This is a genomic window from Martelella sp. HB161492, assembly GCF_013184775.1.
Classification (GTDB): Bacteria; Pseudomonadota; Alphaproteobacteria; order Rhizobiales; family Rhizobiaceae; genus Martelella.
The window spans coordinates 1-230,686 of sequence record NZ_JAATVV010000007.1; the positions used below are offsets into that span (position 1 = coordinate 1).

211 protein-coding genes and 2 tRNA genes (1 of these 213 cut by a window edge) are annotated in these 230,686 nt (G+C 60.7%); 80 read left to right on the plus strand and 133 right to left on the minus strand.

From position 1 onward, the window contains the following. Positions 1-502 precede the first annotated feature (502 nt). Complete coding sequence (locus HCK86_RS12630; RefSeq protein ID WP_176084850.1) at positions 503-1,483, plus strand: P1 family peptidase; 981 nt, start codon at positions 503-505, stop codon at positions 1,481-1,483. Positions 1,484-1,512: 29 nt separating this feature from the next. Here HCK86_RS12630 and HCK86_RS12635 read toward each other — a convergent pair whose 3' ends face one another. From HCK86_RS12635 to HCK86_RS12655, 5 genes are all read right to left on the minus strand, one after another. Next, the gene (locus HCK86_RS12635) at positions 1,513-2,916 is read right to left on the minus strand and encodes an efflux transporter outer membrane subunit (protein ID WP_176084851.1); all 1,404 of its coding nucleotides are present in this window, start codon (positions 2,914-2,916) and stop codon (positions 1,513-1,515) included. 97 nt (positions 2,917-3,013) lie between these two features. Continuing rightward, positions 3,014-6,148: an efflux RND transporter permease subunit gene (locus HCK86_RS12640; RefSeq protein WP_176084852.1), complete on the minus strand. Its 3,135-nt coding sequence runs from the start codon at positions 6,146-6,148 to the stop codon at positions 3,014-3,016. Positions 6,149-6,198: 50 nt separating this feature from the next. Further along, positions 6,199-7,329 carry an efflux RND transporter periplasmic adaptor subunit gene (locus HCK86_RS12645; protein ID WP_176084853.1) on the minus strand — a complete coding sequence of 377 codons (1,131 nt, stop codon included), beginning with the start codon at positions 7,327-7,329 and terminating at the stop codon, positions 6,199-6,201. Positions 7,330-7,578: 249 nt separating this feature from the next. After that, entirely contained in the window at positions 7,579-8,178 is a 600-nt protein-coding gene (locus tag HCK86_RS12650; RefSeq protein WP_176084854.1) for a TetR/AcrR family transcriptional regulator, read from the minus strand. A 13-nt stretch (positions 8,179-8,191) separates the two neighbouring features. Continuing rightward, a complete protein-coding gene (locus HCK86_RS12655; protein ID WP_176084855.1) occupies positions 8,192-9,151 on the minus strand; it encodes a phosphoribosylaminoimidazolesuccinocarboxamide synthase in 960 nt (319 codons plus the stop codon). A gap of 398 nt (positions 9,152-9,549) precedes the next feature. Here HCK86_RS12655 and HCK86_RS12660 point away from each other — a divergent pair, with 398 nt between their 5' ends. Further along, positions 9,550-10,200, plus strand: a complete 651-nt coding sequence (locus HCK86_RS12660; RefSeq protein ID WP_176084856.1) for a LysE family translocator — start codon at positions 9,550-9,552, stop codon at positions 10,198-10,200. A gap of 5 nt (positions 10,201-10,205) precedes the next feature. On the opposite strand, the gene HCK86_RS12665 is transcribed toward HCK86_RS12660, so the two are convergent. The 6 genes from HCK86_RS12665 to HCK86_RS12690 all read right to left on the minus strand — a co-directional run bounded on the left by HCK86_RS12665 (position 10,206) and on the right by HCK86_RS12690 (position 15,099). Then, on the minus strand, positions 10,206-11,501 hold the full coding sequence (locus HCK86_RS12665) for a DUF6596 domain-containing protein (protein ID WP_348641074.1): 1,296 nt from the start codon (positions 11,499-11,501) through the stop codon (positions 10,206-10,208). After that, positions 11,498-11,851: a YciI family protein gene (locus HCK86_RS12670; RefSeq protein WP_176084857.1), complete on the minus strand. Its 354-nt coding sequence runs from the start codon at positions 11,849-11,851 to the stop codon at positions 11,498-11,500. Before HCK86_RS12670 ends, HCK86_RS12665 begins: the two co-directional genes overlap by 4 nt. A 171-nt stretch (positions 11,852-12,022) precedes the next feature. Continuing rightward, positions 12,023-13,252, minus strand: a complete 1,230-nt coding sequence (gene rlmN / locus HCK86_RS12675) for a 23S rRNA (adenine(2503)-C(2))-methyltransferase RlmN (RefSeq protein WP_176084858.1) — start codon at positions 13,250-13,252, stop codon at positions 12,023-12,025. Between the two features lie 282 nt (positions 13,253-13,534). Then, on the minus strand, positions 13,535-14,038 hold the full coding sequence (locus tag HCK86_RS12680; RefSeq protein WP_176084859.1) for an invasion associated locus B family protein: 504 nt from the start codon (positions 14,036-14,038) through the stop codon (positions 13,535-13,537). Positions 14,039-14,311: 273 nt separating this feature from the next. Beyond that, positions 14,312-14,683 (minus strand): YkvA family protein, encoded by a 372-nt coding sequence (locus tag HCK86_RS12685; RefSeq protein ID WP_176084860.1) that lies wholly within the window; start codon positions 14,681-14,683, stop codon positions 14,312-14,314. Positions 14,684-14,733: 50 nt separating this feature from the next. After that, the gene (locus HCK86_RS12690; protein WP_176084861.1) at positions 14,734-15,099 is read right to left on the minus strand and encodes a 4a-hydroxytetrahydrobiopterin dehydratase; all 366 of its coding nucleotides are present in this window, start codon (positions 15,097-15,099) and stop codon (positions 14,734-14,736) included. Position 15,100: 1 nt separating this feature from the next. Here HCK86_RS12690 and HCK86_RS12695 point away from each other — a divergent pair, with 1 nt between their 5' ends. Next, positions 15,101-15,574 carry a low molecular weight protein-tyrosine-phosphatase gene (locus HCK86_RS12695; RefSeq protein ID WP_176084862.1) on the plus strand — a complete coding sequence of 158 codons (474 nt, stop codon included), beginning with the start codon at positions 15,101-15,103 and terminating at the stop codon, positions 15,572-15,574. Here the strand turns inward: HCK86_RS12695 and thpR are convergent. Together thpR and HCK86_RS12705 are read right to left on the minus strand one after the other, a co-directional pair. Next, the gene (gene thpR / locus HCK86_RS12700; protein ID WP_176084863.1) at positions 15,523-16,116 is read right to left on the minus strand and encodes an RNA 2',3'-cyclic phosphodiesterase; all 594 of its coding nucleotides are present in this window, start codon (positions 16,114-16,116) and stop codon (positions 15,523-15,525) included. The genes HCK86_RS12695 and thpR overlap by 52 nt on opposite strands. A gap of 65 nt (positions 16,117-16,181) precedes the next feature. Continuing rightward, on the minus strand, positions 16,182-16,829 hold the full coding sequence (locus HCK86_RS12705) for an arylesterase (protein WP_176084864.1): 648 nt from the start codon (positions 16,827-16,829) through the stop codon (positions 16,182-16,184). Between the two features lie 110 nt (positions 16,830-16,939). On the opposite strand from HCK86_RS12705, the gene HCK86_RS12710 reads away from it, so the two are divergent. Next, positions 16,940-17,668 (plus strand): ABC transporter ATP-binding protein, encoded by a 729-nt coding sequence (locus HCK86_RS12710; protein WP_176084865.1) that lies wholly within the window; start codon positions 16,940-16,942, stop codon positions 17,666-17,668. Then, on the plus strand, positions 17,665-20,211 hold the full coding sequence (locus tag HCK86_RS12715; RefSeq protein WP_176084866.1) for an ABC transporter permease: 2,547 nt from the start codon (positions 17,665-17,667) through the stop codon (positions 20,209-20,211). The genes HCK86_RS12710 and HCK86_RS12715 overlap by 4 nt, the downstream gene beginning before the upstream one ends. A gap of 132 nt (positions 20,212-20,343) precedes the next feature. Here HCK86_RS12715 and HCK86_RS12720 read toward each other — a convergent pair whose 3' ends face one another. Then, positions 20,344-20,550, minus strand: coding sequence for a YqaE/Pmp3 family membrane protein (locus HCK86_RS12720; RefSeq protein WP_141150842.1), 207 nt, complete (start codon positions 20,548-20,550; stop codon positions 20,344-20,346). A gap of 288 nt (positions 20,551-20,838) precedes the next feature. On the opposite strand from HCK86_RS12720, the gene HCK86_RS12725 reads away from it, so the two are divergent. Together HCK86_RS12725 and HCK86_RS12730 are read left to right on the plus strand one after the other, a co-directional pair. Beyond that, positions 20,839-21,582 carry a Bax inhibitor-1/YccA family protein gene (locus tag HCK86_RS12725; protein WP_176084867.1) on the plus strand — a complete coding sequence of 248 codons (744 nt, stop codon included), beginning with the start codon at positions 20,839-20,841 and terminating at the stop codon, positions 21,580-21,582. 107 nt (positions 21,583-21,689) lie between these two features. Next, complete coding sequence (locus tag HCK86_RS12730) at positions 21,690-22,238, plus strand: GNAT family N-acetyltransferase (protein WP_176084868.1); 549 nt, start codon at positions 21,690-21,692, stop codon at positions 22,236-22,238. A gap of 45 nt (positions 22,239-22,283) precedes the next feature. Here HCK86_RS12730 and HCK86_RS12735 read toward each other — a convergent pair whose 3' ends face one another. Then, positions 22,284-22,673: a DUF2794 domain-containing protein gene (locus HCK86_RS12735; RefSeq protein ID WP_176084869.1), complete on the minus strand. Its 390-nt coding sequence runs from the start codon at positions 22,671-22,673 to the stop codon at positions 22,284-22,286. Between the two features lie 375 nt (positions 22,674-23,048). Here HCK86_RS12735 and HCK86_RS12740 point away from each other — a divergent pair, with 375 nt between their 5' ends. Further along, positions 23,049-24,215, plus strand: coding sequence for a GNAT family N-acetyltransferase (locus tag HCK86_RS12740; protein WP_176084870.1), 1,167 nt, complete (start codon positions 23,049-23,051; stop codon positions 24,213-24,215). A gap of 61 nt (positions 24,216-24,276) precedes the next feature. Here HCK86_RS12740 and HCK86_RS12745 read toward each other — a convergent pair whose 3' ends face one another. From HCK86_RS12745 to HCK86_RS12800, 12 genes are all read right to left on the minus strand, one after another. Continuing rightward, entirely contained in the window at positions 24,277-24,852 is a 576-nt protein-coding gene (locus HCK86_RS12745) for a hypothetical protein (protein WP_176084871.1), read from the minus strand. Positions 24,853-25,031: 179 nt separating this feature from the next. Then, positions 25,032-25,958, minus strand: a complete 927-nt coding sequence (locus HCK86_RS12750; protein ID WP_176084872.1) for a carbohydrate kinase — start codon at positions 25,956-25,958, stop codon at positions 25,032-25,034. Positions 25,959-26,042: 84 nt separating this feature from the next. Continuing rightward, a complete protein-coding gene (locus HCK86_RS12755; protein ID WP_176084873.1) occupies positions 26,043-26,738 on the minus strand; it encodes an orotate phosphoribosyltransferase in 696 nt (231 codons plus the stop codon). A 371-nt stretch (positions 26,739-27,109) separates the two neighbouring features. Continuing rightward, positions 27,110-27,460, minus strand: a complete 351-nt coding sequence (locus tag HCK86_RS12760; RefSeq protein WP_176084874.1) for a DUF805 domain-containing protein — start codon at positions 27,458-27,460, stop codon at positions 27,110-27,112. Between the two features lie 453 nt (positions 27,461-27,913). Continuing rightward, positions 27,914-28,597: a phosphate regulon transcriptional regulator PhoB gene (phoB, locus tag HCK86_RS12765; RefSeq protein WP_141150833.1), complete on the minus strand. Its 684-nt coding sequence runs from the start codon at positions 28,595-28,597 to the stop codon at positions 27,914-27,916. A gap of 27 nt (positions 28,598-28,624) precedes the next feature. Continuing rightward, positions 28,625-29,338: a phosphate signaling complex protein PhoU gene (gene phoU / locus HCK86_RS12770; RefSeq protein ID WP_141150832.1), complete on the minus strand. Its 714-nt coding sequence runs from the start codon at positions 29,336-29,338 to the stop codon at positions 28,625-28,627. A gap of 43 nt (positions 29,339-29,381) precedes the next feature. After that, positions 29,382-30,197, minus strand: a complete 816-nt coding sequence (pstB, locus tag HCK86_RS12775; RefSeq protein WP_176084875.1) for a phosphate ABC transporter ATP-binding protein PstB — start codon at positions 30,195-30,197, stop codon at positions 29,382-29,384. An 8-nt stretch (positions 30,198-30,205) separates the two neighbouring features. Beyond that, positions 30,206-31,510: a phosphate ABC transporter permease PstA gene (pstA, locus tag HCK86_RS12780; protein WP_176084876.1), complete on the minus strand. Its 1,305-nt coding sequence runs from the start codon at positions 31,508-31,510 to the stop codon at positions 30,206-30,208. After that, positions 31,507-32,988: a phosphate ABC transporter permease subunit PstC gene (pstC, locus tag HCK86_RS12785; RefSeq protein WP_176084877.1), complete on the minus strand. Its 1,482-nt coding sequence runs from the start codon at positions 32,986-32,988 to the stop codon at positions 31,507-31,509. The genes pstA and pstC overlap by 4 nt, the downstream gene beginning before the upstream one ends. A gap of 104 nt (positions 32,989-33,092) precedes the next feature. Beyond that, on the minus strand, positions 33,093-34,124 hold the full coding sequence (locus tag HCK86_RS12790; protein WP_176084878.1) for a substrate-binding domain-containing protein: 1,032 nt from the start codon (positions 34,122-34,124) through the stop codon (positions 33,093-33,095). Positions 34,125-34,474: 350 nt separating this feature from the next. After that, positions 34,475-35,704 carry a phosphate regulon sensor histidine kinase PhoR gene (gene phoR, locus HCK86_RS12795; RefSeq protein WP_246739588.1) on the minus strand — a complete coding sequence of 410 codons (1,230 nt, stop codon included), beginning with the start codon at positions 35,702-35,704 and terminating at the stop codon, positions 34,475-34,477. 132 nt (positions 35,705-35,836) lie between these two features. Continuing rightward, positions 35,837-37,138, minus strand: a complete 1,302-nt coding sequence (locus tag HCK86_RS12800; RefSeq protein WP_176084879.1) for a hypothetical protein — start codon at positions 37,136-37,138, stop codon at positions 35,837-35,839. 180 nt (positions 37,139-37,318) lie between these two features. Here HCK86_RS12800 and HCK86_RS12805 point away from each other — a divergent pair, with 180 nt between their 5' ends. Both HCK86_RS12805 and HCK86_RS12810 read left to right on the plus strand, forming a co-directional pair. Next, positions 37,319-38,113 carry a DeoR/GlpR family DNA-binding transcription regulator gene (locus tag HCK86_RS12805; RefSeq protein WP_176084880.1) on the plus strand — a complete coding sequence of 265 codons (795 nt, stop codon included), beginning with the start codon at positions 37,319-37,321 and terminating at the stop codon, positions 38,111-38,113. 271 nt (positions 38,114-38,384) lie between these two features. Then, positions 38,385-38,762 carry a hypothetical protein gene (locus HCK86_RS12810; RefSeq protein ID WP_176084881.1) on the plus strand — a complete coding sequence of 126 codons (378 nt, stop codon included), beginning with the start codon at positions 38,385-38,387 and terminating at the stop codon, positions 38,760-38,762. A 68-nt stretch (positions 38,763-38,830) separates the two neighbouring features. Here the strand turns inward: HCK86_RS12810 and HCK86_RS12815 are convergent, their stop codons facing one another. The 8 genes from HCK86_RS12815 to HCK86_RS12850 form a co-directional block, all read right to left on the minus strand. Further along, entirely contained in the window at positions 38,831-39,682 is an 852-nt protein-coding gene (locus HCK86_RS12815) for a fumarylacetoacetate hydrolase family protein (protein WP_176084882.1), read from the minus strand. A gap of 29 nt (positions 39,683-39,711) precedes the next feature. Then, positions 39,712-40,986: an L-fuconate dehydratase gene (locus HCK86_RS12820; RefSeq protein ID WP_176084883.1), complete on the minus strand. Its 1,275-nt coding sequence runs from the start codon at positions 40,984-40,986 to the stop codon at positions 39,712-39,714. 60 nt (positions 40,987-41,046) lie between these two features. After that, on the minus strand, positions 41,047-41,772 hold the full coding sequence (locus tag HCK86_RS12825) for an SDR family oxidoreductase (protein ID WP_176084884.1): 726 nt from the start codon (positions 41,770-41,772) through the stop codon (positions 41,047-41,049). 19 nt (positions 41,773-41,791) lie between these two features. Continuing rightward, the gene (locus HCK86_RS12830) at positions 41,792-42,898 is read right to left on the minus strand and encodes a mandelate racemase/muconate lactonizing enzyme family protein (RefSeq protein WP_176084885.1); all 1,107 of its coding nucleotides are present in this window, start codon (positions 42,896-42,898) and stop codon (positions 41,792-41,794) included. Positions 42,899-42,900: 2 nt separating this feature from the next. Next, the gene (gene ugpC / locus HCK86_RS12835) at positions 42,901-44,004 is read right to left on the minus strand and encodes a sn-glycerol-3-phosphate ABC transporter ATP-binding protein UgpC (protein ID WP_176084886.1); all 1,104 of its coding nucleotides are present in this window, start codon (positions 44,002-44,004) and stop codon (positions 42,901-42,903) included. Between the two features lie 4 nt (positions 44,005-44,008). Further along, positions 44,009-44,875 carry a carbohydrate ABC transporter permease gene (locus HCK86_RS12840; protein WP_176084887.1) on the minus strand — a complete coding sequence of 289 codons (867 nt, stop codon included), beginning with the start codon at positions 44,873-44,875 and terminating at the stop codon, positions 44,009-44,011. Continuing rightward, positions 44,872-45,774 (minus strand): sugar ABC transporter permease, encoded by a 903-nt coding sequence (locus HCK86_RS12845; protein ID WP_176084888.1) that lies wholly within the window; start codon positions 45,772-45,774, stop codon positions 44,872-44,874. Before HCK86_RS12845 ends, HCK86_RS12840 begins: the two co-directional genes overlap by 4 nt. Positions 45,775-45,868: 94 nt before the next feature. Then, positions 45,869-47,197 carry a sugar ABC transporter substrate-binding protein gene (locus HCK86_RS12850; RefSeq protein WP_176084889.1) on the minus strand — a complete coding sequence of 443 codons (1,329 nt, stop codon included), beginning with the start codon at positions 47,195-47,197 and terminating at the stop codon, positions 45,869-45,871. A 212-nt stretch (positions 47,198-47,409) separates the two neighbouring features. On the opposite strand from HCK86_RS12850, the gene HCK86_RS12855 reads away from it, so the two are divergent. Genes HCK86_RS12855 through HCK86_RS12865 form a run of 3 tightly spaced genes read left to right on the plus strand, consistent with a single transcriptional unit; the run spans position 47,410 to position 49,380 of the window. Continuing rightward, complete coding sequence (locus tag HCK86_RS12855) at positions 47,410-48,195, plus strand: IclR family transcriptional regulator (protein WP_176084890.1); 786 nt, start codon at positions 47,410-47,412, stop codon at positions 48,193-48,195. 12 nt (positions 48,196-48,207) lie between these two features. Then, positions 48,208-49,032, plus strand: coding sequence for an amidohydrolase (locus tag HCK86_RS12860; RefSeq protein WP_176084891.1), 825 nt, complete (start codon positions 48,208-48,210; stop codon positions 49,030-49,032). Between the two features lie 18 nt (positions 49,033-49,050). Then, the gene (locus tag HCK86_RS12865) at positions 49,051-49,380 is read left to right on the plus strand and encodes an L-rhamnose mutarotase (protein ID WP_176084892.1); all 330 of its coding nucleotides are present in this window, start codon (positions 49,051-49,053) and stop codon (positions 49,378-49,380) included. Positions 49,381-49,400: 20 nt separating this feature from the next. Here the strand turns inward: HCK86_RS12865 and HCK86_RS12870 are convergent, their stop codons facing one another. Further along, a complete protein-coding gene (locus HCK86_RS12870; RefSeq protein WP_176084893.1) occupies positions 49,401-50,426 on the minus strand; it encodes an NAD-dependent epimerase/dehydratase family protein in 1,026 nt (341 codons plus the stop codon). Between the two features lie 71 nt (positions 50,427-50,497). Between HCK86_RS12870 and HCK86_RS12875 the strand changes: the two genes are divergently transcribed. Next, complete coding sequence (locus tag HCK86_RS12875; protein ID WP_176084894.1) at positions 50,498-51,058, plus strand: TetR/AcrR family transcriptional regulator; 561 nt, start codon at positions 50,498-50,500, stop codon at positions 51,056-51,058. A gap of 279 nt (positions 51,059-51,337) precedes the next feature. After that, positions 51,338-51,859: a DUF6101 family protein gene (locus HCK86_RS12880; RefSeq protein ID WP_246739589.1), complete on the plus strand. Its 522-nt coding sequence runs from the start codon at positions 51,338-51,340 to the stop codon at positions 51,857-51,859. A gap of 27 nt (positions 51,860-51,886) precedes the next feature. Here HCK86_RS12880 and ubiA read toward each other — a convergent pair whose 3' ends face one another. The 3 genes from ubiA to HCK86_RS12895 form a co-directional block, all read right to left on the minus strand. Continuing rightward, the gene (gene ubiA / locus HCK86_RS12885) at positions 51,887-52,840 is read right to left on the minus strand and encodes a 4-hydroxybenzoate octaprenyltransferase (protein ID WP_176084896.1); all 954 of its coding nucleotides are present in this window, start codon (positions 52,838-52,840) and stop codon (positions 51,887-51,889) included. A gap of 69 nt (positions 52,841-52,909) precedes the next feature. Then, positions 52,910-54,169 (minus strand): cyclopropane-fatty-acyl-phospholipid synthase family protein, encoded by a 1,260-nt coding sequence (locus tag HCK86_RS12890; RefSeq protein WP_176084897.1) that lies wholly within the window; start codon positions 54,167-54,169, stop codon positions 52,910-52,912. Between the two features lie 91 nt (positions 54,170-54,260). After that, positions 54,261-55,166 carry a LysR family transcriptional regulator gene (locus HCK86_RS12895; RefSeq protein WP_176084898.1) on the minus strand — a complete coding sequence of 302 codons (906 nt, stop codon included), beginning with the start codon at positions 55,164-55,166 and terminating at the stop codon, positions 54,261-54,263. A 108-nt stretch (positions 55,167-55,274) separates the two neighbouring features. On the opposite strand from HCK86_RS12895, the gene HCK86_RS12900 reads away from it, so the two are divergent. Beyond that, on the plus strand, positions 55,275-56,591 hold the full coding sequence (locus tag HCK86_RS12900) for an aminotransferase class I/II-fold pyridoxal phosphate-dependent enzyme (RefSeq protein WP_176084899.1): 1,317 nt from the start codon (positions 55,275-55,277) through the stop codon (positions 56,589-56,591). Between the two features lie 97 nt (positions 56,592-56,688). Here HCK86_RS12900 and HCK86_RS12905 read toward each other — a convergent pair whose 3' ends face one another. The 6 genes from HCK86_RS12905 to HCK86_RS12930 form a co-directional block, all read right to left on the minus strand. Next, entirely contained in the window at positions 56,689-58,083 is a 1,395-nt protein-coding gene (locus HCK86_RS12905) for an MATE family efflux transporter (RefSeq protein ID WP_176084900.1), read from the minus strand. A gap of 210 nt (positions 58,084-58,293) precedes the next feature. Further along, positions 58,294-59,244: an ABC transporter permease gene (locus HCK86_RS12910; protein ID WP_176084901.1), complete on the minus strand. Its 951-nt coding sequence runs from the start codon at positions 59,242-59,244 to the stop codon at positions 58,294-58,296. 11 nt (positions 59,245-59,255) lie between these two features. After that, the gene (locus HCK86_RS12915) at positions 59,256-60,329 is read right to left on the minus strand and encodes an ABC transporter permease (RefSeq protein WP_176084902.1); all 1,074 of its coding nucleotides are present in this window, start codon (positions 60,327-60,329) and stop codon (positions 59,256-59,258) included. Further along, on the minus strand, positions 60,329-61,870 hold the full coding sequence (locus HCK86_RS12920) for an ABC transporter ATP-binding protein (protein ID WP_176084903.1): 1,542 nt from the start codon (positions 61,868-61,870) through the stop codon (positions 60,329-60,331). Before HCK86_RS12920 ends, HCK86_RS12915 begins: the two co-directional genes overlap by 1 nt. Positions 61,871-61,941: 71 nt before the next feature. After that, the gene (locus HCK86_RS12925) at positions 61,942-62,997 is read right to left on the minus strand and encodes a BMP family ABC transporter substrate-binding protein (RefSeq protein ID WP_176084904.1); all 1,056 of its coding nucleotides are present in this window, start codon (positions 62,995-62,997) and stop codon (positions 61,942-61,944) included. Positions 62,998-63,102: 105 nt separating this feature from the next. Further along, entirely contained in the window at positions 63,103-64,446 is a 1,344-nt protein-coding gene (locus HCK86_RS12930) for an amidohydrolase (RefSeq protein ID WP_176084905.1), read from the minus strand. Positions 64,447-64,610: 164 nt separating this feature from the next. Between HCK86_RS12930 and cdd the strand changes: the two genes are divergently transcribed. Continuing rightward, entirely contained in the window at positions 64,611-65,570 is a 960-nt protein-coding gene (gene cdd, locus HCK86_RS12935; RefSeq protein ID WP_176084906.1) for a cytidine deaminase, read from the plus strand. After that, positions 65,567-66,310 (plus strand): creatininase family protein, encoded by a 744-nt coding sequence (locus HCK86_RS12940; protein ID WP_176084907.1) that lies wholly within the window; start codon positions 65,567-65,569, stop codon positions 66,308-66,310. The genes cdd and HCK86_RS12940 overlap by 4 nt, the downstream gene beginning before the upstream one ends. Before the next feature lie 60 nt (positions 66,311-66,370). Here the strand turns inward: HCK86_RS12940 and glyS are convergent, their stop codons facing one another. Then, entirely contained in the window at positions 66,371-68,485 is a 2,115-nt protein-coding gene (glyS, locus tag HCK86_RS12945; RefSeq protein ID WP_176084908.1) for a glycine--tRNA ligase subunit beta, read from the minus strand. A gap of 173 nt (positions 68,486-68,658) precedes the next feature. On the opposite strand from glyS, the gene HCK86_RS12950 reads away from it, so the two are divergent. After that, entirely contained in the window at positions 68,659-69,243 is a 585-nt protein-coding gene (locus HCK86_RS12950; protein ID WP_176084909.1) for a hypothetical protein, read from the plus strand. Positions 69,244-69,249: 6 nt separating this feature from the next. Here the strand turns inward: HCK86_RS12950 and HCK86_RS12955 are convergent, their stop codons facing one another. The 10 genes from HCK86_RS12955 to HCK86_RS13000 form a co-directional block, all read right to left on the minus strand. Next, positions 69,250-71,184, minus strand: a complete 1,935-nt coding sequence (locus HCK86_RS12955) for a DUF2207 domain-containing protein (protein WP_176085132.1) — start codon at positions 71,182-71,184, stop codon at positions 69,250-69,252. Positions 71,185-71,249: 65 nt separating this feature from the next. Next, the gene (locus HCK86_RS12960) at positions 71,250-72,518 is read right to left on the minus strand and encodes a 3-phosphoshikimate 1-carboxyvinyltransferase (RefSeq protein ID WP_176084910.1); all 1,269 of its coding nucleotides are present in this window, start codon (positions 72,516-72,518) and stop codon (positions 71,250-71,252) included. Positions 72,519-72,559: 41 nt separating this feature from the next. Continuing rightward, positions 72,560-73,123, minus strand: a complete 564-nt coding sequence (locus tag HCK86_RS12965; RefSeq protein ID WP_176084911.1) for a LemA family protein — start codon at positions 73,121-73,123, stop codon at positions 72,560-72,562. 103 nt (positions 73,124-73,226) lie between these two features. Continuing rightward, positions 73,227-74,150 (minus strand): glycine--tRNA ligase subunit alpha, encoded by a 924-nt coding sequence (locus HCK86_RS12970; protein ID WP_176085133.1) that lies wholly within the window; start codon positions 74,148-74,150, stop codon positions 73,227-73,229. Between the two features lie 178 nt (positions 74,151-74,328). After that, a complete protein-coding gene (gene putP, locus HCK86_RS12975) occupies positions 74,329-75,819 on the minus strand; it encodes a sodium/proline symporter PutP (RefSeq protein ID WP_176084912.1) in 1,491 nt (496 codons plus the stop codon). A 164-nt stretch (positions 75,820-75,983) separates the two neighbouring features. Further along, complete coding sequence (locus tag HCK86_RS12980; protein ID WP_348641075.1) at positions 75,984-76,907, minus strand: DMT family transporter; 924 nt, start codon at positions 76,905-76,907, stop codon at positions 75,984-75,986. Between the two features lie 177 nt (positions 76,908-77,084). Next, entirely contained in the window at positions 77,085-77,276 is a 192-nt protein-coding gene (locus HCK86_RS12985; RefSeq protein WP_176084913.1) for a hypothetical protein, read from the minus strand. 30 nt (positions 77,277-77,306) lie between these two features. Beyond that, positions 77,307-78,164 carry a S49 family peptidase gene (locus HCK86_RS12990; RefSeq protein ID WP_176084914.1) on the minus strand — a complete coding sequence of 286 codons (858 nt, stop codon included), beginning with the start codon at positions 78,162-78,164 and terminating at the stop codon, positions 77,307-77,309. An 88-nt stretch (positions 78,165-78,252) separates the two neighbouring features. Next, a complete protein-coding gene (locus tag HCK86_RS12995) occupies positions 78,253-79,044 on the minus strand; it encodes a methyltransferase (RefSeq protein ID WP_176084915.1) in 792 nt (263 codons plus the stop codon). Next, positions 79,041-79,265: a DUF2007 domain-containing protein gene (locus HCK86_RS13000; protein ID WP_176085135.1), complete on the minus strand. Its 225-nt coding sequence runs from the start codon at positions 79,263-79,265 to the stop codon at positions 79,041-79,043. The genes HCK86_RS12995 and HCK86_RS13000 overlap by 4 nt, the downstream gene beginning before the upstream one ends. 109 nt (positions 79,266-79,374) lie before the next feature. Here HCK86_RS13000 and HCK86_RS13005 point away from each other — a divergent pair, with 109 nt between their 5' ends. From HCK86_RS13005 to moaB, 4 genes are all read left to right on the plus strand, one after another. After that, positions 79,375-80,391 (plus strand): polyprenyl synthetase family protein, encoded by a 1,017-nt coding sequence (locus HCK86_RS13005; RefSeq protein WP_246739592.1) that lies wholly within the window; start codon positions 79,375-79,377, stop codon positions 80,389-80,391. Between the two features lie 74 nt (positions 80,392-80,465). After that, positions 80,466-82,301, plus strand: coding sequence for a tetratricopeptide repeat protein (locus HCK86_RS13010; protein ID WP_176084917.1), 1,836 nt, complete (start codon positions 80,466-80,468; stop codon positions 82,299-82,301). Beyond that, on the plus strand, positions 82,298-83,206 hold the full coding sequence (locus tag HCK86_RS13015; protein WP_176084918.1) for a 4-(cytidine 5'-diphospho)-2-C-methyl-D-erythritol kinase: 909 nt from the start codon (positions 82,298-82,300) through the stop codon (positions 83,204-83,206). Before HCK86_RS13010 ends, HCK86_RS13015 begins: the two co-directional genes overlap by 4 nt. Next, complete coding sequence (gene moaB, locus HCK86_RS13020) at positions 83,203-83,751, plus strand: molybdenum cofactor biosynthesis protein B (RefSeq protein ID WP_176084919.1); 549 nt, start codon at positions 83,203-83,205, stop codon at positions 83,749-83,751. Before HCK86_RS13015 ends, moaB begins: the two co-directional genes overlap by 4 nt. Before the next feature lie 15 nt (positions 83,752-83,766). Here the strand turns inward: moaB and HCK86_RS13025 are convergent, their stop codons facing one another. Continuing rightward, positions 83,767-84,291: a glycosyltransferase gene (locus HCK86_RS13025; RefSeq protein WP_176084920.1), complete on the minus strand. Its 525-nt coding sequence runs from the start codon at positions 84,289-84,291 to the stop codon at positions 83,767-83,769. Between the two features lie 131 nt (positions 84,292-84,422). Between HCK86_RS13025 and HCK86_RS13030 the strand changes: the two genes are divergently transcribed. After that, positions 84,423-85,553: a PA0069 family radical SAM protein gene (locus HCK86_RS13030; RefSeq protein WP_246739609.1), complete on the plus strand. Its 1,131-nt coding sequence runs from the start codon at positions 84,423-84,425 to the stop codon at positions 85,551-85,553. Between the two features lie 108 nt (positions 85,554-85,661). After that, complete coding sequence (locus tag HCK86_RS13035; RefSeq protein ID WP_176084922.1) at positions 85,662-86,315, plus strand: ribonuclease HII; 654 nt, start codon at positions 85,662-85,664, stop codon at positions 86,313-86,315. Positions 86,316-86,389: 74 nt separating this feature from the next. Here HCK86_RS13035 and HCK86_RS13040 read toward each other — a convergent pair. Then, a tRNA-Pro gene (locus HCK86_RS13040) sits at positions 86,390-86,466 on the minus strand. A 436-nt stretch (positions 86,467-86,902) separates the two neighbouring features. Here HCK86_RS13040 and dgcN point away from each other — a divergent pair. The 3 genes from dgcN (at position 86,903) to HCK86_RS13055 (ending at position 90,126) form a co-directional block, all read left to right on the plus strand. Continuing rightward, positions 86,903-87,904: an N-acetyltransferase DgcN gene (dgcN, locus tag HCK86_RS13045; protein WP_176084923.1), complete on the plus strand. Its 1,002-nt coding sequence runs from the start codon at positions 86,903-86,905 to the stop codon at positions 87,902-87,904. Then, positions 87,901-88,887, plus strand: a complete 987-nt coding sequence (gene dgcA / locus HCK86_RS13050) for an N-acetyl-D-Glu racemase DgcA (RefSeq protein ID WP_176084924.1) — start codon at positions 87,901-87,903, stop codon at positions 88,885-88,887. The genes dgcN and dgcA overlap by 4 nt, the downstream gene beginning before the upstream one ends. 303 nt (positions 88,888-89,190) lie before the next feature. Further along, positions 89,191-90,126: a dihydrodipicolinate synthase family protein gene (locus HCK86_RS13055; protein WP_176084925.1), complete on the plus strand. Its 936-nt coding sequence runs from the start codon at positions 89,191-89,193 to the stop codon at positions 90,124-90,126. A 71-nt stretch (positions 90,127-90,197) separates the two neighbouring features. Here the strand turns inward: HCK86_RS13055 and HCK86_RS13060 are convergent, their stop codons facing one another. Further along, a complete protein-coding gene (locus tag HCK86_RS13060; RefSeq protein WP_176084926.1) occupies positions 90,198-91,205 on the minus strand; it encodes a hypothetical protein in 1,008 nt (335 codons plus the stop codon). Between the two features lie 441 nt (positions 91,206-91,646). Between HCK86_RS13060 and HCK86_RS13065 the strand changes: the two genes are divergently transcribed. The 3 genes from HCK86_RS13065 (at position 91,647) to HCK86_RS13075 (ending at position 94,688) form a co-directional block, all read left to right on the plus strand. Beyond that, positions 91,647-91,790 (plus strand): DUF1127 domain-containing protein, encoded by a 144-nt coding sequence (locus HCK86_RS13065; RefSeq protein ID WP_141147910.1) that lies wholly within the window; start codon positions 91,647-91,649, stop codon positions 91,788-91,790. Between the two features lie 283 nt (positions 91,791-92,073). Continuing rightward, positions 92,074-93,423: a M20/M25/M40 family metallo-hydrolase gene (locus HCK86_RS13070; RefSeq protein ID WP_176084927.1), complete on the plus strand. Its 1,350-nt coding sequence runs from the start codon at positions 92,074-92,076 to the stop codon at positions 93,421-93,423. An 8-nt stretch (positions 93,424-93,431) separates the two neighbouring features. Then, on the plus strand, positions 93,432-94,688 hold the full coding sequence (locus HCK86_RS13075; RefSeq protein WP_176084928.1) for a hypothetical protein: 1,257 nt from the start codon (positions 93,432-93,434) through the stop codon (positions 94,686-94,688). On the opposite strand, the gene HCK86_RS13080 is transcribed toward HCK86_RS13075, so the two are convergent. From HCK86_RS13080 to HCK86_RS13105, 6 genes are all read right to left on the minus strand, one after another. After that, entirely contained in the window at positions 94,673-95,623 is a 951-nt protein-coding gene (locus HCK86_RS13080) for a hypothetical protein (RefSeq protein ID WP_176084929.1), read from the minus strand. The two genes, HCK86_RS13075 and HCK86_RS13080, sit on opposite strands and share 16 nt — an antisense overlap. Before the next feature lie 40 nt (positions 95,624-95,663). After that, positions 95,664-96,977 carry a TRAP transporter large permease subunit gene (locus HCK86_RS13085; RefSeq protein WP_176084930.1) on the minus strand — a complete coding sequence of 438 codons (1,314 nt, stop codon included), beginning with the start codon at positions 96,975-96,977 and terminating at the stop codon, positions 95,664-95,666. A 2-nt stretch (positions 96,978-96,979) separates the two neighbouring features. Continuing rightward, positions 96,980-97,519 carry a TRAP transporter small permease gene (locus HCK86_RS13090; protein ID WP_176084931.1) on the minus strand — a complete coding sequence of 180 codons (540 nt, stop codon included), beginning with the start codon at positions 97,517-97,519 and terminating at the stop codon, positions 96,980-96,982. A 67-nt stretch (positions 97,520-97,586) separates the two neighbouring features. After that, the gene (locus HCK86_RS13095; RefSeq protein WP_176084932.1) at positions 97,587-98,561 is read right to left on the minus strand and encodes a TRAP transporter substrate-binding protein; all 975 of its coding nucleotides are present in this window, start codon (positions 98,559-98,561) and stop codon (positions 97,587-97,589) included. 39 nt (positions 98,562-98,600) lie between these two features. Next, positions 98,601-99,851 (minus strand): FAD-dependent oxidoreductase, encoded by a 1,251-nt coding sequence (locus HCK86_RS13100; RefSeq protein ID WP_176084933.1) that lies wholly within the window; start codon positions 99,849-99,851, stop codon positions 98,601-98,603. Continuing rightward, positions 99,852-101,555 (minus strand): thiamine pyrophosphate-binding protein, encoded by a 1,704-nt coding sequence (locus tag HCK86_RS13105; RefSeq protein ID WP_176084934.1) that lies wholly within the window; start codon positions 101,553-101,555, stop codon positions 99,852-99,854. It lies immediately after the preceding gene. Between the two features lie 112 nt (positions 101,556-101,667). Between HCK86_RS13105 and HCK86_RS13110 the strand changes: the two genes are divergently transcribed. Together HCK86_RS13110 and HCK86_RS13115 are read left to right on the plus strand one after the other, a co-directional pair. Continuing rightward, the gene (locus HCK86_RS13110) at positions 101,668-102,375 is read left to right on the plus strand and encodes a GntR family transcriptional regulator (protein WP_210259908.1); all 708 of its coding nucleotides are present in this window, start codon (positions 101,668-101,670) and stop codon (positions 102,373-102,375) included. Further along, positions 102,372-103,085, plus strand: a complete 714-nt coding sequence (locus HCK86_RS13115; protein ID WP_176084935.1) for an aspartate/glutamate racemase family protein — start codon at positions 102,372-102,374, stop codon at positions 103,083-103,085. The genes HCK86_RS13110 and HCK86_RS13115 overlap by 4 nt, the downstream gene beginning before the upstream one ends. Before the next feature lie 299 nt (positions 103,086-103,384). On the opposite strand, the gene HCK86_RS13120 is transcribed toward HCK86_RS13115, so the two are convergent. The 6 genes from HCK86_RS13120 to HCK86_RS13145 form a co-directional block, all read right to left on the minus strand. Then, positions 103,385-104,416: an aspartate-semialdehyde dehydrogenase gene (locus tag HCK86_RS13120; RefSeq protein ID WP_176084936.1), complete on the minus strand. Its 1,032-nt coding sequence runs from the start codon at positions 104,414-104,416 to the stop codon at positions 103,385-103,387. Between the two features lie 256 nt (positions 104,417-104,672). Continuing rightward, positions 104,673-105,485, minus strand: a complete 813-nt coding sequence (locus tag HCK86_RS13125) for a phosphatase PAP2 family protein (RefSeq protein WP_176084937.1) — start codon at positions 105,483-105,485, stop codon at positions 104,673-104,675. A gap of 71 nt (positions 105,486-105,556) precedes the next feature. Then, complete coding sequence (locus tag HCK86_RS13130; RefSeq protein WP_176084938.1) at positions 105,557-106,363, minus strand: phosphatase PAP2 family protein; 807 nt, start codon at positions 106,361-106,363, stop codon at positions 105,557-105,559. A 76-nt stretch (positions 106,364-106,439) separates the two neighbouring features. Next, positions 106,440-107,555: a 3-isopropylmalate dehydrogenase gene (gene leuB / locus HCK86_RS13135; RefSeq protein WP_176084939.1), complete on the minus strand. Its 1,116-nt coding sequence runs from the start codon at positions 107,553-107,555 to the stop codon at positions 106,440-106,442. Between the two features lie 202 nt (positions 107,556-107,757). Further along, complete coding sequence (locus HCK86_RS13140; protein WP_176084940.1) at positions 107,758-108,576, minus strand: polysaccharide deacetylase family protein; 819 nt, start codon at positions 108,574-108,576, stop codon at positions 107,758-107,760. A 244-nt stretch (positions 108,577-108,820) separates the two neighbouring features. Then, positions 108,821-110,089 (minus strand): glycerate kinase, encoded by a 1,269-nt coding sequence (locus HCK86_RS13145; RefSeq protein WP_176084941.1) that lies wholly within the window; start codon positions 110,087-110,089, stop codon positions 108,821-108,823. Positions 110,090-110,370: 281 nt separating this feature from the next. Between HCK86_RS13145 and HCK86_RS13150 the strand changes: the two genes are divergently transcribed. Next, positions 110,371-111,708, plus strand: a complete 1,338-nt coding sequence (locus HCK86_RS13150) for a glycosyltransferase family 1 protein (protein ID WP_176084942.1) — start codon at positions 110,371-110,373, stop codon at positions 111,706-111,708. A gap of 3 nt (positions 111,709-111,711) precedes the next feature. Continuing rightward, positions 111,712-112,452, plus strand: a complete 741-nt coding sequence (locus tag HCK86_RS13155; RefSeq protein ID WP_176084943.1) for an HAD-IIB family hydrolase — start codon at positions 111,712-111,714, stop codon at positions 112,450-112,452. 88 nt (positions 112,453-112,540) lie between these two features. Here HCK86_RS13155 and leuD read toward each other — a convergent pair whose 3' ends face one another. Together leuD and HCK86_RS13165 are read right to left on the minus strand one after the other, a co-directional pair. Then, positions 112,541-113,146 (minus strand): 3-isopropylmalate dehydratase small subunit, encoded by a 606-nt coding sequence (leuD, locus tag HCK86_RS13160; protein ID WP_176084944.1) that lies wholly within the window; start codon positions 113,144-113,146, stop codon positions 112,541-112,543. A 161-nt stretch (positions 113,147-113,307) separates the two neighbouring features. Then, positions 113,308-113,550, minus strand: coding sequence for a hypothetical protein (locus tag HCK86_RS13165; protein ID WP_176084945.1), 243 nt, complete (start codon positions 113,548-113,550; stop codon positions 113,308-113,310). A 159-nt stretch (positions 113,551-113,709) separates the two neighbouring features. Here HCK86_RS13165 and HCK86_RS13170 point away from each other — a divergent pair, with 159 nt between their 5' ends. The 3 genes from HCK86_RS13170 to HCK86_RS13180 all read left to right on the plus strand — a co-directional run bounded on the left by HCK86_RS13170 (position 113,710) and on the right by HCK86_RS13180 (position 116,023). Next, positions 113,710-114,606: a CoA ester lyase gene (locus HCK86_RS13170; RefSeq protein WP_176084946.1), complete on the plus strand. Its 897-nt coding sequence runs from the start codon at positions 113,710-113,712 to the stop codon at positions 114,604-114,606. After that, the gene (locus HCK86_RS13175) at positions 114,603-114,809 is read left to right on the plus strand and encodes a DUF1737 domain-containing protein (protein ID WP_176084947.1); all 207 of its coding nucleotides are present in this window, start codon (positions 114,603-114,605) and stop codon (positions 114,807-114,809) included. Before HCK86_RS13170 ends, HCK86_RS13175 begins: the two co-directional genes overlap by 4 nt. Before the next feature lie 146 nt (positions 114,810-114,955). Next, on the plus strand, positions 114,956-116,023 hold the full coding sequence (locus HCK86_RS13180) for an enoyl-CoA hydratase/isomerase family protein (protein WP_176084948.1): 1,068 nt from the start codon (positions 114,956-114,958) through the stop codon (positions 116,021-116,023). 73 nt (positions 116,024-116,096) lie between these two features. Here the strand turns inward: HCK86_RS13180 and HCK86_RS13185 are convergent, their stop codons facing one another. From HCK86_RS13185 to rimP, 12 genes are all read right to left on the minus strand, one after another. Then, positions 116,097-116,492, minus strand: a complete 396-nt coding sequence (locus HCK86_RS13185; RefSeq protein WP_176084949.1) for a VOC family protein — start codon at positions 116,490-116,492, stop codon at positions 116,097-116,099. Continuing rightward, positions 116,489-117,505 carry a class I SAM-dependent methyltransferase gene (locus HCK86_RS13190; RefSeq protein WP_176084950.1) on the minus strand — a complete coding sequence of 339 codons (1,017 nt, stop codon included), beginning with the start codon at positions 117,503-117,505 and terminating at the stop codon, positions 116,489-116,491. The genes HCK86_RS13185 and HCK86_RS13190 overlap by 4 nt, the downstream gene beginning before the upstream one ends. 82 nt (positions 117,506-117,587) lie before the next feature. Further along, positions 117,588-119,735, minus strand: coding sequence for a polyribonucleotide nucleotidyltransferase (pnp, locus tag HCK86_RS13195; RefSeq protein ID WP_176084951.1), 2,148 nt, complete (start codon positions 119,733-119,735; stop codon positions 117,588-117,590). 281 nt (positions 119,736-120,016) lie between these two features. After that, positions 120,017-120,286: a 30S ribosomal protein S15 gene (rpsO, locus tag HCK86_RS13200; protein ID WP_176084952.1), complete on the minus strand. Its 270-nt coding sequence runs from the start codon at positions 120,284-120,286 to the stop codon at positions 120,017-120,019. Positions 120,287-120,462: 176 nt separating this feature from the next. After that, positions 120,463-121,611 (minus strand): amidohydrolase, encoded by a 1,149-nt coding sequence (locus HCK86_RS13205; protein WP_176085137.1) that lies wholly within the window; start codon positions 121,609-121,611, stop codon positions 120,463-120,465. Positions 121,612-121,749: 138 nt separating this feature from the next. Next, positions 121,750-122,682, minus strand: coding sequence for a tRNA pseudouridine(55) synthase TruB (gene truB, locus HCK86_RS13210; RefSeq protein WP_176084953.1), 933 nt, complete (start codon positions 122,680-122,682; stop codon positions 121,750-121,752). Between the two features lie 2 nt (positions 122,683-122,684). Further along, positions 122,685-123,107 (minus strand): 30S ribosome-binding factor RbfA, encoded by a 423-nt coding sequence (rbfA, locus tag HCK86_RS13215; RefSeq protein WP_176084954.1) that lies wholly within the window; start codon positions 123,105-123,107, stop codon positions 122,685-122,687. A gap of 590 nt (positions 123,108-123,697) precedes the next feature. Further along, on the minus strand, positions 123,698-124,177 hold the full coding sequence (locus tag HCK86_RS13220) for a hypothetical protein (protein ID WP_176084955.1): 480 nt from the start codon (positions 124,175-124,177) through the stop codon (positions 123,698-123,700). Positions 124,178-124,384: 207 nt separating this feature from the next. Then, a complete protein-coding gene (infB, locus tag HCK86_RS13225) occupies positions 124,385-127,330 on the minus strand; it encodes a translation initiation factor IF-2 (RefSeq protein WP_176084956.1) in 2,946 nt (981 codons plus the stop codon). A 128-nt stretch (positions 127,331-127,458) separates the two neighbouring features. Continuing rightward, entirely contained in the window at positions 127,459-128,097 is a 639-nt protein-coding gene (locus HCK86_RS13230) for an RNA-binding protein (RefSeq protein ID WP_176084957.1), read from the minus strand. Between the two features lie 5 nt (positions 128,098-128,102). Beyond that, complete coding sequence (gene nusA / locus HCK86_RS13235) at positions 128,103-129,761, minus strand: transcription termination factor NusA (RefSeq protein WP_176084958.1); 1,659 nt, start codon at positions 129,759-129,761, stop codon at positions 128,103-128,105. 88 nt (positions 129,762-129,849) lie between these two features. Next, complete coding sequence (gene rimP / locus HCK86_RS13240) at positions 129,850-130,458, minus strand: ribosome maturation factor RimP (RefSeq protein WP_176084959.1); 609 nt, start codon at positions 130,456-130,458, stop codon at positions 129,850-129,852. A 240-nt stretch (positions 130,459-130,698) separates the two neighbouring features. Between rimP and HCK86_RS13245 the strand changes: the two genes are divergently transcribed. Next, positions 130,699-132,327 carry an MFS transporter gene (locus HCK86_RS13245; protein ID WP_176084960.1) on the plus strand — a complete coding sequence of 543 codons (1,629 nt, stop codon included), beginning with the start codon at positions 130,699-130,701 and terminating at the stop codon, positions 132,325-132,327. Between the two features lie 109 nt (positions 132,328-132,436). Here HCK86_RS13245 and HCK86_RS13250 read toward each other — a convergent pair whose 3' ends face one another. Next, positions 132,437-133,717, minus strand: a complete 1,281-nt coding sequence (locus HCK86_RS13250) for a lytic murein transglycosylase (protein WP_176084961.1) — start codon at positions 133,715-133,717, stop codon at positions 132,437-132,439. A gap of 291 nt (positions 133,718-134,008) precedes the next feature. Between HCK86_RS13250 and HCK86_RS13255 the strand changes: the two genes are divergently transcribed. The 3 genes from HCK86_RS13255 (at position 134,009) to HCK86_RS13265 (ending at position 136,802) form a co-directional block, all read left to right on the plus strand. Then, on the plus strand, positions 134,009-134,701 hold the full coding sequence (locus HCK86_RS13255; RefSeq protein ID WP_176084962.1) for a glutathione S-transferase family protein: 693 nt from the start codon (positions 134,009-134,011) through the stop codon (positions 134,699-134,701). Between the two features lie 95 nt (positions 134,702-134,796). Continuing rightward, entirely contained in the window at positions 134,797-135,936 is a 1,140-nt protein-coding gene (gene queG, locus HCK86_RS13260) for a tRNA epoxyqueuosine(34) reductase QueG (protein ID WP_176084963.1), read from the plus strand. Continuing rightward, positions 135,927-136,802, plus strand: a complete 876-nt coding sequence (locus HCK86_RS13265; RefSeq protein WP_176084964.1) for an SDR family oxidoreductase — start codon at positions 135,927-135,929, stop codon at positions 136,800-136,802. Before queG ends, HCK86_RS13265 begins: the two co-directional genes overlap by 10 nt. Positions 136,803-136,812: 10 nt before the next feature. On the opposite strand, the gene xth is transcribed toward HCK86_RS13265, so the two are convergent. The 7 genes from xth to tesB form a co-directional block, all read right to left on the minus strand. After that, a complete protein-coding gene (gene xth, locus HCK86_RS13270) occupies positions 136,813-137,616 on the minus strand; it encodes an exodeoxyribonuclease III (RefSeq protein WP_176084965.1) in 804 nt (267 codons plus the stop codon). Positions 137,617-137,684: 68 nt separating this feature from the next. After that, positions 137,685-138,428, minus strand: a complete 744-nt coding sequence (locus tag HCK86_RS13275; protein ID WP_246739593.1) for an outer membrane lipoprotein carrier protein LolA — start codon at positions 138,426-138,428, stop codon at positions 137,685-137,687. A 135-nt stretch (positions 138,429-138,563) separates the two neighbouring features. Further along, positions 138,564-141,272, minus strand: coding sequence for a DNA translocase FtsK (locus HCK86_RS13280; protein ID WP_246739594.1), 2,709 nt, complete (start codon positions 141,270-141,272; stop codon positions 138,564-138,566). Between the two features lie 343 nt (positions 141,273-141,615). Next, positions 141,616-142,959 carry an ammonium transporter gene (gene amt, locus HCK86_RS13285; RefSeq protein WP_176084966.1) on the minus strand — a complete coding sequence of 448 codons (1,344 nt, stop codon included), beginning with the start codon at positions 142,957-142,959 and terminating at the stop codon, positions 141,616-141,618. Between the two features lie 22 nt (positions 142,960-142,981). After that, positions 142,982-143,332: a P-II family nitrogen regulator gene (locus HCK86_RS13290; protein WP_176084967.1), complete on the minus strand. Its 351-nt coding sequence runs from the start codon at positions 143,330-143,332 to the stop codon at positions 142,982-142,984. A gap of 320 nt (positions 143,333-143,652) precedes the next feature. Then, the gene (locus tag HCK86_RS13295) at positions 143,653-144,930 is read right to left on the minus strand and encodes an ammonium transporter (RefSeq protein WP_348641081.1); all 1,278 of its coding nucleotides are present in this window, start codon (positions 144,928-144,930) and stop codon (positions 143,653-143,655) included. A 281-nt stretch (positions 144,931-145,211) separates the two neighbouring features. After that, a complete protein-coding gene (gene tesB, locus HCK86_RS13300) occupies positions 145,212-146,126 on the minus strand; it encodes an acyl-CoA thioesterase II (protein ID WP_176084969.1) in 915 nt (304 codons plus the stop codon). A 171-nt stretch (positions 146,127-146,297) separates the two neighbouring features. Between tesB and HCK86_RS13305 the strand changes: the two genes are divergently transcribed. Further along, entirely contained in the window at positions 146,298-147,512 is a 1,215-nt protein-coding gene (locus HCK86_RS13305; RefSeq protein WP_176084970.1) for a ubiquinone biosynthesis hydroxylase, read from the plus strand. 192 nt (positions 147,513-147,704) lie between these two features. Further along, positions 147,705-148,706, plus strand: a complete 1,002-nt coding sequence (locus HCK86_RS13310; RefSeq protein WP_176084971.1) for a YopT-type cysteine protease domain-containing protein — start codon at positions 147,705-147,707, stop codon at positions 148,704-148,706. Here the strand turns inward: HCK86_RS13310 and HCK86_RS13315 are convergent, their stop codons facing one another. The 7 genes from HCK86_RS13315 to HCK86_RS13345 all read right to left on the minus strand — a co-directional run bounded on the left by HCK86_RS13315 (position 148,707) and on the right by HCK86_RS13345 (position 155,547). Further along, entirely contained in the window at positions 148,707-148,904 is a 198-nt protein-coding gene (locus HCK86_RS13315; protein WP_176084972.1) for a Trm112 family protein, read from the minus strand. Continuing rightward, positions 148,904-149,569: an LON peptidase substrate-binding domain-containing protein gene (locus HCK86_RS13320; protein ID WP_176084973.1), complete on the minus strand. Its 666-nt coding sequence runs from the start codon at positions 149,567-149,569 to the stop codon at positions 148,904-148,906. Before HCK86_RS13320 ends, HCK86_RS13315 begins: the two co-directional genes overlap by 1 nt. A gap of 27 nt (positions 149,570-149,596) precedes the next feature. Next, positions 149,597-150,571, minus strand: a complete 975-nt coding sequence (gene trxA / locus HCK86_RS13325) for a thioredoxin (RefSeq protein WP_176084974.1) — start codon at positions 150,569-150,571, stop codon at positions 149,597-149,599. A gap of 55 nt (positions 150,572-150,626) precedes the next feature. Further along, a complete protein-coding gene (locus HCK86_RS13330) occupies positions 150,627-151,136 on the minus strand; it encodes a prolyl-tRNA synthetase associated domain-containing protein (RefSeq protein ID WP_176084975.1) in 510 nt (169 codons plus the stop codon). Between the two features lie 88 nt (positions 151,137-151,224). Further along, positions 151,225-153,891 (minus strand): alpha-L-rhamnosidase, encoded by a 2,667-nt coding sequence (locus tag HCK86_RS13335; protein WP_176084976.1) that lies wholly within the window; start codon positions 153,889-153,891, stop codon positions 151,225-151,227. Between the two features lie 45 nt (positions 153,892-153,936). Beyond that, the gene (locus HCK86_RS13340; RefSeq protein WP_246739595.1) at positions 153,937-154,608 is read right to left on the minus strand and encodes a GntR family transcriptional regulator; all 672 of its coding nucleotides are present in this window, start codon (positions 154,606-154,608) and stop codon (positions 153,937-153,939) included. Positions 154,609-154,659: 51 nt separating this feature from the next. Beyond that, positions 154,660-155,547 (minus strand): dihydrodipicolinate synthase family protein, encoded by an 888-nt coding sequence (locus HCK86_RS13345; RefSeq protein ID WP_176084977.1) that lies wholly within the window; start codon positions 155,545-155,547, stop codon positions 154,660-154,662. 157 nt (positions 155,548-155,704) lie between these two features. Here HCK86_RS13345 and HCK86_RS13350 point away from each other — a divergent pair, with 157 nt between their 5' ends. The 5 genes from HCK86_RS13350 to HCK86_RS13370 all read left to right on the plus strand — a co-directional run bounded on the left by HCK86_RS13350 (position 155,705) and on the right by HCK86_RS13370 (position 160,007). Next, positions 155,705-156,691 (plus strand): sialic acid TRAP transporter substrate-binding protein SiaP, encoded by a 987-nt coding sequence (locus tag HCK86_RS13350; protein ID WP_246739596.1) that lies wholly within the window; start codon positions 155,705-155,707, stop codon positions 156,689-156,691. Between the two features lie 6 nt (positions 156,692-156,697). Beyond that, entirely contained in the window at positions 156,698-157,204 is a 507-nt protein-coding gene (locus tag HCK86_RS13355) for a TRAP transporter small permease (RefSeq protein ID WP_176084978.1), read from the plus strand. A 16-nt stretch (positions 157,205-157,220) separates the two neighbouring features. Next, positions 157,221-158,525, plus strand: a complete 1,305-nt coding sequence (locus tag HCK86_RS13360) for a TRAP transporter large permease (RefSeq protein WP_176084979.1) — start codon at positions 157,221-157,223, stop codon at positions 158,523-158,525. A 267-nt stretch (positions 158,526-158,792) separates the two neighbouring features. Further along, positions 158,793-158,867, plus strand: a tRNA-Gly gene (locus HCK86_RS13365). 216 nt (positions 158,868-159,083) lie between these two features. After that, a complete protein-coding gene (locus tag HCK86_RS13370) occupies positions 159,084-160,007 on the plus strand; it encodes an ROK family protein (RefSeq protein ID WP_176084980.1) in 924 nt (307 codons plus the stop codon). A gap of 136 nt (positions 160,008-160,143) precedes the next feature. Here the strand turns inward: HCK86_RS13370 and HCK86_RS13375 are convergent, their stop codons facing one another. The 3 genes from HCK86_RS13375 to bcsN all read right to left on the minus strand — a co-directional run bounded on the left by HCK86_RS13375 (position 160,144) and on the right by bcsN (position 165,961). Next, positions 160,144-162,468: a cellulose biosynthesis cyclic di-GMP-binding regulatory protein BcsB gene (locus HCK86_RS13375; protein WP_176084981.1), complete on the minus strand. Its 2,325-nt coding sequence runs from the start codon at positions 162,466-162,468 to the stop codon at positions 160,144-160,146. Continuing rightward, positions 162,468-164,639, minus strand: coding sequence for a UDP-forming cellulose synthase catalytic subunit (gene bcsA, locus HCK86_RS13380; RefSeq protein ID WP_176084982.1), 2,172 nt, complete (start codon positions 164,637-164,639; stop codon positions 162,468-162,470). Before bcsA ends, HCK86_RS13375 begins: the two co-directional genes overlap by 1 nt. A gap of 269 nt (positions 164,640-164,908) precedes the next feature. Next, positions 164,909-165,961, minus strand: coding sequence for a cellulose biosynthesis protein BcsN (gene bcsN, locus HCK86_RS13385; protein WP_176084983.1), 1,053 nt, complete (start codon positions 165,959-165,961; stop codon positions 164,909-164,911). Between the two features lie 343 nt (positions 165,962-166,304). Here bcsN and HCK86_RS13390 point away from each other — a divergent pair, with 343 nt between their 5' ends. Beyond that, positions 166,305-169,220, plus strand: a complete 2,916-nt coding sequence (locus HCK86_RS13390; protein ID WP_176084984.1) for a hypothetical protein — start codon at positions 166,305-166,307, stop codon at positions 169,218-169,220. A gap of 254 nt (positions 169,221-169,474) precedes the next feature. Here HCK86_RS13390 and HCK86_RS13395 read toward each other — a convergent pair whose 3' ends face one another. Beyond that, positions 169,475-169,705: a DUF2093 domain-containing protein gene (locus HCK86_RS13395; protein WP_176084985.1), complete on the minus strand. Its 231-nt coding sequence runs from the start codon at positions 169,703-169,705 to the stop codon at positions 169,475-169,477. 26 nt (positions 169,706-169,731) lie between these two features. After that, positions 169,732-171,573, minus strand: a complete 1,842-nt coding sequence (gene mutL / locus HCK86_RS13400) for a DNA mismatch repair endonuclease MutL (RefSeq protein ID WP_176084986.1) — start codon at positions 171,571-171,573, stop codon at positions 169,732-169,734. Between the two features lie 158 nt (positions 171,574-171,731). Between mutL and HCK86_RS13405 the strand changes: the two genes are divergently transcribed. Then, positions 171,732-173,774, plus strand: a complete 2,043-nt coding sequence (locus HCK86_RS13405; RefSeq protein ID WP_176084987.1) for an NADH:flavin oxidoreductase — start codon at positions 171,732-171,734, stop codon at positions 173,772-173,774. Positions 173,775-173,816: 42 nt separating this feature from the next. On the opposite strand, the gene HCK86_RS13410 is transcribed toward HCK86_RS13405, so the two are convergent. Beyond that, positions 173,817-174,695: an SMP-30/gluconolactonase/LRE family protein gene (locus HCK86_RS13410; protein WP_176084988.1), complete on the minus strand. Its 879-nt coding sequence runs from the start codon at positions 174,693-174,695 to the stop codon at positions 173,817-173,819. Positions 174,696-174,822: 127 nt separating this feature from the next. Further along, the gene (locus tag HCK86_RS13415) at positions 174,823-175,770 is read right to left on the minus strand and encodes a 2-dehydro-3-deoxygalactonokinase (RefSeq protein ID WP_176084989.1); all 948 of its coding nucleotides are present in this window, start codon (positions 175,768-175,770) and stop codon (positions 174,823-174,825) included. A 715-nt stretch (positions 175,771-176,485) separates the two neighbouring features. Here HCK86_RS13415 and HCK86_RS13420 point away from each other — a divergent pair. Then, positions 176,486-177,583 (plus strand): Mrp/NBP35 family ATP-binding protein, encoded by a 1,098-nt coding sequence (locus HCK86_RS13420; protein ID WP_176084990.1) that lies wholly within the window; start codon positions 176,486-176,488, stop codon positions 177,581-177,583. A gap of 139 nt (positions 177,584-177,722) precedes the next feature. Here the strand turns inward: HCK86_RS13420 and nagA are convergent, their stop codons facing one another. The 3 genes from nagA to HCK86_RS13435 are packed head-to-tail and all read right to left on the minus strand — an operon-like array spanning position 177,723 to position 180,707. After that, entirely contained in the window at positions 177,723-178,874 is a 1,152-nt protein-coding gene (nagA, locus tag HCK86_RS13425) for an N-acetylglucosamine-6-phosphate deacetylase (RefSeq protein ID WP_176084991.1), read from the minus strand. 1 nt (position 178,875) lies between these two features. Next, the gene (locus HCK86_RS13430; RefSeq protein WP_176084992.1) at positions 178,876-179,904 is read right to left on the minus strand and encodes an SIS domain-containing protein; all 1,029 of its coding nucleotides are present in this window, start codon (positions 179,902-179,904) and stop codon (positions 178,876-178,878) included. 56 nt (positions 179,905-179,960) lie between these two features. After that, positions 179,961-180,707, minus strand: coding sequence for a GntR family transcriptional regulator (locus tag HCK86_RS13435; protein WP_176084993.1), 747 nt, complete (start codon positions 180,705-180,707; stop codon positions 179,961-179,963). 273 nt (positions 180,708-180,980) lie between these two features. On the opposite strand from HCK86_RS13435, the gene ugpC (HCK86_RS13440) reads away from it, so the two are divergent. The 14 genes from ugpC (HCK86_RS13440) to HCK86_RS13505 all read left to right on the plus strand — a co-directional run bounded on the left by ugpC (HCK86_RS13440) (position 180,981) and on the right by HCK86_RS13505 (position 195,332). Then, complete coding sequence (gene ugpC / locus HCK86_RS13440; RefSeq protein WP_176084994.1) at positions 180,981-182,039, plus strand: sn-glycerol-3-phosphate ABC transporter ATP-binding protein UgpC; 1,059 nt, start codon at positions 180,981-180,983, stop codon at positions 182,037-182,039. 64 nt (positions 182,040-182,103) lie between these two features. After that, complete coding sequence (locus tag HCK86_RS13445) at positions 182,104-183,342, plus strand: extracellular solute-binding protein (RefSeq protein ID WP_176084995.1); 1,239 nt, start codon at positions 182,104-182,106, stop codon at positions 183,340-183,342. 92 nt (positions 183,343-183,434) lie between these two features. Continuing rightward, positions 183,435-184,355 carry a sugar ABC transporter permease gene (locus HCK86_RS13450; protein WP_141147983.1) on the plus strand — a complete coding sequence of 307 codons (921 nt, stop codon included), beginning with the start codon at positions 183,435-183,437 and terminating at the stop codon, positions 184,353-184,355. Continuing rightward, entirely contained in the window at positions 184,352-185,209 is an 858-nt protein-coding gene (locus tag HCK86_RS13455) for a carbohydrate ABC transporter permease (protein WP_141147984.1), read from the plus strand. The genes HCK86_RS13450 and HCK86_RS13455 overlap by 4 nt, the downstream gene beginning before the upstream one ends. After that, a complete protein-coding gene (locus tag HCK86_RS13460; RefSeq protein ID WP_176084996.1) occupies positions 185,206-185,883 on the plus strand; it encodes an N-acetylmannosamine-6-phosphate 2-epimerase in 678 nt (225 codons plus the stop codon). The genes HCK86_RS13455 and HCK86_RS13460 overlap by 4 nt, the downstream gene beginning before the upstream one ends. 10 nt (positions 185,884-185,893) lie before the next feature. Beyond that, a complete protein-coding gene (locus HCK86_RS13465) occupies positions 185,894-186,823 on the plus strand; it encodes a BadF/BadG/BcrA/BcrD ATPase family protein (RefSeq protein WP_176084997.1) in 930 nt (309 codons plus the stop codon). Beyond that, entirely contained in the window at positions 186,820-187,704 is an 885-nt protein-coding gene (locus HCK86_RS13470; RefSeq protein WP_176084998.1) for an N-acetylmuramic acid 6-phosphate etherase, read from the plus strand. Before HCK86_RS13465 ends, HCK86_RS13470 begins: the two co-directional genes overlap by 4 nt. 80 nt (positions 187,705-187,784) lie before the next feature. Then, positions 187,785-188,705 (plus strand): LysR family transcriptional regulator, encoded by a 921-nt coding sequence (locus tag HCK86_RS13475; RefSeq protein ID WP_176084999.1) that lies wholly within the window; start codon positions 187,785-187,787, stop codon positions 188,703-188,705. A gap of 168 nt (positions 188,706-188,873) precedes the next feature. Further along, entirely contained in the window at positions 188,874-190,343 is a 1,470-nt protein-coding gene (locus tag HCK86_RS13480) for an ABC transporter substrate-binding protein (protein ID WP_246739613.1), read from the plus strand. Between the two features lie 158 nt (positions 190,344-190,501). Beyond that, positions 190,502-191,446 carry an ABC transporter permease gene (locus tag HCK86_RS13485; RefSeq protein WP_176085001.1) on the plus strand — a complete coding sequence of 315 codons (945 nt, stop codon included), beginning with the start codon at positions 190,502-190,504 and terminating at the stop codon, positions 191,444-191,446. Next, positions 191,443-192,261: an ABC transporter permease gene (locus HCK86_RS13490; RefSeq protein WP_176085002.1), complete on the plus strand. Its 819-nt coding sequence runs from the start codon at positions 191,443-191,445 to the stop codon at positions 192,259-192,261. The genes HCK86_RS13485 and HCK86_RS13490 overlap by 4 nt, the downstream gene beginning before the upstream one ends. After that, positions 192,258-193,079: an ABC transporter ATP-binding protein gene (locus HCK86_RS13495; protein WP_176085003.1), complete on the plus strand. Its 822-nt coding sequence runs from the start codon at positions 192,258-192,260 to the stop codon at positions 193,077-193,079. Before HCK86_RS13490 ends, HCK86_RS13495 begins: the two co-directional genes overlap by 4 nt. Next, on the plus strand, positions 193,076-193,891 hold the full coding sequence (locus HCK86_RS13500) for an ABC transporter ATP-binding protein (protein WP_176085004.1): 816 nt from the start codon (positions 193,076-193,078) through the stop codon (positions 193,889-193,891). Before HCK86_RS13495 ends, HCK86_RS13500 begins: the two co-directional genes overlap by 4 nt. Positions 193,892-193,946: 55 nt before the next feature. Beyond that, on the plus strand, positions 193,947-195,332 hold the full coding sequence (locus HCK86_RS13505; RefSeq protein WP_176085005.1) for an amidase: 1,386 nt from the start codon (positions 193,947-193,949) through the stop codon (positions 195,330-195,332). 110 nt (positions 195,333-195,442) lie between these two features. Here the strand turns inward: HCK86_RS13505 and HCK86_RS13510 are convergent, their stop codons facing one another. Then, a complete protein-coding gene (locus HCK86_RS13510; protein ID WP_176085006.1) occupies positions 195,443-196,204 on the minus strand; it encodes an SDR family oxidoreductase in 762 nt (253 codons plus the stop codon). Between the two features lie 103 nt (positions 196,205-196,307). Continuing rightward, entirely contained in the window at positions 196,308-197,204 is an 897-nt protein-coding gene (locus HCK86_RS13515; protein WP_176085007.1) for a LysR family transcriptional regulator, read from the minus strand. A 99-nt stretch (positions 197,205-197,303) separates the two neighbouring features. On the opposite strand from HCK86_RS13515, the gene HCK86_RS13520 reads away from it, so the two are divergent. Continuing rightward, the gene (locus HCK86_RS13520; RefSeq protein ID WP_176085008.1) at positions 197,304-198,032 is read left to right on the plus strand and encodes an SDR family oxidoreductase; all 729 of its coding nucleotides are present in this window, start codon (positions 197,304-197,306) and stop codon (positions 198,030-198,032) included. A gap of 40 nt (positions 198,033-198,072) precedes the next feature. Here HCK86_RS13520 and HCK86_RS13525 read toward each other — a convergent pair whose 3' ends face one another. Beyond that, the gene (locus tag HCK86_RS13525; protein WP_176085009.1) at positions 198,073-198,984 is read right to left on the minus strand and encodes a LysR family transcriptional regulator; all 912 of its coding nucleotides are present in this window, start codon (positions 198,982-198,984) and stop codon (positions 198,073-198,075) included. 26 nt (positions 198,985-199,010) lie between these two features. Here HCK86_RS13525 and HCK86_RS13530 point away from each other — a divergent pair, with 26 nt between their 5' ends. Continuing rightward, entirely contained in the window at positions 199,011-199,715 is a 705-nt protein-coding gene (locus HCK86_RS13530; RefSeq protein WP_176085010.1) for an NAD(P)-binding domain-containing protein, read from the plus strand. 80 nt (positions 199,716-199,795) lie between these two features. Here the strand turns inward: HCK86_RS13530 and lysS are convergent, their stop codons facing one another. Then, on the minus strand, positions 199,796-201,289 hold the full coding sequence (lysS, locus tag HCK86_RS13535) for a lysine--tRNA ligase (protein WP_176085011.1): 1,494 nt from the start codon (positions 201,287-201,289) through the stop codon (positions 199,796-199,798). Position 201,290: 1 nt separating this feature from the next. Continuing rightward, positions 201,291-202,757, minus strand: coding sequence for a glutamate--tRNA ligase (gene gltX / locus HCK86_RS13540; RefSeq protein ID WP_176085012.1), 1,467 nt, complete (start codon positions 202,755-202,757; stop codon positions 201,291-201,293). A 453-nt stretch (positions 202,758-203,210) separates the two neighbouring features. Here gltX and HCK86_RS13545 point away from each other — a divergent pair, with 453 nt between their 5' ends. Together HCK86_RS13545 and HCK86_RS13550 are read left to right on the plus strand one after the other, a co-directional pair. Then, on the plus strand, positions 203,211-204,341 hold the full coding sequence (locus HCK86_RS13545; RefSeq protein WP_246739598.1) for an HlyD family secretion protein: 1,131 nt from the start codon (positions 203,211-203,213) through the stop codon (positions 204,339-204,341). Between the two features lie 71 nt (positions 204,342-204,412). Beyond that, positions 204,413-205,993: a DHA2 family efflux MFS transporter permease subunit gene (locus HCK86_RS13550; protein ID WP_176085013.1), complete on the plus strand. Its 1,581-nt coding sequence runs from the start codon at positions 204,413-204,415 to the stop codon at positions 205,991-205,993. A gap of 22 nt (positions 205,994-206,015) precedes the next feature. On the opposite strand, the gene HCK86_RS13555 is transcribed toward HCK86_RS13550, so the two are convergent. The 4 genes from HCK86_RS13555 to HCK86_RS13570 form a co-directional block, all read right to left on the minus strand. Continuing rightward, complete coding sequence (locus HCK86_RS13555; protein ID WP_246739599.1) at positions 206,016-206,708, minus strand: TetR/AcrR family transcriptional regulator; 693 nt, start codon at positions 206,706-206,708, stop codon at positions 206,016-206,018. Between the two features lie 93 nt (positions 206,709-206,801). Further along, positions 206,802-207,797 (minus strand): Hsp33 family molecular chaperone, encoded by a 996-nt coding sequence (locus tag HCK86_RS13560; protein WP_176085014.1) that lies wholly within the window; start codon positions 207,795-207,797, stop codon positions 206,802-206,804. 194 nt (positions 207,798-207,991) lie between these two features. After that, on the minus strand, positions 207,992-208,909 hold the full coding sequence (gene argF / locus HCK86_RS13565) for an ornithine carbamoyltransferase (protein ID WP_176085015.1): 918 nt from the start codon (positions 208,907-208,909) through the stop codon (positions 207,992-207,994). A 17-nt stretch (positions 208,910-208,926) separates the two neighbouring features. Next, positions 208,927-210,132, minus strand: coding sequence for an aspartate aminotransferase family protein (locus HCK86_RS13570; RefSeq protein WP_176085016.1), 1,206 nt, complete (start codon positions 210,130-210,132; stop codon positions 208,927-208,929). A 376-nt stretch (positions 210,133-210,508) separates the two neighbouring features. Between HCK86_RS13570 and HCK86_RS13575 the strand changes: the two genes are divergently transcribed. After that, the gene (locus tag HCK86_RS13575; RefSeq protein WP_176085017.1) at positions 210,509-211,087 is read left to right on the plus strand and encodes a GcrA family cell cycle regulator; all 579 of its coding nucleotides are present in this window, start codon (positions 210,509-210,511) and stop codon (positions 211,085-211,087) included. Positions 211,088-211,227: 140 nt separating this feature from the next. Here HCK86_RS13575 and HCK86_RS13580 read toward each other — a convergent pair whose 3' ends face one another. After that, a complete protein-coding gene (locus tag HCK86_RS13580) occupies positions 211,228-211,818 on the minus strand; it encodes an N-acetyltransferase (protein ID WP_176085018.1) in 591 nt (196 codons plus the stop codon). 149 nt (positions 211,819-211,967) lie between these two features. Next, positions 211,968-213,101, minus strand: coding sequence for an ornithine/lysine decarboxylase (gene odc2 / locus HCK86_RS13585; protein WP_176085019.1), 1,134 nt, complete (start codon positions 213,099-213,101; stop codon positions 211,968-211,970). Positions 213,102-213,630: 529 nt separating this feature from the next. Between odc2 and HCK86_RS13590 the strand changes: the two genes are divergently transcribed. The 4 genes from HCK86_RS13590 to HCK86_RS13605 all read left to right on the plus strand — a co-directional run bounded on the left by HCK86_RS13590 (position 213,631) and on the right by HCK86_RS13605 (position 216,712). Continuing rightward, entirely contained in the window at positions 213,631-214,530 is a 900-nt protein-coding gene (locus HCK86_RS13590; RefSeq protein WP_176085020.1) for a LysR family transcriptional regulator, read from the plus strand. 6 nt (positions 214,531-214,536) lie between these two features. Further along, a complete protein-coding gene (locus tag HCK86_RS13595; protein WP_176085021.1) occupies positions 214,537-214,908 on the plus strand; it encodes an SH3 domain-containing protein in 372 nt (123 codons plus the stop codon). Between the two features lie 101 nt (positions 214,909-215,009). Further along, positions 215,010-215,651 carry a DUF1007 family protein gene (locus HCK86_RS13600; protein WP_176085022.1) on the plus strand — a complete coding sequence of 214 codons (642 nt, stop codon included), beginning with the start codon at positions 215,010-215,012 and terminating at the stop codon, positions 215,649-215,651. Beyond that, on the plus strand, positions 215,642-216,712 hold the full coding sequence (locus HCK86_RS13605) for a nickel/cobalt transporter (protein WP_176085023.1): 1,071 nt from the start codon (positions 215,642-215,644) through the stop codon (positions 216,710-216,712). Before HCK86_RS13600 ends, HCK86_RS13605 begins: the two co-directional genes overlap by 10 nt. 3 nt (positions 216,713-216,715) lie before the next feature. On the opposite strand, the gene HCK86_RS13610 is transcribed toward HCK86_RS13605, so the two are convergent. From HCK86_RS13610 to HCK86_RS13630, 5 genes are all read right to left on the minus strand, one after another. Then, positions 216,716-217,435: an amino acid racemase gene (locus HCK86_RS13610; RefSeq protein ID WP_176085024.1), complete on the minus strand. Its 720-nt coding sequence runs from the start codon at positions 217,433-217,435 to the stop codon at positions 216,716-216,718. A gap of 58 nt (positions 217,436-217,493) precedes the next feature. Next, a complete protein-coding gene (locus HCK86_RS13615) occupies positions 217,494-218,297 on the minus strand; it encodes an AraC family transcriptional regulator (RefSeq protein ID WP_176085025.1) in 804 nt (267 codons plus the stop codon). A gap of 140 nt (positions 218,298-218,437) precedes the next feature. After that, the gene (locus tag HCK86_RS13620) at positions 218,438-219,349 is read right to left on the minus strand and encodes a U32 family peptidase (RefSeq protein WP_176085026.1); all 912 of its coding nucleotides are present in this window, start codon (positions 219,347-219,349) and stop codon (positions 218,438-218,440) included. A gap of 3 nt (positions 219,350-219,352) precedes the next feature. Next, positions 219,353-220,330 carry a peptidase U32 family protein gene (locus HCK86_RS13625; RefSeq protein WP_176085027.1) on the minus strand — a complete coding sequence of 326 codons (978 nt, stop codon included), beginning with the start codon at positions 220,328-220,330 and terminating at the stop codon, positions 219,353-219,355. After that, positions 220,321-220,827: an SCP2 sterol-binding domain-containing protein gene (locus HCK86_RS13630; protein ID WP_176085028.1), complete on the minus strand. Its 507-nt coding sequence runs from the start codon at positions 220,825-220,827 to the stop codon at positions 220,321-220,323. The genes HCK86_RS13625 and HCK86_RS13630 overlap by 10 nt, the downstream gene beginning before the upstream one ends. A 109-nt stretch (positions 220,828-220,936) precedes the next feature. On the opposite strand from HCK86_RS13630, the gene HCK86_RS13635 reads away from it, so the two are divergent. Next, positions 220,937-222,430 (plus strand): UbiD family decarboxylase, encoded by a 1,494-nt coding sequence (locus tag HCK86_RS13635; RefSeq protein ID WP_176085029.1) that lies wholly within the window; start codon positions 220,937-220,939, stop codon positions 222,428-222,430. 8 nt (positions 222,431-222,438) lie between these two features. Here HCK86_RS13635 and HCK86_RS13640 read toward each other — a convergent pair whose 3' ends face one another. The 3 genes from HCK86_RS13640 to HCK86_RS13650 form a co-directional block, all read right to left on the minus strand. After that, positions 222,439-222,645, minus strand: a complete 207-nt coding sequence (locus HCK86_RS13640) for a hypothetical protein (RefSeq protein ID WP_176085030.1) — start codon at positions 222,643-222,645, stop codon at positions 222,439-222,441. Continuing rightward, positions 222,635-223,324, minus strand: a complete 690-nt coding sequence (locus tag HCK86_RS13645; RefSeq protein WP_176085031.1) for a GNAT family protein — start codon at positions 223,322-223,324, stop codon at positions 222,635-222,637. Before HCK86_RS13645 ends, HCK86_RS13640 begins: the two co-directional genes overlap by 11 nt. Positions 223,325-223,393: 69 nt before the next feature. Then, a complete protein-coding gene (locus HCK86_RS13650) occupies positions 223,394-224,035 on the minus strand; it encodes a 2-dehydro-3-deoxy-phosphogluconate aldolase (protein WP_141148015.1) in 642 nt (213 codons plus the stop codon). Between the two features lie 265 nt (positions 224,036-224,300). On the opposite strand from HCK86_RS13650, the gene HCK86_RS13655 reads away from it, so the two are divergent. The 3 genes from HCK86_RS13655 to HCK86_RS13665 all read left to right on the plus strand — a co-directional run bounded on the left by HCK86_RS13655 (position 224,301) and on the right by HCK86_RS13665 (position 226,709). Beyond that, a complete protein-coding gene (locus HCK86_RS13655; protein ID WP_176085032.1) occupies positions 224,301-224,774 on the plus strand; it encodes a CYTH domain-containing protein in 474 nt (157 codons plus the stop codon). Between the two features lies 1 nt (position 224,775). Continuing rightward, the gene (locus HCK86_RS13660) at positions 224,776-225,675 is read left to right on the plus strand and encodes a CHAD domain-containing protein (RefSeq protein ID WP_176085033.1); all 900 of its coding nucleotides are present in this window, start codon (positions 224,776-224,778) and stop codon (positions 225,673-225,675) included. A gap of 116 nt (positions 225,676-225,791) precedes the next feature. After that, positions 225,792-226,709, plus strand: a complete 918-nt coding sequence (locus HCK86_RS13665; protein WP_176085034.1) for a rhodanese-related sulfurtransferase — start codon at positions 225,792-225,794, stop codon at positions 226,707-226,709. Between the two features lie 89 nt (positions 226,710-226,798). On the opposite strand, the gene HCK86_RS13670 is transcribed toward HCK86_RS13665, so the two are convergent. Both HCK86_RS13670 and HCK86_RS13675 read right to left on the minus strand, forming a co-directional pair. Continuing rightward, complete coding sequence (locus HCK86_RS13670; protein ID WP_176085035.1) at positions 226,799-227,245, minus strand: cyclic nucleotide-binding domain-containing protein; 447 nt, start codon at positions 227,243-227,245, stop codon at positions 226,799-226,801. A gap of 59 nt (positions 227,246-227,304) precedes the next feature. Next, positions 227,305-227,988 (minus strand): response regulator transcription factor, encoded by a 684-nt coding sequence (locus HCK86_RS13675; RefSeq protein ID WP_176085036.1) that lies wholly within the window; start codon positions 227,986-227,988, stop codon positions 227,305-227,307. A 109-nt stretch (positions 227,989-228,097) separates the two neighbouring features. Between HCK86_RS13675 and HCK86_RS13680 the strand changes: the two genes are divergently transcribed. Continuing rightward, a complete protein-coding gene (locus HCK86_RS13680) occupies positions 228,098-228,670 on the plus strand; it encodes a L,D-transpeptidase family protein (protein WP_348641079.1) in 573 nt (190 codons plus the stop codon). Between the two features lie 110 nt (positions 228,671-228,780). Here HCK86_RS13680 and HCK86_RS13685 read toward each other — a convergent pair whose 3' ends face one another. Both HCK86_RS13685 and HCK86_RS13690 read right to left on the minus strand, forming a co-directional pair. Next, the gene (locus tag HCK86_RS13685) at positions 228,781-230,004 is read right to left on the minus strand and encodes an AI-2E family transporter (protein WP_176085037.1); all 1,224 of its coding nucleotides are present in this window, start codon (positions 230,002-230,004) and stop codon (positions 228,781-228,783) included. Between the two features lie 156 nt (positions 230,005-230,160). Beyond that, positions 230,161-230,686: the 3' portion of a gamma-glutamylcyclotransferase family protein gene (locus HCK86_RS13690; RefSeq protein ID WP_176085038.1), read on the minus strand. The gene runs 23 nt beyond the window's last position; 526 of the gene's 549 nt are visible here — the last part of the coding sequence; its start codon lies beyond the right edge, outside the window — the gene reads right to left on this strand; its stop codon occupies positions 230,161-230,163.

Sequence of the window (230,686 nt, forward strand, 5' to 3'; positions counted from 1 at the left end):
CTTCGTCTCTTTCCGGTAAGCCAAAAGCCTACCAACAAAGCCGCTCGCCACGTTTCTCTTTCTTCTTTATTCAATTGTCCAAATAACCGACGAATGAAATTCGTCGTAAACCGCCCCGTGCCAAAACCTTTTGAGTTCGAACACGTCAACCAGCAAAGCTAATTGGCGGGAAGGGATCGTTGCTCAGTCGCCGCAGCGACCGGCGACCCCGTCGGTGGTGTGCATATAGTGTTAAGCGTCCACCGAAGTCAACATGCTAATTTCAAAAAACTGTAAAAATCTTCGATTACGCCGTAGCCATTGGCCACCACCCCGGTTTCGGCCTTCAGTGCCATCCCCTCCCTGCCCCGGCACCGGCTGTTGGCGCCAGGCGATATCGCCGGCCCGGCCGTGGCCGGTTACGCCCCACCGGCCGCGCTAATGACAGATCTGACTTTCGGGCGCGTTCACGATGGCCTAGAACGTGAGGCATAGAACTGCCATCTTTTCCCTGGGGGGCCTCATGTTCAATCTTCTCACCGATATCAGCGGCCTTGCCGTCGGCAATGCGCAGGATCTCGATCTCGCCTCCGGTGTCACTGTCGTCACCTTCGACACGCCGGCAATCGCCTCCGGTTTCGTTCTCGGCGGCGCCCCGGGCAGCCGTGAGCAGAAGCTTCTTGAGCCCGGCGCCACTGTCGAGGCTGTCGATGCCTTCGTTCTTGGCGGAGGCTCGGCCTTCGGGCTCGATGCAGCCGGCGGCGTCCAGTCGGGGCTTCGCGCCGACGGGCGCGGCTTCCTGGTCGGCGATGTGCGGATCCCGATCGTGCCGCAGGCCATCCTGATGGATCTGCTCAATGGCGGCAACAAGGACTGGGGGCTTCATGCCCCTTATCGCGACCTCGGCTATCAGGCCTATCGCAATGCGCACGGCGACGCTTTCGCGCTCGGCACGGTCGGCGCCGGGACGGGCGCGACAACGGCAACGCTGAAAGGCGGTCTCGGCTCTGCCAGCCTCCGCCTCGCTTCAGGCCATATCGTCGGTGCCCTGGTGGCCGTCAACGCGATGGGCAGCATCACCGTTGGCGATGGCCGCCATTTCTGGGCCGCGCCCTTCGAACGTGACCGGGAATTCGGCGGCATCGGCGAGGCCCCGGCCTATCAGGAAACAGATCTCGCCTTGCGGATGAAAGGGCTTCAGACCACCGCCACCACGATCGGTGTGATCGTGACCGATGCCGCCCTCACCAAGGCTGAAACCCATCGCCTTGCCATTATGGCTCATGGTGGCTTTGCCCGGGCGATCTATCCCGCGCATCTGCCAATGGATGGTGACACGGTGCTGTCAGCAGCCACATGTGAAAAGCCGATGACGGGCCCCGCCGACTTTGCCCATATCTGCCACGCCGCCATGACGACGATGGCGCGGGCGATTGCCCGCGGCGTCTATCACGCAAAAGCGCTCCCGCAAGCGGGAGCGCAAAAGGCCTGGTGCGATCTTTGAAAACGGGATCGCGGCGAACCGCGGCAGCCTTACTTGCTGCCGACGGCGTAGCCGCCGCCGATCGCGACATTGAGGCTCACATAGTCATTGGCCATGCTGGCAACAGCATCGGCAAGATCAGCCTCGGCACTCGAGACGGAGCGCTGCGCATCAAGAACGTCAAGCAGCGAGGTGGCACCATCCTTATAGCTGGCCGTCGAGAGATCGAGTGCCTCCTTGTAGGACGCAACCGTCGCCCGCAGGGCAGAAACCGTGCGGCCATCGCGCGAAACCTTGGCCAGCGCCGTCTCAACCTCCGAAATCGCGTCCAGCACCGTCTGCTGCCAGGCAAGATAGGCCGCACGTGCCTGCGACTCGTTGATCCGGACGTTGGCTCTCAATGCGCCACCGTCAAAGATCGGCAGGCTCAGCGCCGGACCGAAGGACCAGGATGTCAGACCGTTGCTGCCGGCCAGGTGTGACGCGCTGAGGCTTGCCGTGACGGTTCCGCTCAGCGTGATCGAAGGATAGAGCGCTGCCTCGGAAACGCCGATATTGGCGGTCGCCGCAGCCAGCGCCTGCTCCGCCTTGCGGATGTCAGGACGATTGCGAATGAGATCCGCCGGAACCCCGCTTGCATAGGTCGCGCTGGTCATCGGGATCGGCTTCTTCTTGTTCATCTGGTCGATCAAGGTCGCAGCCGGCAGACCCATCAGCGTCGAGAGCGAATAGACCTGCGCGCGATAGCTTGCTTCCAGCCCCGGAATTGACGACAGCTGCGCATTGACGAGACCTTCCGACTGCGCCACATCCAGACGCGAGGACGCACCGGCATCAAGCTGGAACTGGGTCAGCTTCAGCGTTTCCCGGCGGCTGGCAAGGTTCGACTTGGCGATCTGCAGGCGCTCCTGATAGAGGCGCGCATTCACATAGGCCTGAACCAGATTTGAAATCAGCGCCAAGCGGGCAACATCTGCCGATGCATAGGCCTGACCAAGCTGGGCTTCAGCAGCCTCGCCGGCGCGCTTATATTTACCGAACAGATCAAGATACCAGGAAACAGGGATCGACCCCGTGGCCGTGTTGGTCAGCTTATGCGCAGACGTGCTTGCCGCTTCACCGGCCGAACTGCCGACCGCATCGCTACCCGTCAGATCGACCGAGGGATAAGCGCCGGCTGTTGCGGTGATGATACCTTCCTGAGCCTGGGCGATGGCCTCGACCGCCTGCAGGATATCGAGGTTCTGCGCCAACCCCTTATCCACATAGGCATTGAGCTGCGAATCGTTAAACGATGTCCACCAGGCTGTCTGGGTCACGTCGCCATCGCTTTTGGTACTGCCTTCGCTGAATTTGGTCGGCAGCGGCATGTCAGGCTTCTGATAGTCGGGACCGACCACGCAGCCCGAAAGCAACAACATAACGAAGGGTACGGAAACGCGGCGCAATAGCATGGGTCTGTCCTGTCAGGTTCGGCCGTGGCTTACACTAGCCGTTTCGATATTCCTTTTAAGCGCCGGGGAGGCCCCGGCGCAATATGGTTAGCAATCTTTAAATTGCCTGCTGGTCTTCGGATTTGGCCTCTTTCTTGCGTTCGATACGCATGATCCGGCAAACCGCAACGAAGAAGGACGGAATGAAGAAGACGCCCAAAGCCGTTGCAGCCAGCATGCCGAAGAACACGGTAATGCCGATTGCATTCTGAGACGCAGCACCCGCACCCGACGCGACAGCCATCGGCAAGACACCAAGCATGAAGGCAAGCGAGGTCATCAGGATCGGCCGCAGACGCATGCGCGCCGCCCGGATGGCCGAATCAACCGCCGTCATGCCCTGATCCATCAATTCGCGGGCGAATTCGACAATCAGAATGGCGTTTTTCGCCGCAAGACCCATCGTCGTCAAAAGCCCGACCTTGAAATAGATGTCGTTGTTCTGACCAGTGAAATGGGCACCAAGCACCGCACCGAAAATACCGACAGGCACGGCAAGGATCACGGCAAAGGGAATCGACCAGCTCTCATAGAGCGCGGCAAGGCAGAGGAAGACGAAGACCACTGAAATCGCGTAAAGATAGCTCGCTTCGTTGCCCGAAACCACTTCCTGGTAGGACATGTCCGTCCAGGCCACCGTAAAGCCTCCGGTCAGCTGCTTCACCAGACCCTGAAGCTGGTTCATCGCTTCACCAGTCGAGAAGCCCGGCTGGGTACCGCCCGAAATATCGACAGCATTATTGCCGTTATAATGGGCGATTGACGGCGCACCGGATACCCAGCTGATCTTGGTGAATTCCGAGAATGGCACCATTTCACCGCTGTCGTTCGACGCATACCACTTGCCGATATCGTCCGGCTGCATGCGATAGGGCGCGTCACCCTGAACATAGACCTTCTTGATCTTGCCGTTGATGGTGAAGTTGTTGATGTAGGTTCCGGCATAGATCGTCGACAGCATCGACGTGACCGAAGCAAGGTTCACACCATAGGCGCCGACCTTCTCCGTATCGATATCGAGCATCATCTGGGTCTGATTGGCCAGGGTGTCGGTACGCGTCTGCGACGCAATGCCACCCTGATTCATCTGGGCGATGACGTTTGTCGTCGATGCAAATGTCGCATCCTGACCACGGTTACCGCTGTCGACGACATAGCCGCTCCAGCCTGTCGAGGTGCCAAGCCCCGGGATCGCCGGCGGCAACAGCACGTAAACCTGTGCATCGCGGATATGCGTATAGAAGTACATATTGGCGCGCTGGAGAATCGCCCCAGCACCGGCGGATTTTGCCGTGCGCTGATCGAAGTCCTTCAGCTTGATGAAGTTCATGCCATAATTCTGTCCGGTACCGGCAAATGAGAAGCCGACAGCGGAGAACACCGCATCAACATTCGCACCTTCCTGCGTATCGAAATAATTCTGGATCTCTTTCATCACTGCATTGGTGCGCTCGGTCGTTGCGCCATCTGGCAGCTGCACGATCGAGAACAGATAGCCCTGGTCCTCATCGGGAAGGAAGGCGCTCGGCAATTTGCCGAAGTAGTAGACCACGCCGCCAACGACGACCGCGAACACCAGGAAGACCGGGATCATCAATCCGAGCAGACGCTTGACTGTTCCCGTATAGGCATGTGTCATCCGCTCGAAATTGCGGTTGAATATGCCGGACAGACCGCGGTCCTTCTTGGTCGGATCGACCGATTTCAGGATCGTGGCGCAGAGTGCCGGCGTGAAGATCAGCGCCATCAGCACCGAAAGCACCATGGCCGAGACGATCGTCACCGAGAACTGGCGATAGATGATGCCGGTCGAGCCGCCGATGAAGGCCATCGGAATGAACACAGCCGACAGAACCAGAACGATACCGACCAGAGCACCGGAGATTTCCGCCATGGAGCGGATCGTCGCCTCGCGTGGCGGCAACCCTTCCTCATGCATGATGCGCTCGACGTTCTCCGTCACCACGATCGCGTCGTCAACGAGAAGGCCGATCGCCAGCACCATGGCGAACATGGTCAGCGTATTGATCGAATATCCGGCGAACGCCAGCACGCCGAAGGTACCGAGCAGGACCACCGGCACAACGATCGTCGGAATGATGGTCGCACGCAGGTTCTGCAGGAAAATCAGCAGCACCAGGAACACGAGAACAATGGCCTCGAACAATGTCTCGACAACCTGTTCGATCGACAATTCGACGAAGGGCGTCGTGTCATACGGATAGATGACGTCGACGCCTTCCGGCAGCGTCGGCTTGATCGAGTTCATGAAGTTGACAACGTTTCTGGACGTGTCAACGGCGTTCGCGCCACTGGCAAGCTCAACGGCGAAACCGCCGGCGACCTTGCCATTGTAATAACCCTGAATGTCGTAATTCTCTTGACCCAGCTCGACACGGCCGAGATCGCCAAGCGTCACCGTTGCGCCGTTTTCGGTCACCTTGACGACGATGTTGTCGAATTCACGCACTGTGGTCAGCTGCGTCGAGGACACAACCGTCAGATTGAGCTGCTGCCCCTTGACGGATGGATTGTCGCCCAGATCACCAACGGCGACCTGCGCATTCTGCGCCTCGATCGCGCTCGAGACATCGGCAACCGTCAGATTATACTGATTGAGCTTGTAGGGATCGAGCCAGATGCGCATGGCATAGGGCGTGAAGAAGGCCTGTACGCTGCCAACACCATCCAGGCGCATCACGCTGTCCTGGATCGTGCTGTCGATGATGTTGCCAAGATCAGCCGCTGTATAATCGTTGTTCGACGAGGTCAGCGCGACAACCATCAGGATCGATGACGACGAATGGTTCACCGTCAGACCCAGCTGCCGAACCGTATCGGGCAGCTGCGATTCGACAAGCTGCAGCTTGTTCTGGACTTCAACCTGGGCAATCTCGGGATCGATTGCCGGTCCGAAAATCACCTGAATCTGCGAGGAGCCATTGCTTGACGTCGATGTCATGTAAAGCATGTCATCGAAGCCCGACAGGCCGTCTTCGATCACGTTGGTGACCGTTGACTCGACGGTTTCCGCGCTGGCGCCGGGATAGGTCGAAGAAATTGAAATCGTCGTCGGAGCGATTTCCGGATATTGCGAGATCGGAAGCGTCAAGACGCCAAGACCGCCGCCGATCATGATCAGGATCGCCACAACCCAGGCGAAAATCGGTCGATGAATAAAGAAATTAGCCATTAATTGTCCCTCGAGCGCCGGGGTTTATCTGTCGCGAAAACACCATTCGCTCAACCGTTGCTGCCGGAACTGGCCGCATTCTTGTTCGAGGAACCGCCGGATGCATCCGCCGGCTGCTGATCAACAACCACGCCGTCATCATTGATCGTCACCGGAACCGGATTGACGGTCTTCACACCGCCAACCAGACGCTGGAAGCCGTCAACAATCAGCTTGTCGCCATCGGAAACACCACTGGTGACCAGCCAACCATTGCCGGAAGACTGTGCATCCTTGAAAACCCGCGTCTCGACCGCATTGTCCTTGCCGACGAACTGTGCCGTAACCTTGCCACCGGGCTCGATCTGGGCCGCACGCTGGGGAATGAGATAGCCCTGGGTTTCGTCCAGCGTCAGCGTCGCACGCACGAACATCCCCGGCAGGATCACGTTTTTAGGATTGTCGAAAACGGCGCGGAGATTAACCGTTCCGGTCGATTCATTGACCGTGCGGTCCGAGACATCGAGATGACCCTTGACGTCATATTCGGTCCCGTCATCCAGCTGGACGGTAACCGTGACCTTCGAAAGATCGGCTTCAGAGCCGAGTGACGACGAGTATTTGCTCGTGCCTGAAAGCACTTCCGAGGCCGATTCATACATATCCACGTAGACTGGGTCGAGCTGGTTGATCTGAACCAGCGGCGTGGTCGAACTCGACGAGGCAATATTGCCGATCGCGATATTCGACACGCCCAGCGCACCATCGAAAGGTGCATAGATGCTGGTATGATCCAGATTGACCTGCGCCGCAGCGACGGAAGCCTTGCCGGCCTCGACATCGGCGAGCGACTGCTCGTAGGAGACCTGTGCATCGGTCAGCTGGATCTCGGTCGCGCCCTTGTTAACGATATTCTTGTAGCGCTCGTAATTCGCCTTCATGCCCGGCACGGTGGCATTGGCCTTGGCAAGGGTTGCCTTGGCCTGATCAAGGGCGGCCTGATAGCTGTCCTTCTCGATCTGATAGAGAAGGTCACCCTTCTTGACCGTGGCGCCGTCGGTAAATGCCTTTTCTTCGATAATGCCGCTGACCTGCGGCACGATCTCGGCACTGCGATAGGCGACGGCCCGCGCGGGTAGCGTCGTCGTGATCGGCAGCGTCTGCTGCTTCATCTCGATAACACCGACAGACGGCGGAGGCATCTGCATGCCTCCCTGCTTCTCGCCTTCCTTACTACAAGCTGCCGCTGTCACGGCCAGTACGGAGAGAAGAGCAATTGAAAGCTTGCGCGGCTTCATGGGCACCTATCCAAATCAACAAATCGAAACAATTTACGCCGTTCTAGCACACTCACCAGCGTGCCGGAACAGTGAATACAACTGTTGGGCGTCAACGGGCCGGATTCCGGCGAATTACCGCGAGACTGCTTTAGTGACGTATCTCAGCAAGCATCACTTGGCAACGCCGTATTTCAAACCCGCATCAACAAGACGCAGTATGGCATGCGCTTTGTCAGATTGTGTTGCCAGATCAGCACATTTAACCATATTCGGATGCAGCACGCAGGTCAGCATGTCGACGATGACCTCGGCATCGCGCACCGGATCACCCTCGCGGAAAAGCTGCGCCTTCATGCCATCGTCGAGAATGGCGGCGATCCGGTCCCGCACCAGACCGCGATACATGCGGCCCTTGTTTGCAGGGTCTTCAAACACGAAAGGCAACATTTCGAACAGGTAGCGATCATTCTGCATTTTCTGCAGGTGATCCTTTGTCAGCCGGTCAACGAACCGAGTCAGCCTGATGTCGGCTGGCAGACCGGTATCCTGCTCCACTTCGTCGCAATGGGCGCGAAAGCGCTCGCCATAGCGATAGGCGATCGCCTGCCCGAGCACCAATTTGCTCTGAAAATGCTTGAAGACATTGGCAGGCGACATTTCAAGTGCGGCAGCGATGTCGGCGATCGAGACGCCTGAATAGCCCTTCTCGCGGAAGAGCGCTTCAGCAGTGTTGAGAATATCCTCGCGGGTTTCCTCTGCTTTTCGTCTCACTCGCCGCATGCGCTCAGATCCAGGCCGCTTCGGGATAATAGGCGGAAAGGCGACTGCGAATTCGCTCCTTGACGCTGTCGCCAGCCTCATCGGCGACGAAATCCTCGCCGGTAATCATCCTGAAGGCCTGCTGGTAGACGGACGCGGTCTCGCGCACCAGATCTTCGGGAATTTCGGGGATCTGGTCATGATAGGGATCGCAGCGCTCGGCCACCCAGGCACGGATGAAATCCTTGTCGAAGCTTTCCGGGCGCAGGCCTGCGGCAAATCGCGCATCATAGCTCTCCGCAATCCAGTAGCGGCTCGAATCGGGCGTATGGATCTCATCGGCGAGCAGGATATTGCCAGCGTCATCCTTGCCGAATTCATATTTGGTATCAGCGAGAATAAGTCCGCGCTCCGCCGAAAGCGCCTGGCCGCGGGCAAATAGCGCCAGCGCATGGCGGGATACGGTCTCCCATTCCGCCTTCGTCAGCAGTCCGCGTTCGATGATCTCGGCTTCTGTCAGCGGCTCGTCATGGCCGCCGTCAAAGGCCTTGCTGGTCGGCGTGATGATGGCTTCGGGCAGCGCCTGATTATCCTTCATCCCGTCGGGAAAATCGAAGCCGTAGATTTTACGCTCACCCTTTTTGTAGCGGGTGAGGATCGACGTATCGGTCGTGCCGGCAAGGTAGCCGCGCACAATGATCTCGACCGGCAGGATTTCGAGCCTCTTTCCGACCACGACATTGGGATCGGGATAGGCCATGACATGATTCGGGCAGATGTCAGCCGTTCTCTCGAACCAGAAGCGGGCGATCTGGGTCAGAACCTGCCCCTTGGTCGGGATCGCCGCCAGCACGCGGTCAAAGGCCGAGAGCCGATCGGTCGCAATGATGATTCGCCGGCCATCCGGCAGATCATAATTCTCCCGCACCTTGCCGCGGTAATAGTTCGGCAGTTCGGGATAATGGGCTTCTTGAAGAATACGCAAGGCAATCACCTGTTCTGGATGATGGGTACGCCGATATATGCCTGAACGAACCCCTCGCCTTTCCTTAACGATTTGTAACACGAACAGCAATATTTGTAATCGAATGTGTCTGCGGCCGAAACCGGCATCAATTTCCGCCGGAGAGCACATAAACCGCGCTCCGCTCTGCCCGGGTCAGGCACCGGCTCGGCGAATCGGACTGGCAAAGACCGGGATCCATTTTTTCGCCCGATGGTCTATATTCCGCTTGCTGACAAACCATCGGTCCGAAAACGGGACTCGATTATTGAAATACACGATGCTTCGTTTCATCCCGTCGAAGCGTGCAGCCCCGCGTCCCCGTCGACGCATGGCGCGCTCATGACCGGCATGAACCACCTGCTGAAGGCCGAGCCGCCATGGAATTCCTGCCGTCAATTTCCGTTCTGCTGACATTCACAGCAGCCACGATGCTTCTGGCAATCACCCCCGGTCCCGATATGACACTTGCTGTCGGCAAGGCGATGCGGGAGGGCAAATCCGCCGGACTGATGGTGATCCTGGGCACGAATTGCGGCCTTGTCGTCCACACGCTGCTGGTCGCCTTCGGCGTTTCGGCGCTGATTGTCGCCTCGCCGCTGGCTTTCGCCATGCTGAAGACCGGCGGTGCGGCCTATCTGCTCTTCCTCACCGTCAATGCCATCCGCAAGGGGTCCAATTTCGTGATGGACAGCGAAAACCGGGCCGAACGCCGCCCCGGCGCGCTTGGAAAGGCCTTCGTCAATGGCCTTTCCGTGAACCTGCTCAATCCCAAGGTCATCATCTTCTTCATGACCTTCCTGCCGCAATTCGTCGTCGCATCGGACCCGTACGTCACCGCAAAGCTGATCTTTTTCGGTGTCTGGTTCATTCTGACATCGCTGCCGATCACGCTCGGCACCACCCTTGCCGCCGATCAGCTTTCAGGCTGGCTGAAAGCGCATCGCCGCGCGCTGCGGGTGATTGACTATCTCTTTGCCGGCGTCTTCTCCGCCTTTGCCGTGAAGATCCTCATGACCCGGGTCCACTGAAAGCCTTATTCCCGGCCCTCGGACGCAGATACGGTCCCTGCCCCGTCCGGACCTCTATTCAGGCAATCCTCCAGCCGGGCGCGCAGGAAGCGCCGTTCCGGCTCCGATCCCGACAGCGCGATCGCCTGACGATAGGCGATCGCCGCCGCGGCATTGGCGCCGGTGCGCAGGAGAAGATCGGCATGCAGCGCATGGAACGGCTGATAGCGGACAAGCGCCGGGGCAATCGGCTTCAGCCGGGAAAGCGCCGCTTCTGATCCCTCGACATAGGAAAGCGCGGCAATACGGTTGAGCGCGTGGACGGGATTGTCGCCCGTCTCGGCAAGAAGCGCGTAAAGGGCGGCGATCTGCGGCCAATCGGTCGCGGCAAAGGACGGCGCCTCGGCGTGAAGCGCGGCAATTGCCGCCTGCAGCTGGTAGGGGCCCGGCCTGCCGCGCCGCAAGGCCTTTTCGAGAATGCCGGCCCCCTCGGCGATCTCGCTTTTGCGCCAGAGGCTGCGATCCTGCGCTTCGAGCGTCAGCAAAATACCGTCGGCACCGGTCCGCGTTCCGCTGCGGGCATGATGCAGCAGCATCAGCGCCAGCAGGCCTTCCGCTTCCGGTTCGCCGGGCGAAAGCTCCAGCATCAGACGGCCGAGACGGATCGCCTCGTCACAGAGATCGACACGGATGAGCGTTTCGCCGGAAGCGGCATAGCCCTCGTTGAAGGCGAGATAGATCACCGCCAGCACGCCCTCAAGCCTGTCCGGCCATTCCGATGGCGCCGGCACGGCAAAGGGGATACCGGCGCGGGCGATCTTCTGGCGCGCCCTGACGAGGCGCTGCGCCATCGCATCATGACCATCGAGAAAGGCATCCGCCACCGCTTCGGTCGAAAGGCCAAGCACGGAACGCAGCGTCAGCGCGACCGACGTCTTGCGGTCAAGCGCCGGGTGGCAGCAGATGAGGATCAGCTTCAGCCGCTCGTCCTCCACCACCTCCGGTTCGGCGCTGGCGACGGCGATGGCGTTTTCGAGCAGGAAGACAATCTCGCCGCTTTTCGTCTGGAAGCGCTGGGCCCGACGCAGGCGGTCGACCGCCTTGCGCCGCGCCACTTCGACGAGCCAGGCGGCCGGATTTTGCGGGAGGCCGCTGCGCCGCCAGTGCAGGAGCGCTGATTCCAGCGCATCCTGGAGGCTGTCCTCGGCCAGCTGAAAATCCTTCAGCGCACCGACGAGGATTGAGAGCAGGCGTCCGCGCTCGAACGCTGCGATCCGGGCGATCGCGACCTCTGCGGTTTCGCCCGGACCGGCCGCTGTCACCGCTCGAACACCATGATCGGGCGGATTTCAACCGAACCCGTCTCGGCATGGGGGATCATCGCCGCATAGCGGATCGCCTCATCAAGGGTCTCGCAATCGAGGATGTAGAAGCCGCCAAGCTGTTCCTTGGTCTCCGCAAAGGGCCCGTCCATGGTCTCGACCTTGCCGGCGCGGACGCGGACGGTGGTGGCGGTGGCGACCGGCTGCAGCGCGTCGCCGGCGACATAGACGCCGTCCTTGTGGTAGGTGTCGTTGCAATGGGCATAGCCGCCCATCATCTTGCCGAAATTGGCGCTGCCCGGAGCGGGCGTGGTCTGTTCGGCGGCGTAGATCAAAGCAATGTATTTCATTGTCGTTCTCCTGGCTGACCCCGTCCGGCATGGACGGGATGCGACAATGACGAACGGGAATGCCGCTGATCGACATTCCCGTCAGATTTTTTTCGACAATGCAATCGGAAGTTATCACCAAAGCGGCGCAGCACATCCTGCGACGGCCGCTCTTCGTGACCGGTACACCCGTCAGTCGCCGTGATTGGCGATCATCATCGCCTCATAGGCCAGACGTTCGGTCTTGCGCATGCGTTCCGATTCCGATTTCAGCTGGCCGCAGGCGGCGAGGATATCGCGGCCGCGCGGCGTGCGGATCGGCGAGGCATAGCCCGCCTGATTGATGAAATCGGCAAAACGTTCGATCGTCTCCCAGTCGGAACACTGGTAGTTCGAACCCGGCCACGGGTTGAACGGGATCAGGTTGATCTTGGCCGGAATGCCCTTCAGAAGCCTGACCAGATCACGGGCATCCTCAAGACTGTCATTCACGTCCTTCAGCATCACATATTCAAAGGTGATGCGCTTGGCATTGGACAGGCCGGGATATTCACGGCAAGCCTTTATCAGCTCTTCCAGCGGATATTTCTTGTTGATCGGCACGAGAATATTGCGCAGGTCATCGCGCACCGCATGCAGCGAAATCGCCAGCATGCAGCCGATCTCCTCTCCGGTACGGTAGATTTCCGGCACAACACCCGAGGTCGACAATGTGATACGCCGCTTCGACAGCGACAGACCGGCATCATCAGAGGCCAGAAGCAGGGCGCGCTTGACGTTTTCGAAATTGTAGAGCGGCTCGCCCATGCCCATCATCACGACATTGGTGACCTTGCGGTCGCTTTCGGGAATAAAGGCCCCGTTCGGCGCATCCTTGTTGGGGAAATCGCCCAGCGCATCGCGGGCGGCCATCAATTGCCCGAGAATTTCTTCCGCCGTCAGATTGCGCACCAGCCGCTGCGTGCCGGTGTGACAGAAGGAGCAGGTCAGCGTGCAGCCAACCTGGCTGGAAATGCACAAGGTTCCGCGATCGGATTCTGGAATATAGACCGTTTCAACCTCGACCGGCCTGCCGGCGCCGCGGGCGGGAAAGCGGAACAGCCATTTGCGGGTGCCGTCAGACGAAATCTGTTCGTCGACCACTTCGGGACGGGCGATGGTGAAATGGTCAGCCAGCGTCTGGCGCAGATCCTTGGCGACATTGGTCATGTCGGCAAAATCGGTCACGCCGCGAACATAGATCCAGTTCCACAGCTGATTGACCCGCATCCTGAGCTGGCGTTCGGGAACACCGGCATTGAACAGCGCCTCGGCCATTTCCGGCCGGGTCAGGCCAACAAGACCCGGCTTCTCGCCGTGATTGGCGGCTTTTCTGGCCTTGAGCGCATCAAGGTCAAGCGTGGCGGTTCCTGAAACGGACATGTCTTCAAGCTCCAGACGGAAATACGCAATTCGCCCCTCACTCACCGGTCCAGCCAAGACCAGCGCGACGGGCGCCTGCGATGAATGCGAAAACGGGCCGCGAACCAAAGTCGCGGGCTTCACGGAACGGGGTGACAATCTGCCCTGCAGATCATCTGCCATTCCTCTCGGCGGCGCCTATAACATGGATTGCCTGGCACGTCACCTGCCTTGTCTTCAAGCCCTCAAAGCAAAAACCCGGCAAAAGCCGGGTTTAGGGTGTCGCGCATGCACTGAAGCGGATCAGTTGCAGGCCGAGATCTTGTTGAGCGCTGCGGTAATACCGATCAGCGAATAGGTGTGAACCGTGTTGGTGCCGCGGGCAGACGTCGCCCGGACTTCCATCGACCGGCCGCCCTTCATCGCGTTGACCAGCGCCGGCTCCTGGGCAGCGTTTTCAAGCCATCCGCCCTTGCCCTTGAAATACATCGGGAAGCTGTTGCCATCGACGACGACATCGATCTTCGAACCTGGCTTCAGGTCGAAACCCATCATCGCCTGCGGTTCCAGCGAAACATTCTGCCCCGGATATTTGGTAACGACGAAGAAGTTGTCGCCATGGTCGACATTGGCGGGCTCCTTCTTGGCCGGAACGGAGAGCACATAGCAAACCTTGCCGGCATCCGACTGGTAGGAATAGGCCACCCATGCGTCGAATTTCTGCATCGGTGTCGGCGTCTGCGCGGAAGCGGCCGACACGCCAGCGAACAGGAGAGCCAATACGATAACAATTCTTTTTACAAACATGTTGTCCTGCCGTTTTTTTGCTTGCCGCGGGCCCGCTCATACAAACGACCGGGCCAGTACGAACCTAGTTCGGAACTTTGATACGCATTCGAGGTTACCAAAGCGTCAACAAGCCCCTTTTCAACGCTTTGCGGCCCTTCACGCATCCCGAACCGTCTACATTTCTGTTTAAGACGGTGAAACGGGGCAAGAATTGGGCATAGCGCCAGATCGCTCTGCAGGAGAGCCAATCGCGCCCGCAAATGCGGTCAATCCGACAAGAGATTGGCGCGTCTAGCCCGCTTCGGCAAGAGCCTTGTCGGCACGGGCGTAGTGGACCGGGCGTAAATTGCCGCGGATCATGGCAAAGGCTGCCGTCAGCACCGCCACATCGTCGGAAAAACCGACAACTGCGAATACATCCGGGATCAGATCGGCAGGCATGACAAAATAGGCGAGTGCAGCCAACAGCACGCCGCGCGCCGTTGCCGGCGTATCGCGGTCGAGTGCACAATAATAGGCGGCAACGACATCGCGGGCAAAGGGGATCCGTCCCGCCGCACGGCGCAGCGTTTTCCAGAAACCGTCGCGCACCGCCTGTTCGCGATCAGCGCGGGCCTCGTCATCGCCCGGCTCCAGAATCTCGCCGAATTTCACATCATCCATCTGTGCGCACTCCCTGCATCAGGACTGATATGGGCGTGCAGCACACCAATTCAAAGCCCGAAACGATGAGCTGCGCGGTCCATCTCATGCGCCAGCACGATATCTTTCCCGGTCAGGCCGCCGACGGCATGCGTTGAAAGACTGGCGCCAACCCGGGCATAGGAATTGTTCCAGTCCGGATGATGATCAAGCCGCTCAGCCGCCAGCGCACATTCGCTCATGAAGGCAAAGGCCTGACGGAAATCAGCGAAGACGAAGTCGCGACAGATGGCCGTTCCGTTTTCGGTGACTGCCCAGCTTTCGAGGCCGGCAAGGGCGGTTTCGATTTCCGACGGTTCCAGCCGGCGGATTTTCGTGGCATCCTCGTTGCCGGACTGGCTGCCTTGTTCGAATTTCTCACGTTTCCAGACGAGCATCATGACCCCGAACGTCAAACCTTCTTTGCTATTTGTGTGCACCGGCAATATCTGCCGTTCCCCGCTTGCCGAGGGTGTATTTCTCGATCTTGCTGAAAAGGCCGGCCGCGCCGACGCCTTTGTCGTCGATTCGGCGGGTACCGGCGGCTGGCATGAGGGCGAATTGCCCGATCCTCGCTCCCGTGCCGTGGCGAGGGCACATGGATTCGACATTTCCAACCAGCGTGCCCGCAAGATCAGGGCAAGCGATTTTCAGACCTTCTCGCTCATACTGGCGATGGATCGCGGGAACCTCGCACAGCTGAATCAGATGTCACGCAGCGCCTCTAGCGCTCAAATCGTGCTTTTTAATGACTTTACCATCGGTCTTTCGAAAGATGTTCCCGACCCCTATTATGGCGGGCCTGGCGGCTTCGAAGACGTCTATGACATGCTGGTGGCAGGCTGCCAGTCGCTCATATCAAGGCTTTCATAACGGTCCTCGTCGGTCAGATCGAAAGCCTCTTCCACCCGGTAGGGGCCGCCGCCGACCGAATCGCGTGATGACAGCAGCACAAAACGATTGACCTTGAACGGCATGGTCTGGAAATTGCCGCGCGCAGACAGATAATCGGCGACATCGGCGAGTTTTGATCCCCGAAGCCGTGCCAGCGTCACATGCGGGGTAAACTTGCGCGGATCGGCGCCAAGCCCGATGCGCTGGCAGATCCGCTCGATCTCGCCCTGAAGCGCATAGAGCTCCGGCACATAGGGAACACCCGCCCACAGCGCATGCGGCTTCTTCGAGCCGAATGAGCCAGTACCGGACAGTCTTACGGAAAATGAGGGCCGCTCGATCCGATCGAGCCAGTGCACCACCTCGTCGGCGGTTCTGAAATCGACATCGCCGATGAAACGCAGCGTGATGTGGTAGTTTTCCACATCGATCCAACGCGCGCCGGGAAGGCCACCGCGCAAAAGCGAAAGGCTTAATGCCTGTTCGCGCGGAATTTCGAGGGCGGTGAACAATCTTGGCATGACGCGCTCCCCAAAATGCTTTGGACAGTATCCAGCGAATCACGCAAGTGCACAAAGCGCAAGGATTATTTTTGTTGTCCCCCGATAGTTGCCAGGAAGGCCTCGACCGCGGGAAGCGATTTTTCAACCATGATCTTCACCCCGTCGGCATTGGGATGCATGCCGTCTGACAGCTGCAGATCCGCATGGGTCGTCACGCCATCCAGGAAGAACGGGTAGAGCGGCAGCCCCTGCGCTGTGGCAAGTCCCTCATAGATGCCATTGAAGGCCGCCGCATAGGCATCGCCCATATTCGGGGGCGCCATCATTCCCATCAGCATCACCGGAATGTGCCGCTCGGACAGTCTTTTGACCATGGCCTCGAGATTTTCCTTCGTCTTGTCCGGCGAAATGCCCCGCAATGCGTCATTGGCACCGAGTTCCAGCAGAACACCGTCCGTCCCCTCGGGGATGGACCAGTCGATACGTGCCAGTCCGCCCGATGTCGTGTCGCCCGAAACACCGGCATTGGTGATCGTCACATCATAGCCCGCTTCATTGAGCGCCTTGTCCAGCTGCGCCGGATAGTCCTGCCCCGCCGCCAGCTCATAACCGGCGACAAGGCTGTCGCCAAGGACGACCAGCTTCAGCGGATCAGCCGCCATGCCCGGGCGTGCAAACGAAATCGTGATCGCTGCGACGACTGCGAAAAGACCTGCGGGTTTGAATTGCATATCAGGATTCCTAGATTCACTATCAGACTGATCTCATGGTGGCGGCATCTGCCCATCGGCACAGACTAATGTGTTGCAGGTAGGGCCGAATTTCAAAACGGAATGATATTTTGAGCGCGTTTCTGATCGAATTGAAGAATGCCGACCTGACACTCGGGGCCGGTTCCGCTGCCGTGCATGTGCTGAAAAACATGTCTCTTTCGATCGAGGCCGGACATTCGGTCGGCATTCTCGGCCCATCCGGCTCCGGAAAGTCGACGCTGCTGATGGTGCTCGCCGGGCTTGAACGGCTTGATCGCGGCGAGGTGACGATTGACGGAACCGCACTCGGGCCGCTGTCCGAAGATGCGCTTGCCGCCTTTCGCGGTGAGAATATCGGCATTGTCTTCCAGTCCTTCCACCTGATCGCCAATATGACCGCATTGGAAAATGCCGCCATTCCGCTGGAACTTGCCGGCCGCCGCGATGCCTTTGATGTCGCCCGTGCGGCTCTGACAAGCGTCGGGCTCGGCGAAAGGCTCGAGCACTATCCCGGCCAGCTTTCCGGGGGCGAGCAGCAGCGCGTTGCCATTGCCCGCGCCCTGGCGCCGCGCCCGGCACTGCTGATTGCCGATGAGCCGACCGGTAACCTCGATGGCGAGACCGGCCGGCAGATTGCCGATCTGCTGTTCGCCGCGCAGAAGGAAAGCGGCACGACGCTGGTCCTGGTGACCCATGATCCCGCCCTTGCCGCACGCTGCGACCGCCAGGTCCACGTCCGCTCCGGCGAAATTGCCGATGACGGGCTGAAAGGCAGCGATGACGGACATCCCGTGCAGGGCGGACGGGCCGCCGAATGATGAAAAGCCGCTCCAATCCCGCTCTTGCCCTTCGTTTTGCGCTGCGCGAAATGCGCGGCGGCCTTGCCGGGTTTTACATTTTTCTCGCCTGCATCGCCCTTGGCGTCACCGCCATTGCCGCAGTCAACTCCGTCGCTGATGCCGTCAATGCCGGAATTTCCGAGCGCGGCCGCCAGCTTCTTGCCGGTGACATCCGCTTCGAGACGGACAATGAACCGCTTTCCGGCGACATGCTCTCCTATGTCGAGGGACTTGGCACAGTATCGCAGGCGATCACGCTGCGCTCCATGGCCCGCAAGGCTGATGGCAGCGACCAGTCGCTGGTCGAGGTCAAGGCGGTGGATCATCTCTATCCGCTCTATGGCAGCGTCATTGCCGATCCTGACGCGCCGCTGAAACAGGCTCTGGCACAGTCCGGTGATCGCTATGGCGTGCTGGTGGCACCGCTGCTGATCGACAGGCTCGGCCTTTCCATCGGCGACACGCTGCTTCTCGGCAACACGAAACTCAAGATCACCGGCACCATTACCGAAGAACCCGATGCGCTCTCGGAAGGCTTCGGCTTTGCCCCGCGCGTGCTTCTGAGCACTAAGGCGCTGAATGCCTCAGGCCTGGTGACCACTGGCAGCCTTGTTTCCTATGCCTATCGGGTCAAGCTTGCCGATCCTACCGCCGATGTTACCGCTCTGAGCGAGGCTGCCAAAAAACGCTTTCCCGATGCCGGCTGGTCAATCCGCACCAGCGAGCGCGCAGCACCGTCGCTGTCGGAAAATGTCGACCGGCTATCGCAGTTCCTGACGCTTGTCGGCCTTGCGACCCTGATTGCCGGCGGCGTCGGCATTGCCAACGCGGTCAGCGCCTATCTGGAAGGGCGGCGCAACGCCATCGCCGCGTTCAAATGCCTCGGTGCCCCGGCCGGCATGGTGGTCATGATCTATTTTCTCCAGATCGTGCTTGTCGCCCTGATCGGCATTGCCATCGGCCTGGTCTTCGGCGCGCTCATTCCCTTCATCGCTTTGCCGCTGCTGGCTGATATCCTGCCGATCGGCGCCACTGCCGCGCTCTATCCCGGCGCATTGCTGCTGGCGGCCTCCTTCGGTCTGCTGACCGCGATCGCCTTCGCCATTCCCGCTCTTGCAAGCGCGCGCGCGGTCCCCGCCACCGCACTGACCCGGGCAATGACCTTCGAGACAAGCCGGAAGTTGCCGCTCTCCTATCTCCTCACCGCAGCCCTCACCCTTGGCCTCATTGCTGCCCTTGCCATCTTCACCGCCGAGGATCGCAAGCTGGCAGCAATCTTTCTCGCCGCCATGGCAGGCTCTTTCGTGATCCTGCGATGTGTTGCCGTCGGCATCAAGGCGATTGCCCGCATCACCCCGCGCCCGCATGCGCCGTCACTGCGACTGGCGCTCGGCAATCTGCACCGTCCCGGCGCCCTGACAGGTCCCGTGGTGCTGTCGCTCGGGCTCGGCCTGACGCTGCTTGTGGCGCTGGCGCTGGTTGACGGCAATCTCAATCGCGAGCTTTCGGCAAGCCTTCCCGCGCGCGCGCCGGACTTCTTCTTCGTCGATATTCAGGGCAATGAGGTCGACGGCTTCAAGGATATCGTCAAAGCCCAGGCGCCCGGCGGCGATCTGTCCATGGTGCCGATGCTGCGCGGGCGCATCACGGCGCTGAACGGCGTCAAACCGTCCGAAGCCAATATTGCGCCGGGCGGGCGCTGGGTGCTGCGCGGCGACCGCGGCATCACCTATGCCGAGGCCCTGCCTGAAAATTCGACGCTTGCAGAAGGCGAATGGTGGGCAAAGGACTATGCCGGTCCGCCGCTCGTCTCCTTTTCCGAAGAAGAGGGCAAGGAGCTCGGTCTGAAGCTTGGTGACACGGTAACGGTTCAGGTTCTCGGCCGTGAGATCACCGCGACAATCGCCAATTTCCGCAAGGTGGAATGGCAATCCATGTCGATCAATTTCGTCATGGTCTTCTCGCCGAGCACCTTTGCCGGCGCCCCGGTGAGCTATCTCGCCACACTTGTGGACCAGAGTGCCGATACCGCCACCAATGCCGCAGTGATGCGTGCTGTCGCCAATGCCTATCCGACGGTCACCACGATTGAGGTGAAAAGCGCGCTCGATGTCGCAGGCAAGCTGGTGAGCCAGCTCGGCACCGCCATCCGCGCGGCCGCCGTGATCGCGCTTGTCGCTGCCATGCTGGTGCTGGCCGGAGCGCTTTCGGCCGGCAACAGGCGGCGCGGCCATGATTCCGTTGTGCTGAAGACACTCGGCGCCACCCGCCCGGCGCTGATCCGCGCCTTCATCTATGAATATGCACTTCTGGGCCTGCTGACCGGCGTCTTCGCGCTGCTGGCCGGCAGCCTTGCTGCCTGGTATGCAGTGGCGAAGATCATGACCCTTCCCTTCTCGCTGCTGCCGCTCACCGCGCTCTCGACCGTCATTCTGGCGATCATCGTCACCGTCACGATCGGCCTGTTCGGGACTTGGCACATTCTCGGCCAGAAGGCATCGCTCTATCTGCGGGAACTGTGACGCCTGCCGGCCGAGCCCGCCCGGGACGCCTTAGGGCATCGGCTCGAAAATCGGAATCGATTTTTGAAAAGAACGATGCGTCGATGAAATAAGATGGAGCGTCCTGGTGCGTCCAAAAGGACGCACGGCGCGTCAGTCACGCCGGTCGCGCAACGCATCCAGCAACGCATCATTGCGACGGTCGGCGTAGAAATTCTGCACTGCAAACAAGGCCCAGATGGCGGCAACCGGCCAGCCGATCAGCGTGATCTGGAGAATGAGGCAGATGATGCCGGAGATCGGCTTGCCGATGGTGAAAAACGAGAGCCAGGGGAGGATGACCGCGATGAAATAGCGCATGGATACGTCCTTTCCGGTTACTGATCCGTCTGCCACGGAAAACCGGTATTTTCCGGCGGCTTTTCAGTCAGATGGGGTGCCGGGAGCCGATTTTGAGGGGGCGTTGACAAATACTGACGAAATTTTGAGTTTCAGTCTGCGCTTTTTGCACGCAAAAGCCTTGTATCACCACTATTCTCCCATCATATTATCCACAGGCTTGCTGGGCTCCGCAGCGGCGCCGGGGCGTGTGCTATGGGTGCACCGCCCGACACCGTAACCCATACGGAGCTTTTAAAGAGGAATTCAATGGCTGATCTTCGTAACTATCAGAACCGCGCGCAGACGGGAGTGCGTTCGGATGCTGAAATCGACCAGGGCCTGCGCGCCTACATGCTCCGGGTCTATAACCTGATGGCGCTCGGTCTGGTGATCACCGGTGTGGCGGCCTTTGGTGTTTTCAGCCTGTCCGTCTCCAACGGCCAGCTGACCCAGTTCGGCCAGGTCATGTACGCATCCCCGCTGAAGTGGCTCGTCATGTTCGCGCCGCTGATCGCCTTTTTCTTTCTGGCGTTCCGCATCAACAAGATGACCGTAGCCGCCGCGCAGGGCGCCTTCTGGGTCTATGCCGCACTCACGGGACTTTCGCTGTCGACGATCTTTCTGGTCTATACCGGGCAGAGCATCGTTCAGACCTTCTTTATCACCGCTGCCTCCTTCGGCGCCCTTTCGCTTTACGGCTACACCACACGGCGTGACCTTTCGGCGATGGGTTCCTTCATGGTGATGGGCCTGTTCGGCATCATCATTGCCATGCTGGTCAACATCTTCCTGCAGTCGGCAGCGCTCAGCTTCGCTGTCTCCGTTCTCGGCGTTCTGGTCTTTGCCGGTCTGACGGCCTGGGACACCCAGAAGATCAAGGAAATGTATTATGAAGGCGATGGCCACGAAGTCGCCGGCCGCAAGGCTGTCATGGGCGCGCTGACGCTCTATCTCGACTTCATCAACATGTTCCTGTTCCTGCTGCGCCTGTTCGGCAACAGCCGCAACTGATCGCATCAGAACCAATCATCAAAGGCGGCCTTCTGGCCGCCTTTTTTGTGCTTGCCAAAGGAAAAAATGCGACACACAGTCATGGGCAAAACACGAGATTTCTGACCATGAGCATCACAATCCGTCCGGTGGTCCACGCCGATCTTGCCGCCATTACCGGAATCTATGCCGAAAGTGTTCTGAACGGCACGGCGAGCTACGAACTCGACCCGCCGGACGAGGCAGAAATGCGCGCCCGCATGGATGCGATCCTTGAAAAGCGCTATCCCTATTTTGCCGCCACTGACGATACCGGGACGCTGATTGGCTATGCCTATGCCTCGGCCTTCCGCACCCGTCCGGCCTATCGCTGGATTGTTGAAGATTCAATCTACATCGCCAAAGACCAGCGCGGCCGCGGTATCGGCAAGGCGTTGCTTTCAAGCCTGATCGATGCCTGCCAGAGCCTGGGTTTCCGGCAGATGATCGCCGTCATCGGCGGCGCGGCACCAGCCTCAGTTGCCTTGCATCGCGGTCTAGGCTTTGCCGATGCCGGCAGGCTTGAGGGCACCGGCTTCAAGCATGGCCGCTGGCTCGATACCGTTTTCATGCAGAAAAGCCTCGGCGAAGGCACGGCGACGCTGGCAGATACGACGCGCTATCCAGGCGTCATGTGAAGCGACCGTTCCGGCGCAAGCGGAGCTCTCGCGGAGAAAAGATCGCTATTTTTCGACAAGCTTCAGCTTGCGATCGAAGACCTTCAGCACCTGGCGAAGGTCGTGACCCCGTTTCAGTACCATGCCTGCGGTGTTGGTGACGGAAAAAGCCCCCTGCTTGGCAGCAAGCTTCGGGTTCTTCTCGATGCGATAAAGCGGCATTTCACCCGAGCGCTTGAACACGGAAAAAACCGCACAATCCTTCATATGGTCGATGGCGTAGTCGCGCCATTCGCCCTCACCGACCATGCGGCCGTAAATCCAGAGGATTGCATCGAGTTCGCGCCGATGAAAGGTAACCGGCAGGGCGTCCTTGCCGCCATTGCGATATTGCCCGAGATCAACCACAGCCGCGCCGCGGCCGCTTGTCTGCTTCGCTTCCGGCTCTTCCGCCATCAAAACTCCTGTTTCAACGTGACAGGTTTGAGACAGTCTGAACGCTTCAGACAAAATTGCAAGTCCTGCAGCAGACATGTGGGGAAAAGCCGAACGGGCCGGGTGCTTTCCGAACGCTTTATTAACCTTGAGGTCTTAGTTTTTCTTAACAAAGATCCACCCTGATCCAGTATCGCGTATCATGCCAAAATCGCCCGTCACCACGTTCGCGCCCATCTGCCAGAAGCCGTCGACAGAAGCGGTGTCGCGCCGCGATGCGCTGACACTTAAGGCATGCGCCATTGCGATCCGTATTGCGCATCATGTCAAACACCTGGTCCAGTTGCCGGGAACGGATAAGGTTTTTCAGCAAGCGCTGACGGGGGGTGCGCTCAGATGAGCATCATCCGGCGTGATATCGGTCCCAAACCGCCATCGCGGCTGAAGACCAAGCTTTCCGTGGTCCGCGCCGGACGCACGGTTGCCGATCTCCGGCTTGAGCTGAGAACCGGTGGTGAGTTCTCGGTATATTCGCGCGCGCCGGAAGAGTTTGAAACGGCGATGGAGCGCCTCGCCACGGATGCGATCGAGGCGAACATCTTCCATACCGCCGCTTTCACCCATACCGCGCTCAATCAGGAGGGAAGCGGCCTCAGACTGGCGCTGATCGGCACGCCACAGGCCGGCGGCGACCTGCTTCTCGATGCCGCACTGCCATTCCGGATTGAACAACAGGCCGGCACTGGCGTCATCTGCGCCTGGGCCGAGCCCGATATTGCTTATGCGGCACCGCTGATTGCGCGCCGCAACCCGATGGCAACGCTTGATCAGCTGTTTGATGCGCTGGGCGGCCAGCTTGTCAACCTGCCGCCTGTTCTGGTTTTCGAGGGGCTTGTCGCCGATGGCCCCTTCATGCGCTATGCCCGGGCGGCGGCGGCCGCACGCGGGCTGTTTTTCCGCGTCGCGGCGTCGCGCCGGGCAAAGATACTGACCCCTGCCGGCCTGACATCCCCCTCCCCCTCGGCAGAAGAGCGGCGGCGCTGGACGGCCATGCTGGAGAAGTGGACTGCCCTTTCCGGGCCGGATGGACTTGCCTTTGAAATGGCGCGCAATCCGCGTGAGATTGAAGCTCAGATCGAGATGCTGGCCCCGCTTCTGGATGAAAGCGGCGGCGCTGCCGATATTGTCGGCCTTGGCGCCGTGGCGCGCAGGCTTTCCGCCCGCGACCATCTGAGGCTTTATACGCTGAAACATCATGGCGCACTCGTTGCCGCCGTCCTGCAACCGGTTCTGGCCGGCGAGGCCTGGGTCTGGCAGATCTATGTTCATCCTGAATTCAGCGTCTTCGCACTGGATGAGCAGCTGCTGCTGCGTCTCGGCGAATGGAACCCGACAGATCCCAACATCACCACGACACGGATATCGGTCAGCAACAATGATCGGCTTGCCTCAAGCATCTGGCCGGAAGAAGAGGGCCGCGCAACGCTGATTGTCGGCCTGCGCCCGGAAAGCGAGCGCGCCGTCGATGCCGTTGCTGCCTTCCATGACACGGTCCGGGCCTAGCGCATCGGATGCGATCGAGGGCTTGCCCGAAGGCCAACCAGGCAGGGGGCATGATCAGGGGTCAGGAGTGACAGGATTTCAGGCCTGTTCCGGCCGGTCGCGCGAGAAGCTGTGCCACATCGATATCGGCAACAAGCGGATGGAAGCCACTGTCATCATCCCCCTTTATCAGAATGTTGATCGGAGCTGCTCCTTCCGCGCCACCACCATTCCAGCAGGCCTTTTCAAGCCCCACCGAAAAGCCGGGGCGGACATCACCGCCGGCGGCGCGCACCGCCTCCATGTCGCCCTGCTGCTCACGCAGATCCAGTGCATCACCCGGCCGGAGCCGCAGGACATGCACGACCTGACCGGGCTTGATACGTGTCGCAACGCCCTGGCCTTCGGCTGTGTCCGGAACCGCGACAAGATCATAGCTTCTGGTGATCGTCTTGCCGGCCGGGTCCTGCTGGAAAACGGTGAGTGCCACGCCCGATGCCGGCAGTCTCAACGCCTCGGGCGCGAGAATGGCAATTCTGAGCGCCGCCGGATTGGTGGCAATCGGTGACGGCAAAGGATCCGGCGCCGGCGCAAAGAGCGAACAGCCTGAAACCAGCGCCAGCGGCACAAGCGCCGCTGAACCGATCAATCGTGACATCAAACGCATCAGCCCAACCGTCATCATGGTTAATTTTCGGTCAAGATAAGCGCGCAGGGCTTAACACGCTGTAAACAGCGCGCTGAAAATCATGCAGGCCGGACGCTGCCAGGCATCCTCCCGGCAGCAGCCCGCCTTCCGCACGGCGCAATGCGCGTCGTCGAAATGTCTGATGGCGTTCAGAGGCCTATCTCATTGGCAAAGGGCGGATTGGCGCCCGCGCGCGAGACCGTGACAGCAGCAGCCTTCGCGCCAAGCGCCAATGCATCGGCGATCGCCGCGCGCGAGAGCGATGCCACCTTGTCCACGCTCAAAAGCCCGGCAAGATCGAGAGACGCCAGCACGCCGGCATCGAATGTATCGCCGGCACCAACCGTATCGACCACCTCCACCTTTTCGCTCGGCACCTCGACACGATGTTCGGCGGAATAGCCGATCGCGCCATCGGCGCCGCAGGTCACGATCACCAGGCTAGCGCCCGCCTCAAGCCAGAAGCGGGCCTTGTCATCCATGCTGCCGGAAAGGTCGAACCAGTCGAGGTCCTCATCCGAGAATTTGACGATATCCGACTTCGCCGCCATGCGCCGGATCCGGGCCTCATGCGCTGCCTTGTCGGTGATGAAGCCGGGACGGATATTGGGATCCAGCGAGATGACGCGGCGGCCGGCCTCCCGCATCAAAAGCGCTTCATAGGTCGCGCCGCAGGGTTCCGGTATCAGACTGATGGCGCCGAAATGCATGGCCGAAACATCATCGCCGATAACCGGCAGATCCTCTGCCGTGATCATGCGCCCGGCCGTGTTTTCATCATAAAAGGCATAGGATGCCGAACCATTGACCAGTTTGACGAAAGCAAGCGTCGTCGGGCGGTCGGAAATGGCCGAATAGGAATAGTCGACCCCGGATGCATCCAGCTTTTCGCGGATGACGTCGCCCATCAGATCGCTGGAAAGACCCGTGAAAAAGCCGGTCTCGCGCTTCAGCCGCGCCAGCGCCACCGCGGTGTTGCAGACAGCACCGCCAGCATAGGGGGCAAAGCCCGTCTCCCCTTTTGTCGTCTCACGTGGCAGCATGTCGATCAAGGCTTCGCCGCAACACAGGATCATGTCTCTCTCCCTTTCAGACAATGGTCCGGGCCCGCCAGCCTTTGCAGCCGCTGAGCCCGGAAGATGTTCAGCCGTCCGCCCGGCTCACACGATCAGTTCATCGCGACCGCCATGGGCGCGCGACCACTCCATCGGGTGATCAAGAAAGGCGGCAACGGCCTTGAGCTTTTCGTCATCGAAGAGCGCCTTTTCACGCGCCACAGCCAGCACATGACGCCAGGTGGCGATATGATGCAGGCTCACACCGCCTTCGCTGAACCGCTTCGGTGCTTCGGCAAAGATATCGTAGAAAAACAGGGCCAGACCATGTTCGACCACACCTTCGGCGGCGCGGATCGCGTTGATGAAGGTAAACATGGAGCCGCCAGCGGTCGTCAGATCCTCGACGACAAGCACGCGCGCGCCCTTGGGCAGATGCCCCTCGATCTGGGCATTGCGGCCATGACCCTTCGGCTTCTTGCGGCAATAGATCATCGGCAGATCAAGGCGTTCCGCCAGAAAGGCAGCAAAGGGAATGCCGGCCGTCTCGCCGCCGGCAACACAGTCAAAGGCTTCAAATCCGGCACCACGCATCACGGTGGCGGCAGCAAAATCCATCAGCGTCGTACGGATACGCGGATAGGAGATCAGCTTGCGGCAATCGATATAGACCGGGCTGACCAGGCCTGACGCCAGCTTGTAGGGCTCATCGGGCGAGAAATGCACCGCGCCGATTTCCCAGAGCATTCTGGCCATCAGATCGCCCATGACTTCCGGTTCGGCAAAACTGGCGTGGCTCATCGCATTCCCTTTCGTCGCTGTCGTCTTTGCCGCCCGCGCATCATCAAATAGCCCTCATGGCCTGACGGTGCGCAAGCGATACGCTAAATCTTTCTTGAGAGCGCCTTGGTGCGCCCGGGGCAACGCTCAATGCATTAGCGGATGCAGGCTGAAGCGGCCTTCAGTCAAGCACCCGAGATGCATTTCATCGTCTTTTCCGGTCAGAAACGCCCTTTTCGGACTGGACAGGGGAAATGTTCGGTCCCGCTGCCATGGCGCAAGGCTCAGCGCCGCCTCAGGCGATCCGTCCGGATCCGGCACCAAGATAGCGGGAATCCGGAGCATCGCAATGACGGAACCTAAATCGGTTTATTATTTTTTTGCACTGCCGTCTAAAACGGCTTTGGGCCGTATCGATTGCCCTGCTGCACCCCTGGAAGGGCTGACATGATCAGTACCGCAAAGGCACCCAGCACCGGCACCAGATACAGAACCAGCCAGCGGCCGGAACGGCCGATATCGTGGAAACGGCGCACGCTGACGCAGATAAAGGGCAGCAGGAAGCCCAGAAACACCACGAGACTCAGCGCCGGTGAGCCCCAGAAGAAAAGATCAAAGACAACAGCCACAATATTGACCAACACAAAGATCGCGGCAAAACACCAGAATTCCTGACGGCTCGCACGCCCGTGCAGAACACTGTATTTCGACATGGCGAGCGAAACATTGCTTTTGAATGACATCAGCAGTCCCTTCGTCGTTGCCAGACAGTTCTCTCCCCCATCGGAGCGTGCACACTGTCTAGAGCCGGCTCAGGCCCACCATGGGTTTCGTGCCAGCAAGACCGGGGGTCCGTCGCGGAACCGCCCCCCCGACCGCAAAGCGGCGCCTGGTGAATTCCAAAACCGACAGGCTGGTTACTCATCTATTCTGCACTGCGTGAATTTCGATACCGAAACATGACAGCGCGATCATCTACCCACAAAGTGTTGAAACCAAAACCCGTGCGCCAAACTCAACCGGAAATTTCATGAAAACGTAGCATATGTCAGGAAATAGACAACGGCGAATCCGAAAATTAGGGCAAAACAGACGAACAAGCCCATAAAACAACAAACAAAACAGGATCATCCCGGCTCAGGAAGCATCATATATTCAAAGTTTAAAATATATGATGCTTCGAAACCCGGAGAAAGTCAGACTTCCATCGCATAGCCAGCACCGCGTACTGTGCGGATAACATCTTGCATTTGCGAAAAATTCAGAGCCTTGCGCAGCCGGCCGACATGAACATCGACAGTACGCTCGTCCACGTAGATGTCATGTCCCCAGACGCCATCGAGCAGCTGGGCGCGCGAAAAGACCCGGCCCGGCGAGCTCATCAGAAATTCGAGCAGGCGGAATTCCGTCGGCCCCAATCTGACTTCACGGTTTTTGCGATGAACACGATGGGTTTCGCGATCAAGCTCGATATCCCCGCATTTGAGCACGGTCGAGAGCACTTCCGGGCGCGCGCGGCGCAGGATCGCCCGCACCCGTGCCATCAGCTCAGGCGTGGAGAAAGGCTTGACCACATAGTCATCGGCGCCGGTGGCAAGCCCACGCACGCGCTCGTTTTCTTCTCCGCGTGCCGTCAGCATGATGATCGGCAGCCGCTCGGTTTCGGGACGCATCCGCAACCGCCGGCAAAGCTCGATCCCGGATACGCCAGGCAGCATCCAGTCTAGCAGCAAAAGATCGGGCACCCATTCCTGCAGGCGGATTTCAGCCTCATCCCCCCTGAGGATCGTTTCGACCTCATAACCTTCGGCTTCGAGGTTGTAGCGCAGCAGAACACTCAGCGCCTCCTCGTCTTCCACCACGGCGATTTTCGGAACCATTGTTCAAACTCCGTCCTTCGGAAAGCTTCAGATGTCGTCAGAACCGACAGCGGTCGAGCGGTCGTGTTTCGGACGCTCACCCTGCGGCTGCGACCCGGTTGAAATATAGTAGATCATCTCGGCGATATTGGTCGCGTGGTCACCGATGCGTTCGATATTCTTGGCGCAGAAAAGAAGGTGCGTGCAGGTGGTGATGTTGCGCGGATCTTCCATCATATAGGTCAAAAGCTCACGAAACAGCGATGTGTAGATCGCGTCGATTTCGTCATCGCGCTCACGGATCGAATTGGCTTTTTCCGGCTGCCGGGCGGTGTAGACATCCAGCACTTCCTTCAGCTGGATCAGCGCAAGTTCGGAAAGATGCTCGATGCCATGAGCAAGCTTTCGCGGCACGCCGGTGCCCTGCACGGCGATGACCCGCTTGGCCGTGTTCTTGGCGAGATCACCGACCCGCTCCAGATCGGCGGCAATCCGGATCGCCCCCATGATCTCGCGCAGATCGGCGGCCACCGGCTGACGCCTTGCGATCACCACCACCGCCTTGTCGCCGATCTCGCGCTCGGCTTCGTCCAGCATCAGGTCATCGGAAATGACCTTCTGGGCCAAAGCGCTGTCAGTATTGACCAGGGCGCGCACACTTTCGCCGACCATTTCCTCGGCAAGACCACCCATCTCGGAAATGCGGCGCTGCAGATATTTCAGTTCCTGATCATAGGCTGTCAGAATATGTGAAGGGGCCATGTCTCTTTCCTTTCGGCCGCAAGGCTCGCGAAGCGCCTGGCTGTTATCCGAGGCGTCCCATGATGTAATCCTGGGTGCGGTTGTCGGCCGGATTGGTGAAAATCACATCCGTATCGTTTTCCTCCACCATGTGCCCCTGATCGAACATCGCCGTGCGCTCCGAAACGCGGGCCGCCTGCTGCATCGAATGGGTCACCATGATGATGGTGTAGTTCTCCTTCAGATCGAAGATCAGTTCCTCGACCCGGGCTGTGGCAATCGGATCAAGCGCCGAACAGGGCTCGTCCATGAGAATGACTTCGGGCCGCACGGCGATCGCCCTTGCGATGCACAGCCGCTGCTGCTGGCCGCCCGAAAGGCTGGTGCCGGGCTCGTGCAGCCGGTCCTTGACCTCGTTGAACAGCCCGGCCTTGATCAGGCTGGTCTCGACGATGGCATCAAATTCGCTGCGGCTTCTGGCAAGGCCATGGATCCGCGGCCCGTAGGCGACATTTTCATAAATCGACTTCGGAAACGGATTGGGCTTCTGGAACACCATGCCGACACGGGCCCGCAATTCGACAACATCCAGATCCGGGGAATGGATATCCTTGCCATCCAGCAGAATGCGGCCGCTGATGCGGCAATTGTCGACCGTGTCATTCAGCCGGTTCAGCGTGCGCAGAAAGGTCGACTTGCCGCAGCCGGACGGGCCGATCAGGGCAGTCACCGCATTGGCGCGGATCTTCAGATCGACATCGAAGAGCACTTTCTTCTCGCCGTAGAAGACTGAAACCTGTTCGCTGACGAACTTGTATCGCATTGCGTTCATCTCAACATCCGTTGCCTGGGCCCCAAGCGGCCCTGAAATCCTGTTCATCGCCCGCCCTATCGCCGCCTGGAAAAGCGCCGCCGCAACAGGGCTGCTGTCAGATTCACCGCCATAAGGATCACCAGAAGCACAATGATCGCCGCCGCGGTGCGCTCGACAAAAGCCTCCTGCCCCTCACCTGCCCACATATAGATCTGCACCGGCAGAGCCGTTGCCGGATCCAGCAGGCCTGAAGGATAATCGGCAACAAAGGCGACCATGCCGATCAGAAGCAGTGGCGCCGTCTCGCCGAAAGCCTGAGCCAGGCCAAGAAGCGTTCCCGTGAGAATGCCGGGCATCGCCAGCGGCAAGACATGATGAAACACCACCTGAACCCGCGACGCACCGACAGAAAGAGCCGCCTCGCGGGTGGAGCGCGGCACGGCGGCAAGGGCGGCGCGCGTGGTGATGATGATGGTCGGCAGCGTCATCAGCGTCAGCACCAGACCGCCAACCAGTGCTGTCGAGCGCGGCATGCCAAGCAGGCCGATGAATACGGCAAGCCCCAGCAGACCGAATACGATGGACGGCACGGCAGCCAGATTATTGATATTGACTTCGATGAGATCGGTGAAGCGGTTGCGCGGCGCAAATTCTTCCAGATAGATCGCTGCCCCAACGCCGACGGACAGTGACAGCAACATCACGATCGCCATCATCGTAAGTGAACCGGCCATGGCAACGCCGATGCCGGTGGTCTCCGGCCGGCTGGATGCGCCGTTGACGAACAGTCCCGTATTGAAGCGCGCGCCGAGCAGACCCTGAGCGTCAAGCGTTTCGACAAAGCCGCTCAGCACCATTTCGTCCGGTTTCATGCTCGCCCCCGCCGAAGCGCCCTTCCGGATCTTGTCCAGCTCCGAGGAGGCCAGAAGCGCGACCGGCTCGCGGCGCCCCAAAAGCGACGGATCGGCCATCACCATATCGCGCAGGGTAAAGCGCGTGCTGAGCGAGATCAGCCGCATTGCCTGACGGCTGGCATCCCTGTCAGCCGGATCGATGCCGAGAACCTGATCCAGCGCCTCGGAGACAAGCGGCATATAGTTCACGGTCTGGAGCCGGTCGGGATCCTCCACCCCCTGACCCGACGGATCGATCACATCGGTCGCAAAGGTGATCGGCAGGGTGACGACCGTCTGACGGAATGCGCCGGCTCCGCGGTCAACCACGTTGAAGATCAGTGCGGCCAGGAAAAGGAGCCCCAGCAGAATGGCGGCCATCCCCGCCAGCCGGAAACGGCGCTCGGCCGCATAGCGGCGTCTCAGCCGCCGCTTGCGCTGCTTCTCGTCCAATGGCCAGGCCGGTATGTTGACGTCGTGGGTCATTCATACTGCTCCCGATAGCGGCGGACGATATAAAGCGCATAGATGTTGAGGCCGAGGGTCAACACGAACAGGGTCAGCCCCAGGGCAAAAGCGACAAGCGTCTGCGGTGATGTGAATTCGAGATCGCCGGTCAGCTGGCTGACAATCTTGACCGTGATCGTTGTCATCGGCTCGAAGGGACTCATATGCAGCTGGGCGGCGACGCCAGCCGCCAGAACCACGATCATCGTTTCACCGATGGCCCGCGATGCCGTCAGCAGCAGAGCGCCGACAATGCCCGGCAGAGCGGCCGGAAGCACGACCCGCTTGATGGTTTCAGACCGGGTGGCGCCGAGACCGAGAGAGCCTTCGCGCAGATCCTCAGGCACCGCGTTGATAATGTCATCGGCGAGCGAGGACACGTAAGGGATCAGCATGATTCCCATGACGACACCCGCCGTCAAAACCGACTGCGCCTGAATGAAGGCGTTATAGTCGCCAGTCAAAAGCCGGCTGAGCGAAGCCGAAAGATCGCGAAAGAACGGCCCAACGGTCACCAGTGCAAAAAAGCCATAGACGATGGTCGGAATACCGGCCAGCACTTCCAGAACCGGCTTTGCCACCAGCCGCAGCCGCGGCCCCGCATATTCAGCCATGTAGATCGCGGCATAAAGCCCGATCGGAACGGCAACCAGAAGCGCAACAAGGGCAATATAGAGCGTGCCGGCAAGCAGCGGCACCAGCCCGAACTGACCGGACGGCTGGTTCTCGCCCGCCAGTCCGAAACGGGGATCCCAGACCGTGCCAAAGAAAAAGGCGCGCGGCGAGACGATCGAGAAGAAGCGCAGCGCCTCGGTCAGCATTGACAGCACGATGCCGAGCGTCGTCAGGACCGCCAGCGAGGATGCCAGGATCAGACCCGCCAGAATCAGCTGCTCGATCCGGCTTCTGGCCCTGAAGGCCGGACGTACCTTGCGGTAGGAGATCGCCATGCCGCAAAGGGCAACAAGCACCACAAGCGCCACAAGACACAAGCCGCTCACCCGCCAGGCATGATCGAGCCTGACGGCCGCCTCTATCAGCATCCGGGACGGATTGTCGGCAACCGGAACGCCTGTTCCCGCAAGGGCATCGGCGATGGAAATGTCGCCAGCGCTGATGGCGGCGACACTGCCTGCGGGAAGCCGCGCCAACCCGGCGGCAATCTGCGCCACAGTCTCATAGGCGAGATCCTGCATGGCTGGCGACTGCGTGGAAAGCGCATCGGGAAAGCCCGAGCGGATATAGCTGCCAACAATTGCAGGGCTCGCCACCAGCCAGACAAGCACAACAACAAGCGCCGGCAAGACCGTCGCAACGCCGACAAAGGCGCCGTGATAGACGGGACGGGAATGAGGCCGCTGCCGCGCGTCCGAGAAGGCAAGCGCACGGGCACGCGCTGCCAGAAAACCGGCGAGGCCAAGGGCGGCAAGCAGAGCCAGGGTCAGCGCTAGAAACATCTCAAACGTCCCGACGGGTCAAAGCCAGATCTCCGGCTGAGTGGCGCAGCAGCGCCTTGCTGAAGAATAGCGGACCCGGTTTGAGCTGAGATATGATCATGGCCTCACAACGTCTCGCCATGTTCAACCCGCTGTCGCATCGCTGCCCGCTCCGTTTCCGGCGCAGCGACAAGTCCGCGTTCAGTCAGCAATCCATAAGGCCCGATCATATCATCCGACAAGAAGAAGGCGACATATTCAGCAAGGCCGGGCACCACGCCCAGATGTGCCTTTTTCACATAAAAATATAGCGGACGCGACACCGGATAGGCGCCGGACGCAACGGTTTCAGACGACGGAACAACGCCGGAGATCGACGCGACATTGAGCTTGTCGATATTGTTTTCGTAAAAGGACAGGCCGAAAACCCCGAGGGCGGAGCGATTGGCCGAAATGCGCGCCAGTGTTTCGGTATAGTCGCCGTCGATATCCACCGCCCGGCCATCCTTGCGCACATTCAGGCAGGCCGCATGGGCGCTCTTTGCCCCACCTTTAGCGACAAAGGCGTCATAGGCACCTGCCTCAGCACAGCCGACCGCCAGAAGCTTGACTTCGAAAACCTCACGCGTGCCGTGTTTTTCGCCCGGGATAAAGACCATGATCGGCAGGTCCGGAAGATCGGGGTTGACGTCGGACCAGCGCTTGTAGGGATTGTCCACCAGCTTGCCATCCACAAACACGCGGGCGGCAAGGGCTAAAAACAGATCGGCCGGCGTCAGATCAAGATGCGGAGCCGAAACGTCATTGGCAAAGACGATGCCATCATAGCCGAATTTCACTTCCTCGATGGCGCTGACGCCGTTTTTGGCGCAGGCGGCAATCTCCGCCGGGCTGATCGAGCGCGAGGCGTCGGCAATATCGACCGTATCGAGCCCGACGCCGCGGCAGAACTCCTTGATCCCGGCGGCCGAACCGCCCGATTCCACCACCGGCGTGCGGAATTGCGAATAGACCTCACCGAAGGTTTCGGCGACGATCCGCGCATAAGGCAGGACGGTGGATGAACCGACGATCTGGATCTGGTCACGTGCTTCGGCTGCAGACGGGACCTGCCATGCAAGAAGAAGCGAAGCGAACGCGTATATCAGACCTTTCATATCGCTTCTCCTGCGTAAATACCGGGTCAGAACGCCGGATCGCTCCGACATTTCCCGATCTGGAATGGCATTCCGGGCAGAACGCCCGGGACATGGCCTTGCTGAAACGGCACCCAGATGTGCGACATCGCAACGCCGGACCGGTGTCTTGCAACGCAGCAGCCAGACAGAACGCCCGCCACCCGAGTGTAAGAAGCCGCTCCAGAGCTAGCGCCGTCGAGACAGCGTTTTATGTCATTTTTGCAAATTATTTATGACGATTTATGATTTTGTTTTTTCAGGATTTTTCAGAACGCCTTGGTCGGCACAGGCAAAAGGCGGCGGATCAGGCGGCCATTTCGCCCGCGCGGCTAGAAACGCACGGTGAACTCGGTTCCCTTGCCGACCTCCGAACGCACGACAAGCCTTGCGCGATGGCGGGTCAGAATATGCTTGACGATGGCCAGTCCGAGGCCCGTCCCCTTTTTCGAGCGGCTGTCGGCAACCGAAACACGATAGAAACGCTCGGTCAGACGCGGCACATGTTCCGCCGGAATGCCGGGACCATGATCGATAACACTGACTTCAGCACCGCGCGGCTTGATCGCACGTAATACGACATCGACCCGGCCGCCCTCGGCGCCATATTTGCAGCCATTTTCGACCAGGTTTTCGAAGACTTCGACCAGTTCGTCATGGTCGCCGTTGACGCTGACCGGCTCGTCCGGCAGGTCGAGCACGACCTCGACCTCGAGATCGCGGGCGAGCGGCAGCAGCGCGTCGCGCACATGTTCAAGCAGGGGGCCGAGCTCGACGACCTTGTCGGGCGGCAGATGGGCGCGAACCTCGAGCCGGGACAGGGACAGAAGGTCGTCCACCAGCCGGCTCATGCGGGTGGCCTGATCCAGCATGATCGGCAGGAACCGCTCCTGTGCCTTTGCATCGCCTTTGGCGGGGCCCTGCAGCGTCTCGATATAGCCACGCAGCGAGGCAAGCGGTGTTCTGAGCTCGTGGCTGGCATTGGCAACGAAGTCCGAGCGCATGCGATCAATCCGCCGCGCCTCGGAAATATCGCGGAACATCAGCAGGTAAAGCGCCGCCTCGCCAGCCCGCGTGACCCCGCCGACCGGCACCGAGCGCACCAGATAGACCCTTTCGGACGGCAGGCGTTCGGAATATTCGATCTGATTGGAGCGCCCGCTTGTCAGCGTGTCACGCACGATATCGAGGACGCCTGGCGCGCGCATCCGCGCCGAAATATGCGCGCCTTGCGGCACGGCACCGAATGTCGTACCGGCAGAGCGGTTCTGGAACAGCACCGAACCATTGGCGGACAGCACATAAATGCCGAGGTCAATCTCGTCGAGAAAGGGCGTTATCGCATCCAGATCGACATCATTCCTGCTGTCTTCTGCCGGCAGAGCGACCGGCGCAGGCTTGATATCACGCGGGTCATCCCCGGCGGCATAAAGTGCTGCGCCAGCAAGAACAAGCCAGCCGAACCCGACAGCCACCGGATCGACAGCCAAGGCAAGGGCGCCGCCGGCGATAAGGGTAACCGCCCCCAGCATCAGCCGTGCACGACCTATTCTGGACCACAATCCCCTTCCCGCGTTCAAACCGTCTTCCAATATGCGCTCCGCAAGCCTGGCCACTGTCATGAAACGGGTCTGCTACACCCGTTTCATGACAGCTATATTGCCAACGGCGCCCTAAAAGCATCTTTTTTCGCGTTACTCGACCACCCGGGCCTGAACCGAATAGATATCGAGCGGCAAGGCATCGCCGTTGAGATCACCCGAAATCATCATTTTCGTCGGCGGCGTTCCGCCGGGATCAAGCTTGACGACCAGATGTTCCTTCTGCGACGGCGCCATGAAGCGATGACGCTCGCAGCCGTCAAGCGTGCCATCCGCGCAGGCGATGGCAACCGGCTGACCGCCACCCTGTGGCGCGCGCACCACGAAATCGACGATCACCGGCCGGGCGGCGGCGGCCGAGACGATGGTTGACGGCAGGGTGAAGGCAACCGAGCCTTCACTGCCTTCTGCCATTGCCGTGATCCGCAGCGCCGGCTCGCCCTCGACATTCACGGCTTCAGCCTTGGCCGCGGCGCCGGTTGAAAAGCCGGATGTGTCGCCAGGTTTGAACATATCTGTCCACATCACCTTCGGCTCGGAGGGATCACCGGTCACGGTCACCCCATCGTCTGTCTCAGCGACATCAGAGGTCATGAGCCACCACCAGCCGGCCGCGACAATGCCGATGACCAGCAATCCGGCAACCATCGCCGAGGCAATGATCCGGCCCCAGTGGATCGGCGGACGTCCGCGCTTTTCGGTCTTGCGCTGGACGGCGGCCTGTTTTTTCTCGCGCTTTTCATGGTTCTTGACCCGCTTGGCGCGCTTCTTCTCATTGCGACCGGCGGCAAGCCCGTCTCCGGCACCGTGCTGGGCCTGAAACAGACCGGACCGATCTTCCGTCTCACCGTCAGCCAGTCCATCATCATCCGCCCGCTCAGCCACCAGGCGCGGCGCTGCCACATCGCTTTCGGCTGCAGCCTGTGCATCGTCAAAGATGGCATGGTCACTTTCCCGCCGCACATCATGGGCGGAGAAATCAGCCGTGGCGAGATCTGGCTCATGGCGTTCCAGCGGCTCGAAATCGGGAGCCGGTGCCGCGCCCTCTGGTTCAGCCAAAGGCGCAAACAGATCAGGCACCTCCTGGCGAGGTTCTGGCGCTGCCGCGGGATGCGGTGTGTCTCCCGTGGCAAACACATCATCAAACAGCGGCGCCGGTGTGGCCTGCAACCGCGAGGCGCGCACAGCCGCTGATTCGGCGCGCTCGATCTCGGTGATCACTTCTTCCAGCTTGCGCCGCTGGCGCGAAACTGTTTTCAGGTCGGTGATATTCTGGTTACGCAGGCCATTATCCAGCGCCTGACGCGCCGCCTGATAGATACGCGCGCGCTGATTGGCATCGCTGCGGTCGGCGCGTTCAAGCGCCTTTCTGATTGCATCTTCCAATCCGCTCACAATCAATTCCCGTGTTCGTTCGGCCCGAAATGCTATTGACAGGGTTTAATAGGCCGGATCAAGGCAAAAGCGAAGACGCTTGCGCGGAGAATTGCATCGCCGGGCGAACTGTTCCAAAACGGTCGCACAGGCGCTATCCTTTTCTTCCGCATTGAAAATGCCTGCAGGAAAGAGAACCCCTTGGCCGAAAACTTTCGTCTCAACGACCTGATGCAGATCGCCCGTGCCGAGGGCCGGATTGTCGCCGAGGATGCCGCCGTGCGGCTGGGCGTCACCGTTCAGACCATTCGGCGCGATCTGGTCAAACTGTCTGAGACCGGCAAGCTGACCCGGGTCCATGGCGGCGCGGTACTGCCATCCGGCACCGCCAATATCGGCTATGCCGACCGGCGCGGCCTGATGGCGACGGAAAAGGCCGCCCTTGCCGCTGCCTGTGCCAGCGCCGTACCGGATGATGCTGCATTGTTCATGAATATCGGCACCACCACCGAGGCGGTCGCCCATGCGCTTCTGTCGCATCAGCGGCTGATGGTGGTCACCAACAATATCAACGTTGCCAACACGCTTGTGGCCAATCCCGGTTGCGAGATCGTCGTTGCCGGCGGCCATCTGCGCCGCTCCGATGGCGGCCTTGTCGGCACGCTTGCCAACCGCATCGTCGAGCAGTTCAAATTCGACATCGCCATCATCGGCTGTTCGGCGCTGGACCAGGATGGCGATCTGCTCGATTTCGACATGCTGGAAATCGGCGTCACCCAGGCGGCGATCGCCCGTGCCCGCAGGACCTTTCTGGTCGCCGATCATTCGAAATTCTCCCGCAATGCCCCGGCCCGGATCGCCTCGCTGCGCGACATCGACATGGTCTTCACCGACCGGCCATTGTCGCCCGCGCTCGAAAGGGCCTGCGGTGACTGGAAGACCGAAATCGTCATTGCACCGGCAGGCGGCGACACTGCATCCTCTCAGGAAAACTGAACCTCGCGGTCCGTCCGTTCAGCGGGACCGATGCTTCAGCCGTCAATTCCCTTGAGGCGGACGATGGAACCTGCCGCTGCCGCTAGCTGGCAGAATTTACGGCACAACACGGCCTCCAGAGGCCGACCGGTTTCATTCGAAAAAGGAAATTTTTTATCATCTTTCCCCCGCTCAGTATGACGCCGTCAACCTTACAGGCGAGGAACCGATGTTACGTCTAAACCTCCATGCACAGAACAATATCCGCGTTTCCCGTCAGGAAATCGAAGACTTGCGGAACGCACTTTCCCAAAACAAGGAGGAAACCAGGAAGATCAGGCAGGAACTGGCTGAGTTCAAGGTGAAACAGGCACAGATACAGCAGCGGCAGTCTGAACTGGGCGGCCTCTTCGAATCCGTGAAACGGTTAAGCCTCTGCGACGGGGAACGCAGCAATGTACGGCGCGAAAAGTGTGCCAACGCATTGGATATCCAGCAGACCACGGCAAGGCTGGTTTCGGCGCGCAACGAGACGGGCCGTCTGAAGGAAAGGCTTGAAGCCTATGAGAAGGACTTCAATCAGCTGCCAAGCTATGAAGAAGCCACACGCGGCAGGACGACCGCCGCAGCAGCCGGAGCGATGACCCACATTCAGCGGGGCGGGCAATAGCGTTCGATTGCCCGAAGCGCCAGAGCGGACGGCCCGCGAGACGGGCCGTCCCAGAAATCGTTGCGCCCTCAGGCGTTCCAGGCGATGGTCTTCTGGGTCTGCTCGCCGAGGCCCTCGATACCGAGATGCATGGTCTGGCCTTGCCTGAGATAGACCGGCTCCGGCTTGATCCCCATGCCAACACCGGGCGGTGTACCGGTGGTGATGATGTCACCCGGTTGCAGGCTCATGAACTGGCTGAGATAGGCGACCAGATGGGCAACGCCGAAGATCATCGTCTTCGTCGAGCCGTTCTGGTAGCGATGACCGTCGACCTCAAGCCACATGGAGAGGTTCTGCGGGTCCTCAACCTCGTCGCGGGTGACAAGCCAGGGGCCGATCGGGCCGAAAGTATCGGCGCTCTTGCCCTTCACCCACTGGCCCGACCGCTCGATCTGGAAAGCACGTTCCGACAGATCATTGACGACGCAGTAACCGGCGACGTGCGACAGCGCGTCTTCTTCCGCGATATAGCGGGTTTCCTTGCCGATGATGATGCCGAGCTCGACTTCCCAGTCGGTCTTGACCGAATTCTTCGGGATGCGCACATCATCATTGGGACCGATAATGGCACTGGTCGCCTTCATGAAGATGATCGGCTCATCCGGCGGCGTTGCGCCGGTTTCTGCGGCGTGATCAGCATAATTGAGGCCGATGCAGATGAACTTGCCGACCTTGCCGACGCAAGGGCCGATACGGCTGTCAGACGGCAGCACTGGCAGGGCACCGATCTCGGCTGTGCGAATACGAGCAAGCTCGGCATCCGACAAGGTGTCTCCGGCCAGATCAACCACCAGCGCTGAGATATCGCGATAGGTTCCGTCCGTATGCAGGACAGCCGGTCTTTCGGCACCCTTGGCACCGAGGCGAAGCAGTTTCATGGTATTTCTCCCGTTTCACGACCCTTTGGTCAGGCCATGTGCGCAAAGTTATGAAGGGTTTCGGATTTCATCTCAATGGAGAAGCCCGGACTTTGCGGTGGCATATAGGCCGCATTCTCGATCCGGCAGGGCGCAAGGAAATGCTCATGCAGGTGATCGACATATTCGATCACCCGGCCAGCCTTGCTGCCAGAGACCACAAGATAATCAATCATCGACAGGTGCTGGACATATTCGCACAATCCGACCCCGCCGGCATGCGGCCAAACCGGCAGCCCGTATTTCGCCGCCATCAGCAGCACTGAAAGCACCTCGTTCAACCCGCCAATGCGGCAGGCATCGATCTGGACGATATCGATGGCACCACCGGCGATGAATTGCTTGAACAGAATGCGGTTCTGGCACATCTCGCCGGTGGCGACCTTGACCGGCGCCACCGCCTCGCGGATCTTCCGATGGCCGGCGACATCGTCGGGGCTGGTCGGTTCCTCGATGAAGAAGGGGCGGAAGGGTTTCAGCGCGCTCACCCAGTCGATGGCCTGATCCACTTCCCAGACCTGATTGGCATCAATCATCAGCGTCCGGTCATCGCCGATCACCTCACGCACGATCTTGAGCCGGGCGATATCTTCTTCGAGATCCTGGCCGACCTTCATCTTGATATGGGTAAAACCGGCATCAACCGCTTCCTGCGCCAGCCGTCTCAGCTTCTCATGGCTGTAGCCGAGCCAGCCGGCCGATGTGGTATAGCAGGGATAGCCGTTGGCCTTCAGCTCCGCGATCCGCTCCGCCTTGCCGGCTTCGGCCCGGCGGAAGATCTCAAGTGCCTCGTTTCTGGTGATGGCATCGGTGAGGTAGCGGAAATCGATGATCGAGACCAGCTGCTCGGGCGACAGGTCGGCGACCAGCTGCCAGACCGGTTTCTTCGCCCGCTTGGCCAGCAGATCCCAGACGGCGTTGACCACGGCACCGGTGGCAAGATGCATCGCCCCCTTGTCCGGTCCGATCCAGCGCAGCTGGCTGTCGCCGGTGACATGCCGCCAGAACCGCCCCGGATCCTCCTCGATCCAGTCGAGATCGAGCCCGGCGACACGGCCGGTCAGGGCGGCGATCGCCGCGCAGACCACCTCATTGCCGCGGCCGATGGTGAAGGTCAGACCGTGGCCTTCAAGCGCACTGTCCGTCGCAAGAATGACATAGGCGGCAGAGTAATCCGGGTCAGGGTTCATCGCATCCGATCCGTCGAGCTTGGCCGAGGTCGGAAAGCGCAGGTCATGCGTCGTAAGGCCGGTAATCTTGGTCATGTGATATCAGGGTCCGGTCAGGGCGGCAGGCCGCGTTTGGTGTTGTCGGTTCGGTTCTCGTCAGCAGGCCCAGGCGCCGTCAATGATATGGGCCTGGCCGGTCGTATAGGTGGCGCCGGCGAGATAGACGGCGAGATCGGCGATCTCTTCGGGCGTGCCGATCCGCCCGATGGGCTGGCGGGCGATGAAATCGCGGCGCGCCTTTTCATAGTCACCGGTCGCCTTCAGCCGGTCCTGCAGCGAGGGGCTGTCGACGGTGCCCGGCGCGATGGCATTGCAGCGGATACCCCTGGTCACATAATCGGCGGCGATTGCCTTGGTGAGCCCGATCACGGCAGCCTTGGTGGTGGAATAGGCAAAGCGGTTCGGCACGCCCTTGATGGAGGAGGCGACCGACGACATGTTGATGATGGCACCGTCGCCCTTCTCGATCATGGCGGGCAGGAAGGCACGGATCGTGCGCACCATCGCCTTGACGTTGAGATCAAGCGCGAAATCAAGATCGCCGTCCTTCATCTCGAGCACCGAGCCGTTGTGGACCACACCGGCGCAGTTGAACAGGATGTCGATCGGCCCGATCTCGGCGGCCGCGTCCGCCACGGCGGCGTCCGAGAGCACATTCAGCACCCGGGTCTCGATGCCGGCTGGCAGTTCAGCCAGCTTTTCGGCATTGATATCGGTTGCAATCACACGGGCGCCGGCTGCGGCGAAGGCCTTTGCCGATGCCGCGCCAATGCCTTGCGCTGCGGCAGTGATCAGGCAGGTTTTTCCGGACAGATTGGACATGAGCGCCTCCTCTTCGTGCTCAGGCAATGATGCGATACGCGCCCGGGACCGAGGCGTGCTCGATCGCGGCAAAATCCCAGTCGATGCCAAGACCGGGTGCAGATGACGGGATGGCGTGACCATTTTCGATGGTCAGGCCCTGATGGGTGATGCTGTCGAGCTGCGGGATATATTCGACCCAGCGTGCATTCGGCACGGCAGCGCAGAGCGCCACATGCAGCTCCATCAGAAAATGCGGTGCCACGGCGATGTTGAAGCATTCCGCCATATGGGCAACCTTGAGCCAGGGCGTGATTCCGCCGATCCGACCGACATCGACCTGAACGACAGAGCAGGCCCGGCGCTCCAGATAATCGCGAAACTGGCCCGGCGCATAGAGGCTCTCACCGACAGCAACCGGGATTGATGTCCGGCGCGACAGTTCCACATGTCCGGCGACATCGTCCGCCGGAAGCGGTTCTTCCAGCCAGCCAAGACCAAGCGGCTGATAGGCCGCCGCCCGGCGGATCGCCTCGTCAACGCTGAAGGCCTGATTGGCATCGGTAAAGATCTCAAAACCGGGCCCGACCGCGTCTCGCACGGCTGCAATACGGGCGACATCTTCGTGAATTGGCCGCCCGACCTTCAGCTTGGCGCCGGAGAACCCTTCCGCCTTCGCCTTCAGCGCATCGTCAACGAGGGCTTCGGGTTCCAGATGCAGCCAGCCGCCTTCAGTGGTGTAGAGCGGCACCGAGGCTTGCGCCCCGCCCGCCAGAAGGTGAAGCGGCAGGCCGAGCTTTCGCGCTTTCAGATCCCAGAGCGCGGTATCGATGGCTGCGAGCGCGATCGAGGTGATCGCGCCGACTGATGTCGCATGGGTCAGGAACAGAAGATCGCGCCAGATCCGCTCGATCTCCAAGGCGTCGCGGCCGATCAGCGCCGGGCCGAGCGTCTTTTCCAGAAGCGCCATCACCGATGGGCCGCCGGTGCCGATCGTATAGGAATAGCCGGTGCCCGTTGCGCCATCATCATCGGTGATCGTGACGATCGGTGTTTCCTGCGAGACGAAGGACTGGATCGCATCGACCCTTCTGACCTTCGGCTTCAGGTCGACCATCCTCAGTTCGACGCGGGTGATCTTCGCCATGGTCAGGCTCTTAAGCTTCTGCCCGATGCCTGATCGAAGACATGGAGGCGGTCGAGATCAAGCGTGAAGGTCAGGGTCTCACCGGATGAGACCGGCCGCGGATCCAGCATCTTGGCCTGGACATCCTTGCCGGCAAGCTCGGTGAAGATGATCGTCTCGGTTCCAAGCGGCTCGGCAATCACCACGCCAAGATCGATTTCCAGCGACCGTTCTTCAGGATGCAGCGAATGCCCCTTGGGCGCAAAGGCATCGGGGCGGAAACCAATCACCACCGTCTGCCCGTTCAGCAGCGTCGGCGCAATATCGGCGGGCAATGGCACGGCTGTTCCGTCGGCAAGCCTTGCAATGGTCGTACCATCGGCACGCTCGACCGTGGCATTGAGCTGGTTCATCGGCGGGGAGCCGATAAAGCCGGCAACGAAGGTGTTGACCGGATTTTCGAAAACCTCCGTCGGCGTGCCGACCTGCTCGACATGGCCGTCACGCATGATGACGATCCGGTCGGCCAGCGTCATCGCCTCGACCTGGTCGTGGGTCACGTAAATGACCGTGGTCTTGACGCGCTGATGCAGTTTCTTGATCTCGACGCGCATCTGGCCGCGCAGCTTGGCATCGAGGTTCGAAAGCGGCTCGTCGAACAGGAACACATCCGGATGGCGGACAATGGCGCGGCCCATGGCCACACGCTGGCGCTGACCACCCGAAAGATTGGCCGGCAGGCGGTCCATGAAGCTTTCAAGGCCGAGAATGCCGGCCGCCTCATCGACGCGCGGCGTGATCTCCTCCGGCTTCATGCCGGCAATCTTCAGGCCGAAGCCTAAGTTTTCGCGCACCGTCATGTGCGGATAGAGCGCATAGGACTGGAACACCATGGAGATATTGCGCGACCGGGGCGGCAGATCGTTGACGACGCGGTCGCCGATACGGAGCTCGCCGCCGGAAATCTCCTCAAGGCCGGCGATCATTCTGAGTGTTGTCGACTTGCCGCAGCCCGACGGGCCGACCAGAACGACGAATTCATTATGGGCGACATCGAGATCGATGCCATGGACAACGTCCATTGATCCATAGCGCTTGACGATTTTGGAAAGGTGCACTTCGGCCACGGGACTATCCTTTCACACCACCGAACGTCAGTCCGGCAATCAGATGCTTTTGTACGATGAAGGTGAGAATGAGCGCCGGAATGATGATCATGACGGCCATGGCGCTCATGCCGGTCCAGTCAACGGTGAACTGCGCGGTGAAATCCATCAGCCCGACAGGCATGGTCTTCGATGCGGTGGTGCGGGTCAGCTGACTTGCCAGGGCGAATTCGTTCCAAGAGGTGAGAAAGGCGAAGATGCCCGCCGAAGCAAGGCCCGAACGGGCCAGCGGAAATTCCACCTTCCAGAAGGCCTGCCAGCGGGTGCAGCCATCGATCTGGGCAGCTTCCGACAGATCGATCGGGATCTGGCGGAAGAAGCCGTCCGTGAGCCAGATGGTGAAGGGAATGTTGATCGCCATATAGACGAGGATGATGCCGAATTTGGTATCGATCAGACCGAGCCGGCTCCAGATGATGAAGAGCGGCAATGACAGCGCCACACCGGGCACGGTGCGCGACAGCATGAAGGATAAAAACAGCGCCCCCTTGCCCCTGAAGCGGTAGCGGGCAAAGGCATAGCCGCCCATCATCCCGACCAGGATCGCCACCACGGTGGAGGTCAGCGAAATGATGATCGAGTTCAGGAAATAGGAACCGACCGGCAACCCCTGCTGGCGATCCGGCAGCAGCCCGAAAATGCCGAGGAAATTATCCAGTGTCCAGACCTGCGGGATCCAGACCGGCGGGCGGGCGAGAACCTCGACATTGGGGCGGAAGGCGGTCAGCACCACCCAGGCGCCCGGGACGACCAGTACCAGCATGGCGCAGAACACCATGAAGCGGATGCCCCAGCGCTGCCAGGGCCTTTCGATGGTCTTTGCCGCACTCATTGGGCGCCTCCCATGAAGGCGCGCGCCTTGGACAGGTTCTTGTAAAACATGATGGTGAAGGCGATCGACAGAAGGATCGAGATATAGCCCATGGCGTTGGCCATCCCCATTTGTGAATTCTGATATCCGGTGCGCGTCATCAGCGTCCAGATGAGTTCGGTGCGCCCGGCCGGGCCGCCATTGGTCATGATCTTGACCATGTCATAGGCGCGGGCGACATCGAGCGAGCGGATCGTCATGGCAATCCAGATGAAGGGCATCAGGAAGGGCAGCGTGATGTGGCGGAACACCTGCAGCGGATTGCAGCCATCGACCTTGGCCGCCTCGATCGGCTCCTTCGGCATGGCGAGCAGACCGGCAAGCAGCAGGATCGCGAAGATCGAGGTCGACATCCACATCTCGGCAACGATGATCGAGTAATTGGCGAGCCAGGCATTGACCAGCCACGGAATGGGTTTGGAAATCAGCCCGAGCGAGAACAGCGCATTGTTCACCAGCCCGACGGAATCGTTGAAGATATATTTGAACTGGAAGCCCACCAGAATCGGCGAGAACATCATCGGAAACATCATCACCGTTCTGAGCGTGCGCTGACCCCAGGTGATCTTGTTGATGAGCAGCGCCAGGCCAAGCCCCATCACCATTTCCAGATTGAGCGCAATGGTGATGAAGACGATGGTGCGGCCGAAGGCCCACCAGAAATCCGCATTGCCCATCAGGCGCTTGTAGTTTCTCAGTCCCACAAAGTTATAGAGCGTATGGGGCTTGGTGAGATTGTAGCTGGTAAATGACGTCCAGAAGGACACCAGCAGCGGCAGCAGCACCACCGCGAGGATGACGATGATGGCCGGCAGCAACAGCAGATACGGCGTCGCCTTCGGCGACCTGAGAAACTTCATGTCACGCCTTCAAGATTGTTCGATGTATCGGAGACCGGTGTTCCCGGGACTGGACCGCCGGACCATATCCGGCGGTCGCTGATAGAGATCAGGCTCAGTAGTAGCCTGCATCTTCCATGATCTGCGTCGCCTGCTTGGCGGCGTCATCCAGCGCTTCCTGCGCCGTTTTCTCGCCAACGATTGCGGCCTGAAGCTGCGGCCAGAGCACGTTGGAAACCTCGATCCATTCCGGAATCAGCGGCGGCGTACGCGCATCTGCCAGCGACTGCTGCCAGACCTCGAACATCTGGGCGAGGTTCTGCTTGCCGTTTTCATTGAACCATTTGATCACGGCCGGATAGGTGGCGGTGCGGGTCGGCAGGTTGCCGGCCTCGGCCTCCATCATTTCGCTTTCATCATTGGTCATGAACACGGCGAAGGAAACGGCTGCTTCCTTGTTGTCGCAATCCTCAGTGACCGAGAAGGAATGCGAGCCCGACCAGCCGCCACGCTTGCCGGACGTGCCGACCGGTGCCAGCGCATAGCCGAGATCATCGGCAATCTTGGACGAGGACGGATCGGAGAAATAGGCGGCAAAGCCCGGCCAGTCGAGATCAATGGCGAGCTGACCGGCGGCCATGGCCTGACCGATGTCATCCCAGGTGTAGTTGACGGTACCAGCAGGCACGGCCCCTGCCTTGTAGATGTCGATGAACCAGTTCAGCGCATCAACGCCGGCCTTGGAATTGAAGATCGGCTTCAGGTTCTCATCAAAGATATCGCCGCCATTGGCGCGCAGGATTTCCATGAAGCGGCCGGACATGCCCTCGTCCTTGCCGGCAAAGGCGGTCCCGTAAAGGTTCGGCGGATCGGCAAAGAAGATCACCTGATCCTTGAACTCGTCAAACGTCTTCGGCGGAGCGAGATCCGTGCCGTATTTCTCCTTCCACGCCGCCTGGTTCTTCGGGTCGGCATAAAGGCTCTTCTTGTAATAGAGGTTGGAAACGTCGGTCACCCGCGGCAGCTGGACGAGGCGGCCATCAACCTTGGCGGATGCCAGCGTGCCAGGCACATATTTGTCGAGTTCGGACTGGGGAATATAATCCGTCAGATCGATATAGAGATCGCCATATTGCGGGGCGAAGCTCGTGTGGTTGGAACCGACGCACCAGTTCACCGAACCGGCGGCGATATCCTGCTTGATTTCACGGTCGAGATCGAAGTGATTCTTCGAGGATACGATTTCAACCTTGGCACCGGTCATCTTTTCCCATTCGGGAATGCGGGTATAGAGCTTTTCATACTGCGTGCCGCCGATAAGCTTCACCTTCAGCGTGTAGTCGGGAAACGAGCCGTAATCGAAGTCGTCAGCATGAGCGGCGGTCACAAGCGCGCCAAGCGCGCAACACGCCGCCAGAAGCGTCGTCAAGGGTTTCACTGCCATTTTCTCCTCCTCGACTTTTCAAACGCCAAGCCAGAAAAGACTTGATCCTCCATATTTGAAAAGTCTATTCGTATATAAGCATGGTTTTCGACGAAACGTCAACGTCCGGGTTCCGAATAAAGACCGATTTTGGAATTCTTGTGGTTGCAAGACGCAGCATGTTGCGGCGAAAAAGAAGGATGCGGCCCCTTTTCGCATGAGCAGGAAAAACAATGACAACAGAAGAAAACGATCGCTACCGCGCCCCCGCCCTCGACAAGGGTCTCGATATTTTTGAACTCCTGGCCGAAACGGAAGCACCGCTGAGCCAGGCCGAAATCGCCAAGGCACTGTCGCGCACGCCCAACGAGATTTACCGTATGCTCGACCGGCTGGTGCGGCGCGACTATATCCGCCGCACGCCGGAGGATCGCTATGAGATCACGCTGAAGATGTTCGAGCTGGTCCATGCCCGTCCGCCGCTCAGACGGCTTGTCAATCAGGCTGTACCGCTGTTGCAGAACCTTGCCCAGGATGCCGCGCAATCCTGTCATCTGGTCGTCTTTGACCGCAATGCGCCGGTGGTCGTTGCCCAGGTGGATGCGCCGTCCTACTGGAGCCTTGCCGTGCGCGTCGGCACCAGGCTCGGCCTCACCACCACCGGCTCGGGCCTTGTCTTCCTTGCCATGGCAACGCCGGAACATCGCGCGCTGATGCTGAAAAGCACTGGCGAGAGCCTTTCAGCCGATCTTGAGGCGGAGCTGGAGACGATCCGCAAGCAGGGTTATGCCCTGATGCCCAGCGGCCAGATTTCCGGCGTCACCAATGTCACCGCTCCGGTGATCGGCCCGCTCGGCAGCGTGATTGCCGTGGTGACCTGCCCTTATACCGAGCGGCTCGACCGCGCGCTGGAGACCGATATTCAGGCCGCGCTGGCGCTGGTGCGCAAAACGGCCGAACAGCTTTCCCAGGCCCGCCGGCAAGGAGGAGACGCCGGATCGGCCGATCACCCCGCATGACAGGAGGCGTTCATGCGCATACTCGACACCCATCTTCACCTGGTCGAAAAGGACCGCTTTTCCTATCCATGGCTTACCGGCGCCCCGGCGCTTGACCGGACGTTTTCAGCCGCAGCCTATTTTGCGGAGGCAGAACAATATGGCATCGAGGCCGCTCTTCACATGGAAGTTGATGTGGCGGAGCAAGACATGGCGGCGGAAACCCGCTTCATGCTGTCCGCCCATCCGAAGATAGCAGGCGCGATCGCCGCCTGCCGGCCGGAAGACCCCGGTTTTCCGGCCTATCTGGAAGAGATGGCCGCGGTTCCGGGTGTCAAGGGCTTCCGCCGCGTGCTGCATGTCGTTCCGGACGACATCTCGCAGACCCCGCTCTTTGCCGAAAATCTGAACCGTCTTGCCCCGCTCGGGCTTTCCTTTGATCTGTGCGTTTCCGCCCGGCAATTGCCGCTTGCCATCGATCTGGCGAAGAAATGCCCCGATGTTCAGTTCATTCTCGATCATTGCGGCGTTCCGGATATCGAAGGCGGCGGGCTCGATCCGTGGCGCAACGATATGTCCGAGATCTCCCGGATCGACAATGTCGCGGCGAAAATCTCCGGTGTCATCGCCTATGGCGGCAAAGACTGGTCGGTCGCCGGCATGCGGCCCTATGTCGAACACGTCATCGCGGCCTTCGGCTTTGACCGCATTGTCTGGGGGTCCGATTTTCCGGTCTGCACGCTGACGGCCAGTCTGAAGGACTGGGTTGCCGCGACAAAGATGCTCATTGCCGGCGCCAGCGCAGAGGAGCAGGAGAGACTGTTTTCACGCAACGCCATGCGCATCTACAAAATCTGACGCCTCAGGGAGGACCTCATGAAACGCTACGGAATGGTGATCGGGCTCAATGCCGACAAGGTCGCCGAATACAAGAAGCTCCACGCCAATGCCTGGCCGGAGGTTCTGGCCATGATCAAGGCCTGCAACATTTCCAACTATTCGATCTTCCTGCGTGAGCCGGAAAACCTGCTCTTTTCCTATTACGAATATCACGGTGACGATTATGAGGCCGACATGGCCAAAATGGCTGCCGACCCCAAGACGCAGGAATGGTGGACCTTCTGCATTCCCTGCCAGAAACCGCTCGATACGAAGAAGGACGGCGAATGGTGGATCGATATGGAGGAAGTCTTCCACGTCGAGTGAGGTCGTCGGCGCGCGGCAGTTCAGACAAGCCCGCGCGCGACGATGCTCTTCACCATGTCCGTAACGCTGTCTTCGATCGCAAAGGGCGCGCGGCCAAGCAGACGTCTTGCACGCGATGAATCCAGCACGGGCCGGTAGCCGAGTTCGCCGACATTGGCGCGGATATCGCCATCGAACAGGGCAAGCAGCCGGACCAGCCAGTCCGGCGCCTGCCGGGTCGGGATCTTCTTCGCATAGTCAGGGGCCGCCCGGGCGACAATGGCCGCCAGATCCTTCATCCACAGCCCTGCAAAGGCTGAAAGATGACGCTTGCCGGCCGCCGCATCATCGGTGAGGGCGTTGACATGCAGCGCAGCGGCATCGCGAACGTCGACAATATCGACCGCCAGCCGCGGCATCATCGGAAACTCGCCGCGCAGCAGGCGCTGGAAAATCGCACCCGACGTACCGGGGTCATTGTCCAGCAGCGGGCCGACAATGAAACCGGGATTGATGACGGCAAGCCGGGCCGGGTCACCGGCCAGTTCCCAGGCGCGCCGTTCAGCCAGGTTTTTCGACAGGGCATAGGCCGAGAGCCTGCCCTCGGCAGGATCAGGCCAGTCATCGGAACCCAGATGATCGGGCCGGCCGGGACCGCGACCATAAACAATCGCCGCCGTCGATGAGGTGAGTACGACCCGCGCCATGCCCGCCTCCTCGGCCGCCCGCATCGCCCGCTCGGTGCCTTCGACCGCCGGGCGCACCAGCTGATCCGGGTCCTTCGGCATGGAAGTCACAAAGGGCGAGGCGGAGTGGATCATGAAACGCGCGCCGTCAGCCGCAGCCTCCCAGCCGGCATCGCTCATCAGATCAAGCGTGACCGTTTCAAGCCGGGACACATCTCCGCCGGCCTTTTGCAGCGTTTCGCGCAACGCTTGCGCGCGGGCGCCGTCCACCCCCGGATTGCGCAGGCTTCCCCGCACGCTATAACCTCTGTTGAGCAATTCGAGGGCGATATGGCCGCCGAGAAATCCGGTGATACCTGTGAGAAGCACTGTGTCGGTCATGGGGGTCCCTTGAATTGAACGATTTGAACAATAAATGTTCAATTGGTAAGATTTTTGGAGACTTCAAGGCCGTGCCTGCAACAACGAGCAAAAAAACAGCCGAACGGACGCAACGCATTCTCGATGCAGCCCAGCAGCAATTCCTGGAAACCGGGCTGCGCGGCACGACAATGGAGACGCTCGCCCGCCGTGCCCGCGTCGCCAAGCCGACACTCTACGCCTATTTCCCCGACAAGGAGGCGGTTTTCACCGCCGTGATCGCACGGCTGATGGAGCACTGGAAAACCATTGTCGGCGCCGCGCTTGCGGCAGGTGGCTCATCCGAGGAACGCATTGCCCGTGCCTTCCTTGCCAAGTTTGCTGCAGCAGATGACCTCATTGCCGGCTCCCCCCATACTGACGAGCTGATGCGCGAGGGCGCCAGTCTTGCCACCCGCAATGCTGCCAGCCTCGAGGCCTGGCTCTATGAGGCCATCGAGACGCTGCTGGTCGAGGATGGCCTTGAGCCAGACGACGCTGCCCGCCGCACCAGCCTGCTGGTCGCCTGCCTTTCCGGGCTCTATAAGTTCACCACCAGACGAGAATATCTGGCCGGAGACGTGGCCTTCGTTACCCGCCAACTGCTGGCCTAGCCTATCGGCCGCAGGCGCGCCCTGGCACGGGCGCTGCCATGGTTAACACCCGCTCACCACGGCATTCACACCTTCTAAACCCTGCCGGAACGGGTTTTGATAACCATTACCAAGCGCCAGATTTTCTTAACCCTAGCTGTTAAGACGGTTGGTAAGAACCTCGCCTATGATCGTCCCCAGAGAGACGCAGAAGCGTCGCCACAGAAGGCCCGCAACGGGCCCGTTAAAAAGGGTGATCAAATGTCGTATTCGGAGAGGACAAGGGACGCGGAAGACGCCATGATCAGGGTTGATCCGCAGCATTTCCCGCAGAAGTTCAGCTATGCCGCCAAGGGGGCCGAGGCACGCATCGGTGTCAAGCTGGACGAGCGCGGCGCCGTGGTTCGCCGCAACCTGCCGTCAAGCAAGCTGCCCTTCTCGATCGCATTGCCGGGCCGGGCCTTCAAGGGCGTTGCCGCCCGCGCCATCGCCCACCGCGAAGGCAAGATCACCGTCACCCTGGAACTGCATCATTCCGATCCGGAAATGTGCATTCCGCTGCTCGTCACCCATGATCTGAACGATATCGTCGCCGACTGGCAGAACTGGTCGTCGCTCTATGATATTCCGATGCTGATGGTCGAGGCCGACGGCATCGCCCGCCCGGTTGCAAACGGCGCCGACGAGATCCGTCCGGCCAATGACACCGACATCACCGGCACCATCCCGGCGCGCAAGAGCGCCCGCACCATGATGCGGCTGAAGGATGGCGCACTCGGCGCCACCATGAAATATGCAGCCAAGACGATTGTCGCAGGCTAGCGCCTTGCCGGAAAAAGCCGAAACGGGCTAGGCAACAAATGCCGACACCGTCAGACCGAGAAAGACCACCAGGCCGACATAGAAGTTGAACTTGAACAGCCGCAGACATTGATCACCGTCATCAATGTCGAGAACGAAGATCTGATAGGCCATCATGGCCGCCGCAATGACAAGGCCACCCCAGGCAAAAGCGCCGACGCCTGCCAGTGCAAAGGCTGACGCCGTCAGCACCAGCGTGATGCCATAGAGGCCGACGAGCCAGGGCTTGGTATTTTCGGCAAAAAGCCGCGCGGTGGACCGGACACCGATCAGCGCATCGTCTTCCTTGTCCTGATGGGCATAGATCGTGTCATAACCGATCGTCCAGGCGACAGCGCCGATATAGAGCAGGACCGGCGCGAAGGACAGCGAGCCGAACACGGCCGACCACCCGACAAGAGCACCCCAGGAAAAAGCCAGACCGAGAAAAAGCTGCGGCCAGTCGGTAAACCGCTTGGCAAAGGGATAGATCGCCACCACCACCAGCGACAGGATCGCAAGGCCGATGGTGAAGCTGTTGAAGCAGAGCAAAACCGCAAGCCCGGTCAGCGACTGCAGCGCGATGAACAGCTTGGCCTGAAACCTTGTGACGCGTCCCGATGGCAGCGGCCGCGAGCGCGTCCGCGCCACCTTGCCGTCAATCTCGTGGTCAACGAGATCATTATAGGTGCAGCCGGCACCGCGCATGGCAACCGAGCCAATGAAAAACAGGATGAGATGGGCGATGAACTGCCCCGGCCGCAGGGCGCCGGCATTGGCCGAGACATCAGCGGCAAGCGCCGCCGACCAGAAACAGGGCCACATCAGCAGCTGCCAGCCGATCGGTCGGTCCCAGCGGGCAAGCTGGGCATAGGGCCAGAGCCAGCGCGGCAACAGGCGGTAGACGAAATTATCCGACGGCGCGTCAAACACGCGGCCGTCGTTATCACGAACTTGGTCCATTATCGTCCCCGGTTCCTACATGATCGTTCAGACCGGCCGCTCCGTTCCAGAACCGGCCGGCCGAAATGCTCAGAACTCCAGCGGCTCGAGCGGCGCGCGGGAGGCTTCCTTCTGGCGGAATTTTTCCTCAGCCTCGAACATATAGCGCCGGTTGTTGGGCGTCGCAAACTGGCTTTTCGACAGCTGCATCTGAAAGATGAACATCTTGTCCCATTCAAACGCCATTTCCGAGCCGGCGAGATAGAACTCCCACATGCGGAAGAACTGCTCGTCATAGAGCTTGATCGCCTCTTCCTTGCGGGCGACGAAACGATTGCGCCAGTTGCGCAGCGTATAGGCGTAGTGCATCTGCAGGATTTCGATGTCACGCACCAGAAGGCCAGCCTTTTCCACCGCCGGCATCACCTCGGACAGCGCCGGAATATAGCCGCCGGGGAAGATGTACTTCTCGATGAAGGGGTTGGTCATGTTGTGACCAGCGACATCGCGGCCGATCGAATGCAGCACCATCACGCCGTCATCATCAAGAAGCTCGAAACACTTCTGGAAGAAGTTGTTATAGCGCCCGGTTCCGACATGCTCGAACATGCCGACCGACACGATCCGGTCAAAGGGCTTGGCCTTCATCGTGCGGTAGTCCTGCAGCTCGAAACGAACCCGATCGGACAGGCCGCGCGTCTCGGCACGTCTCGCCGAAATCGCCAGCTGTTCATGCGACAGCGTGATGCCGGTCATGTCGACACCGGCCATCTCGGCGAGATAGAGGCTCATGCCGCCCCAGCCCGAACCGATTTCAAGCACGCGCTGGCCTTCGGAAAGACACAGTTTTCCGGCAATGTGCCGTTTCTTGGCCAGCTGGGCCTCGTCGAGCGAAATCCCCGGCGGGTCGAAATAGGCACAGGAATACTGCCAGTCCTCATCAAGGAAGAGGTTGAACAGGGCTGGCGTCAGATCATAGTGATGCGATACGTTCTTGCGGTTGTGGTTGATCGGCAGTCGGGTCTGCAGTTGTGCCAGACCGATTCGCCAGAAAAGCTTGACCGCCATCATCGGCGAAAAAACCGTAGACAGTGTGTTTTTGCGGATCAGCGACAGAAAGTCGTAAATATCACCGTCATGCAGCTTGAAACGGCCCTGCATGTACATTTCGCCCAGCGTCAGGGCCGGATCGGAAGCCAGCAGCTTTTCTGCTTCGGCATCGGTAACCTCGACGCTAACGCGTTCGCCGGTGCCATCGCCGTGGGTGGTTTCACTGCCGTCGGCCCATTTGACCTTCAGCGTTCCTGTGTTCACAATCTTGTCTACGAGATTGGGCAGAGAGGATGCCATCAAAATCTCCGAATAAATGCTATTGTCATATATTAATGCGTCAGGCTCACATTATTCAATTTGGAGCGAGAAACAAGCAATCGATTAGATTCTACTTTTGCGCGAATTTCTCCTTTGTTTCCAAGGGCAAGTGCCCGATAGCCGATGCGACCCGGTCTCGCAGAAAAGCATCGCCCGCGCATTCGAGAACGAGGGGCTGGCAGTTGATCGCCAGACTTGGAAACGGGGCCACAAGCCGCCCCTGTTGGCGATAGCGATCAATCAGCGCGTGATGCCCCATGAGGATGCCGCCGCCGCCAAGTGCCTCATCGAGAGCCATGCTGTAAAGTGAGAAAACCGGTCCTTCCGGAATGGAAGTCTCGTCATTCATAACCTGTTGAAACCAGTCCCGCCAGTCATTGTTCCACAGCGCATCCGAAATCAATGGAAAGGCAAGCAGGTCCGACGGCGTGGCAAGCTTGTCAGCAAGCGCCGGCACGCAGACCGGCGTCATGGCGTCACGCGCCACGACGATCTGTCCGACAGCCGGGTCAGCCGCGCGGAAAAACAGGCTGAAATCAAACATCTCGCGGGCCAGATTGGGCGGCCGTTCCAGAGCTGTCACCGAGATTGTCACACCGGGAAAGGCCTGTTTCAAAGTACCGAGCCGCGGCGCCAGATAAAGCTGGGCAACAGAGGGAAGCGCTGCGATCTGCATCCGCTTCGGCCTTCCTGCTTCGCTGAGTCGGCGCTGGGCGCTTCCCAGCGCGTCAAAGGCCCGGGTGAATTCGCCAATCACCTCGCGACCCAGCGCCGTCAGCCTGACGCCCTTGGAGCGTCGCTCGAACAGAGCCGCCCCCGCCCAGTCTTCAAGCGCCTTGATATGCTGCGAAATCGCGGCCGGGGTCACCGAAAGCTCTTCCGCTGCGGTGCTGAAGCCGCCTAACCGCGCGGCCGCCTCAAACGCACGAAGCGCATTGAGCGGCGGACCTTTGGGACGGGGCGGAGCGACCGGCATGACACAAATCCTTGACCTAGTTTTTCTAAGCCAAAATTCATTTAATCTCGCTTGTCAATGGAAACCGCGCTTCTAGACTGGCACCAAAGCAATCGCAGGGGATCTTTCATGCTTGCCGAACGTGACTGGCTGCCAGCGCAAAGCGCTGAACGAATCAACACCATTCTCAAGACCACCACCGGTCTTTCGCCCGCTGAAAGCGTGACCCGGATCGAGGCGCTGGCGCGGGAAAATGCCGAAATTCATACAAGGCGCTGCTTCAACCTCAACCCCGCCACCAATGTGATGAACCCGCGTGCCGAAGCCATGCTTTCAGCCGGTCTCGGCTCGCGGCCTTCGCTCGGCTATGCCGGTGACAAATACGAGATGGGCCTGCAGGCGATCGAGGAAATCGAAGTGATCGCCGCCGATCTCGCCGCCCGGGTCTTCGGTGCGAAATATGCCGAAGTGCGCGTTCCCTCCGGTGCCATCGCCAATCTCTATGGCTTCATGGCCACCTGCGCGCCAGGCGACACCATCATTGCGCCGGATGCGGAGGTCGGCGGCCATGTTACCCATCATGCGGCCGGATGCGCCGGTCTGTTCGGCCTGAAAACCATATCCGCGCCAAGCGATGCGACGGGCTATTCCATCGATATCGACAGACTGGCGGTGATGGCGCGCGAATTCCGCCCGGCACTGATCACCGTCGGCCAGAGCCTCAACCTGTTCGAACATCCCGTTGCCGACATCCGTGCGATCGCCGACGAGATCGGTGCCAAGGTGATGTTCGATGCGGCCCATCAATGCGGCATCATCGCCGGCAGGGCGTGGAAGAACCCTCTCGATGAGGGCGCGCATTTCATGACCATGAGCACCTATAAAAGCCTGGGCGGCCCGGCGGGCGGGCTGATCGTCACCAATGACGCCGAGATCGCCGAAAAGCTGGAGGCAATCGCCTTTCCCGGCATGACCGCCAATTTCGATGCCGGCAAGACGGCGGCCCTCGCCATCTCGCTGGCCGACTGGCTCGACCATGGCAAAGCCTATGCCGACGAGATGATCGCCACAGCAAGGGCCTTTGCAGAGGTGCTGGCCGAGGCCGGACTGCCGCTCTTCGCCGCCGAACGCGGCGTCACCGCCTCGCATCAGTTCGCCCTTGAGGCAGCCCGTTTTGGCGGCGGCCAGACGGCATCGAAAAAGCTGGAGCTTGGCGGCTTCCTCGCCTGCGGCATCGGCCTGCCGATCGCCGCCCTCGAAGGCGACAATAATGGCCTCAGGATCGGCACGCCCGAACTCGTACGCTTCGGTGTGAACCGTAGCAATGTCCGCGAGATCGCTTCGCTTTGCGCCCGTGTCCTCATGTCGAATGCGCCCGAAAGCCTTGCCGGCGAAACGGCGGCATTGCGGGCCAGATACCAGTCGCTGCATTTCATCAACGGCTGACGGCAAGATGCCCGCGGCTCTGGAACAGCCGCGGGCATCGCAATTGGAGCGCCGTGCATTCTTTTCGAAGATCGATTCCGATTTTCGAGCCGATGCGCTAAGTGCGACCTGCCATCATGACGCCGAAACCAGCCCCCGTGCGACGGCGGTTCGCGCCCAGCACAAGCGCCGCGACGCCGAGCATTGCGCAATCAGCGACAGCGCCCGAAAGCCAGATCCCGGTTTCGCCCAACGCCAGCGGCAGCAGAAAAATGCCCGGCACCACCAGGAGATAAGGCCGCGTCAGGCCGAGAGCACCGGCCGCCAGCGCATTGCCGATGGCCTGGAAATAGCCCGACAGCATGATCATCGGCGCGTAGATGACATAGGTGATCACCAGAAGCCGGGTGATCCGCGCCATCTCGGCAATGGTCGCCGGATCGGTGACGAAAATCCGGGCGATCGGCCCCGGCATGCCCATCAGTATTGCCTCGACGGCGATGCCATAGACCAGCCCGACCACAAGACCGATCCTCAGTGTCTGATCGGAGCGGACAAAGGCGCTGGCACCGAAATTATTGCCGACGATCGACTGACAGGCGAGATTGAGCCCCATCAGCGGCAGGAAGGCAAAGGTCATCACCCGCGTGACGATGCCATAGGCAGCAATGGTTGCGGCATAGTGATCCCCGCCCCAGATCTGCTCGGCAACGATCATCGCCCCGGACGTGACGCTGACGCCAGCCAGCGTCAGAGACGGCGGCAGGCCAAGCTTGACATTTTCGCACCAGCCGGAAAAAGCGCTGCGTCCCGTTGCCGCCCATAAAGTCAGCGGCGTTCGACCGGAGAGCCTGAGCGCCATGGCAATGACAAGCGCCACCACCTGCGCGGCAAGCGTACCGATCGCGGATCCGGCGACACCCCAGCCCATCAGGACGATGAAGATGTAGTTGAAGCCGATATTGGCGAGCGTCACTGCAACACCGATGACCGCCATCAGCATGGCGAGCCCCTCGGAGCGCAGCGCGTCGCCCTGAATGCCGATCAGAAAGGTCAGCGGGCTGCCATAGACGACGATGGCAATATAGATCATGCCCATCCGCGCAAGATCGGCATCACCCACCGAAAGCCAGCTGATCAGCGCCGCACCCGTCAGGGTAAAGGCAAGCATCAGGACAAGACAGGTCGCGACAGCCAGGAGCGTTGCCGACTGCATCGCCGCCTGCGCGCCACTTTTGTCGCCCGATCCCAGACGCCGCGCCAATATGCTGGCCATGCCGGATGAGACCAGCGTCGACAGCGCATTCAGCGCCATGAAAACGGGAAAGACGAGCGTGACCGCTGCCAGCGCATCCGCGCCGACATAAACGCCGAGAAAGATCGCGTCGACGACGGTGAACAAGCCGCTCACCAGCATGAGGACAATGATCGGTGCAGCCGTCTTGAAAAAGAGCGGCCAGAGCGCACCGGTGAGATAGGGATTCCCCGTATCCGGAGAGATTTCGCGTGTCATATTCGGTTCCAGAAGGAACACCCGGGAGAAGCCAGTGCCCGCATTGCCGCCGATTCGGGTGTTACATCCGAAATGGAGACGAGATCAGGCCGGCTTCACCATCGTCTTAGCGACGCGCGGGCGGCAGGTGCCGGCAACCCTGACGGCGGCCAATTAAGGCCGGTAACGTCTGGTTGTCAAGCACCCGCGCCATTGGTCGCAGTCGCCGGATCAGGCCTCCGCCAGCGTCTTCATCCGCCGTCCGCGGCTCGCCCGGTACGAAAACAGCACCAGCGCGATAATGGTAACGGCGAAGGGAATGGCCTGAATGATTTCCGCCGGGATCCAGGCGAAGAAGTTCGGCATCACGATCGACAGCGCCTCGAAGAAACCGAAAAACAGCGCCGCAAGCGCTGCACCCACCGGATGCCGCGCGCCGAGCAGCACCGCCCCGAGTGCGATGAAGCCGCGACCCGCCGTCATGTCGCGGGTGAAGCCGACATAGTTGAACATGGCAAGCTGTGCCCCGCCAATGCCGGCCAGTGCGCCGGAGGCAACCAGCGCCCAGAACTTCACCGCCATCACCGAAATGCCGGCAGCTTCGGCCGCCGCCGGATATTCACCGACGCCGCGCAGCCACAGCCCGTAAGGCGTGCGATAGAGGACATACCAGACGCCGATCACCGACAGCAGGGCAAGCCAGGACAGCACCGAGTTATGACCGAAAAGCGCATCGAGCGTCGGTCCGACAACCGGAACCGCAGCAAGGCCCGGGATCGGCAGTTCCGGCACGGCCTTGGAGATCAGGTTGATGGAGGTGCCCTTGTCGCCGCCGGTGGCGAGAGACAGTGCAAAGACCGTTCCGCCCGTGGCAAAGATATTGATGGCAAAGCCCACCAGCACGACATCAGCCTTGCGGTTGAGGTGGAAATACCCCATCACCGCGCCGAACAGGCCGCCCGCCGCCATGGCAGCGATGACGGCGACATACCACGGCGCATAGACCGAGGTGACGACCGCCGTCAGCGCCGCAATCAGCATCATGCCTTCCAGCGCCACATTGAGCGCGCCCGACAGATCGGCAATCAGCCCCCCCATCGTCGCAAACAGTAGCGGCGTCGCCGTGCGGATGACCATGACGAGGAAGGTCGCGGAAAAGATCGTTGCTACAAGATCAAGCATTTTCGTCCCCCTCAGGCTGCTGCAGGTCTAGCGAACAGGCGCGCAATCAGCTTGCGGCCCGGCACCGAGAAGGACGAGGCGACCAGCAGGATCACCAGCGCCTGAACCACCGAAATCATTTCCGCCGGTACATCGGTGCGGATACCCATCAGCTGCGCGCCCTGCCTGAGATAGCCGTAGAAGATCGCCACGACCGGCACCGCCAGCGGCCGGTTGCGCGCCACAATCGCAATCAGAATGCCCTCAAAGGGCAGTCCGCCATCGAAATCAATCGCGATCCGCCCGAAGGCCGTCCCCTGTACGAACACCGCCCCCAAAAGCCCGCCAATCGCACCGGAAACGGTCATCGCCGACACCATGATCGAATTGGCGCGGATGCCGGAATATTCGGCAAAGCGCGGATTATGCCCGACCAGCCTGAGCTTCAGCCCCCAGCGGGTGCGGTAAAGCATGAACCAGACAACGACGACGGTGATGATCGCGATGACGATACCGAGATCGAAACGCGTATGCGGAATGAAGGCCGGGAAGATCGAACTTTTGGGGAATTTCGGCGACATCAGCTGGCCGGATCCGGCCGGTGCAAGATCCGCACGGACGATATAATCCACCACCTTGATGGCGATATAATTCAGCATCAGCGAGGAAACGATTTCATTGGCGCCAAAACGGGCCTTGATATAGCCGGGGATGAAGCCGTAGATCGCCCCTGTCACAATCGCCGCAAGAATGGCGGCCGGAATGGCAAGCGCCGTCGTGCCAACCGGCGAGAGCGCCACCAGCGCCGCGAAGAGCCCGCCGACAAAGACCTGCCCCTGGACGCCCATGGAAAACTGCCGCGCCTGAAACACAAGTGCGAAGGCAAGACCTGTGAGTGTCAGCTTGGCGACATCATCGACCCAAAGCCCCATGGTGCGCTTGGAGGAAAGCGGGCCGGTCAGCAATGTGTCGATCGCCTTGCCAGGATCATCGGAGGTGAACCAGATGGCAATGAAGGCGACGATCAGCGCACCGAGAAGGGCAACCACAGCGCGGCCCACCTCGTTGAAGACCGCTTCGAACCGGGAGTTTTTTGTGCGTGCCATCAGAGTGCCCTCTTCATGGTTGCCACATCCTGTTTTTCGATGCCGAGCATATACATGCCCAGCGTTTCGGCGGTCAGCGTTTCTGAATTGACGAAGGCGGCAACGATGCGGCCGCGATAAAACACCACCAGCCGGTCGGCAAGCGCCAGAAGCTCCGACAGGTCCGCCGAGCTCAAGAGCACGGCCGCGCCGCCGTCGCGCGCATCGGCGATTGATTTCCAGATAAACTGGGTCGCACCGAGATCGACGCCGCGCGTCGGCTGGTTCACCAGGAGCACACCCGGCTGTTCCGACAGTTCGCGTGCCACGACCACCTTCTGCATGTTGCCGCCCGAAAGCGTACCAACCGCAAAATCGGGCCCGCCGACGCGGATCGAAAATTGCGCGATCAGCCTCTCGGCATTGGCACGGATCGCCTTGAGGTCCAGCAGGCCGGAGCGAACGAAGCGCCGGTCGGCAAGCTTGGTCGACACCAGATTTTCAGCCACGCTGGAACCGGTCGCCAGCCCTTCGGCGATGCGGTCCTCTGGAATGCTGGCGACGCCCTTTTCGCGCCGTTTCAGCACGCTCATGGCAACGATATCGGCGCCATCGACGTCAATGCGCCCCGAAGCCGTCCGGCGCAGCCCGGCAACCGCTTCCAAGAGCTCGGCCTGACCATTGCCCTCGACGCCGACAAGACCGACAATCTCACCGGCATGAACGCTGAGCGACAGATCCTCGCAGACGGTGGTGCCGCTTTCGGAAACGATCTTCAGCTTCTCGACCGAAAGCCTCGTTTCACCGCGCGCCTTGGAACGCTCGACCCGGAGGCTCACCTCACGCCCGACCATCATCGTCGCAAGCGCCTGCTCGCTCGTCTGGGCCGCGGCGACCGATCCGACGGTCTTGCCGGCACGCATGACGGTGATCCGGTCTGAAATCTCCAGCACTTCCGGCAGCTTGTGGGCGATGAAGATGACGGTGCGGCCTTCGGCGATCAGCGAGCGCACGGCGGTGAACAGCTCTTCCACCTCCTGCGGCGCCAGCACCGCCGTCGGTTCATCGAGAATGAGAATGCGGGCATCCCGATAGAGCGCCTTCAAAATCTCGACGCGCTGCTGCTGGCCGACCGGCAGCTTGCCGACGGGCGCCAGCGGATCAACGTTCAGGTGGAACCGCTCGGACAGTGCCCGCACCTTGGCAATGGCGGTTTCACGGTCAAACTTGAAGCCGGAGCCCGGCTCGGCGCCGAGCACGACATTCTCGTAAACGGTGAAGGAGGGAACCAGCGAAAAGTGCTGGAAGACCATGCCGATCCCGGCAGCGATGGCCTCGGAGGGATTGGCGAAGGACACCGCGCGGCCATCAAGCCGCAATGTGCCGCTATTGGGCTGCTCGATCCCGAACAGGATCTTCATCAAGGTCGATTTGCCGGCGCCGTTCTCGCCGACAACCGCATGAACTTCACCCGCATTGACCGAAAGATTGACGCCATCATTGGCGACAACGCCACCGGGATAAACCTTGCCGATGGCGGCGGCTTCAAGACGTGGAGCCATAAACCCATCCTTTCAACTGAAAAGGCGCCCATCCTTTCAACTGAAAAGATGAGCGCCTGCCAAATGGTGGATTACTGACCCATCGCCGTATCGACGGTGATCTCGCCGGAGACGATCTTGTCTTTCTGTTCATTGACCTCGGCACGGACATCAGCCGGGACCAGCTTGTCGTAATAGGAATTTTCCGAGATGCCGACGGCGCCATCGGCAAGCCCCAGCAGGATCGCCGAACCGTAGGGCGCGGTCCCCTTGATGGTCTCATCAAGCGCGGTCACCAGCGAATCACCGACCTTCTTTTCCACCGACGTGAAGATCACACTGGCCTGAGCCGGATCAGAATCAGCGAAGATCATCGCCTGGTCGCTGTCAACGCCGACAGCAAGCTTGCCTTCGTCACGCGCGGCCTGAAGCGCGCCAACCCCGGTACCGCCGGCAATCGGGAAGACGATATCTGCCCCTTGCGCGAACTGGGCCAGTGCCAGTTCCTTGCCCTTGGCCGGATCGGTGAAGGAGCCGGCAACCGAACGCATGACCTCGACATCCGGATTGGCAGCCTTGGCACCCTGTTCGAAACCAACGGCGAATTCGAGAACGGTGGAACCTTCAACGCCAAGAATTTCACCAAGCTTGCCGGTCTTGGAAATCTTCGCGGCGGCATAGCCGGCAAGATAGGCTGCCGTCGAGGTGCGATACTGGATCGCCAGAACATTCGGATAGGCGCCACCGGAGAAATCCGGCGCATCATCAAAGATGATGAACTTCTTTTCCGGATATTCATCGGCCAGCTCGGCAATATAACCGGTCATTTCCCAGGTTCCGGCGATGATGACGTCATAATCGCTGTCGGTGACATCGGCCAGCGCCGGCTGCCAGCGCGAGCGGTCAGATCCGGCCTCGATCACCGTTGCCTTGACCGGCAATTCGGTCTCGGCCTTTTTCAGACCCGCAGCAGCGGAATCCAGAAAGCTCTTGTCGCCAAGCGTGCCATGCACCACGAAGGCGACCTTCAGCGGATTGTCGGCGGAATAGTCTTCGGCCATCACGGCCGGTGCAGAAACCGAAAGGGCAAGGCCCGTGGCAAAGGCAAGCTTGCCGAATGCACGGCGGGTAAGGGAAGGAAGGCGCATGCTGTTCTCCTTTATCGTATCGTCTTGTTGTCTTGCAGTCCCCTGAGACGGTCTGAGCCGTCTCGACAATAAATATTCAGAGCCGCCCCTGATCGTCTCGAAATATCAGATCGCCGCGCGGGCAGTCTCCACACGCGTCCAGAAGCGCTCGTAGGTTGTCTCATATTCGCGGCGCAAGGTGGCAAGATCTTGCTTGATCAGCCGTTTTTCAACAACCAATGCCTCTCCAGCCACAAAAACATGGGAGACATCACGGCCGCTCCCCGAATAGACCAGAAGCGTCGCGATATCGGGAACCGGCGAATAGCCGGGACCATTCATGTCGATGGCGATGATATCGGCGGCCTTGCCAGGCTCGAGCGAGCCCGTCTCGTGATCAAGGCCGAGCGCCCGGGCACCGTCAATGGTTGCCATGCGCACCAGCTCGCGGCTCGAGATCGGCTGGGCAACGCCTTCGCGGTGCGATGCGGCAAGGCCTGCGACGCGCATTTCGGCGATCATGTCATAGGAATTATTGGCCGCGACATTATCCGTGCCAAGCGCCACGGTAATGCCGGCCGCGCGCAGTTCCTTCACCGGGCAGATGCCGGGCTTGCCGGACCGCAGCCCTGCAGTTGCGCAATGGGCGACAGACGCTGCAGGCGCCGCAGCAAAGATGGCGATATCCTCGGGCGAGAGATCCAGGCAATGGGCGGCATGGACACGGCCATTGAAAAAGCCGTCGCGGTGCAGCGCCTCGGTCGCCGTCAGCCCGTAGCGCGCCATGGTTTCCGCATTATCCTCAGGCCCGGCGGCCATGTGCAGATGCATGCCGCAGCCATAGCGGATTGCCGTCTCGACCTCGGCGCGGATCAGATCCTCGCTATTGTCGACATAGGGCGCATGCGGGCCGAACCATGGCACGATCCGCCCGCCGGCGCGCGACTGGCGCTCGATGAAGGCGGAGGCGGAGGCCAGTTCCCGCTCGCCGCGCTCCCTGTCGCCCAGCTGCACGATGCCATAGGCGATCACCGCGCGGATGCCGCTTTCATCAGCAGCCTCGGCGATCTCATCAGCAAAGAAATACTGCTCGCAGAAGGTCGTGGTTCCCGACAGCAGCATTTCCGCACAGGAAAGCGCGACAGACGGCTTGATATCGGCAGCCTCAAGCGAGAGCTCGGGCTCGCGCACCGAATTATACCAGCCCTCCATGGTCAACAGGCTGTGGCCCTCGGTATGGCCGCGAAACAGGATCATCGGCGAATGCGTGTGCGCATTGATCAGCCCCGGCATGACCAGATGGCCGGCAAGGGCAAAATGCTGGTCAAAACCTTCGGCAGCTGGCCTGGTTGCCAAGGGGCCAAGCCCGGTGATGCGACCATCGGTGAAGGAAATCCAGCCGCGCTCATAAACCGTATCGGTCTGATCAGCGGTCAGGATCGTCGTCTCGGAAAGCAGAACTGAAACCATATTCCCCATTCTTTTTTTAGCGTTTCAGCTAGCGACTTATTGGCTCCCGCTTCCGGCTTGTCAAATCCTATTCCCCGCCCTATGCCTGAAAAATACGCTTGTTTTCGCAGCGCACACATGTCGCACGTTTTCATCAAGAAACCAGAATCCGGGAAGGTAGCCGCGTGAACCCGATTGCGCCCCCTGATAATAACCGCAAGAACCGTATCGCCGAGACTGAAGCCAATCATGGCCCGGCAATCCGCCAGGAGGCCGAAAGCCTCGCCGGCCGCGGCCGCGAAGCCCTGAAGACCAATGCCGGCAGCGTGGTTTCTGCCGCCGCGGCCCAGAAACTCTGCGACCGCTACGCCATCGACGATATCGAATTTCTGATGGCCGTGCTCGTCGACACGGCGGCGCTGCGCGCGCGCCCTCCGATTTCCGGCTTTTTCGTCGGTGCGGTCGGGCTGGAAGCTGAGACCGGTAATCTGATTCTCGGCGGCAATCTCGAATTTCCCGGCACCCATCTCGGCTTTTCCGTCCATGGCGAGGGCTTTGTCGCCTCGCGCGCCTTTTCGCGCGGCACATCGGTGAAGACCATTGCGCTTTCGGGCGCCCACCCCTGCGGTCATTGCCGGCAATATCTGTCCGAATTCGCCGTTGGCTCCGATCTCAATCTCATCGATCCGCTTGGCCACCGGTTGAAGCTTGCCGATCTCTATCCCTGGCCCTTTTCCCCCGAAGCACTGGATGAAAAGGGCGCCGAAGGCGGGCGGATCAACTTCCCCGATCTTGCCCTTGCCGGCGATGTTCGAGACACGGTCGCACCCGCCCTCCTCGAAGCCGGAAAGCGCGCGCACGCGCCCTATAGCCGCTCGCCGGGCGCGGTTGTCCTGGGCCTGAAAGGCGGCGCACTGATCACCGGCGCAACCATTGAAAGCGTGGCTTTCAACCCGACCATGCCGCCGCTGCAGGCCGCCCTTATCGACCTTCTGGCGCATGGTTTCGACTATAACGACATCGAGCATGCAGCCCTTGCCACCGTCACCGGCGGCCCGGTCGATTATGCCCGCTCGACGGCGGAACTGCTGAGCGTGCTCGCACCGCAGGCAAGCCTTGAAGTCCATAGCTGGAGCGGGCTATGAGCAGCTTTCTCGAGGCCTCCAGGGCAAGCTGGCCGGAGATCGAAACTGCAGTCGCAGCAGGTGCGCTTGCCGTCGTTGCCGTTGGCGCCTGCGAACAGCATGGCGCCCATCTGCCGCTCATCACCGATACGGTGATGGCCGAGGGCGTTGCCCGCGAAATCGCCCGCCGCGAAGGCGCAGTTCTGCTGCCGCCTGTCACCTATGGCGAGGCCTGGAACAATGAGGCCTTTCCCGGCACGATTTCGCTTTCGCCCGAAACGCTGCAGGCGATGATTTTCGATATCGGCGCGGGCGTGAAGCGGATCGGCTTTTCCGCGCTCATTACCGTCAACGGCCATTTCGGCAATCGCGAGCCGATCGCGCTGGCCGCCCGCAGGCTCAATAACATCCATAACCTGCCGGTTCTCTCGCTGGATTATCCCGGGCTGGACGCGCTCTGTGCCGACGTTCTCGACAGCAAGCCTGCCGGTTTCGGATTCATGCATGCCGACGAGATGGAAACATCCTTCATGCTGGCCCTGGCCCCCGACAGTGTGCGCATGGACAGGGCCGAAGCCGAATATCCCGACTTCCCGCCCACCTTCGGCATGGAGCCGATGCAGCTGCGCGATTTCAACAGCTCCGGCGTTTTCGGCGATCCGCGTCCGGCAACGGCTGAAAAAGGCCGCCGTCTGATTGATGGCGTCGTTGCCGAGAGCCTCCGCCAGATCAGCCTGTTCAGAACACGGCACGGCATCTGAACAAAAAAAGGCCCCCGCGTTTCAGCGCGAGGGCCCTGTCATTTCAGCCGGGAACGGCAATCAGCCGGAGATCTTCGAGAAATCGGCAACCTTCTCCGTCGCCTGGCGGATCATGGCAAGCAGTGCGAGGCGGTTGGCACGCACGGCCTCATCATCAGCATTGACCAGAACATCGGTGAAGAAGGCATCGACCGGTGCACGCAGGGCAGAAAGCGCCTCCATGGCATGGAAGAATTCTTCCGCCGCCGCCGCTTTCTCAGCCGCCGCAGAAGCCGACAGGATCGCCTCATAAAGCGCCTTTTCAGCCGGAACCTCAAACAGCGCCGGATCGACCTTTTCGGCCACCTTCGTCTTCTTCTTTTCTTCCGCTGCCAAAAGCTGGCTGGCGCGCTTTTCACCGGCCAGCAGGTTCTGCCCGTCTTCCGAATCGAGGAATTTGGTCAAGGCCTCAACCCGGCGCGCCACGACTTCCAGATCATCGGCATCCCCGGTCAGCACCGCATCGATCAGATCATACCGCGCGCCCATGTCGCGCAGATAGACCTTGAAGCGGTCATGGAAGAAGGACAGCAGATCGCGATCGTCAAACACCGAAAGCAGCTTCAGCCGGACACCGCGTTCCAGAATGATGCGGATGACGCCGAGAGCGGCGCGACGCAGCGCGAAAGGATCGCCCGAGCCGGTCGGCTTTTCACCGATCGACCAGAAACCGGTCAGCGTATCGAGCTTGTCGGCCAGCGCCACCGTGAGCGAGACCTTGCCGCGCGGCACGACATCGGAGGGACCGAGCGGCTTGTAATGCTCCTCGATCGCGGCGGCGACATCGTCGCTCTCGCCCTGGAGGCTCGCATATTTGCGGCCCATCAGGCCCTGAAGCTCGGGAAATTCACCAACGGCCTCGGTGCGAAGATCCGCCTTGGCCAGCACGACGGCACGGTCAACCTCTGCCGCATCGGCACCAACGACCGGCGCCAGCTTGCCGGCAAGCGCGCGGATGCGCTCAATGCGCTGGCCCTGCGTGCCGAGCTTGGCATGGAAGGTCACGTTCAGTGCATCGAGCTTGGCCATGCGCTGATCGAGCGGCTTTTTCAGGTCGAGCCCGAATTTGGCCGCCGAAGCTTCGAGCGTCTTCAAGTCGGGCAGGTCGCGTTGATCCATGTGCCAGAAATGCAGGCCATCGGAGAGGCGCGAGCGCACCACCTTGCCATTGCCATGGCGGATTTCCGCACCGCCATCGGAGGCGGCGATATTGGCGACCAGAATGAACTTGTTGGAGAGCTTCTCCTCACCCTGCACGCGGGTGACGAAGCATTTCTGGTTGGTCTTGATCGTCAGCCGGGTGATCTCGTCCGGAATTGCCAGGAATTCCGCCTCGAATTCGCCAAGCAGAACCTGCGGATATTCGACAAGGCCCGACACTTCATCGAGCAATGCCGCATCTTCCACCAGTTCCAGCCCGTTGGCAAAGGCGAGATTGGCAGCATCGTCCGCAATCACATGCTTGCGGCGCTCGGCATCGAGAATGACGCAGGCCTTCTCAAGCCCTGAGACATAATCGTCGAAACGGCGCACGGCAAAGCCTTCCGGCGCGTGGAAGCGGTGGCCATAGGTGATGTTGGAGGCGACAATGCCATCGATCTCGAAATCGATGACCTCGGTCTCCTCGATCTCGGTGCCAAAGGTGCAGACAATCGACTGCAGGGGACGCACCCAACGCAGCGCACCGGGATTGACCGACTGCGCACCCCAGCGCATCGATTTCGGCCAGGGAAAATTGCGGATGATGCCCGGCATGATGGCGCGGATGATATCGCGCGCGTCCTGACCGGGCTTTTCGATGATGGCGACGTAGAAATCGCCCTTCTTCGGGTCCGACTGGATCTTTGCCTCGGAAATATCGGCAAGACCGGCGCCGCGCAGAAAGCCTTCCAGCGCCTTTTCCGGTGCGCCGACGCGCGGGCCCTTACGTTCCTCGCGCACATCAGCGGACCGTGCCGTCAGCCCCTTGATATGCAGCGTCAGCCGGCGCGGCGTCCAGTATTCCTTGGCGCCCTCATAGGTCAGACCCTGATCGACAAGCTGATCGGTGACGAGCTTCTTCAGATCGCCTGCAGCTTTCTGCTGCATGCGGGCCGGAATTTCCTCGGAGCGAAGTTCAAGCAATAAGTCGGGCATGACGGGCTTCTATCGTGTTCACAAAATGATCGTGACGGGGTGTTAGCAAGTCGGCACGCAAAAGTCATCCGGCAATGCGGGTTTTCGCGCTCCGGCCGGAGAAGAACCGCAATCATGCCCGCAAATCACCCGATTTGGCGGCAAGTCTGGGTTAGGGAGAAGGAGACCGACCCATGAACACGCTTTCCGTCCTGCCGCTGATCCTGATATCCGGCGCATTTGCCGATGCGGTACGCGCCGCTCCGGCGCTGCCTGAGGGAAGCTATCGCAGTCACTGCATGCCAATCGGCAAGGATGGCCGCCACGGCTTCATTGCCGGGGTGACGATCGAAGGGCGGAAGCTGACCGCAACAGCCCAGAACTACGCCCACAGCAACTGCGATATACCGACGGTCCGGCTTTCATACGAGGGCGCGCTCGCCGAGATCGCAGAGGCAGAGGGACAGCGGATCGATTTTGTTCAGAAAACCGGACCGTTCAATTACACGCTGTTGTCGGATGACATTACCGCCTACTACAACAAGAACAGCGCCACCGCCGGATGCGGCATTGATGACTGGCAGACCGATGTTCCGCGCAATGTCGCTGGCCGCACCTGCGCGCCATTTGCCTTTCCGTCAGAAGGAACGCTCTTGAAGGACAGTGTCTGGTCCGATGACGACGGCATTACCTTCGCTCGCCTGCCCCTGGACTGGTCCACACGCGAAACCTATCCGGAAACACCGTCTGCCATCCACTTCCTGCGCATCGAAGACTGAGCGAGCTTACCAGCCGCCACCGCCGCCACCGCCGCCACCACCGCCCGAAAAGCCGCCGCCGGAGGAAAATCCGGAGGAGGAGGTGTTCTGTGTCGGCATGGATGACGACATGGTCGAGGCCATGGAGGAAGAGAAGGCGCCGATCTGGTCCGACAGGTGATGATGGCTGAAATCGCCATGATACCAGTAAGGCGAATAATAGCTGGCCGTGCCTGCGGCAACGGCGGCCGAAAGCCAGATGTCGAAGGTCTTCGACCAGGGCTTTTCCAGGCCAAGCGCGACGGCATAGGGAAGCAGAGTTTCGAAATGCTGGGGCGACATTTTCGGCGCACCCGCCATGTTCATCCGGTCGGCTTCCGCCAGCGCCAGATATTGCTTCAGCCCGGCAATCTCATCCATCTTCTTCCGCCCTGCAGGCGTCGGCGCCCCCATCAGCGTGAAGAAGACAAGGTTCATCAGCACGATGCCGCCAATGGTGACAATCACGGCCCAGTCCTCACCGAAAAGCTGATCGGAGAAGAAAGTGAGCATGATGCCGCCAATCGTATGGATGGCGAAGAAACCGCCAAAGGCGATCAGCAAAAGCAGCCTCACCACCAGGAATGCGCTGTTGTTGCGCCGGCTGAAGCTTTTCGAGATCGCCGTCGCAAACAGGCCGACAAAAATCGCCATGAAGATCGACAGAAACAGGATCGGGATCACCGTATCGCTGATCGTGCCAAAGGCCAGAAGCGCAATCACCGAAATGACAGACAACACCAGCCCACCGCCGATATAGCCGCCATTGGTGACGAAATATTCGCCGCGATGCTCGCCGGTAATGGCCCCGGTAAAGGCGCTCGCCATGGCCGAAACCGAGCTTGAATGCGCCTTGTCGATGGTGAAGACACCACCGACATTATCAATATCCTTCAGCACGGCGCGCTGGCCGGACGGCAGGCTCGGATCGAAAGATTTATCCGTGCGGGTGATCCGCATGCCCTTTTTCGGCTCGTCAATGGTGACAAAACCCTTGACGGCCAGATCGATCACGGTTGCAGCAATGGCATCGAAACGGTGCGACCCGAAGCCTTGATGCTCGACATAGGCGACCAGCCCCGGCGACAGCCCTTCGGGCGGCTCCCAGCGCGGCACGACAACGCCCGGCCTGGGATCGCGGCCGACCCGCAGCCAGAAAATCATATAATAGGCGAAGACCAGAATGAGGCCGCCAAAGCCGATGAAATAATTGCGATAATCGGCAAAGAACCACGAGGCGCTTGTCGTCGATGATGGCCCGGTGATCGCCCCTTTCGGGATGGCGACCACAACGGAAAGCCCCTCTTCCGGCGAAAGCGGCGCCGTGGTGGTGACGGTGACGACATTGCCGTTCAGGCGCGCGCGCGCCGCCTTGCCAGTGGCGCCGTAATCTCCGGTGAAGAAATCCGTCTTCAGCGGCGTCACCCCCTCCGGCAGACGGATGACCGCCGTGGCGGTTTCAATCGGGTAGGCCCAGAAATTGCCGGTGGCATTCCAGTAGACCTCGTCATGATCACTGAAGGCGCGCAGCTGGCGGTCGGTGTCATAGGTCAGCACATAGGTGTGGTCACCGGGCGGCAGCATGCGATCGGCAGAACCGATATAGATCCGGATGCCCCCGGAAATGCTTTCCGTGTGCCACGCGACCGCCTGGCCATCCAGCGTGACCGATTTCAGATCAAAGGTCACCGAACCGCTACGACCATTCTCCGCCCGGAACTTCAGCGGAAAATCGCGATAGATGCCATGGCGGATCTGATCACCTTCGCTATGAACGGCAATCGTTTCGGTGACATCAAAAAGGCCGGATGGCTCGACCGTCACATCCGAGGTAAAACTGTTGATCACCTCGGCAGCCCGTGCCGGCAGAACCGGTGCCAGCATCAGCGCCAGCAAAAGAACCGCCGGCGCCACCAGCCGCATCATCTCCCGCACCAGCAGGTCCGAGGCATTTCTGTTCCGGTCTGCTGTCGCCATGGTCGCTGTCCTCAGTCCTCGAATGTCACGCCAAGCGCAAGAAGCGCATCCCAGTAGCTGGGATAGGTCTTGCCGACGCAGAGCGGATCAAGAATGGTGATGCCGGATATCTTCAGCCCCGCCAGTGCAAAACTCATGGCGATGCGGTGGTCGGCAAAGGTGTCGATCTCGGCCGGCAGGTGCTGGCCGGCAAGGCTCGGATCGGCATGGACGATCAGATCATCGCCCTCTTCTTCTGCCAGCCCGGCACGGATGCCGTTCAGCCCGAGCGACAGCGCCCGGGTGCGGTCGCATTCCTTGACCCGGAGATTTTCAATGCCGGTAAAGCGCACCTTCGTCTCGTTGAAGGCGGAGAGCACGGCCAGCGTCGGCACCGCATCCTGCATCTGGCTGCCATCGATCACCGCCGGCATATGCGGGAAAGATGCGATCACCTGATAGGCCCTGGCATCAGGCTGGGTGAACCTGTCTGCAGCCGTGCCGATATCGATCGCGCCGCCGGTGAGCTTTTCCGCCGCCCACAGATAGGTGGCGGCAGAGGCATCCGGCTCGATATGGAAATCGGTCGCCTGATAGCCGGTCGGCTGGACCCGCCAGCTCGCCGCGTCGATCTTGTCCACCCTGGCCCCGAAGGCTGCCATGGCATCAAGCGTCAGATCGACATAGCCGCGCGCGCCGATATCCGGGCCCGTCAGCGCCACGGTGACCGGCTGGTTCGCGCCTACAGGGCCAAGCGGTGCAGCCATCAGCAGGGCGGAAACATACTGGCTCGAAAGTCCGGCATCAATCTCCACCCGGCCGGTGCCGAAATGGCCATTGCCTTGGATTGTCACCGGCGGGCAGCCGGTCGGGGCCTTAGCATCAATGCCAAGGCTTCTCAGCGCCTTGACCAGCGGGCCGATCGGACGCTTGCGCATATGCTCATCGCCATCGACCACCACCGTGCCCGAGACGCTTGCCACGGCCGCGGTCAGAAACCGTGTTGCCGTGCCGGCATTGCCGAGAAAAAGCGGACCGGAAGGCGGCTGAAGCACACCGGAACCGGTGACGACAAATGTCGTTGCATCCGGTTCATCGACGCTCACGCCCATGGCTCTGAGCGCATTGGCCATGTGACGGGTATCATCACTTTTCAGCGCGCCGGTCAGCCGGCTCGTGCCTTTTGACAGGCCGGCGAGCAACAGCGCGCGGTTGGTGATCGATTTTGAACCGGGCGGGCTGACATGGCCGGAAAGCGCATGTTCCGGCGGAATGACGGTCAGCCTGTCTTTGTCAGTCATCGGACGTTCTCTCTCAACGAGCCCTCATCAGGCCGAAATGTTCAAAAGGAGACCTGCGGCACCGCGCGATCGGCGCTGTTGTCGATCTCGAAATAGTCTTTCTTGTGAAAGCCATAGCGGCTGGCAACCATATTGGACGGAAAGCTCTCGACCTTGACGTTCAGGTCGCGGGCAGCGCCGTTATAGTAACGGCGCGCCATCTGGATCTCGCTCTCGGTCTGCTGCAGCGTCTTCTGCAGCTCGGCAAAGTTCTGGCTCGCCTTGAGGTCGGGATAGGCCTCGGCAAGGGCGAAAAGCCGGCCCAGCGCCTGGGTCAGTTCGCCTTCGGCAGCAGCACGTCCCGCCACATCGCCCGCCGGCACGGCCGTCGCCTTGTTGCGCATGGCAACCACCTCTTCCAACGTGCCGCGTTCGTGGCCGGCATAGCCCTTGACCGTTTCCACCAGATTGGGAACCAGATCAGCACGGCGCTTCAGCTGCACATCAATGCCGGACCAGGCCTCTTCCGCCACCTGCCGGGCGCTGACAAGGCTGTTATAAAGCGAGATCGCATAAAAGATCACCGCAACGGCGATGACGACAATAATGATAAGGGCGGTCAGCATCGATACTCTCCCTGACTGATCGGGATGAGGCTAGATCGCCGCGTCCCCATGTCAATCCTACATGACGATTCAACCCTACATGTCGATCTCGTGACCGAATGGCTCAGGCCGCTTCGGGTGCATAGCCTCCGGCATCGGTCAAAAGGAAGGCCTCGCCGCAGGCCTTGGCCAGCGTGCGCACGCGCAGAATATAGCTCTGCCGTTCCGTGACCGAGATGACACCGCGCGCATCCAGCAGATTGAAGATATGCGACGCCTTGATGCACTGGTCATAGGCCGGGAACACGCATTTATGCAGCATGCCCGCTGCGGTCGGGTGGCCGGCGTCAAGCAGTGCCTTGCATTCGGCTTCCGCATCAAGGAAATGGCGATGCAGCATCTCGGTATTGGCATATTCGAAATTATGGCGCGAATATTCCTGCTCGGTCTGCAGGAAGATATCGCCATAGGTGACCTTTTCATCGCCTTCACGGCCGTTGAAATTGAGGTCATAGACATTGTCGACGCCCTGCACATACATGGCAAGCCGCTCCAGACCATAGGTCAGCTCGCCGGCCACCGGCGCGCATTCAATACCGCAGACCTGCTGGAAATAGGTGAACTGCGACACTTCCATGCCATCGCACCAGCATTCCCAGCCAAGCCCCCAGGACCCGGTGGTCGGGTTTTCCCAGTCATCCTCGACGAAGCGCACATCATGCAGCAGCGGGTCGAGCCCGATCGCCCGCAGCGAACCGAGATAGAGCTCCTGCAGATCCGGCGGCGAGGGCTTCAGCAGAACCTGATACTGATAATAATGCTGCAGACGGTTCGGGTTCTCACCGTAGCGGCCATCGGCCGGGCGGCGGGAGGGCTGCACATAGGCGACATTCCAGCGCTTCGGCCCGAGCGCGCGCAGCGTCGTTGACGGATGCAGCGTACCGGCGCCCACTTCCATGTCATAGGGCTGCAAAATCGCACAGCCCTTGTCCGCCCAGTAGGACTGGAGCGTCAGGATCAGCCCCTGGAAGGAGCGTTTGGGGTGCATATGGGGCGCAATCTCATCACTAGACATGGCGAACCGGCTTTCTTTGGCTTTTCATTCCGGTTGCGGTGAGTGCCACGGAAGGGCCAAGGGGTCAAGCTTGTCGAACGGCAAGGGCCGCAAATCACCCGCAAAACAGGCAATCTGCAGCCCCCCTCCGCTCATGGTCGGCAAGACGACATCAGGCGTCGGCGGGAAGCGGACGGAATTCGTCCTTGCTCGGCGTCAGCAGGCTGACAACCCAGATGGCGATAAAAGCAGCGATGAAACCGGGAATGATCTCATAGACACCGGCACCACCCATGAAGCTTTGATCGAAGCCGAGCGCGATCCAGCCGCCAACCGTCACCGCGCCGACAATCAGGCCGGCAACGGCGCCCCAGCCCGACATGCGCGACCAGGTGAGCGACAGGATGATCAGCGGGCCAAAGGCGGCACCGAAGCCGGCCCAGGCGTGCGATACGAGGCCAAGAACCTTCGAATCCGGGTTCCAGGCTATCCAGGCGGCGAGCACGGCCACCAGCAGCACGAAGAAGCGGCCGATATTGACCAGTTCCGGCTCGCTGGCATGACGGCGCAGGAACAGGCGGTAGAAATCCTCCGTCAGCGAGGAGGAGGAGACCAGAAGCTGGCTCGAAATCGTGCTCATGACCGCCGCCAGAAGCGCCGCCAGCAGGAAGCCGGTGATCAGCGGGATGAACAGCTGATTCGCCAGAATGATGAAGATCGTTTCCGGATCCTGAACCGTTATGTTGTTGCCGACCACGAAAGAACGACCGAAAATGCCGACGCCGATGGCACCAAGCAGCGAAATCACCATCCAGGCCATGCCGATATTGCGGGCGGCAGGCACATCCTTGACGCTGCGCACCGCCATGAAGCGGACGATGATATGCGGCTGGCCGAAATAGCCGAGCCCCCAGGCAACCGCCGACAGCCAGCCGATCACGGTGACGCCGTGAATCATCGACAGGAAATTCGGATCAACGCTCATCATCCGCGCCTCGGAGACACCAAAGCCACCGGCACGGATGACAACGACGATCGGCATGATCACCAGGGCGATCATCATGATGCAGCCCTGAACGAAATCCGTCAGGCTCACCGCCAGAAAACCGCCAATCAGCGTATAGACCAGGACGATGCCCATGGTGATGAGAATGCCGACCTGATAGGGGTTCAGGCCCTTGATCGTCACCAGATCCTGAAAGGCCGTGTCAAACAGCTTGCCGCCAGCAACAAGGCCTGACGCGGTGTAGACCGCGAAAAAAACCACGATGACGACGGCTGACACCGTGCGCAGCATGGTTGACTTGCTGGGAAAGCGGTTTGACAGGAATTCGGGGATGGTGAGCGCATTGTCATAACGCTCGGTCTGTTCACGAAGCCTTGGCGCAACGATGATCCAGTTGAAGAACGCCCCGACCACGAGCCCGATGCCGATCCAGCTCTGGGCCAGACCGCTGACGAAAAGCGCGCCGGGAAGCCCCATCAGCAGCCATCCGCTCATATCCGAAGCACCGGCCGAAAGCGCTGCAACCGCCGGCGATAGCTGACGGCCGCCAAGAATATATTCTTCAGAACTCGATGTGGACTTGCGCCAGGCGTAAAAGCCGATCCCCAGCATCAAGAGAAAATAGATTGACAGGCTGATCCAGATTCCGGTGCTCATGATTGCATCCCCCTTCTGTTTGCCGCCCGGTGCGATCAAGCGCTTGGACGGGGATTTCCTTTCGTCCGGCGGGCACACTCAATACAGCATGGCCTCCACCGGACCTTCCCGTAAAAGCTGTACCATCCGAGCAGTGGCTGCCACAACCCTTGAGAAGGATTTCCTCAACCGGCGCGTTTCGAACGGCCGATACGGCACCTGAAAAGCCTGCCATCGATGGCAGCGAGACCAATCGCGATCAACCCCATTCCGAAGAAATGGCGTGGCGCCAGATGTTCGCCCAGCACAAAAACGCCGAGCAGGATCGCCGAGACAGGCACAAGAAAGGTCACCAGCATGATATTGGTCGCGCCTGCTGATGAAAGAATACGGAAATACAGCACATAAGCAAATGCCGTTGAAAAGACGGCCATGGCGGCAAGGGCCGCCCAGGCAAACGGCGGCGCGCCGGCGATCAGGGCAAACGGTCTTTCGATAACCATGGCGAGCGGCAGCATGATGATGGCAGCCGCCGTGATCTGGCCCGCCGCCGCGGTCACCGGATCAACGCCGAGCCGGCGAAAGCGCCGGCCGAAAACACCTGCAAACGCATAGGAAAGCGCGGCCCCGAGAACCGCGACCTCGCCTTCAAGGCTATTCGTCAGACCGGAGAAAGCCGAAGCGCCGATCATGATGGCGACGCCGGCAAAGCCCGACACGACGCCTGCCAGCCGGTTCACCGACATTTTCTCATCGCGGGTCAGGAAATGGGCGACCACGACGCCGAAGAGCGGTGTCGTGGCGTTAAAGACCGAGGCGAGACCACTCTCAATGCGGGTCTGTCCCCAGACGATAAGACTGAAGGGCAGCGCATTGTTGAGAAGCCCCATGCCGAGACATGCAAGGATGACCGGTCCGGAAACGGGCACCCGGCGCCCGGTGAGCTTCAGTACCAGAAGCAGCACGGCAGCGGCGATCAGCAGTCTGAGGGCGACAATGGTGAGAGGCGGCAGAACCTTCACCAGAACGCCGATGAAAAAGAAGGACCCACCCCAAAGCACGGAAAGGGTCACCAGCATGGCCCATTCGGCAAGCCCCATCGCCTTCATGAACAATCTCCGCTCCGGCCGCACCATCGCGGACGACGCAAAGCCTTAGGCCGAATCGGTTTGCTGCACCACCTGATTTGCAGCAGGGGGAAAATTTCACCGGCCGGAACGTAGCCTGAAGCGCGACCTGGAGCGCGACGATGAAAGCAGGCGTAACGGTCCGAACAGTCAGTGAGGTTATTCCTGGTCCTTGCGCACGCTGTAGACCCCGGTGTCGGGGTCTTTCACCAGTGTTCCGATGGCACCATTCTTCTGTTCGGCACGGCGTTGCTCACCGCGCTCCGTTGTCTTCTCGGCATCGGCGATGAACTTTCGGTAGAGCATATATCCGCCGCCGAAAATAGCAGCCATGACCAGCAATTGCGGCATAAGCGCCTCTTTGATCCTGTGATTCGCGCGTTAGAGCCCGTAACGCGACCATAATGCACGCTCTTCCGCCTGTTCGGCAAGACCGGCGGCGAGGCCTGCGGCAATCCGTTCGCCGGAAAGGACAACGCCCGGCACCTTGCGCCCGACAAGCGTGGTCGGGCCGGAGATCAGCTTGAGCTCGACATGGTCGCCATAGCGATCCTTAAGTGTCTTGCGCATGTCGCCTATGCCATCGACCAGACCGAGGGCCAGACCGCGCTTTCCGGACCAGAACAGACCGGAAAACAGCTCCGGATCATCGGCGAGCCTTGCACCGCGCCGCTCCTTCACCATGTCGATGAAGACCTCGTGGATCTCGCTCTGAAGCGACTTCAGAAAGGTGATGTCGCGCTCTTTCTCCGGCTGAAACGGATCCAGCATCACCTTGTTCTCACCCGAGGTATAGACGCGACGCTCGATCCCGAGTTTCTCGATCAGCCCGGTAAAGCCGAAACCACCGGACACCACGCCGATGGAGCCGACAACGGAAGTGGGATCGACAAAAATCTCATCGCCCGCCAGCGCAATCATGTAGCCGCCGGATGCGGCCACATCCTCGACAAAGATGAGAACCCGTTTGTGGTTTTCTTCCGCCAGAAGACGGATGCGCTCGAAGATCTGCCGCGACTGAACGGGCGAACCGCCAGGCGAATTGACCGAAATGGCCACCACTGGCGCCCCTTTGAACGTGAAGGCTTTCTCCAGCGCGGGTGCAACCGACGCGAGATTAAGCATCGGCCGCCCACGCGAACCACCCGCCATGATGGCGCCCGCAAGACGAACCACAGGAATGACGGTCCGGTCTTTTCTGAACCGTGCCGGAATCAGCCTCTTCAATGCATCCTTCATCGGGTGCTCCTCTCGATCAATGCGCGCTAGATGTATGGGCTTTCGCGTCAAAGACAAGAGCAGAAATGCACAGAGAGGAATCTCGCCATTACATGCGCGAATAAGCCGCCCGGCCATTGTTGAGATCATCGACATCAGCGGCAAAAGCATGACCGGAGGTTGCATGCATAACAAGTGGACTGCGCAATTGCAGTCGCGCCCGCGATCCCTTGACCGCGCTGACCAGAATGCGGAAGGCATTTTCGCCGGCGCGGGCATGAACCGGCGTCATCTCAAGCCCGCCGAAACGCTTTCCGCAGGCGGCGATGATGTCGGCAATGGAGTGCGGCCTGGCGATCAGCGACAGCGTGCCGGACGGCTTTAAGATCGCCCCGGCCGTGCGGATCCAGTCTTCGAAGAGATCTCCGGCAATCGCATGGGCGTCACGTTTCAGCGGATCGGGCGTGGCACGGTCTAGCGCGTCGTTGAACGGAGGGTTCATGATGACATGATCGAAACTGTCATCCACGAGCCCGGCAGCATTGCGCGCCGCGCCACGCAGGGTCACATCGGCTTCAAACAGCGCCACACGCCCGGCAATCCTTGCATTTTCGGCCAGGGCAAGCGTCTTTCGGGCAAAGCCGGCCATATCGGGCGATCGCTCGAACAGGCTGACACGGGCCTCATGCAATCGCGCGGCAACAGCCAGGCCCGCGCCGCCCGCACCCGCACCGAGATCGGCAACGCGGATCGCCCCGTTGCCCGTCACCATCGAGGCCAGCAGCATGGCATCCATGCCCGTGCGATGACCTCGTCCTTTCGGCTGCACCAGATAGAAGGCACCACGGTGAAAGGCGTCGACCGTTTCATGTTCTTCGATGATTGCCACAGCCCCACTCATGCCTGGCGCAGTTCCTTTTCCAGCCCGGCATCAATCAAAAGCGCGCGCGCCTCTTCTAGATCCTGATCATCGATCATCAGCCGGCGCGGCAGAAGGCCGAGCGACCCTTCTGTCAGGGACATGGCCTGATCGGCAACGAAAAAGTGAATTCCGGCCTCTTTCAGCAGGCTTTCCACAAGGCTCAACAGCACGGCGTCATTTGTGCGCATGAGGTTGATCAAAGACAAGAACTTCTCCAAGATTTGAGCGTAACGAAACAATTTGCCTCTTGTCGCATCAGGGCGGCCTCCCTATTGTCAGCGACAATTACGTTAACAGGAGCGATCAGCCTTGGGCGTCGTCACACCGCTAGCCAAGAAAACCGAACAACCCGCATCCATAAAGCCGATTGTTGACCTGACAAAGGCGGATATGGAGCGTGTCAACAATCTCATCCTGTCCAAGGCCGGTTCAGATGTCCAGATGATTCCAGAAGTGGCTAACCATCTGATTTCATCCGGTGGCAAGCGTCTGCGGCCGATGCTGACCCTGGCAGCCGCATCGCTGTTTGGCTATTCCGGTGAAGGACATGTGCTTCTGGCGACCAGCGTCGAATTCATGCATACGGCAACGCTGCTGCATGACGATGTGGTCGATGAAAGCGATCTGAGACGCGGCAAATCCTCGGCTCGGATGATCTGGGGCAACCAGGCCAGCGTCCTGGTTGGCGACTTCCTGCTCGGCCAGGCCTTCAAGATGATGGTTGATGCCGGTTCGATGGATGCACTCGCCGTGCTTTCCAACGCCGCCGCCGTGATTGCCGAAGGCGAAGTGTTCCAGCTCGCGGTTTCCAAGAAGATGGAGACCACCGAGGCTGACTATATCAGCGTGATTCGCGGCAAGACCGCAGAGCTCTTCGCAGCCGCTGCCGAAGTCGGCCCGATCATCGCCAATGCCCCGCCAGCCGCCCGCACGGCGCTGCGTGACTATGGCATGGCGCTCGGTCTCGCATTTCAGCTGGTGGATGATGTGCTGGATTATGGCGGCTCCAGCGCCGATCTCGGCAAGAATACCGGTGATGATTTCCGCGAGGGCAAGATCACGCTGCCCGTGATTCTGGCCCATGCACGCGGCACCGCCGACGAGAAAGCCTTCTGGCGCGAAGCAATGGAAGACGGGCATAACGATGACGAGGCACTCGCCCGGGCGAAAGATCTGATTGCCAGGCACGGCGCCCTGGAAGACACGATTGCCCGTGCCCTCGAATATGGTGAAGAGGCACGTTCGGCCCTTTCGGTGCTGCCCCCCTCGCCGATCAGGCAGGCGCTGACGGACGTCATCGACTTCTGTATCGCGCGAATAAGCTGACCTGCCGGAATATTGCCGTCTTCAGGCCGCAAGAAAGCCGAAAGCCCCGAAAGCACCTGTGGAGAGAAAATTTGATGGATAGCAAGCGCCGTTTCAACATTGGCTCCAGACGGCTCCTGACGACCGCCGCGCTTGCCCTTGCGCTTGGCTGGCCCGCCATTGCCAGCGCGGATACGGCCCCGGTGACGCCCGCCGAGGCCATGTCGATGACGGCCAACAGCTTTGCCGGTGCGCTTTTGGCAGGGCAGATGGCCGCCGGCGACAATGACCTTGAAAACGCCATCGCATTCTTTCGCCGCGCCCTGCAATTCTCTCCGGACGATCCGGGCACCAACAGCCAGCTGTTTGTCGCCCTGATGTTTCGCGGTGACATCGAAGGGGCGACGGCACAAGCCTCCAATGTTGGCGGCAATATCCAGCTTGCGCCGCTCGTTTCCCTGGCGCGCGGCCTCGACAGCTTCAAGCGCGGCAAATATGACGAGGCGCTCAAGCAGCTCGGCACCTACAAGGACAGCGACATTGACCGGCTGGCCGCCAATCTCGTTTCCGCCTGGGCCATGGCTGGCAAGGGTGATGTCGATGGCGCGCTCGCCAGTCTCGACGGGCTCAAGGGACCCGACTGGTACAAGGTTTTCGCCAATTATACCGCCGGAGCCATTGCCGATCAGGCCGGCCTGACCGACAAGGCGCGCAGCTATTACAACAATGCGCTTTTCGATGAGGCCGGCGTGCGCGCCGCCCCCGATACATTGCTGAAGATCGTGACCGCCCTTGCCGCCATCGAACAGGCCGCCGGCAACACGCAGAAGGCGCTCGACGTCGTCTCGGTTGCTGAAGGTTACGGGCTCAACGACGCCGTACTGACACCGCTGCGCGACCAGATCAATAATGGCGTGACGATCGACGGCAAGGTCGCCTCGATCGAGGCCGGCGGCGCCAGCGCCTTCTTCATGCTGGGCGCGGCTCTCAATCAGGGCAGTGCTGACGATCTCGTTTCGCTCTATATCGCGCTTGCTGCAGCCCTTGACCCGAGTGATCCCGGCACCCTGTTCCTTCAGGGACAGCTGGCGGTCAACGCCAAGGATCCGGAACTGGCGCTGTCCTATTTCTCCCGCATCCCTGCAGATGCACCGCAATACCGCCTTGCCGAGCTGCAGAGCGGGCTGGCGCTTGCCGATACCGGAAAGGGTGATGAGGCCAAGGCCAAGCTTGAAGACCTGATCGCTGCTTCGCCGAGTGACCGGCGCGGCTATCTGGCGCTTTCGGCGATCTATTCCTCTGACAAGCAATATGAGGATATGGCGCGGGTGCTCGACAAGGCCGTCGAGGTCATCGGCCCTGTCCCTGCAACCGATGACTGGGGGATTTTCTACCGGCGCGGCATCGCCTATGAACGGCTGCACCAGTGGCACAAGGCAGAACCCAATTTTTTCAAGGCGCTTGACCTCTATCCCGATCAGCCCGAAGTGCTGAACTATCTCGGCTATTCCTGGATCGATCAGGGGATCAATCTCGACAAGGGCCTCGACATGATCAAGAAGGCCGTCGACAAGCGGCCGGACGATGGCTACATCGTCGATTCGCTTGGCTGGGCCTATTACCGCCTTGGCCGCTATGACGACGCGATGAGCGAGCTGGAACATGCCGTGGAGCTCGACAGTTCGGATCCGACGATCAACTACCATCTGGGCGATGCCTACTGGCGCAACGGGCGCAAGCTCGAAGCGATGTATCAGTGGAGCAAGGCGCTTTCCCTTGATCCCGAGCCTGACGATATTCCCGAGATCAAGGACCGGCTGGCCCATGGCCTGCCTGACCTGCCTGCAGCAGCGGACACAAAGAAGGCCGCCAATGCCGGGAGCACACAGAGCCCGGCAAGCGATGACCCGGCTCCGGCCACGGCCCAATGACGACGGCTGACGCCTTCGACCTTGCCGAGGACGCGCCGGCCAAGATCAATCTGGCGCTTCACGTCACCGGGCGAAGGCCGGATGGCTATCATCTCATCGACACGCTTGTGACCTTCGCCGATAAGGGCGACAAGCTGTTCTTCACCCGCGCCGATAACGACCGTTTCACGGTTTCGGGCCGTTTCGGCGAACGCATTCCCTCAGGCCCGGCGGCAGAAGCCGAAAATCTGGTGATCCGGGCCAGGTCCTGCATGCAGGACCTGGCTGCAGCAGAGGGCCGGACCGCAGCAGCCGTGCACATCCATCTTGAAAAGAACCTGCCGCCCGCCTCCGGCATCGGCGGCGGTTCGGCCGATGCAGCGGCAACATTGCGCGGTCTCAACCGGCTCTGGCAGCTCGACCTTACGCATGAGCGGCTGGCGCAGGCCGCCCTCGCGCTGGGTGCGGATTGCCCGATGTGCGTGACAAGCCGGCCGCTTCTGGCACGCGGCATCGGCGAGGATCTGACCACGCTTGCGCATTTCCCGGCGCTGAACATGGTGCTGGTCAACCCGCTATCGCCGGTTTCAACGCCCGCCGTCTTCGCCGCCCTGACCCATCGCGAGAACGCGCCCCTGCCCGCCATTCCTACTGCCGCCGGAGCTGAGAGGTGGCCGGCGCTGATTGCCGCCGGGCGCAACGATCTGGAAGTGCCGGCACTTGCCCTGCTGCCGGAGATCGGCGCCGTTTTGCAGGCGCTGGAGAAAACCGGGACAAAGCTTGCCCGGATGTCGGGATCGGGGGCGACCTGCTTCGGCCTTTATGAGGACGGCGCTGCCGCAGCAGAAGCGGCCGAACGGCTGGCGCACGCCTTTCCGGACTGGTTTGTGATGGCCACCAGAACGGGTTCGGGAGAACAACCATGAGCAAGACCGGCGAAGACCGCCCTTTCATTCCAGTGCGCTTTGCCGTGCTGACCGTTTCAGACAGCCGAACGCTTACGGACGACCGCTCCGGCGCCACCCTTGCCGGGCGCATTGTCGACGCCGGACATCTGCTGAGCGAAAGAGCGATCCTGCCCGATGACAGCCAGCAGATCCGCGAACTGGTTCTTCGCTGGACCGGGCGCGATGATATCGACGTGATCGTGACCACCGGCGGGACAGGCTTTACCGGACGTGACGTCACGCCGGAGGCCATCGAGCCGCTGTTCGACAAGCGAATGGATGGATTTTCGGCCATCTTCCACCGCATTTCTTTCGAGAAGATCGGCACATCGACCGTGCAGTCACGGGCAACGGCCGGACTGATCGGCACCACCTTCGTATTCGTGCTGCCAGGTTCGCCCGGTGCCTGCAAGGATGCCTGGGATGGCATTATCTGCGGGCAGTTCGACTATCGTCACCAGCCCTGCAATTTCGTTGAAATCATGCCCCGCCTTGACGAGCACCTGAAGCGGAAAAAGACCTGAGCCAGCGAGACAGCCTCACGCCCGCGCACGCTCGACCACCCAGGCCGGAATGATCTCACAGGACAGGCGTCTTGCGCTCATGCGTCCCGCAAGAGCAAAAGGCGACGAACCGCAATCTTCGGCTTTTTGCAGCGCAACCTTTTTCGGCATCAGCAGCCCCGTTTCAAGCGGGCATTTGCGGCGGAAAAGCGCGGTCAGCCATGAGCGCCGGTAACGGCTGGAATGGGTGAAGCGCGCCGGCCGGTCTTCCAGCGCCATATGCTCGGTCACCGTTTCAACCCAGCCGGTCAGCGGCCGCGCACCTGGTTCCACCAGCATCACCCAGTCGCCCCGCGCCGAGGTGATCACCGCTTTCAGATCCCAGTCACGGTGAAAACGGCATCCCGCCGCCTCCGCAACGATCTCGGTACCATCGGTGGAGCCGTGATCCAGCACGATGACATCGCTGACAAGCCCCTCGACAGCCCCTGTCACGAGGCTGGAAAGCGTGTGCGCCAGCGCCGGCTCCTGATTTTTGCATTCGATAATGACGGTCAGCATGTCTATTCTTATGCAGAGCTTGACGGAAATGTGAAGGGTTTCTTCACTATGTTCTTGCTTTGTTCCGGTCAATCCGCTATCAGAGTCTCACAAACGCTGCTTTGGAGGTTCCGATGAATGAAGTCGTGCGCATGATGGCAAGTCCTGATGCGGCTTTTGAGGCCGGTTCCCTCTCACCCGAAACCGGCCTGGAGCTGATTGACAGCGGCCGGCGCAAAGGGCGCGGCGCCACAGCGAACCCCGATGGCCGCTTCGAGGTGCTGAACCGGACCCATTTTGATGATGGCTGGGACCGCGATGACAAGCCAGCGCCGCTCAAGACCGACGTTCAGATCGAGAAATCCCGGACGGTCATTACCCGTAATACATCTCCGGATGTGCCGTTCGAACGCTCCATCAATCCTTATCGCGGCTGCGAACATGGCTGCATCTATTGCTTTGCCCGGCCGAGCCACGGCTTCATGGGGCTTTCGGCAGGCCTTGATTTCGAGACCCGGCTGTTCGCCAAGCCGGATGCGGCACGCCAGCTTGCCAATGAATTGTCGAAACCCGGCTATCGGGTGAAGACCATTGCCATCGGCACCAATACGGATCCCTATCAGCCGATCGAGAAGGAATGGCGGATCATGCGCCAGATCCTTGAGGTGCTCTCGGCCGCCAACCATCCGGTAACGATCACCACCAAGTCGGCGCTGGTACTGCGTGATCTCGACCTGTTGCAGACCATGGCCGAGAAGCGGCTGGTCAAGGTGATGATGTCGGTGACGACACTCGACCGCAAGCTTGCCCGGCTGATGGAGCCGCGAGCCGCAACGCCGCCGCGCCGGCTGGAAGTGATCCGTGCTCTGTCAGACGCCGGCATACCGGTCGGAATAGCGCTGGCGCCCGTAATCCCCGTGCTCAACGATCATGAGATCGAGCGCATTCTCGACAGTGGCAAGGCCGCCGGCGCCGTTGAGGCAAGCTATATTCTGCTGCGTCTGCCATTGGAGGTCGCCCCGTTGTTCAAGGACTGGCTGCTTGAGCACTACCCTGAACGGTTCCGTCACGTGATGAGCCTGATCCGCTCCATGCGCGGTGGCAAGGATTACGATGCCGAATTTGTCCGGCGGATGAAGGGCAGCGGACCTTATGCCTGGCAGATTGCCCGCCGCTTCGACATGACAGCCAAGCGGCTCGGCTTGATGAAACGCGGCATTGCGCTGCGCGACGACCTGTTTTGCCCGCCCAATCCAGGAGGGACCCAGCTTTCGCTGTTCTGACCCTTGCTTTCCGGCCGGAAGCCGCCCTTGTCTTTCCGGCCGATGAAGTCCCCTGCCGCCGCATTTTGGGGACTTGCAGGAGATCGGCTGGTTGTGTGAAATGGCGCCATGTCACCACGCAAACCAGCCGATTCTCCAACCCTTTTTGAAATCCCCGCCGGTGGGCCCGATCTTGCGCTTGAACGTCAGGCGCACAGACGCGGTTTCCGGCTGATTGCCGGCTGCGATGAAGCCGGACGCGGGCCGCTGGCCGGCCCGGTCGTGGCGGCGGCGGTGATACTGGATCCCGCCCATATTCCGCCGGGCCTCAATGATTCGAAAAAGCTGACAGCCCGAAGACGCGACATTCTGTTTGCCGAGATCATGACACATGCCACCGTTGCCATCGCCTCAAGCGGCCCCGAACTGATCGACCGGATCAATATTCTGCGTGCCAGCCTTGATGCCATGCGCCGCGCGGTCGAAGCCCTTGCCGTCACCCCGGATATGGTGCTGACCGATGGCCGCGACACGCCGCCGGATATCGAAATGCAGGCCAGCGCCGTGATCAAGGGCGATGCCCGCTCGCTTTCCATTGCCGCCGCTTCCATCGTCGCCAAGGTCGCACGCGACCGGATGATGGATCAGGCAGCTCGGGTTTTTCCGGTCTATGGCTTTGAAAAACATGCGGGTTACGGTACGGCGGCGCATCTTGACGCCATACGTCAACACGGCGCCTGCCCGCTGCATCGCATGAGTTTCCGACCGCTCAAAAGGGATTGAGCAGCGCGTTCCGGCCGCGCCGTGACCGCACACCACAACAGATGATGTAAAGGGGGAAAATTTCGGGAAAATGATGGTCGGAGTGGCGTGATTCGAACACGCGACCCCCTCGTCCCGAACGAGGTGCGCTACCAGACTGCGCTACACTCCGTGACCAGCGGCGCTTCTATAGACCAGCCCTTACGATGAGGCAAGCGGTCAGAGCGAATTTTCTGACACTTTTATGCATGAGGCTGCAGGATCGCGCAGCAAAGCCCCTCCGGGCGCCCAGGCAGCGCGACGGGAATTGCATATAATTGACAATTTTTCGGTGATTTCATTGCTAAGTGATGAAATGTTGGCCCAATCACCCGATTTATGCCGATTCCACGCATGATTCCACGACTGGATCACTTGACCACAGCCATGCTCTCGCGCTATGTCAACGCTCCAGAAGAGACTGCCTGACGCGCGCCCTTGCGAAACAGGTGCAAGGCACAGCATCGGCTTCGCATCTGGAAATCGCTGACATTCCGGCGCAAGATCGGTGTTTCAGGATTGCTCAGACTTCAAAGCTTCTCACGATTATCGGGTAACGGTGAACACGCATGATCAATACTCCCTATCTTCTGTTTCTGGGCGATGCGCCCGACCAGCTGGCGGCCAAGGTTGCCCAGGGCATCAAGGACTGGCGTCCCGAGTTTGCGGTCGGTCAGCTGAAGCTTGATGGCTGCAATGCCGATCTCGGCCTGCCGGATCTTTCGATTTCAGAGGCCGTTGAAAAGGGCGTCAAGACGCTCGTCATCGGCGTCGCCAATCGCGGCGGTATCATTTCGCCGGCCTGGAAGAGCGTTCTGCTCGAAGCGCTTGAAGCCGGTCTCGACATCGCCTCCGGCCTCCACAACCTGCTGCGCGATGAGGCTGACCTTGCCGCCAAGGCCAAGGAATGCGGCCGGGCGCTGCATGATGTTCGCGTTCCCTCCGTCAAGTACCCGATTGCCAACGGCAAGAAGCGGTCCGGAAAGCGCATGCTCGCCGTCGGTACGGATTGCTCCGTTGGCAAGATGTATACTGCACTCTGCGTTGAAAAGGCGCTGCTCGAAGCCGGTGCCAAGGCCAGCTTCCGTGCCACCGGCCAGACCGGTATCCTGATCACCGGCGAAGGTGTTCCGCTTGATGCCGTCATCGCCGATTTCATGGCCGGATCGGTGGAATATCTGACCCCGGAAAACGACGCCGATCACTGGGACCTGGTCGAAGGCCAGGGCAGCCTGTTCCATGCCTCCTATTCCGGCGTCACCATGGCGCTCGTCCACGGCAGCCAGCCGGATGCGCTGGTCCTCTGCCACGTGCCGAACCGCCCGCACATGCGCGGCCTGCCCGACTATCAGCTGCCGTCACTGGAAGATCTGCGCGACGTCGCGCTGAAGCTTGCCCGCGTGGTCAATCCGGCCTGCGAAGTTGTCGGCATTTCGCTCAACACCCATGGCATGTCGGATGAGGACGCCGCGAAAATCTGCGCCGAAACCGAAGCCCGCATGGGCCTGCCGACGGTTGATCCGTTCCGCCACGGCGCAAAGCGTCTTGCCGACGCGCTCCTTGCCCTATGAGCGGCGTAACGCTTCACGCGCGCGAAGATGTGTTTCCGGTTGCCGGAAGCTTCACCATCGCGCGCGGTTCCCGCACGGAAATCCGCGTCGTCACCGTCACACTGGATGATGGAACGCATCGCGGCCATGGCGAATCAGTCCCCTATGCGCGCTACAACGAAACCGTCGATGGCGTGATTGCCGACATCATGGCGCTGGAAGGCGCCATCGCCGCCGGCATGGACCGGATTGCCCTGCAGACGCGGCTGCCGGGCGGCGCGGCGCGCAATGCGCTTGACTGCGCCTTCTGGGACCTCGAAGCAAAGCGGACGGGCAAGCCAGTCTGGCAGCTCGCCGGGCTTGATGCTCCGGCGCCGCTGATGACGGCCTACACGATCTCGCTTGGAACGCCGGAAAAAATGCGCAGTCAGGCTGCCGAAAACGCTCACCGGCCGCTTTTGAAGGTCAAGCTGGGCGCGGATGGCGATCTGGAACGGATCGAGGCCGTGCGCGCCGGTGCCCCCAATGCCGATATCATCGTCGATGCCAATGAGGGCTGGTCGGTCGAGGCCTATCGGGCACTCGCCCCGACACTGGTTCGCCTTGGCGTCAAGCTGGTCGAGCAGCCACTGCCGGCTGGCAAGGATGAGGCGCTGAAAGATATCGCCCGCCCGCTCCCGGTCTGCGCCGATGAAAGCTGCCATGACCGGAAATCGCTGGCTGATCTTATCGGCAAATATGACGCGATCAACATCAAGATCGACAAGACCGGCGGCCTCACGGAGGCGCTTGCGCTCAAGGCCGAAGCCGAGAAGGCGGGCTTTCAGATCATGACCGGCTGCATGCTCGGCACCTCGCTTGCCATGGCGCCCGCCATGCTGGTGGGGCAAAACACCGCCTTTGTCGATCTCGATGGACCGCTGTTGATCGCGGCCGATCGGGAACATCCGATCCGCTTTGAAGGTTCGAAAATGTATCTGCCCGAGCCCGCTCTCTGGGGCTGAGCTGAACACGGCCATTGCAGAGCGCTTTCGCGGTTCTCCGGAGCCAGACAGTGCTCTGCCTTTTGTCTTTTGGCGTTCCGGCCTGCAAACCGGCATCGCCCTTTCCTTAAAAAAATGCTCGACGATCATGCCGGCCGCCCTCAGCGCCGGCATTTTCTGTGTGTCCTGTCCGGTGCGGACGCGCCTGCCAGGCAAGCTCAAAATCTCTGTATTTTTTTTGTCGACAATTCGTCGGCTGACTGTTAATGACGAAGAAAGTGAAGAAAAGCCCGCCTTTTCGGGCCTTAAGACGACGGGACAATCATGAGCAATTCAGTTTTCAAGGGATGCATGCCGGCGCTGATGACGCCTTGCCATGCCGATCGCACGCCGGATTTCGATGCACTTGCCGAAAAGGGCAAGGAACTTATCGCCCTTGGCATGTCCGCCGTTGTCTATTGCGGTTCGATGGGCGACTGGCCGCTGCTGACGGATGAAGAACGCCAACAGGGCGTTGAAGCGCTCGTCAAGGCTGGCGTTCCGGTGATTGTCGGCACGGGTGCCGTCAACACAAAGTCGGCTGCCAGTCACGCAGCTCACGCCGCCAGGGTCGGCGCCAAAGGTCTGATGCTGATCCCGCGCGTTTTGTCGCGCGGTTCCTCGCTCAGCGCCCAGAAGGCCCATTTTTCCGCGCTTCTCGAGGCCGCCAATGGCCTGCCGGCGGTGATCTATAACAGCCCCTATTACGGATTTGCCACGCGCGCAGACCTTTTCTTCGATCTGCGCGCCCAATATGCCAATCTCGTCGGCTTCAAGGAATTCGGCGGCAAGGCAGACATGACCTATGCGGCGGAAAACATCACCACCGGGGATGATTCGCTGAGCCTGATGATCGGCGTCGATACCGGTGTGTTCCACGGTTTCGTCAATTGCGGTGCCGTCGGCGCCATTACCGGCATCGGCAATGCCCTGCCGAAGGAAGTGCTGCACCTCGTGGCTCTGTGCGAAAAGGCCGCCACCGGCGATGCCGCCGCCCGCCGCGATGCCCGCGAACTGGAAGATGCACTGATGGTGCTGTCGACCTATGACGAAGGTCCCGACCTCGTGCTTCACTACAAGTATCTGATGGTACTGAATGGTGACGCCAGATATGCGCTGCATTTCAACGCGACGGACGAACTGAACCCGGCGCAGCGCCGCCACATCGAGAACCAGTACGCCCTGTTTAGGGCCTGGTATGCCTCGCGCTATCCAGCCTGACATTGACCGGCAGACCCCGCGCTGCGGTACGGGGTCTGTTCTTGCCGGGAAACCGGGCCCACCGCCAGCTTTCAGGCCGGCTGTTTCGACGGCCCTCCCTCGGGCAAAGCCGCGCCCTGTTCGGCAAGGATGAAATCGCGTTTGCCCCTGAGCTCGGCCAGTTCCTCGAGCACGGTATTGATACCGAGCGCACGCTCATCGAGATTCCGCTCCAGAAGCACATCAAGCGCATCCGCGGTCTCGTCATCATGCACGCCGACTGCCGCCAGTTGCTTGGCACGCCCGAATTCCTTCTGCCCCATCACTCTCTCATACAGTTCCTCCGCTTCTGCCTCGCGCTTTCTGTCCTCGTCGACAAGCTGTTTCAGCTTTTTCTCAAGAGCGGCAATCCTTGCATTGGCGACGGGCAGAAAGGCCGCCCGCTCTTTCAGCGCCTGCTGCGCTTTCTGCTTTGCCTGACGCGCTCTGGCGCGACGGCTGCGCCCCATTCCTGCCTCAGCGCACTTCTGCTCCGGCGCGGTTCCTGATCCGGCAGACAGCTGATCGAAAGCATCTTTGGCAACGGCCATCTTCTCTTCCATCGTGGGCTTGTCCTGCGCGATGTTCGCCGCCGGTGATGACGGGCCGGTCGGCAACGATAGCAACGTCGCCTGCTGGGCCGTCAGCATGGCCTGACGCTCAGCGCTGAGTTTGGCGAATTCTGCCGATCTGTCGCAGACAGTCTGAAACTGCCTTCCGAGCTCTGATGCCAGTCCGAAGATCACCCGCCCGGCCTCTTCCAGATTTCGCCCGCCTGACGGCGCCTCAGCCTGGGCACTGCTGTGCAAGGCGGGCTGTGCCGCCGTGGAGAGTTGGCGTGCCGCATTCCGGCCGAGATCGGAAATCGCAGAGCAGATCCCCGCGATCACATCGGTGAGGCTGTCCAGCTTGGCTTCTACCTGCCCGAGCCTTTCCGCCCGTTTGGCCGCGTGCAGCGGCGCCGGCGCGCTTGATGCCCTGCGCCCGGACGGCGCGCTCGCCGGAACCATCTGCGTCTGCGGGACCGGCTTCGATCCGGCCGCGATCTGCTGTGTCTGCATCGGCGGTTCTCCCTGGTCCGATTACAAGCCAAGCATAGATAATCCTGAGCGATAGCATATTCGCTTCTACCGATAACCGGGCAGCCGCGCTTCGGGATGGGACCGAGCGTCAGCGCCCGACCGGACGCGGCGCTGCCACGATCACGCAACCCGAATTCTGCAGTGCATCAGCGGTGGCGGCCATAGGCCTCTGCGCATGTCAGGGACGACATCCCGATGCCGGAACAGCGCGGGAAACCCCTTCTCAGACATCAATCAGAACGATTGCTGCGAATTTGAGCAGTGGATTTCGCGCATTTTCGCGAGCCTTGCGCTCAGCGCATGGCCGCTTTGTGGCAAGCCTACTGCCTCGAAGGATCGAAGCCAGCTATATCACGTTCAACAGAGATTGATGAGCGCCGACGAAGACAAGCGCCGCTCAAAACAAGAGAGACCAAGACGATGGGCATGGCACGTTCTTTCAACAACTGGGTAAAGTACCGGCAGACCGTCAGCGAGCTCGACCGCATGTCAACCCGCGAGCTGAGCGACCTCGGCATCAACCGCGAAGACATCCGCCGCGTCGCCCGCAAGGCCTCCTTCTAAGAATTTTTCCTGGCCTTTCCGGCCGGAAAAAAAGCTTCGACACGGCGCACTCCTCCTCCCAGCGCCGTTTCGATCCGGTTGACGGTACTCCTCCTCCCAATCGTCAACCGAACCCAATGACGCCCACCGGATCCTCCTCCCCCGGTGGGCGTTATTTTTTTGCCCGCATGGCTGTCGCCGCATCGCAGCGCCCTGTCGGGGACACGCCGAAATCAGCGCTTTGACAGGCGGTCCGAGGCGTCTATGGTTGTGCCAGACTCACAATAGATGATCACGGTCCGCCATGAATCCGAATGAAAAATCCCCTCTCACTGCCGCCTATTTTGATTTCCTCAGCCGCTGCAAGACGGAAGTCGAGGTCTGCGACTTCATCCATGACGAAGCGCTAAAGCAAGGTTTCGCTGACGCAGCCTCACCTCATGACGGCGGCCGGCTGAAGATTTCGCTGAGGCTGAACAAGCGCTGCGGCATTCTTCTGTCGATCGGTGATTTTGCAAGCATCGACAAGGGACTGAAACTTCTCGCGACCCATGTCGACAGTCCGCGCCTTGACCTGAAACCGGCCCCCGCGCAAGAAAAGTTCGGCGTTGGCACGCTGCAGACCCGCTATTATGGCGGTGTCAAATATTATCACTGGGTCGGGATGCCGCTGGAACTGCATGGCCGCGGCCAGCGTGCCGATGGCAGCACATTCTCGGTGCGCATCGGCCGCGGTGCCGACGAACCGGTCTTTACCATTTCCGATCTCGCCCCCCATCTCGGCCATCAGCCGGAGGGCGGAGCAAAGAACAGCACGGCCATCACAGCAGAGCACCTCAACCTGATCTCCGGCCTGCGTGGCAGTGACGGCGAGACCGGCCGTCCGGCCAAGGTATTCGAGAAGCTGCTGCAGGCGCTCGATCTCAAACCGGAAGATTTTGTCACCGGCGAATTCGAGGCCGTGCCTGCCGTGGCGCCGCGCTATATCGGCTTCGGCGGCGACCTCATCGGCGCCTATGGCCATGACAACCGCTCCTGCACCTTTGCAGCGCTGCAGGCGATGTTTGCGGCGGATGATCCGAACGGCAATTACGGTTTTGTCTTCACCGATCGCGAGGAAGTCGGCTCGCAGGGCATTCACGGCGCCGATTCGAATATGCTCGAACGGTTCCTCTTCGAAGTGTTCGAGAAATTCGGCGACAGCAATTATTTCCGCCTGCGCCGGACGATTTCCAACACTGTCATGGTCAGCGGTGACGTCAATGTCGCCTGCGATCCGACTTGGTCCGGGCCAACCGATGAGAACAATAGCGGCCATCTTGGCAAGGGTGTCTGCATTGCCAAATATACCGGCGCCCGTGGCAAGCGCGGCGCCAGCGAAGCGGATTCATCGCTCGTCGGCCAGATGCGCAATATCATGATCCGCGAGGGCATTGCCTGGCAGCCCGGCGAGCTCGGCAAGGTCGATTTTGGTGGCGGCGGCACGGTCGCCATGCATTTCACCCGTCAGGGCGTTCAGGTCTTCGACATGGGCCCGCCGGTTCTCGGCATGCATTCACCCTTTGAGATCCTCTCCACCGAAGATCTGAAAACCACCCGCGACGCCTATGCCGCATTCCTGAAGAGCTTTGTGATCGAAAATCCGATCGCCTGAGCGGATGCATGAAAGTGCTTGAAATGGAACTTGTTGATTTTCTCAATGACGCCGTCAGCCCCTATCACACCGTGACGACGGCAATTGCGCTTCTAGAAAAGGCAGGCTTTGAGCGGCTGGCGCCAGAGGCACCGGCCAGCGCCGGCAGACATTACACGGTCATCGGCGGCAAGACGCTGTTCGCCTGGATCGCGCCGGAACAGGCCGATTCTTTTCACATCGTCTCTGCCCATACGGATTTTCCGGCACTGAAGGTCAAGACCGAACCCTATATCAGCAAGCTCGGCAGCCATTTCCTTGCCATTCATCCCTATGACGGGCCCAATCTTGCGCGCTGGATGGACCGTGACCTGAAACTTGCCGGGCGGATCTATGTTGCCGACCGGGGCCATGTCGTGCCGAAAATGATCGCGCCGGATCTGGCGTTCCGCACGATCGGCCTGCCGACGCATATGTCGCCCGGCGGCGATGCGGTCAATGCCCAGACCGATCTGCATGCCTTCTTCGGCACCGGCAAGGCGCTGAGCCCAGAGACCTTCTGGGAAATGCTGACCGGCGACGACAGCGGCCAGCCGCTGGAACATGATCTCTATCTGCATGAGGCTGCCGGCGCATCCCATTTTGGCGTTGATGACGGCTTTGTCAGTTCTGGCCGGCTCGACAATCTGATCTCCTGCTTCTCCGCGCTTTCGGCCCTTGCCGCGACGAAAGCGGCTGCAGGCAGCACCATCCCCATGGTGGCGCTGTTCGACGCCGAGGAAATTGGCAGCGGCACCTGGCTTGGCGCCAAGTCGCCATTGCTCGAGAACCTGCTGAAGAAGCTCGGCGGCGATGATGTCACCGCCATGATCGGCCGTTCGGCCCAGATCTCGCTTGATGTCGCCCATGCGGTGCATCCGCTGACGCCGGAGCTGTTCGACAGCCAGAAATCGCCGATGATGGCGGGCGGGCCGGTGTGCAAATATGGGATTCGCGGCAATTATGCCTATTCCGCCAATCTGATGGCCCAGATCCGGCTTCTCGCCAGCCAGATCGACTGCCCGCTGCAGCAATTCACCTATCGGGCCGACCGCGGACAAGGCGGCTCACTGGGACCGCATTCGTCCACCGCCCTTTCAATCCGCACCATCGATCTCGGGGCGCCGATCTTCGCCATGCATTCGATCCGCGAAGTCTGTGCCGAAGCCGACGTGACCGCGACGACGGGGCTGATTTCCGCCTTTCTCGCCGCATCCGCCTTTTTCAAGGGCTATGACGACGACTGACCGGCAGGCCCGCGGTAGAAACGGCCAAGCAGAAGCGGCGTCAGATACATCGGGATCTGATAGCAGGCGATGAAGAGATAAAGCGGCGCCATGATCGAAGCCGGAAGGGCGGCGAGAAACAGCATGTTGTTGCGGTTGCCGGCGGAAATCGCATGGGCGGCGGCGGCAGTGCTGCCGATGCCGCTCTTCATCTGGAAGATGTAGGCAGCAATCTGCAGGCCGAAATTGAACAGAAAGGCCGCCGCCAGCGGCGCCATCAGCTGCATCGGCGCTTCCCGCATCGTCGTGCCGAACGCCGCCATCAGCCCGATGACGGCAAAGGCCATGGCAAAGGCGGAAAGACCGTCAACGGCAATCACATCCCGCTCGCTCAGGACCGGTTTCCAGAAATGGCGAAGGGCGAAGGCAAGCCCGGCCGCCGCGCCGATGATGACAAGCAGGCGCAGCGATGAAAACACCACGGCCGATGGCGCGCCGAAGAGCGGCCAGAAGAAGAAGGCCGGAAGAACGGTGAGCGGCAGAAGCGCCGTGCCGACAATCAATAGCCTGAGCGACGGCGCCGGATCATGACCGGCCATCAGGGTCAGGTTCGGGCTGCCGGAAATCGGCGAAGCGGCAGCGGCCAGCACCACGGCATTGGCAAGCGGACCGGAAAAGCCGCAAAGCCGGAAGCCAAGCGCCAGCAGACAGGGCAGCCCCACCTGAAACAGAACCACGATCAGGACCGTGGTCTTCAAGCCGGAAAGCCGGCCGATCACAGCCGAAGGGCCAATGCGGAATGCAGCCAGAAACAGCATCACCGCCACGACTTCGGGAATATAGGCCTGCAGCGTCGCGGCAAGCGGCGGCAAACCGATTCCGACGATGAGACCGGCCACCAGCACGATGCGCCCCTGCCGGGCAAGCCAGGCGAGACAGAAAAAGATCAGCGCCATGGCTTGTCCTGCCGGCAATGACGCCGCCGCGAAACCGGGCTCAAAGCCCGATCTCGCGCATGTGAGACGGCAGCCAGGTGGCCAGATCCGGGACGGCGATCAGCAGAAACACCATCGCCACCATGATCAGGAACATCGGAAAGGCCGCCTTGGCGATGAAATTCATCTGGTGCCCGGTCATCCCCTGCATCACGAACAGGTTGAAGCCGATCGGCGGGGTGATCTGCGCCATTTCCACGACGACCACGACGAAAATACCGAACCAGATGAAATCTATCCCCGCCTGGCGGATCATCGGTTCCACCACGGCCATGGTCAGCACAACGGAGGAAATGCCATCCAGAAAGCAGCCGAGCACGATATAGAACACCAGCAACGCCATCAGCAGTTCGAACCGGCTGAGATGCAGTGAATTGATCCAGGCGGCGAGCGCCCGCGGCAGGCCGGTAAAGCCCATCGAAAGCGACAGGAAAGCGGCACCAGCCAGAATGAGCGCAATCATGGCCGAAGTTCTCGTCGCCCCCAGCAGGCTGTCAATCAGCGATTGGCGCGTCAGCGAACCCTGCACCGCCGCCAGCACCATCGCCCCGATGACACCGAAGGCGGCGGCCTCGGTTGCCGTGGCAAAACCGAGATACATGGAGCCGATGACCACCAGAATAAGGGTCAGCACCGGAATGAGAAAGCGCGACCGTTTCAGCTTTTCGGCAAAGCTCATGCGGGGCTCCGGTTCGGGCCGGTAATTCTTCGAAAGCTTCGAGATAACGGCGATATAGCCCATGAACAGGGCGGCCAGCACCAGCCCCGGCACGATGCCGGCAATGAACAGCTTGGTGATCGATTCATTGATCGTCACGCCATAGACGATCAGCGTCAGCGATGGCGGGATCATCAGGCCGAGGGTCGCCGCACCTGCCAGCGTGCCGATGACCAGATGTTCGGGATAGTTGCGGCGGCGAAGTTCCGGCACCGACATCTTGCCGACCGTCATCAGCGTCGCGGCAGACGAGCCGGAAACGGCGGCAAAGACGGTACAGCCGACGACATTGGTATGCAAAAGACCGCCCGGAAGCCTGGCCATCCAGGGTGACAGACCCTTGAACATGTCCTCCGACAGACGCGTTCGATAGAGGATTTCCCCCATCCAGATGAACAGCGGCAGCGCCGTCAGTGTCCAGGACGACGACGAGCGCCAGATGATCGTCATCATGGCATCGCCGACGGGACGCGAGGTGAAGAGCTCCATGCCGAACCAGGCAACGCCGAGCAGCGCCAGCCCGACCCAGACGCCGGACCCCAGAAGGATGAAAAGAACGACAAGAAAAATGCCGATGGGAAGAAGTTCGCTGGCCATGATTATTCCGCCTGCTCCTGATCTTCCGGGTTTTCCGCAATATTGGACTGGCCGGTCAGGATGAGCGTCACCAGATTATCGGCAAAGGCGAGCGCCAGAAGCACCGCGCCGGCTGCGACGGGAAGCTGGACATACCAGAGCAAGGTCGCATCCTGCCCCTGGCTGATATCATGCAGCTTGCGCGACCAGTAGACGAGCTTGATCGCATACCAGGCCAGATAGGTCGATGTGACGGTGGCAATGGCCAGACACCAGAGCTCGCCGAAGAAACGAAACCGCCCCAGCGCCGTCAAAAACAGGTTCACCCGGATATGGGTGCCGTGATTGAGCGCATAGGCAAAGGCGAGAAAGGACGAGGCTGCCATCAGATAGCCGGCATATTCGGCGCCGCCCGGGAAGATCAGCGCCGACCAGCGCGCAACCATCTGCACGACGATGACGCCGAGCATGGCGACGAGACAGGCGGCCGCAAGATAGCCGGCGAGATGGTACAGGCCATCCAGTCCTTTTCGTATCGGATTATGAGGTGAAATTTCGAGCATGCCTTACCCCCGACAGATCGGATGATGACCCGGCGCGCCAGAAACGCACCGGGGTCTGTGATGGGGGTCAGTTTGCCTTATAGGCCTCGATGATGGCCTTGCCCTGATCGCCGGCGCTGGACAGCCATTCCGTGGTCATGGTCTCGCCATAGCCTTCCAGATCGGTTTTCAGCTGTTCACTGGGGGCAGCGACAGTCATGCCGTTTTCGGCCAGCGTCTTCAGATAGCCTGCCGTCAGCGACTTGGCCGTATCCTCGCCGCGGGTCGCAGCTTCGGCACCGCAATCCATGATCGCCTTCTGACCGGCAGCATCAAGACCGTCGAACATGTCCTTGTTGACGAAGATAACATTGCGCGGCAGCCAGGCCTGAACGTCATAGAAATGATCAAGGCTTTCCCAGACCTTGCTGTCGACGCCGGTCGAACCGGAGGAAATGAAGCTTTCGGCAACACCGGTCGCCAGAGCCTGCGACAGTTCCGCCGCCTCGATCTGCACCGGCACCATGCCGGCCAGTTCGGCAATGCGGGCGGTTGCGGCATTATAGGCGCGGAACTTGATGCCCTTCAGGTCAGCGGCGGAATTGATTTCCTTCTTGGTATAGAGACCCTGCGGCGGCCACGGAACCGAATAGACATAGACAAGGTTCTGGTCGGCAAGCGCGGCCTTGATGTCATCAATACCGGCCGCCCAGAGCTTGTCGGAAGCATCGAAGGAGGTTGCCAGGAACGGAATGGAATCGAGGCCGAAAAGCGGGTTCTCATTGGCATGGGCCGACAGAAGGCGTTCACCGATCGGCGCCTGGCCGGTCTGGACCGCGCGCTTGATATCATTGCCGGCAAACAGCGAGCCGTTGGGATGCACAACGATTTCCACCGCACCATCGGTGGCAGACGTCACGCATTCGGCAAATTTGGTGCCGTTTTCAGTGTGGTAGTTGCTGGCGGGATAGGCCATCGGCATATCCCAGGTTTCGGCATTGGCGGCAGTGGCGGCACCAAGGCCGAGAGCTGTTGCGGCCATAAGGCCCATCATCGTCTTCATGTTCAGGTTCCCCTTTTTTTCATTTATGAACGCTTCGTCTTAAGCGAAACGTGCCGGATCATAACGGCCAAGGTCATGATTGACCTTTTGTCCCGTCAGAATTTGCGTCAGCAGCCTTCCCGTCTTCGGGCCGCCCGTCAAGCCAATATGATGATGACCGAAGGCGAGCCAGGCACGTTTTTTCCTCGGAACGGCCCCGATCAGCGGAATACTGTCGGCAGGCGCCGGCCTGTGGCCCATCCATTCGGTCTTCTCCTTGAAGGTCAGGCCCGGAATGGCAGCGCGGATATTGTCCATCAGCAGCTGGAACGGCGCCCGAGACGGCGGCGCATCAAGCCCGCCGAACTCGACGATGCCAGCCAGCCGCAAACGGCCTTCCATCGGTGAGATCACGAATTTGCCGCCGGCATGCATAACCGGCGCGCGCGGCATGATATTCGGATCCCAAAGCTCGACATGATAGCCACGCTCGCTTTCAAGCGGCACGTTGAGTCCGAGTTTTGCCGCAAGCGGCTTGGACCAGGCCCCGGTCGCAATCACCACATCGTCGAAAGACATGGTTTGGCCACCGGCCCTGACGCCGGTAACCACGCCGTTTTCGATCGCAAAATCACTGACCTCGGCCTTTAGGATCTCGGCGCCTTGGGTCTCGGCATGCGCGGCAAGCGCTTTCACATAGGCGCCGGGATCCGTGATCATGCCATGATCCGGCACGCGTGCGGCAAAGCCGCAATCAGCAGAAAAGACCGGATCATAGGCCTTGAACCGGTCACCCTCCAGCTCCTCCCAGGAAATGCCATGCGCCTTGCGGATAGCCCAGCCGAAACGGTCACCGGTAAAATGGGCGCGGTCGCGATAGACGAAGACATAATCGGACGGCCGGATATAGCGCTCGGCCGGTGTGCCGGCGGCAAGTGCCTGATGCTCGGTCAGGCTGTCGCCGACAATGCCGTGAATGGCGGTCGCAATCCGTTCCACATCCCGCGCATTGGCATGCGACATGTAGCGGAGCAGCCAGGGCGCGAGTTTCGGCAGATAGGACCACTTGAGAAACAGCGGCTGGCCGGGGTCAAACAGCATGCCCGGCGCCTTTTTCATCAGCCCCGGCACCGTCACCGGCACGATCGAGGCCGAGGCCAGCACGCCACCATTGCCATAGCTGGTGCCCTCGCCGGGGCCCAGCCGGTCGATCAGCGTGACCTTGTGGCCGGCGCGCTGCAGCCAGATGGCGCAGGAGACGCCGACAATGCCCGCACCAACAATGCCAATATGCCTTTTCTCATCACGCATTCATGCAACCCATTCACTGACCGGCGCTGCTGCCTCATGCAACGGCTGCGCGATCACATCAATCAATGTCGGGCCGTCAAATGCAAGCGCTTCCTTCAGCACAGGCTCCAGCATCGCCGGATCCTCAACGCGGAAAGCCTTGATGCCGAAAGCACTGGCGACCGCGGCATGGTCTGTCCGGCCGAAATCGACATTGTAGAAGCGCTTGCCGAAACCGGAATTCTGCCCGGCCTTGATCCAGCCGAAAGTGGCGTTGGAAAAGACGATCGCCGTGATCGGCATGCGGTAGCGCGTCAGCGTTTCCAGTTCGCCGCAGGAAAAACCGAAGGAACCATCTCCCATCACGGCCACCGTTTTGACATCCGGCCGGCCCGCATGGGCACCGATGGAGGCGGCCAGAGCATAGCCGAGCGCCCCATGGGCGCGATTGGTGATGAAATGGCGCCCGGCGTCGCGCCAGCGGTAATGCGCCGAGAAATAGGGACAGGGTGTACCTGGATCGGCACAGATGATCGCATCATCGTCCAGCAGCCGCTGCAATGTGGCGATCACCCGTTCCGGGCGGATCGGCCGTTCAGAAGAGGCTGCGAGCGGCTCAAAGGCGGCAAACTTGCCAGCCCAGGCTTCAGCCGCGCGCGCCTGACCGTCAAATGAAATCGCCGGCTGGCGCGCCTCCACGGCCGCCGTCAGCGCTTCAAGCGCCAGTTTCGCATCGGCGACGATCGCCACCTCTGTCTGATAATTGGCACCGATGACCTGCGGATCGCTGTCGATATGGATGAAACGAACCGATGTCTTCGGCGAACGCCAGCGCTCAGTGGTAACCGATCCCGCCCGGCAGCCGATGAAGATCACCAGATCGGCCACATCCACGACGGCGCGGGTGGCGGCGACACCGCCATTGGAGCCGACGACACCAACCGCCAGCGGATCGGTTTCAGCAATCGTGCCCTGACCGGAAACGGTGGTGGCAACCGGCAGGTCGAGCCGACGGGCAAGGCGCAGAAGGGCAGCCTCGGCCCCGGCAATCACCGGCCCGCCGCCAGCAATCACCAGCGCGGATTTCGCCGAAAGCAATGCATCCGCAGCCGCTTCGATCGCCGCCGGATCGGGGCCGGAAGGTTCCGCCGGGAAATGGGCATGGCGCGGATCGGCCCAGATCTCGGCCGGATCGGTCTCGCCCTTCTGGGTATCGAAGGGCAGCGCGATATGGGCCGAGCCGGGCTTGCCCGTGGTCATGGCCCTGAAGGCGGCGCGCATCATCGCCGGCACCTTGGCCGGATCGTCAATCGAGCCATTCCACTTGGTCAGCGGCCGCATCAGCGCCACCTGGTCGAGCTCGGTCAGCGGATAGCGCCCGCGTGCCGTGGTCGAAACATCGGTGGTAATGGCAAGCACCGGGATCGAACTTTCATTCGCCTCGACAAGGCCCGGCAGGATATAGGTCGCACCGCCGCCCGACGGCCCCTCGCAGACGCCTGGCTTGCCGGTGACACGGGCATAGGCGTCGGCCATATAGGCGGCATGGCGTTCATCACGCGTCAGGAAATGGCGAATGCCGTGATCGAGCCTGGCCAGCGCATCATAAAAGGGCAGCGTCGTGTCACCACAAAGCCCGAACATATCGGTCACGCCATGGGCTTTGAGCATGTGGACCATGGCTTCCGCTCCGCTCATGCGGTTCGGCAATGCGGCATCTGACATCGGTGTTTTCCTGCACTTGTTTCTGTACTCTGATCTGTATACAGTTTTGCATGTTGATGGTTTTGCCGACTTGTGTCAAGGAAGGCCTTCATCTGTTTCAGAGGAGACCCCGTTGAGCGAAACCCGCGTTGAAGCGCTTTACACACGCGTCAAGGAAATGACCGTGAACTTCACGCTTCGCCCCGGTGAACGCGTCAACGAAGTGGCGCTTGCCCGCACGCTGAGTGCCAGCCGCACACCGCTGCGCGAGGCGCTGAACCGGCTGGTCGCCGAGCGGCTGCTTGATTTTTCAGCCGGCAAGGGCTTTTTCTGCCGCGGCCTTGATGCCCAGTCGATCTTCGATCTTTACGAGCTGCGCGCGATTCTGGAAGAATCCGCCGTGCGCCTCGCCTGCCGCCGGGCAAGCGACGACGATCTGGCAGCCTTGCGCGCCGGCCCGTTCGAGGACGGTCTTGTTTACGAGGACCGCACGATTGGCGAAGCGAGTGCTGCCGACGAGGCGTTCCACATGGCCGTTGCAAAGCTTTCCGGCAATGCCGAGCTCTGTCGCGAACTCGACCATATCAATGACCGCATCCGCTTCATCCGCTGGGTCGACATGGCAGCGGCGGTGCTTCGCACCAAGGGCGAACACCGGCTGATCATGGAGGCGCTGGAGCGGCGCGATGCCGACAGTGCGGCACGGACCATGCGCAGCCATGTGGTCAAGCGCATGGACCAGATCGTCGCCTCGGTGCGCGAAGGCTATTCGAATATCTATGTTGCCGGCCCGGAAGAACTGACCGAACGCCGGCTCGAACCGGGAGACGGATCATCATGAAGGCAAAGGGCGGCAAGGCGGTCTATGGCGCGTCTGTCGGGATTTTGATGCTGGAGGCGCAGTTTCCGCGTATTCCGGGCGACATGGGCAATGCGCTGACCTGGCCCTTCCCGGTACATTACAAGGTCGTGCGTTCGGCAACGCCGGAACGCGTGGTGCTGCAGGGCGCCGAAGGCCTGCTCGATGTCTTTGTCGAGGCAGCCCGCGAACTGGTCGCCGATGGCGTCGACGGCATCACCACCAATTGCGGGTTTCTGTCGCTGTTCCAGGCGGAACTGGCCGCTGCCGTGCCGGTGCCGGTCGCCACCTCATCTCTGATGCAGGTCTCGCTCGTCAACCGGCTTCTGGCGCCGGGAAAGCGCGCCGGCATTCTCACCGTCTCCGGCTCGACGCTGACGGAACGGCATCTGGCACTTGCGGGCGTGCCGGAAGGCACACCGATCGGCACCACTGAAGGCCTCAGAGAATTCACCCGCGTGCTGATGAAGAACGAGCTGGAACTGGATGTCGATCTGGCCCGCCAGGACAATATCGAGGCCGCTGAAAAGCTGGTTTCAGCCCATCCGGATCTCGGTGCCATCGTGCTCGAATGCACCAATATGATCCCCTATGCCGCCGATATTGCAGCAGCAACCGGTCTGCCGGTCTTTTCCATCGAGACCTTCGTGCGCTGGTTCCAGGCCGCGCTCGTGCCGCGTCGCTATGGCTGAGGCCAAATGAAAAAGGCCGGTGGTCTCCCACCGGTGATCAGAATGTTGACAGACTTTTCTGCACCCGCTGGCGTCATGCCTGTGCTTGGCACAGGCATCCAGCCCACGCGCATCGAAGCAGCAAAAGTGATCTTTTCGCCCAATGTCTCGAATTGACTGGATCCCCGTGGACCAAGCCCGGGGATGACGACGGAGGGGTGGCTATTCCACCGCGAAAAGGCAAGCTGGATGACGTCGCCAAAAGTCTGACGGCCGGTGGTCTCCCACCGGCCGTCCAGATGTCAATCACTGAAGAGCAATCACGCAACCGCGCGCGGCTTGACCAGATTGCGCTCGACCAGAAGCTCGGCGATCTGGACTGCATTCAGCGCAGCGCCCTTGCGCAGATTGTCGGAGACAACCCACATGGCGAGACCGTTTTCGACCGTCGCATCTTCGCGGATTCGCGAGATATAGGTGGCGTCTTCGCCAGCGCATTCGACCGGGGTGATGTAGCCGCCATCCTCATGCTTGTCGATCACGAGGCAGCCGGGTGCCTCCCGCAGGATATCGCGGGCCTGATCGGCGGTGATTTCGTTTTCAAATTCCATATTGACGGCTTCGGAATGACCGATGAAGACCGGAACGCGCACGGCCGTGCAGGTGACCTTGATCTTGGGATCAAGCATCTTCTTGGTTTCGGCCAGAACCTTCCATTCTTCCTTGGTATAGCCGTCTTCCATGAAGACATCGATATGCGGGATCACGTTGAAGGCGATGCGCTTGGTGAACTTCTTGTTCTCGATCGGGTCGGCAACGAAGACGGCGCGGGTCTGGTTGAACAGCTCGTCCATGCCGTCCTTGCCGGCACCGGAAACCGACTGATAGGTCGAGACGACGATGCGCTTGATCTTGGCAAAATCATGCAGCGGCTTCAGCGCAACAACCAGCTGGGCCGTCGAGCAGTTCGGATTGGCAATGATATTGCGCTTGGTAAAGCCGGAAATCGCATCCGGATTGACTTCCGGAACGATCAGCGGAACATCGGCATCGTAACGCCAGGCCGAAGAGTTGTCGATGACGACACAGCCCTGGGCGCCAATCTTCGGCGACCACTTCTGCGAGACCGAGCCGCCGGCAGACATCAGGCAGATATCGGTATCGGAGAAATCATAGTTCTCAAGGTTGGAGACACGAAGCGTCTTGTCGCCGAAGGACACTTCCGTGCCGACCGAACGGCTGGAGGCCAGCGCGACAACCTCATCAGCCGGAAAACCGCGCTCAGCCAGAATGGCGAGCATTTCGCGTCCGACATTGCCGGTGGCACCGGCGACTGCAATCTTGAAACCCATGGCTAACAGCTCTCTTTCAGTCTCTCCTCGCTGGGGCTGGAGCGAAAGGCGCTGGTTTAGCGGCCTTTCAGTCCCCGGCCGGACCGGGGAGAGAGCGGCGTGGCCAGAGACGATCAGACGGTTTTCGTCGTCGTTTTGGCCGTTTTTGTGCAAAAAGCGGAAACAGGGAAGTCATGCCCGGCAGCTTCTGCCTGGCTCATCCGTTCACCGATGATAAAATTCACCTGAAACATGGGACGCTTCCTCTGACACGAGGCTAATGGCCCCTTTGCGCGCCCAAGTCAAGATACGTTTTGCTGACGGGCCCAAATGCTCTCCTATGACGTCCAGTCATGAGGAGAACCAGACCAGGGCGCGGTACAGGATAGCCGCCCGCATTGAGGTTGAACAGCACCCGATGTCGGACAAAGACGACGGCCAGAGCATAGGAAAACCACGCCCCGTAAGCGAGCCCGGCAACAATGTCACTGGGATAGTGCGCGCCGACAATCACCCGGCTGATGGCGAGCCAGACCGCTGCCATGAAAAACATCACCCGGTAGCGTGGAAAGAAGAAGGACAATGCAGCGAAAAAAGCGCCAACCGTCGCAGCATGGCCAGACGGAAAGCTGGCAAAGTGGGAGTTGAACGCGACAGGTTCGAAGTGGAGCAGCCCGTACTGCGTGAATTCAGAGGGCCGCGCACGGCCAATGACACGTTTGATCACATTGACCGTGATGCCGGAGCCAACAATCGCGATCAAAAAGTAAGTCGCCGCCTGCGCCAGAAAAATCGCCTTTGCCTGTGTCCGCCTGTCTGCGGCAAGACGCCAGCCCGCGCCTGCGGCAAGAAGCAGCAGAAGCGAACCGATGATCATCCAGGACGAATTTCCGAAACCGGATGCGACCTGACCATAACGCATCACCAGCGGCGACAGGTTCTGCCGGGTGCACACGAGCGGTTCGTCAAAGACAGCAAAAGCAAGCAGCACTGCGGCCAGGGTCGCAAAGAGGCAAAGCCTCCAGCAGATCCTCGCTTTCCCTGCGCTCAGACAGGAACGACGACGTTGAGGCGAAAACCAGATTGGCATTCAAGCTATCCGTCTTGAATTGGTTACAGACCATCAGCCAACGTTATAATTCGCCAATTGACACAGCAATATTACAGGCCACGATATCGCATAGGTTTAATCGATTTTACACAACAACCATTTCGTGTCCGAAATTTTGGATGCCCGGTGCAATCGGGTTCGAAAACCACCCGGTAGCGCGCGAAAACCACCGCCATAGCAAAAGCCAGCCAGGCGCCGAAGAACAGGCCGGCCACCACATCGCTTGGATAGTGAGCGCCGACCGCCACCCGGGCGAAGCCGAAAAACAGTGCCAGGCTGACGAAAACCGGCCGGTAGCGCGGCGCAAGCAGAGCCATGGCGCCGAAAAACGCGCCGGCAGCCGTCGAATGGCCCGAGGGGAAGCTCTGATGCGCGTAGGAAAACAGCCCGCCGCCGAAATGAAAATCGCCGACACTGTCAAACAGCATCGGCCGGGCCCGGCCGATCAGCCGCTTGACAAGATTGGCAATGGCCGAGGCCATGGCAAGTGAACTGAAGAGATAAAGCGCCTGCTGTCCGAGCAGCAATGCCGAAAGCCTCAGCCGCCGGGCTGCCGGACCGGCACTTGCGACAAGGGCGCAGCAGGCAAACACAAGCACGGCGCTCAGAAGCCACTTTGATGTCGACAGATCCGTCAGCGCCAAGGCAATGCTGCGGAAGACCGGCGAAATGCCGGCCGCCGCCATGGCCACCGGCCGGTCAAGCACCGCAAGGCAAAGCACCACCAGAGTGGCACCCGGCAGCAGAAATTCCGGCCAGCGCGTCGCTTTGAATGTGATCCGCCGCTGCGGTGCCGGCCAATTCAGACCGAAACGCACAAGCGGATGCCCGGAGGGAAAAGCGGGGTGATCGGACATGAACATAGCCCCTAAAATAGATCGGCCGAGGCATTTATAAAGCCCCGGCCGCACAGCTTTTTTCGGATCGGTCCGATCAGCCCTTGAGCTTGGCAGCAAAGGCCTTCAGCACCGCCTCGCCCATTTCTACCGTGTTCACCCGCTTGCAGCCTTCCGACATGATATCGCCGGTCCGATAGCCATCTTCCAGCACCGAAGCGATCGCGGCTTCCAGCGCCTCGGCTTCGGTGATCATGTTGAAGGAATAGCGCATGCACATGGCAAAGGACGCAATCATCGCCAGCGGATTGGCAATGCCCTTGCCGGCAATATCCGGCGCGGAGCCATGCACAGGCTCATACATGGCCTTGCGCTTGCCAGTCTTGGGATCCGGTGCGCCGAGAGACGCAGACGGCAACATGCCGAGCGAGCCCGTCAGCATCGCGGCAACATCAGACAGGATATCGCCAAACAGATTATCGGTCACGATGACATCGAACTGCTTCGGCGCCCGCACCAGCTGCATGCCGCCGGCATCCGCCAGCATATGCGAGAGCTGAACATCCTTGAACGCCTCATCGTGAACCCGGGTCACAACCTGGTTCCAGAAAAGGCCGGACTTCATGACATTGCGCTTTTCCATCGAGCAGACGCGATTGTCGCGCGTGCGCGCAAGCTCGAAAGCAACGGCGGCAATGCGCTCGATCTCATAGGTCTCATAGACCTGCGTGTCGATCGCCCTCTGCTGGCCGTTGCCAAGGTCGATGATTTCCTTCGGTTCACCGAAATAGACGCCGCCGGTCAGTTCACGCACGATCAGAATATCGAGGCCTTCGACGAGGTCAGGCTTGAGCGATGACGAGGCAGCCAGGGCCGGATAGCAGATCGCCGGGCGCAGATTGGCAAACAGCTGCATGTCCTTGCGCAGGCGCAGAAGGCCGGCTTCCGGCCGGACCTCATAAGGAACGCTGTCCCATTTCGGTCCGCCGACAGCGGCCAGAATGACGGCATCTGCGGCCATGGCGCGGGCCATGTCAGCGTCGGAAATGGCAACGCCATGCGCATCATAGGCCGAACCGCCGACAAGGCCGGTTTCGGTCACAAAGCCGGCACCGGTCTCGCGGTTCAGAAAATCGATGATCTTGACGAGTTCGGCGGTGATTTCCGGGCCGATGCCGTCACCAGGCAAAAGAAAGAGCGAACGATTGGTCATGGGCACCTCCCGATAGGCAATGATCAGCCTCCGGCGGCGCCCGCCGGCGGCGTGCTGAATTGTTGTTCTGAAAAGCCGCAGGGCAAAGCCGCTCGACCTGTCAAGGCTGGGTTCTAGACCGGGCGAGGCCCCAATTCAAGCCGGGGAAGGCCGCTTCGGTACGCCCGCTCGCGAATTCAGGCCGCGAAACCCTTGTGCCGCGCTATTGCGGCCCGTCACCGCGCAGGAGCTGAACGAGGGTCGGCGTCTCGGGTGTGGCATGATCGGGCTTCTGTCGTTGCGGCGGCGTGCCGTATCTGAGCTGCACGACCTTGTAGCCACCGGCCTGAAGCTCCGTCAGCAGGCCCGGCAGGAAATGCGCCGTGCGGGTCTGCAGATCATGCATCAGGATGATGCCGCCGCCATGCTTTGCCAGCCCGGCCATGACGCGGTTGATCAGCACCTGTGACGATGCTGGACGGTAATCAATGGAATCGATATCGACGCCGACCGGTATCAGGCCACGCGCTGCAATCATCTGATCCAGCCTGCCGCTTTCGGAAAGATAGGGAAAGCGGAAGAAGTGGGGCTCCTGCCCCGTCGCCGATGTGACCGCGGCAACGCCCTTGTCGATCTCATTCTGCGCGGCCGCTGTCGACAGCTGTGCAAGGTTGGGATGCGAATAGCTGTGCGTTCCGATCGTGTGACCGCGCCGGGCGACATCTGCGCCAATGGCGGCATGGCTGCGCGCCATTTCCCCCACCATGAAGAAGGTTGCCTTGACGCCGAAAGCATCCAGCGTATCGAGAATGGATGGCGTATTCTTCGGCACCGGCCCGTCATCAAAGGTCAGCACGACTTCCTTCGGTGCCAGAACGATATCGTGTGTCTGGTCGATATAGATCACCCGACCGGCAAGCCCTGATCCTGCAGCAGACTGGAATGGCGCCACAGCCGCCACGACCGAATGGATGGCCTCGCGCTTGAGTTTTGGCACCGGCATGGCCGGATCACGATCCTGCGAAAGCGACGATGTGCTCATGGAACTGGCCTCCACAGCTTTCGGCTCCGCAGCAGAGCCGGATATCGGAACAAGCAGACAGGCAGTCAAAACAAGCGAAGGAAGCCAATGAAGCATATCCGAATCAGAACCTCTGCACGAAAGCGAGAACTGAAACCGATTGATAGCCCTCTCATGCCATATAACAAAGCGATATTGGCGGCGGCCCCCAAGCACTGCGGCGACTGTCACACCTGCGCAACATCTGCCTTCAACAGGGCGCGGCTCAGAGAATCAGAATCGCGCGGAAATCATTCACATTGGTCAGCGTTGGCCCGGTAATCAGCTGATCGCCGAGCGCCTCGAAAAAGCCGTGGCCATCATTGTTGTCGAGCGAGGCATGCGGATCGATGCCGAGCGCACGGGCGCGCGCCAGCGTATCCGGCGTGATCACGGCCCCCGCAACCTCTTCGCGGCCATCGACGCCATCGGTATCGCCTGCAAGTGCATAAACGCCCTCAAGTCCGCCAAGATCGACGGCAAGCGACAGCAGGAATTCGACATTGCGGCCGCCGCGACCATCACCATGCACCGTCACGCTCGTCTCCCCGCCGGACAGGATCAGACCGGGCCGCGTCACCGGAACGCCGTGATGAACACAGGAACGGGCAATGCCGGCATGAACGATACCGACCTCCGCCGCTTCGCCTTCAATCGTGTCCCCCAGCATCAGCACAGGCAGGCCAGCCTTTTCCGCCGCAGCGCGGGCGGCTTCGAGCGACATGTAGGGCGTGGCGATAATCACCTGCGTCGCCCCCTCAAGGCGCGGATCATCAGGCGCCACGCAGCGTGCGGCCGGCGAAGCCAGATGCCGCTCCACATGGGGCGGCAGATCGATCCGGTAGCGCTTGAGGATCGCCCGGCAATCATCCACGGTCGTCGTCTCACCGATCGTCGGTCCGGAAGCAATCACCGCGGGATCGTCACCTGGAACGTCCGAAATCATCAGCGTATGGCAATGGGCCGGATGAATGGCGGCGGCAAGCCTGCCGCCCTTGATCGCGGAAAGATGCTTGCGCACGCAGTTCATTTCGTCGATCGAGGCACCACAGGCCAGCAGCGCCTTGTTGACGGCAATCTGATCGGCAAGCGCCATACCGTCCGGCGGCAATGACAAAAGCGCCGAACCGCCGCCCGAGATCAGCACGATGACGAGATCATCGGCCGTCAGATTGCTGACAAGCGACAGAATCCGCCGCGCCGCCGCTTCGCCAGCCGCATCCGGCACGGGGTGGGAAGCCTGAACGATCTCGATCTTCGAACAGGGCGCCTCATGGCCGTAACGGGTCACCACGAGCCCTTCCAGCGGCCCGTCCCAGCAGGCTTCCAGCGCTTCCGCCATGCGTGCGGACCCCTTGCCTGCGCCGATGACGACCGTGCGCCCCTTTGGCACTGCGGGAAGATATTTCTTCACCTGCGCCATCGGGTCGGCCGCTTCCACCGCCACCTGAAACAGCGATTTGAGGAAAGCTGTCGGATCATCGGCAAAATTCATTCTCAAAAACCCCCGGCTGGCACGCGAGGCCGACGGAAGGACCGGCAGGCGCGTCGTCATTGCAGTGTCACCGAGTGTTTCACAGAAAAACTATGCGCTCAAGCAATCTGAAGGGAACACAACCCCGCCATGCAGCGTTCAGTTCACATGGTGGGATCAGCTCCACAATCGCCTTGTCGTGCCCTGTGGCCGAAACGTATTTCCCGGCCAATGACAAGTTTTTATGAAATTTCGGGTGGGGTTGATAGCTGCGGCGCAAAATTGTAGTAAAGGTATCCATTATGACAGAAGCACCTGAAACTGATAAATTTCCAAGTATTGCCCTGATTTCGACCCATGGATACGTTGCCGCTGATCCGCCGCTTGGCGCTGCCGATACTGGCGGTCAGGTCGTATACGTTCTTGAACTTGCAAAAAAGCTTGCCCAGCTCGGCTATTCTGTCGATCTCTACACCCGCCGCTTTGAGGAGCAGCCGGAGATCGACATCGTCGATGATCGCGTCAGGGTTGTGCGCATCCCCTGCGGTGGCAAGGATTTCATTCCCAAAGAATATCTCTATCGCCATCTGCTCGAATGGAGCGAGAACGCGCTGCGCTACATGCGCCGCAACAATCTCACCTATGACTTCATCAATTCGCATTACTGGGATGCGGGCTATGCCGGCATGCGCCTGTCGGAAGCGCTGGACATTCCGCACCTGCACACGCCCCATTCGCTCGGCATCTGGAAAAAGCGCCAGATGGAGACCGACTACCCCGATCGCGCCGACCAGTTCGAGAAGGATTTCAACTTTTCTGAGCGCATCCGTTTTGAAAGCCAGATCTATCGCAGCTGCGACGCCGTGATTGCCACGACGCCGTTGCAGGTCGACATGATCATCGATGATTATTCGCTGAAGGAAGACAGGGTCTACATGATCCCGCCGGGTTATGATGACAACCGCTTCTATCCCGTGTCGGCCGCCTCGCGGCAGATGCTGCGCGAAAGATTCGGATTTACCGGGAAAACGGTGCTGTCGCTTGGCCGCCTTGCGACCAACAAGGGCTATGATCTTCTGATCGATGGCTTCGCGGTTCTTGCTGAACGCGTGCCCGATGCCCGCCTGCATCTGGCCGTCGGCGGCGAGAACATGGACGAGCTCGAAACCCGCATTCTCGGCGAACTGAAGGATCAGGTGAAGGCGCTCGGCCTTGAGGACAAGGTGGAATTTTCCGGCTATGTCTCCGATGAGGATCTGCCCGATATCTACCGCGCCGCCGATCTGTTCGTGCTTTCAAGCCGCTACGAACCCTTCGGCATGACCGCCATCGAGGCCATGGCCAGCGGCACGCCGACAGTGGTGACCACCAATGGCGGGCTTTACCGCGCCATCAGTTTCGGACGCCACGCCCTGTTTGCCGATACGTTCGACAAATATGACCTCGGCATCATGATGATGAAGCCCTTCAAGCACAAGCGGCTGAACGACCGTCTGTCGCGCATGGGCGCCCACAAGGCCCGCAGCCTGTTCACCTGGACAGGCATTGCCCAACAGCTGATTTCGCTGGTCGAAGGCCGGCCGATCCGCCAGTCACTGCGAGACAGCGACTGGGCCGAACCCTGGCACGATGGCGACTGAGCCATGAAACCGCGTCTGTTTTCGTCCGATCTCGACGGAACGCTTGTCGGTGATCCCGCAGCGACAGCCCGGTTCCGCACGGCCTTCGAGGCGCTCGCCCCCGAAGACCGGCCGGTACTGGTCTATAATAGCGGCCGGCTGATCGATGACATGCTCGCGCTGATCCCCAAGGCAGGCCTGCCGGAACCGGATTTTCTGATCGGCGGTGTCGGCACCATGCTGCATGGTCTTCGCGACAGTGCCATTGATGCGGGGTTCGCCGAACAGATCGGCTCTGGCTTCGACGCCAGCAAGATCGCTGCCCTCATGGGCGAAATTCCTGATGTCCACCGTCAGCCGGAGCGTTATCAGCACGGACTGAAGTCAAGCTGGTATCTTGAAGACGCCGATGCGGCGCGGCTGCAGGCGATCGAACGCCAGCTCAGGTCTGCCGGTCTCGACATCAAACTGGTCTATTCCTCGTCCCGCGATCTCGATGTGCTGCCCAGGGCCGCCGACAAGGGCGCGACCCTCGCCTTCCTTGCTGCCCGGCTTGGCCTCGACATGCAATCGGTCGTCGTTGCTGGCGACACCGGCAATGATCGCGCCATGTTCGAGGTGGACGGTGTCCGCGGCATCATCCCCGCCAATGGTTTCGACGAATTGCGCGCCCTTGCCCCGGCGGGGGCCCGCATCTACCACGCCCGCGCCGCTATTGCCGATGGTGTGATTGAAGGTTTGCGGCATTTCGGCCTGCCGCTCTGACGGGTCCGGGCAACACGGAACCGGCCACAAAGCAAAACCGGCCGGTGTCTCCACCAGCCGGCTGCAAAGAAAGAACGGCTTTTCCGCCTCAGGCCCAGGGGCGATCGGCAGCGAGCCTGGCCTCATAGGTGGCAATATTGCCCTGCTTTTCCATGGTCAGCGAAATATCGTCGAGACCGTTCAGCAGGCAGTGCCGCTTGAAGCTGTCGAGTTCGAAGCTGATAGAGCCGCCATCGGGACCGGAGATTTCCTGCTTCTCGAGATCGACTGTGATGATGGCATTGGAGCCGCGCTCGGCATCATCCATCAGCATTTCCAGCTGTTCCGGCGTTACCTTGATCGGCAGAATGCCGTTCTTGAAACAGTTGTTGTAGAAGATATCGGCAAAGCTGGTGGAGATCACGCAGCGGATACCGAAATCGGCCAGCGCCCAGGGCGCATGCTCGCGCGAGGAGCCGCAGCCGAAATTGTCACCGGCAATCAGGATTTTCGCTTGGCGATAAGCCGGCTTGTTGAGCACGAAGTCGGCATTTTCGGAGCCGTCTTCATTGTAGCGCGCTTCGGCGAAGAGGCCCTTGCCGAGACCGGTGCGCTTGATCGTCTTCAGGTAATCCTTCGGGATGATCATGTCCGTGTCGATATTGACAACCGGAAGCGGCGCCGCAACGCCGGTAAGCTTGACAAATTTTTCCATTGCACGTCCTCAGCGCGTTTCTGAAGGCAGATTTTGTTTGAGAACGGGATAAAGGGCTTTTGCGCATTTTTCAATGGCAAACTGTACCTGAGGGTACGCCCACACGATTCCACCCTGGAAGCGCCGCGACAAAACGACGCTCCAAAGTGATTGATCCGGCTTTACAGATCGATGATCTTGCCGCGACCGTCATCCCAGACGCGCATGTCTTCCTGACGGGCCGACCTGCGGCGTGCGCGTACAGGAACCGCCGAGCGCTCAAGCCGCGCGGCGAAAAGGCGCGCGAGAGAAAGCACGGCAAGAACGCCAATCAGCGCGAAGCCGACAGAAGCTGCAAAGACCGTCAGAACCGCAATAGCGGCAAGACCGACGATCGCCATCAGTACCGAACGGATATTCTGCATCGTCAAAATCCTTTCACATTTGACAATCTGGCGCTTTGGCAGTTCTTTCGCAAGGGGCGAATGCAAATTTGTCTCTCCGAATAATCATCAAAATGCTGAAATAACGTTTCAGCACCCCGCAACCGCATTACTTATAGAAAATATGGTAGGACTAAGGCTATGGACCGGATTAAGCTGCGCCGTTCTGTTTTGTGTGTTCCGGCAGTCAACCGCCGCGCGCTAGCGAAGACCGCCACGCTGGACTGCGATGCTGTGATCTTCGATCTCGAAGACGCTGTCGCGCGTGAGCGCAAGGCCGAAGCGCGTGAGAATCTCGAGCAGCTCTTCATCAACAACCGCCCCCAGGGCAAGCTGACGGCAATCCGCATCAATCCGCTGTCGACGGATTTCGGCCGTGAGGACATGAAGGTGGCAATGGCCTGCCAGCCGGACGCCATTCTCCTGCCCAAGGTGGAGACTGTGGCCAATGTCGCAGCAGCCAGCGCCATCCTCAACGCCAATGGCGCGCCCCTCAGGGTCAAGCTCTGGGGCATGATCGAAACGCCGGAAGGCGTTCTCAACGCCCATGCCATTGCCGGCGCCTTCTCGGTTGCCTCCGGCGGACGCCTCGAGACCCTCGTCATCGGTGTCAATGACCTGCGTTCCGAAACCGGCGTTCTGCCGCAGTTCGGCCGTCCCTATCTGGTGCCATGGCTGATGCAGGTGCTTCTGGCCGGGCGCGCCTTCGGCCTTTCGGTGGTCGACGGGGTGTTCAACAACTACACCAATCAGGATGCCTTCATTGCCGAGTGTATCCAGGGCAACGAAATGGGCTTTGACGGCAAGATGCTGATCCATCCCTCGCAGATTGCCGGCGCGAACCAGCATTTCAGCCCGTCTCCGGCCGCCCTCGCCGAAGCGCATGCCATTATCGCGGCCTTCGCCGCACCGGAAGCGCAAGGACAGGCCGTGCTGCAATTCAACGGCCGGATGATCGAGCGGCTGCATCTGGAACAGGCCGAGGCGCTTGTCGCCATTGCCGAAGGCATTGAAAAGCCGGAAGGAGACAGCCTGTGAAGCTCTACCGTTTCCTCACCGGACCCGATGATGCCAGCTTCTGCCATCGCGTCACCGATGCGCTGAACAAGGGCTGGTCGCTCTCCGGCGCGCCGTCGATCTCCTTCAACCACGCCACCGGCCAGATGTATTGCGGCCAGGCCGTGGTGAAAGAGGTCGAGGGCAAGGACTATGACCCGTCGATGAAACTCGGCGAGCAGTAAGCGCCAGGCTTTTGCGCTCCACATTCATCAAACGCGCCGCAGACTTCAGGCCTGCGGCGCGTTTGACATTTGTCATTTGACGAACTGGCCACAGCCTCTACCAATGGTGCGGTGAGCGAAACAGCGGCTGAGAGGAAAGCAGATCCATGGATGCGACGGTGGCGACGGAAGAGCCGGTTCTGATCGAGACACGCGGTGCTGTCGGTCTGATCACCATCAACCGGCCGAAGGCACTGAACGCCCTCACCCATCAGATCATCCGCGACATGCACGCCGCGATTACGGCCTTCGAACATGCCCCTGACATCGCCGCCATTCTGGTGACAGGCAATGGCAGCCGGGGTCTGTCTGCGGGCGGCGATGTGCGCGAGGTCCGCGAAAAAGTGCTCGCCAGCGATGCGTCGGCCATCGATTTCCTCGCCGACGAATACCGGATGAATGCCCATATCGCCCGGCTCGACAAGCCCTATATCGCCATCATGGATGGCATCGTCATGGGTGGCGGGCTCGGCATTTCCGCCCATGGCTCGCACCGCATCGTCACCGAACGGAGCCGGCTTGCCATGCCCGAAACCGGGATCGGGCTGTTGCCGGATATCGGCGCGACCTGGTTCCTGTCACTGCCCGATCATGAATTCGGCACCTATATGGGCCTTTCCGGCGCAACCGTCGGGCCTGCCGACGCCATCCGCATGAAGATCGCCGATCATTTTGTCCCCGCTTCGCGGCTGCCCCGGCTGGTGGAGGCGATCCTCGCCCTTGAGGGTGAAACATTGGAACAGGCGCTCGACCCGCTGATAGCGGACTTCGCCACCAGCCCGGCCTTTTCGCCGATCGAATTCGAGCACCGGCTGATCGATATCGCCTTCCGCCATGACACTGTCGGCCAGATCCTTGCCGCATTGCGCCGCGACGGTGGCGCCTTTGCCCTTCAGACCGTCCGCCAGATCGAAGGGCGCTGCCCGGTCTCCGTCAGGCTGACGCTGGAGCTCATTCGTGAGGGTGGCCGCTCCGAACGGCTCGAAGATTGCCTGGAGCGCGAGTTTGCCGCCGGTCAGAAAATGATCTTCCGGCCCGATTTTGCCGAGGGCGTACGCGCCACGCTTATCGACAAGGATCATGATCCGCACTGGCAGCCGGACAGCCTCGATGCGGTGGATGACGCCATGATCGCGAAGATCATTGCACCGGCAGAACGCCGCCTGTTTGACTGAGGCGATCAACGCGTCGATCGGACTGGATCCGTTCGGATGATGCCCTGGCGCATCCAAAAGGACGCACGGCGTTCTAGAGCGGCATGAACGGTCGCAGCAGATAACCATCCGGATCACGCAGCCAGAGCTGGCGCTGCCCTTCCTCGCCATCTGCCGTGCGGTACCATCTGTCTTCCGGCCCCAGCACCAGCGGCCATTCGGCCGTCTGAAGCCGGGCGACAATCGCATCGAAATCATCGACGGCAAGCTGGAAATTGACGCCACCGCCAAGACCTGAGGCCAGCTCATCAATGGTCCGGCCGATGCCGATCGTATCCAGCATCAGCTGCGCCTGCCCCTTTTGAAGGAAGGCAAACCCTTCCTCCGGCCGGTCATAACGCACGGAAAAGCCGATCAGGCCGACATAGAAGGCAAGGCTTTGCTGAAGATCCCGGACGGATAGTTCCGGGATCAGCGCATTGAAATTCACTTCACGCCCCAGAGGATCTTGAAGCGGGCATTGCGGTAGGTCTCTCCATGCTGACGGCAGTTCTTCGCAAGGATGTCCTCGTAAGGCAGACCGCGATTGGCGACCAGCATCAGCTTGCCGCCCGGCTTCAGCGCCGCCAGGGCCGTTTCGATGATCGTCTGGCCGAGCGCCGGTTCTGCCGCCTGCCCGGAAGCATGGAAGGGCGGGTTCATGATGATCAGGTCATAGCGCGTCTTCACCGGACCGGCGGTCAGGTCCTGCCAGAAATACTTGACCGGCATGTGGTCGGACTTGCCGGCGAGATTGACACGCGCCCGCTCCAGCGCCCGGTGGTCGGCCTCGTAGAGATCAAGCCCGCCAAGCCGTGGTGCCGTCTCGAGCAGCATCGCCGACAGATAGCCCCAGCCGGCGCCGAAATCGGCAGCCAGACCGGCAAAATCCTCCGGCAGGCGTTCGCCCAGAAGACGTGAGCCTTCGTCGATCCGGTCGTGGGAGAAAAGCCCGGGGACGGTGGTGAAGCGGCCATCGATCTCGACGGCGGGATGGGTGAGCGCCGCAATCGCGGCTTCAGGCTTTTCCGGGCGGGCGAGCCAGATCGCCACACCGTGATATTTCGGTGTCGATTCAACACCGTCAATCAGGCCGGCAAGGCGCTTGCGCATCGACTGCACGCCCTCTTCCTTGGCGCCCGCGATCACGATCATGCCACCGGGGACCGTATTGGCCAGCGCCTCGGCGATATGATTTTCGTTCTCGCCGCGATGCTTGGTCAACAGCACCAGCGACAGATCGTATGGCCCGTCGCCACGCTCCGGCTCGACCGCCACACCTGCGGCCTTCAGGCCATCGAACAGGCTTTTCAGCGGCTGCACGGCGCAGATCTCCGCGCCGAAGCCCTGGGGCAGGCGGAAGCCGGGCTCGGCACCGTAAAACAGCGCACGGCCGGACGCGGGCATGTCGAGCACGCCGTTTTCAAAAGGATAGAACAGGGTTTTCAGCGTTTCGCGAGACATGGCTCAAGCTTCCTCGATAAGGCAAGGGGCGCGGGCAGAAATTGCCCGCGCCCCGAAATGCAGCATATGGAATGGGGACGCCTTATTCAGCGTCGTCCTTCTTTTCCTTGCGCTCGGGCTTCGGCAATTCCTTGCCGGTTGCCTGATCGACGATCTTCATCGACAGCTTGACCTTGCCACGCTCATCGAAACCGATGAGCTTGACCCAGACCTTGTCGCCTTCCTTGACCACGTCGGTGGTCTTGGCAACGCGTTCCTGTGCCAGCTGGGAGATGTGGACCAGACCGTCGCGGGCGCCGAAGAAGTTGACGAAAGCGCCGAAATCGGCGGTCTTGACAACCGTGCCCTCATAGATGGCGTTCAGTTCCGGCTCGTCAACGATCGAGTGGATCCACTTCTTGGCGGCCTCGATCTCCTTGCCGGAAGACGATGCGATCTTGATCGTGCCGTCATCTTCGATGTTGATCTTGGCGCCGGTCTTTTCAACGATTTCGCGGATGACCTTGCCGCCCGAACCGATAACGTCACGGATCTTGTCGACCGGAATGTTCATCACTTCGATGCGCGGTGCAAATTCGCCGAGCTGCGAACGGCTCTCGGTGATGGCCTTGGCCATTTCGCCGAGAATGTGCAGACGGCCGCCCTTGGCCTGGTTCAGTGCAACGGACATGATCTCTTCGGTGATACCGTCGATCTTGATGTCCATCTGCAGCGAGGTGATGCCGGAATCGGTACCGGCAACCTTGAAGTCCATGTCGCCGAGGTGGTCTTCGTCGCCGAGAATATCGGACAGGACAGCGAAGCGTTCACCTTCCTTGATCAGGCCCATGGCGATACCGGCAACCGGCTTGGCCAGCGGAACACCGGCATCCATCAGCGCCAGCGAGGTGCCGCAGACGGTGGCCATCGAGGACGAACCGTTGGATTCGGTGATTTCAGAAACAACACGCAGCGTGTAGGGGAACTGTTCGGTTTCCGGCAGCATCGGATGGACAGCGCGCCAAGCGAGCTTGCCATGACCGATTTCGCGGCGGCCCGGCGAACCCATGCGGCCCGTCTCACCGACCGAATAGGGCGGGAAGTTGTAGTGCAGCATGAACTTTTCTTTGTACATGCCGGTCAGGCTGTCGACATACTGCTCGTCTTCGCCAGTGCCAAGCGTGGCAACAACCAGGGCCTGGGTTTCACCACGGGTGAACAGCGCCGAACCATGGGTACGCGGCAGAAGGCCGACTTCAGCAGTGATCGGACGCACGGTCTGAAGATCACGGCCGTCGATGCGGCTCGATGTGTCGAGAATGTTCCAGCGAACGATCTTGGCCTGCAGATGCTTGAAGACCGAAGCGATATCTTCGTCGGAATACTTCGCCTCTTCGCCTTCGGCCGGAGCGAAATGCGCCTTGACCTTGGCCTTGACGGCATCGACAGCGGCGTAGCGGGACGCCTTTTCGGTGATCTTGTAGGCATCACGCAGTTCGGCTTCGGCAAAGGCCAGCATTTCGCCTTCCAGCGCGGAGAAATCTTCCGGCTCGAATTCGCGCGGCTCCTTGGCAGCAACCTCAGCCAGCTTGATGATCGCGTCGATCACCGGCTGGAAGCCCTTGTGGCCGAACATGACGGCGCCGAGCATGATGTCCTCAGGCAGCTCCTTGGCTTCCGATTCAACCATCAGAACAGCCTCGGTCGTGCCGGCAACGACGAGATCAAGTGCCGTTTCCGGCATTTCGTCGATATGCGGGTTCAGCACATACTGGCCGTTGATGTAGCCGACGCGGGCGCCGGCGATCGGGCCCATGAACGGAACGCCGGAAACCGTCAGCGCGGCCGAGGTCGCAACCATGGACAAGATGTCCGGGTTGTTTTCCATGTCGTGCTGCAGAACGGTGACCACGACCTGGGTGTCGTTCTTGTAGCCTTCCGGGAAAAGCGGACGGATCGGACGGTCGATCAGGCGCGAAACCAGCGTTTCGTTTTCGCTCGGACGGCCTTCACGCTTGAAATAGCCGCCCGGGATCTTGCCGGCAGCATAGGTCTTTTCCTGATAGTTGACCGTCAGGGGGAAGAAATCCTGGCCCGGCTTCACGTCCTTGGCCGAAACGACGGTCGCTAGAACGACGGTTTCGCCATAGGTCGCGATCACGGCTCCATCGGCCTGACGGGCAACCTTGCCGGTCTCCAGCTTCAGCGGCCGGCCGGCCCACTCGATTTCCACGGTGTGGGTGTTGAACATGTCTTGTCCTTTTTCTGCTTCCCGCAACGCCTGCCCATGGCCTGCCGCTGCGGGTTCATCTCAAATGACGCATCATGGGCAAGACAGCTCGCCGCTTCTGAAATAAGGGAAGCGGCCGGCAATCCTGCCCCATGACGGGTCTCTTCATGTGGCACGGCCGCCCCCGGCGAACCGTCTAGTCCTCCTGCAGCGCCGCCACCTGCGCTACAGGGTGCCAAAGCGCGCCCCTGGCGCGCCTTTTCAAAGGAAAAAGGCGGACGCAAACGCCCGCCTTTAAAAAATCAGCGACGGATGCCGAGACGACCGATCAGAGCGGTGTAGCGGGCTTCGTCATTGCGCTTGAGGTAATCAAGCAGCGAACGGCGGCTGGAAACGAGCTTCAGCAGGCCACGACGGGAGTGGTTGTCCTTCTTGTGGTCCTTGAAGTGCTCGGTCAGATTGGTGATCCGCTCGGTCAGGATGGCAACCTGAACTTCCGGCGAACCGGTGTCGCCTTCCTTGGTTGCGTATTCCTTGATCAGCTCGGCCTTGCGTTCAGCAGTGATCGACATCGTAACGTCCTTTCTGTGTAACGAGGATTTAAAGTCGCCCCGGCCGGGATGTCGTCCAGCAGAGGTCATTCAAAAGCATATGTTGCAATGCTGGCGGTCATATAGGGCAAAAGGCAGGGATTGTCGAGCCCGCCAGTAAATCCACGACCCGCAGCGCTCGCCCCGGGGCGCGGGCCTCAGCCGAGAAGATCGCGCGCGACGCGCATGAAGACCCGTCCGCCGATTTCGATCAGATCATCGGGAAAGGCATAATCGGGATTGTGCAGATCGGCATTGTCCATTCCCGAACCGAGAAAGAACATCGCCGCCGGGCAGATCTTGCCGAAGCGGCCGAAATCCTCCGATGCCCGCATCGGCAGATCACCGCGATCAAAGGCGACACCTTCCGCCGTCAGCGCTGCGGCGAGATGATCAACCGCTTCCCCGGCATTTTCGCAATGCATGAAAATGTCATCATAGCTGATCGCAACGCCAAGCCCGCAGCGACCTGCCGCGTCGATGGCAACCGCCTCGGCCCTTTCCCGCAAGGCATCCATCCGGTCATCGGTCAGCGTTCGAAGCGTCACCCAGACTTCCGCCGCCCCCGGTGCGATGCCAAAGGCGCGTTCGCCCATTTCCGCGTGGGTCACGGTCACCAGCGCAAAATCGGCGTCGCTGTGCCGGCCATGGGCAAGCGCGGCCAGCGCCGGCATGATTTCCGCCAGGGCAGGCATGGGCGAAACGCCCGTATGCGGCAGCGACGCATGGGCCGTCTTGCCGGAGAGAATGATGCGCATGCCGCGCGAGGCGCAATTGACCGGACCCGCCATCAGCGATGCCGTCCCGATCGCCATGCCCGGCTGGTTGTGCAGCGAAAAAGCCATGTCAGGCGCAAGAGCAGCAAATTGCGGATCGGCGATCACCGCTGCCGCCCCAGCACCGGTCTCCTCCGCCGGCTGATAGAGCAGCACCGCCCTGCCGCGCGCCGGCCTTTGTCTGGAAAGACCGGTCGCCAGCGCTGTCAGGATCGCCATATGCCCGTCATGGCCGCAAAGATGCCCCTTGCCCGGCACTTCGGAGGCATAATCGAGCCCGGTCAGTTCCTCGATCGGCAGGGCATCGAGCTCGGCGCGAAACAGCACGGTTGGCCCCGGCTCGGCGCCTTCAAAGACAGCGGCAACACCATGACCGCCAAGACCGGTCACAAGCGCATCCGGTTTCAGCGGCTGAAGATAGGACGCGACCCTTCCCGCCGTTCGCCGCTCTTCACCGGAGATTTCCGGATGACGGTGCAGATCGTGGCGCAGTTCGATGAGGTCGACAAGGTCGCGGTTGGTGAGAAACATGGGCAGGCTCGATATGATTGGCATCAACGCCGCCACATTCCTCCCCTCGGCCCGGCATTGCAAGTCCGTAGCTGCCGGATACGAAAAGGCCGCCCGCACCGAGATGCGAGCGGCCTGTCACAACAGGTCCTGAAATTCTCAGCCGAAAACGCGGCGCGGCTTGAACTGGCCCTCGGCGATCTCGCCAATGGCAATCAGCTTGCCACCGATCGAGGCATAGGCATCCGGTTCCGCGACGGGCGCCTGGGCGCCGCGCAGAATGATCGGATTGCCAAGGCGCAGACGCCGGGCCTGATCATCATTGACCGGCACATGCGGCAGGCTTGCCAGCGCTTCGGCAGTATCAAGCAGCATGGCATCGAGCGCTGCGAGGCGCTCGGCTTCATCCTCGATGTCTTCCAGCGCCACCAGATCGGCCAGCGGCACCAGCATATCCTCGGCAAAGGGGGCGACGAAGGGTCGCCGCAGTGCCGAGATGTGGCCAAAGCAGCCAAGATCGCGCCCCATGTCGCGGGCCAGTGCCCTGACATAGGTGCCCTTGCCGCACTCGACTTCGAAATCGGCGGTGTTTTCATCCGGGCAGCCGATCAACGTCAGCCGGTGAATTTCGACCTCGCGGGCGGGCATCTCCACCGTCTCGCCTTCACGGGCGAGATCATAGGCGCGGGCGCCATCAATCTTGATCGCCGAGAACTGCGGCGGCACCTGCTCGATCACCCCGGTATATTTGCCCAGAAGCGCTTCGATATCGGCCTTTGACGGACGCTTCGGCGACGTTTCCGTCACCTCGCCTTCCAGATCATCAGAAGCACGCTCTTCCCCCCAGGTGACGGAAAATTCGTAGATCTTGCGACCTTCCATCACATAAGGCACCGTCTTGGTGGCATCGCCAAGGGCGATCGGCAGCATGCCGGAGGCCAGCGGGTCAAGCGTACCCGCATGCCCGGCCTTTTGTGCCTTGAACAGCCACTTGATCTTGGAAACAGCTTCGGTGGAGCCGAAATCAACCGGCTTGTCGAGGATCAGCCAGCCGGAAATCGGACGGCCCTTGGGTTTTCTCTGTCGTGCCATGCTCAGTCGTTATTGTCGTTGTTGTCGTCGTCTTCATCGTGATCGAGATCGCGCGCCACTTCCGGCGAGCGCAGAAGCTCGTCGATTTTCGCGAAATTGTCGAAACTGGTATCATCGCGGAACCGCAGTTCCGGCATATATTTCATCTGCCGCAGCTCCGGGCTCACCCGGCCACGCAGGTAGCGGGCATGGTGATTGAGGGCTGCAACAAGTGCATCGTGATCGTGATTGCCAAGCGGCGTGACATAGGCCGTGGCAATCTTCAGATCGGGCGACATGCGCACTTCTGAAATCGAAATCACAGTGTTTTCGATCAGCGGATCGCGGATATCGCCCCTCTGCAACACTTTCGTCAATGCGGCACGCACCTGTTCACCAACGCGCAGCATGCGCTGGGAGGGCGCCGAGGATGTGGCTCTCGTCATCTTGGCTCTGATTCTGTCGTCTACGTGTTTGCGCTCTGTCCGCTTGTAACGGGGTTCGAACCCGCCCGGACAGTTCCTTGCGTGATTGGCGGGTCGTTTAGCGCGTTGTCGCCTTCAGGTCAATCGCTGCGCGGCAGATTGGGCGCTGGCGCATGACCATCCGCCTAAAGTCGGAAACCGCCCCAAGCGTTTGATCCAGCGCAAAGCCTCTGCTGAAAACCAAGGCTAAAGATGATCTCAACAACCGGCAGAAGGGCTTCCAAAGCCTTTCGGAATGCAGAACAGAGGGAGCCATTTCGCCGTTTCAGATCCAGTTTCAGGACACTTCATCTTCTCCTCCTCCTTCAACTCGTGAAGTGTTCTGGTCGGCCGCGTCCCGCTCGGCCATTCTCCCTCCTCTCATATGCGGGAAACTAAAAAACGGGCCGCGCCATGCGGTCCGTTTTCATTTGTTCCCAGCCCATCTGGAGTCTTTGCGCATCAGGCTCCTGGAGCGCCGTGCGGCCTTTTGGGCGCACCAGGACGCTCCATCTTCTTGTATCGCCGCATCGTTCTTTTCGAAAATCGTTTCCGATTTTTGAGCCGATGCGCTAGCGCACACCGTTCCTCGGGATCAGCTTGGCCCGCGGCAGTCGCACCTCCATCTGTTCGGGCTGCGGCCTTCCGCGCAGCCGCGCCCGGGGTATCACAATCGGCTGGTCAGGCATGTGTGGACGCAACCTTGCCCGTGGCAAGAGGATCGGCTGCACCGGCAGTTCGGGTGGACCGCTCCGCTGCATGACCGGCTCCTCGTTGGTGCCCGGCCCCGTCGACCAGATCTCTTCATAAATCGACGACATGTTCAGCTCCGAATGCGCCTCGCTCTGTTTCAATGAGCTGATTGACCCCGGCGGTGTTGCAGGCCTTTCATCGAGCGCTTCGGGAGCGGATGAAGCAATACCGTTCCACAGGGAGCGAATGGTTGCGCCCGCGGATGGTTCAGGACGAACCGCCTTGGGTGCAGCCAGGCGCGCGGGAGCGGAATGATAAGGTCGGAAGGCACTGTTTTCGGAAATATGAAGGAAAGCCATAGGAAAATTACGCTCTGACTAAAGGGGTAAAAAAGCCGGCGGGCGAAGCACATGCGACAGCCTGCCGACACATGTGAGACCCGACTATCGCCGCGGCACACCCGAACGAAAATTCGATTTTCCTGATACTCCGCCGCGATTACCCATCAAAAAGGCCGGCCCGCTGAAGCGGACCGGCCCTTCTTCGATGATCGCGGCAACGCGCTGTCAGAGCGTGCGGCTGATATGTTCGACGCGGAAGCACTCGATCGTGTCGCCAGCGCGGATATCTTCGTAATTTTCGAAGGCCATGCCGCATTCCTGACCGACCGGCACTTCGCCGACTTCGTCCTTGAAGCGCTTGAGCGTCTTGAGCTTGCCCTCGTGGATGACCACGTGATCGCGCACCAGACGGACACCGGCACCACGTTCGACCTTGCCTTCGGTGACCCGGCAGCCGGCAACCTTGCCGACCTTGGAAATGTTGAAGACCTCGAGGATCTCCGCATTGCCGAGGAAGGTTTCGCGGCGCTCCGGCGACAGCAGTCCCGACATCGCAGCCTTCACGTCATCCACCAGATCGTAGATGATGTTGTAGTAGCGGATCTCGATGCCGGCCTGTTCGGCAGCACGGCGGGCCTGGGTATTGGCACGAACGTTGAAGCCGATGATCGCGGCATCGGAGGCTTCCGCCAGCGAGATATCCGATTCGGTGATACCACCGGCCGCCGCGTGGACGATCCGGGCACGAACCTCATCGGTCCCAAGCTTGTCGAGGGCCGCCTGAATCGCTTCGACCGAACCCTGAACGTCGCCCTTGATAACGAGCGGGAATTCCTTCCGGCCCGTATCCTGGAGCTGGCTCATCATCTGTTCCAGCGAACCGCGCGAACCCGACTGGCGGGCCGCCGCCTTGTCGCGGGCAAGCCGCTGGCGATATTCGGCGATCTCGCGGGCCTTGGCTTCGTTCTCAACAACGGCAAAGCGGTCACCGGCGGCCGGCGTTCCCGAAAGACCGAGAATTTCGACAGGTGTCGACGGACCGGCATCCTTGACATGGGTGCCGCGGTCATTGACCAGTGCGCGCACACGCCCCCACTGATCACCGGCAACGATGATCTGACCCGGCGTCAGCGTACCCTTTTGAACCAGAACCGTGGCGACGGCACCGCGGCCGCGGTCAAGCTCGGCTTCAATGACCACACCTTCTGCGGTACGGTCCGGATTGGCCTTCAGGTCGAGAATTTCCGACTGCAGCAGGATCGCTTCCAGCAGCTTGTCGAGATTCTTGCCGGTCTTGGCCGAAACCTCGACTTCCAGCGTCTCGCCGCCCATGGTTTCAACGAAAACCTCATGCTGCAGCAGCGCTGTACGCACCCGCTGCGGATCGGCTTCCGGCTTGTCGATCTTGTTGATCGCCACGATGATCGGAACGCCGGCCGCCTTGGCATGGCTGATGCTCTCGATCGTCTGCGGCATCACGCTGTCATCGGCAGCAACCACCAGAATGGCAATGTCGGTCGCCTGGGCACCGCGGGCACGCATCGCGGTAAAGGCGGCGTGGCCGGGCGTGTCGATGAAGGTAATCTTCTGACCATCCTGCTCGACCTGATAGGCGCCGATATGCTGGGTGATACCGCCAGCTTCTCCGGCCACCACATTGGCATGGCGGATCGCATCCAGCAGCGAGGTCTTGCCGTGGTCGACATGGCCCATGATGGTGACGACCGGCGCACGGGACACCATGTCCTTTTCATCGTCCTCACGACCGAAGATACCCTCTTCGACGTCGGATTCAGCAACGCGCTTGACGGTGTGACCAAATTCGGTGGCAATCAGCTCGGCGAGATCGGCATCGATCACGTCGCCGGGCTTCATCATCTGCCCTTCCTTCATCAGATACTTGATCACGTCGACGGCCCGTTCGGACATACGCTGTGACAGTTCCTGAATGGTGATGGTTTCCGGCAGGATGACCTCGCGCAGTACCTTCTCGCGCGGCTCCTGAGCCTGGGCACGGCGGAATTTCTCCTGCCGCCGGCGCATCGCCGAAAGCGAACGACCACGGGTCGCACCGCCATCCTCGTCGGAGGTAACGGTGGTGACCGTCAGCTTGCCACGGCGGCGTTCACCCTCGCCCTTCGGGCGGGCTGCCGGCTTGGCGGCAGCATCGGGACGCACGACCTTGCCGCGAACGGCTGCCGGACCGCGGGCGCTGCGATCATCCTCTTCGGTTTCGCGGCGCGGCTTGCGGCCACGCGCTGCATCATCATCATCGCTGGCACGGGTGGCCGTGCGCGTGCGCTGTCCGGCACGTGCAAGCTGCGCCTCGGCCTCGGCGGGATCCGTCACGACCTTCTCGGTAGCGCGCGGGGCGTTGGCACGCGGCGCAGGCCTTGCAGCCGGACGGGCCGGCTCGGCGGCGGGACGCTCCGCGGCTTCGCTTGCAGCGGTTTCGGCGGCGGTCTTTGCTTCCTCAGCGGCGCGCTTGGCGGCCTCTGCCTCTTCCGCAACGCGGCGGGCTTCTTCTTCAACCTTGCGCTTGGCATCGATCTCTGCCTGGCGACGGGCTTCTTCAGCCTCGGCGACACGGCGACGCTCGTCTTCGGCATCACGGGCCTGCGCTTCGATCAGCGCCCGGCGACGGGCTTCCATTTCACCGGCGGACAGATCATGCAAAACATTGCCGCCACGGCCACGATTGCCATGATTGCGATCCTGACGCGGACCATTGCCTGACCCCTGGCCACCACGCTGGCGGTTCTGATGATTGCCCTGATTGCGATCCTGACGCGGCCCGCCACCCTGACGGTGCTGCGACTGCGGCGCGCGGGCAGCAGGCTGCTGCGGCTGGGGTGCCGGACGGGCTGGCGCTGCTTCCGTGCGCACTGGCGCCGGTTCGGCGGCCTTGACCGGTGCGGGAGCAGCAGCCGGAGCTGGTGCGGGTGCTGCCGGGCGCTGCGGAGCAGCCGGCGCCGGCTGCGGTGCTGCCGCTGCAGCCGGTTCATCCTCGGGCTTGTGAACCCGGCGTTTGCGGGTTTCGACCACGACTGCCTTGCTGCGACCGCGGCCCATATCCTGGCGCACGGTTCCCTGGCTGACACCCGACGGCTTGAGTGTAAGTGTTTTCTTGCCCGATACGCTGAGTGTCTTGTCGTCTTTATTGTCCGTCATACGGTTCCCGTTCCTTGGGGCGAGAACCGGCTTTCAGGAAAAAGCGCGCATTCCCGCTATCTAAATCAAAAAGTGGCGTCCGGCCAAAATCCGTGACGTCGTCATTGTCTTGTCATCGCCGCGTTTCCTCAGCGCTTGGCACTAGGCCCTCCTGCCCGAAACCTTACGAGCATGTTTGCGCGCTTCACTACACCCTCACCGGCCTTCCCCGCAAGCGCTGCAGCGTGTTTAAACGCATTCTCGCCCAAAAGAGCGATCAATTCTTCTGTCCCGAAGGGACGAAAAGCCGGAATCTCGGTATCGAGCTCATTTGCGAGCATGAATGCCTTGCGCGCCTGATCAAGCTTGCGCACCCCGTCATCGGCCGCATCTTCAGCGTGAAACACCGCGATGGCCTGCCCCGAACGGATCGCCAGATCGACCTTTGTCGAGCCAGTGACAAACTCGCCTGCCTTGCGCGCCATATGGATCATGCCAGCAAGCTGACGGGCCAAAAGCCCGTCGACCATATCCGCCAATTCTGGCTCTGCCGTGACCTTCGCCTTCAGCGCGCGGGAAAAAAGCTTTTTTTCAACCGCCTGTGCCACGGCCCATCGTTCGGCCGTGACCCAGCAACCCCGACCCGGCAACTCCCGTTTGAGGTCAGGAAACACGACGTCGCCGGGACCGGCGACGAAGCGGATCAGATCCTCCGGCGTGCCCGTCTGGCGGGTAACGATGCAGGTTCGCTCGTTCATCTCCGCCTCTTCATCGCGGGCAGGCTCCATGTTGCTCAGGCCTTTTCCTCACCATCGGCTTCGGTTTCGGCAACGGCGTCGCCTTCTTCGCCAGCCTCTTCTGCGACAGCGTCTTCCTCAGCCGCTTCCGCAGCACTGGCAAGATCTGCCTCGGTGATCCAGCCCGCAGCGAGACGTGCCTGAACAACCATGTTCTCGGCTTCCACACGCGACAGGTCGAAGGAAGACAGAATGCCTTCGAAACGCTTGGTCTGGCCGTTCTGGCGCTCGCTCCAGCCAACCAGATCGTCAGCAGCGCAGCCGGCGAAATCTTCAAGCGTCTTCACACCATCCTCGCCGAGTGCCACCATCATCGCCGACGTCATGCCGTCGATCTGACGCAGGTCGTCAGAGACGCCCAGCGCACGGCGCTTCTCGTCCATCTCGGCTTCAAGACGTTCCAGATATTCGCGTGCACGCGTCTGGATTTCCTGGGCCGTTTCCTCGTCAAAGCCTTCGATCGAGGAGATTTCATCGAGTTCGACATAGGCCACTTCGTCAATGGCTGCGAAGCCTTCCGAAGCGAGAACCTGACCGACCATCTCGTCGACATCAAGCGCTTCCATGAACAGCTGCGAACGCTCGTTGAATTCCTTCTGGCGGCGCTCCGATTCCTCGTGCTCCGTCATGATGTCGATGTCCCAGCCGGTGAGCTGCGAGGCAAGGCGGACATTCTGGCCGCGACGGCCGATGGCCAGCGACAGCTGCTCGTCGGGAACGACAACCTCGATGCGCTCGGCGTCCTCATCCAGAACGACCTTGGCCACTTCGGCCGGCTGCAGCGCGTTGACGATGAAGGAGGCAGGATCTTCCGACCACGGAATGATGTCGATCTTCTCACCCTGCAATTCGCCGACAACGGCCTGAACGCGGGAACCGCGCATACCGACGCAGGCGCCGACCGGATCGATCGAGGCATCGTTGGAGACAACGGCGATCTTGGCGCGCGAGCCCGGGTCGCGGGCAACCGACTTGATCTGGATGATGCCGTCATAGATTTCCGGCACTTCCATGGTGAAGAGCTTGACCATGAACTGCGGGTGGGTACGCGACAGGAAAATCTGCGGACCGCGCTGCTCGCGCCGCACGTCATAGACATAGGCGCGGATGCGATCGCCATAGCGCGGGGCCTCGCGCGGGATCATCTCGTCACGGCGGATAATGGCTTCACCGCGGCCGAGATCGACGATGACATTGCCGTATTCGACGCGCTTGACCGTGCCGTTGACGATCTCGCCGATCCGGTCATGATATTCTTCATACTGGCGGTCACGCTCGGCTTCGCGCACTTTCTGCACGATCACCTGCTTGGCCGACTGGGCGGCAATACGGCCGAAATCCATCGGCGGCAGCGGATCGGCGATGAAATCCCCGATCTTGGCTTCGGGGTTGCGGTCCTGGGCCAGCGCCAGCGGGATCTGGAGGTTATAGTCCTCGGCGTGATCGACAACTTCCAGCAGACGCTGAAGGTGGATTTCTCCGGTCTTCGGATTGATGTCGGCGCGGATATTGGTGTCCGTGCCATAGCGCGAGCGCGCCGCCTTCTGGATCGCATCGGCCATGGCGGCCAGAACGATCTCGCGGTCGATAGACTTTTCCCGCGCCACTGCATCGGCAATCTGCAACAGTTCAAGCCGGTTCGCACTCACTGCCATTGATCTGTCTCCGTCTTCAAAAGGGGAACCGTCGGTTCCGATGTCATTCTTTGTCAGGCCCGTGCCGCTTCAGCGGCAATGCAGGGCCTCAGTTGCTTTCGGCACCTTCGCCATCATCCGGCGTGCCATTTTCATTGGCCGCCCGCGCCTTTGCCTGCTTGTCGGCACGCAGCGCATCGCGGATCAGTTCATCCGTCAAAATCAGCTTGGCATCGGCCAATGCCGAAAAGGGGATCGTCACCTCCGGGGCCTCGCCATAGGCAACGCCATCGCGCAACAGCGTGAAATCATCCGGTCCCGCTTCAATGATGCGGCCGCGGAAACGCTTGCGGCCGTCGACCATCACCGAGGTCTCGCATTTCATCAGATGACCCTTCCAGCGATAGAAATCCGTCTTGCGGACCATCGGCCGGTCAATACCGGGTGACGACACTTCGAGATTATAGGCGCGGTCGATCGGGTCTTCGACGTCGAGCACCGGCGACACGGCCATGGAGACCTCTTCACAGTCCTCCACCGTCATCGTGCCATCATTGCGCTCGGTCATGATCTGCAGCGTCAGGCCGTTCTGGCCGGAAAGGCGCACGCGCACCAGCTTGAAGCCCAGATCCTGCAGGACCGGCTCGATCAGATCGGCAACGCGCTTGTCGATACCCGTCTCGACGATCAGCCGTTCTTCCATCGAATTCACATCCATTGTCGTTTCCGTTTCCGCCGGGAATTGCGCGCCAAATAAAAAAGAGCGGGTCCGGCCGGCCCCACTCTCCATCTGACGATCAAGAATTTTGCCGGGTGATACACCCGTTCTGCCCAAAATGCAAGCATTTCCGAAAGGCACTCTTTCGCGAAAAACCGTCACGGCTATAGGCAGGCGCCATGGTATCGGCCTATATTGCCGCACCGCCAGCACAGTCGAATCGCTTTAGGGATCAAGCGCATGCCGCAACCCCAGACCTTCCTGTCACCATTCTCCTACCCGACCTTCCGCAATATCTGGTCGGCGTCGATCATTTCCAATATCGGCGGCATGGTGCAGGGCGTGGGGGCGGCCTGGATGATGACGTCGCTGACGCCATCCGAAAATATGGTGGCGCTGGTCCAGACATCCAATACCCTGCCGGTCATGCTGTTTGCGCTTCTGGCAGGCGCGATTGCCGATAATTACGACCGGCGCAAGGTCATGCTGGCGGCGCAGATCTTCATGTGCGTCGTCTCCTTCATGCTCGCCTTTGTTGCCTTTTCGGGCCTGATCACGCCGTGGCTGCTGCTGGCCTTCACCTTCCTGATCGGTTGCGGCGGCTCTTTGAACAACCCGTCCTGGCAGGCCGCTGTCGGCGACATGGTGCCCCGCGAGGAGGTGTCCGGCGCCGTGTCGCTCAATTCGGTCGGCTTCAACGCCACCCGCGTTGTCGGTCCGGCCATCGGTGGCGCGATCCTCACCTTCACCAGCCCCGCCATCGCCTTTCTGATCAACGCTCTGACCTATATTCCGACGGCCATGGCGCTGGCCTTCTGGAAAAAGCCGGTCGAGGTTGACGAATTGCCGCGCGAAAAGATGGGCACGGCGATTCTCGCGGGCCTGCGCTATGCAGCCATGTCGCCAAACATCATCAATGTGCTCTGCCGCTCCGCCATCTTCGGCTTTGCCGCCGTCTCGCTTCTGGCGCTGCTGCCGGTTGTCGCCCGCGACGTGATTGACGGCGGACCGCTGACCTACGGCATCATGCTCGGCGCCTTCGGCATCGGCGCCATTGGCGGCGCTTTCGCCAATGCTCCGGTCCGCGCAAGGCTTTCGGGGGAAGGCATCGTCCGTTACGCCTTTCTCATTCTGGCCGTTTCGGCAACCGTGGTCGGCTTTTCCACCAGCCTTGTGATCTCCTGCATTGCACTTTTCTTTGCCGGAGCCTGCTGGGTGATGGAATTTTCGCTGTTCAACACCACGATCCAGCTCTCGACCCCGCGCTGGGTGGTCGGCCGGGTGCTCTCATTCTATGCCACCGCCACCTTCGGCGGCCAGGCGCTGGGTGCCTGGGTCTGGGGCATGCTGGCGGAAAATCATGGCATTGCCTTCTCGCTTGCCGTATCCGGCGCCACCATGGTTTTCGGTGCAGCCATGGGGCTGCTGTGGAGCATGCCAGGCTTCTCAAAGCTCGATCTGTCGCCGCTCAACCGTTTCCGCACACCGGAACTGAAGCTTGACCTTCTGCCGCGCTCCGGCCCGATCGTCATCGAACTGGAATTCGAAATCGCCGATGAGAACACCATCGAGTTCCTGCGGCTGATGTCGGACCGGCGGCGTATCCGCATCCGCGATGGCGCCCGCCACTGGGCGCTGATGCGCAATCTCGCCAATCCGGACATCTGGACGGAGACCTATCATTCGCCGACCTGGGCCGATTATGTGCGCCATAACCAGCGACGGCTCCTGTCGGACGGTGATCATTTCGATCAGGTGCGCGCCATTACCCGCAACCAGACAGGTCCGAAAGTGCGCCGCATGATCGAGCGCCAGGCCATTGCGCCCAAGGACGAGGTCTTCAACCGCACCTTCATGGATACGCACTGAACCTTGAGCATCGGGCGAAGAAGGGCTTGCCGGTTTTCGTGAAGCCGGTGCGTCAGGATAAGGCACCAGGTCATCGGGCGGCCCGGATAGTCCGTCCGATGCGCCGGGTTCAGTGCATCAGCTCTTTCTGCAGAGAGGGCGTCGGCCAGCAGGTCTGCTGGTAGCCGGAGCGTGCCTCCCAGTCGCCGATCGAACGCCTGGTCTTGTAGCCGACAAGCCCGTCGGCACCGCCGACGTCATAGCCCATGCCCTCAAGTTTCTTCTGCATGTCGGCGACGTCGGAGCGCAGCAGCGTTCCCGTCTTCTGCCAGGGTTTGACGAAGGATCCCATGCCATACTGGATCCGGTCGGCCAGATTGCCGACAAACAGCGCATAGAGATCTGAATTATTGTATTTCTTCAGCACATAGAAATTGTCGGTGACGACGAATTCCGGTCCGTAGCGCCCCTGCGGCACCAGCATCATGCCGGATTTGCGCATTTCATCGGCGGGGAAGCTTTTTCCGGCGACACGGTTGATCCCCTGGCTGACCCAGGACGAGATGGCGCGTGCATTGTCCGGCCCTTCCTGAGCGCAGGAGACATTGGCCGGGACCGTCACTTCATAACCCCAGTCGCGTCCTCTGACCCAGCCGTCGCTGGCCAGATGATTGGCAATCGTCGCCATGGCATCAGGCACGGAATCCCAGACATCCGTCACCCCGTCACGATCGAAATCGACGGCGTAATCGAGAAAATTGGACGGCATCAGCTGCGGCTGGCCGAAGGCGCCGGCCCATGAGGCCTTGCGTTTGTCGATCGGCGCCGCCCCTGACTGGACGATCTTCAGCGCATCGATGAATTCGGAGCGGAACATGGCCTGACGGCTGCCCGTCATGAATGCCTTGGTCGCCAGCACCTGAAGGATATCGTATTTTTCCTCCACCTCGCCGAAGCTCATCTCGCGACCCCATATGGCCAGCACAATGCGGCCCGGAACGCCATAGCGCGCCTCGATCTGATCCAGGACCGGCTGATATTGCCGGTAGAGCTTCTGGCCGCGCTGGGCGAGATAATTCAGATTATTTTCGCTGAAATAATTGCCGGGCTCGGAAAATTCCGGCTGGGTCTGGCGCCGTGTCGCCGGCGGCTTCTCGCCTGGCGGCACCAGATCGGGCAGCGACCAGTTGATCGCAAGCCCCTTTGTCGCCTTGTCGTAGACGGCGGGTTTGATACCGGCTTTGAGCGCCGCCTTGCGCATGTCACCGGAAAGCCAGCTGGAAAATTCGGCGTTGACGCTCGCCTGGCTATAGGCAAAGGCTTCTGCCGCCGGCAGGACAAGCAGCCCCGCAGCCAGAACAAGGAGCGCAGTGAAGCGCCGGGCGAAACGGAGTGCACGCAGCTCTGCCATGGTTCTGGTCTCCTTCCACGCATTTGGCCCCAGCTATTGCACAAACATGGTTACCGAAGGGTAAACGGGAAGAGCGGGAATGGCGCGCCAGATCGGTCATGGGCCGCATGGGATCAAGATGTCGTTGCCATGAGGGCGTTGACGGACGGATGGTCACCCATCATTAATCCTTAAATGCTTAATGGAAGAAAAAATTCACGATCGCCACACTCCGGACCGTCTCGGCGCGGGTGCTGATATCCTTACGTCCCGCCGCGCGATCTTCCGGCCGTTTCGAAATTGCGGAGCATCATGTCAACGCTTTATCACCACCCCATGTCCGCCGCCTCCCGCTTTGTCCGGCTTGTCATGGGCGAATATGATTTTGAGTTCGACCTCATCGAGGAACGCCCCTGGGAAAAGCGCCGGGCCTTTCTGGCTGCCAATCCTGCCGGCACGTTACCCGTCTATGTCGACGATAATATGCGCGTGCTCTGCGGCGCCTCGGTGATTGCCGAATTCATTGACGAAACCCATGGCGTCCTGCAGCGCGACCGCCGGCTTTTGGCCGAAGAACCGTTCCAGCGCGCCGAAATCCGCCGTCTGACCGAGTGGTTCCTGCAAAAGCTCGAACATGATGTCACCTATCCGCTGTGCCGCGAACGCGTCTACAAGCTGCAGATGACCAGCGGCAATGGCGGCGGCGCACCCGATTCGCGCATTCTGCGCGCCGCCCGCGCTAATATTCAGCAGCATCTGAAATATCTCTCCTGGCTCGGCGGCAGCCGCCCCTGGCTTGCCGGAAAACGGTTGAGCTATGCCGATCTTGCGGCGGGCGGCGCCATTTCGGTGCTTGATTATCTCGGCGAAATCAAATGGGAAGAAGCCCCCGGCGCCAAGGAATGGTATCAGCGGCTGAAGTCTCGCCCGTCCTTCCGCCCGCTTCTGGCAGAGCGCGTGCGCGGTGTTGTGCCGGTTTCCCATTATGCCGATCTCGATTTTTAAGTCTGTTGCCTTTTAGGCTTGACTTGCCAGAGCCCCCGTCAGGGGTAAAAATGGATCGTCATTGCTACATCCGCACAGCGCAAAAGGCTTGAGGCATGGACCGATCGACACAAAAGCTCAAGGCTTTCATCGACGGCGAAGCGCGCGACAACGGCTTCGATGTCTGCCGGATCACGCGCGCCGAAGCCATGCCGGACGCCGCCGAAGCGCTGCGTCAAGGCATCAGCGCCGGCTATTACGGCACGATGGCATGGATGGAAGCGACTTTTGAACGGCGCTCGAACCCGCTTCATCTCTGGCCCGAGGCCCGCTCGATCATCATGCTCGGCATGAATTACGGTCCCGACACCGATCCGCGCAGCCTGCTGCAACAGCCGGACAGGGCCAACATCTCGGTCTATGCCCGCAATCGCGACTATCACGATGTCATCAAGGGCAAACTGAAACAGATGGCCGGCCGGATCGCCGCAAGGACCGGCGAAGAGGTCAAGGTCTTTGTCGATACCGCCCCGGTGATGGAAAAGCCTCTGGCTGCCAAAGCCGGGCTCGGCTGGCAGGGCAAGCATACCAATCTCGTCAGCCGCAGCCATGGTTCCTGGCTGTTTCTCGGCTCGATCTTCACCACCGCAGAGCTTGCCGCGGACCCGGCCGAAAAGGATCATTGCGGACGGTGTCGCGCCTGCCTCGATGCCTGTCCGACCGATGCCTTTCCCGCTCCCTACAGGCTGGATGCGCGGCGCTGCATCTCCTATCTGACCATTGAGCATGCCGGCGACATACCGGAGGAATTCCGGGAGAAGATGGGCAACCGCATCTATGGCTGTGACGACTGTCTTGCCGCCTGCCCCTGGAACAAGTTCGCCCGCGCCGCTGCCGAGATCAAGCTTTCGGCGCGCGACGACCTGAAGGCCCCTGAGATCGCAACCTTTCTCGGCTTCGACGATCAGACCTTCCGCGCGTTCTTCTCCGGTTCACCAGTCAAGCGTATCGGCCGCGACCGCTTTGTGCGAAACTGCCTGATCGCGGCTGGAAACAGCGGTGAAAAGGCCCTTGCCGGCCGTTGCGAATTGCTGCTTGAGGATCCGTCCCCGCAGGTCAGGGCCATGGCGGTCTGGGCGCTCTCACGGCTGCTGGCAACCGAAGACTTTTCCCGCCTTGCCAGCCGTCATCGCCACGAAACGGACCCGAAAGTCAGCCATGAATGGGCAAATGGGAGGAGTGCGCTATGCATCTGATGATCTTTGGTGCCGGCTATTCCGGAAAGGAAATCGGGCGGGCGCTTGCGCCCAATGCCACCCAGGTTGCCGGAACGATCCGTTCTGCGGACAAGGCCGGCGCACTTGCCGATTGCGGCATGGAGGCGTTCATCTTCGATGGCGAGACGATCGACCCTGCGCTCAAGCACAAGCTCAGATCCGTCACCCATATCGTCCAGACCATTCCGCCGGGCGACAATGGCGATCCGTTGCTGCGCGCCGCCCGTGGTGCGACACGGCAGGATTTCCCCTCACTGCAATGGATCGGCTATCTTTCCACCATCGGCGTCTATGGCGACCACAAGGGCGAATGGATTGATGAAACGGCGCAATGCCGGCCGACCTCGCTGCGGTCTCAGCTGCGCTACGAGACCGAACGCAGCTGGCTGCAGGCGGGCGCCAACCATTGCATCCCGGTCGCGATCATGCGGCTTTCCGGCATTTACGGCCCCGGCCGCAACGTCTTTCTCAAGCTCAGGGATGGCTCCTCGAAGCGGGTGATCAAGCCGGGCCAGGTTTTCAACCGCGTCCGGGTCGAGGATGTCGGCTTTTCAACCGCCTTTCTCGCCGAACATGGCTTTGGCGGCGTCTTCAACATCACCGATGACGAACCGGCGCCGCCGCAGGACGTGATCGTCGAGGCGGCCCGGCTGATGGGCATCGCGCCGCCGCCGGAAGTCGCCTTCGAGGCGGCGGAAATGAGCGACATGGCGCGCTCCTTCTGGAGCGACAACAAGCGGGTCAGCAACAAGAAGATCTGCAATCTCGGCTATGAGTTCGAATTTCCGAACTACAGGCAGTCACTGAAGCAGATGTGGGAACTCGGGCGCCAGGACACAGCCTGACACGCCGCCCTCAAAGATCAAATGTCGCCGTCACCGGAACATGATCGGACGGCTTTTCCCAGCCGCGTGCCTCGGCCAGGATGTCGATGCCGGCAAGGGCTGGCGCAATATCGGGCGAAGACCAGACATGATCGAGCCTGCGGCCGCGATTGGCGGCAAGCCAGTCCTTGGCGCGGTAACTCCACCACGTATAGATCTTCTCCTCATCCGGCACGCCCTGGCGCATCAGATCGACCCAGCCACCAGCCGCCATCACCGCCTTCAGCCCATCGGTTTCAACCGGCGTATGGCTGACAATCTTCAGCAGCTGCTTGTGCGACCAGACATCATTCTCGAGCGGCGCAATGTTGAGATCACCCACCAGAACGGAGGAGACACCATCGCCCTTATCCGCCTGAAGAGCCTTCATTTCTTCTATGAAATCAAGCTTATGGCGAAACTTCGGATTGATTTCGGGATCCGGCTCGTCACCGCCGGCCGGCACATAGAAATTGTGCAGCCGGATCTTGCGACCACCCGCCTCGAACACCGCGGAGATATGGCGGGTATCGCCCATCTGGCAGTAATCGGTGGAAAAACTCTCCGACAGCGGCAGGCGTGAAGCGATCGCCACGCCATGATAACCCTTCTGGCCGTGCATGATGATATGCTCGTATCCGAGCGCCTTCAGCGGCTTCAGCGGAAACTGGTCATTGGTGCATTTTATTTCCTGCAGACAGAGCACGTCCGGGCGGCTGGCGGCCGCAAAGCGCTCGACGATCGGCATACGCAGCCGCACCGAGTTGATGTTCCAGGTCGAAATCTTCAGCTGCATCTGCCATTCCCGCCATTGCCGATCAAACAAGGCCCAGCAATAGGCGATTCTCAGGCCGGATCAAAGGTTCAATTCGGACCTGACATGATGTCATCATAGGGGATGCGGAAGGTCGACGGCCCGAACTGGATGCCGGAACGGGTATTGAACAGCATCACCGTCGTGTCCTTGCCCTGGGCATCGGTCACGATCCACTGGCGCAGGTCGAAGGTCTTGGTGTCGAAGGTCAGCGTGATGGTCTGGTCGCCGAAGATCGTCTTGTCGCCGAGCACGATCGTTGTCAGACCATCCTTTTCCTGAACATCGCGCACCATGCGATGCTGCAGATCGATATTGTCGGAGAGCAGCAGGCTGAGCGGCGTGCGAGACAGCGGATAGAAGTCCCAGGTCTCAAGCTTGGTGTTGCCGATGGCGACATTGCGCCCGTCCGCGATGACCTTGACCGGCGACGGCTGGTCATAGTCGAAGCGCAGCTTGCCCGGCCTTTCGAGATAGAATTTGCCGCCCTGCTGGTCGCCGGTCGGGCCGAACTGAACAAACTCGCCGGTCATCGTCTTGACCGAGGAAAAGTGATCCGCGATCTTCTGTGCCACATCGGCCGGTGCGGGGGTCACCGGCGCGCCTGCAGCCGGCGCGTCTCCACGATGGGTCGGCAGCGGAACATTGCTGCCTGTCGGCAGTTCGGGCGGGGTCGTCAGGGCTTCCGGCGGCGTGGGTGCCTGCGCGAATGCCGAAACCGGCAGCATCCCCACAACGAGGAGCGCGGCGAGGCCGAGCCTTTTATGTGCGGCTTTCTTGGTTTCAGAGGCCATGCCGTTCATTCCTTCGTCATTCAATGTCTCAATGAGCTCTATAACGGCCCAGATAGGATTTCGTGCCCCGCCATCAAGGCGCCTTGATGGCAAGGCCCGCCTGAAAGCCGGCAGATCCGGCTTTCTCGCCAGCAATCAGCGCGGCCCTTCGATAATGTCCTGTTCGGTGGGAACCAGGATTTCGCGCTTTCCGGCATGGTTGGCCGGGCCGATCACCCCTTCCTGCTCCATGCGCTCAATCAGGCTGGCTGCGCGGTTATAGCCGATGCCGAGCCGGCGCTGGATATAGGAGGTCGAAGCCTTGCCATCCCGAAGCACGATCGCCACGGCCTGGTCATAAGGATCATCCGAACGGCCGAGATTGCCAAGGCTGCCATCGCCCATATCGCCATCCTCGTCATCCTCGGCGGTAATCGCCTCAAGATAATCCGGCGTTCCCTGCGTCTTGAGATAGGCGACGATTTCCTCGACCTCAGGATCGGAAACGAAGGGGCCGTGAACACGCTGGATGCGGCCGCCACCGGCCATGTGCAGCATGTCGCCCTGACCGAGCAGCTGTTCGGCCCCCTGTTCGCCGAGAATGGTCCGGCTGTCGATCTTGGATGTGACCTGGAAGGAAATGCGGGTCGGGAAATTGGCCTTGATCGTGCCGGTGATGACATCGACCGAAGGACGCTGGGTGGCCATGATGACGTGGATACCGGCCGCACGGGCCATCTGCGCCAGCCGCTGCACCGCGCCTTCGATATCCTTGCCGGCCACCATCATCAGATCGGCCATCTCATCGATGATCACGACGATATAGGGCATCGGCGACATGTCGAATTCTTCGGTCTCGTAAAGCGCCTCACCGGTCTCGCGATCAAAGCCGACCTGAACCGTGCGCGACAGCGTCTCGCCCTTTTCCTCGGCCTGCTTCACCCGCGTATTGAAGCCGTCAATATTACGCACGCCGAGCTTGGCCATCTTCTTGTAGCGCTCTTCCATCTCCCGCACGGTCCATTTGAGCGCGACCACCGCCTTTTTCGGATCGGTCACAACCGGCGACAGAAGATGGGGAATGCCATCATAGACGGAGAGTTCAAGCATTTTCGGGTCGATCATGATCAGCCGGCACTGGTCCGGCGACATGCGGTAGAGCAGCGACAGGATCATGGTATTGACCGCAACCGACTTGCCCGAGCCGGTGGTACCGGCAATCAGCAGATGCGGCATCTTGGCGAGATCGACCGTAACCGGTTCGCCGCCAATGGTCTTGCCAAGCGCCATGGCGAGCTTGGCCTTGCTCTTCTCGAAATCCTCGCTGGCGATGATTTCCCGCAGAAATACGGTTTCCCGGGTCGGGTTCGGCAATTCGATGCCGATGGCATTGCGGCCGGGAATAACGGCAACACGTGCCGAAATGGCCGACATCGACCGGGCAATGTCATCGGCCAGACCGATGACGCGCGACGACTTGATTCCGGGCGCCGGCTCGAGCTCGTAAAGCGTGACAACCGGGCCGGGACGGACATGGATGATCTCACCCTTGACGCCGAAATCCTCCAGCACGCCTTCCAGCATACGGGCATTCTGTTCCAGCATCTCCGGTGACAGCGCGCGGTCGCGGGCAATCCCCTTCGGTTCGGCCAGAAGGTGGACCGCGGGAAGCTTGAAGCCGTCATCACTGATGAACGATGCCTGCGCGTCACGGGCCACCCGGGCGCTTGGCCGCGGTGGCGGCGCTGCCTGCGCCACGAAATTGGCCCGCGGCATCCGCCCGCCACCGGCAGCGGTCATCTCCGGATCGCGACGGCCGCGGCCGTCGGCCGGGCCACCATCGAAATCAGCGCTCAAAACACCCTGCGGCAGGACCTCGGCAGCGAAATCGTCATCATCCTCATATTCATCGAAAGGCGGCACGAAACCGGGCGCCCCGCGCGTCGCGCGGACATCGGGATCGATCAGGCTCGGCTCACCACGGCGCTGATAGGTGGGCGCCTCCAAGGGGGCATCGAGCCCGTCGAGCCGCTCAAGGGCGTCCTGATTGAAATCATAGGGCTCTTCAAAACCCTCGTCATCGTGACGGCGCGGGCTGCGGCCGAAAATGCGGTTGAAACGTGCCCTGATGATCAGCCAGGAATGCTCCATATAGCCCAGCAGCGGCAGCAGCGAGAAACCATGTTCGCGCTCGTCATCAAGATCGCCGACGGAAGGGATGGAGGAAGCCTCCGCCCGTTTCTTCGCCTGTGCCGATTCCGGCACGACCCGGGGATGACGAATGATCAGCCCGGCCGAAAACAGCATCAGAAACAGTGCCGGCAGCGCAAAAATCGCACCAATGATGATGGCGGCAATGCCCGCCGGATAATGACCGATGAAAAGCGCTGGAAAGCGCAGCACCAGATCGCCGGCAACACCGCCAAGCCCGTTGGGCAGCGGCCAGGTCGGCGGCGCCGGAACACAGCCGAGCACCGATGCGGTCATCGCCGAACCGCCGAGCCAGGCAAAAAAGCGAGACGGCTTGCGATAGATCTTGCGGCCGGTCATCATCGACAGCGACCAGGCAAGAACAGGCAGAAGCGCAAACACGGCGGCAAGCCCCAATGTCTGCATCACGATGTCGGAAAATTCCGCACCGCCATAGCCGAGAAGATTGGTGGGCAATCTGCCCGTTGCGTGAAAACTTGACGGATCGGCGACATTCCAGGTCGCCAGCGCCGCAATGGCAACGCAGAGCGCACCAAACAGAACAATACCGAGAAGGGCGACGATCTGGCGCCACAGGAAAGCGAGGACCGAAAATTCACCGTCGCCGCGCCCGCTCATCCGTTCTGCCGATGCCGTCATTCCTGTCTTTGCCATACTCAAACCCGCTCAGTCTTGGGAATGGCCGGCAACCCTGAGCGGGCTACCGCACCGCCTAGAGCGCCGTGCTTCCATCCGGACGCCCGAAGGACGCTCTATCTCTATGTTTTTCGAGCGTTTCCGGACAGAAAACCGGTATCCGCTTTCCCGGAAACGCTGCAGCCCGATCGCTATCGGACAATTCTCACCACTGTGAGACTAGCAGCGAGGAGTTAATGCCTCTTTAACCATGGCAGGCGGCCGACCATTTTCGCAGGCACCGCCATAAACAAAAACCCGGGCCGAAAGGCCCGGGTTGATGGCAAGGCTCCTGCGGGGAGCCAAGCGGGATAAGATCCGGTTACTTGAATTCCGGATAGGCTTCGACGCCGATTTCGGCCTTGTCGAGACCGGCTGTTTCCTCTTCCGGCGAAACCCGGATGCCCATGACGGCCTTGAGGATGAGCCAGACGACCAGCGACACGACGAAGGTGAAGATACCGATCGAAACAATACCGATGATCTGCGTGACATAGCTGGTGTCGGGGTTCGTCAGCGGAACGATGAAGGTACCCCAGATACCGGCGCAAAGGTGAACCGGAATAGCACCGACAACGTCATCGATCTTCAGCTTGTCGAGCAGCGGGACAACGACAACAACGATAACACCGCCGATGGCACCGATGAAGAGAGCGGCCGGAACGGACGGCGTCAGCGGCTCAGCCGTGATGGCAACGAGACCGGCAAGCGCACCGTTGAGAACCATGGTGACGTCGACCTTCTTGTAGATGATCTGCAGAAGGATCATGACGACGACGGCGCCGGCAGCAGCGGCCAGGTTGGTGTTGACGAAGATCTTCGAAACGGCCGATGCATCGGCAATCGAACCGAGTGCGAGCTGCGAACCGCCGTTAAAGCCGAACCAGCCGAGCCACAGGATGAAGGTACCGAGAACGGCGAGCGGAATGTTCGAGCCCGGCATCGGGTTGACCGTACCGTCGGAGGAGAACTTGCCAAGGCGCGGGCCGAGAACCAGGGCACCGGCGAGCGCTGCCCAGCCACCGACCGAGTGAACCAGCGTCGAGCCGGCGAAGTCGGAGAAGCCCATTTCGGACAGCCAGCCGCCGCCCCACTGCCAGGAACCGGTGATCGGGTACATGAAGCCCGTCAGGATGACGGTGAAGATCATGAACGGCCAGAGCTTGATGCGCTCGGCAAGCGTGCCCGAGACAACCGAAGCGGCCGTGGCGCAGAACACCATCTGGAAGAACCAGTCGGAAGCGACCGAATAGGACGAACCATCAGCCATGGCCGAAGCAGCTTCTGCATCCGGCGTCGGGATCATGTAGGGACCGAATGTGCCGATGAAGCCACCGTCGACATTGGTGTACATCAGGCTGTAGCCGGTGAACCAGAACATCAGACCGCCAACGGCATAGATGGCGACGTTCTTGAGGCCCTGCATCGAAGCGTTCTTGGTCCGCACCAGGCCCATTTCGAGCATGGCGAAACCAGCAGCCATCCACATGACGAGGAAGCCCATCACGAGGAACAGCAGCGTGTTCAGGATCCAGGCCACCTCACCCGGAACGCCTGCGGCTGTGGAAAGATCAATCACGGTCGTGTCCTGGGCAAAAGCCGGGAGCGCAAAAGAGCCAGCAGCAATAACGCTGGCGCCCGCGACAAGTTTGAGTTTGGAATACATAGAAAGAATACCCCCTGCGGTTTTACAGCGCTTCGGAATCGGTTTCGCCGGTACGAATACGCACGGCCTGTTCGATGGAATAAACAAAGATCTTGCCGTCCCCGATCTGGCCGGTCTTTGCCGATGAAGCGATAGCCTCCACTGCCTTCTCTACGACGTCGGCAGCGACGGCGACTTCGATTTTCAGCTTGGGAAGAAAGCTGACGGCATATTCAGTGCCGCGATAGATTTCGGTGTGGCCCTTCTGCCGGCCATAGCCTTTGACTTCCGTTACAGTCAGGCCCTGGATACCGACCGAAGTGAGAGCTTCACGCACCTCATCCAGCTTGAACGGCTTTATAATGGCCATAACAATTTTCATCTGGTTTCCCATCCTTTGTTTGTCCTCGGCCCAGAGCCGACTCTCCTTGCCTCTGACGGCAGCAATCAATCAGAGGCCCTCAACATACATTCAAAGTGCGTGCCAGTTTCAACAATCCGTTGATGCGCCCCGAATCTTGGCCGCATTTTCCCCACAAAATCAGCACGCTGCCGCCACAGCCTTCGGGCTGCGCTCAGAATCTAAGCAATTTTTGAAATTTGCGCATCTATTAAGCAGGCGACTGCCTCGAAAAAAGACGTAAAAACAGGCAGCCCAGCGCGAGGACGCCGCCGCATTCCTGTCCGAAATGCGGCGGCGAATCGTTTCTCTGATTACATGTGATAAGCGCGTTCGCCGTGCGAGGCGAGGTCGAGACCGGCCAGCTCATCATCCTGAGAGACACGCAGACCGACAATGATGTCGACGATCTTGTAGAGGATCACCGAACCGATCAGGCACCAGGCGATGGTGGTGGCAACGGCGATAAGCTGGGTCATGAACTGACCGGCCATGGTGACACCGTCGGCATAGCCGATGCCGCCCAGAGAGGACGAGGCGAAGATGCCGGTTGCCAGCGCGCCGAAGAAACCGCCGACGCCATGGACACCGAAGACATCTGCGGTATCGTCATAGCCGAAGCGATGCTTGACGGCCGTGACGAAGAAATAGCAGAGCGGCGAAACCAGGAGCCCCATGATGATGGCACCCATGGGCCCGGCAATGCCGGCCGCCGGGGTGATCGCGACCAGGCCGGCCACCATGCCCGACGCAGCGCCGAGCATCGAGGCCTTGCCGCGGGTCATCTTTTCAACCAGGCACCAGGACACCGTTGCGGCGGCCGTTGCGACGAAGGTGTTGACGGTTGCCAGCATGGCACCGCCCGACGCTTCGAGGTTGGAGCCGGCATTGAAGCCAAACCAGCCAAACCACAGCATGGCAGCGCCGACCATGGTCAGCGTCATGGAATGCGGCGCCATTTCTTCCGATTCCAGATGCATGCGCTTGCCGACCATGATGGCGCCGACAAGACCGGCGACACCGGCATTGATGTGAACCACGGTTCCGCCAGCGAAATCGAGCGCGCCGAGATCAAACAGGAAGCCACTTGCATCCCAGACCATGTGCGCGATCGGGAAATAGACGACGGTGACCCAGAGTGCGCAGAACAGAACGGCGGCGGAGAACTTGATCCGCTCGGCGAAGGCGCCCAGGATCAGCGCCGGCGTGATCGCGGCAAAGGTCATCTGGAACAGCATGAAGATATATTCCGGAATAACCGCATCCGAGAAGGTTGCCGCCGTGCTGTCAGGTGTGACACCGGACAGAAACAGCTTGGAAAAGCCGCCGAAGAAGGGATTGACGGCACCGCCAAAGGTGAAGGAATAGCCGTAGATCACCCAGATCAGCATGACGGTACAGGCAACAACGGTGCATTGCATCAGCACCGAGAGCATGTTTTTCGAACGCACCAGGCCGCCGTAAAACAGGGCGAGGCCGGGCAGAATCATGAAAAGAACGAGCAAAGTGGCAATGAACATAAAGGCCGTGTCGCCTTTGTCAGGCACAGGCGCATCCTGCGCATGGGCGGAGAGAGGCAGCAGGGCTGCCACACAACCAAGCCCAAGCCATCTCATTCTGTTAAGAAGAATTCCGGTGGTCATCTATCGGCCTTTCTTGCAGAAAACCGCTGACCGGACCCGCAGCCCCGCCCGATACGGAGCCGACCGGAGCCGGCGCGTGTAGACATGCAATACAAGGCGCGTGCCAGTTCGCGCCTGCCTTTGATTTTCATCAAGTCAAGACAGCGTTGACAGGCAAAAAGCCGATATTAATCGCAATGCCTGGTCGCATTTGCCGAAAGTTTCATCACATTTGCGTCATCGCGGCAGATCTATTGCGGGCCTTTGCCTTTTTCGTAGAACGGGATAACGGTCTCACGCGCGCGGATCAGCCCCTCCTGGGCGACGCTTGCGACAAGACGGCCGTCCCGGCTGAAGACACGGCCGATCGCCAGACCGCGTGCATTGCTGGCAGATGGCGTTTTCTGCACATAGAGCAGCCAGTCTGAAATTTCAAAAGGGCGATGGAACCAGATCGCGTGATCGAGGCTTGCCGCCTGGATTCTGTCAGAAAACACCGAGGCACAATGCGGATAGAGCGTCGAATCCAGCAGCGTCATATCAGACATATAGGCCAGGAATGCCGTCTGATAGGCCCGGTCGGCCGGCGGTTCGCCGCTGGCGCGGATCCAGATCGCCTGCTCGCTCGACCCCTTTTTCCGCCACAGGAAGTCCTCGACATCGACCGGGCGGATTTCGATCGGCCGTTCCCGCTGCCAGTAATTGCGGATCGGCGCCGGTGCCCCTGTTGCGCTGTCGGCAATCAGCATCGCCTCGGCGTCCAGCGCCTCGGGCGGGGGAACATCGGGCATCGCCTCCTGATGCTCATAGCCCTCTTCCTCACACTGGAAAGACGCCGTCATGATGAAGATCGGCTGACCATGCTGGATGGCGCGAACGCTGCGTGTCAGAAAGCTCTTGCCATCTCGCAGACGGTCGACTTGAAAGATGATCGGGACCTCGGTGTCGCCCGCCCGCATGAAATAGCCGTGCAGCGAATGAACATAGCGGTTCATCGGCACGGTGCGCTGGGCCGCGACCAGCGACTGGGCAACCACCTGTCCTCCAAAGACGCGCTGCCATGTCGTTGCCGGGCTTTCACCGCGATAAAGATTCTCCTCCAGCCGTTCCAGATCGAGAAGATCGGCCAGTGCCTTGCCGCTTTCTCTGTCTTCGGACTGTGACATTCGGGCTCATTCCCTATATTGAGGTTGAACGGATTGCGAACCGGGCTTGAAACGCACGGCTGAGGGAGCGAAAAGGACACCGGACAGGGCGCCGGCCGCGTGCTCCCGTTGACGGCGCGGTCCGAGACCGCAAAAGAATTCTTTTTGAGGCAAATTGCAAGGAAGCACGTGATGAAAGACATGATCGTCGTCGGTGGTGGCTATGTGGGTCTTTCGGTCGCCGTGGCCATCAAGAACGCGGCCCCGCATCTTGATGTCTCGCTGATGGAAGCGGCCCCCGAACATGTCTGGGAAAAAGATCAGCGCGCCTCCGCCATCATCGCGGCAGCCGTCAGCATGCTGAAGACGCTTGGCCTCTGGGACGAGATCCGCGAACACGCCCAGCCGATCAACGACATGATCGTGACCGATTCGAAGACCGCCGATCCGGTTCGACCGGTCTTCCTGACCTTTGCCGACAACAGTGCGACATCGGCTCCGTTCGCCCACATGATCCCCAATGTCGTCATGGTGCGCGCTCTGCGCCGCGCAGCGGATGACCTGGGCATTGAAATCCGCCATGCGGCTTCGGTCACCGCCTTCGAAAATGAGGGCGGCCGGGCAAAGATCACGCTCGCCGACGGCGAAACCGTCGAAACCCGCCTCGTCGTCGCCTGCGATGGTGTCCGTTCAAAACTGCGCGACATGGCCGGCATCAAGACCGTGCGCTTCGACTATGGCCAGTCCGGCATCGTCACCACCATCGCCCATGAGCGCCCGCATAACGGCCGGGCCGAGGAGCACTTCCTTCCCGCAGGCCCCTTCGCCATTCTGCCGCTGACCGGCAATCGCTCTTCGCTGGTCTGGACGGAACGAACCGCCGATGCCGAACGTCTGGTCGAAAGCGATGACCTCATCTTCGAGGCCGAACTCGAGCGCCGTTTCGGCCACCATCTCGGGCCACTCACCCTTGCTGGCGGCCGCCGCGCCTTCCCGCTCGGGCTGACGCTGGCGCGCGCTTTCATCGCACCGCGGCTGGCACTGGCCGGTGACGCCGCCCATGGCATCCATCCGATTTCCGGCCAGGGCCTCAATCTCGGCTTCAAGGATGTTGCCGCCCTTGCCGAAACCATCGTCGAAGCCGACCGCATGGGCTTCGATATCGGCGCCATGGATACGCTTGAGCGCTATCAGGCCTGGCGCCGTTTCGACACGGTGCGCATGGGGATGACCACCGATGTGCTGAACAGGCTGTTTTCCAATGATATCGGCCCGGTCCGTCTCGCCCGCGATATCGGCCTCGGCCTCGTCGACCGCATGCCCGGCCTGAAACGCTATTTCATCGAAGAGGCGGCCGGCCGCGCGTCGCATGCCATGCCGAAACTGCTGCTCGGCGAAACACTCTGAACCCGGTTCCCGGCCACGCCCAGGACCTCTGGATCCCACCTGCAGATTATCTGGGTATATTACGTGAAATACATAAAGTCATGAAATATCTGATTAACATATACACAATACATCGTTAGTTACCGTTTTTTTATTATGAATTATCTGAAATGGCGAATAATATTCCTTAGGTTCAGAGGAATATTATTCGTCATGGCTATTTTCACAGATCCAAATTACAAGAACACCTTCGCGTTGAAGCTGCATCAAAGCCCGCCCGCGAGCGGTGAACACGGAAAAAGCCATCCGACAGGTCCCGACAGCGGCAGCCCCGCTGCAGATAAGCGCGCCCTCTCGACGGCTCAGGACAGCTTGTCCGGGCTTTATCAGAAAGCAGAAACACAATCAGGTCCCAAGCCTAATATTCTCGCGAGAACGCTCTACATCAGAAGTCAGAGCGACATTCTGAACCGGTCCTTTCCCGATGGCAGAACACAGACGATGACACAACCGCAAGGCGTCTGCATGACGGCCTCGACGCATTATCTCATGAAGTCACTTGCGGAAAAGGGGCCGGATTACTGGACCTGGGTCGACCATGACAATGCCGGCCAGAAGCTCTACGACGACTATCTCGGCAAGAACAATGGGGAGTTCGCAGGCCAGAAGCTCATCAACAAGATGAGGCAACAACTGACCGAAAGCGGCCTCGATCATATCGAATCAAAATACATTCTCACCGGCATGAAGGACATGTCCGAGACGCAAAAGAGCGAGAGGCTGGCTATCATTGCCAGAGGCCCCGATCCGAAAGCGTCCATCCCGCAGCTGGAAAATCATGTTCCGGAAAAACGGGACGCCATGACATCGATTGAGAAGGCGAAACTTCTGCTGAGGACAATCATGCCGTCTCCCAGTGAAAAGAGCGAGAACGCGGCGGATGGCGTGCGAACGGGCGGGCTGATCTGCCTGTTCGACCAGCGGCACAACATTTCGGGTGCCGGCCATGCGATCGCTTTTGTCAACGTGACCGCGACGAAGACGCGGGTGGTGGATCCCAATATCGGCGAGCTGGAGTTCGACAATCGCGCATCTTTAGGAAGATGGCTCACCAAACAGCTGAAGAACGGCTATCTGAAAGGCTATCAACGCTTCGAAATTGAACGCTTCCGCCAACAGCCGCAAGACGCGGTCGCGCTTGCGCCATCGAGATAATCACGTCAGCTGCCGTGCTTCCGAAACCAGCATGATCGGCACGCCATCGCGAATGGGATAGGCAAGCCGCGCCTTTTCAGACACAAGCTCGCCCGCCTCGCGATCATAGGTCAGCCGCCCCTTGGTCAGCGGGCAGACCAGAAGTTCCAGCATGCGCGGGTCGATGCGCGGATCATATTTATCCTGTGATGCCGGCATTATTGCAGCTTCTCGCCCGGATCGCCGGCAAGCGCGAATTCGGTGATCGCCACGAAAAGCTCGGCCCGCGCCTTCAGGTCCTCGGCTTCCAGCAGCGCCTGTTTTTCCGCAGCACCAAAGGGCGCCATCATCGCCAGCGAATTGACCAGAACAAGGTTGCTCGCCTGTTCGATATGGCCCCAGTCGACCTCCAGCCCCTCGGAATCAAGATAGGCCCGGAAGACCTCGAGCAGACGGCTGCGATTGACGCTATCCTCTTCGTCCTCCGATTTGAGATCGCCCATGAAAGGATTGATCTCGAAGGAACGATAGGGATTGGTGCTGCGCAACTCGTTCATCAGGCGGAAACGGCAGACCCCGGTCAGCGCCGTGAGATAGCGGCCGTCCCCCGTTTCGGCGAAGGAGGTGACGCGGCCAATGCATCCGACACCGGCGAGCGGCGTGACGTCGCTGATCTCCATCCCCTCTGAAACCCGCGCCGGCTGTACGAGCCCGACCAGCCGGTTGCCTGAAAGCGCCCGGTCGAACAATGCAAGATAACGCGGCTCGAAGATGTTCAGCGGCAGATGGCCCTGCGGCAACAGCAGCGCACCGGGCAGGGGAAACACAGGCACGGCCTCCGGCAGATCATCCCGCCTGATGTAACGCGCATTTCCCACTTGCATGATGCTGCCTTCCTTTGCGTTTGGTGTCTATGAAAACAGGATCGTCGACAATTTGCGCCGCGCGGCGATGGTCGCCGGGTCCTTCGCACCCCAGGCCTCGAAGAAAGAGACCAGCTGCTTGCGCGCGCCGTCATCCTCGAATGTGCGGTCTTTCTTCATGATCAGCAGCAGATGCTCGGCCGCTTCCATGCGCGCGCCCTCGGCGCTCCTGATCTTGGCCAGGTTCATACGCGCTGCATGGTTGTCGGGATCGAGCGAAAGCTGATGCTCCAGGGCATTGGGATCGCCCAGCTTGCGGGCTTCCTCAAGCTGCGCGATCTTGGTCTGCAATGCCTTGATCGCATCATCATCCTTCACACTGTCGGGGATTTCCTCAAGCAGCGCCTTGGCGCGCGCCAGATCACCCGCGGCAATGAGGCAGCGCCCGATGCCGGCAAGGGCACGCGCGTTTTCCGGATCAGCCTGGGCGATTGCGCCATAGAGCTGCAACGCCTCCTGCATGTTGTCCGCAGCCAGAAGCGTGTCGGCCTCTTCAAGCGCGGCCGCAATCTCGGCAGCGCGATCCTGTTCCGACGGCGCGGAAGCGGCAACCTTGGCGATGAATTCGCGCACCTGGCTTTCCGGTAACGCGCCCATGAAACCATCAACCGGCTGGCCGCCGGCAAAGGCGACAACAGCGGGGATGGACTGAATGCCCATCTGCCCGGCAACGGCCGGATGGTCATCGATATTCATCTTCACCAGCTTGACCTTGCCGGCCGCTTCCGTCACCACTTTCTCGATCACCGGTCCGAGCTGCTTGCAGGGACCGCACCAGGGCGCCCAGAAATCGACCAGCACCGGCTGCTGCTTCGATTCCTCGATAACATCCGCCATGAAGCCTGCGGTGGTGGTATCCTTGATGAGCCCGCCGGGCGGTGTCGCACCATTGGTGTTGCCGTCGACCGACACATTCATCTGTCCGCCGAACGAACCGCCGTAAGGATTGTCAAAACCGCTCATCAATGTCTCCCGCATCGGGCCAGGCCCGTTAATAACGTAATAGAAAGATCGTGTGTCACGCCGTCACTTTCAAGACAAGCGGCTCATGGCCCGTTGCCCTGATAAAGCGCAGCAGATCGTCGCGGCCGACCGACGTCGTTGCCGTGTTGCGCAAGGGATGGCAGTTGATCACCGAATTTTCCATCAGTGCCTCATCAAGGATGAAGGTCACATTGCCCTGCGTGTCATTGAGCGCCGCCAGCGCCGTCACCGAACCGGGCTCAACACCGAGAAATTCGCGCATCTGCTCCGGCCGGCCGAAGGACACGCGTCCCTGAGCGCCGATCAGGCTGTGAACTGTCTTGAGATCGACCGTGGCATATTCTTCCACCGTCAGCATGAAATAGCGGCTTTTCTTGTCCTTGACGAACAGGTTCTTGGTGTGGCCGCCGGGGATTTTTTCCCGCAGGTCATCCCCCTCCGCCACGGTGAAAACCGCGCGGTGCTCCATATTCTCATAGGAAATGCCCAGTTCATCGAGATAGGCAAACAGGTCGTCGGAAGTCTTCGGGTTCATTTCACTCATCGGTCCGGGTCGGCTTTGTTGCATTCTTCATCAAGGCCGCCATCTTCAGCACCATTTGCCGATGAATGCAACAAAGCCGCCTGACCGGCTAAAGCGAAAAGCTGATGCTGTGCGCGCCGCTTTCAAGCCGGAAGGCCCGCCCGGTGAGCACCACGCCGTCGCATCGAACCGCATCAAGCCCGGCGGGCAACTCCACCTGCGCAAACACGCCCGGCGGCAGCGTCACATGCCATTCTCCGGCATCACCAGACAGTTTCCATGCGCTTTTGACCGCCCCTGTCCGCGCCGCGTAGACCGCCTCGACATGGCCAATACGGCGATCGAAGACCGGTCGCATCAGCACGCCGCGATAGCCCGGCGCCGTCTCCAGCCAGTCAATCCCGGCAAGCCGCGCCCAGATCCATTCGCCGACCGCACCATAGGCATAATGGTTGAACGAATTCATCGCCGGGCTCTGGAAGCCGTTTTCCGGTGTCCAGCCATCCCAGCGCTCCCAGATCGTGGTGGCGCCGTGCCGGATCGAAAAACCCCATGAGGGATAGCTGTCTTTCAGCAGAAGATCGACGGCGCGCTCTTCCGAGATGAAATCCGCCACGACCGGGCAGACATGGCGCACGCCGAGAAAACCGGTCTGAAGATGCCAGTCAGCCGCGGCAAAGAGTTGTTCCAGCCGGGCTGCGGCAAATCGTTTCAGCCGTGGCGGAAGCACGTCAAAGGCGAGCGCCAGCAGATAGGCCGTCTGCGTGTCGCTGGACAGCCGGCCCGGCGCGACCCAGTAGGCTTCGAGAAAGGCGGCCCTGAGCGTCGTACCCAGCGCCTGCCAGCGCAAAGCATCGCGCCCGATCGCATCCGCAATACCGGCCATCAGATCGGCAAGATGGATCCAGTAGGCTGAAGCGACCAGAAAGGGATCGGTCTTCGGCCCGACATTGAGCCAGTCACCGTAATTATTGTTGTTGCGATTGCGGCGGATACCATCGGGATTGGCATCCGCGATATAGTCCATCCAGGCAGCGAGATTGTCATAGGCCCGGACCAGCAGCGTATCGTCGCCATAGCGCAGATAGTGATGCCAGGCCATGATGATCGGCCCGTCGCCCCAGCCCGGCGCTCCCGGCTGGGGTGTCAGCCGGTAGGGATTGAGCGGCTTGGTCGGCGCGACATCAGGAAAGGCCCCTTCCGGCGACTGGCCGTCGATCAGGTCCTCCATCCATTTCTTGAGGAAGGCATCGATATCCATGAAATAGCCGGCGGTCTTCCAGAACACCTGCGCATCGGCCGTCCAGCCATAGCGTTCGTCGCGCTGCGGGCAATCGGTCGGCACAGCGAGGAAGTTATCGCGCTGACCCCAGAAAATATTGGAAATCAGCTGGTTGACCATCGGATTGCCCGTGGAGATGGTCCCGGACACCGGCGTGTCTGTCTGGATGGCAACGCCTTCGAGCCCGACGAGCTCACCGGGGCCCTCGATCCTGACGCCGACATACTGAAAGCCGCGAAAGGTGAAACGCGGCGTGAAGCACTCCTCGTCCGCGCCTTTGGCGATATAGATATCCTCATTCACCGCATAGCGCATATTGTCGAGATAGAGCGTGCCGTCATCCTTCAGCCGTTCGGCGAAGGACAGACGGAAAGTGCTCCCGGCCTCAGCACGCAGCCTCAGTGCACAATATCCGGCAATGTTCTGTTTCAGATCATAGATCGCCATGCCGTCGCGCGCATGCAGGTGATGGGCGGGCAGCCGGGCGACCGCGCGGATCGGTTCGGCGCGCTGGGCATCCAGCTGCGGCGCCTTCGGATCCGGTGTGAACACCTCCACCGGCTGCCAGAGGGCCGTATCGAACCCGGCTTCGGCCCAGCCATTGATCTCCAGCCTGGCATCATAGGCCTCCCCAGCCAGAAAATCGGAATAGAGGATCGGCCCCTGGACGGTCTGCCAGTCGCCGTTACTGACGATGACCTCGCGGCGGTCGCCTTCAAATTCCAGCACGATCTGACAGCAGAAGCCAGGCCGTCCGCCATAATGATTGCCGGCGCGGCGCTGGTTATGGCCGATGCGGCCGGAATACCAGCCCTCACCGAGAATGGCACCGACGACATTCTCGCCATCGGCAAAATGACCGGTGACATCATAGGTCTGATATTCGACGCGGCGGTGATAATCCGTCCATCCGGGCGCCAGAACATGATCGCCAATCCGCGCGCCATTGATATAGAATTCATAGACACCGAGCGCCGTCACATAGGCCGTTGCCCTGACCGGCGTTCCTGCAAGCTGCACCGCGCAGCGCAGATAGTCGGCAGGGCGCGCCTGAAAGCGGTTGTCATAGCGGTTGCCCTGCGGCACATCACGCCCCGCTGGCAAGACGAAATAGCGCGCTATCCAGTCCGCCTGCCAGTCTTCCGCCCTCAGGCCGGTGAAGAAAAATGCGGGCGGGCAAAAGCCAGAAGCATGGCCCGCATCGTCAAAAACGCAGACGCTCCAGAACAGCTTGAGACCGGATCTGAGCGGCGGCCCGTCATAGCTCATGCCGGGAAAGGACGTTTCCCGGCGGCCGCTGTCATAGAGCGTCCCATGGCCTGAAGCGGCATCCTCGGCGGTCAATGCGACAACAAGGCGAAAGGCCGATTGCGCGCCGCCCGTGCCGCCAAGCGCCCAGGAAAAGACAGGGGCCTCATCATTCAGTCCGGGGGCTTCGTCAAGATGGGCGACGGCGAGGCGTAGCGGCGCAAGGGCGGATTTCATCTCATTCATGATCATGTCTCGATCAACGTTGCATTCAGGATTTCAGCGTTTTATTCAGAGCTTCAGCGCCCGTTCGCGGGCATTGCGGATGTGATTATCCATGCTTTCAATGGCGCCCATCATATCGCGGCGTAAAATCGCATCGATGACGGCGAGGTGATCACCGAAGGCCTCCGGCAGGATGTGTTCGTTAAGCCTGATCCGGTCCAGCTTGATCAGCCGCATGCGGATGACGTTGATACTGTAGGCATGGCGCAGAAGATCATTGCCGGTGGCCGAAATCAGCAGATTGTGAAACGCCGTATCGATATCCTGGCCACGATCCAGAAGCTCGGCGGTCGGATTTTTCGCCACCGCCTCGATCATGTCGGCATGCAGCCGGCGCTGGCCTTCCAGCACGCTGTCCGGCAGATCGCGAACCGCCTGCATCACCGCTTCGCGCTCAAGCGCTGCGCGCATCTGAAACGTGTTGCGGATCATCGGCAGATCGATCGCCGGAATGAGAATGCCGCGCTGTGGCAGCACATTGACCAGACCCTCCGACTGCAGCCGCGGCAGCAATTCGCGCAATGCGCCGATTGACAGGCCGAGCATGTCGACCAGATCACGCTGGCTGACCATCTGGCCCGGTCTCAGCCGGCCGCTCAAAAGCGCCTCCTGAAACCGGTCATAGGCAATATCCTTGATGCCGGATCCGCCCGGATCGGCAATCTGCGGTTTGGTCAAACTCTCTCCTCCCCTGGCGCCGTCTGACGCTCCTGCGTTATGCCTCCCGGTTCAGGCCACCGCATCAATGGCCGCGTCGACCTTTGTCATCACCGCATCGGATGCGGCGGCAAGCGGCGGCATGGGACGCGCAAAGGGCGGATCGGCCCGCTTTGCCGCGACCAGCGCTTTCAGCACGACGAGCCCGCCATTGCCATCCACCGCCTCGATCCTTGCCTTGGCGCGGGCGCGAAGCTCCGGCGTGACAGGCCCGCCATAAAGCTGGACGCAGTCGGCCGGATAGGGATTGGTCATACCACCGATCATGCCTGCGCCGCCAGACGCAACCATTTCGGGCAGGATCCGGTCATCGCCGGTGAAGATGGAAAGCTGCGGAAAAGCCTTGATCAGGGCCAGCCCGCCGGCCAGATTGCCGGTCGAATCCTTGATGCCGACAATGCGGCTTCCAAGCCGTTTCAGCATCACCTCAACCAGCGGCACATCGAAACTGACGCCGGAAAAATGCGGAAAATTATAGAGCACGAGGTCGATCTCGGGCGCTCCGGCGCGCTCGATCATCGCTTCGTAGAAATCGGCCACGGCCGCATGTGATGATGGCGCGTAGTAGAAGGGCGGGATCACCAGTGCCGCGCGCGCATTCAGCCGGGCGATGGCTGCAAAGAGTTTCGCCGCCTCATCGAGTGAAGACGCGATGACGCCAGGGATATGGCGCCTCAGATCCGCCCCCAAATCGGCAAGGATTTCAAGTGCGGCGATTTTTTCGGCACTGGAAAATGATGCCCCCTCACCGGTCGTGCCGAATTCCGAAACGAAGGCACAGCCCTCGCCCAGCATGAAGTCCATGTGCGACTTCAGTTTTTCGACATCAATCGCCAAGTCTTGATCAACAGGTGTAACAGAAGCGCCAACCACACCCTTAAGATCCGTTCCGGCCAGCATGGTGTTCCTCCCTCCCACGCAATCCATTATCGGATAGCTAATACTATAACTGATACAATCAGTATTTACATCAGTCAAATTAGCCCGTAAAGTCCGTTTTATTCACCGGAATGGAGCTCTGAGGGATCCGGTGAAATGACTTTTGGGAGGAATTCAGTTGACCAAGCACCTTTTCGCGAAGGCTCTTCTTGCCACGACCTTGCTTGCCGGGCCGGCACTTGCCGCACCGATAGAAATGAAGATGACCGTTCCGTCGGTTCCCAGCGATGTACATACCAAGGCACTGCATGTCTTCAAGGACAAGCTGGATGCGGCCATGCCGGGCGTCTTCGATGTTCAGATCTATGATTCCGGTTCACTGTTCGGCCAGGGCGCCGATCTTGATGCGCTGCAGCGCGGCAATGCGGAAATGACCTATGTTTCCTATCAGCTGATTGCTGATGCACTGCCGCAATATGGCCTCCTGACCGCAGGCTATCTGTTCCAGAGCCCCGAACATTACCGCGCCTTTCTCGACAGCGATATCGGTGCGGAGTTCAAGCAGACCGTGTCCGATGAAATGGACATCACGCTTCTGGACGCCTGCTATCTCGGCACCCGCCAGCTGAACCTGCGCAAGAAGATGGACGTCAACACGCCGGATGACCTGAAGGGCGTGAAACTGCGCATGCCGAGTTCGGATGCGTGGCTGTTCCTCGGCCAGGCGCTTGGCGCCAACCCGACACCGCTGCCCTTCGGCGAAGTCTATCTCGGGCTGCAGACCGGCACGATCGATGCCCAGGACAATCCGCTTCCGACCGTCGAGGCTGCCAAGTTCTACGAAGTGACCGAGCAGATCACCCTGACCTCGCATCTCGTCGATGCCATCAATTTTGCCGTTTCCAACACGTTCTGGAACGAGCTGGATGATGCGCAGAAGGGTGCTGTCACCGATGCAGCCAAGGCTGCCTGTGACTGGAACAATGCCGAGCGCGTGAAGATCGAGAGCGACCTCGTCTCCTTCTTCAAGGACAAGGGCCTTGCCGTGACCACACCCGATGTCGACGCGTTCCGCGCCCATGTCCAGGAAGCCTACAAGAATTCGCCCCGGGCGAAGGACTGGCCGGACGGCTGGATGGAAAAGATCAACCAGCTGGCCGAGTAACAGGCCATGCCCGCGCCATTTGATACCGGTGCCCTGCGAAAGTGGGGCACCTTTCTCAAAACCATCGCCGATGCGATCGGCGCCCTGTTCTTCCTGTCCGCATTCGCCGGCTTCATCATCCAGATTTTTTATCGTTATGTGATGAACCAGCCGCTGCTGTGGACCGAGGAATTCACCATGATCGCCTTCATCTGGGCGGTTTTCTGGGCGGCGGCCTTTTGTGTTCCGATCCGCGAACATGTGTCCTTCGATGTTGTCTATGACATCGTTCCGGCCCGCACGCAGCGTATCTTCACCATGATCTCCATGGTAGCACTGATTGCCGCCTTCGTGCTGCTGATCCCCTATACCTGGGACTATCTCGATTTCCTGACTCGCAAGAAGAGCTCGGTACTGCGCATCCCGATGAACCTCATCTATGGCTGCTACATGCTCTTCCTCGTCGGCTTCACCATCCAGGCCGTCTGGCGTCTCGTCCAGCTGTTCGGCCCGAAATGGCACGATCAGATCTGAGCGGAGGCGTTGGACAATGGCATTCTTTTCCGATCATGCTCTGATCATCATGCTGGCCATCATGGTCACGATCACGATCACCGGCCTGCCCTTCGGCATCGCCATGATCGTATCGAGCATTTTCTATCTCTTTCTCGCCCATCGCGATGTCGGGCTTGCGGCCGAAAACGTGCTCAACGGCGTGTTCGGCAATTTCGTCGCGCTCGCCGTGCCGCTGTTTATCTTTGCCGCCAACGTCATGAACGAGGGCAAGATATCCGACCGGCTGCTGGATTTCTCGCTCGCCGTGGTCGGGCGTCTTCCGGGCGGACTGGCGCAGGTCAATATCTTCACCAGCCTGATCTTTTCCGGCATGAGCGGCTCGGCGATTTCCGATGCAGCCGGCGTCGGCAAGATCATCACCGACATGATGATGAAGGAGAACCGCTATCCGCGCGGCTTTGCCGGGGCGCTGACAGCGGCCTCCGCCGTCGTCGGGCCGATCTTCCCGCCATCGATCCCGATGGTGTTCTACGCGCTGATCTCGTCGACCTCGGTCGGCGTGCTGTTCCTCGGCGGCGTCGTTCCGGCCCTGCTGATGTGCACCGTCATGGCCATCGCCGTTGCCATCATGGCCAAGATCCGCGGCTTTCCCGTTGAAGAGGCCGTGCCGCTCAGAATGCTGCCGGTCGTCATCATTCGCGCCTTTCCCGCGCTTTTGATGCCGATCATCCTGCTTGGCGGCATCTATTCGGGCATCTTCACCCCGACCGAAGCCGCCGCAGTCTCAGCGCTTTATGCATTGTTGCTGGCATTCTTCGCCTATCGGGTTCTGGGTCTTGCAAGCTTCTGGCGGGTGGTGGTCTCGACCGTCAAGACGACCGCTGTCGTCACCATGGTTCTGTGCGGCGCCTTCATCTTCAACTATGTCATCACCATCGAGCGCGTGCCGCAAATGGTGTTCGACACGGTGCAGAACTACCAGTTCGAACCCTGGCAGTTCCTGATGCTGCTCAACATCCTCTATCTGCTGCTCGGCTGCATTCTCGATGTCTCGACCATCATGCTGGTGGTGACGCCGCTGTTCATTCCGACGGCGGCCGCCCTTGGCATCGACCTCAATCACCTGGGCGTCGTTCTGGTGTTCAACATGATGATCGGGCTGATCACGCCGCCCTATGGCATCCTGCTGTTCATCATCAAGGCGCTGAACGGCATCCCGCTTGCGGAGATGATTCGCGAGACATGGTTCTTCATGGCAATCCTGATTTCCATGCTTCTGGCGCTCACCTTCATTCCGGGTCTGGTGCTCTGGCTGCCGCGTGCGGCGGGCATGCTATAAGCCTGGGGCACGCAGCTTATTTCAACATGACGCAGCCAAGGGCCGGTCACCACCTGACCGGCCCTTGGGCTGTCAAAGCCGGATGGCGCAAAAGGCCTCAAGAGGAAAATTCCTTAAAAACAAAGGCTTTACGCCCTTTTTGAAAAAAAGACGAAAAATCCGTCATTTCCCTGTTGCATTTAAAATCGGCTTAGGCCATATACGCCTTCGTCGCCGCCGCGGTGGTGACCACCGGCCACTGACTACCCCCGGCCGGGTGCAAGATGAGCGGGTGTAGCTCAGGGGTAGAGCACAACCTTGCCAAGGTTGGGGTCGAGGGTTCGAATCCCTTCGCCCGCTCCAGTTTCTCTTCAGAACAGTCCGTTGAATTGAGAAGACAGCGCGTTCTGGTGACGCTTGCCGCGCCGTGTCTCGGCACAGCAGCAGATTGCAGCGCTGAAATCCCCATTACCAATTCGCATCATTTTGCTCTAAACACATTGGCAATGCGTAAGCCCGAAACATAAGGGATATGCATCCATTTCGATGCCCGCGATCATGTAGAAAGAGACAACGCCAATGCCCTCCAACATTCTCTGTTTCGATATTGGCGGAACCTCGATTCGTGCGGGCCATTCATGCGCCATGGGCGAACTGACTTTCCTGGAGCGCATTGCCACCCCCACCCACGACCATGAGGCGTTCATCGCAGCCCTTTCCGCCTATGTCGGACGGCTGGAAGAGAAGCCCGCCCGGATCGCGGTTTCGCTTGCAGGCGTGGTTGATCCGAAGACCGGCGGGCTGATCGTCGCCAATATTCCGGCCATTCACGGCACCGATCTGGCACAGGATCTGGCGGCGGCCACCGGCATTGCCGTCACCATCGCCAATGATGCCGATTGCTTTGCCATGGCCGAAGCGGTGGCCGGCTCCGGCGCTGGCCACGATATCGTCTTCGGCATTATTCTGGGAACCGGTGTCGGCGGCGGGCTGGTCTCCGGCGAAAGGCTGATCAATCGCAACGGCGGCTTTGCCGGTGAATGGGGCCATGGTCCTGTTGCCGCGCAGATTGCCGGAACGCCGCCGCGGGCGGTGCCGCGTTTTGCCTGCGGCTGCGGCCAGACCGGCTGCCTCGACACCGCCGTCAGCGCCCGTGGCATGGAGCGGATCGACCGGCTCAACGGCGGCGATGAACGAACGGCAGAAGCCATTCTGACGGCGTGGCGCGCCGGCGAGGCCAGGGCCGTCGACACGCTCTCGGTCTATCTCGATCTCATCGCCGGGCCGCTGGCCATGGTCGTGAATATGACGGGAGCATCGATTGTTCCTGCCGGCGGCGGGCTTGCGCGCGCGCATGACCTGGTCGCGGCGATCGACCGCGCAGTGCGTCCGCTGACGCTTGCCCAGCCTGTCACACCCCTGGTGGTACCGGCCCTGAGCGGCAGCGAGCCCGGCCTTCTGGGCGCAGCCATTCTCGGCCATCAGGCGCTGGAACAGGCCTGATACCAAGGATCACGGATCAGCGCTCATAAGAGGCGCACGCAGCGACAAACAGCAACAGGCCCTCGCAGCGCGAGGGCCTGTTGCTGTTTGTCAGGAGAACCCGATCGCCGGCATCGCATGATGCCGGCCCGGCAGATCAGTCGTCATAGCGCCCGAAGAGCGTCAGCATCGCCTTGGTGGCAAGGCCCAGAAGAATGGTGCCGATGACCAGCGCCAGCGAGAACGACATGGTGTTGGTCGAGAACCAGTTGGTGATGACGAGGCGGATGTTGCGGATCGAGAACGGCGTATCGAAAATGAAATCCGTCGATCCTGCGGCGATATTGTCGATCACCCCGGTATTGCGGTTAAAGGTGGTGATCCGCCCCTGCACCGCATCCCAGTGCTGACGCTTGGTGAGCGATGTCATGCCATAGTTGAGGTTTTCGGGTGTCGGCGCGGCAACCAGCGTCCAGGCGCCGTTGCCATCGGGGCTTGGCTCCTGCGCAATCATCATGGAAACCGAATTGGGCGGCAGATAGTCGCTGTCCGGGCTGGGCAGGAAGCGCAGCGTATCAAAGGACAGGTCGTAATTTCGCTTGAGATATTTCTCCACCTCGAAGATCCAGTTGTACCAGCCGGCCGTGACCGCCTCGTCCCATTGCTCGATTGTCGTGGTCGGGCCTTCGTTGGTATTGGCTTCACCGCCCGATTGCTGCGTCCACGTGCTGCGGCTCGTCTGAGAGATCTTCACCTGACGCAGTGCCTCGGCCGGGATCTGGCCGATACTGCCAAGAAACAGCGCATCGCCCTCACCGATATCATCCATTGACTGGACCACATCGACCGGGATCTGCTGACGGGCAGAATTGGCGAGCTTGCCGATGAAACCGGATGCGGCCGACAGCGAATCCGAATTCAGCGAGTCGATGTAGAAGGGCACGCGGCTTGTCTGGTTCGAATAGGGAAAGGCCGTGCCGCTGGTGGCCCAAAGATCCGGCACCTGCGCCACACGGCCGAAATTCGGCATCTCGAATTCCGATGTATCAAACAAGGCAAAGCGCGGCGTGGCATTGTTGGTCGCACCTGGCAGGCATTCTGCGTCGGCCTTGGTCAGAAGTGCCGCTTCGATGACGACCTTGTTCACACCCGGCTTGAACTGACGCATGGTGAAGGTGATCGGGTTGCGGCGCAGAACGGCACCGTTGACCGTGCTGATCGGCCAGGTCGCCGCCAGCTGGTCATTGACATAGATATGAATGCGGCTCCCCGGCAGCACCTCGGGCGAATAGGCCGCATCCAGCAGAAGCCGGGCCTCGCCATAGGCATTGGCATAGAAATCTGCCGGCAGGCCAATCGAAAACTCGGTGCGGAAGGAACGCCCGGAAAACTCCTGCGTCGGAATGCCGAGCTGCTCGAAGGACAGGCTGCGCTTGCCGGTCAGAAGCTGGGTATCCTGCTTGCGCCAGGAGTGGGTCGAGAAGGCCTCATCCTTGACCGCAGCCGTCTGGGCGGCCGGACGGGTGATGCCGTCGACCAGCGGACCGATCAGCTGCCACGATGGCGCCATCAGCACGAGAACGCTCTGGCCGAGCTTGTTGGTGGCAATGAAGCGCGCCGTCTGCGTCGTGCCGATCGCCGGAAGCGCATCGCCAAGCAACGGCCGAAGCTCGGTGGGCGTGCCGACATAAACCGGCAGGACCCCGGAGGCGAATTTTTCCGGCTCCGATTTCGAATAGGTGAAATAGGTATTGGGCATGTCGGCGAGAAGCGCCAGGCCCTGCGACAGCTCAAGCAGCGGGTTTGCCGCAATCGGCTGGTCGAGCCCCGGCACGACCAGGTGGAACTGGGTCCGCCCGGTGGCATCGACACCGACGCCGCGAATATCCTCCGTCTTCGACAAGAGCGCCGCCGAAGCATCGGAGAACATGATGAAGGTGCGTTCCTGATCGATCTGAGTCCACAGATCATAGGTCGAATCGAGACTGCAATCGGTACGGTGACGCTGCTTCGCCTTGAAGGAAACCAGATTATAGCCCGGCTTCAGCACGTCCGGCGGAATGTCGTAACGCCGGTCGGCCTCGTTTTCCGAAGCGGTCAGCGGCGGCTTGGCAATGACGACATTATTGATGGAGATCGTGAATTCCGAGAATTCCGGCGCGATGAAGATCGAATTCTGATAGCCGACATTGAGTGTCGCGGTCGATCGCGATTGCGCATCGGTCAGATAGACCGACCAGGTGTCATCGACGATTTCACCTTCCATGCGCATCTCGTCTTCGGGAACGAGATAGCGGAAGAAGGGCAGCGTCGCCTTGCTGGCAAGGCTGTCCACCACACCGCCATCGCCTTCTTGCTTTTGCTGGCTCGGCGGCGGGCCGCTCCCGTCGCTTCCCATGCTGAAGGGGGCTGGCTGCTGCGCGGCAGCAAGACCCGGCACGATCAGCAGTGCGAACAGGAAAAACAGTGTCTTCGTCTTCATCACTTGCCTGCCCCACCGGTGTTTGACTGATATTTTCCGATGAAATAGCTCAGCCCGCGTCCCATCTGCTGAATCGACGTCTTGATGAACCAGAACGTGCCGCCAAGCGTGCCCGGATCATTCTTGCGCGCCTGCAGGAGCTGCTGCCAGCGTTCGGAATTGGCATACATGAGATCGGACACCATCGTATAGTGCAGGCTGTTGGTCGGCGCATAGCGACAGCCAACCATGGCCAGTTCGCCAAGCGAGCGGGCATGACGCAGCGTCACCGGAATGGCCCCCTGGTCGCCGCCGCGATGCGGTTCGACGCGCAGCAGCGCTTCCGTTCCCGGCCGCAGCCGGTCGAGATCACGCACCTGAACCTGAAGTCCGGCGCCATCGGAGGACACGTCCTCGATCGTTCCGCGATAGACATTGTCGCCGATCACCAGCTCGCAGCGGCGCGACATCTTGATGCGGCGCGCTTTCTGGCGCTCGCCGGCTTCCGACACGACGCCAAGCGCCGCAGCCGTCAGGAACAGGTTGAGGAAGTTCCAGCCGCCCACAACCCAGGTCACGCCGGCAAGATAGGGCTCGGTATAAAGCCGGTAGGCCATCATCACCATGGCTGCGACGAAGATGAAGAAGATAACGAAGAAGGGACGTGAGATTTCCGACAGACGGCTGTGCTCGATCGATTCATCCTTCGCCGTCACCTTGAAGGAGGGCTTGCGCGGATTGATGATCGCCGACACCACCGCCGGCATCAGATGGATGGTCTGAACATATTCATACAGTTCGGAAATCCAGGGCCAGCGGAACTGTCCGAACAGATAGTTCTGCGTCAGGATGTTCACCACCAGATATGACAGCGTATAGGCCAGGAATTCACCACCCGACGCATTGAAAACCTGCAGGCCGAAGAACAGGTAGAACAGCGGCGCAATCATGAAGGACGCGCGCGCAAAGGGGAACAGCCAGAACAGGTTCGAGGACATGTAGCAAAGCCGTTGCGGCAGCGACAGCCCGCGCAAGAGAAGCGGGAACTTGAAGCGCAGGATCTGCATCATGCCCTGGGCCCAGCGGCTGCGCTGTCCGATGAAGGAGGAGAAGGTCGCCGGCTGCAGGCCGGCAATCAGTGGCCGGTCGACATAGACCGAGTTCCAGCCCTGGGCATGGAGCGAAACGGCGGTTTCGCAGTCCTCGGTAATCGACACACCGGAGAAGCCGTTCACCGAATTCAGCGCCTTTCGCGACAGGACAGCAGCCGAGCCGCAGAAGAAGGACGCATTCCATTTATCGAGACCGCGCTGAATGATGCCGTAGAACATTTCGTTCTCGCTCGGCATCAGCTCATAGGTGCGCAGATTGCGCTCCAGCGGGTCGGGATTGATGAAGAAGTGCGGCGTCTGCACCAGGAAGAGCTTCTCGTCTTCCATGAAGTAGCCGACCGTCTCCTGAAGAAAGTCATTGGCTGGCGCATGGTCGGCGTCAAACACGACGATCAGATCACCATTGGTGTACTGAAGCGCGTGGTTCATGTTGCCGGCCTTGGCATGCTCGTTGCGCGGGCGGGTAATGTAGCCAACCCCCAGTTCGGCGCAAAGCTGGCGCAGTTCCTTGTATCGGGTCTGGGCGAGCGAAGCCTCAACCAGGTTCTTCGAGTTGCGCTTCTGCTCCGTGCCACCATCGTCGAGAAGATAGACCTTCAGCTTGTCCGACGGATAATCCATCGCCTTTGCTGCGGCCAGCGTATTGGCGAGCAGCTGGAAGTCCTCGTTATAGGAGGGGACATAGACATCGACATAGGGAAGATCACCTTCCAGCTTGCCCCATCGCGGACGTACGGGCAGCGGCAATGCCACAACAAAAAGGCTGAGCCCCAGCATCATCACAGAGAACATTTCGGCGAGATAGAGGATCAGACCGGGAATGAAGTTCTGCAACTCGGTGATCGGCGGCAGGGTACTGGTGGTGCGCCAATAGACATAGCGCAGAACGATGGACGTGCCGAATGCCAGCGCGATCAGACGCCAGTTTCCTTCCGCATGCATCTGCTTCAGGACCGTCATCACCGCGACGGCGACAACGCTGACGACGATCTGCGTGCGCAGATCAATCGGCAATGTGACGAGTCCCAGAACGAGAATCGATGCAAAAATCCAGAAAATCAGGATTCCAGCCTTGCGCATGTGGTCGAACCTTTCTCGGAAACAGCTCTGCTGCTATTTCGCCGAGCCTGAGCGAGAAAGCTGAAGAATTACTTTCAAGCCCGGACTTTTTCTGATGTCAGACTGCTTTTCCTGCCGGACAATATCTGCTCCGCCCCTTAGAATTCAGTACTTGTGAAGCGGCAGCATAGCAAGATCATCTTTGCCACTGGGAAGCCGGACGGTTTGCAGATATTGCCGCTCTCCCGCCTTCCCTGTCATGGCCATGCATTCATCAGCGACCCGTATCATCAATTACACGTAACAGTCGTTGAACCGGGCAGAAGCCGGCAGGGCGGTCCGGGAATGGAGCCGGTTCCTGCCTGTGCTGCCGATGTCGCCGTGCTGGCCGGTGCACCGGCGGTCGCTGCCGGGATCTGGCGCTGAGGCGCCGGAATCGTGCTGGCCGGCGCGATGGCAGCAGCCGGCGCGGCCACCGGCGAAACCGCAGGCGCACTGGTGACGACGGCACCCGCCGGCTGATCAATGATCGTGACGTTCTGAGCGTTGCTGACCGGCGCGGCGGTGCTTACCGTCCTTGTCGTCGATGGCGTGCTGCGCCGGACCGTTGATGCCGGCAGAACCGTGCTCGTCTTGGCCAGATTGTCCTTGCGATCGTCATAGACCTGCTTCGGATAGGTCGGGGCGCCCGTCTTGCCAAGAAGCGGCGGCGGCGGATTGGCATCGCCATAGGGGTTCCAGCCAAAGGCCTCGACCGCACCGTTGATGGTATAGCCATACATGATGCCAAGCAGATCATCCTCGCTGGCGCCGGTCTCGCAGAAGCGCACCCTGATCTGGATCGTTCCCGCCTGACCGAAGGCATCGCGGGTGTCGCGGCCCGGACGGATCTGCTGCCAGCCATACATGCAAAGGTCATTGCCGCGGCCATAGCCAAAGGCATAGCCAAAGGGACCGTAATTGTTCTGCACATAATAGGGTGACTGCTTCATCACGACGCCAGGAATTTCCTGCCGCATCGTCTCGGCGAGATTTGTCTCGTTGACCGAGTGATAGGCCAGCGACTGACCGTTCAGCGGTGAATAGTTCGCAACACCGAAGAATTGAGTCTGAATATAGTTCTGTCCCTGCGTGCGGGCATTGGTCACCAGCAGGATACGCTGCTGCAGCGCGTTGGAATATTGATGCTCAAGAACCGAAATGATGGCCGGGCCACCGGGCGGCGGCATGACCAGCGCATCTTCCGGCAGCGCTGTGCGGACAGCGGAACCATAGGGCATGACCGGACCGGCACAGGCCGTAAGCAAAAGGCCGAGACCAGCGATTGCGACGCCTGCAAGCAAGCCTGCTCCCTTACTTCCGGCTTTCGATTGTCTCATTGCTCGGCTCACCCTGTTGCGCAGTTTCCTGCTCATTCTTGTCGCCGCCAGAATTTTCACATTTTGGTAAAGAAAGCACTAACATGCGGTGCAACTAACGTTTCAGACCGCATAAATCCCGTAGAACAATGCTACAGACATGGCATTTTAGCGCATCCCTATGTTGTAATTCTGCTATTTTATACTTTCTTAAGGACAATATGGCTCTTGTTAGGCGAGGAAGCGCGCGTCGAGGCGCTGACGACAAAACAGCTCTTGGGCAGGTGGCGCGTGCCGGACCTGCCCGGAAAGCCGGAGTATCTGAGTTATGAAACTGGCCTATATTGCGCTCACGGCGGCGGGTATCGCAGTGATTGGTGCAATCAGCATACACGGGACCAACCGGAATGCTGCCGAAAAGGCGGCTCAGCCGGTGACTGTGTCCGATTTCGACCAGGCCTATGATCAGATGCTGCGCGACCCGCCGCAGCAGGCTGGCACTGGCACCAGCGCCGATAGCAGCGATCCGAGTTTTTCCGGTCTGAACCAGGCGCAGGCGCAGTCAGACAGTCAGGATCTGCGCAATCTTCCCGAAAGCGAACAGGGCAAGAGCGGGAGTGATGCCACCCAGATTACCCGCGCGCCGACCCCCGCCGCTGCAACCGACGCGACCCCGGCAGGGCCCAGCGTCGATGAAAGCGCGCTACGCTATTTTGCCCAGCAGGGCGATCTTGAAAGGCTGCAGGCGGAAATCTCGCGCCTGCGGGCGCTTTATCCCAACTGGACGCCGCCGGCCAATCCGCTCGCGGTTCAGGATAATAGCGACAACCAGCTGCAGGCCATGTGGCAGGCTTACGCCGAAGGCCGCTATCAGGATGTCCACGACATGATCACCGAGCGACAGCAGCGCGAACCCGGCTGGGTACCGCCGGCCGATCTCACCGATCGCCTGTTCATCGCCGAGACCCGCCGCAACCTGCTCGCCGCCGCCAAGGATCAGGATTATGCCAAGGTCATCGATCTGGCCTCGCAGGCTCCGAGCCTTCTGACCTGCGCGGAGGTGAACGTCATGTGGCAGGTGGCCGAGGCCTTTGCCAAGACGGACAAGATCAGCCGCGCCGATGATGCCTATACCTATATTCTCACCAATTGCGAAAAGCCCGAAGAGCGCTACGCGACAATGCAGAAAGCCATGTCGCTTCTGCCCTATGACGATGTCGTCAAGCTTTTCGCACTGGAACGGACCGGTGATGACGGCAAGCCCGAATTCGAGGATCTGCGCAACCAGCTGCTGCGCGACCGCTTTGCCGAGGCTGGCAAGGACGCCAATATCGTCATTGCGCCCGATGATCTGGCACGCATGCAGAAACTGGCCGACGACAGCAAGAGCGCCGATGATTCCCAGCTTCTCGCCTGGTATTTCCTTATCCGCGGCTCCGACGAGGCGGCGGAGGAATGGTTCCGCAAGGCTCGGGACGAAGGCGACAGCGCCACGATCTCGCAGGGTCTCGCACTGCTTCTGATCAAGCAGAACAAGTCCGACGAGGCCGAAGCGGTGATGTATCCCTGGCGCAACAGCTCAGACGAGGCCAAGGACACCTATCTCAACGCCGTGGTCAACATGCTCGGCCGCACACCGCGCGTCGCCTATTCCGACGAGGTGCTGAAGCGCATGGCCGACGTTGTGACGGAGACCAAGAGCGTTACGGCAGCCGAACAGTTCGGCTGGTATTCCAACAATTTCAAGCAGTGGATGACCGGGCTTCAGTGGTTTGAGGCCGGGCTGTCCTGGGAGCCCTGGCAGGAACCGCTCGCCTATGGCGTGACGATAACGCTGAACGAGCTGGGCTACAGACCCGGTGTCTATCAGATGCAGCGCATATGGGCCCCCTATTCCGAGCGTATCGCCTGGCTCAACGACCCGAATGCGCCGGTCAACAGTCTCGACAATCTTCTGGCAACCGTTTTCCGCCTGACCACGGTGAAGCTGGCCAATGGCAAGACCTCGGTCTCCGCCGTGCCGATCGCCGAGGTCAATCTGGCAACGGGTGAGCAGAAGCCGATTGGTGCGGCCGCCATGTCCGTGACCGGCGATGCCACACCCGGTGTCGCCCTGACGGCACCGGTCAACGCCCCCGGGGCGGCTGGCACCGGCGATGCTGCCGACAATAGCCAGGCGGCGAACTATGTGCCGGACTATTACAAATATTACTATGGCCAGACGACAACCGGCGTTGACACCCACGGGCTGATGGTACCGACCGGCAACCAGCCTGCCCTGCAGAACCTGCCATCGCTGAACGGCCAGTCGATCCCGAAATCGATGATCGCGACCGACCAGGTGACCGGCGAGGAAACGGTGACCATCCTCAACACCGACCTGTTGCTGAACACCAATCCCTACAGGCCTTCGGCCCAGCAGGTGGCCGCCGCGCTCTATACCTATGGTCAGCCCTCCGACAAAACCGTTGTCTGGCGCTTTGATGATGCCGCATATCGCAATCGCGACTTCCTGCGCCAGTACAAGCTCGGCACCTACCAGCCGCAAACGGCAACCGAGACAACGACGCCCGTGACAACGACGCCGGTGGCAACGACGACCACCGCTGCCGCGCTTCCGGCCGGATCCGAGGTGACGATCGGTGCGGCAACGGTCACCCCCGTTGCGGCGACCACGACCACGCGCACCACCACCCGCAGCACCGCATCCGGTGCGACGAGCTCGGGAAGCTGCTGGAGCGGGCGCTCGCCCGGCAGCCTGTCTGCTTCGGCAGCCCTGACCCAGGGCTGGTGCCTGATGGACCTGCAGCGCCCGATGGAAGCAGTCCGCGCCTTCGAAGTGGCTCTCGGCTCGTCCTCATCGAAAACCCGTGAGGAAGCCGCCTATGGCCAGAGCCTCGCTTACATGCGCATGGGGCTGACCTCCAAGGCAGCCGCCGCCGCCTCCCAGACGCCGATGAGCGCCAAACGGCAGACCGATCTGCAGGTTCAGATCCTCACCGATCGTGCGGTCACGGCCTATAATGGCGGCCATTACCGCGATGCGCTGCTGATGCTCGATCAGCGTGACCAGCTGGCTCCGGCCGAAGATGGCCTGATGGTGATCCGCGGCTATGCCTATATGCAGCTGCAGCGCTACAACGACGCCTACAAGGTGTTTGAGGCGCTGGCCGAAAAGGGGAATACCACGGCGATGGACGGCCTGGCGCTGGCCCGCCAGCAGATGATGGGCAACGCAAACTAAGAAGGCGGCCGCATCTGGCCGCCCCAGTCTGTCGACAAAATCATTCAGATTGCCGGCGTGGGGCGGAATAGCCGCGCGGACGCGCGGCGGCTGGATGCCTGTTGACCAAGCACAGGCACAACGTCAGTAAAAGGGCGCGCGGTTTGTCAGCAATCTGAGGCGGCCGCATCGGGCAACCGCTTCCTCATCACCAATGCTGCTGTGTCGATCCGAACGGCGCCTGATCCGAGCCGGACCCTGGCGCCCGGCAACCCTTACTTCGCGGAAAGCGGCAGCGTTCCGGCGCGCTTTTCAGCCTCAAAAGCAACGGCCGCATCCACATAGGCCTCCTGTCGTGCAACGCTCCAGTAGCGCAGTTCCTCAAGCGGAATGCGCTGCCCGGTCACCGCGCAGACGACATGCGTTCCGGGAACGATCACCTCGAAATCGGCATCAAGATATTTGATGCGGGCTTCGCCCCGTCCGTTACCTTCGAGAATATTCAACGTAAAAACTCCATGACAGGGCGCCTTCAGCGCCCGAAAAGCCGCTCAATATCGGCCAGCTTCAGTTCTATATAGGTTGGCCTTCCGTGATTGCATTGTCCAGAACCCGGCGTGACTTCCATCTGACGCAGCAATGCATTCATCTCTTCCGGCCGCATCCGCCGGCCGGAGCGGACCGAACCATGGCAGGCCATGGTTGCCGCCACTGATTCAAGCCGCGCAGACAAACCGTCGGCAGTCTCCCACTCGCCTGCCTCTTCCGCAAGGGCTTGGATCAGCGCCGGTGCATCGACCTCCCCCAGCATGGCCGGGGTTTCGCGCACCGCAATCGCCCCCGGCCCGAAGCGTTCGAAGGCAAGGCCAAGCTGCTCCAGCGTATCGGAGAAGGGCATCAGCCGGTCGCAGTCTTCCTCCGGCAGGTCGATGATTTCAGGGATCAGCAGCACCTGCGAAGGAAGACGCCGGTCCTTCAGCGCCTTGCGCATGGCCTCATAGACCAGCCGCTCATGGGCGGCATGCTGATCGACAATCACCAGCCCGGTCTCGGTCTGGGCAATGATGTAATTTTCATGGATCTGGGCTCGCGCAGCGCCAAGCGGATGCCCTGTTGCGGCCTCCTCAGCCGTTGCCGGCTGCGGCTGGTCGGCACGTGCCGAAGGCTGATCAAAACCAGCAAGACCCGACTGGACGGAAGGCGTGCGCCAGGTCTGCGGCGCGGCGCGCCAGGTCGCCGGCTCCGGCGTTTCCTGGCGAAAGCCATCCGGCCGGTAGGGCGAGGTCGCCGGCGACCAGTTGGCATTTCTCGTCCTTTCGCCCTGCGCTGCGCCGAACCCCGGACGAAAGGCTCTGAGCATCTGATCGGCGCCGGTCGAGGATGCCCGGTCGCCATGGCTTGACAGACCCTCGCGGATTGCCCCGATCACCAGCCCGCGCACCAGGCCCGGATCGCGGAACCGCACATCGGCCTTGGCGGGGTGAACATTCACATCCACCAGCGCCGGATCGAGCGTGAACCACAGAACGGCGACGGGATAACGCCCCTTCGGCACCGTCTCGGCATAGGCCGCACGGATCGCGCCCATCAGCATCTTGTCCTGCACCGGGCGGCCATTGACGAAGGCATAGACATGGCCGGAATTGCCGCGGTTGAACGTCGGTACACCGGCATAACCCGAAAGCGCCACATCTTCGCGCAATGCATCGATGGCAATCGCATTGTCGGGAAAGTCCCGGCCCAGCACCTGGGCGATACGGGCCAGGCGGTCACCCCCCGTCGCCGGCAGTTCCAGCGTTGAGCGGTCAGACCCCGACAGCACGAAGCGCACCGCCGGAAAGGCCAGCGCCATGCGTTTGACGATCTCGGTAATCGCGCCTGCCTCGGCCCGCTCGCTCTTCAGAAACTTCAGCCGCGCCGGCGTTGCAAAGAACAGATCCCGGACTTCCACGATCGTCCCCGGATTGACCGCGGCAGGATGGGGCTCTTCCAGATGGCCGCCGGAAAGCGCCACGCGATAGCCTTCGCTCGCAGCCTTCAGACGGCTGGTGATCGACAGTTTCGCCACCGAACCGATCGATGGCAGCGCCTCGCCGCGAAAACCAAGCGTTCTGATATCGAAAAGATCGTCGGAAAGCTTCGATGTGCAATGACGGCGGATCGACAGAACCAGATCGTCCGGCCCCATGCCCGAACCGTTGTCGGTGACGCGCAGAAGCGACTTGCCGCCGCCTGCCGTGGCAATCTCGATCCGGCTCGCCCCCGCATCAAGGGCATTCTCGATCAGTTCCTTGGCGGCACTGGCCGGGCGTTCGATCACTTCGCCGGCAGCGATCTGATTGATCAGATTTTCGGAGAGTTGCTTGATGGCCATGACCTGTCTTAGTCGGATTTGCGCCTGAGGAAAATGCGCAGATGCGCCACTGTCCCCGTGTTTTTTTCCGATCACAGCCTATCGATGCAACTTAATGTTTGATGTCACCGACAGAATTGCGTTCTGTAATATATTCGATTGGGAAAAAGGGGGCCCGAATGAACGCAGATCCGTTGCTGCAGCCTTATCAACTCAAGCATCTGACCTTGAAGAACCGACTCATATCGACCGCGCATGAGCCGGCCTATGGAGAAAACGGACTGCCGACAGAAAGATACCGGCTCTATCACGCCGAAAAGGCGAAGGGCGGCGTTGCTCTTACCATGACGGCGGGTTCGGCAGTCGTCTCCCCCGATTCGCCGGCAGCCTTCGGCAATCTCCAGGCCTATCGCGATGAGATTGTCCCGTGGATGCGGCGGCTGGCATGGGATTGTCATGAACATGATTGTGCGGTCATGATTCAGCTCACCCATCTCGGACGCCGAACGAGCGGCTGGAATATGGGTGACTGGCTGCCCGTTCTGGCTGCATCTTCAGTGCGCGAGGCCGCCCATCGCAGTTTCCCGAAAGAGATGGAGGATTTCGATTTCACCCGCATCGCCGCCGATTACGCCGCGGCAGCCGAGCGCATGGCCGATGCCGGTCTCGACGGGATCGAAATCGAGGCCTATGGCCATCTGCTTGACGGGTTCTGGTCGCCGGCCACCAATTTGCGTGATGACCAATATGGCGGAGCGCTGGAAAACCGGTTGCGCTTCACGTTCGAAGTGCTGGAGGCTGTGCGCCGCGCCGTCGGCGATGAATTCATTGTCGGCCTGCGCCTGGTCGCCGACGAGAATATGAAAAACGGCATCTCCCGCGATGAGGGACTGGATATCTGTCGCCGTTTCATCGCCAGCGGCAAGGTCGATTTCCTGAACCTGATCCGCGGTCATATCGACCATGATGCACCGCTGACCGATGTCATTCCGATTCAGGGCATGGCATCGGCGCCGCATCTCGATTTTGCCGGGGAAATCCGCAAGGCGACCGGTTTCCCGATATTCCATGCCGCCAGGATCGGCGATGTCGCCACCGCCCGCCACGCCATCGCCGAAGGCCGGCTGGACATGGTCGGAATGACACGCGCCATGATTGCCGATCCGCATGTCGTCCGCAAAATAGAGATGAAGGACGAACACCGCATACGCCCCTGTGTCGGCGCCACCTACTGCCTGGATCGTATCTACGAAGGCGGCGAAGCGCTCTGCATTCACAATGCTGCAACAGGACGGGAGGCGCTGATGCCACACGATATTTCCCCCGCTTTCCGCAAGAAAAAGGCGGTGGTCGTCGGCGCCGGGCCCGCCGGGCTGGAGGCCGCGCGGGTGCTGGCCGAACGCGGCCACAAGGTGTGCGTGTTGGAGGCCATGAATGCTGCCGGCGGCCAGATCAATCTGCTGGTGCGCAATCCGCGCCGCCGTGAAATGATCGGCATCATCGACTGGCGGCTGGCCGAACTGGACCGCCTCGGCGTTCAGATCCGGTTCGACTGCTATGCCGAGGACTATGATGTTCTGGCCGAGCGCCCCGATATCGTCGTGATCGCCACCGGCGGCGTGTCGCAGCTGCCGCCGCTGGAAAGCGGCGAGGATCTCGTCGTCTCGAGCTGGGAAATCCTCGGCAACACGGTGAAAATCAACGGTCCGGTTCTGCTTTACGACGATCATGGCGGCCATCAGGGCCTGACGGCGGCGGAGGTGATCGCGCGCACGGGCACCAAGCTCGAGATCGTCACGCCGGAACGCTTCTTCGCCCCCGATGTCGGCAGCATGAACCATGTGCCCTATGCCAGGGTCTTTGCCGAACACAAGGTCACCCTGACCATTAACCAGCGGCTGAAGGCGGTGCGCCGCAAGGGCAATGGGCTTGAGGCCGTGCTGGTTTCCGATTTTGCCCCCGGTGTGGAACAGACGCGCGACGTCGCCATGGTGGTTGCCGAATACGGAACCATGGCGATGCAGGACCTTTATTTCCAGCTGAAGCCGCTGTCGCGCAATCTCGGCGAAGTGGATTACCGCGCGCTGATCGGGCGCCGGCCCTTCCTGCCGGAAACCAATGTCAACGGCCAGTTCGACCTGATCCGCATCGGCGATGCCGTCCATGCCCGCAATATCCATGCCGCCATTTATGACGCGCTTCGCTATTGTGCGATGCTCTGATCGGCTGCCGCGCCGGGACGGGTGACCGCCCGTTGATGATCTTCAGGGCCGGTAAGGCGGGTCGAAACGCGGCGTCGCGCCCGTCACCAGCGCGAAGGTGAAGCCCGCATTGGGCTCTTCTCCCGGGTCGGTGTGCTGGGCAGCGGATGTCACCAGCATCCAGCCGCCGTCGCGGCCGATAAAGGCCGGGCATGTGGGTTGCCGGGCCGGCAGCTGGTAGCGTGCCACCAGCCGGCCCTCAGGACTGTACTGATCAAGAAGCGACGCGCCATAACGGGCATTCCAGATATAGCCGTCGCCATCGCAGATCGCACCGTCCATGCCGCCGAGCCGGCTCTTGGTATCGACCAGCACGTCCGGTTCATCCACCGGCAGACCGGTCTCGGGATCAAGCGCCACCTGCATCAGTTTCCCCGTCGGCGTGTCGACAAAATAGCCAATATCTCCCTCAGGCGAAAAGCAGATCGCGTTGGGGATCGTGATCTTGTCGTAAAGCTTGGTCACCTCGCCACGGGCAACATGATAGATCGCGCCGGCGCCCTCTTCTTCCTGCTTGCCCATGGTGGAAATCCATATGGCGCCCGAATTGTGCACCCGCCCGTCATTCGAGCGGGTTGTGTCATCATCCGCCTCGATCGCGGCATGCAGCGTCAGTGCACCGGAGCCGGTGTCACGGAAGTAAAGCCCCGTCTCCATCGCGATCAGCTGGCGATGCTCATCCACCGCTGCCATGACGCTGGCCATTTCAGGCAGCATGATGATGCGGCGATCACGGCCGGAAACTTTGAGAAGATTGAGCTTGCGGTGCAGGATGTCGAACCACCAGACGGTATCGGTCGCCGGATCATAGCCAGGCCCCTCCCCCAGAGCCAGGCGTTCATTGCTGAGTATCTTGCCTTCGAAAACGATTTCCTGTGTCATTATCCTGCCTCGTCATCCCACCGTTTCCGGAAAGGGATTCCGCTTCCTCCAAACCAAGCATCATCCGCATGCCATTCATCTTGTAAAGGCGAAAGCTGCGGCAGAAGCATGGCCACACCATACGCCGCTACGCGCCCGACATCCTGCCTCTTTTCCCATTCAACATCCCGGAGAGGTCGAACAACTGCACTGCCGCTGCCGCCAGTCCTTCCCTGGCGGCTGCCTCTGCATCATGGACCATGCATGACTGACCAAGCCTTTGGAAGGCGTGTTCGTAAAATTCGCAAAGCCGCCCCGAAGCAATGAGCCAGACCGGCCCATCACCATCAAAGGCACGCAGTCCGCCTGAAAGCTCCATGCCCACCAGAAGTCCGAACAGTTCCGCCTCTGCCCGTTCGGGCGGGATTCCCTCCAGCAGATTGCGTGCCCTTATCGCATGCGCCGCATTGAGATAACGCCCCGGAGAACGGAACGCGCGCTCCACCGCATTGAGGAAAGCCGTCTCGTCCAGCCCTTCCGCGCCGCGCAGGATCGGCGTCAGCACCGAGGCGCGCTGCAGGACAGAGAACATTTCTCCTGTCATATGGGTGGCGATCCGCGTGACATCGCCGCCTTGAAGGCCGACCCAGCGCGAAAAACGGCCCGGAATGCAGATCCGTGCAGACACCTGCGGCTGGCCGGCGAAAAGACCGAAAAGCAATGTTTCCTCGCCACGCATGAAATCGGGGTCGGCTCCGCGCTGCGCCAGTGCCGGGAGAATACGCACGTCCCGGGCGAGGCCATCAACCCGCATCGCATGCCGGGGAAGACTGTCCAGCCGCATCGGCAGCATCACCGGCGGCACTTCCTGCCAGCCCTGTTTGGCACCGGCCATGCCGCAGATGACGACCGGAACATCATGAGGAACCGAAAGCGCCGCCAGATTCGATTCAAGCGTTTCGGAAAAGCCCTCCGATTTCACCGCTGCCAGGCTCTCGCTGGCCTGGCGTTGCGAAATGACCGTCCCATCTGCCTCCATCAGCCAGGCTCTGAAGGATGTCAGCCCCCATTCAACCGCCGCAAATGCCCCCGCCATTGCAATCCTTTCCTTTCCTGCCCGTCCGGATCCGCCCGGCCGCAACGCCGGCACAATCCGATTTCTCCACCACAATTGACCGGGTATCAGATTTTGTCATTGCGCAACCTCAAACATGATCGCGCAAGCATTTTTACCGCAACTGCGCCAGCGTCGTTTCGACGCGCAAAACTTTTTTTGCCCCGCCATAGCCGGCAATTATACATGCGTGCAAAAGCCTATTTATTAAGCGCTGTCAATAATTTGTGCAGTGCACAGCGTCACTCTGCATTAACGAACTGACATGTTAACACCTAACCATTTGTTCTCCTGACGAAAAAAGTCACTTGCAAAGCCAAATTGAATCCTGCATTGTCCCGTCAGGTCCAGAGGGGATGACAAGAGACCGCGCGCTCAAAAAGCGTGAATTAAGAACAGAAACCGCCGGCTTGCACGATTGGTCTCCGATCCTGCGCTGGCGGTTTTTCTTTGTCCCCGCACCCGCCAGCTCATCAGCCCGGAAAGCATGAACGCAGCACAAAAAGCATCGGCACCGCCATTGGCGCGGCCGCAAAAGACCGTTATTGCAAGTGTTCGGATGTTTTCGGTACGGCGGACCATCGTCTGAAACCGAAACAGTTATGTCTTGTTTTCAGTATGTTGCTGAAGTGACGGATCGGCCATCTGCGGACATTTTCCGCCCGCAGCAGCGGCCAGACGGCACAAGTGAGGTATCATGAGCGCAGTGTCCCGGGAAAAGATTCTCTCCAGCCTCAGGGCCATCAAACTGCCGGAAGGCGGCAATCTTGCCGATAGCGGCATGGTCTCCGACATCTTCATCGCCGAGGGAAAGGTCTATTTCTCGCTGACCGTCACCCCGGAAAAGGCAGAGGCGCTGGAACCCGTGCGTCAGCAGGCGATTACCACTGTCAAAGCTCTTGATGGCGTCAGCGAGGCTCTTGTGACTCTGACGGCAGATCATCCGCCGGCAGCAAAGTCCAGCTCACGTGAAAAGCCGGCTTCGCAACCGCAAAAACCGGAGATCCCCGGAATCGGTGCCATCATTGCCGTCGCCTCGGGCAAAGGCGGCGTGGGCAAGTCGACCACGGCGATCAATTTCGCGCTGTCACTGTCCCGCCTCGGCCTGCAAGTCGGCCTGCTTGACGCCGACATCTACGGCCCTTCCGTACCGCGCCTGACCGGGCTTTCCGGCCGGCCGCTGCAGGGGCCGGGCCGCACCATCCTGCCAATGGAAAAATTCGGCCTCAAGATCATGTCGATCGGCTTTCTCGTCGATGAGGGCACGGCGGTGATCTGGCGCGGCCCCATGGTTCAGTCGGCATTGCTGCAGATGCTGCGCGAAGTCGCCTGGGGCAAGCTCGATGTGCTGGTGGTCGACATGCCGCCCGGCACCGGCGACGCTCAGCTGACCATGGCCCAGCAGGTGCCGCTGGCCGGCAGTGTCGTGGTTTCCACACCACAGGACCTTGCGCTGATCGACGCCCGCAAGGCGATTGCCATGTTTGAAAAGGTTGCGGTTCCCGTTCTCGGCATTGTCGAGAATATGAGCAGCTTCATCTGCCCCGATTGCGGCAGTACCCACCATATTTTCGGCCATGGCGGCGCGAAGGCGGAAGCGGCAAAGATCGGTGTTCCATTCCTCGGCGAAGTGCCACTGGCCATGGACATCCGCGAAACCTCGGATGCCGGCACACCCGTCGTCGCCTCGGCCCCGGATGGCCCGCATGCAAAAGCCTATATGGCGATTGCCGAAAAGGTTGCCGGAAATCTTGGGGCCGCACAGAAGAAGGGTCCGGCCATCGTCTTTGACTGAGGCCAGCGGGCGCGGCAGGGATCGCACGGTGCCTTGGCCTTCCTGTGGCAGGCGCTCTATCTTATCGAATCTACGCATCGACGGCAGGTCAGGCCGTTCCGGCCTTTTCGGCAATGCCGGCCTGACACTGCGGGCGGCGTCAGGCCGTAAAGACGCATTCGCCGCCGATATGGGTCGAGACAAGATCGAGATCCGGCGTCAAAACCACGAAGTCGGCATCAAAGCCCGGCGCCAGCCGCCCCTTCGTTGCCGCGCCTATGGCCTCAGCCGGATAGAGCGAGGCCATGCGCAGCGCCTCGTCCTGCGGCACAGCGAGCATTGACATGACATTTTTGACGCAGCTCAGCATATCCGTATCCGCACCGGCCAGCGTACCGTCTTCCAGCGTCAGCCGGCCGTCGCGGCGATAGATCGTCCGGCCATTGAGTTCGAAGGTTTTCTCATCCGTTCCCGTCGGCGACATGGCGTCTGTGACAAGGAAGATCCGCCCCGGACCGCTCTTGGCCCTGAGCGCGACCCCCATGGCGACCGGATCGACGTGATAGCCATCGGCAATCATGCCGCAGGATATCCGACCGTCGGACAGCGCCGCCCCGACAAGCCCCGGCTCGCGATGCTTGAGCGGGCTCATCGCATTGAAGAGATGCGTCGCCATCTTCGCGCCGGCATCGACATAGGTCTTCGCCTCGACGCAGCCGGTATCGGTATGGCCGAGCGACACCGTATATCCGGCTTCAGAAAGCGCTGCCACCTGTTCCCGCGTCACATTTTCCGGGGCGATGGTGATCATGGCAGCGCCAAAACGACCGGCATGTTCAACCAGAAAGGCGAGATCCGCATCATTCATCGGCCGGATCAGGGCCGGATCATGGGTTCCCTTGCGCGACAGCGCCAGGTGCGGGCCTTCCAGATGCAGACCGAGAAAGCCGGGCACGCCTTGCGCCGTCGCATCGCAGCCCGCCAGAACCGCGGCATGAACAACATCCGGCCCATCGGTGATCAGCGTTGGCAGAAGCGCCGTGGTGCCGAATTGCGCATGCGCCGCGCAGATGGTGGCAAGGCCCTTCACGCTCGGATCGTTGTTGAGCAGCACGCCGCCGCCGCCATTGACCTGAAGATCGACGAAGCCCGGAACGATGAGCCTGCCATCGGCGGCAATCACCCTGTCTGCCGCGGGTGCATCAGCACTGGCAACAAGGCCTGCGATCTTGCCGTCCTCGATCACCAGAACCTTGCCGTCATGGGTTTCGGCACCATCGAAGATCCGGGCACCGGTTATGATTGTCGTCATCTCACTTGGTCTCCGTGACCTTGTTGAGCGCAACCGGCGCATCCGGATTGAAGCCGCGGGCAAGCGAGAGCCGCTCGATGAAGGAATAATAGGGCAGGATCAAAGCCAGGGCATCGGTGACCGGATGACCGGTCGCGACAAAGGGCAGCTTTGTCGGGCCATCGGAAAGATCGGAGGCCAGAAAGACATTGGCACCCTTTTGCGCCAGCCCGTTGGCAATCGCAGCCACCGAGGCTTCCGCCTTGTCACGGGCGGAAAATGCAATGATCGGGAAACGCGGCGCTACCAGCGATACCGGACCATGCATCACCTCGGCAGACGAATAGGCCTCGGCATGCAGCTCGCAGGTTTCCTTGCATTTCAGCGCCGCCTCACTGGCAATGGCAAAGGACGGTCCGCGACCAAGCACATAGATCGACTGTGCGTCCTTCAGCGGCGCGAGCAGCATGCCCCAGTCGCAGGCAAGTGCCTTTTCGAACTGCTCCGGCAGGGCGGCAAGAGCCGCCTTCAGCGCCTGATCACCCTTCCATTCCGCCAGGACAGCAAGGCCGGCAACGATGGAATTGACATAGGACTTTGTCGCAGCAACCGCCTTTTCGGGACCGGCGGCGATATCGATCGGCCGGTCGGCAGCTTCCGCCAGCGGCGAATTGATGGTGTTGACCAGAGACAGGGTCAGCGCCCCGCCCTTGCGTGCGGCCTCGCCCATGGCGACGATATCGGGGCTTTTGCCAGACTGCGAGATCGAGATCGCCGCCGCCTTCTCAAGCTTCAGCGGTGCCTCGTAAATGGAGGCAAGCGACGGGCCGAGCGAGGCAACCGGCACGCCGGCAATAAGCTCGATCGCATATTTCAGAAAATAGGCGGCATGATCGGAAGAGCCGCGCGCCACGGTGACGACCACCGACGGATCGCGCACCGAAAGCGCCTTGCCCGCCTCGGCAATGGCAGCCTTCTGCCCATCCAGAAAGCGGGCTGCCGCCTGCGGGATCTCGAGGATCTCGCGTCGCATCATCGTCATCTCGGTCATTTTCAAATTCCCTGGGTCATGAATATCGGGGGTTATGTTCGGACAGGACTGCCCGGTCAGACATTATCGAGCGTCAGCTCGGCAATCAGGTCATAGACGTCGCTTCTGTAATGGGCCTGCGTCACCTCGATGACGCGGCCAGTCTCATTATAGGCGATGCGCTGCACCGAAAGGGCCGGCGCCCCCTCCGGCAGATCGAGAAGCGCTGTCTGCTCGGACTTCAGCACCACGGCGGAAATCCGCTGAATGGCGCGAACCGGCCGGACACCGCGCGCAGACAGGGTCTCGTACAGCGAATGCTCGACCGCTTCCGGATTTGCCAGGATATCCTCCGGCAGGCTGGTGCGTTCGATCGCCATCGGCATGTCATCGGCAAGACGAATACGCGTCAGCCGCGCCACCCGGCCGCCCGGCGACAGGCCGAGTGTCATCACCTCTTCGGTGGTCGGCGAATAGAGCCCGCGCTCCAGCCAGCGCGAATGCGGCGTCAATCCGCGCGACAGCATGTCTTCGGTAAAGGAGGTCAGCCGCGACAGCGGCTGCTGAATGCGTTCGAGCGGCCGGGCGACGAAAGTGCCCGAACCGTGCTTGCGCATCAGCAGTCCTTCCTGGGTCAGCTCCTCGATGGCACGGCGCACCGTCACCCGGCTGACACCGGCATCCTCTGCCAGATCCCGCTCGGGCGGCAATGCCGCACCGCTGTCGAGCCGGCCGGAGGAGACCGCATCGGAAAGCGCGCGTTTCAGGCGCAGATAGAGCGGCCCTTCGCCAACGAGATCCAGAGGCTGGATGATCCTGTTCATGCGCTCAACGTCTCCGCTCACACCTTCTGCCCTGCAAGAAGCCTACCAATCCAAAGGGTATTAACACCAATATAATACCACGTGGCAAGTCATAACTTCCAGTCATTTCCGCCGCTTGGAACCATCGCCACCGGAATGGCCGCTTGCCTGCCAACACTGCGCCACGAATTGTGCGCGGTCAATTTCGCACGGAATGCGATTTCTCTCTTTACAGGGTTTGGAAAAACGGCAATGATCAAATTGGTATTTTAATGGTATCTTCGAGGAATTGTTTTGGCACGGCTGTCACTGAAGGGAATCGTCAAGCGTTTCAAGGAAACGGAAGTGCTTCACGGGATCGATCTCGAAATCGGCGATCGCGAGCTGATCATTTTTGTCGGCCCGTCCGGCTGCGGCAAGTCGACCCTTCTGCGCCTGATCGCAGGCCTTGATCCGATCACCGATGGCACGCTGTCGATCAATGAGAAGATCATGAACGATGTCGCGCCGTCAAAGCGCGGCGCGGCCATGGTGTTCCAGTCCTATGCGCTCTATCCGCATATGGATGTCTATGAGAACATGGCCTTCGGCGCCCGGCTGATGGGGCTTTCCAAGGCGGAGGTGGAAACGCGCATTGCAGAAGCCGCGCGCATGCTGCGGCTGGAAGACTATCTGAAGCGCAAGCCGCGCCAGCTTTCGGGCGGCCAGCGTCAGCGTGTCGCAATCGCCCGTGCGGTTGTCCGCAAGCCGGATGTGTTTCTGCTCGACGAGCCGCTTTCCAACCTCGATGCGGCACTGCGCGCCGATGTGCGGCTCGAGATCGCCCGCCTGCACCGCGAGATCGGCGGAACGATGATCTATGTGACCCATGACCAGGTCGAAGCGATGACGCTGGCCGACCGGATCGTGGTGATGAAGGATGGTTATATCGAGCAGGTCGGCACACCGCGCGAACTGTTTGAAACACCGGCCAACACCTTTGTCGCGACCTTTATCGGCTCACCGAAAATGTCGCTGCTCGATGTCGCCCATTCCGCCGGTCAGCTCGGCATTGAAGGCACCGGCGCCATTGCCGGACCGGCAGGCCTGCCCGGGGGTGCGCTCACCATCGGCGCGCGCCCCGATGCGCTCGACCTTGTCGCGGGCCATGGCGAGGGCTTTGCCGGCAAGGTGATCTATACCGAATATCTCGGCGACGATTCTTACGTCTATGTCCGGCTGACGAGCGGCGAGCAGGTTACCATCAGGGTGCCGCCGACCCAATTCTTCGATGCCGATAAAGACGTGTCCGTGACGGCGCGCGCTGATGCGCTGCACGTCTTCGACAGGACGAGCGGCCAACGCGTCGCCTGACACAAATGTCAGGCGGGCCGCCCGTCACCGCATAAAAGGGGAACGGAAGAAAGGAACCAACCGGATGAAGCCCTTCGTCAAGACTATCCTTGCGGCTGCAGCCTTTGCTGGCATTGCCGCACCTGCATTTTCCGAAGAAATCTCGTTCTGGGGCTGGCGCACGGAAGACGTCGCCCAGTATCAGGACTTCATCGCCATGTTCGAGAAGGAAAACCCGGACATCACGGTCAATCTGCGCATGGTCGAGGCCGTCAGCTACGGCACGATCCTGAAGACGGCGCTGGCCGGTGATGCCGGCCCGGACGTCATGATGGTGCGTGCCTACGGCTCCTTCGAAGATCTCGCCTCCGGCGGCTACCTGATGCCGCTGACGGATGCCGTTCCGGCGCTGAAGGATTTCCCCAAGGACGCCCTTCAGGCTGAAACGCTGCGCTCGGACAAGACCGTCTACGCCGTGCCTTTCGCGGCACAGACCATGATGATGCTCTACAACAAGGACCTTTTCGACCAGCTCGGCCTTGCAGCCCCCGTCACCTGGGATGATGTGAAGACCGACGCCGAGGCCCTCAAGGCCGCCGGCATCTTCCCCTTCGCCAATGGCACCGCGGCTGCATGGCAGAACGAGGTTCTGACCTTCGGCATGGGCGCCTCCACCATGGGCAAGGGCTTCTATGAAGACGTCATCAACGGCAAGGCCGATTTCACCGATCCGCGCTTTGTCGATGCGCTGACCCGCATCAAGGACATGGGCCAGTATTTCCCTGACGGCTTCGTCGGTCTCGACTACCCGTCCTCGCAGCAGCTCTTCGCTTCGGGCATGGCCGGCATGTTTGTCGGCGGCTCCTACGAGCTGGCGGCCATGAAGAGCCTGAACCCCGATATCAAGATCGGCGTTGCCCCGGCTCCGAAGGTCAATGCCGATGATGAAGGCCTTGTCGCCGTCTATTACGATGGCGGTTATGCCGGCAATGCCAAGACCGAACACAAGGAAGCCGTAACGAAGTTCTTGAACTTCCTGGCCTCGAAGGAATTCGGTCAGGCCTTCGCCAATGAACTGTCCAACATCTCGCCGATCCCGGGCGTCACCTTCGACAACCCGGATCTTCAGGCTGTATCCGACCTCGACAAGTCGTCGATCCCCTACATGATGCTGGTTCACTTCCGCTTCGAGCAGCCCTCGGGTTCGACGCTCGTTCAGGAAAACGTTCAGAAGATGATGGCTGGTGACGAAACACCGGAAGGTGTCGGCAAGGCCGTTACCGACGGTATCGCCACCTATTACGCGCCGTTCCAGAAGAACTGATCGCCACAATCCCGGACCGGCTTGATGCCGGTCCGGACCCTGAAATGACCGCCCTCAAGCCAAGCGGTTCATTGTGAACCGGAGACCTGTTCATGCCGTCCATAAAGCCCACACGGCGCGGCCTGTGGATCACCAGCCTCATCGCTCCCGGCCTTCTGGTGATGATCCTCTTTGTCGCCTACCCGATCATTTCCGCGCTCGCCTATGCCTTTTATGACTGGCACGGCCTGGCCCGCGGCGAGTTTGTGGGTTTCCAGAATTTTTCCGACGTTCTCATGCGTGAGCCCTACAAGAGCGATATCCGCAACGCCTTCATGAACAACGTCATCGTCTTTGTTTCGCTGATGATCATCCAGAACGGCGCGGCCTTTCTCCTGGCCTATGCGCTGTGGCGCGAATTCCCGCTGGCCCGGTTCCACCGCATCGCCGTCTTCCTGCCGGTGGTGCTCTCGACCGTCATCGTCGGCTATCTGTGGAAACTGTTCCTCAATCCGGTTTTCGGCCTCGTCAACCATCTTTTGAAGCAGGTCGGGCTTGCAGCCCTTGCCCAGCCCTGGCTCGGCCAGCCGGAAACGGCACTGCCTTCGCTCATTCTCGTCAATGCCTGGCACTGGGTCGGCTTCCCGACGCTGATTTTCCTCGCCGCCATGCAGCGCATTCCCGGCGAGATCTATGATGCCGCGCGGATGGAAACCGAAAGCGAATGGGTCAAGATCCGCAAGATCATCTGGCCGCTGGTCGCCCCGGCTGCAACAATCGTCTTCGTGCTGCAGTTCATCGGTTCGTTCAACTGGTTCGAACTTCCCTATATCATGGAAGACATTCTCGGCTCGCCCTACGGCCATTCCGATGTGCTGGCGCTCTATTTCTACCGCCTCGCCTTCGGCGGCCCCTCGACCGGCGTTGCCGATTTCGGCCATGGCAGTGCGGTTGCCGCCCTCGTCTTCATCTTCATCACGGTTTTTGCCACTGCCATGACCCTGTTCCTGCGCCGCCGGGAGATTGAACTGTGACCTCAGCCGTCTATTCCGAAAAATCCGGTCTCTTGCGCACCTTCGGCCGCGACGGCCTGCTGCAGATCTTCCTGATCGCCAATTCCTTCATCATGATCGCGCCGATCGTGATCATGGTCTTCTCGGCCTTCAAGCCGACCATGGAGATCTTCCGTCATCCCTTCTCGCTTCCCGATTTCACCGATCTCTCCAATTTCGTGGCGATCTGGACCGATACCAATTTCGTCCGCTACTTCTTCAATTCGGTTCTGATCACCGGTTCGGCAATCGCCCTGATCCTGATCCTCGGCACCATGGCGGCCTATGCGCTGGCACGCTACACCTTCGCCGGATCGAGCTTCATTCTGCTGTTCTTCCTGGCGGGGCTGACCCTGCCGCTGAAGCTCGCCGTCATTCCGCTTTTCGTGCTGATGCGCGATCTCGGCCTCCTGGACACGCAGTTCTCGCTGATCCTGATCTATGTTGCCATGGGGCTGCCCTCCGCGGTCTTCATCATGACCGGCTTCATCCGTTCGCTGCCCGGCGAGCTGGAAGATGCGGCCCGCATGGACGGCGCTTCGGAAGCACGGATCATGTGGTCGGTGATGCTGCCGCTCACCCGGCCCGCCATGGTGATCGCCGCCATCAACAATCTCGTGCCGATCTGGAATGACTTCTTCTTCCCGCTGATCTTCCTGCAGAACGACAATCTAAAGACCCTGCCGCAGGGACTGACCGGCTTCATGGGCGAATATACCACCAATTGGGGGGTGCTCTTCGCCGGCCTCACCTTCGCCGCCGCTCCGATCACCATTCTCTACATCGTGCTGTCGCGCCAGTTCATTTCCGGCATGACATCCGGAGCGATCAAATGAGCCTCACCCTGCCGAAAGGACGCCTGATCGTTTCCTGTCAGGCGCGAAAGGACAATCCGCTTCACGGCCCCGTTTTCATGGGTGCCATGGCGCTGGCGGCGCGTGACGGCGGCGCCGGTGCGATCCGCGCCAACGGCGTTGACGACGTCCGGGCGGTGAAGGCGGCAGGGCTGCCGGTGATCGGCATCGACAAGGTGTTTGATGACCGCGTACCCGTCTATATCACGCCGACGAAAAAGGCCTGCAATGCACTGGCCGAAGCCGGCGCCGATGTGATCGGCATTGATGCAACGCCGCGCCCGCGCATCGGTGACAGGCCAGCCGCGCTCATCCGCCATATCCGCGAACAGCTCGGCCTAGAGGTATTCTGCGACATTTCCACCGTCGAGGAAGGCCTGATTGCCGAACAGGCCGGCGCGACCTATGTTGCAACCACGCTTTCCGGCTATACGGATTATACCAAACGTGCTGTGCGCGAACCCGATTTCGCCCTGATCGAGGCGCTTTGCGCCCGGGCCGCGATCCCGGTCATCGCCGAGGGGTGTTTCGATACGCCGGCGCTTGCCAGACAGGCGATCGATTATGGTGCGCATGCCGTTGTCGTTGGCACGGCGATCACCAATCCGCGTGAGATCACGCGCGGCTTCGCCGGTGCGCTTCAGTCGGGCAGTTGAGGGTGCGGGAATGAGTGCTTTCTATCTTGGTGCCGATGTCGGCGGCACGGCATCGCGTTTCTGCCTCACCGATCAGGCCGGCGCCGTGATCCGTCGCGGGACGGCGCCGGGCGCGACGGGACACATGTTCAACCCCGATGCCCGCGCCGCCTTCGAGCGCACGGTCGATGCGATTGCCGCTTGCGTGCCGGAAACCCTGTCCGGCCTTGTCATCGGCATGACAGGCTATGGCCCGCGTGCAGAGACCGATGTCGCCGATATCATCGGCAAAAGGCTCAAGATCGCGCGTGCGAAGATCTTTGCCCGCGACGATATCGAGCTGGCCTTTCGCGCGGTTTTCGCGCCCGGAAAGGGCCATCTCGTCTCCGCTGGCACCGGCTCGATCGCCGTGCATCTGACGGAAGCCGAAACATTGCTCAGGATCGGCGGCCGCGGCACGATGATCGACGACGGCGGTTCCGGCGCGTGGATTGCGCTTGCGGCGCTGCGCGCGCTTTATCGCCGGATCGACGAGACGGGATCGCCGGGCGATATGGCCATCCTTGCCGACCAGCTGTTTGCCGCCGTCGGCGGCAGCGACTGGTCCGACACCCGTTCCTATGTCTATGGCGGTGATCGCGGCCGCATCGGCGCGCTCGCCAAGGCTGTGGCTGAGGCGGCCGAGGCAGGCGACGGTTTTGCTGATCAGCTTTTGCGGCAGGCCGGCTTCGAGCTGGCCCGGCTCGGCAATATTCTGATGGCCCGCGGCGGAAAACATCCCGTTGCCTTTGTCGGCGGCGTCTTGACGCTTTCGCCGGTCATCGGCGCGACCATTCTCGCCGAACTCAAGGGCGAGGCGATGTTTCCCGTTCTCGATCAGGCCGAAGGCGCCGCCCGCCTTGCCCGCAACCATTTTTCTGCCGGTGAAGCCGGACATCATTTCAGTCAGGATAAAGCATGAAATCGACCACCGAAACCGCCTCCAAACGTTATCTGACCATTGATGACTGGCCCGCCGGTGAGCTCGTCTCGGGCATTGTCGAAAGCCAGTATGCCGCCATTGGCGCCGTGCAGCGGGCCCAGCAGATGATCGCCGCCGCCGCAGAGGCCATAGCCGCACGACTGGAGGACGGCGGACGGATGATCTATCTCGGCGCCGGCACCTCCGGCCGTCTGGCGACGCTTGATGCTGCCGAATTGCCGCCGACCTATAATTTTCCGCGCGAGCGGGCCTTTGCCCTGATGGCGGGCGGAAGCGACGCCTTTATCATTGCCCGGGAAGGCGCAGAAGATGATCGCGCGGCAGCCGTCGCCGATCTCGATGCCGCCGGCCTCACGCAAAAGGATGTCGTGATCGGCATCGCCGCCAGCGGCAATACGCCCTATGTCGCCGCAGCGCTCGCTCATGGCCGCTCGACCGGCGCCGTCACCGTAGCCCTCTACAACAATCCCGATGGCACGGTTGCCACGCATGCCGATTTTCCGATCCTCCTGGAAACCGGCGCGGAATTCGTCGCAGGCTCGACGCGAATGAAGGCCGGAACCGCCCAGAAGGTGGCGCTGACGACGCTGTCAACTGCGGTGATGATCCGACTCGGCTATGTCTATCGCGGCCGGATGGTGGAAATGAAGCCGACCAATGCCAAGCTCTACCAGCGCGCCCGCGAAATGGTGGCGGAACTGGCCGGGACCGATATTGCCACTGCGACAACGGCACTGGAAGCCTGTGATTATTCCATCAAGATCGCCACCGTGATGCTGAAGAAATCGCTTTCCAGCGCGGCGGCGGCGGCGCTGATTGCAGAAGCCAGAGGCAATCTGCGCCGCGCGCTTGAAGGTTGAGCGAGCAAAGACCGCGAAAGACTTGCCTATCGCGGCAATGCGCGATTTGATGCCGGGACCCAATCCCGGAGATGATTTGCTTGCAGCTACAGGCGATTACCTATTTCAACGAGCTGGTTCGCTCGCGCTCGATCCGTCAGGCCGCTGAAACGCTCGGCGTCTCGCCGACCGCAATCAGCCGCCAGCTCGAAAATCTCGAATATTATTTCGGCGCGCCGCTGGTCGAGCGCGGTGCGCGCGGTATCATGCTGACGGCGGCGGGCGAACTGCTTGCCGCCCGCTCGCGCGGGGTGATGCGCGATCTCGAAACCGCCCGTCAGGTGATCGATGATTTGCGCGGGCTGAAGCGCGGGCGCGTTTCCATCCACGTCAATGGTGCGGCGATCAACGCCATTCTGGCGCCAGCGCTGGCGCGCTTTTACGCCCAGTACCCAGCCGTCAGGATCGAGGTTACGGTTTCCTCTGCCCAGGCCGCGCTCAATGCCGTGACCGGTGGACAGACCGACATGGCCGTGACCATGTTCACCCCTCCCGAAGCGCAGATGGATATCCGCTTTCGCCTGCCGGTACTGCATGTGCCGGTGATGGCGCCGGACCACCCGATCGCCAATCTGGCCGAGATACCGCTCGAAGCCATCCGCGCCCATCCGATCGCCATGCCGGACCGCTCCTTCGGCATCCGCCGCGCCTTCGACTATCGCCAGCGCTCCGCAGGCCTCGAACCGGTGGAAATCGCCTTTACCACCTCATCGCTGGAGCTGCAGAAGGAACTGGCCCGCTCGGGAGCAGCCATCCTGATCCTGCCGGCGATGACGGTGATGCGCGAAATCCGCGCCGGCGAACTCGTTGCAATCCCCTTTGCCAAACAGGCAGAGATCGCCTCCGACCTGCAGCTCGGCCGCGCGAAAAGCACCGCACCGAGCTTTGCCGCCGCAAGACTGGCGGAATTTCTCGAAGAGTTTCTGCCCGCCCAGGCCAAACGGGTGACCGCGGAGCTTTAGGGCAGCCAGGATCGAGTGCAACGGTTTTCGTTGCACTGTGCGATCAACTTTAGCATTGCGTTTACACTTGGCCCTCGGGCAAGCTATAAAAAAACAACGATAATCAGTCTTCTCAAATAACCATCCAGAAGAGGCCCCGTTTTCATGACACGTCATTTCCGTTCGCTTATGGCAGCGACCGCCCTGATCGGCCTTGCGACCGCCGGCACAGCCTTCGCCGAAGCGCGCACCGATCTCGTTCTCGGCATGAGCATTGAACCCTCAGGTCTCGATCCGACCATCGCATCGCCTGTCGCCATTGGTCAGGTGGTCTGGCAGAACCTGTTCGAGGGCCTCGTCAAGGTCGACGAGGAAGGCAAGATCGAGCCGGAGCTGGCATCCAGCTGGGATATTTCCGACGATGGCCTGACCTATACCTTCCATCTGCGTGACGGCGTGACCTTCCAGGACGGTTCGGCCTTCAATGCCGATACCGCCAAGTTCACCATCGACCGCATCATCGCACCCGACAGCGTCAATGGCCAGAAGGCGCTTTACAAGGCGATCGAGAGCACCGACGCCCCGGATGAGAGCACGCTGGTGCTGCATCTCTCCGCCCCGTCCGCCGACCTTCTCTACTGGCTCGGCTTCCCCGCTGCCGTGATGGTTTCGCCCGACAGCGTCGATACCAACACCACCAAGCCGGTCGGCACCGGCCCGTTCGAATTCTCCGACTGGAAGAAGGGCAACGAGGTCACTCTGGTCAAGAACCCGAATTACTGGGGTGATGCGCCGAAGCTCGACAAGGTGACCTTCCGCTTCATCGCCGATCCGCAGGCCCAGGCCGCGGCACTGACCTCCGGCGGTGTTGACGCCATTCCGGAATTCGGCGCGCCGGAACTTGTCGATCAGTTCAAGAAGAACGCCGATTTCAGCGTCGAGATCGGCGCGACCGGCATGGAAGTGGTCGCCGGCATGAACAATGCCGAAAAGCCCTTCTCCGACGTCAAGGTGCGTCAGGCGCTGATGATGGCGATCGACCGTCAGGCCATTATCGATGCCACCAATTCCGGCTATGGCACGCCGATCGGCAGCCATTTCTCGCCGTCGGATGCCGGCTATGAGGACCTGACCGGCGTTCTGCCCTATGACCCGGCCAAGGCCAAGGCACTGCTCGCCGAAGCCGGCTATCCGAACGGCTTCACCTTCACCATGAAGGTGCCGAACCGGGCCTATGCCGAACGCGCTGCTGAAATCATGCAGGCCTATTTCGCGCAGATTGGCGTGACGATGAACATCGAAAGCTCGGAATTCCCGGCCAAGTGGATCCAGGACGTGTTCAAGGACACCAATTACGACATGACCATTATCGGCCATGCCGAGCCGCTCGATATCGGCATTTACAGCCGTCACCCCTACTACTTCAACTACAACAACCCGGACTTTGACGCGACCATGGCCTCGGTTGCCGCTGCCAAGACCGAGGATGAGCGCATCGCTGCATATGAGAAGGCCGAGGAAATCCTCGCCAATGATGTTCCGGCGCTGTTTCTCTATGCCTGGCCGAAGATCGGCGTCTGGAAGGTCGGTCTCAACGGCTTGTGGGTCAACGAACCGGTGCCCTCCAACGACGTCACCGACGCCTACTGGAGCGAATAAACCATGATCAGGCCGCCCGCATCGAAAGAACCAAGAGATGCGGGCGGCAGACCGGCCCGAAATACCGCGCGTGACGCGGCCGGGCCTGAAACAAGCGCAGGCACATATCTGTTTTGCCTGATCAGAGCGGCAACGCGCCCGCAAGGAACTTTCGACCGATGCAGCATATCGCCAGATCGCTTGCAGGGCTGATCCTCACCCTGCTGGTGATTTCCTTTGTCATTTTTCTGATCATGGAGGCCGTTCCGGGCGATCCGGCGGAAATCATGCTCGGAACATCCGCGGCACCTGACACGCTGGCAGCCCTTCGCGCCCAGCTTGGCCTCGATCAGCCTTTTCTGGTCCGCTATGTCGAATGGCTGTCCGGTATCCTCCACGGCAATCTCGGCGACAGCTATACCTATCACACACCTGTCGCCCATCTGATCGCCGAACGGCTGATGGTGACCCTGCCGCTGACCGGCCTTGCCGTCGTGCTCTCCGTGGCAATTTCGCTGCCGCTTGGTGTGATTGCCGCGTCCCGTCCGGGTGGCATCGTCGATATGTTCGCCTCGCTCTTTGCCCAGATCGGCATTGCGGTTCCCAATTTCTGGATCGGCCTGTTGCTGATCCTCGGCATCGCCCTGACCTTCGGCTTTCTGCCTGCCGGTGGTTTTCCCGGCTGGGAGGCCGGGTTCTGGCCGGCACTGAAGGCACTGATCCTGCCATCCGTGGCACTTGCCATTCCCCAGGCCGCGGTTCTGACCCGGGTCACCCGCGCCGCAGTGATCGAGATCACCAATGAGGATTTCGTCCGCACCGCGCGCGCCAAGGGGGCAACGCCGTCGCATGCGCTGTGGCGCCATGTCGTGCCCAATGCGCTGATCCCGGTCGTCACCATGCTCGGCATGCAGATCTCGGTGCTGATTGCCGGCGCCGTGCTGGTTGAAAACGTCTTCACCCTGCCCGGCATGGGAACCCTTGCCTATCAGGCACTCGCCCAGCGCGATCTGGTGGTGATCCAGAATGTGGTTCTGTTCTTCGCTGCCATCGTCATGGGCATCAATTTTCTGGTCGATGCGCTTTACACAGTGCTGGATCCGCGTCTGAGGACCCGCAAATGAAGCGTATTCCCTGGTCTCTCATCATCGGCGGCATCATCACCGCTTTGCTCGTCATCGCCGCGATCACCAGCCGTTTCTGGACGCCGGTGGATCCGACCGCGATCAATATCGTCAACCGGCTGAAGGGCCCCGGCCCCGGTGGTCTTCTCGGCGCCGATCATTTCGGCCGCGACGAGGCTTCGATGATCATGGCCGGTGCCTGGACCTCGCTCGGCATCGCCTTTTCGGCGATCTTCATCGGCGGCTCGATCGGCACCGCGCTTGGTGTCACGGCTGCGGCGCGGCGCGGCAAATTCGAGGCGCTGATCATGCGCGTCAATGATGTGCTGTTCGCATTCCCGCCCGTGCTGTCCGCCATTCTTCTGGCAGCCATCCTCGGCGGCGGCCCGGTCACCACCATTGTCGCCATTGCGCTGTTCATGATCCCGGTTTTCGCCCGCATCACCCGCGGCGCAGCCCTGCAGATCTGGGCCCGCGACTACATCCTTGCCGCCCGCATGGCCGGCAAGGGCCAGACGCGGATCACGCTTGAACATGTGATCCCGAATATTGCCGCTCAGATTATCGTGCAGGTGGCAATCCAGACCGGTCTCGGCATTCTGACCGAGGCCGGTCTCTCCTTCCTCGGCCTTGGCGTCGCCCCGCCGACCCCCTCCTGGGGCCGGATGCTGGCCGATGCCCAGACCTATCTCTCGATCGCGCCGCATATGGTGCTGGCGCCTGGCCTTGCCATCTGCATCGCCGTGCTCGGCCTCAACCTTCTGGGCGACGGCCTGCGTGATCTGACGGACCCGCGACGGAGGCAGGCGACATGATGCTTGAAATCAACAATCTGAAGGTTGCGTTCAGGAACCAGAGCGGCCCGGCAACCGAAGTTGTCCATGGTATCTCACTTGCCCTCGACAAGGGCCAGACACTCGGCATTGTCGGGGAATCCGGCTCCGGCAAATCGGTGCTGTCGCTCGCCACGATCGGCCTTCTGCCAAAGACGGCAACCGCCACCGGCGAGATCCTGTTCAACGGCGAGGATCTGCTGAAATGCTCCGAGAAGCAGCTCTGCCGTCTGCGTGGCTCGAAGATCGGCATGATCTTTCAGGAGCCGATGACCGCCCTGAACCCGGCGATGAAGGTCGGCACCCAGATTGCCGAGGGGCTGAGGTTGCACAAGGCGATTTCGGCATCCGAGGCGCAGGCCGAAGCGCTCAGGCTTCTGGATATGGTGCAGATCCCCGAGGCGAAGCGGCGGATCAACTCCTACCCGCATGAAATGTCGGGCGGCCAGCGCCAGCGCGTCGGCATTGCCATTGCACTGGCGCTGAAACCCGACCTGCTGATTGCCGATGAGCCGACAACCGCACTCGACGTGACGGTGCAGGCGGAAATCCTCGACATTCTCGACGATCTCGTCACCGAGCTCGGGATTGCGCTGATCCTGATTTCGCACGATCTCGGCGTGATTGCCCGCATCGCCGACCGGACACTTGTGATGTATCGCGGCGACGAGATGGAACAGGGCGAGACCGAACGGGTCCTGCGTCAGCCGGGCCATGATTATACCCGCAAACTTCTGTCCGCCCTGCCGCGCCGGGCGCGTGCCGGCTTCCTCTCCGACAGGCCGGGAGACGGCGCATGATCAAGCTGCTCGAAATCCACAATCTGACCCGCGAATTCGGCCTTGGCGGCGGCGTGGTCAAGGCGGTCGACAATGTTTCGCTCAGCCTCGAAGAAGGCCAGATCCTCGGCATTGTCGGGGAATCCGGCTCAGGCAAATCGACCCTTGCGCGCATTGTCATGGCGCTTGACAGGCCGACTGCCGGCAATGTTCTCTTCTCCGGCGAGGACCTGTTTGCGCTTCCGGCCGAGAAGCTGCGGCGCATGCGCGCCCATTTTCAGATGGTGTTCCAGGATCCCTATGGCTCGCTTGATCCGCGCCACCGGGTCGGCCGGATCATCGCCGAACCGCTCTATCTGGAAAAGAACGCACCCACCGGCAAGGCAAGACGCGAACGCGTCGGCAAGCTTCTCGAAGAGGTCGGCCTTGCCGCGGCCGATATGGACAAATACCCGCATGAGTTTTCCGGTGGCCAGCGCCAGCGCATTGCCATCGCCCGGGCGCTGATCACAAGGCCGAAGCTGCTGGTGGCCGACGAGGCAACCTCCGCGCTTGACCTCACCGTGCAGGCGCAGATCCTGAAACTGATCCTCGACATGCGCAAGAGCCACGGCATTTCGGTCCTGTTCATCACCCATAATATCGGCGTTGTCGACGAGATCTGCGACCGCGTTGCGGTGATGCAGGCCGGAAAGCTGGTGGAATATGGCCAGGTGCGCGATGTGCTCGACAATCCGCGCGAGGCCTACACGAAAAAACTGCTCTCGGCCGAGCCCACCCTGCGTGAGATCGGCCGCAAGAAGCGCATGGCGGGCGAGCCGCCGCCATCGTGAACCTGCCTTCTCCCTGTCGCCTGATCATTGCCCCCCGAAAACAAGAATTTCCGATATGACCGATTTTTCAGACCTGAATACGCGCGCGCTTCTTGATGCCTATGGAAGCGGCGAAGCGAGCCCCTCGGACTATATGCGCTGGCTGATTGCCCGCGTCGAACAGGTTGAACCGAAGGTTTGCGCACTCTATGCCTTCAAGCCGGAAGAAGCGCTGAAGGCGGCTGAAGCCTCGACGAAACGCTGGCACAAGGGCGAGACCATCGGCCCGCTCGACGGTGTTCCCGTCACGGTCAAGGAACTGATCGCCACCAAGGGCGACCCGATCCCCATGGGAACCGCCGCATCCGAGATGACACCTGCCAAAGAGGATGCGCCGACCGCAGCACGGCTGAAGGAAGACGGCGCGATCATCTTCGCCAAGACCACCTGTCCCGATTACGGCATGCTGTCTTCCGGCCTTTCGACCTTCCATCACCTAAGCCGCAATCCGTGGGATCTGACGCAAAATCCGGGCGGTTCCTCGGCTGGTGCTGCAGCTGCGGGTGCAGCCGGTTTCGGCCCTTTGCATATCGGCACGGATATTGGCGGCTCGGTGCGTCTGCCCGCAGGCTGGACCGGCCTGTTCGGCTTCAAGCCGACGCTGGGGCGCATTCCGATCGATCCCTATTATACCGGCCGCTGCGCCGGACCGATGACCCGCACCGTCGATGATGCCGTCATGGTGATGCCGACGATCACAAAACCGGACTGGCGCGATGCGACCTCGGTGAAATATGAAAATCTCGACTGGGATGTCGCCCCCGCCAATGTCAAAGGCCTGAAGATCGGCCTGATGCTGGATGCCGGTTGCGGCATTGATGCCGAGCCGGAAGTCAAGGAGGCGGTGATTGCCGCAGCGAAGCGCTTCGAGGCGGAGGGCGCCGAAGTGGTGGAAATTCCGCCGGTGCTGACGCGCGAATGGCTGGACGGGCTGGATGTGTTCTGGCGCGCCCGTTTCTGGGGCTCGATGCTGAAGCTGACGCCGGAAAAGCGCAAGACGATCCTGCCCTATATCTTTGAATGGGCCAAAACCGGCGGTAACGCCGATCCGGTCGACGTGGTCAAGGGCTTTGATGCGACCATGGCCATGCGCACGGCCTGCGCGGCCGTGTTCCAGACGGTCGACGTGGTGCTTTCGCCGGTCAACCCGAATGTCTCCTACCCGGCCGACTGGGCCTCACCCACCAATGATCCGCAAAAGCCCTTCGAGCATATTGCCTTCACCATGCCATGGAACATGGGCGAGCAGCCGGCCGCTTCGATCAATTGCGGCTTTTCGAAAAGCGGCATGCCGATCGGCCTGCAGATCGTCGCGCCCCGTTTCGATGATCTGACGGTCATGGCGCTTGCCAGAGCCTATGAAGACTGGCGCGGCCCGACGGTCAACTGGCCGACATTGTGAGGCCTGCCGCCCGCCGGATTTGCCGGGCATCGTCATACAGCAGCGATTGCCCGCAATCTCCCCCTTGAGGGGGGGAGATTGCAAGCCGCAAAACGGGCCTCAGGCGGCTATCAATCCGCTGTCATGCCGCCATCGACAGGCAGGCGGACGCCGGTGACGAACCTGGCTTTGTCGCTTGCCAGATAGACCACAGCATCGGCAATCTCATCCGGCTCGGCATAGCGCTGGAGCGGAATGGCCGTCGCGAAGCCTTTCTTGGCCTCGCCTCCGGCTCCGGGCGCAAAGCCCTCCTCAAGCGAACGCATCATCCGCGTCTCGACCGGCGAAGGATGGATGGAATTGACGCGGATGCCGTCGCGCGCGCCCTCAAGCGCTGCGGTGCGCATCAGCCCGACCAGCGCATGTTTGCTGGTGACATAGGCCGAGACATCCGGCGTTCCGCCAAGACCGGCGACGGAAGACATGATCACAACGTTGCCTTTGGTCTTTTTCAGCTCCGGAAACGCATATTTCAGTCCGAGGAAGATGCCGCGCACATTGACGGCCAGAACCTTGTCGAACATGGCAATCGGATAATCGGTCAGCGGCTGGACGACGCCCTCGATACCCGCATTGGCAACGAGAATATCCAATCGGCCATAGACCTCGACCGCGGCCGCCACATAGGCCTCCGACTGCGCCGGATCGGTGACATCGGCGACCAAGAAGGACGCCTGCGGCCCGATATCGGCCACCGCCTGTTCCAGTGCGGCCTTTTCCAGATCAACCAGCAGGACCTGCGCACCTTCTTCGACAAAACGTTTAGCCGTTGCCAGTCCGATGCCGCCGGACCCGCCGGTTATGATCGCGACCTTGTTGCTGAGTTCTTTCATAACGCCCTCCCATTCGTGATGAACCGCAATTTATGTGGGCGTTTGATGCTCAAAGAGCAAGAAAGATGACCAAATGATCATGCTCCGGTCCGCGACGGGCTGGCTAGCTGAGATCGGACGCCGTCAACACCCCGGCGAGCCAGTCGAGAAACACCCGCAATCGCGGCGTCATCTGCCGGTTTTGCGGATAGACCGCCGTCAGCGGCGTCGGCGGCGGCGGAAAATCCGGCAGCACCTCCACCAGCCGTCCGGCAGCGAGATCCTCTGAAAAGCGATAGCGCGGTGCCTGAACCAGGCCAAAGCCGAGACGGGCAAGCTCCGCCATCGTGTCGGAATTATTGGCCGTCACCCGCGTTGCGAGCCGGACAGGCCGGGTTTTGCCGCCAACCGCAAACTCCAGCGGCATGACCTCACCGCTGCGCGATGAGACAAAACCGACGGCAAGATGTCCGTCGAGATCCTCGATCCGTTCCGGCTTTCCGTGGACGGCGAGATAGGCCGGGCTGGCGCAGGTGATCTCCGACAGCGCGCCCAGCCTGCGGGCAATCAGGCCGCTGTCATCCAGCTCGCCGGCGCGGATCGCCAGGTCCACCCCTTCCCGTACCAGATCAACATAGCGGTCTCCCTGACCGAAATGAATGAAAAGCTCCGGATAGCCTGCGAGAAACGCCGGCAGGCCCGGCAGAATGAAGGTCTGCGTCAGCAGCGGGTGCGCCTCGATCCGCAACAGGCCGCGAGGGGTGTGATCGCGAAAGGCATTCTCCGCCTCATCGACCTCGGAAAGGATTGACAGGCAGCGCTGATAGAAGGCGCGGCCGTCCAGCGTGGTGGTGACATGGCGCGTGGTGCGCTCCAACAGCCGGACACCAAGATCGGCCTCCAGCACCTTGATCGCCTCGGTCGCGGTGGAGCGGGCAAGGCCGAGATCATGGGCGGCGGCGGAAAAGCTGCCACGCTCCACCACCCGGACGAAAAGCTGCATGCGGTCAAGACGGTCCATCGCCATTGTTCATCACAGACGAATTATGATGTCAATTCCGCGGAGATTGTTTGCCGGACGGAACGGCTTATCTTGTCACCAACAGGAAAGGACACTCCCATGACAAAGACAGCGATCATTACTGGTTCCTCGCGCGGCATCGGTGCGGAAATCGCCCGCCGGCTCGGCCGCGCCGGCATGAGCATCATCGTCAACTACGCCGCAAGCGAGGGCCCGGCACTTCAGGTCGTCGCCGACATCGAAAAGGCCGGCGGCAAGGCGGTTGCGGTGAAGGCCGATATCGGCGCTGCCGACGGCATGAAAACGCTGTTCGACGCTGCCGAACAGCATTTCGGCACGGTCGATATTCTCGTCAACAATGGCGGCATCATGAAACTCGCACCGCTTGGCGCCGTCGATGATGCGAGCTACGAACAGCAGGTGGCGATCAATCTCGGCGGCACCTTCCGCGGCATCCGCGAGGCGGCAAACCGCCTTGCCGATCAGGGCCGGATCATCAACTTCTCCACCAGCGTCGTCGGCACCAAGCTGCCGGCCTATGGCGTCTACGCTGCCACCAAGGCCGCGGTTGAAACCATGACCCAGATTGCCGCCAAGGAACTTGGCCCCCGCGGCATCACGGTGAACGCCGTCGCCCCCGGCCCGGTCGCGACCGATCTCTTCCTCGAAGGCAAGAGCGAGGAACTGCTGGCACGCCTCAAATCCCTGATCCCGGCCGGCCGTTTCGGCGAGCCCGCCGACATTGCCGAGGTCGTAGCCTTTCTGGTTTCGGAGGAAAGCCGCTATGTCTCCGGTCAGGTTCTGCGCGTCAACGGCGCGATGGTGTGAGCGGAAAAGCGCCCGGACGCATTGCCGTCCGGGACCCTTGCTATCCGCTCGTCATACGCCGATCCGGCCCGAAGGCGGCGACGATGGCTTCGACGAAACTGCGGATCTTCGCGGTCGGCCGGCGCCCGGAAACATAGGCGACCGACATCGGCCGGCTCGGTCCCTCGTAATCGCTCAGGATGCGTCTGAGGCGGCCGGCCGCGAGCGCGTCCTCAAGGATGTTGGCCGGCCCGAGTACGATGCCGGCGCCTGCCGTGGCGGCACCGAGCAGAACGCGCCAGTCATTGCTCATCAGCCGCCCCCGGACCGGCACCTTCTCCCATCGCCCGGCAGTGGCAAATTTCCATTCACAGACCTGCGGCACGATGTTGCGGCCGTAGATCAGGCATTCATGCCCGGCAAGGTCGGCCGGTGAACCCGGTTCGCCATGGTCTTTAAGATAGGAAGGCGCCGCGCAGGCGATCAGCCTGTAGGGCTCAAGCGGATGGACGGTCAGCGCGGCATTGTCCACGGGCCCGATCCGCACGAGAACCTCGTAATCCTCCTCCAGCGGATCGACGAACCGGTCATCTAGGCTGAGTTCGATCTCCATGTCGGGAAACCGCCGCAGATAGTCGGTGACGAAGGGCGCGAGGCTGAAGCAGCCGAATGTCTTGGGCGCGTTGACCCGGAGGAGCCCCTTCGGATGGCGCCGCATGTCAAGCGCCAGGCTTTCCGCCGCTTCCGCCTCCGCAAGGATGAAACGGCAGCGCTCGTAATAGGCGCGGCCAATCTCCGTCAGGTTCTGCCGCCGCGTCGTCCGGTTCAGAAGCGTCGTTCCAAGCCGGTCCTCCAGCAACACGACATGCTTCGCCACCATCTGCGCCGAAATGCCGAGTGCACCGGCCGCAGCGGCGAAGGAGCCGAGATCGACGGTCTTGACGAAGACCGACATGCTGGTGAGACGATCCATGATTACCATCCATTTGGTTTTCAGTGATGTTCATTATTGTGTATTTATCGCCTATTTGTTGTCAATTACAAGAAGCCAGCTTCAACCACAGACGGATCACCTCCATGAAGATTGGTATCATTGGCGCCGGTTTTGTCGGCCGTGTCGTTGCCCAGAAAGCGATTGCCGTCGGCCACGACGTCATGCTCAGCAATTCGCGCGGGCCGCAGACCCTGTTCAGCCAGCGCGCGGCGCTTCAGTGCGCCACCGGCACGATCGCGGAAGCGATCGCCTTCGGCGATATCGTCGTCATCGCCATTCCGCTGCCGGCCTATGCGACGCTCGATCCTCAGCTTTTCGACGGCAGGATCGTCATCGACGCGGCCAATTACTATTTCGAGCGCGACGGCCATATCGCCGCGCTCGACCGGGGCGAAACGACGACCAGCGAAATGATTGCCGCACATCTGCCAAAGGCCCGGCTCGTCAAGGCCTTCAACGCCATCCGCATGGTCGATCTCGAAACGAATGGCATGGCATCGGGTGCCCCCGGCCGCAATGCACTGCCGCTTTGCGGCGACGATGCCGCGGCCAAGGCGCTCGTCGCCACGCTCTATGATCAGTTCGGTTTCGACACGGTCGATGCCGGCCTGCTTGCCGAAGGCTGGCGCTTCGAGCGCGGCCGCCCGGCCTATTGCGTGCCGATGGACCGGGAAACGCTCGAAGCAACGCTTGCGGGCACCACACGCTGAGCCAAGGGATCAGGACGTCAAAAGGCCCGGACGGTCTCCCGCCCGGGCCTTGAATGCGTTTACGCGTGCGTCAGAAAACGTCAGTCCTTCTGGCGCCGCGCCGGGAACAGGATGACATCGCGGATCGACGGACCATTGGTCAAAAGCATGATCAGCCGGTCGACGCCAATGCCGAGGCCACCGGCCGGCGGCATGCCGTGATCCATGGCGTCAAGGAAGTCATCATCCAGCTGCTTTTCAAGCTCGCCACGGGCATGGGCCTGTTCCAGCTGCTCGACCATGCGGCGGCGCTGTTCAACCGGGTCGTTGAGCTCGGAAAAGGCATTGCCCAGTTCCCAGCCATTGACATAGGTCTCGAAGCGCTCGACCAGACGCGGCTCGCCCGGCACTTCCTTGGCGAAGGGCGAAATATCCTTCGGGAAATGGGTGACATGCGAGGGCTGGATCAGCGTCGCTTCCACCTTCTCTTCGAAGATGAAGGAGAGGCATTCGCCCCAGGTCCAGTCCTTCTCGACCTCGAAACCGGCCGCCTTGGCGGCAGCGCGCGCCTCTTCATCGGTCTTGATCGCAAGGAAATCGATACCCGTTGCCTGCTTGACTGCATCCGGCATCGGCACGCGGCGGAACGGGCCCTTGAAATCGATCACCTTGTCGGTGAATTCAAGATCGGTCTTGCCATAGAGCGTGATGGCAAGCGTTTCGAACATGCGTTCGACAATGCCCATCATGTCCTCGTAATCGGCATAGGCCCAATAGCATTCCATCATCGTGAATTCGGGATTGTGCCGGGTCGAAACGCCTTCATTGCGGAAATTGCGGTTGACCTCGAACACCTTGTCGGTAAGCCCCGACACCAGAACGCGCTTCAGATAGAGCTCCGGCGCGATGCGCAGATACATGTCGATATCAAGCGCATTGTGGTGCGTCTTGAACGGGTCAGCCGTGGCCCCGCCATAGATCGACTGCAGCATCGGCGTTTCGACTTCCATGAAGCCCTCGCCTTCGAGGAACCGCCGGATACCGGAAATGATTTTCGAACGCTGGACGAAACGCAGCTTCGATTCCTCATTGCTCATGATGTCGAGGTAGCGCTTGCGATAACGTGTCTCGATATCTGACAGACCGTGATACTTCTCCGGCATCGGCAGAAGCGCCTTGGTGAGCATGGTGATCTCACGGGCATTGATGGTCAGCTCACCGCGCTTGGTGCGGCGCACCACGCCGGTCACGCCGATGATATCGGCCAGATCGATCAGCGGCAGCAGCGCGCGCGTTTCTTCCGGCGTCACATCCTTGTGGCAGAAGATCTGGATCTTGCCCGACGCATCGCGCAGGTCGATGAACATGCCGGAATTGCGCATCGAATGCACACGGCCGGCGACGGTGACGATATCGTCGGTTTCCGTATCGTCAGCGAGATCGGCGTATTTCTCAGCCAGTTCCTGATTGGTGATGCTGCGATGGAAATGGGCCGGATAGACGTCACCGATCTTTTCGCGCAGCAATGCCAGCTTCTGGGCGCGCACTTCCGTCGCGTCGGAGGAAAGGGCAGCTGTTTCAGTCTTGTCACTCATCTTACTTCTCCGCGCTTGCGGCAACCATGCCGGCCACGACCTGTTCGGCGACCTTCAGCCGCTGGCGAACGACGGCACGTCCGAGAATTTCCATGCTGTCGAAAAGCGGCAGCGAGCGCGATGTACCCGACATGGCGACAAAGAGCGGCGCAACCACCGTTCTCAGCTTCTTGCCCATATCATCGGCAACCTGGCGCAGGCAGGCTTCGACATTGTCCATATTCCACTCGACCAGCTTTTCAAGCGCCGGCTGGACCGTCCGCAGAATATCGAGAATTTCTTCCGGATTGGTCTTCTTGATGCCGGCAAAGGCGGCCTCGGCGGGGACCAGATCCGACTGCAGCAAAAAGCCCATCAGCGACGGCAGCTCGCCAAGCTTGGAAATGCGGCTCTGCGACAGCGTCAGCCCCTTTTTCATCCGCTCATTTTCCGCCGCCCAGCGGGCAACGCGCAGGATGAAATCATCTTCCGAAAGTTTTTCACGCAGCCAGCGGCCGTTCAGCCAGTCGAGCTTCTGCGTATCGAAAACGGCACCGGACTTGTTGAGGTTGTCCGTGTCGAACTTCGCGATCAGCTCATCCATATCCATCATCTCCTCGCCTTCGGAGATCTGGATGAAGAACAGGCCGAGGAAGTTCATCAGCGCTTCCGGAAGATAGCCAAGCGCCGAATAATAGGAGATCGAGGTCGGATTCTTGCGCTTCGACAGCTTGGTGCGGTCGGGATTCTTCATCAGCGGCAGATGGAAGAAGGTCGGCGGCTCAAGCCCGAGATACTGATAGATCAGGATATGTTTCGGCACCGAGGCCAGCCATTCCTCGCCGCGCGCCACATGGGTGATCTTCATCAGATGATCGTCCACCACATTGGCCATGTGATAGGTCGGCATGCCATCTGCCTTCAGCAGAACCTGCATGTCGACGGCATCCCACGGGATCTCGACATCGCCATAGACGCCGTCGGTGAACTTGCAGGAGCCTTCGGTGGGCACCTTCATGCGCACGACATGCGGTTCGCCGGCATCGATACGGGCCTTCACTTCCTCGGCCTTCAGATGCATGCAGAGCCCGTCATATTTCGGCGCCTTGCCTTCGGCACGCTGGCCGGCACGCATCAGCTCCAGCCGCTCGGGCGTGCAGAAGCAGTGGAAGGCATGGCCGTTTTCGACCAGCTTGTCGACGAAGGGCTTGTAGATATCCTTGCGATCGGACTGGCGATAGGGGCCATAGGGCCCGCCGACATCCGGGCCTTCCGCCCATTCCAGCCCGCACCATTTGAGCGCTTCAAGCACTTTTTCCTCGAATTCGGGGGTCGAACGGGTTGCGTCCGTATCCTCGATGCGCAGGATGAAAGTGCCTCCTGTCTTCTTGGCGAAGAGGTAGTTGAAAAGCGCCGTATAGGCTGTGCCGACATGCGGTTCGCCGGTGGGCGATGGCGCAATGCGCAGGCGTGGGCCGGTTTCACTCATCTTGGATCTGTCCATGCTTCCGGTCAGGCTCCGATCCGCCCATTCTGGCGGTTCTCGGTTGCGGCCCGGCCGTGCGGTTTCTGGTTGCTGTCGAAAGCTCCGCGCCTCGGTTTTCACCGCGCAATTTTGCGGAGTTTCACTGGCCAGCCTTAGGCCACATTCAACCGTCAACGTCAAGGCCAAGGCCCGAAAAGCGGCCAAAACCGGGGGCTTTCGATCAATATCGGCAATGCCGGCCGGCAGAAGCGGCAGCACCCGCCAGCCCGGCTGCTTTCCGCAAGCCAAGTGTGCTTTGCATATGTACCATGCAGGTGAATTTGGTCAGGTGACTTGACACATCTGCCAAGGCGCGCGATAGCAGGCAAGGTAAATCGAACCCGACGGTTCGAAATGAATTTCACCACATCGTTTTTGATCCGCTCAGGCGGCTGCACTCCGGAAAGACCTCTCATCATGGACAATCCTGCCGGCAATGACGAAAACATGAAGACGGAAGCCAAACCCGCGGCTGCGAAGGGCGGCGGTGCGCGAAAAGTCGTCTTTGCAGTCATCGGCCTTGCCATTCTCGGCGGTGCTGTATGGTTTGGCTGGAACTGGTGGACCAACGGGCGCTTCATCGTCTCCACCGATGATGCCTTTATCGAGGGCGATATCGCCGTCATGGCGCCGAAGGTTTCCGGCTATGTGGTCGAAGTCCCCGTCAGCAACAACCAGCAGGTCAAGAAGGGCGATCTTCTGGTGAAGATCGACGATGGCGACTACAAGAATGCGCTGTCCCAGGCGGAGGCGCAGCTCAATGCGCAGCAGGTCTCCATGCAGGCGACCCAGGCGCAGATTGAAGGCGCGAAAGCCTCGCTGCAGCAGGCAGAAGCCAATCGCAACGCGCTCGACCCGCAGATCGACAATGCCAAGACCGCGCTGACCCGCGCGACGACGCTGAAGGAAAAGGGTGCAGCCACCGTCGCCGCTTTCGATGATGCGCGCTCCGCCCTTGATCAGCTGAAAGCCAAGGTGGACGCCGCCAATGCCGCCGTGGCCGTGGCCAAGGCCAGCATCAACACCTATCAGGCGCAGCTGGCCCAGCAGCAAGCCGCGCTGAAGGAATTGCAGCTAAGTGTCGACCTGGCCAAGCGCAATCTCGGTTTCACCGAAATCCGCGCGCCCTTTGATGGCGTTTTCGGCAACAAGAGCGTTCAGCTCGGCGATCTTGTCTCCACCGGTTCGCGCCTCGGCTCACTGGTACCGACCCACCAGCTCTATATCGTTGCCAATTTCAAGGAAACCGAGATCGACAAGCTCGGCATCGGCGCCAAGGTGAAGGTCCGGGTTGACGCCTTCGAAGCCCATGATTTCACGGGAACGGTGGTAAGCCTGTCGCCGGCAACCGGTTCCGTATTCGCGCTTCTGCCGCCGCAGAATGCCACGGGCAACTTCACCAAGGTGGTTCAGCGTATTCCGGTCCGCATTTCCATTCCTGATGATGTGCTCGATCGCGACTTCCTGAAGGCCGGCCTTTCGGTGATCGTCGAGGCCGACAGCCGCACCGCGCCGCATGGCACGCTTGGAGAAACGGCCGGACGCTGATCACCCGGCCGTAAAATTCGACAAACCAGCCCCCTAACCGCAGGCCACCAGCTGAACTGGAAGAGCAGATCATGGCAGATACAGCGACGATGGATGGCAGCGCTTCGCCGGCTGACGAGCCGAAGGTCACCGCACGCAGCGTTGTGGCCTTTATCGTCATGGCCTTCGGCATGTTCATGGCGATCCTCGATATCCAGATCGTCGCTTCCGCACTCACCGATATCCAGGCCGGCATTTCGGCCAGTGCCGATCAGATCGCCTGGGTACAGACATCCTATCTGATCGCCGAAGTGATCATGATCCCGCTATCCGGCGTGCTTGGCCGGATCTTTTCGACACGGATCATCTTTTCTGTCTCCGCCGCCGCCTTCACCGTCTGCTCGGCGCTATGCGCCACCGCCACCAATATCGACCAGATGATCATCTACCGTGCGCTGCAGGGCTTCATGTCCGGCGGCATGGTACCGGCGGTCTTCTCGGTTGCCTTCACCGCCTTTCCCGAACGCCAGCGCGCCGCAGTCATTCCGATCGTCGGCCTTGTGGCAACGCTGGCGCCGACCATCGGACCGACCGTTGGCGGCTATCTTGTCGACGCCATGTCCTGGCACTGGCTGTTTCTCATCAATGTCGTGCCCGGCATTCTCGTCACCATCTTTTCCTGGATGCTGATCGATTTCGACAAGCCGGAATTCTCGCTGATGAAGCGCTTCGACTGGTGGGGCATGATCGCCATGGCGGTCTTTCTCGGCTCGCTCGAATATTTCCTCGAGGAAGGCAACACCAAGAACTGGTTCCAGAGCGAGGAAATCATCTACGCCTTTCTCGCCATGTCGATCGGCGGCGTGCTCTTCTTCATCCGCGCCTTCACCTCGAAATTTCCGGTGGTTGACCTCAAGGCCTTCGGCAACATGAATTTTGCCATCGGCTCGATCTTCTCATTCTCGATCGGCATCGGTCTTTACGGCCTCGTCTATCTCTTCCCGCTCTATATGGCCCGCATTCGCGGCTATGACGCGCTGATGATCGGCGAGACCATGTTCGTCTCCGGTATCTCGATGATGCTGACAGCCCCCTTTGTCGGGATATTGACGCAGAAATTCGACGTCCGCGCCATCATGGCGGTCGGGCTCGGCATGTTTGCCTTTTCCACCTGGCAGATGATGCATATCACCGCCGACTGGGACTATTACGAATTGTTCTGGCCGCAGGTTTGGCGTGGCATGGCACTGATGCTGTGCATGGTACCGGTGTCCAATATCGCCCTTGGCACGCTGCAGCCGTCAGAGGTGAAAAATGCCTCCGGCCTGTTCAATCTGACGCGTAATCTCGGTGGCGCCGTCGGCCTGGCGCTGATCAATACCATGCTGACCAGCCGCGATGATTTCCACTATGACCGTCTCGCCGAGAGCGTGAATGCGGCCCTGCCGGCCACCAAGGAATGGCTGGCCACGCTTCAGAACAATTATGATGCCTATGGGCTGAACGGTGAACTGGCTGCGATCTACAAGCTCTATGAAACCGTGTCGCAGCAGGCCTGGCTTCTGGCCTTCATCGATGTGTTCACGGCGTTGACGGTGCTGTTTGCCATTCTCACGATCTGCATCATCTTCGTGCGCAAGCCGGGCGCGACGGCCGGCGGTGGCGGGCACTGACCGGCCTTGGCAGGGCGGCCGCTCAGCGGGCGGGCCGCGTGGCGTAGCAGGTCATGAACATGTGAACGGCCCGCGTTGCCATGGCATTGATCTCACAGGCCGGCGGTTCTTCCTCCAGAAGTCCGAACAGCCGCATCTTCCACATGTGGCCGCTGCAGAGTTCAAGAAACTGCTTGGCGGCAATATCGATATCCTCGATCTCAAGATCGCCGGCATCGATGCGGGTGCGGATATAGGCTGAGAGCGAGACAATCAGATTTTCCGGCGTATCGCCGAAAAAGGCGCGCACCAGATGCGGAAAGCGATCGGCAACGCCAATCGCTATGCGCATCGCCCGGATCGTATCCTCTCGCGTCAGCCCCTCGGCCAGCGACACGGCAAAGCGATGCAGGATGGTCTGCGTATCGCCCTCTGTCTCGAGCGCGGTCCGAAGATCGGCGAAAATCTGCTGTTTCCGCTCCAGGATCATGGTGCGGAACAGGATTTCCTTGTTCTCGAAATAGACATAGATCGTGCCCTTGGAGACGCCCGCCTCCCGGGTGATGTCATTCATGCTGGCAGCGTCGAAGCCAACACGGAGAAAGACCCGCTGCGCCCCTTTCAAGATCTGCGCGCGCTTGACCGGATCTTCGCCGGCCGCATGACGCCTGGAACGCCTGAGCGCACAAAAGCCCTCGGACCCCAATCCGTGAACGCCATGTTTCTTGAAAGGCAAGCGCCGCGCTCCTTATCTCCGTACCTGTAATGATATCAGACATACTGAGCGCGGCGATGCAATTCAACTATAATCAAACCAGCGGGTTCGATCTCATGCCTTGATCGCGTTCATGATCTCGTCGGGCGTATATTCATAGCTGGTCGAGCAGAACTCGCAGGTGACCGTAACCTTGCCATCCGTCGTGCTTTCGGTGATCTCCTCGGCCGAAAAGCCTTTCAGGACATCAAGAATGCGCCCGCGCGAGCAGCTGCAGCGATCATAAACGGCCTGTGCCGGATAAACCGTGACGCCGCGTTCGTGAAACAGCCGGTAGAGCAGCCGCTCGGCACCAACGGCCGGGTCGGTCAGCTCATCGACATCAATGGTCTCGACAAGCGTGCTGGCTTCCGTCCAGGCATCGTCCGGATCATGCGAGAACTGTCCGTCATCGCCATCGCCGCCATGCAGATCGGGCTGACGCATCCGCTCCGGCTCTTCCGGCAGAAACTGGGCAACCAGCCCGCCGGCGCGCCAGGTCTCGCGGGTCTGATCACCGTCACGCGCGAAAAGCTTGGCGACGCCGAGCTTCACCGTGGTCGGGATCTGTTCCGACTGGCGGAAATAGCCGGTGGCAATCTCATCAAGCGAACGGCCATCCAGTTCGACGATACCCTGATAGGGCTGCATGAAATTGCCCTGATCGATGGTCAGCGCCAGAAACCCCTTGCCGAGCAGCTGTTCCGGCGCGGTTTCACCAGCAACGACAGAAGCTGCCAGCTTGTCCTCATCGAACCGGGCATAGGCGCGCAGCGCATCCGGGGTCGAAAAATCGGCCACCAGCAGATCAACCGGACCATCGCTCTTGGTCTGGGCGGTAAATTTGCCGCTGAATTTCAACGATGTCCCGATCAGCGCCGTCAGCACCACCATCTCTGCCAGCAGCCGTGCGACCGGCTCCGGATAGTCGTGGCGGGACAGCATCGTGTCGAGCAGAGGCCCAAGCTGAACCGTGCGGCCGCGCACATCCAGTGCATCGACCTGAAACGGAACAACCATGTCGTCGCCGGCGAAGCCAAGTTCGCCGAGCTGGCTTTCAATATCTTGCATGTGTTCACGCTCCTTGGTGGAGAAAGGCTGACACAGGATCACCATCCGTTCAACCGCAGCCTGAGGCCCGGTCAAACCGGCAGCAACCGGTCAGCCCGAAATGTCGGGGGTCTTGAATTGCCCCCTATGTAATGTGTCGGTTGCGGTTTTGAAACCACCGCTCTGCACGATGCCGTTGACAGTCCGTATCCGCCTCAGAAAGCGCCGAGGCACCAGGCCAGAACGGATTTCTGCGCATGGAGACGGTTCTCCGCCTCATCGAACACGACAGACTGCTTGCCGTCGATCACCTCATCCGTGACTTCCTCACCGCGATGGGCCGGCAGGCAATGCATGAACAGCGCGTCGGGCGAAGCCTTTTCCATCAGCGTCTGATTGACCTGATAAGGCTGGAATACATTATGGCCGCGGGCCTTGTGCTCCTGGTTCATCGACACCCAGGTATCGGTGATCACGCAATCGACACCCTTCACCGCCTCGTCGGCGCTTTCGAAGATGTTGATCTCGGCCCCTTCCGCACGCGCCCAGTCGATGAAGCGCTGTTCCGGCTCCGATCCCTTCGGCACGGCAATGTTCATCCTGTAGGAGAAGCGCGCCGCCCCTTCGACCAGCGAGTGAAGCACATTATTGCCATCGCCGGTCCAGGCCAGGGTCTTGCCGGCCACCGGGCCGCGATGTTCCTCGAAGGTCTGCAGATCGGCCATGATCTGGCAGGGATGGGTCGCATCGGTCAGCCCGTTGATCACCGGCACGGTGGCATATTCGGCCAGTTCCAGCAGGCGGGCATGATCGGTGGTGCGGATCATGATGGCATCGACATAGCGCGAGAGAACCTGAGCGGTGTCGCCAATGGTCTCTGCGCGGCCAAGCTGCATGTCCTTGCCCGAGAGAACCAGCGTTTCGCCGCCAAGCTGGCGCATGCCGACATCGAAGGAAACGCGGGTTCGCGTCGAGGGTTTCTCGAAGATCATCGCCAGAACCTTGCCGTCAAGCGGCTTGTCGGCGGTGCCCGCCTTCTGGCGTGCCTTGCGCGTGGCGGCATCATCGAGAATGTCGCGCAGCGTGGCTTTCGACACAGCCGAAAGGTCGAGAAAATGTCTTGGCTCAGCCATGGATTCCTTATCCTTGTTCACTCTGCGTGCTGGGGCGAAGCATGCGCGGCATGCACGGTCCCGGCCGCCTTTTCCAGGCGCGCCAGCCCCTCGCGCACGTCCTCTGCTGTTACAGTCAGAGGCGGCAGAAGACGCACCACATTATCGCCGGCGGGAACCGACAGGAGACGTTGATCGCGCATGGCGGCGTTCAGTTCGCCAGCAGGCACCCTGGCCCTGACACCAAGCATCAGACCTTCGCCGCGAATTTCATCGATCACATCCGGGTAGCGATCCTTGATCGCCGCCAGACCCTGCTGGAACAACAGTCCCATCTCGCGCACATGCGCGAGGAAGCCATCGGCCAGCACGACATCCAGAACCGCATTGCCGACAGCCATGGCCAGCGGATTGCCGCCAAAGGTCGTGCCGTGAACACCCGGCACCATGCCGGAAGCCGCATTTTCGGTTGCAAGACAGGCAGCCAGCGGAAACCCGCCGCCAATGCCCTTGGCGATCGCCATGACATCGGGCGTCACGCCCGTCTGCTCATAGGCAAACAGCGTGCCGGTACGGCCGATGCCGCACTGAACCTCATCGAACATCAACAAAATATCATGCGCGTCGGCAAGATCACGCAGGCTCTTCAGGAATGCCTTGTCGATCGGCTTGATGCCGCCCTCACCCTGGACCGGCTCGATCAGGAACGCGGCGGTCTCTTCGGTGACTGCTGCCTTCAGGGCTTCCATGTCACCGACCTTGATCTGCTTGAAGCCCGGTGCCTTCGGCCCGAAGCCTTCCATATATTTGGCCTGACCGCCAGCGGCGATCGTTGCCAGCGTCCGGCCGTGGAAGGCACCCTCAAAGGTGACGATGTCGATCTTTTCCGGGTGCCCCTTGGCATAGTGATAGCGGCGCGCCGTCTTGATCGCGCATTCAATCGCCTCGGCGCCGGAATTGGCAAAGAAAACCCGATCGGCAAAGGTCGCCCGGGTCAGCCGTCCAGCCAGCGTCTCCTGTCCGGAAACGGTGTAGAGGTTCGACAGGTGCCAGAGCTTTTCAGCCTGGCTCTTCAATGCCTCAACCAGGTGCGGATGTGCATGGCCCAGCGAATTGACAGCAATGCCGGCTGCAAAATCGAGATATCGCTCGCCCGTGTCGGTGATAAGCCAGACACCCTCGCCGCGCTCGAAATTGAGCGGAATGCGAGCAAAAGTATTATAGAGAGGCGAAGCCTTCGACATTATTGCGAACTCCCGGCGAGGACAGGAGCGGAGTGACAGATTGCGCCCGCTCCAAAAAGTAAAAATGCCGCCTTTGCGGGCGGCGTCTCTATATTGGCTTTTTCGCCCGTCATGTCAACAAAACGCGACCATAACGGATGAATGCTGAATCTTTTGCATTTACGCCCTTGACCAAGCAAGTTGGGGAAAACTGCAAAAACGAATCATCGTGATTCGGCCCAACCTTGCCACGCTTGCGCCACGAGCCTACTTTAAAGCCCACAACGACTGCAAGCGGCGGATCTTTTTACCCGAGTAGCCCCCAGTTTCCTGTTTCACGGACTTCTTCCGCGGAGCACGCTGTGGGATTCCGCCCGCAAATCGCGGAGAGGACTATATGAGCTGGACAGACGAGCGTGTTGAAAAACTCAAACAACTCTGGTCCGAAGGGCTGAGTGCCAGCCAGATCGCAGCCCAGCTGGGCGGCGTCAGCCGTAATGCCGTGATCGGCAAGGTACATCGCCTGAGCCTTCCGGGCCGCGCCAAGAGCGGTGCCCCGGCGCCGGCACAGCCGACGCGCGCCAGCAAGGCCAATACAACGCCGCCGCGCGCGCCCAATTTTGCCAGCCGCGCATCAACCCGTTCCGGTACGACCACTTCGGCACAGGCAAGCGCCAGCATTGCGGCCCAGCAGGCACCGCGCACGGCAGGCGCGACCGCGCTGAAGCAGGAGGTTGAGCTGGAAACGGTCGCCGAGATCCAGACGCAGGTCGACCGCAAGAATGTTGTCGTGCCGATCATGCGCCGCATCGCGCTGACCGAACTGACGGAACGCACCTGCAAATGGCCGGTCGGCGATCCGACCCAGGACGACTTCTATTTCTGCGGCTGCGAGGCACCTGAAAACTCGCCTTATTGCAGCTACCATGCCAAGCTGGCCTATCAGCCCGTCAGCGACCGGCGCAAGCCACGCTGATCGAGCCGTCGCATCGGCGCTGATGGACGACCCCCTGTCAGGCAGGCCCTGTACGAAAAGCCCTCACGGTTCGCCATGAGGGCTTTTTCTTTGCCGGTTTCTGCCCGGCCCGCAAACAGATGTCCTGCGGACAGCGATCGTCAGGCGGCGCGACGCAGCTTGACAGCCCGGATCCTGGCACCGGTCGGCACGATGACACCGGCGGCCCCCGTCAACCAGTCGCACTTCAGCTCGAGGCCGAGAAACCGGCGACGCTCAAACGGTCCAGGCATGACAAGATGCTGTGCCTTGGCTGCGGAGAAACCGAAGCGCTCGTAATATTCCGGATCGCCCACCAGCAGGATGGCGCCATGACCACGCTTCTCCGCCGCCTTGATGGCCGCGCGCATCAGTGCCGCGCCGATCCCCTTGCCTTCGGCCCGCGGATCGACCGCCAGCGGCCCCAGGAGCAGGGCCGGAACGCCGTTTCCCCCGGCCGAGACGCCGGCATCGATATGCCAGAGCCGAACGGTTCCGACGACAAGGCCGTTCTCGTCACGGGCAACAAGGGCAAGGCCTTCGGCCGGCAGGCGGCCGCGACGGATCTTTTCCGAAGACTTCTTCCTGCGATTTTCCCCCATGGCGCGGTCGAGCAGGTTCTCGCGAACCGCGACATCACGCGGGCTTTCCGTTTCGATAACAAAGGACGGTGCGGCAAACAGCGCGCGGATTTCACCAATGACGTCGGTCATGTCGTTGTCCCCCAATAGGCATGCGAAGGACTGAAATGAGCGCAGCAGGCCGTGACCGCTGCGTGGCGAAACGAGCGCGGCCGCAATAGCCGCGCATCATGACGAATTGTGCTGGAAAGACCGGGCCCGCTTGCCGCGGACCAGCCATATCAGATCACGTAGGACTTCAGCGGCTCGAAACCGTTGAAGGCAACCGAGGCATAGGTCGTGGTATAGGCGCCCGTGCCTTCGATCAGAACCTCGTCACCCACCGTCAGCGTGATCGGCAGCGGATACATGTTCTTTTCATAAAGAACATCGGCGCTGTCGCAGGTCGGACCGGCAATGACGCAGGGCTCCATCTCATCGGCGTCGCGTTCCGTGCGGATCGGATAGCGGATCGCTTCGTCCATGGTTTCGGCGAGACCGCCGAACTTGCCGATATCGAGGAAGATCCATCGGTGCTGATCGTCATCCGACTTCTTCGACACCAGAACAACCTCTGCCTTGACCACGCCGGCATTGCCGACCATGCCGCGGCCGGGCTCGATGATGGTCTTCGGGATCTGGTTGCCAAAATGACGGGTCAGAGCCGCGAAGATCGCCTTGCCATAGGCTTCTGCGGAAGGAACATCACGCAGATACTTGGTCGGGAAGCCGCCGCCCATATTGACCATCTTGAGATAGATGCCCTGCTTGGCCAGCTGCGCGAAGACGCGCTTGGCATCGCCGAGCGCAACGTCCCAGGCATCGAGCTTGGTCATCTGCGAGCCGACATGGAAGGAAACGCCGTAGCTTTCCAGACCCAGCTGATGGGCATAGACCAGCACGTCGACCGCCATCGGCGGAACGCAGCCGAACTTGCGCGACAGCGGCCATTCAGCGCCTTCACCATCGGTCAGAACGCGGCAGAAAACGCGGGCGCCGGGCGCGGCGCGGGCGATCTTCTCAACTTCCTCGTGGCAGTCGACAGCAAAGAGATTGACGCCAAGCTCGTAAGCGCGGGCAATATCGCGCTCCTTCTTGATGGTGTTGCCGTAGGAGATGCGGGTCGCATCGGCTCCGGCGGCAAGGGCCATCTGGATCTCAACAACCGAGGCGCAGTCGAAGTTCGAGCCGAGATCGGCGAGCAGCGACAGGATTTCAGGTGCCGGATTGGCCTTGACGGCATAATAGATCGAGCTGTCGGGAAGCGCGTGGCGGAAGGCCTGATAATTGTCGCGAACAACGTCGAGATCGACAACGAGGCAGGGGCCTTCGGGGCGCTGGGTCTTGAAGAATTCTGCGATACGTGCGGTGGTCATGCTGGTAACCCCTTCTCAGAAGCGATATCCGGATAAACCGGATGGACAAAGGGCGCATCGACACGCTCACGATCCCGGCCGGTGGAGACCCCGGAGATCGGTTACGGCTAACGCCAGACGGATGGACCTGTCGTGTAAGACGAGTCCGGCTTTGTCTGCCTTGGATTGGAGGGTGAACCCGACCGCACTTCCGGCAATGATGGTATGTGCCTCTTCAGTACCCCTGCGGATGGAAAGCAGGGAGACACCAGAAAGGCCCGCACCGTCGTTGCTTCAAGATGTCCTCGCTTGACCGGTTGGCCGGGGAAGCGACTGGAGGGGTTAGTTCCAGGTACCTTACCGAGATCCTCGCCATTTCGAGGGTCGGCGGACACCCACAGGCACGCGCGACTTTGGGCAAGCGGAGATTTATTCAAACAGGACCGCAAAATCAAGTGGGCAGGTTGTAAAATCCGCACGCGCAGGCGATCATCTGTGCTATCCGTTTGACAAAGAACAAACATTTTTTTGAAAGCGACAGCGAGCGGCCATGGATACACTGACACGCATGCGTGCCTTCATCGATGTGGTGGAGGCGGAAGGTTTTTCCGCCGCCGCCCGCAAAACCGGGCGCTCCAAGGCGCTTCTGTCCAAATATGTCCGTGAGCTGGAGGATGATCTCGGCGCCCTCCTCTTGAACCGGACCACGCGCCAGTTCGCCCTCACCGAGGCCGGCCATATCTATTATCGCAGCGCTGCAGACATTTTGCAGGAGATCGACAATCTCTCCGATTCGGTGCGCGCCAATAATACCGATCTGCGCGGACGGCTGAAAATCTCCGTGCCGCGCACCTTCATTGATGCGCCGATCGGCCAGTCTCTGATCGATTTTTCCAGCGAACATCCCGATGTGACGCTGGAAATCGTCGCCGAGGATCGCTTCGTCGATCTGGTGGAAGAGGGGTATGATGTCGCCATCCGCATCACCCGGCTGGAAGATTCCGCGCTGATTGCCCGCAAGCTTGCCGACTCGGTCAATCGCATCTGCGCCTCGCCCGCCTTTCTTGAAAGCCTGGAACAGCCGCTGAGGAAGCCGGCCGATCTGGCGCATGTTTCCTTCATCGTCGACACCAACCCGAAATCCTATTCTTCGATCCGCTTCCGCAACGACGATGGCACGCTTTATTCGGTGCCGATCCGCGGGCCGATCGAAGTCAACTCGCCGATGGCGACCATGCGTGCCGCGCTTGCCGGTCTTGGCGTTGCTCTGATTCCGGATTTCGTCGCCCGCCAGGCACTTGAGGACGGCCGCCTCGTCTCGATCTTCGATGACAACCTTCCGCCGGGAGCGGGCATTTATGCGATCTTTCCCCATCGCCGCTATCTGCCGGTCAAGGTGCGTTCCTTCGTCGACTATCTGACGAAATGGTTCCGCGAACATATCGACTGAGCAGCGATGTATTACATTTTCCCGAAAGGCACCTTTGTCGTCGCCCTCAGGCGCTATCAGCGGTTCTATGACGACCCCCTTGCGGTGAAAGCCGGCGAAGCGGTCATCACGCTCGGTGGAAAAGAGACCGATATCGAAGGCTGGAGCTGGTGTCGCGGCGCAGACGGCCGCGAAGGCTGGGTACCGGACAGCTGGCTCGCAGAAAAAGATGGCGGCCAGATCGCCCTCCGCGACTACAATGCGCTGGAGCTTAGCGTGGTGCCCGGCGACCGGCTGGAACTGCTGTTCAGCGAAGGCGGCTACCTCTTTTGCCGCAATCCGGATGGCAAGACCGGCTGGCTTCCCGATGGTATCATGCGGCTTGACACATTAATGTGATCTTTCCATCCGAGGTTTGGCCCATTGCGGCTCTTTTTTGACTCAATCCCGTTTCAGGGTCTGACAATCCTGAAACGGTCGCGACAACGGACACCGCCCCCATGAATGCCAGATGGCCTGCCGCGCTTTCCTGCCTGTTTTTGCTGCCTGCCGGTCAGGCACTCGCGCATCCGCATGTCTTTGTCGATGCCAGGCTCGAGGTCGTTGCCGATGACAAGGGCAATATCACCGAACTCCACAATGTCTGGCGCTTCGATGAGTTCTTCTCGTCATCGGTGATCATGGACTATGACACCAACATGGATAATCAGCTGACCGGTGACGAGCTGACCGATATCGGCAAGACGGTGCGCGATTCTCTGGTGGAATACGATTTCTACACCCAGATTACCGATAATGGCGAAACGGTGAAGCTGAAAAAGCCGGACGTTATCCATGCAGATATGAAGGATGGCCAGCTGCTGCTGTTCTTTTCCGCCGAGCCGGAAAAACCGCTGAAGCTGAAAGGCCATCTGACCATAGGCGTTTATGATCCGACGCTCTACACCTCGATCGACTTTCACCATGACAGCGACATCGTCACCATGGGCGATGCCTTCAAGGCCTGCAAGACCGAGGTCGTACGCCCCGACCCGGACAAGGTGATTTCCGAAAACAAGAACGCGCTGACGGCAGCCTTTTTCTCCGACCCGACCGATATGAGCAAACTCTTCGCAACCCAGCTGGACATACAATGCGACTAGCGAAACTCGGTTTGATGATCGGCCTGCTCTTCATTGCCTTTCTGGCGGGCGCCACCATTGCCCAGGCGCAGGTGACGCCTCTCGGCATCGGCACGGCGGAGCCGTCCTTTTCATCCTCCTTCGCACCGCTGGAACATCTGCTGATCATCATCAATCAGTATCAGCAGCGCTTCTATCACGCGCTCACCGCCGCCCTGAAGGCGATGCGGGACGATCCGTTCAAGGTCCTGATTCTTGTCGGCCTCTCCTTCGGCTACGGCGTCTTTCACGCCGCTGGCCCCGGCCATGGCAAGGCGGTGATCTCCTCCTATCTGATTGCCAATGAAAAACAGCTGAGACGCGGTATCTTCGTCGCGGTCCTCGCCTCTCTGGCACAGGCCGTTTCGGCGATCCTTCTTGTCGGAACGGCCTATTTCGTATTGCGCGGCACCTCCGTTTCGATGCGCGATGCCACACTCTACATGGAAAAAGCCAGTTTTCTCCTGGTTGCCGCCTTCGGCGCCTGGCTTCTCTATTCGAAGATCCGGGCGCTGGTCGCTGGCCGCCGGCCGGCATCCGGCCAGATCGATCCCGCTACGGCCGTGCCCCAGGGGGCCGGCACGACCGCAGTCCGCACAACAATGCGTTTCCAGGCAGAAGAAATCGTCCCCCACCCGGATCCCAATCACATCCACGGGCCTGATTGCGGCTGCGGTCATATCCACATGCCGATGCCGGCTGACCTTGCCGGAAATCGCATGGACTGGAAGGCAGCAGGATCGGCCATTCTGGCGATCGGGATGCGCCCCTGTTCCGGCGCGCTGATCGTGCTCACCTTCGCCATTCTCAACGGCCTCGTCCTTGGCGGCATTGCCTCGGTCTTTGCCATGGCAGTCGGCACCGCGATCACGGTGTCCGCTCTGGCCATCATTGCCGTCGCCTTCAAGGGCATTGCCGTGCGGCTTGCCGGTGCAAATACGGGACGCGGCGCCTTTGTCGGCCATGCGATCGAAATCCTCGGCGCGCTCTTTGTCCTGCTGGTCGGGCTGACGCTCTTCGCAGCCGCCACGGCCGCCGCCTGACCGTCAGCCGAGCGCCTTGTCAACGATCGCTGCGCAATGCAGAGCCGTGGTGTTGAACATCGGCAGATCGGGGCGGTCCGACTGATCGATCAGCAGAAAGATCTCGGTACAGCCGAGGATCAGCCCCTCCGCCCCCGCATCGCGTGCAAGCCGGTCGACAATCTCCAGATAGCGCATCCTGGATGACGTCTCGAGCCGTCCGAGACACAGTTCGTTGAAGATGATCCGGTCAATATCAGCCTGCTCGGCATCATCCGGTACCACAATATCGAGACCGAATTGCGTGGCATAATAGTCGCGCATATAGCGCTCGCCCATGGTCGTTCTGGTGCCGAGAAGTGCCACCGTCGTCAGTCCTTTCGCCCGAATGGCCGCAGCTGTCGGATCGGCAATATGAAGGAATGCGCAGTCTCGTTGTTGCATCAGCGGCCCCACGGCCTTGTGCAGCGTGTTGGAAACGCAAATGATGAAATCCGCCCCGCCAGCGACCAGCCGGTCGATATTGCCCTCCAGATAGGCTGACAGTGCCGGCCAGTCATCATCACGGATAAACGCTTCGATATTGCCGAAATTCATGCCGGCAATCAGCGTTTCGGCGATCTCCCAGCCCCCGAGGCGCCGGTTCACCCCGGCATTGATCATCTGGTAATATTCCGCCGTCGCGACATTGCTCGATCCACCGAGAATTCCGATCCGTTTCTGCATCAGTGGTGTTGTCCGCATTCTGGTCTCCTTTGCTGAAAGGTGACTGAAGCATGCGGAGGATCCACTTTCTTGAACGCTATTGATGCCGGGCAAAGGTACCAGGCGTCATGCCGCAGATCCGCCGGAACCATCGCGTCATGTGGCTCTGATCCGAAAATCCCGCAGCCACGGCCGCCTCGGCAAGCGGCATCCGCCTGGCGATCAGATCTCTGGCAAGTTTCACCCGCTCGGATTCGAGCCACTGAAACGGGCTGAGGCCGAACTGGTGATGAAATGCACGGCTCAGATGTTCCGGTGAGACACCCGCCTCTGCTGCCAGCTCGCAAAGCCTCGGCGTGACTGCAGGCGTTTCCCGCAAACGCTCGGCGACCCGGCGCAATGCCTTTGCCGCCGGCGCCGGTTCGGGATGATCGGCAGGCCACAAGCCGCCGAGAAAGGCCGCCAGCCGCTCCTCAGAAAGACCGGCATCCTCCGCCCGCGCGCGTGCCAGCGCCGAAAGCAGTTCTTGCCCCGCCCTTGCCTGATCTGTCCCGGCCTTCAGCAGCCGAAAGCCGGAAAAGCGACGTCTGTCATTCGTCCGGTCCAGCCCGAAGAGTGCCGCAGTTTCGAGCCGCGGCAAATAGAGCGCCTGATAGTCCCAGAATGTGCCGGCGGGTGTTTTCGCCGCGTGAACGACATCCGCAGCAATGACCAGAAGATCGCCCGGCAGCGCTTCCCCCTCCTGGCGGTCACAACGAAAGAGCTTGCCGCCGCCGCAATAGGCGGCGATGACGATTTCGTCATGACTATGCGGCGCGAAGGCAAAATGCCGTTCGACGCTGCGCAGCATCCCCGCCCCGCCGAGAAGATCGATCTGCCGGTATTCCATTGCCTCAGCCATCTGTTGCGCGACAAACATCATAGCCTGAAGCATCGGCCGATGGGTAGACACCCGGTTTGCCCACTTTCAGACGCCAGAGCCACCCGAAAAGCCAGCGCCGCCGATCCATCCCGTGACCGGCGGGAGGCTCGCCCCCCGCCTCAGGCGCTGCGGGCGGCGGCAATATAGGCAGCGCCCTCGCGGCCATGCAGAAAGCCGTTGGAAAGCGGTGCGGCCGGATAGATCGCCTTCAGTTCCGCTAGTGCATTGTCAGCGGCAAGCCTGCCATCAAGCACGGCGCGATAGGTCAGCGCCACCGCCACCATGTCGCAATCCTGCGGCGACAGACGGAACCGGGAAATGCCTGCGGCCCGGAGCGCGCCGAGTTCGCCAACCAGCGACTGGCAGGTGTGGGACACGGTCTGCACCCCGTTCAGCACCAGAAAAGGCTGATGATCAAGGGTTTTCACCGCCAGACCGTCCGGATCGTCGCCACAGACGAACTGGCAGTTATCCTTGATCTTGCCCTTGGAACGGGCATGCGCACAGCGCGCGGAAATCGCAAGCGGCATGCGGCCGAAGGCGAAGACCTCCAGCTCGACCCCCGGATCCCCGGCGGCGATCGCCGCAATCGAATCCAGCGGCAGCTCCGGCGGCAGACAGATGGCTGTGGCACCGCGCGATTTCAAAACCCTGGCCGTCGGCGCATTATAGACGTTGACCAGCGGCCCGACCGTATGCGGGCGATCCTTGAGAAAATTCAGTGCCGACAGATCATTCGCCTCGACGGGGTAAGGCGAGCCTTCCGCCGTTTCACGCACCTGCTTGATCTCGCGCGGCAGCGTCACCAGCGCATAGGTGGAGATGATCACCTCCTTGCCGGCAGCCTCCAGCCGCTCGATCACCTCGGCCAGATGCGGCTCGGTGAAATGCTGGCGCTTGGAGCAGACCGTCTCGCCGACAACGACACGGTCAACCGGCGCTTCATCGGCGATGCGGAAATAGAAGTCCCGCCATTTCGGTCCGTCCCAGAGCGCATAGACCGGCCCGAGCGTCAGTTGTGCCTCAGCCATGGCTTATCTCCACTTTTTCTCGTAAGCACCGGAGGTCGTCTTGCCCCCTTCGGAAAGCCCCTTCAGCCGGGACAGAAGGGCTGCCCGTGCTTCAGGTTCGGCCGTCAGCGCCTTTTTCAGCGTTGAAACCACTTCGGCCACATAGGCCTTGCCGCGCTGGCGGCCCTCGATCTTCAGCGCCGAAACCCCGGCGGCCCTGAGCGCATCGATCTCGCTCATCACGTCAAGCGAGACCGGATCCTCGAAGGCATAGCCGCAGGCTTCACCGATATCGAAACGGCCCTTGCAGAGCGTCGGATAACCGGCGGCCTCGCCATCGCCGAAACGGTTGATCGTGTAGCCGCCAAGCTCGGAGACCATGTCATTGCCCTCGCGGCGGTAGCGCACATGGCTTGCCGGTGAGCAGACGCCGTTCATATTCGGCGATTTTCCGGTGGCATAGGAAGAGAGCGCGCAGCGTCCCTCGGCCATGACGCAAAGTCCGCCGAAGACAAAGACCTCGATCTCGCATTTCACCGCCTTACCGATCCGGGCAATATCGGCAATTGTCAGTGTGCGCGGCAGAACGACACGCTGGGCCTTGAAGGCATCGACAAGAAAATTGATCGCATCCGGGTTGGAGGCCGATGCCTGTACGGAAACATGCAGGCGCTGTTCAGGGTATTTTTCCGCGACATGGGCCATCAGGCCGAAATCGGCGAGAATCAGCGCATCGGCGCCGGCAGCAACGGCATCAGCGGCGCCGCGATACCAGATCTCCTCATCACCGGCACGCATGAAGGTGTTCAGCGCCACCAGCACCTTCACATTGTTCTTGTGAGCGTAGGCAATCGCCTCTTTCAGCTCCTCGCGGGAAAAATTGAGGCCGGGGAAGTTACGGGCATTGGTCTCATCGCGAAAACCGCAATAGACCGCATCCGCGCCAGCCTCCACGGCGGCGCGGAAGGCCGACGGCGTGCCGGCCGGGCAGATCAGTTCCATGCGTGCGGCTCCTCAAACAGAACCTTGCCGCGAATGCGTGCCGCGGTATGGGCGACGAGCGGTGCAAAGGGACCGGCAAGCGGTGCCAGGTCGGTCGGCAGATCGATTTCGCAATCATCAAGCGCGTTTCTGAGCGCCAGCGTTGCTTCCATATCGCCCGAAACGGACAGATCGCGCGAGAAGAACAGCGCATCGCCATCCAGCCGGCCTTCCATCAGCGCCAGCAGAATGAAGAAGGGGCCTTCGACCGTGGCATCGGCGTGGATCTCGGCGTCCGATCGAAGCACCGTTACCTCTTCCGCCGCGGGGGAAATCACGAATGTGAAGGGCAGGTCGACCGGCCGGAAGGCATAGGCCTTGGCCTTGTGCTCGCCAAGGCGTTCAAACAGGGCCGGATGCTTGCGCATCAGCCGGTGCAGCAGCATGTTTGCCGTCCGCTCCGCCAGGGCGATGGGCACGAGATCGAACGGGATAGCAATAGCAGGCGGTAATCTCATCGTTCTTGTCTTTCGCTAAACTTCCATAGCCGCAAACTATCGGCAGCCGTGGCCTTGCGATTTGAGCTAGCGCAAAGACTTGCCCTTTTGTGCACGCCAAGGCTTGGCCATGAAAAACGACGCCCCGCCCCGCCGCTATGACAGCCTTAAGGACTTTCTCGCAACGCTTGAAAAGCGCGACAGGCTGAAGCGTATCACCAGGCCCGTTTCGCTGGTTCACGAGATCACCGAAATCAGCCGCCGCGTCCTGCATGCCGGCGGTCCGGCCCTTCTTTTCGAGCAGCCGGTTGATGCTGACGGCAATGTCCTGGCCATTCCCGTGGTGACCAATCTCTTTGCCACACGCGAGCGGATCGAATGGGGCTTCGGCCTTGCCGGCGGCCATATCGGCGATCTCGCCACGCTTCTGGGACAATTGCGCGCACCGCAGCCGCCCGCCTCGATGCGCGAAGCCTTTGACAGCCTGCCGCTGATCCGCTCGGCGCTGGCGCTGGGCGTGAAGCAGAACAACCGCCCGCCCTGCCAGGAAGTGGTGCTGAAGGGGGATGCCGTCGATCTTTCGCGGCTGCCGATCCAGTGGTGCTGGCCGGGTGAACCGGCACCACTTGTCAGCTGGCCGCTGGTCATTACCAGCGATCATGACGATCCGGACGATATCAATGTCGGCGTCTACCGGATGCAGAAGCTGGGCAAAAACCGGCTGATCATGCGCTGGCTTTCCCAGCGCGGCGGCGCCAAGCATTTCCGCTCCTGGCAGAAGGCGGGCCAGGACATGCCCGTCACGGTCGCGATCGGCGCGGATCCCGCGACGATATTGTCAGCCGTCATGCCATTGCCGGAAGAGATGAGCGAACTTGATTTTTCCGGCGTTCTGTCCGGCCGCAAGGCGCGCATTGCCCGCGCGGTTTCGCAGCCGCAGATCGTGCCTGCCAATGCCGAGATCGTGCTCGAGGGCAGCGTTTCGGTGACGGAGGAGGCCGATGAAGGCCCCTATGGCGACCATACCGGCTATTACAATGCCGTTGAACGCTTCCCGGTCTTTACCGTTTCGGCGATCACCATGCGGAAGAAACCGGTCTATCTTTCGACCTATACCGGCCGGCCGCCGGATGAGCCTTCCGTGCTGGGCGAGGCGATGAACGAGCTTTTCGTGCCGCTGGTCAGACAGCAGGTCCCGGAAATCCTCGACATCCACCTGCCGGCCGAGGCCTGTTCCTACCGCGCCATCGTCGTTTCGATCGACAAGCGCTATCCCGGCCAGGCACGGCGGGTGATGATGGCGCTATGGTCGATGCTGTCGCAGTTCAACATGACCAAGCTGATCATCGTCGTCGATCCGGACATCGATATCCGCAACTGGAAGGATGTGATCTGGGCGCTGGTGACCCGCTATGACGCCTCACGCGATACGATGCTGATTGACAACACGCCGATTGACTATCTCGACTTCGCCTCGCCCAAGGCCGGCCTTGGCGGCAAGATCGGCCTTGATGCCACCATCAAGACCGGCACCGAGACGGAGCGCGAATGGGGCCGGGTGATTGCCATGAGCGAGGATGTGAAAGACCGCGTCGATGCGCTCTGGCAGGATCTCGGTCTTTGAAGGCGGGCTCAGTGGCGGCGCTGGTAGCGGGCCCTGAGCCAGAATATGATGAACAGCGCCAGAACGAAAAGCACGCCAAAGCCAAAGCCGAGAAAGGGTGAAATCCGGCCAAGCAGATTGACCACTTCCGGCAGGAACAGACCGCCGATCACCATGACGGCGAGGATGATACCGGCGGCAATCAGGCTGGAGCGCTGGGTGTCCTTATGCGCCATCCCCGCCCCGCAATGTCGCAAGATCTCGTTTCTGCTGGCCGGCCGCGTCGAAATTGTCCGGATTGAGCCAGGCTTCAAAGGCTGAGCGCCGCGCCGGCCATTCGCTGTCGATGATCGAGAACCAGGCCGTGTCACGGTTTTCACCGCGCGAAATCATATGCTGGCGGAACACGCCCTCAAAGGAAAAACCAAGCCTTTTCGCTGCCGAGCGGCTCGGCTGGTTCTCATTGTGGCATTTCCACTCATAGCGGCGATAGCCGAGATCATCGAAAATGTGATGCGCCATCAGATAATGGGCTTCGGTCGCCATGGCGCTGCGCTTCATCGCCGGGCCATGCGCGACGGAACCGACCTCGATCGAACCATTTTTCGGATCGATGCGCATATAGCTCGCCATGCCGACAATCTCATCCGTACCGGCCCGCTTGAACACCCGGGTGATCCAGTCTCCGGCGCGGTTATGACCATCAAGCCAGTCGCTGAAGTCACTGACGTTACAAAAATCATGGGCGGGAAAATAGCGCAGCAGCGTGTTGACGGCCTCGGGCGAACCGCCCAGCGCCTGCCACAGGCCCGCGGCATGATCCGGCCCATGCCAGGGCGTCAGCGTCACGTGCAGGCCGCGCTGGGTGACCGGCTGGGGTCGCAGCCGCGGGGCAAAATCCTTCAGATCCGTCATCGCCAGTCCTCGCTTCAGCCATCAAAAGACAATGCGGGCGCCACAACGGGCGCCCGCATCGAAAACCGCTTACTTCTTCAGCGTGTCGCAGGCTTCCTTGGCCAGCGCCTTGATGCCGTCCCAGTCGCCCTTGGCCACCAGATCCTTCGGTGCCACCCAGGAACCGCCGACGCAGATGACGTTGGGCAGTTTCAGATAGTCCATGGCATTCTGCGGCGAAACACCGCCGGTCGGGCAGAATTTCAGATCCGCGAGAGGCGAGGACAGAGCCTTCAGATAGGGCGCGCCACCAGCCTGTTCGGCGGGGAAGAATTTCATCAGACGATAGCCTTCCTCGCGCAGCGTCAGCATTTCGCTGGCCGTTGCCGTGCCGGGCAGAAGCGGGATCTCGCTGTCATCGGCAGCGTCCAGGATCTCGCCGTTGACGCCGGGCGACACGATGAATTTGGAGCCGGCCTTGACGGCGGCTTCGTAATCCTTGGCCGAAAGGATGGTGCCGGCACCGATGACGGCGCCTTCGATCTCTTCCGACATCGCCTTGATGACATCAAGAGCTGCCGGCGTGCGCAGCGTGATTTCCAGCGCCTTCAGCCCGCCTTCGACGAGCGCGCGGGCCAGCGGCACCGCATGCGCAACCTCTTCGACGATCAGGACCGGGACCACCGGCTGTGCCGTCAGAACGGAGAGGAGGGATTGGGTTTTTGCTTCCATGGTCGGTCAGTCCTCATTAACCGGTTAGACGCAACTGCTTCCGGTGACAGATAAATCGGCCTGCCCGCCGGAAACAAGCGAGAATAGGGCGTGGCAAGCGCCGGTCTGGGAGCAACGCGGCAATGCCTCACCTCGTGGAATACCGTGCCGCTTCAGTCAAGTCGAGCCTTAAGCGACATCACGGCACTTGTATCTTGTTTTTGTTATGCCAGTTTGATCTCGATTAATCATAAGCAGCATGCCGGTTTGATGGCAGGGAGTGGAAATGGCCAGGGAAATTGAGCGCAAGTTCCTCATTCGCACGGCGGATTGGGAAAAGCAGGCGGATCATGGCGTGCGACTCACCCAGGCCTATCTGGCCGGCGGACCTGACCGCTCCGTGCGGGTGCGCCTTTTCGACGGCAAATCGGCAAAGATCACGCTGAAATTCGGTGACGGCACCTTTGCGCGCGATGAATTCGAATATGACGTGCCGCTGGACGATGCCCGGCAGATGCTGCACCATGCAACCGGGATCGTCATCGACAAGACCCGCTATAGGGTCGCGTGCGGCGCCTTCACCTATGAAATCGATGTTTTTCACGGCGATCATGATGGCCTGATCGTCGCCGAGGTCGAACTGCCGGATGAGGACGCTAAGCCGCCACTGCCCGACTGGCTCGGCCGCGAGGTGACGGGTGACCGGCGCTATCTCAACCAGTCGCTGTCAAAACGCGCCGGGCTACCGGAGGAGATCTGACATGGCTTTCGAGATCGACCCCGACAAGCCGTTCAACGAGGCCTTCCGCGCCGTTGCCATCGAGGAGCTGTCCAAGGCGATCGCGCTTTTGAGCGAGCAGCCCGACGGGCTGCATGAGGCGGTGCATGCCGCGCGCAAGCGTTTCAAGCGGCTGCGTGGCCTTTACCGTTTCGCCCGCGCCGATGCCAAGGGCTTCGCCCGGCGGGAAAATGCCCGTATCCGCGATATGTCCGCCTCGCTTTCCGCCGAGCGCGATGCGACCGCGCTGATCGAAACGGTCAATTACCTGCGCAGCATCGGCCCTGATGGCAAGACCGATATGGCACTTTATGCGCTGGAACGCGCATTGACGGCACGGCGCGACGACATCGCCATGAGTGATGGCGCGCTGGAGCGCAAGGTCACCGTGGCAATCGGCACGTGCCGGGCGGCGATGGAGGCGGTCAAGGCCCATGAATTTGCCCCCGGCCGCAAGAAGGCCGCCGCCCGCATCGCCGCAGGCTGGCACCGGACGCTGAGCGCAGCCCAGGTGGCGCTGATGTCGGCACGGGCCGGCAGCGCGGACGAGGATTTCCACGAATTGCGCAAGCGCAGCCAGGATTACTGGATGTTCGCAAGCCTCGCCGCCGGGATCTGGCCGTCAGGCCTTTCTGCCAGACGCGAGCGGGCAAAGCTGCTGGCTGATCTTCTCGGTCATGAACATGATCTGAGCGTTCTTCTCGTCCTTGTTGGCAGCAAGGAGGAACGACTGGTCCATCAGGATGCGCTTGAGACCGTCGCGAGCGCTGCGGCAGAGGAGCGCCTGCGGCTGCGCAAGGCGGCAATCAGGCTGGCCCGGCAGCTCTACTCCGACGATCCGGACCGCGAGGCTCAGGTGATCGAGCGGCTGTGGCGCGGCTGAACCCCCTTTGATCCGGGCCGTTCCGGCAGGTTTGATTTGCCAAGCATGGGGCGAAGGGTGTATTGACCCGCGCCATGACAGGACTTGAAAAACATCAAGAACGGCAGGACAAGGCCATGGCTGAGAACGGACCCTTTCTGGTCGCAGCACTCTATCACTTCGCGCGCTTTCCCGATTTTCGCGATTTCCGCGCTCCCCTTCTTGAAAAGGCCGAAGCCGAGGGCATCCGCGGCACGCTGCTGCTTGCCCATGAAGGCATTAACGGCACGGTTGCCGGCAGCCCCGACGGCATTGCCGCCCTCCTGGATTTCATCCGTGCCAGACCGGAATTTTCCGGCCTCGTGCATAAGGAAAGCCAGGCTTCGGAAATGCCGTTCAACCGCATGAAGGTGCGGCTGAAGAAGGAAATCGTCACCATGGGTGTCGAGGATATCGATCCGCTGAAGATCGTCGGCACCTATGTCGAGCCGAAGGACTGGAACGCGCTGATTTCCGATCCCGAAACCGTGGTCATCGACACCCGCAATGATTATGAGACCGCCATCGGTCTGTTCAAGAACGCTGTCGATCCGAAAACCAGAACCTTTCGCGAATTTCCCGAATGGGTGAAGGCCAATGCCGGCCTGCACAACAAACCGAAGATCGCCATGTATTGCACCGGAGGCATTCGCTGCGAAAAGGCCTCCGCCTATATGAAGGAACAGGGTTTCGACGAGGTCTATCACCTCAAGGGCGGGATTTTGAAATATCTCGAAGAGGTGCCGGAAGACGAGAGCCTCTGGGAAGGGGCCTGCTTTGTCTTTGACGAGCGCGTTTCGCTGACCCACGGCCTGAAAGAGGGCGGACATATTCTCTGCCACGCCTGCGGCCATCCGGTCACGCCGGAAGAACAGGCCATGCCCGCTTACGAAAAAGGCGTTTCATGTCCCCATTGCGAAACGCTTTATGATGCCAGCGACCGCGCCCGCTTCCGCGAACGCCAGCACCAGATCGCCCTTTCCAAGACACGCGGCGAGCGCCATCTCGGCGCCTGAGGCATTTCCGGGGAAAACGGCAGCGCTTGCGAGCCGTTGACATGACGGTGCCCCGCGCTGCGGGGCATTTTCGGTTGAGTCTGGATCAATCAGAAATCGGAAAGCCGTGTGCGCACCGAATCAAGCGCGCTGACCATTTCGGCAAAGCCCTGCCGCAGCCGCCGGTCCATGGCTTCGCCAATGTCGGGATATTCACCGACGAGCTTGATGAAGGCCTCGCGGCTGATGAAGAAGATCTCGGACCGCAGATCCGCCGTCGCCGTCAGCCGGTGCGCGATGGGGCTGACCAGCGCCACTTCCGCCAGCACACTTCCCGGACCAGCAATCCCGCAGGACTGTCCGCCCGCCTCCAGCGACAGCTTGCCCTCGGCCACCACATAGGCGCCTTCGCTGATATCGTTTTCCCGCAAGAGAAGCTCACCAGGCTCGAGCCTGATCTGCCGCGCGGTAAAGGCGACAAGCAGCAGCTGATCGCCGGTGAAGCCGGAAAACAGATCGGTTCTTCGCAGAACCTCGATGTCGCGGGAAAGTGCCATCCCCTGTCTCCCTCTCCGTCTCGACTGCTGGCGATCGCTCTCCTATAGGCCATGACAGGTCATGGCACCAGCTTGTAACCACCGTTTTCCGTGACGAGAATGCGCGCATTGGAGGGATCTTCCTCGATCTTCTGGCGCAAACGATAGACATGGGTTTCGAGCGTATGGGTGGTGACGCCCGAATTATAGCCCCAGACCTCTTCAAGCAGCATGTCGCGGGTAACCACCTTCTGGCCGGCACGGTAGAGATAACGCACGATTGCCGCTTCCTTCTCGGTCAGACGGATCTTCTTGCCGACGAGATCGGTGAAGACCTTCTGTCCGGGCTTGAAGGTGTAGGGGCCGACCTTGAAGGTCGCATCCTCGCTCTGCTCATGCTGGCGCAATTGCGCCCGGATGCGCGCCAGAAGCACGGCAAAACGGAACGGCTTTGCCACATAATCATTGGCACCCGCCTCAAGTCCGAGAATGGTGTCACTGTCTGTATCATGGCCGGTCAGCATGATGATCGGTGCCTTGAACCCGTTCTTGCGCAGAAGCTTCACGGCTTCCCGGCCATCCATATCCGGAAGCCCGACATCCATGATGAGCAGATCGATCTGGCCTTCCCGGGCAAGCTTGATCGACTGGGCGGCAGAGCCTGCGGCATGAATGATAAACTCGTCATAGAGCTGAAGCTGCTCCACAAGCGTGTCGCGAAGATCCTCATCATCGTCCACAAGCAGGATCGTCCTTGCCGTCATGCGCCATCCTTCCCTGATCGGCGGGCCGTCACGACCTGCCATTGCACCATTATGATCCGGAGCTTATTGCTATGACGTTAGTCCGTTTTCACAGACAAAGCAAAAATCCGTGACCCACGCCATTTCCCGCCGCTATCCACGGCAGAATACCATCTTACCGCAGGATGAACCCCTTGTCGTCCGCCGCCTGCCCGGCGCGGCGCACCGCGCCCTTCTCCGCTTCGGACCGCTCTGCTTTCCCGCCGCCATTGGCGTCCATGGCATCAGCTGTCGCAAACGTGAAGGTGACGGCAAGACACCGCTCGCCAGCATGCGGCTTCTGGATCTCATGGAACGCCCGCGCCGTCGCCGCTTTCCGCCTTCGCCGCTGAAGCGCCGCCTGATCTCAGGCCGCGATGGCTGGTGCGATTCGCCTTCAGACGCCAATTACAACAGGCCGGTCCGCCTGCCCTTCGCGCCGAGCCATGAACAGCTGCTGCGTGATGACGGCCTTTATGATGTGATCGGGGTGCTCGACTGGAATGTGACGGCGCGAAAGCGCCATGCAGGTTCGGCAATTTTCCTGCATCTGGCGCGATCGGATTTTTCCGGAACGCAAGGCTGTGTCGCCATCTCCCGCCATGCCATGCGCGTGATCCTGCCGCATCTTTCGCGCAGAACGAAAATCACGATCCTTCCCTAGCGCATCGCCTCAAAAAGAACGATGCGCAGATTCAATAAGATAGAGCGTCCTGGTGCGTCCAAAAGGACGCTCGGCACTCTAGCGGGTTTGATGAAAGCCGCGTTTCCCGGTCAATCGCCCGATGTGACCGGTCGCTCCGGCGGTGCGGAGATGGGCGTCACCACTTCCGCATCATCATCGGCATGCCGGGCCGCCTCGGCGGCCTGCTCGCTGCTGGCGGCCTCCAGTACCCATTCGCGCCAGATCGCCACGATCAACGCCATCAGCACCGGCCCGACGAAAAGCCCGACAAGCCCCATGGTCTTGACGCCGCCCACCAGACCGAAAAACGTCGGCAGGAACGGCAGCTTGATCGGCCCGCCGACAAGGCGCGGGCGCAATGTCTTGTCGACGATGAACAGTTCAAACGTGCCCCAGGCCAAAAGACCGAGGCCATGAACCGGCGTGCCGCGCGCGATCAGATAGACGGAGATCAGCGTGAAGGTCAAAGGCGCCCCGCCAGGGATCAGCGCCATGACGGCGGTGATCAGGCCGAAGGTGATGAAGTTCGGCACACCGGCCAGCCAGTAGGCGGTGCCCAGCACCAGCCCCTCGCCAATGGCGATCAGGGTCATGCCGGTAACGGTGGACGAAATCGTTGCCGGAACCACGCGCGAGATGCGCTGCCAGCGCTCGGGAAACAGCCTTTCGCCGATCATGTCGAGCTGACCGGCAAATTTATGTCCGTCCTTGTAGATGAAGAACAGCGCGATCAGCATGAACAGCAGCGCAAGCACAAGATTGAAGAACTTGCCGCCAAGGGCCAGCGCCGTGCGGTAGATGCTGCCAATGTTCTCGCCGCTGACCGCCTGGATCAGCTGGCCGATATCGCCGGGCTTGCCAAGATAGTCATGCCACTTGCCGACGATCCACTCCCCGACCACAGGAAGCGTGGTGATCCATTCGGGCGGCGGCGCGCCGAAACGATTGGCCTGGGTTGCCCAGATGATCCAGCTCTCGGCCTCGCGCAGCACATAGGAGACAGCAAAGACCAGCGGCACGATGATAAAGGCGAGGATCAACAGAATGGCAATCGCCGCAGCCAGCGGCCGGCGGTTGCCGACCCGCCGCTTCAGATCCTCAAACAGCGGATCAGAGGCAAAGGCGATGATCAGCGCCGCCAGAACCGGCACGATGAAGCCATGAAAGAAATAGATTGCGGCGACGATCACCATCAGCAACAGCCAGCGCGCCGCCGAGACGGATGGGATCAGCGGCAGGCGGGACGAACCCGCAGACGTTCCGATCCAGCGTTGTTTTCTGTGTTCTGATGGCTCGCCGTGAAGGTCTGACATTTCATTCCCGTTTCAAATCCGGCGTAACCCAGAAAGTCACATCAAGTGGCACCCGCCTTGAAAACCTCTGCCCCGACGGTGCAAGCGACGTTTCCGGATTTTCGTCGCGCCCTATTTACGAAAGACCCTGTGTCAGTTTCAAGTCGGAAACATCGCTCAGCCAAGAAAGCTGCCATCGGAAGCGTATCCTGCGGCGGCAAGAACCTGAAGCGCTTCCTGCCGGCCCGGCCGTGACGGATCAGGATCGGCCACGGCCTGTGTGGCGGCAAGGCAGGCGCGATAGTCCGCCGGAAGCGCATTTTGATGCGCACCGGCGACGACAAGACCGCGATACCAGTCGAAGGGTTTCAGCGCGGCATCGCGGTAAGCGGGGGGCGCCATATAGGTCATTGCGCCAAGCGGCGGTCCGCCATCGAGCGGGGTAACCACAATGGCTTCAATGCAATCATAGCCCCGGCCACGCCCTTCGGCTGCATCGAGCGCCGGACGGTCAGCCGGATCAAGCGAGAAGACGACGCCGAAGACGGCTTGCCCGGCCACCGGCAGGATGGTCGCCTTGCCCGAGCGATCCCGCCCCGACTTGTCAAAGGCAAGGCCGAAGTCATCAAGCCTTGCGGCACTGAGCATCCGGGCCGAAGGACAGCGCCGCATCAGCCTTTCGCCGAGCATGTTCGAACCATAG

Coding starts and splice junctions, on each gene's coding strand:
- HCK86_RS13310 (WP_176084971.1), top strand. CDS start 147,705: ATGGCTATTTTCACAGATCCAAATTACAAGAACACCTTCGCGTTGAAG.
- HCK86_RS12870 (WP_176084893.1), bottom strand. CDS start 50,426: ATGACCGACACAGTGCTTCTCACAGGTATCACCGGATTTCTCGGCGGC.
- HCK86_RS13010 (WP_176084917.1), top strand. CDS start 80,466: ATGGATAGCAAGCGCCGTTTCAACATTGGCTCCAGACGGCTCCTGACG.
- HCK86_RS12895 (WP_176084898.1), bottom strand. CDS start 55,166: ATGCCGGTCGCTCCGCCCCGTCCCAAAGGTCCGCCGCTCAATGCGCTT.
- HCK86_RS13600 (WP_176085022.1), top strand. CDS start 215,010: ATGAATGCCAGATGGCCTGCCGCGCTTTCCTGCCTGTTTTTGCTGCCT.
- HCK86_RS13145 (WP_176084941.1), bottom strand. CDS start 110,089: ATGAATTTTGCCGATGATCCGACAGCTTTCCTCAAATCGCTGTTTCAG.
- HCK86_RS12980 (WP_348641075.1), bottom strand. CDS start 76,907: ATGAAGGCGATGGGGCTTGCCGAATGGGCCATGCTGGTGACCCTTTCC.
- HCK86_RS13630 (WP_176085028.1), bottom strand. CDS start 220,827: ATGAGATTACCGCCTGCTATTGCTATCCCGTTCGATCTCGTGCCCATC.
- HCK86_RS12940 (WP_176084907.1), top strand. CDS start 65,567: ATGAGCAGCTTTCTCGAGGCCTCCAGGGCAAGCTGGCCGGAGATCGAA.
- HCK86_RS12640 (WP_176084852.1), bottom strand. CDS start 6,148: ATGGCTAATTTCTTTATTCATCGACCGATTTTCGCCTGGGTTGTGGCG.
- HCK86_RS13245 (WP_176084960.1), top strand. CDS start 130,699: ATGCCGCAACCCCAGACCTTCCTGTCACCATTCTCCTACCCGACCTTC.
- HCK86_RS12830 (WP_176084885.1), bottom strand. CDS start 42,898: ATGGCGAAGATCACCCGCGTCGAACTGAGGATGGTCGACCTGAAGCCG.
- queG (WP_176084963.1), top strand. CDS start 134,797: ATGGACCGATCGACACAAAAGCTCAAGGCTTTCATCGACGGCGAAGCG.
- HCK86_RS13015 (WP_176084918.1), top strand. CDS start 82,298: ATGACGACGGCTGACGCCTTCGACCTTGCCGAGGACGCGCCGGCCAAG.
- HCK86_RS13205 (WP_176085137.1), bottom strand. CDS start 121,611: ATGTTTCTCACCAACCGCGACCTTGTCGACCTCATCGAACTGCGCCAC.
- pnp (WP_176084951.1), bottom strand. CDS start 119,735: ATGTTCAACACCCACACCGTGGAAATCGAGTGGGCCGGCCGGCCGCTG.
- thpR (WP_176084863.1), bottom strand. CDS start 16,116: ATGCCAAGATTGTTCACCGCCCTCGAAATTCCGCGCGAACAGGCATTA.
- HCK86_RS12635 (WP_176084851.1), bottom strand. CDS start 2,916: ATGCTATTGCGCCGCGTTTCCGTACCCTTCGTTATGTTGTTGCTTTCG.
- HCK86_RS12900 (WP_176084899.1), top strand. CDS start 55,275: ATGCTTGCCGAACGTGACTGGCTGCCAGCGCAAAGCGCTGAACGAATC.
- HCK86_RS12880 (WP_246739589.1), top strand. CDS start 51,338: ATGATCAGGGTTGATCCGCAGCATTTCCCGCAGAAGTTCAGCTATGCC.
- HCK86_RS12820 (WP_176084883.1), bottom strand. CDS start 40,986: ATGACCAAGATTACCGGCCTTACGACGCATGACCTGCGCTTTCCGACC.
- HCK86_RS13105 (WP_176084934.1), bottom strand. CDS start 101,555: ATGTCAGATGCCGCATTGCCGAACCGCATGAGCGGAGCGGAAGCCATG.
- HCK86_RS13115 (WP_176084935.1), top strand. CDS start 102,372: ATGAAGGCAAAGGGCGGCAAGGCGGTCTATGGCGCGTCTGTCGGGATT.
- bcsA (WP_176084982.1), bottom strand. CDS start 164,639: ATGCGCAAGGCTGGAATCCTGATTTTCTGGATTTTTGCATCGATTCTC.
- HCK86_RS13035 (WP_176084922.1), top strand. CDS start 85,662: ATGTCACCACGCAAACCAGCCGATTCTCCAACCCTTTTTGAAATCCCC.
- HCK86_RS13140 (WP_176084940.1), bottom strand. CDS start 108,576: ATGAGCACATCGTCGCTTTCGCAGGATCGTGATCCGGCCATGCCGGTG.
- pstA (WP_176084876.1), bottom strand. CDS start 31,510: ATGACCCACGACGTCAACATACCGGCCTGGCCATTGGACGAGAAGCAG.
- HCK86_RS13305 (WP_176084970.1), top strand. CDS start 146,298: ATGAAAGACATGATCGTCGTCGGTGGTGGCTATGTGGGTCTTTCGGTC.
- HCK86_RS13075 (WP_176084928.1), top strand. CDS start 93,432: ATGAAAGTGCTTGAAATGGAACTTGTTGATTTTCTCAATGACGCCGTC.
- HCK86_RS13230 (WP_176084957.1), bottom strand. CDS start 128,097: ATGGAGCCTGCCCGCGATGAAGAGGCGGAGATGAACGAGCGAACCTGC.
- trxA (WP_176084974.1), bottom strand. CDS start 150,571: ATGAGCGGTTTTGACAATCCTTACGGCGGTTCGTTCGGCGGACAGATG.
- HCK86_RS12715 (WP_176084866.1), top strand. CDS start 17,665: ATGATGAAAAGCCGCTCCAATCCCGCTCTTGCCCTTCGTTTTGCGCTG.
- HCK86_RS13625 (WP_176085027.1), bottom strand. CDS start 220,330: ATGGAACTGATCTGCCCGGCCGGCACGCCGTCGGCCTTCCGCGCCGCC.
- HCK86_RS13485 (WP_176085001.1), top strand. CDS start 190,502: ATGCAGCATATCGCCAGATCGCTTGCAGGGCTGATCCTCACCCTGCTG.
- HCK86_RS13100 (WP_176084933.1), bottom strand. CDS start 99,851: ATGCGTGATGAGAAAAGGCATATTGGCATTGTTGGTGCGGGCATTGTC.
- leuD (WP_176084944.1), bottom strand. CDS start 113,146: ATGGAAAAATTTGTCAAGCTTACCGGCGTTGCGGCGCCGCTTCCGGTT.
- HCK86_RS12950 (WP_176084909.1), top strand. CDS start 68,659: ATGAACACGCTTTCCGTCCTGCCGCTGATCCTGATATCCGGCGCATTT.
- HCK86_RS13025 (WP_176084920.1), bottom strand. CDS start 84,291: ATGCTGACCGTCATTATCGAATGCAAAAATCAGGAGCCGGCGCTGGCG.
- HCK86_RS13465 (WP_176084997.1), top strand. CDS start 185,894: ATGAGTGCTTTCTATCTTGGTGCCGATGTCGGCGGCACGGCATCGCGT.
- HCK86_RS12680 (WP_176084859.1), bottom strand. CDS start 14,038: ATGTTTGTAAAAAGAATTGTTATCGTATTGGCTCTCCTGTTCGCTGGC.
- xth (WP_176084965.1), bottom strand. CDS start 137,616: ATGCAGCTGAAGATTTCGACCTGGAACATCAACTCGGTGCGGCTGCGT.
- HCK86_RS13450 (WP_141147983.1), top strand. CDS start 183,435: ATGCCGTCCATAAAGCCCACACGGCGCGGCCTGTGGATCACCAGCCTC.
- HCK86_RS13250 (WP_176084961.1), bottom strand. CDS start 133,717: ATGGCAGAGCTGCGTGCACTCCGTTTCGCCCGGCGCTTCACTGCGCTC.
- HCK86_RS13420 (WP_176084990.1), top strand. CDS start 176,486: ATGAGCGCAGTGTCCCGGGAAAAGATTCTCTCCAGCCTCAGGGCCATC.
- HCK86_RS12965 (WP_176084911.1), bottom strand. CDS start 73,123: ATGCTGACCGCCCTTATCATTATTGTCGTCATCGCCGTTGCGGTGATC.
- HCK86_RS13635 (WP_176085029.1), top strand. CDS start 220,937: ATGAAAAACGACGCCCCGCCCCGCCGCTATGACAGCCTTAAGGACTTT.
- dgcA (WP_176084924.1), top strand. CDS start 87,901: ATGAGCGGCGTAACGCTTCACGCGCGCGAAGATGTGTTTCCGGTTGCC.
- HCK86_RS12695 (WP_176084862.1), top strand. CDS start 15,101: ATGACCCCGAACGTCAAACCTTCTTTGCTATTTGTGTGCACCGGCAAT.
- HCK86_RS13375 (WP_176084981.1), bottom strand. CDS start 162,468: ATGAAGACGAAGACACTGTTTTTCCTGTTCGCACTGCTGATCGTGCCG.
- HCK86_RS12920 (WP_176084903.1), bottom strand. CDS start 61,870: ATGGCTCCACGTCTTGAAGCCGCCGCCATCGGCAAGGTTTATCCCGGT.
- HCK86_RS13165 (WP_176084945.1), bottom strand. CDS start 113,550: ATGCAGAATATCCGTTCGGTACTGATGGCGATCGTCGGTCTTGCCGCT.
- nusA (WP_176084958.1), bottom strand. CDS start 129,761: ATGGCAGTGAGTGCGAACCGGCTTGAACTGTTGCAGATTGCCGATGCA.
- HCK86_RS13290 (WP_176084967.1), bottom strand. CDS start 143,332: ATGGGAAACCAGATGAAAATTGTTATGGCCATTATAAAGCCGTTCAAG.
- lysS (WP_176085011.1), bottom strand. CDS start 201,289: ATGAGTGACAAGACTGAAACAGCTGCCCTTTCCTCCGACGCGACGGAA.
- HCK86_RS13335 (WP_176084976.1), bottom strand. CDS start 153,891: ATGAATGAGATGAAATCCGCCCTTGCGCCGCTACGCCTCGCCGTCGCC.
- HCK86_RS12955 (WP_176085132.1), bottom strand. CDS start 71,184: ATGCGGCTGGTGGCGCCGGCGGTTCTTTTGCTGGCGCTGATGCTGGCA.
- HCK86_RS13220 (WP_176084955.1), bottom strand. CDS start 124,177: ATGGCTTTCCTTCATATTTCCGAAAACAGTGCCTTCCGACCTTATCAT.
- HCK86_RS12645 (WP_176084853.1), bottom strand. CDS start 7,329: ATGCCTCCGCCGTCTGTCGGTGTTATCGAGATGAAGCAGCAGACGCTG.
- HCK86_RS13520 (WP_176085008.1), top strand. CDS start 197,304: ATGACAAAGACAGCGATCATTACTGGTTCCTCGCGCGGCATCGGTGCG.
- HCK86_RS12850 (WP_176084889.1), bottom strand. CDS start 47,197: ATGGCAGTGAAACCCTTGACGACGCTTCTGGCGGCGTGTTGCGCGCTT.
- rpsO (WP_176084952.1), bottom strand. CDS start 120,286: ATGTCGATCACTGCTGAACGCAAGGCCGAGCTGATCAAGGAATACGCA.
- HCK86_RS13595 (WP_176085021.1), top strand. CDS start 214,537: ATGTATTACATTTTCCCGAAAGGCACCTTTGTCGTCGCCCTCAGGCGC.
- HCK86_RS13265 (WP_176084964.1), top strand. CDS start 135,927: ATGCATCTGATGATCTTTGGTGCCGGCTATTCCGGAAAGGAAATCGGG.
- odc2 (WP_176085019.1), bottom strand. CDS start 213,101: ATGACCACCGCACGTATCGCAGAATTCTTCAAGACCCAGCGCCCCGAA.
- rlmN (WP_176084858.1), bottom strand. CDS start 13,252: ATGTCCGTTTCAGGAACCGCCACGCTTGACCTTGATGCGCTCAAGGCC.
- HCK86_RS13545 (WP_246739598.1), top strand. CDS start 203,211: ATGGACAATCCTGCCGGCAATGACGAAAACATGAAGACGGAAGCCAAA.
- dgcN (WP_176084923.1), top strand. CDS start 86,903: ATGATCAATACTCCCTATCTTCTGTTTCTGGGCGATGCGCCCGACCAG.
- HCK86_RS13660 (WP_176085033.1), top strand. CDS start 224,776: ATGGCTTTCGAGATCGACCCCGACAAGCCGTTCAACGAGGCCTTCCGC.
- HCK86_RS13525 (WP_176085009.1), bottom strand. CDS start 198,984: ATGGATCGTCTCACCAGCATGTCGGTCTTCGTCAAGACCGTCGATCTC.
- rbfA (WP_176084954.1), bottom strand. CDS start 123,107: ATGACGAGAGCCACATCCTCGGCGCCCTCCCAGCGCATGCTGCGCGTT.
- HCK86_RS13650 (WP_141148015.1), bottom strand. CDS start 224,035: ATGGAAGCAAAAACCCAATCCCTCCTCTCCGTTCTGACGGCACAGCCG.
- rimP (WP_176084959.1), bottom strand. CDS start 130,458: ATGGATGTGAATTCGATGGAAGAACGGCTGATCGTCGAGACGGGTATC.
- HCK86_RS13410 (WP_176084988.1), bottom strand. CDS start 174,695: ATGACACAGGAAATCGTTTTCGAAGGCAAGATACTCAGCAATGAACGC.
- HCK86_RS12925 (WP_176084904.1), bottom strand. CDS start 62,997: ATGCGCCTTCCTTCCCTTACCCGCCGTGCATTCGGCAAGCTTGCCTTT.
- HCK86_RS13560 (WP_176085014.1), bottom strand. CDS start 207,797: ATGCAAGATATTGAAAGCCAGCTCGGCGAACTTGGCTTCGCCGGCGAC.
- HCK86_RS13500 (WP_176085004.1), top strand. CDS start 193,076: ATGATCAAGCTGCTCGAAATCCACAATCTGACCCGCGAATTCGGCCTT.
- HCK86_RS13030 (WP_246739609.1), top strand. CDS start 84,423: ATGATGGCAAGTCCTGATGCGGCTTTTGAGGCCGGTTCCCTCTCACCC.
- HCK86_RS12725 (WP_176084867.1), top strand. CDS start 20,839: ATGGCTGATCTTCGTAACTATCAGAACCGCGCGCAGACGGGAGTGCGT.
- HCK86_RS12685 (WP_176084860.1), bottom strand. CDS start 14,683: ATGGATGATGTGAAATTCGGCGAGATTCTGGAGCCGGGCGATGACGAG.
- HCK86_RS12755 (WP_176084873.1), bottom strand. CDS start 26,738: ATGAGCCACGCCAGTTTTGCCGAACCGGAAGTCATGGGCGATCTGATG.
- HCK86_RS13645 (WP_176085031.1), bottom strand. CDS start 223,324: ATGACGGATCTGAAGGATTTTGCCCCGCGGCTGCGACCCCAGCCGGTC.
- HCK86_RS13580 (WP_176085018.1), bottom strand. CDS start 211,818: ATGACCGACGTCATTGGTGAAATCCGCGCGCTGTTTGCCGCACCGTCC.
- HCK86_RS13610 (WP_176085024.1), bottom strand. CDS start 217,435: ATGCGGACAACACCACTGATGCAGAAACGGATCGGAATTCTCGGTGGA.
- HCK86_RS13170 (WP_176084946.1), top strand. CDS start 113,710: ATGGACCGGATTAAGCTGCGCCGTTCTGTTTTGTGTGTTCCGGCAGTC.
- HCK86_RS13620 (WP_176085026.1), bottom strand. CDS start 219,349: ATGGCTGAGGCACAACTGACGCTCGGGCCGGTCTATGCGCTCTGGGAC.
- HCK86_RS12815 (WP_176084882.1), bottom strand. CDS start 39,682: ATGAAACTGCTTCGCCTCGGTGCCAAGGGTGCCGAAAGACCGGCTGTC.
- HCK86_RS12855 (WP_176084890.1), top strand. CDS start 47,410: ATGACAACAGAAGAAAACGATCGCTACCGCGCCCCCGCCCTCGACAAG.
- HCK86_RS12890 (WP_176084897.1), bottom strand. CDS start 54,169: ATGGCATCCTCTCTGCCCAATCTCGTAGACAAGATTGTGAACACAGGA.
- HCK86_RS13095 (WP_176084932.1), bottom strand. CDS start 98,561: ATGAAGACGATGATGGGCCTTATGGCCGCAACAGCTCTCGGCCTTGGT.
- HCK86_RS13150 (WP_176084942.1), top strand. CDS start 110,371: ATGACAGAAGCACCTGAAACTGATAAATTTCCAAGTATTGCCCTGATT.
- HCK86_RS12930 (WP_176084905.1), bottom strand. CDS start 64,446: ATGGTTTCAGTTCTGCTTTCCGAGACGACGATCCTGACCGCTGATCAG.
- HCK86_RS12745 (WP_176084871.1), bottom strand. CDS start 24,852: ATGTCACGATTGATCGGTTCAGCGGCGCTTGTGCCGCTGGCGCTGGTT.
- HCK86_RS12910 (WP_176084901.1), bottom strand. CDS start 59,244: ATGCTTGATCTTGTAGCAACGATCTTTTCCGCGACCTTCCTCGTCATG.
- HCK86_RS12960 (WP_176084910.1), bottom strand. CDS start 72,518: ATGACTGACAAAGACAGGCTGACCGTCATTCCGCCGGAACATGCGCTT.
- HCK86_RS12995 (WP_176084915.1), bottom strand. CDS start 79,044: ATGAGTGGGGCTGTGGCAATCATCGAAGAACATGAAACGGTCGACGCC.
- HCK86_RS12845 (WP_176084888.1), bottom strand. CDS start 45,774: ATGAAGTTTCTCAGGTCGCCGAAGGCGACGCCGTATCTGCTGTTGCTG.
- HCK86_RS13445 (WP_176084995.1), top strand. CDS start 182,104: ATGAAGCCCTTCGTCAAGACTATCCTTGCGGCTGCAGCCTTTGCTGGC.
- moaB (WP_176084919.1), top strand. CDS start 83,203: ATGAGCAAGACCGGCGAAGACCGCCCTTTCATTCCAGTGCGCTTTGCC.
- HCK86_RS13575 (WP_176085017.1), top strand. CDS start 210,509: ATGAGCTGGACAGACGAGCGTGTTGAAAAACTCAAACAACTCTGGTCC.
- HCK86_RS13405 (WP_176084987.1), top strand. CDS start 171,732: ATGAACGCAGATCCGTTGCTGCAGCCTTATCAACTCAAGCATCTGACC.
- HCK86_RS12825 (WP_176084884.1), bottom strand. CDS start 41,772: ATGTCCAATCTGTCCGGAAAAACCTGCCTGATCACTGCCGCAGCGCAA.
- HCK86_RS13615 (WP_176085025.1), bottom strand. CDS start 218,297: ATGGCTGAGGCAATGGAATACCGGCAGATCGATCTTCTCGGCGGGGCG.
- HCK86_RS12750 (WP_176084872.1), bottom strand. CDS start 25,958: ATGATCCTGTGTTGCGGCGAAGCCTTGATCGACATGCTGCCACGTGAG.
- HCK86_RS13070 (WP_176084927.1), top strand. CDS start 92,074: ATGAATCCGAATGAAAAATCCCCTCTCACTGCCGCCTATTTTGATTTC.
- HCK86_RS13490 (WP_176085002.1), top strand. CDS start 191,443: ATGAAGCGTATTCCCTGGTCTCTCATCATCGGCGGCATCATCACCGCT.
- HCK86_RS12760 (WP_176084874.1), bottom strand. CDS start 27,460: ATGTCATTCAAAAGCAATGTTTCGCTCGCCATGTCGAAATACAGTGTT.
- HCK86_RS12865 (WP_176084892.1), top strand. CDS start 49,051: ATGAAACGCTACGGAATGGTGATCGGGCTCAATGCCGACAAGGTCGCC.
- HCK86_RS12730 (WP_176084868.1), top strand. CDS start 21,690: ATGAGCATCACAATCCGTCCGGTGGTCCACGCCGATCTTGCCGCCATT.
- HCK86_RS12860 (WP_176084891.1), top strand. CDS start 48,208: ATGCGCATACTCGACACCCATCTTCACCTGGTCGAAAAGGACCGCTTT.
- HCK86_RS13080 (WP_176084929.1), bottom strand. CDS start 95,623: ATGGCGCTGATCTTTTTCTGTCTCGCCTGGCTTGCCCGGCAGGGGCGC.
- HCK86_RS12720 (WP_141150842.1), bottom strand. CDS start 20,550: ATGCGCTATTTCATCGCGGTCATCCTCCCCTGGCTCTCGTTTTTCACC.
- HCK86_RS13430 (WP_176084992.1), bottom strand. CDS start 179,904: ATGACCGAGATGACGATGATGCGACGCGAGATCCTCGAGATCCCGCAG.
- HCK86_RS13330 (WP_176084975.1), bottom strand. CDS start 151,136: ATGAGTGAAATGAACCCGAAGACTTCCGACGACCTGTTTGCCTATCTC.
- HCK86_RS13415 (WP_176084989.1), bottom strand. CDS start 175,770: ATGGCGGGGGCATTTGCGGCGGTTGAATGGGGGCTGACATCCTTCAGA.
- HCK86_RS12630 (WP_176084850.1), top strand. CDS start 503: ATGTTCAATCTTCTCACCGATATCAGCGGCCTTGCCGTCGGCAATGCG.
- HCK86_RS12970 (WP_176085133.1), bottom strand. CDS start 74,150: ATGCACCCCAAACGCTCCTTCCAGGGGCTGATCCTGACGCTCCAGTCC.
- HCK86_RS13550 (WP_176085013.1), top strand. CDS start 204,413: ATGGCAGATACAGCGACGATGGATGGCAGCGCTTCGCCGGCTGACGAG.
- leuB (WP_176084939.1), bottom strand. CDS start 107,555: ATGACCAATCGTTCGCTCTTTCTTTTGCCTGGTGACGGCATCGGCCCG.
- HCK86_RS13065 (WP_141147910.1), top strand. CDS start 91,647: ATGGGCATGGCACGTTCTTTCAACAACTGGGTAAAGTACCGGCAGACC.
- pstC (WP_176084877.1), bottom strand. CDS start 32,988: ATGTTTCTAGCGCTGACCCTGGCTCTGCTTGCCGCCCTTGGCCTCGCC.
- HCK86_RS13190 (WP_176084950.1), bottom strand. CDS start 117,505: ATGTCTCGCGAAACGCTGAAAACCCTGTTCTATCCTTTTGAAAACGGC.
- HCK86_RS13605 (WP_176085023.1), top strand. CDS start 215,642: ATGCGACTAGCGAAACTCGGTTTGATGATCGGCCTGCTCTTCATTGCC.
- HCK86_RS12740 (WP_176084870.1), top strand. CDS start 23,049: ATGAGCATCATCCGGCGTGATATCGGTCCCAAACCGCCATCGCGGCTG.
- amt (WP_176084966.1), bottom strand. CDS start 142,959: ATGTATTCCAAACTCAAACTTGTCGCGGGCGCCAGCGTTATTGCTGCT.
- HCK86_RS12915 (WP_176084902.1), bottom strand. CDS start 60,329: ATGGCACGCACAAAAAACTCCCGGTTCGAAGCGGTCTTCAACGAGGTG.
- phoU (WP_141150832.1), bottom strand. CDS start 29,338: ATGGCCCCTTCACATATTCTGACAGCCTATGATCAGGAACTGAAATAT.
- ubiA (WP_176084896.1), bottom strand. CDS start 52,840: ATGGACCAAGTTCGTGATAACGACGGCCGCGTGTTTGACGCGCCGTCG.
- HCK86_RS13495 (WP_176085003.1), top strand. CDS start 192,258: ATGATGCTTGAAATCAACAATCTGAAGGTTGCGTTCAGGAACCAGAGC.
- HCK86_RS13280 (WP_246739594.1), bottom strand. CDS start 141,272: ATGGCAAAGACAGGAATGACGGCATCGGCAGAACGGATGAGCGGGCGC.
- HCK86_RS13055 (WP_176084925.1), top strand. CDS start 89,191: ATGAGCAATTCAGTTTTCAAGGGATGCATGCCGGCGCTGATGACGCCT.
- HCK86_RS13085 (WP_176084930.1), bottom strand. CDS start 96,977: ATGGCCAGCGAACTTCTTCCCATCGGCATTTTTCTTGTCGTTCTTTTC.
- HCK86_RS13125 (WP_176084937.1), bottom strand. CDS start 105,485: ATGCCAATCTGGTTTTCGCCTCAACGTCGTCGTTCCTGTCTGAGCGCA.
- tesB (WP_176084969.1), bottom strand. CDS start 146,126: ATGTCACAGTCCGAAGACAGAGAAAGCGGCAAGGCACTGGCCGATCTT.
- HCK86_RS13090 (WP_176084931.1), bottom strand. CDS start 97,519: ATGCTCGAAATTTCACCTCATAATCCGATACGAAAAGGACTGGATGGC.
- HCK86_RS13275 (WP_246739593.1), bottom strand. CDS start 138,428: ATGGCCTCTGAAACCAAGAAAGCCGCACATAAAAGGCTCGGCCTCGCC.
- HCK86_RS13130 (WP_176084938.1), bottom strand. CDS start 106,363: ATGTCCGATCACCCCGCTTTTCCCTCCGGGCATCCGCTTGTGCGTTTC.
- HCK86_RS12670 (WP_176084857.1), bottom strand. CDS start 11,851: ATGAAATACATTGCTTTGATCTACGCCGCCGAACAGACCACGCCCGCT.
- HCK86_RS13675 (WP_176085036.1), bottom strand. CDS start 227,988: ATGACGGCAAGGACGATCCTGCTTGTGGACGATGATGAGGATCTTCGC.
- HCK86_RS13570 (WP_176085016.1), bottom strand. CDS start 210,132: ATGTCGAAGGCTTCGCCTCTCTATAATACTTTTGCTCGCATTCCGCTC.
- infB (WP_176084956.1), bottom strand. CDS start 127,330: ATGACGGACAATAAAGACGACAAGACACTCAGCGTATCGGGCAAGAAA.
- HCK86_RS13120 (WP_176084936.1), bottom strand. CDS start 104,416: ATGGGTTTCAAGATTGCAGTCGCCGGTGCCACCGGCAATGTCGGACGC.
- gltX (WP_176085012.1), bottom strand. CDS start 202,757: ATGAGTGAAACCGGCCCACGCCTGCGCATTGCGCCATCGCCCACCGGC.
- HCK86_RS12705 (WP_176084864.1), bottom strand. CDS start 16,829: ATGCAATTCAAACCCGCAGGTCTTTTCGCAGTCGTCGCAGCGATCACG.
- HCK86_RS12660 (WP_176084856.1), top strand. CDS start 9,550: ATGGAATTCCTGCCGTCAATTTCCGTTCTGCTGACATTCACAGCAGCC.
- HCK86_RS13060 (WP_176084926.1), bottom strand. CDS start 91,205: ATGCAGACACAGCAGATCGCGGCCGGATCGAAGCCGGTCCCGCAGACG.
- HCK86_RS13685 (WP_176085037.1), bottom strand. CDS start 230,004: ATGTCAGACCTTCACGGCGAGCCATCAGAACACAGAAAACAACGCTGG.
- HCK86_RS13655 (WP_176085032.1), top strand. CDS start 224,301: ATGGCCAGGGAAATTGAGCGCAAGTTCCTCATTCGCACGGCGGATTGG.
- HCK86_RS13505 (WP_176085005.1), top strand. CDS start 193,947: ATGACCGATTTTTCAGACCTGAATACGCGCGCGCTTCTTGATGCCTAT.
- HCK86_RS13460 (WP_176084996.1), top strand. CDS start 185,206: ATGAGCCTCACCCTGCCGAAAGGACGCCTGATCGTTTCCTGTCAGGCG.
- HCK86_RS13390 (WP_176084984.1), top strand. CDS start 166,305: ATGAAACTGGCCTATATTGCGCTCACGGCGGCGGGTATCGCAGTGATT.
- putP (WP_176084912.1), bottom strand. CDS start 75,819: ATGAGCACCGGAATCTGGATCAGCCTGTCAATCTATTTTCTCTTGATG.
- mutL (WP_176084986.1), bottom strand. CDS start 171,573: ATGGCCATCAAGCAACTCTCCGAAAATCTGATCAATCAGATCGCTGCC.
- HCK86_RS12790 (WP_176084878.1), bottom strand. CDS start 34,124: ATGAAAGGTCTGATATACGCGTTCGCTTCGCTTCTTCTTGCATGGCAG.
- HCK86_RS13530 (WP_176085010.1), top strand. CDS start 199,011: ATGTTCATTATTGTGTATTTATCGCCTATTTGTTGTCAATTACAAGAA.
- HCK86_RS13370 (WP_176084980.1), top strand. CDS start 159,084: ATGCCCTCCAACATTCTCTGTTTCGATATTGGCGGAACCTCGATTCGT.
- HCK86_RS13640 (WP_176085030.1), bottom strand. CDS start 222,645: ATGGCGCATAAGGACACCCAGCGCTCCAGCCTGATTGCCGCCGGTATC.
- HCK86_RS12690 (WP_176084861.1), bottom strand. CDS start 15,099: ATGCTCGTCTGGAAACGTGAGAAATTCGAACAAGGCAGCCAGTCCGGC.
- HCK86_RS13480 (WP_246739613.1), top strand. CDS start 188,874: ATGGCAGCGACCGCCCTGATCGGCCTTGCGACCGCCGGCACAGCCTTC.
- nagA (WP_176084991.1), bottom strand. CDS start 178,874: ATGACGACAATCATAACCGGTGCCCGGATCTTCGATGGTGCCGAAACC.
- HCK86_RS13315 (WP_176084972.1), bottom strand. CDS start 148,904: ATGCCGGCATCACAGGATAAATATGATCCGCGCATCGACCCGCGCATG.
- HCK86_RS13470 (WP_176084998.1), top strand. CDS start 186,820: ATGAAATCGACCACCGAAACCGCCTCCAAACGTTATCTGACCATTGAT.
- HCK86_RS13670 (WP_176085035.1), bottom strand. CDS start 227,245: ATGGCACTTTCCCGCGACATCGAGGTTCTGCGAAGAACCGATCTGTTT.
- HCK86_RS13255 (WP_176084962.1), top strand. CDS start 134,009: ATGTCAACGCTTTATCACCACCCCATGTCCGCCGCCTCCCGCTTTGTC.
- HCK86_RS12985 (WP_176084913.1), bottom strand. CDS start 77,276: ATGCCGCAATTGCTGGTCATGGCTGCTATTTTCGGCGGCGGATATATG.
- HCK86_RS13320 (WP_176084973.1), bottom strand. CDS start 149,569: ATGCAAGTGGGAAATGCGCGTTACATCAGGCGGGATGATCTGCCGGAG.
- HCK86_RS13180 (WP_176084948.1), top strand. CDS start 114,956: ATGGATGCGACGGTGGCGACGGAAGAGCCGGTTCTGATCGAGACACGC.
- HCK86_RS13590 (WP_176085020.1), top strand. CDS start 213,631: ATGGATACACTGACACGCATGCGTGCCTTCATCGATGTGGTGGAGGCG.
- HCK86_RS12990 (WP_176084914.1), bottom strand. CDS start 78,164: ATGAAGGATGCATTGAAGAGGCTGATTCCGGCACGGTTCAGAAAAGAC.
- truB (WP_176084953.1), bottom strand. CDS start 122,682: ATGGCACGACAGAGAAAACCCAAGGGCCGTCCGATTTCCGGCTGGCTG.
- glyS (WP_176084908.1), bottom strand. CDS start 68,485: ATGCCCGACTTATTGCTTGAACTTCGCTCCGAGGAAATTCCGGCCCGC.
- HCK86_RS13360 (WP_176084979.1), top strand. CDS start 157,221: ATGGCATTCTTTTCCGATCATGCTCTGATCATCATGCTGGCCATCATG.
- argF (WP_176085015.1), bottom strand. CDS start 208,909: ATGGCTGAGCCAAGACATTTTCTCGACCTTTCGGCTGTGTCGAAAGCC.
- HCK86_RS12735 (WP_176084869.1), bottom strand. CDS start 22,673: ATGGCGGAAGAGCCGGAAGCGAAGCAGACAAGCGGCCGCGGCGCGGCT.
- phoB (WP_141150833.1), bottom strand. CDS start 28,597: ATGGTTCCGAAAATCGCCGTGGTGGAAGACGAGGAGGCGCTGAGTGTT.
- pstB (WP_176084875.1), bottom strand. CDS start 30,197: ATGAACAGGATTTCAGGGCCGCTTGGGGCCCAGGCAACGGATGTTGAG.
- HCK86_RS13155 (WP_176084943.1), top strand. CDS start 111,712: ATGAAACCGCGTCTGTTTTCGTCCGATCTCGACGGAACGCTTGTCGGT.
- HCK86_RS13355 (WP_176084978.1), top strand. CDS start 156,698: ATGCCCGCGCCATTTGATACCGGTGCCCTGCGAAAGTGGGGCACCTTT.
- HCK86_RS13435 (WP_176084993.1), bottom strand. CDS start 180,707: ATGAACAGGATCATCCAGCCTCTGGATCTCGTTGGCGAAGGGCCGCTC.
- HCK86_RS12905 (WP_176084900.1), bottom strand. CDS start 58,083: ATGACACGCGAAATCTCTCCGGATACGGGGAATCCCTATCTCACCGGT.
- HCK86_RS13665 (WP_176085034.1), top strand. CDS start 225,792: ATGGCTGAGAACGGACCCTTTCTGGTCGCAGCACTCTATCACTTCGCG.
- HCK86_RS13515 (WP_176085007.1), bottom strand. CDS start 197,204: ATGGACCGTCTTGACCGCATGCAGCTTTTCGTCCGGGTGGTGGAGCGT.
- HCK86_RS13510 (WP_176085006.1), bottom strand. CDS start 196,204: ATGAAAGAACTCAGCAACAAGGTCGCGATCATAACCGGCGGGTCCGGC.
- HCK86_RS13345 (WP_176084977.1), bottom strand. CDS start 155,547: ATGCTGGCCGGAACGGATCTTAAGGGTGTGGTTGGCGCTTCTGTTACA.
- HCK86_RS12840 (WP_176084887.1), bottom strand. CDS start 44,875: ATGAGTGCGGCAAAGACCATCGAAAGGCCCTGGCAGCGCTGGGGCATC.